The sequence below is a fragment of the Glaciecola nitratireducens FR1064 genome, assembly GCF_000226565.1.
Taxonomy (GTDB): Bacteria; Pseudomonadota; Gammaproteobacteria; order Enterobacterales; family Alteromonadaceae; genus Glaciecola; species Glaciecola nitratireducens.
The window spans coordinates 2,018,506-2,249,191 of record NC_016041.1 but is presented as its reverse complement, the minus strand read 5'-3'; the positions used below and the strand labels follow the sequence as shown (position 1 = coordinate 2,249,191).

Sequence of the window (230,686 nt, the reverse complement as noted above, 5' to 3'; positions counted from 1 at the left end):
AATCAATTATCCTGAGAGTCACCGCTTGCAGTCTCGAGTTAACAAACTCTATGTTGACCGCAAGGCAATGGTTGATGGTGAGAAAATGCTCGACTGGGGTATGGCTGAAAACTTAGCATACGCGAGTATTCTAGCTGAAAAAACAGATATCAGAATGACAGGTCAAGATTCGGGCCGAGGCACGTTCTTCCACCGTCACGCGGTTTTGTACAACCAAGATGACGGCTCAACGTATTTACCATTGAAAAATATTTCTGATGACCAAGGTCGAATTGAAATTTACGATTCTGTTTTGTCTGAAGAGGCTGTAATGGCATTTGAGTATGGTTTTGCTACGGCTGAACCTGCATGTTTAACTATTTGGGAAGCACAGTTCGGCGATTTCGCCAACGGTGCACAAGTGGTATTTGACCAGTTTTTATCATCAGGTGAAGCAAAGTGGGGCCGCTTGTGTGGTTTAACTATGTTACTGCCTCATGGTTATGAAGGCCAAGGCCCTGAACATAGCTCTGCTCGTTTAGAAAGATGGTTACAAATGTGTGCTGACCATAACTGGCAAGTATGCATACCATCTACGCCGGCTCAGGTGTATAACATGCTGCGCCGCCAGTCAGTACGACCAATGCGTCGACCGCTGATTGTGATGTCGCCTAAATCACTGCTTCGCCATCCACTTGCGGTTTCTTCCATGGAGGAGCTAGCAGAGGGCGTTTTCCACAATGTGATTGATGAAATTGATGAGATAGATCCGCAAAACGTCAAACGCGTTGTGATGTGTTCCGGTAAAGTGTATTACGATTTATTGGATCAGCGTCGTAAGAATGAGCAAAATGACGTTGCAATTGTGCGTTTAGAGCAGTTGTATCCATTCCCTCAGGACGAGTTCAAAACTAAGATGGCCAAGTATGAACATGTGACTGACTGGATTTGGTGTCAAGAAGAACCGCAGAACCAAGGCGCTTGGTATTGTAGCCAGCACCATTTCTGGCAATCAATTCCGAAAGGATCTAACTTAACTTATGCAGGTCGTAAAGCTTCGGCTTCCCCTGCAGTTGGCTATGTTTCTGTACACAACCAACAACAAAAAGCGTTGGTTGAAGACGCACTTACAATAAACTAAGGAACCCAGATGACAATTGAAATAAAAGTTCCCGTATTACCTGAATCAGTAGCAGATGCAACAATCGCAACTTGGCATGTAAAAGCTGGCGAAACTGTTACCAGAGACCAAAATTTGGTTGATATTGAGACTGACAAAGTAGTATTGGAAGTAGTAGCACCAGAAGACGGCGTCTTGTCAGAAATTATTCATGGTGAAGGTGATACCGTTTTAGGTGAACAAGTCATTGGTAAAGTAGAAGCGGGAGGCTCTGCTAAAAAAGAGTCAACGACTTCTGAGCCAGCTGCCGAGGAAGAATCTGCTGCATCAGCTGATTCAGGAAAAAAGACTGAGATTAAAGTACCTGTGCTTCCGGAATCAGTCGCAGATGCAACAATAGCAACTTGGCACGTGCAGCCTGGACAATCAGTCAAGCGTGATCAAAATTTAGTTGATATTGAAACAGACAAAGTTGTATTGGAAGTTGTTGCGCCAGAAGATGGTTCAATTTCTGAAATTTTAGCTCAAGAAGGTGAGACAGTGCTTGCTGAGGCTGTTATTGCAAACTTCGTAGCAGGTGCGGCCGCAAAGCCATCGAAGGAAAGTAAAGACAGCGCGCCAGCAGCCGAAGCTGAGCAAGAAGAAGGCGACTCAGACGCATTGAGTCCTTCCGTTCGCCGTTTGCTTGCTGAAAAAGGCGTTGATGCTAGTAAAGTTAAAGGTACTGGTAAAGGCGGCAGAGTAACAAAAGAAGACGTTGAAAAGCATTTGAAAGCGCCAGCAAAAGCGCCGTCAACAGATTCAAAAGAAGCACCATCGATTGCATCTGGCGAGCGCACTGAAAAGCGTGTTCCTATGACGAGATTGCGTAAAACAATTGCTACTCGTTTATTAGAGGCGAAAAATTCAACGGCAATGTTGACTACGTTCAATGAAGTTAACATGAAGCCCATCATGGACTTGCGTAAGCAATACCAAGAGAGCTTTGAGAAGCGTCACGGTATTCGTTTAGGTTTCATGTCTTTCTACGTGAAAGCGGTGACCGAAGCGTTGAAACGTTTCCCAGAAGTGAATGCGTCAATTGATGGCGATGACATTTGTTATCATAACTACTTCGATATCTCGATTGCAGTTTCCACGCCGCGTGGATTAGTGACTCCAATTTTGCGTGATACCGATACTCTAGGTATGGCAGGTGTAGAGAAGGGTATTAAAGAACTCGCATTGAAAGGTCGCGACGGCAAATTAGCTATGTCAGATCTGCAGGGTGGTAACTTTACCATTACTAACGGTGGTGTCTTTGGCTCACTATTGTCTACGCCAATTATCAATCCACCACAGAGCGCAATTTTGGGAATGCACAAAATCCAAGATCGTCCAATGGCTGTGAATGGTAAAGTAGAGATTTTACCGATGATGTACCTCGCGTTATCTTACGACCACAGAATTGTGGACGGCAAGGAATCGGTTGGTTTCTTGGTAACTGTAAAAGAAATGTTAGAAGATCCAACGCGTTTATTGCTTGATGTGTAAATATTAAGTTAACAAGCTGTTCGGAATAAAAAAATTAGGGTGATAACGGCGTTATCACCTGAAGTATGGCTAAGTTTGTGATAGGATTTAGCGAAATTAAAACAAGTCGCCTGCAGTACTTTTTTAAGTGAGCAACGGCGGCTTTTCTATTAAATAAAATCGGATAAATTAACATGAATTTGCATGAATACCAGGGCAAACAGTTATTCAAAGAATACGGTTTGCCAGTATCTGAAGGATACGCTGCTGAGACTCCTCAAGCTGCTGTTGAAGCTGCAGACCGCATTGGCGGAACTGAATGGGTAGTTAAATGTCAAGTACACGCTGGCGGTCGCGGTAAAGCGGGCGGTGTGAAACTAGTTAAAGATAAAGCAGACATCAGAGCTTTCGCTGAAAACTGGCTTGGTAAAAACCTAGTCACTTATCAAACAGACGAAAATGGTCAGCCGGTCAGTCAAATTCTTGTTGAAACCTGCACAGATATCGCGCAAGAGCTTTACTTAGGCGCAGTGGTTGATAGAACATCACGCCGAATCATTTTCATGGCATCTACTGAAGGTGGCGTTGAAATTGAGACTGTTGCTGAAGAAACACCAGAAAAAATCTTGAAAGCGGAAATTGATCCACTTGTCGGCGCTCAGCCTTTCCAAGCTAGAGAAATCGCATTCAAGTTAGGTTTGAAGGGTGTTCAAATTCGTCAGTTCACCACAATATTTATGGGTCTAGCTAAGATGTTTGAAGAGCTTGACCTAGCGATGATTGAAATTAACCCACTAGTGATTAAAGCAGATGGCGATTTACATTGCTTAGATGCGAAATTAGGTGTTGATGGCAATGCATTGTATCGTCAGCCAAAAGTTCGCGACATGAACGATCCATCACAAGATGACGCTCGTGAAGCTCATGCAGCAAAATTCGAATTGAACTATGTTGCACTAGACGGCAATGTTGGCTGCATGGTTAACGGTGCTGGTCTTGCAATGGGAACGATGGATATCGTTAACCTGCATGGCGGTAGCCCTGCTAACTTCCTCGATGTTGGGGGCGGTGCAACCAAAGAACGTGTTGCTGAAGCATTTAAAATCATTTTGTCAGACAGCAAGGTTAAAGCCGTATTGGTCAACATCTTCGGTGGTATCGTGCGTTGCGATATGATTGCTGAAGGTATTATCGGTGCAGTTAAAGAAGTTGGCGTTAACGTGCCAGTGGTTGTTCGTCTTGAAGGCACAAATGCAGAACTAGGCCGTGAAGTACTTGCGGGTTCTGGTTTAGATATCATTGCTGCAGAATCATTGACGGATGCTGCACTTAAAGTTGTTGCTGCTGCGGAGGGCAAATAATGTCAGTATTAATCAATAAAGATACTAAAGTTATCTGCCAAGGTTTCACTGGCGGTCAAGGTACGTTCCATTCTGAGCAAGCAATTGCTTATGGTACGCAAATGGTTGGCGGTGTAACACCTGGTAAAGGCGGCACTACACATTTAGGTCTTCCTGTATTTAATACAGTGAGAGAAGCGGTTGAATCAACAGGCGCTACAGCAACTGTTATTTACGTACCGGCTCCATTTTGTAAAGATTCAATTATAGAAGCCGTTGATGCGGGTATCGAGTTAGTGGTTTGTATCACTGAAGGTATCCCGACTATCGATATGCTTTACGTGAAAGAGTACGTTGATCGTAAAGGCGCACGTATGATCGGTCCAAACTGCCCAGGTGTTATTACTCCGGGTGAGTGTAAGATTGGCATCATGCCTGGTCACATTCACAAGCCAGGTAAAGTTGGTATTGTTTCACGCTCTGGTACATTGACATACGAAGCGGTTAAGCAGACTACTGATGAAGGCTTTGGTCAGTCTACTTGTGTTGGTATTGGTGGTGATCCAATTCCTGGTTCTAACTTCATTGATATATTGAAGCTGTTCCAAGACGATCCAGCTACTGAAGCAATCGTTATGATTGGTGAAATCGGCGGAACGGCAGAAGAAGAAGCTGCAGAATACATCAAAGCACATGTAACCAAGCCTGTAGTATCTTACATAGCTGGCGTAACAGCGCCTGCTGGTAAGCGTATGGGTCATGCTGGCGCAATCATCGCCGGCGGTAAAGGTACTGCTGATGAGAAATTCAAAGCTTTAGAAGCGGCAGGCGTTAAGACTGTGCGTTCACTTGCTGAAATCGGTAAAGGACTACGTGAGATTACCGGTTGGTAATTTTGTAAGTCGAGATTAAATCTAAAAACCTGCCAGTCGGCAGGTTTTTTTTTGGCTTAATGGCAACTAGGGCAACTAAGATAATTACGAATAAGTTCGCATAAACCTTAGGTGAGCGCGTAAAACGAGCACTTAATCATCCTTTCTTTTAGACAGTTCGGAAATTTTTATGCAATCAGTACTAAAATCGCAATGTTAGAAAAATGTAAACTGTATTTTCAGCGATAAATACAACAGATTGTTTTTGTTGAATAAATTTTTTTATGATTTTAAAAGGTGTATAAAACCTAAGAATCTAACTGCTATTTTGTTAACTAAATGTAGCGATATGTTATGAATACGTATGCACATAATGGTGAATGAACTCGCAAGAATGTAACATCCTATCCAGTACAAATAGGCGTACTTGCGCAACAGATCATTAGGTCTGGTAAGCACGGAAGCGTCAAACTCAACAGTAATGGGATACAAATATGACTAAATTCAAACCCAGCTTGATTACCGTAGCCTTAGTTGCTAGCGGGATGATGATTGGTAGTTTGCCCCTTTATGCACAGCAAACCCCTGAAAATTCTCAAGAAGATCAGACGGAAGAGCGTGCAGAAGAAAACATCGAGAAAATTGAGGTTGTTGGCTTTAGATCCAGCCTGATAAGATCGCTCAATCAAAAAAGATTCAGTGACACAGTATCTGAACAAATTTCTGCAGATGACTTAGGTGGATTACCCGACGTATCAATGGCAGACGCGTTGACACGCTTACCCGGTATATCAGCGGTTAGAACCGGTGGCCAAGCAGCAGAAATTAACATTCGCGGTTTATCTGGTGATTTCGTTTTTTCTACGCTTAACGGCAGAGAGCAAGTCTCAACTAGCGGCAGTCGCTCAATAGAGTTTGATCAGTACCCATCAGAATTAATTAGTTCCGCGGCTGTATATAAATCGCCTAAAGCATCATTGTTAGAAGGTGGTGTTGCAGGTACTGTTGAATTGAAAACAGCTAGCCCATTGGATAACGATAAGCAGCATAGTTTTAACGCGAACGTTCGCGGAATGTACAACGACCGTGCCAATGAAGTTGCTGATGCTGATGAGTTTGGTCATAGACTGAGTTTTTCCTATCAAGGTAAGTTTTTAGAAGATACCTTGGGCGTTGCGCTCGGTTATGCCAAATTATATCAACCCAGTGTGTCAACGCAGTTTATCGGATTAGCTTACAACCGAGAAAAGGACGTTGATTTTGTTGAAAATGATATAGATAAGCTTGGAGGCGATTGTCCCGAGTGTGAAGATATCTCTGAAGGCTTTGAAATGCAGCACGCCGGCGGCGGTGAAACTCGCAATGGCTATATGGCCGCTTTTGAGTGGGCACCGGTGGACAATTTCGTATTAAAAGCAGACGCTTTCTTAAGTAAATTTGAATCAGAAGAGTTTGCCCGTGGTTTTCGAGTAAAACTTGAAGCACCTAACGTAACTATTGCTAACCCAACGCTGGTCGGGAATGACGTAATCGGTGGCACCTTTAATCGTATTCCGGGCGCGAACACTCGGGTTGAACTGGTTAACGACGACAATCAAGATTTTGATGAAGTGCGTAGTTTAGGCATTAATGCAAAGTGGGACATCAACGAAGACTGGACCGTGTCTTTTGATGTTTCACATTCTTCTGCTGACAGTGATTTCAGAAACGGTTTGCTGTGGTCCCTCGTTGCTGAAGACGCAAATGCGTTATCGCCGGTGTTAGACGAAAATATCTCGATAAGCTATTTACTGAATGGACTTGATTTGCCCGACCTAGGTTTTAATCAGGCCAGTGACTTTATTGATTTAAATAAAGTGATGGTATCTAAATACGGTATTTATCCATTCCAAAACTCAGATGAATTAGATGCCTATCGGATAGATTTTACATATCAACTTGACAATGACTGGGTTCGTTCAATTGAGTTTGGTGCTCGTTATTCAGATCGCGCGTACAGCAATGACCGTTCCGTATTCGAATATGGCAGTGATTCAGGCTTCTCAAGAAGTCAGCCACCGTTGCGTCTGACTGAAGACATGACGACAGTGGTCAATTGGGAAGGGGAATTCTCATATTTCCCAAGTTACTTAGCAATTGATTTAGACAAAGCCCTGAATGCTTGGTTTCCAGGCGGCGTGCCACAGCCAGTGCAAAGCTGGGGTGGTTTTGACGGCGTATTAAACCCACCTGACGGCGCTACTCCTAACGATACCTCATGGTCGGTGTTACAAAGTGGTGAAGTTTATGAAGAAGTTAACTCCGCTTATGTCATGGCCAACCTCGACATGGAGTTAGCAGGTATTCCAGTTACGGGTAACATTGGCGTTAGAATGGTGGACACGAAGCAGGCATCGACGTTCTTGCAGAATGTAGATGGCGACCCTGAGTCAGGAGCACAAATCATTGTTGATGATATCGGTTTAGCGGTTGATACATTTCGCCCGGTAATACTCGAAGATACCTACACTGACTATCTACCATCATTAAACTTAACCTTTAAATTGACCAGCAATCAGCAAGTGCGTTTCGCTGCTGCAAAGGTGATGGGAAGAGCTCCGATCAACGAAATGTTTGCTAATAGCGGTACGCAAATTAATGAACCGGCGGCGTTTCAAAGCATCGATACTGGAGAGATTACGGTGATTGGTGAAGCGAGAATATCAGGTCAAAGCGATAACAGTCCTTATTTGCGTCCTTTTTACGCAAATCAATATGATATCTCCTATGAATATTATTTTGATGATTCTGATGGTGCAATAATAGCGGCGCTCTACTACAAAGACATCCAGTCGTTTGTCGATAGAAGTACAAGAGATCCTTATGATTTCGCTGCAAATGGCTTTGTTGTTCCTACTTCAATTGACATCCCTGTATTCACGGACGAGGAAGTGGCGCAGCCAGTATTAGATGAATTAGGCGAGCAAGTTACTATCACTGTTCCGACTGTAAATGGCGCCTACACCACATTCGAAAACAATGCTCGAGGAGGATACATTCGTGGTCTCGAATTATCCTACACCGAAGTTTACAGTGACTTACCGGGGATGTGGTCTGGTTTGGGTGTTAGCGCGAGCTATTCCTACACCGAAACTGAAATTATTAAAACGGCGAGTGCCAACGATGGTGTTTACTCGACACTGCTTCCTGGTTTGAGTAAACAAGTATTATCCGGCACCGTGTTTTGGGATTACGAAGGTTTTGAAACTCGCGTGAGTGCGCGATATAGAGACCCATTTGTGTCCAAGCAAGTTGCTGTCAATGACCAAGTCGTTAATTTTGATTCTGAGCTGATTATTGATTATCAAGCGAGTTACGAAGTGAACGAAAACCTCGGTATCTTGTTCCAAGTGAATAACTTAACGGATGCACCGACGAAAAGTTACTTTGGTGATGAAGCGCGCACGGGCACTATCCAATACTTTGGTACTCAATTCTTCTTGGGGCTAACGTATTCATTATGAGAATAATTAATTTAACGTCTCTGTTTAAAAAAGGCCTTAATTTAGGTCGTAACAAAAGTATGACATTGGAGTGTTTACCTATGTTTAGTCGTAAAAGTTTCATCAGCTATGCTGCTGTCCTCTTGTCAATATTCGTATTGTCCGGCTGTGGCGGATCAGAAGTTGAATCGGGGCAGGTTGCATTAACCTGCAATGTTCCTAATGTTCCTAGTTCCGATGGTTCGGGTTGCGTGCCACCGCCCCCTATCGTTTGTGCGGCACCTACTGTGCCTAATGCTGCAAATGATGCTTGTGTAGTTGGTTTTAATCCAACTCTAGCGCCGCCGGTTGTTTTTCCAACAGCAGATCAAGCTGTTTTGTATTATAACCGAGCAGCAGTAGGGGCTGATAACAGCCCAAATGACCCTTCTTATGAAGGCTATAGACTGCATACTTGGAGTAATGATGCGTGCGATGCTTATGCCGACCCAGACACCGCTTGGGACAACGGTCGAGTGCATACGGGAATTGATCCAACATACGGCGCCTATTGGGTTTTAGAGTTAAAACCCGGATATGCGTTAACCCCTGGCGCTTGTCAAAACTTTATCATCCATATTGGTACCGATGATGCTGGTAAAGAGATGGGCGGCATAGACGGTAAGGCGAAACTTCAACAACCTGATGATGAACGCTTTGCTCGAATGAATTTTACGTTTTCTGGCGTTCCAACAATCTATGAATTTCCAGTTGATTCTTTAGGCGAACAGCCCGTATCTATTGATGGTGCTCAGGCGCATTGGTTAGATGCAAGCACATTACTATGGGATGTTGATTTTGGCATTGTGGATACAGTTAAATTGCATTATTCCGCTGATGCTAGCCTTGCGGTGACGCTTGATACCGGCTTAAATGGCACGGTAGTTGAGCTTACAGAAGTTGACTTAACTGACGAACAAAAAGCAATCGCTCCTCATTTATCAGCGTTACCTGCTTTCGCTGGCGACTGGAGCGTCGATGATGCAAAAGCTGTGCTAAAAACACAAGCGGTGCTAGGTGCGTATAATGCAGAAGGTGAACTTGTCGCGGCTACTCGCATTCAAATTCCTAACGTTTTAGACCAGTTGTATACCTTGGGTGAAAACGATGCAGACGAAGCAGTACTAGGTCCTGTTTACACCGATTCAGGTATTGAAGCCAGAGTTTGGGCGCCGACGGCAACCAACGTTGCACTTAAACTTTATGCTGCTGATAAGCGTCTGCAGTCGACTAAGCCAATGACGTATGACTCGGCAACAGGCATTTGGACATATGCAGGCACTATGGACATGGATCGCCAGTTATATCGCTTTGAAGTGACTGTGTATCATCCAGAAGATGAGCAAATAGAAGTTATCGATGTAACTGACCCATACTCAGTTGGTTTGGCTCTTAATGGTCGATTCTCTCAATTTGTTAATTTAACAGATGAAGACCTTAAGCCAGAAGGCTGGGATACACACATTATCCCGAGCATTACGGATCCAGAAGATGCGGTTTTATATGAAGGCCATATTCGTGATTTTAGCGCTTTAGATGCGTCTACTTCAGAAGCGAATCGAGGTAAATATCTCGCGTTCACTGAAAAAGAGTCTGCGCCTATGCAGCACCTTGCTAAACTTGCTGAAAAGGGCTTAACGCATTTCCATATGCTGCCAGCAAACGATATTGCAACTATCAACGAAGATACGAGCAAAACGGTTGATCTTTCAAGCACGGTTCAGCAAATATGCGCATTGAAGCCAGCATCAGCAGTTTGTCTTGATAATACGCCTCGTGATTTGACGATCGGTGAGCTTTACAACAGCTTTAACGTGTTATCTGAGCCGGGCGCTGCACAAGCACTATCAGAACAGCTGCGTGATATTGACCAGTTCAACTGGGGTTATGATCCGAAGCACTTTAACGCACCAGAGGGCAGTTATTCATCCAATCCAGATGGCGTTGCGCGTATTATTGAAATGCGTGCGATGAACCAGTCGCTGCACGAGGTTGGCCTTCGTGTTGTGCTTGACGTTGTGTATAACCACACCAATGCTTCGGGTTTATTTGAAAACTCAGTTTTTGATAAAGTCGTGCCAGGTTACTACCATAGATATGAAGTCGACAGCGGCGCAATTGTGCGCGAAACATGCTGTGATGATACTGAACCACGCAACCGCATGATGGAAAAATTCATGGAAGACTCGCTTCTTCTATGGACTGAGCATTATAAGTTTGATGGATTCCGTTTCGACATTATGAGCCAAGCAACCAAGCAAACCATGGTTGATTTATATGCCAAAGTACGAGAATTAGATGAAGACAATTACTTCTATGGTGAAGGTTGGATTCGTCAAGATCGTGGCTACGAGCAAGCGAATCAAATCAATATGGCCGGCACTGAAATTGGTACTTACAATGACCGAACTCGTGAAGGTATTCGTCGCGGTAACATTTTCTACAATGGCAATAGAACTAGCCGTTTAGGCGTTGACGGTGAAGTGAGCATAGCGAGTGCAATGAGCGACCAAGACATTGTCAAAATGACCATGGCCGGTACATTGACTGATTTTATCTTAGAAACATCAGGCGGCAATGCCACTGAAACCAGCTCACTGGGTGGTTACGCGCTAGATCCTGCGGATATCATCAACTATGTGTCAAAGCATGATAATGAATCACTTTGGGATCAGTACAATTACAACCTGCCAGCAAATCTGAGCTTGGATCAAAGGATCCGCGCACAAAACATAGGTATTGGTATCCCTATGCTGTCGCAAGGTATTCCTTTCTTACAAATGGGCGGTGACTTCCTACGTTCTAAGTCAATGGATCGCAACACTTACGATTCCGGCGACTGGTTCAGTCGGGTTGACTTCACCTACGAGACCAACAATTGGAACGTTGGTTTGCCGTTGGCACAAGACAATCAGGCTATGTGGGACACCATTTCTACCTTTATGTTCTCACCTGAACGTGCAGCAAGTATGTCAAACGTTGAGTTTGCAGCAGAAGTATTCCAAGAGTACTTAAGCATTCGAACTGACAGTAAACTGTTTCGTTTAACTACTGCAGAAGACATTAAAGCACGCGTTGGTTTCCACAACATTGGCTCGCGTCAACAGCAGAGCTTGATTGTAATGAGCCTTGACGATGGCGTGACTGCCAATAGCGATTCAGTATTGGCCGATCTCGATCCAAAATATGACGCGCTTGCTATCGTGATTAACACGGGCTACGAAGAAAAGTCGATTGATGTGTTAACGGCTACCGGCTTTGAGCTTCATACGGTGCTTGCTAACTCGGTCGATCCAGTCGTACGCGGTGCTTCGTTTGCTGAAGGTGCTGATGCCTCTGGCAATGGTACATTTACTGTGCCGCCATTAAGTATGGCTGTTTTTGTTAAAAACCAAGGCATGGAGCGTGGTTACGGTTTATCTGCATTTGCGACATCGGGCGCACCTGATGTTGTCCCATTTGGCGATACCACTGTGTTCTTGCGTGGTCAAATGAATGCGTGGGGCGAAACTGATGCAATGAGCTATAAAGGCGATGGTGTATATGAAGTTGCAATAGCCTTGAACGGTGCAGAGACCTACGCATTCAAGATCGCATCTGCTAATTGGACATCGGTTGACTACGGCAATAACGATGCGCCAGAAGTGACTGAAGATTTAGAGAAAGATGTCTTCAGTGGCCAAGGCAACATGACCTTTACGCCAAGTGTTGATGCTACCTATGTGTTCAGCTTCAATGCGGCAGATACCGGCGCAGCAACGCTTACCATCGTTAACGAAGAACCGTATGTTGGTAATCCTATTTTCCTTCGTGGCGGCATGAACGGTTGGGGTTTGGACAACGAGTTCAATTATGACGGTGGACGTTTGTACTCTGTTGCGGTTGAGCTTAGTGCTGAAGAGTATCAGTTCAAAGTAGCGAACGAAGGCTGGGATAGTCCAAACTTGGGCGCATTTAGTGAAGATGATGTTGATGACCTGGTAGTGTTGGGTCAAGACCTGGCGCTTACTGAAGGGGGAAGCAATGTTGTGATTGATGTGGCAGAAGCCGGAAAGTATGTGTTTATTTTCGACAGCACAAACCTTAATGAGCCAAAAATCAGAGTCTTCAACGAACAGTTCTTTGGTGCTAACACGGTATTTATTCGCGGGAGCCTGAACGGTTGGGGTGAAGATGATCCTTTAATCTATCAAGGCGAAGGTGTTTACACCGTTAACATCAATTTAGATGGCACTGACGTAAACTTTAAAGTGGCTACATCTGACTGGTCAACAGTGAATCTGGGTGCAACCTCTGATGATACTGCTGCGGTTACCATAGGTGAGCCTAAAGTCACCTTCCAAGATGGAAACAGCGCTAACTTAACGATTGCGGCACCAGCGGCGGGTTTGTATCAATTCAAGGTTCAAGGACCGGATGCAAAGGCGCCAACAGTGACGGTTACGCCTGTACAGTAGAGCGTCTCCCTAAAGCTTAGAAATAAGCGTAAACCCTAAAAAAACCAGCGCAATGCGCTGGTTTTTTATTGGGGTTACAAATACCTCAGTTTGTAACAAAATTACAAAAGCGTTATCATTTGCCGCAATAAACAATCTAGGGAAAGTACTGTTACTCGTTATACTGCCCTAGACGTCATCATCAGAAGCACTGTTTTACTACGTGCCGTCGTTACCGCATTATTTGCGCGGTTTATTCGTTTTAAAATTTTAATTTGGATTTTTCTCTGCGTTGAGGAGAGTTCTCAACATTAGGCAATATACATGCTCGAACACATGAAAAAAGACTGGCTTTCAAATATCCGTGGCGATGTGCTTGCGGGTATTGTTGTGGCCTTAGCCTTAATACCTGAAGCGATTGCTTTCTCAATTATTGCAGGTGTAGACCCTAAAGTTGGTTTATACGCCTCATTTTGTATTGCTGTCATTATCGCTTTTGTTGGTGGACGACCGGGTATGATCTCTGCCGCAACAGGAGCAATGGCGCTATTAATGGTAACGCTGGTTAGAGAGCATGGTTTGGAATACTTGCTTGCAGCGACATTACTTACTGGCGTGTTTCAAATATTTGCGGGCTTTCTGAAATTGGGCAGTTTAATGCGCTTTGTCTCTCGCTCGGTCGTCACAGGTTTCGTGAATGCACTGGCTATTCTTATATTTATGGCACAACTACCCGAACTTACAGACGTTACATGGCATGTTTATGCGATGACAGCAGTCGGTCTTGGCATCATATATCTTTTTCCCTACATCCCCAAGATTGGAAAAGTCATCCCTTCACCACTGCTGTGCATTGTTGCTTTGACGATAGCAGCAATGCTGCTAGGACTAGACATTCGAACGGTCGGTGATATGGGCGAACTGCCCGATACATTGCCAATATTTCTGTGGCCCGATGTTCCGCTTAATATCGATACACTGATGATAATCCTGCCTTACTCGCTCGGTTTAGCCGTAGTGGGTTTACTTGAATCTATGATGACGGCAACCATCGTAGACGACCTGACTGATACTAGCAGTGATGCTAATAAAGAATGCAAAGGTCAAGGCATTGCCAATATCGGTGCTGGTCTTTTCGGTGGTATGGCTGGCTGTGCAATGATTGGTCAGTCGATTATTAACGTGAAGTCGGGTGGTAGAGGACGATTGTCGACTTTTACTGCTGGCTTGGTCTTGATTATCATGGTGGTCTTTTTAGATGACTGGGTAAAGCAAATCCCCATGGCTGCGCTCGTAGCAGTGATGATTATGGTATCAATAGGGACCTTTTCATGGTCGTCCATTAGAGACTTGCGCAAGCATCCTATGTCGTCGAATATTGTTATGATTACCACTGTTATAGTGGTCGTGGCCACACACAATTTGGCAATAGGCGTGTTAATCGGAGTATTGCTCGCTACCTTGTTCTTTGCTAACAAAATTGGTCGTATTATGGCAGTGAAATCGCACCATGATGAGTCTGAAAATAAGCGCACATATGAGGTTGTTGGTCAGGTGTTTTTTGCATCAGCAGAACAGTTTATCAATGCATTTGACTTCAAAGAAGCCTTAGATACTGTAGAAATTGATCTTTCACATGCGCATTTTTGGGATATTACAGCCGTAACCTCCTTAGATAAGGTTGTTATAAAATTTAGACGTGAAGGCGCAACGGTAAATATCGTGGGAATGAATGACGCAACAGCAACCGTGGTGGACGAATTTGGAATACACAATGATCCCAAAGAAGTAGAGAAAATGTTTGGCGGTCATTGATTTGGCTCTGTCGCAAAAAAGGGTAGGGTCGTCATTAATAAGGGTGCCACAGTTGATAAATAACAAAGATTATTTTGACAAAGGAAGGAGAAAAGGATGACAAAAATTATTACTTGTGTGGATGGCTCCGCAATGACAACAGCGGTGACAAACGCAGCCATCTGGGCGTCAAATAAATTGACTAAGCCAATATTATTTTTACATACCATTGAAAAAGAACAGCAACACGGTGCAGACAATTACAGCGGTGCTATTGGACTCGGCGCGCGTTCCGCACTTTTACAGGAAATGACCAAACTTGACGAGCAGCGCGGCAAACTAGCCCTAAAACTGGGTAAAGAGCTGCTTGAACGGGTTGCCAGTCAAGCTCAGACATCTGTTGTACAGCAAGTGGAATCAACGCAAAGACATGGTGAGTTAGCAGATGCGATTGTCGACATGGAAGATAAAACGCGATTGATTGTGATTGGGCGAAGCGGCAAGGGGCATGAGGATGATTACAGTGCACTGGGCTCTAACATCGAGACACTGCTTCGCAAAGCCACTCACCCAGTCGTGATAATCCCTGATACATTTAGCGAGCCCACTTCGTTTATGGTTGCGTATGATGGCAGGCAGACTGCGGATAATGCGCTACAGAGAGTGATTGATGGTGGACTATTACACGGGCTTCACTGTCATCTTGTTTCAGTCAAAAATAACGAGCCAGACTTAAAAGAAAAGTTCTTAGCCGCCCAGAAAAAGTTGGAAGAAAAAGGCTTTACTGTCACTTCATCCTTTGTTGAAGGAAATATTTTCGACGCATTAATGGAATACAAACAAAAGCATGACATTGGTCTTATTGTCATGGGGGCGTTCGGACATTCAAAGCTTCGTCAGTTCTTTTTAGGCAGTAATACGATGAAAATGCTCGAGCGCAGTAAAGTCCCTATGGTTGTGCTGAGATAGTTGTTTTTCTATATTCCTACTTCACCTCGGGCAAAGCAGCTTGAATTAGTTTAATGTTGTTATCTATTGCTTCTCCTAGGGCACCAGCGCGTTTTGCACGCTGGTAATAGTACAAAGACTCACTGAAGCGCTGCTGGGTAAACTTGATCTCAGCAATTTGTAGATTATATAAGCCGTTGTGCGGCAGTGCATCGGCGAGAATTTGTATCGCTTTAGCCATCATTGTTGGATTATTGTCACTTCGGTATCGTTCTAAACTGGTTTCCATCATTTGTAGCCAAGATATTTTTTTAACAAAAAAGTCTAAGCCCAACTGCTGCTGCCAGTCGCCTGGTTTGGGCAGAGACGGTGTTGTTGGGTTTTGGCTAAAGGGATAGTCAGAAGTCAAATTCAATATGGTCGCAAAACCATAGTATTCCTCTTGTGTAAGCACTAAGCGCTCTCTCCACGCTCTATCTATGCTGACCTTAGTAAACGGTTTTATATTGGCGTTCGCCGCAATGGCTTCATAAAATGCGTTTGAAATGACAAAATAACCCTGTAGGTTTGGATGCAGATGCTCCAACATCATCGCGCTACCTACGATTCCGTCAGGGCTGCGAATGGCAAGCTCGCTCTCTGCGTCAACTAGCACAGCGTTATATTGTGTTGCCAGTTTGCGAATAATGTCATTTATTGCCGACGGCGCTCTAAAGCGCAATTGGTCATGTTCTAGTGCCAATGCAAAATGTGTTTTCGCAATACTTGCTTGTTTCAGCTGTAGTGCAAGATTAGCGATTTTAAAGTGTAAATCTGCTGATGTTGACTCTAAAAATGTTATTGAAGCTGATCCCAAGTCTCGAAGCTGCTGTTGCCGGCTTATCTTTCCGATACCAGAGAAAAAAGCATTTGTTGAGTCTATAAATTTACTCTCAATCGGTAGGCTAGAAAAAGGCGCTTGATCCGCTTGGTTACTCGCAATCGTTGAAATATAAACTTGAATGTTTGCCTTTCTGTATTTAGCGAGTAGTTCGGACATATTGTTTTCAAACTGGGCGAGACCTGCTTTATAAACGCTGGAGCCTTTCGCAATCGCTTTATTTTTCGCTACTTTTGCCATAAACGTGCGAGACTGTTGGCCAGTTTTCTGTTCTTCTAAAGTAACGAGCTGATTGCCTTTTTTTACGGTATTTCCAGATTCTTCTGGAGTGGCAAGTCCGAAATAAATGCGCTGGATTAACTGAAAGATTCTGAAATCTTTTAGAGATAAAAACCATCTAGTGGTTGCCCCTGAGCCCATCGCTGTATAGTTCGAACCGACACCTAAAATCCCAAGAAACTCATTGTGACCCGCATAAATCAATACGGCATCGGGCTTTTGCTCAATAATTTCATCTGCAAAATCGAGTAAGGTGTAGCTATTTACCGCAGACATGGCGGTATTGAGTACTTCTACATATCGTCCAGGCATGCTCGCTTTGAGGCGTTGATCAAGCGTACCTGCGATACTCGCACCTAAACCATAAGGGAACCCTGCCGCAGTGCTTCCTCCTTGCACAACTACTCTGTAGCCATTCTTGGGTTTTTCTTTAAGAATAAAGTTAGCTTCCATGGTGACCGAAGGTTTAGGCGCATTTTCTGGGAAATAACGCGACATGACATCTGGGCGGGGTAGTTGATAACTTGGATGTGCTGGATTTTCGATAAACAATGGTGCCGAGTTGCCAAAGCCAACAAGTCGTAAACCCATTTCAAGAAAAACAAAAAACAAGAGTGGAATAAGTGCCGTAATTACATAGAAGATAACTCGTTGTTTCTTTCCATTCTCGCTATGCTTATTTTTTGTGAGATTTTTTTTCATTCGTCTTAATTCAATTGATTCTTGATAGTAATGGCGCGTGTATTATCAGGTTCAATTTCTAACAGTTCATTTAATATAGAAACGGCACCTGAAATATCACCTGATTTATAAATAACCTCAGCAAGAGTGAGGTAGTAATTAGCGTTTGTTCGCTTGTTTTTTATGCTATCGGCAAGCGCACGACGAGCGTAAAATTCTGCAAAGCCAAGCTCGTTTATTTCTAGATATAACAAACTAGCGACGCGAGCGGCCTCGGTCTCATTTGGCAACGCATCATATAGCAGACCAGCAGCTTTTGCTGCTTCACTTATATTATTTTGCTGCTGCAAGACCACTAAAAGCTCTTGCTGTGTTGTGATCCACGGTTCACCCTCAACGCGTCTTTTCGCTATTTTCTGCATTGGGGTATCGCTCTTAGGCGCAGCCACATTAATTTTGCTATTCGTGAAGGGATAATCAGAAGTAAGTGTTGAAATTTTATACTCACCTACCAACTGATCTACAACAGAAAGTGGCATATTCCGCCAAGCTTGTTCGGTTAATTGCGAGTCTGAAATCGTCCGCCTTGCCGCGGGTAGCTTATTAAAGAAACCATTAGCTAATAAGGCTCGGTAAAACGAATCTGCAATTAAAAAGTAGCCGCGGGGTGTTGGATGCAAATGTTCCAACATATGTTGAGCACCAATAATATTGCCACTAGAGTCGTTCCTGATGGCGGCTTCACTATCAACTAAAAATGTAGGTGAGCTACCTACACTACTTTTCTCTGCAATTTCTTCAATAATATGATTAAACGAAGATGGCGCTCGAAAACGAAGAAGATCGTAATCTTTTGCCAGTGTAAAGAAATCCGCGGCGCGTTCGTCACTTTCGTCTAACATTGCTTGCGCGACTGCGTAAGCCAGATCGGCCGATGTATCGCCGCGCTCCAAAAGCGTCACTCCTTGTTGAATGATTCGTCTATTTGAACGAGGTTTTGCTCGGTCAATAAGTTGCTCTACATCGGGATTATTGCTTGAGGAAAACGGCGGCAAGTCCATTTCATTAGATGCAATGGTGGATAAATATAAAGGGACCTTAGCGTTGCGTAGTGCAGACTGAATGGCCATCAAGTTTTGTTCAAACTGCGCTGAACCTTGTGCAAACAAGGCTGAGTCAAAAGCAATAGCTTTCTCTTTGGCTACAGACGCCATAACGGTGCGTGAACCATCGCTATGATCGGCATCAACAGGTGTTTGAAAGAGCGCGTAGTAGATTGACTGTATTAACTGAAAAACTCGCCAGTCTTTCAATTTTAAAAATAGTAAGTTGGCTGCGTGACTGCCGTTTGAAGCATAAACTGAGCCTACGCCCATCACGCCTAAGTATTCATTGTGACCTGCGTAAATGAGCACGGCATCGGGTTCAATCTCTATGACTTCATCAACGAAATCCAACAACGCGTAACTATTAATGCTGGCCATTGCCACTGAGATAATTTCAACATGACTATCTGGAAATTGTGCTTTTATCCGTTGATTCAGCATACCAGCAGGGGAGCCGAAACGACCGTATGGAAAACCGGCTGCGGTTGACCCACCCATCAAAACAATGCGAATGCTGTCCGGATCTTTACTCTTTTGAAACAAAAAGGTGTCAGGGCCGACAGGCGGAGCAAATTTTGCTTGATGAAAGAAACGTTTTACTACCTCGGGGTTTGCTTGCAAATAGTCTTGACTGTAGTTCGATGGAACAAATAAAGGATACTCCTTACCAAAGCCTGATATGCGCAATAGACCTTCAAGTATAAGCAGCAATACGAAAGGTAACAAAATAGCAATCACATAAAAAACAGGGCGCTTTTGATCAACACTGGAACTCGTTCCTGGACTTTGTTTCGTGTTTTCCGACATATTTGCTAAAGCACCTTCGTATTTTTAATCTAGTGAGTCTTTGTTGCTGTCAGTTTATCCTAAAATAAGCGTAAAAATCATGTAAATGGATTGTTGCATACGTATTCGGTGCGAAAAACTGGCTAAATACTGGGCTTAGACTAGTTCACACCAAAAATATCAGTAAACTAACGATTCGTTTGTAAACAGAACCGGCCAAATGATAAAAATTTTAGGGATATCAGCTTTCTATCACGACAGCGCTGCGGCGCTAATAGTCGATGGTGATATTCAATGCGCAGTGCAAGAAGAGCGTTTTAGTCGCATAAAGCATGACCCTGATTTCCCTGCGCAGGCTATTCAATATTGTTTGCAGAGCACCAATACCGACTTGCAGAATATCGATGCAGTGGTGTTTTACGATAAACCTCTGCTAAAGTTCGAGCGACTGCTTGAAACCTATTTAGCAACAGCGCCACGCGGTTTTTTGTCATTTTTGCGCGCTATGCCTATTTGGTTAAAAGAGAAGCTGTATTTGAAATCGGTACTGCGCACCGAACTGCGCAAGTTAATTCATGAGCAGCGGGCTCAAGCGAACGGCACATCTTATTTCGATGAAGTAAACAAAGAGAAAAAACCCAAAGTGCCGCAGCTACTTTTTTGTGAACACCATGAGTCACATGCCGCGGCTGCCTATTTTCCAAGTCCGTTTGATGACGCAGCAGTGCTATGCTTGGACGGTGTAGGCGAGTGGGCTACGTCCTCAGCTTGGCGCGGTATATCGGGTGAATTAAGCCCTTTATTTGAGATCCATTTTCCACATTCTCTTGGTTTACTCTACTCGGCGTTTACCCAGTACTGTGGCTTTAAAGTAAACAGTGGCGAATATAAATTGATGGGCTTAGCGCCATACGGTGAGCCAAAGTACGTTGATATTATCAAGCAGAACTTAGTCAATATAAGAGATGACGGCAGCTTTTCGCTGGACATGGATTATTTTGACTATGCTGCGGGTCAAACGATGACAAATGCAAAGTTTCATCGTTTGTTTGATGGACCAGCTCACCCTTATGACAGTGAGACAACACAAAAACAAATGAACCTAGCGCGCTCTATTCAAGTTGTTACCGAAGAAATTGTGTTGAAAATAGCAGGATATTTACATCAGCAAACCGCTTGTGAAAACCTCTGTCTGGCTGGCGGCGTTGCTCTTAACTGCGTTTCCAACGGTCGCTTGAGCCGAGAAGGACCGTTTAAACATATATGGATCCAACCTGCCGCTGGCGATGCGGGGAGTGCCGTTGGTGCAGCATTACAAGTTTGGCATAAGTATTATCAAAATCCTAAAAAGTTGTTAGAGATTAATAAAGCATCAGGTGAGTTTGCAGAACGTGATCACATGAAAGGTGCTTATTTGGGCTGTCAGTTCAGCTCTGAACAGGCCCAGCTCGCCTGCAAAAATAAGTCACTGCCTTTCTCTGTCGTTGAGGACGAGGCATTGTTCAGCCAAATTGCAGCCTATCTTGATAGTGGAAAAGTGGTCGGTTGGTTTCAAGATGCAATGGAATTTGGACCTCGCGCGCTAGGTAATCGTTCGATTATCGGTGATGCCCGCAATACGCAAATGCAGTCTCAGATGAACATTAAAATCAAGCAGCGGGAGTCTTTCAGACCTTTTGCACCAGCCGTTTTGTGTGAAGACTTGAGTCACTGGTTCGACATGGAAGCTGCTAGCCCGTATATGTTGATGGTTGCCGACCTTAGAAACGAGCATTGCTTGAAATTAGAAAATTCTCAGCTGGAAGGACTAGAGAAACTGCACCAAATCCGAAGTTCAGTTCCAGCTATAACTCACGTTGATAATTCAGCGCGAGTACAAACCGTTCACAAAACAACTAATCCTAAATTTCATCGCCTTATCAGCGAGTTTAAGCGTCTAACGGGCGTTGGAATGGTCATTAATACTTCTTTTAATGTCAGAGGTGAGCCACCCGTTTGCAGTCCTGATGATGCTATACGCTGTTTTTTGGCCACGGATATGGATGTATTGGTGATGCAAAACGTGGTGCTTTTAAAGGCAGAACAGCCAAATGAACAAATACAGGCTGCAAAAAACATCACTTTCGATAAGGATTAATAGACATGAAAAATAGGCTGAAAAACGTGATGTTACCGCTGGCTAATAGCAATGACACGAGAGCGATGCGCTCATTTGCATTAACTATGTCAATTGCCTTTCCCTTCGTATTTACGCTTCTGTTACCGTGGCTATTCAATCATGCGGTGGCATACTGGCCTCTCGCAGTCAGCAGTGTATTGATGTCACTTTATGCCGTTTATCCAAAAGGCATTTACTACCCTTATTATGTTTGGATGATCATTGCCTCTGTTTTGGGATGGTTTAACACAAGGTTAATTTTAGGACTGGTTTTTTATATTGTAATAACACCTATCGGACTGATCATGAAGGCATTAGGCAAATTACAGTATAAAAAGCAGGTAAACAATCAGAGCAACTGGGTTAAGCAAACACACACGGATGCTAGAAAAGATAAGAAACGCTTAGAGGAACCTTTTTAATATGACTGAATTTTTACAAGATTTATGGGCTTTTCTAAGAGTACGTAAAAAGCTTTGGCTGTTGCCAATTATTATTATTCTGGCTTTATTGGGCGGTATTGTTGTGGCGACACAGCAGTCATCACTTGCTACTTTTATTTACACCTTATTTTAGGGATATCGCATGTCTTCTATCCGCAAACGTCACTTTTGCACCTTGTTAGCCCTCGCATGTTCGGTCATTGTAATGGGTGCTTGTTCACCATCAGACCCGCAGCAGGCGTCCAATAATACAAGCGAAACAAAGCAAATGAAAAACACACAGCAAACTATTATCGATACTCATCCTCACGCGGCGCAAGGTGAGGGTAAACCAGTGGTCTATCAAGTGTTCACTCGTTTATTTGGAAACACAAATGAGACCAATAAGCCGTGGGGAACGCTAGAGGAAAATGGCGTGGGTAAGTTTAGCGACTTTGATGCAGCAGCATTGCAAAGCATCAAGGCACTTGGTGCATCCTATGTTTGGTATACCGGTGTTCCTCATCACGCCGTTGTTAATGATTACACAGACAATGTTTATAAAGAGCTTGGTATCACGCTCGATGATCCTGATGTGGTGAAAGGACGCGCGGGTTCTCCCTATGCAGTCAAAGACTACTACAACGTTAACCCCGATTTAGCTGATGATCCCGCAAATAGACTCGCCGAGTTTGAAGCGTTGATCGAACGCACTCACGAACAGCAGTTAAAAGTCATTATTGATATTGTGCCAAATCATGTTGCACGCGCTTATGAGTCCTTAAGTAAGCCTGAGGGCGTCAGTGATTTTGGTGAAAACGACAACACAGATCTTGAATATGCACGCGATAATAATTTTTACTATGTGGTTGGCGAAGCATTCAAAGTGCCGTTAAGCGAAAATGGCTATAAACCATTGGGCGGCGAAGCGCACCCCTTATCGGATGGTAAATTTGTTGAAATGCCTGCTAAATGGACGGGAAATGGTGCACGTGAATCGCAACCTAGTGCTAACGATTGGTATGAAACGATTAAAGTGAACTACGGTGTAAAACCAGACGGTAGCTACGATTTTGATAGGTTACCGAAGGAATATGCGGATAAATCACTGAGTCAGCACGCTGCTTTTTGGCAAGATAAATCCGTTCCCGATTCATGGATTAAATTTGAGCAAATAGTGCATTACTGGCTTGATAAAGGCGTGGATGGTTTTCGCTATGATATGGCTGAAATGGTGCCGGTTGAGTTTTGGTCCTTTCTAAACTCATCGATTAAAGCAAAGAATCCGGATGCATTCTTATTGGCCGAAGTATATAACCCGAGCTTATATCGTGAGTATTTGCAGCTTGGCAAAATGGATTACCTGTATGACAAGGTAGAGTTTTACGACTCGCTCAAATTATTAATGCAAGGAAAGGGCGATGCTCAAGCTCTAGAAGATATTCAATTGTCCCTTGCTGATATTGAGCTACACATGCTGCACTTTCTTGAAAATCACGATGAACAGCGCATTGCCAGCGATGAATTTGCAGGCAGTGCTGAGAAAGGCAAGCCGGCAATGGTGGTTTCTGCCTTAATCAGCAAGTCACCAACGATGCTTTATTTTGCGCAAGATGTGGGCGAGGATGGTTCAGAGGAAACGGGTTTTGGTGATCCATCACGAACCACGATATTTGATTATGCTGGGGTACCTGCTCATCAGCGGTACATGAACAACGGTAAGTTCGATGGTGGTCAATCGACAGAGTTTGAAAAACAACTACGTGCGTTTTATGAACGCGTAATGCTCATTTCTGCAAATCATCCAACTATGCTTGGAAAATATCAAAGCTTGCATTCATTTAACGTTACAAGTGCACAAGTTGACAGCACGAATGAATATTCAAATGCACAATTTGCATTTGTCAGGTGGACTGAGAATAAGGCGCTAATCGTGGTAAGTAATTTTAGTGAAGACGACTTATCGACGGTAACAGTTAAGTTGCCAATTTCGCTGTTAACAGAGTGGCAAGTAAGCGAGGGAGCCTACGCAGCAAACGATTTACTGAATGGTATTGCATATGAAATGCAGGTTGCCAGGAAACGTTCTGATGCTTTTGTGAGTGTTCAATTAAATGGACTACAGTCGGTTGTACTTGAAGTTAACTTGAAGGAACAATTGAAATGAAACGCCTACACAGCTTATCAAGTCAACTGATGCTTGGGCTGCTATTTGGCTTTGTTCTAAATGTTAGTGCCCTCTACACTGGCAGCGTAGAGGCAAAAAATAGTATTCCATATGCAAGTCAGGGAACGGGTCAGAGCGTTGAAGAAAGCAGACAGGAACATCTTCAACTTGTTGAACTTAAAGATGCCAAAAAACAAAAACAAGTTTTGCATGTCACGCTATCGACCGGTAATTTAACAATAACGGCAATCAATGATGCGTCGTTTGAAATTTTTTATCAGCCAGAAAACGTGAAGCAATTACCTTCGTTTGCATTGGCAGAAGGGGTTACTGAACGCCAGTATTTAGATGCTAAGTTGAGCTCATTTGACGATTATCTTGAGTTTTCGGTTGCGAATTTGACTGCCCGTCTGCAAATCTCTCCTTTTTCTATCAGCTACTACCGCGGCGGTAAATTACTTATTGCGGAGGAAGCCGGTCTATTTCATTTTGATACTCTGCGTGGTTTTCGATTTATCCTGCAAGACGATGAAAAAATTATGGGCGCAGGGCAACGTGTTTTAGGAATGGATAGGCGTGGTCATCGCCTGCCTTTGTATAATAAAGCGCACTATGGTTATACCACTGAGTCGTCGCAGATGTATTACGGTTTGCCTGCCGTGATGTCTACCAATATGTATGCCATCGGATTTGACAATAGCGCCTCTGGTTTCCTCGATATCGGCCACACTCAAAGCGATGTTTTACAATTTGAAGCAGAGGCAGGAAGAACGTCATACATCATTAGTTCTGGCTCAACTTACGCCGACTTAGTAGCTAATTTCGTTGATGTGACAGGAAAACAACCTCTACCTCCACGTTGGGCGTTGGGTAATTACGCGTCGAGATTTGGTTACAAGACACAAAAGCAAACCCTCGATACCATCGATACTTTTTTAGCTGAAGATTTTCCAGTTGATGCAATAGTGTTAGATTTATATTGGTTTGGACCTGATATTAAGGGCCATATGGGCAATTTACAATGGGATAAAGCTGCCTTTCCAGAGCCAGAAAAAATGATCAAAACACTCAATGATAAGGGGGTAAAGACCATCTTAATCACCGAGCCCTTCATTTTATCAACATCATCTCAGTGGGATTCAGCCGTTGAAAGCGACGCTTTGGCGCGCAGTATTGGCGGCGGTCCAAGGCGCTTTGACTTCTATTTTGGAAACACAGGTTTAGTGGATGTTTTCAATGAAGCCTCGCAAGATTGGTTTTGGCGTTTTTATGCTGCTCTGGACGAGCAAGGTGTTGCGGGGTGGTGGGGTGATTTAGGGGAGCCTGAGGTGCACCCAAAAGATAGCTTGCATTTATTGGACGGTAAGTTTGTAACGGGCGATGAAATTCATAATGTTTACGGTCATCAATGGGCGCAAATGGTATATGAACGTCAAACTGAACTGCATCCTAATGAGCGTCCCTTCATCATGATGCGTTCTGGTTTTCTGGGCAGTCAACGTTATGGCATGATCCCGTGGACGGGCGATGTATCGCGAGAGTGGGGCGGTTTGAAACCACAAGTGGAGCTAGCCCTGCAAATGAGTCTGTTTGGTTTAGCTTACACACACTCCGATCTTGGTGGTTTTGCTGGCGGTGAAACATTCGACCCTGAGCTCTATATTCGCTGGCTGCAATACGGCGTTTTTCAACCTGTATACCGACCGCATGCGCAAGACAACATTGCCCCAGAGCCTATATTTCACGACCAAAAAACGAAAGACATTACGCGTGAATTTGTAAAGTTGCGTTATCGCATGCTGCCGTACAACTATTCTCTATCTTTCGAAAATTCGCTCTTTGGCACCCCTATGATGAGGCCGACATTCTTTAATACCGCTAGCGCTGATATTGATAACGCACTCAGTTACTTTTGGGGAGATGCGTTTTTGGTAAAGCCTATCACAGAGCCAGGCCTTAGTGAGGCTACAATTGCTTTGCCAAAAGGGGTTTGGTTTAACTACTGGAATGATGTTAAATACACCAACCTCAGTGACACCAGCAAGGCCCTTACTATCGAGTCAACGCTCGAGCAGATCCCTGTTTTAGTGAAAGCCGGTGCATTTGTGCCGATGGCGCAGAATATGCGAAACACCACCGAATATGATAGTGCGGAATTAAACGTTCATTACTATCATGATAGCTCTGTGACCCTGTCTCAATATGTGATGTTCGATGATGATGGAAAAAGCGCAGATTCCATAGCATCACAGAATTATCAAACGCTCAACTTCGCGTCAGCTTTAGCATTAACCTCAAATGCTGAAGAGCTTGATTTGTTAGTGTCGGTTAAAGGGGCCTACAAAGGGTCACCGAAGCATAGAAAAATGACCTTTGTTGTGCATGGCGTTGAAAAACAGCCCCGAGATTTAATGGTAAATGGTAGATCTATAAAATTGCAAGAAGCTGATGATTTTGAACATATTTCAAGCGGGGCATACTGGGACCAAAAAACGCAGCTTATTCGAGTGAAGGGAATTCTTGAGACAGAGCTACAATTGAAAATTTTACTCTAAGAGCATTGTTGCTGAGAGTGCTTTACTTTGCTTATTAAGCTGAAGTATCCATTTGTTGATGCTAAGACTGATGTCCTAACTCATCGCTGTTGTCTAAGCTCTGCGCTGTCATCTGAGCGCAGAGACTTTACAAACAACAAGGACTGTTGTTTGTATTGTAAGTTGGTAACACAAAATCCATGATTTACGTGCTTATTCCTAAACTTTCATTGTGCGGGGCAAAGTGAGATGCGTTTTGCATAATGTAGTGCGCTAATTGCTTCATGTTGCTGCTTGGCAGTTTGTTTGGAGAAGTTGCTGGTGCGAAGGAACCGTACCCTGCTAGCAGGCAATACCATGAAATAACTGGATAATAGTGGGTCATTTGATGCTGTTCCAACACTGCAGCAATATCTTTCTTTGAGCGCCAAGTGTCGATAACATCGGCTAATTGTGTCGAAATGTTGTTATTTTCTCTATTATCGACCCAGTATTGCGAGTCCGTTCTAGTGTTCATTTTGTAATGACACACAATGTAATCTCTTATGCCATTGAAGCGCCTTTTTATTGCTTCATTGAACCTGAGCTTAATGCGTTCTTGCTCAGAATCAAAAGAGGGATCTGTCAAACTAGCCGCTAACTTTTGAATCGTTTCCTGCACGAGATGCAGTGCGGTAGCCTCCAATGGCTCTATAAAGCCTTGCGATAGCCCAACGGCAACGACGTTTTTATGCCAGTGGCGCTGCACTTGACCTACTTTCATATTAAGGTGTTTTGCTTCGCTTCGGGTTTCGCTCTCGTCAGCTATATTTGAATTGATGTGGCGTCGAAGCTCTTCTTCGGCCTGCTCTGGTGATAAATACTGATCGCTATATACATAACCATTTCCTGTCCTATTAGTTAATGGTATCTGCCAAGCCCAACCAGCAGAAAGCGCAGTTGCTTTGGTTTCAGAAGGAATGATTTTTTGACTTGTAGAAGGTATCGCTACGGCTTTGTTGTTAAATAAGTTGCTGTCAAATGAGTCGAATGGTTCTTCTAACACTCCCTGTAACAACAATGAGTTAAAACCTGTTGCATCGATAAATAAGTCGGCATCCAGTGTTTCACCTGTTGCTAGTTTAATTGCTCGCATGCTTTTATCTTTATCCTGTATTGCACGTTCCATTTTGCCGTTAATATGCACTACGCCTCTATTAACAGCGCGCTGACATAAAAAAGCGCCTAACTTTGCTGAATCGAAGTGATAAGCGTAATTTAGCGGTATTTGTGGTTTTCCTAACAAGGGTTTTGGGCTTCGATTCAGCTGAGCTAATTTAGCTGACAGGAAGAAGTCATCAGGATTAACCGGAACGTCCATTCCTCTTGAGCGCATTTGACAGTGATATAAAAAAGCCGAGGCTGTCTGTCGGTCAAAAGGAGAGGGGAAAGGATGAAAGTAGCGATTAGTTGCTTGGTGTTCACTCCATTGCAGAAAACTTATGCCATTTTTGTAAGTAGCGTGGCAAGCGGGCATCCATTCGGACTCTTGGATCCCAAGCAGGTCAAAAAATTTCTTTAATTGAGGTGTTGAGCCTTCACCTACGCCAATAATTCCGATTTGTGGTGACTCTACTAGTGTAATCTGCCAACTCTTTTGGTTTGGATTGATGACTTTGCTTTCTGTGAAATAGTGATTCAGCATATTTGCTGCCATCCAACCGGCAGTGCCACCTCCCAAAATTAGCAGTTTTTTCATTGTCATCTTTGTAATCAATTTATTATGTGTAAAATTTACCAAATATTAACAAGGAATACATGACTTCGTTTGGTTTTGAGGTGAAAACACTTAGCAATACGGCCTGAATACGTATGCACTTGGATAGTCATTTATATATGATGACGTTACACTAGCTATATTAATTAACATACAGTTTACATGGGTTTAGCTTGTCGGTCAGATAACACTTCTGTTGTCTTTGGTCTTCGCGATACTGCTTAAAACGATAAACACGACAATAACAATAACAACAATAAGAGTAATTTATGCAGAAACAGCAACCCCGGTTGAGCTTTTGGCAGCTTTGGACTGTTAGCTTCGGTTTTTTGGGAGTACAGTTTGGCTTCGCTTTGCAAAATGCCAATGCCAGTCGAATCCTTTCTGACTTAGGCGCCGATCTTCATTCGCTTTCTTTCTTTTGGTTAGTTGCACCGATTATGGGCCTACTTGTTCAACCTATCGTTGGCGCAGCTTCAGATAGAACATGGAACAAACTAGGTCGCCGCAGACCGTTTATTTTAGCGGGTGCGATTGCCGCAGCCGTGGGTATGTTTTTGATGCCAAACGCGTCATTGTTTGTGGCGCTGATTGCTCCTATGATTTTTGGCGTATTGATGCTGGCATTGATGGATGCTTCTTTTAACGTTTGCTTTCAGCCATTTAGATCCTTAGTTTCTGACATGGTGCCTGCTGAGCAACGCAATTCAGGCTACTCAATTCAGTCACTTCTCATTAATGTGGGGGCCGTAATCGGTTCAATTCTGCCTTTTGTGTTGACCAATGTTGTTGGTTTAGAGAACACGGCAAAAGCCGGTGCCGTGGCGCCATCTGTTGTTTGGGCTTTCTACATAGGCGCTACAGTCTTATTGGGTAGCGTGCTATGGACCGTTTTTAGAACCAAAGAATATAAACCTAAAGACTACTATGCTTATAAAGGATTGGACGCAGAGCTGGTCGAAAAGGAGCTAGCAGTCCAAAAAACCTTAGGCCAAAAGCTATCCGAGTTTTTTAGGCTCATGAAATCAATGCCAGATACAATGAGACAGCTCGCCGTCGTGCAATTTTTTTCGTGGTTTGCGCTGTTTATTATGTGGGTATATACAACGCCCGCAATTACCCAGCACATTTGGGGGGTAGAAGTGAAATGGTTCGATCCCGTTTATCTAAATTCTGTTGACGTGCCTGCATCGATAATTGCAGCCAAAGGTGCAGCGGGTGATTGGGTCGGGATCTTGTTCGCAGCCTATTCCCTGTTTGCCGCCATATTTTCAGTCGTTTTGGCAAAGTTAGCTGACAAAATTGGGCGTAAAGTCGTTTACGCCGGCTCGTTATTCATTGGCGGTATCAGTTACATCAGTTTTCTATTTTTCCAAGACCTGACGCCCACTACCGTTAATTTGCTTATTACACAGGTTACGGTACCTGCCGGGGCTGTCAATTTGGTATTACCAATGGTCGGTATCGGCATCGCTTGGGCTGCTATTTTAGCTATGCCATATGCAATGCTAGCAGGTGCTTTGCCTGCCGATAAAACCGGCGTTTACATGGGGATTTTTAATTTTACTATCGCTATGCCGCAAATTGTTTGCGGTTTAACGGCTGGATTTATTCTTAAATATGCATTCGACAATGAGGCCGTAAACATTATTGTTGTGTCTGGCGTTGCTATGATAATTGCAGGATTTGCCGTATTTAGAGTGAAGGAGCATGTTCAAGTTACCAGGCTTTAGGAAAACCTCATTCAACAAAAGTAGAAATCAACATAGGTGGAAAACCCCATTCCGCCTGTGTTTGCAAGATAACCATTCCTGCAGCTCAAAGAACATAAATCTCTTTTCTATCAACCTACTCAACAAGCAGTTTGATGATTCTTAATACAACAATAGAAGACCTCATTAAGTAGAAAAGATATTTAACTCACTTAATTTTGAGGGTTTTTAACGCATTGAGGAAAGCACTGGCCTAGTTACATAATCTAATTGTGTCTACATACCTTTTGTGTGCGGCAGACAGTCAATTTTGAAATTAAATTCTAATGCTTCTCTATCAAATTTAATTGTATTTATTTTTACAGTAGATTGAGCGCTTAGTTTGTAAACTAAATAAAAACCCCCAAAAGTCTCACTTAACTTTTAGGGGTTTATTGTAGTTCATTTGCAAATAACTACTTGTCATTATCGTTATTTAGCTTTTACTCTATCGTTTTTACATCAGAGTATTAAACAAAGCTGATTAATCGAAGTTGACGACCACATTTGCGACAATACGGCGACCTAGCAAATCGTACAATGGATTTAAAGTTACGCCTGAAGGTAGCTTATTACCGATATTACGAACACCAAACCCTAGGGTAACGTTGTCAGTTAGCGTATAGCTAGCTTGCACATCGTGAGTCACAATAGATCCAATAAAAGCTGGAGATAAATCTTCAGCAATATCGGTACCAACAGCAATACGCGCAGAACGATCAATGTATCTTGTCGTAAGATTCACGTTCAGGTCGTCGAGTCTGTAGCTAATGCTGTTGCGGAATTGATTCATTGGATCGCCAAGCTCACCGCGCTCCGCATTAATTTCGTCTGGACGGTTTTGGAACTCAAATATATCAAGCTGTTTTAAATGCGTAGCAGAGAAGTTAAAGCTTACTTCACCCGGCAAATCAAACATTGCTAAGTCTGTTCTATATCTTACTTGAGCCTCAACGCCTTGTGTCTCAAGTTTAGAGGCATTGATGTACCCTGAACGAACTAAATCAATATCCAAAGAGGTACCGTTTCTATCAACTTGTTGACAGAATATAGGGTCAAGGCCAGCCGCAGAATCTACACAATTATCTATAATAGTTTGTGCGCCTAGGAAGGTAATCGCATCAGTTATTTCAATGCTATACCAATCAACAACAAAGCTTAGGTTTTCAACATACGATGGCTCATAAATAAGACCAACCGTTTTAGAAGTAGATTCTTCTGACAGCAAGTCTGGGTTACCGCCACTGAACACGTCAATACTAACGTTATCGTTCGCTTCAAAACCAGCAGGAATGCCAAGTGCAGCACAGTTAGCAGCTCTGTCAGGGTCGTTGCCGATGTTGTCGTTGTCACAAGGGTCACTGATGTTAGCAAAACCAGGTGACTGTGGATCAAATGCTTCTGTAATGTTTGGCGCTCTTACAGACTCACCGATTGAACCCCTGATGGTGAGGTCTTGCATAGGAGACCACATTAGACCAACACCCCAAGCATCAGCAGAACCAGCGTGGCTATAATCAGCTGTTCTGTATGCCAGTTCAAGGTCGAGTTGTTCAGCTAAGAACGTCTCTTTTAGGATTGGAAACAGTAATTCAACATAATATTCGTCAACGTCATATCCGCCGTCGGCGTCAGGTGTTGCGGCATTCGTAAAAAAACCTGCTTTAGTAAACTCATCAGTAATTGTGCTTGATTTCTCTTCTCGTGTTTCGAAGCCCAAAACCATCGCGACTGGTCCGCCTGGTAAGCTAAACAATTCCTCAGAATCGAAGCTAACGTACCCACCTGCAACCTCTTGTGAGATTACGTCAGTACGCGTTACGTCACCTGTGATGTAGTCTTGCGCCGCAGCAGAAGAATTCCCAAAGCCAAACGGGTTAAATGGGACACATGAACCAGGGTTTACATCAGCTGGGCTAACGTAACCGCTTGGCTGAGCACTAGGCACTGAGCTTCGGCAGGCCGCAAGTCCTGTGTCTGGATCGATTACCGAGTCTAATGCTGCGGTGAAGTTTCCAGGGATCAAGTCATTCAAAGTTTTGCGTGTGTTTGATGTCTCGCCGTACGTATAAAAAACGTCGTAATCAACAACGGTATTCGAAAGTTCGAAGTCGCCTTTGAATCCACTGACAACTCTGAATAGTTCTCTGTCGTTGCTTGCCGTTCTGAATCCAACATCGCCGAAAAATCTAGCAATCGTAGCAGTCGTCTGACCACCATCAAGCAGTCTTTGCTGTAATCCAGCGTCAATGAACGCATTATCGGTAACGCTTATCGCGTCAGTGCCAAATCTAAATGATGATTGAAACTGTTGCGCAATTTCTTTGTCTACATATTTCGCTTCGCCATAAAAGCGAACGTTTTCTGTAAGATCATATCTAAATGTCGTAGCTAACGTAATAGTTTGTTGGTCTGGGATATAGTTTTCATTGTTTTCTGAATAATATACTGAATCATACTCTTGGTCGAAAATACCGAACGCAAAACTGTTCGTAAATGTACGACTAACCTGGTCAATTGGAGTGCCGTCATCAGTGAACGTAATTAGCGGACCGCCACCGAAAGGATTGATAACGGTGTTGTCGTTGATAAGTTCAGAACCACCAAATGGGGCCGTTAATCTATCTGGAATGCCGTCTTCTTCTCCCGTATTTTCAGGGTTGGCATAAGTTGAAAAGTTATTAGTTTGCTGAAGCTGTGGTAATAATACTTCTTTGATATTATCTTGAGCCGCAAAAAAAGTTACGTTAGCACGGCCGTCTGCCGAGTTTGCGCCTGCAAGTACGCTGAAACCATGCGTGCTGTAGTCAACATCCTCAGTATCTTGAGTTGTATCTGCTCTGAACTGGAAGCCTTCGAAATCATCTTTCATGATAATGTTTACAACGCCAGATACCGCGTCTGAACCGTAAACCGCAGAACGACCACCGGTTACGATATCTACACGATCAATAAGACCGATTGGAACGGCACCAGTATCAACTGTTGCAGAGCCAGGAGAGCCTGCTACGTGGCGAATACCATTAACCAAGGTCAAGGTTCTTCCTGCTCCTAGATTACGCAAGTTGACAGCACTCAATCCTGCGTTAGCGTTGCTGTTGTTATTGCCGATCAGAGTCGAGCCAGCACCGATTGCTGGAATTTCTGATAATATTTGGCCTAAGTCAGGAACGCCCAAACGGGTGATTTCCTCTGAACCTATGCTCAATACCGGTGCGGGAGTCGCTAACTCTATACGCTTGATGCGCGAGCCAGTTACTGAAATTTTTTCGATTACCTGTTCTTCACTAGCGGTTGCGTCAGTTTCTTGCGCGTAAACCGTGTTAACAGATGATAAACCTAACGCTAGCAACACACCAGCAGATAGCTTATGTAGTTTTCTTGTGTTCGTCGTTGACATTATTGTTCCCTATTTACAAATTTTATCGGCTTATTTAAAAGCCGTAATTTTTATTATTTAGTTTTCTATGCGATTAGAGTGCACGCAAAAAGTTTACAGTAAAATTTACTGGTCGGTCAACTCTCTTCATTGCTAAAACAACTTCGCGCGTTTTGTTAACGGCTGTAAAGAGACAAGCGGAACTGCCTCATTATACGTTGCGCGATGCATCCCAAAACGCTGCCTGAATTTAATACCGATTGCAACAGTATTCAAATAATAATCAAAAAAAATAAATTAAACTGTAAACAAACTTTTAATAGTAAGTTAATTTTTAAATTATTAGTTTTAAGGTTTTGGGGCTGGGGACTACACGCAGTTTGAGCTTATAGCCTCAAGAAGATTAAAAATCTAAAATTATCATACTGACTTAAGCGTTAGTTCTGATCGAGCAAATTGACAAACCATAACTAGTTATTTTTGTATGAAATAAAACCACACCCGCAAGATTCACGCACGATCAATTCAGGTGGCATCAAATAATCTGTTACTGGCTCATTGTGTATCAACTTTAGCAGATTTGAGACCAGCAATTCACCGGCAACTTGGGTGTTTTGATGAACCGTTGTCAGTGGGGTAGAGGCAAATTGACTTATTTGGATATTGTCATACCCTACAACTGCAATGTCTCTAGGAACTTTTAAGCCTTTGCTTCTAATGGCTCTAATCGCTCCCATTGCAATAAGATCTGAAGCGCAAACAATCGCATTTGGATGCTCACCCTCCAGTATTTCCATGGCTGCTTTGTAACCAGACAGCTCCGTTGAAATAGCGTTTTTTTGCACGACTTTTGAAGTATCAAATCCAGCTTGTGCAATAACCGTCATGAATCCATCAAAGCGGCCTTTAAACTCTGGCGCACTCTCATCGGCTTGGCCAATAAACGCAAAGCTTCTATGTCCTAAACTTACTAGATGTTTGGTTATTTCCACGCCACCTAAAAAATTATCACAACCGATCGAAATGCCGGGATGCTTCTTGTCAGGAGCTCCCCAACGCAAGAAACGGGTTCCTTGTTCTTCCAATTGAGATAGCTTGTATTCGTAGTCGGTGTAACTGCCATAACCTAACAAAATAAGTCCGTCAGCTTTATTGGAGTCTTCATAAACAGCGTGCCAGTCATCCTTCATATTTTGAAAGGAGACGAGTAGGTCATATCCGGCAGCAGCGGTTGCTTTTGTGATACTTCCAAGCATTGATATGAAAAAAGGATTAATGAGTGAATCATCCGAAGTAGGATCTTCAAATAGCAGCAATGCAAGGGTTTGGCTATGTTGCTTTCGCAAATTACTCGCGTTTTTATCAACCTTGTAGTTAAGATCCTGTGCAATCTTTTTGATGCGTTCTCGTGTCTCTTTATTCACCAATGGACTGTCACTCAGCGCTCGTGAGACAGTAGATTGAGATACACCAGCCATGTGCGCGATATCAAATGAGGTTGCTTTACTCTTCATTTATGCAGGAATTCTTATTTTTCATTACACCGTTTATACACTACTCAAGCCCGCAAGTTCAAATTCTTTGCATGATAGCCCAGCGAAAATGCAAAATTCTGGCTATTGTATTAGCTTCAAAGTGATATACTCCTGAAAAAAATAGCCCTATAGACTTAAGGAACATATTCACATGGCCGAGATTGAGCATCGACCGTCCAATTTTATCAGACAAATTATCGATAAAGATTTGCAAAGTGGCTTGCATTCTAGCGTAGCTACTCGCTTTCCACCTGAGCCAAATGGTTATTTACACATTGGCCATGCTAAGTCTATTTGCCTAAATTTTGGAATTGCTCAGGATTATCAAGGAACGTGTAATTTACGATTTGATGATACTAACCCAGAAAAAGAAGACATTGATTTCGTTAACTCTATCAAACACGATGTTAGCTGGCTTGGTTTCGAGTGGAATGGTAAAGAGCGTTATTCATCCAATTATTTCGATCAATTACACGGCTTTGCAGTTGAGCTCATTCAAAAAGGCTTAGCTTACGTTGACTTTAGTCCGCAAGAAAAGATGCGTGAGATGCGTGGAACATTAACTCAGCCAGGCATCAACAGCCCCTACAGGGATACTAGCCCTGAAGAAAATTTGACGCTTTTTGCAAAAATGCGAGCGGGTGAATTTAAAGAAGGCGAGTGTAGCCTGCGCGCTAAAATTGATATGACGTCATCCTTTATGTGTATGCGTGACCCGGTAATCTACCGTGTGAAATTTGCTCATCATCATCAAACAGGAGACAAGTGGTGCATTTACCCGATGTATGACTTTACTCACTGTATTTCTGATGCGATAGAGGGAATTAGCCATTCGTTGTGTACGCTTGAATTTCAAGACAATCGACGTCTTTACGATTGGGTCATAGAAAATATTTCAATTGACTGCACGCCAAGACAGTATGAGTTTTCTCGCCTTAATTTAGAATACACGGTGTTGAGCAAACGTAAACTGATCCAATTGGTTGAAGAGCATCACGTTAGTGGTTGGGACGATCCTCGGATGCCGACAATAGCTGGTATTCGCAGACGCGGCTACACGCCATCTTCCGTGCGAGAGTTTTGCCTGCGCATTGGTGTCACTAAAATGGATAACATGGTTGAGATGAGTATGCTCGAAGCATGTATTCGTGACGAACTCAACGCAAACGCACCTCGCAGAATGGCAGTAATAGAACCGTTGAAAGTGATTATTGAAAACTATCCAGAGGAACAAGTTGAATGGCTTGATGCACCTAACCATCCTTCTGATGAGTCGATGGGAACGCGCAAAGTGCCATTCAGCAAAGTACTGTGGATAGAAAAAGAAGACTTCAAAGAATCAGCAAATAAGAAATTCAAACGTTTGGTCCTTGATAAAGAAGTGCGATTACGCAATGCATATTTCTTGAGAGCCGATCGTTGTGATGTTGACGAAAACGGTGAAGTGACGACAGTATATTGTACATATGACCCGACAACGCTAGGTACAGACCCAGAGGATGGCCGCAAAGCTAAGGGCGTAATTCACTGGGTTAGTGCTGCTAAAGGTAAGCAAGCCGACATTCGATTGTATGATCGTTTGTTTACTGTGCCCAACCCAGCGGCGGAAGAAGAGTTTACTGCAACGATTAACCCTGAATCCTTGATTGTTAAGAAAGGTTTTGTTGAACCGTCTCTCGCAACGGCCGAAATTGCACAAGCGTTTCAGTTCGAGAGAACAGGTTATTTCTGTATTGATAAAGACAGCAAGCCAGACGCTTTAGTTATTAACAGAACGGTTGAGCTCCGTGATACATGGGCAAAAATGAATCAGTAAATTTGTTTGTGGCAAGTGGGTCACTTGAAAGATAGATATAAAAGGGTCGCCTGAGTAATTGGGCAACCCTTTTTACAATCTACATGTTTAGTTTTTGGATGGCTTCTTTGATGAGAAAAAACCTACTTAGGCTGGCAGTCTAACGATTGACCATTCACGCCTTTACTGTCATCAGAGGCTAAGTATAAATAGCTAGGCATGATATCACTTGGGGTTTTCAATGAATCGGGCTTTTCACCAGGAAACGCTTTTGCTCGCATTGTCGTTCTCGTCGCTCCAGGGTTGATGCAATTAAATCGAACACCTGTGTTTTTATATTCGTCTGCAAGCACCTGCATCATGCCCTCTGTTGCAAATTTGGAAATACTGTAAGTTCCCCAGTAAGCGCGTCCATTTCGACCAACTGACGATGTTGTGTAGATAACGGAGGCTGACTTATTCAATTTTAGCAGCGGCAGTAGGGCTTGAGTCATAAAAAACTGACTGTTCAGGTTAACCTGATTAACCTCTAAAAATTCTGACTCTTTAATTTCTTCAAACGGGCATAAATTGCCAAGAACACTGGCATTAAATAACACGACATCAATTTTTTTATACTGCCCTTCAATACTGGCGACCATTTCCTGATAGTGCTTAGGAGTGGCACCTTTAAAATCGATTGGCACGATGGCTGGTGTTACGCCGCCATTATTGATTATCTCATCGTAGGTGCTTTCTAACTTTGACACGGTTTTGCCCAGTAAAATTAGTTCAGCACCGTGTTTTGCGAAAGTAATAGCGGCTTGTTTGCCAATACCGTCACCAGCACCTGTCACGATAACTACCTTATTTTCCAATGCATTGTTTGCAGGTTTATATTGAAGCGCAGCGTTTTCTGTAATTGATTGCATATTTGAATGATTTTTATTTGCTTAGAATCGAAAGTAGCTATGGTAACTTACAATATTATGAGGCTAAAGCGCTTCGTGCTTATTTATTAATATTTAGTAATTTTAATTACAAAGTGTTAACAAACCTTTGCAAATTGAACTCAAAGTCAATACTATTACGCTAATTATAACTGGTCATACTTGTTAGAGTATCCGCAATACCATCACGTTAATAAAAAGTAAAAATGTGATGGCTTAATATTATCTGCAAGCAAGTGGGGAAAATGAATGAATAAATTGTTAATCAGCACCAGTGTTTTGGCCGCCTTAGGCCTAGCTGGCTGCGGCAGCGACACTTTGGAAGAAATTAATACCGAAGCAACGCCACAAACTCCTTTTTCGCGTATCGTCTTTGATCCGGCGAACGGTAACTTAAACATTCCAAATGACTTATTAATGCTGCCAGGGGATGATGGCTTTTTCGATTACACACTGAATATCCCAGTCGCTGATCCTACTAATTTTGGCGATCCTCAAAATGCATTGAATATTCTCGACGGTTGGTCAACTAACCAGCCTTTCGTTATTGATGTTGAAACACCACCTAATGCTTCACTAGATGCATCAACGTTGAGTGCAGGCGTACATTTATACGAAGCGACACTTGGCTTAAATCAACAAGACGCTGATTGCGCTGCTATTCCAATTCCTAGCGCGGGCTGTAAAGTAGGCGACAAACTAGCGTTTGGTGTTGACTACGTTCTGAGCCTAGCTGATAACAACACAATTGCTTTTGTACCTTTAAAGCCACTGAAAGCGGCGCAAGGCTATTTGTTAGTGATGACTGAGGACCTTAAAGATTCATCGGGTAAGCCGGTAAAAGGTTCTACTACTTGGGATTTAGTATCTCAAGACATCGATACTAATCCTCTTGCGACCGAATCTCAGTTGAGCCTACAAAACTTGATCAATCTGCATCTTGATTCACTGTCAAACGCTGGCGTTCAGACTGACAACGTTACTTATGTTTCAGCATTCACAACTCAGTCAATTTCTACGGTACTCGACACCGTCAAGCAACTGATGATTGCTGAATTTGCAGGTAGAGCTGCCGCAGGCGACCCTACAGCAGGAGAAGCACTCCCAGCGATAGTAACAAGAGATGTTGAATCAGGCACAAACACAATGGAAGCCTTGGGTTTGGTTTCCAATCAGCTTGTAGCTGGTGCAGTACAACAAGGTATTGATGGCTTACCGGCAGAAGCCGCAGCGCTCATCCCCGCGATTAATGCAGCTGATTTTTCAACGTTCACTACATGCTCTGGTTTGTTGGTTAGTGCTGGAGGTGGTTTTGGTAACGATATTCCTCAAGTAAATGAATTTGCCGCGGGTGTTGCGACAGGGATTTTAGGTCAAGTAGGGCAATTTTGTGCTGCGAGTAGATATGAAGGTAACATTTCATTGCCTTACTACTCAGCAATCCCCAGTGCCGAAAATCCATTAGCGCCAGTCAACAGATTCTGGACTGCCGCATGTGACAGTGGCATCGTTTTAGCTAACGCCGGTTCTGCATTGGCAACGGCTCAGCCGGGTCCAAATGCAGCATTGTGTACTCAAGTCGGTTTGGCTGATGTAAGAATTAATGGTGAGTTACTCGATCGCGACCGTAACTTAACTAAGTTCAACCCTGTTCCACAGTTGAAGGGCGGAAATCAAGGTTTTGAAACCTTAGATGTGCAGGTAACTGTACCTAATCCTCAGGTGGCTGCTGCTCTTGGTTTTGATATTGCAAAGCCAGACGCTGGTTGGCCTGTGGTTATGTTAGCTCACGGCATTACATCACAAAAAGAAGATATGCTTGCCGTCACAGGTGCCTTATCTTTGGCAGGTTTTGCTACTTTTGCAATCGACCAACCAATACACGGCTCACGTGGCTTTGACTTAGACGGTGATGGTAACGATGATTTAAATGCAACAACTGTCAGTGCAACGCACTACCTTAACCTAGGTGTATTACCGACAGGAAGAGACAACTTGCGTCAAAGTGTATCTGATTTATTAGGTCTCAGATTGGGCTTAAATGCGGTTGTTGATACAACAGCATCACAATCAGTTGATATTGATACATCTAATGTTTCAATCTTTGGTGTTTCTCTTGGTGCAATCACTGGCGGTAACTTTGCGTCTATCGCAAACACTGGTTTTGCAGGTCCGCTAGCTGCCTTTGACAGCATGTTTGCAATACAATCTGCAACCTTAGAGTCTCCAGGCGGTGGTACAGCAAACTTCCTGCTAGAATCAGCGGCGTTTGGTCCGTTAATCAAAGGATTGCTATTGTCACAAGGCTCGCCAGATTTTCAAGCATTCTTAATCAGCACATTTGGCTCCGTTAATGTGTCAGAGGCTGAATTAGTAGGTGCGGTGAACGGGTTTTTAGCAGCATTAACGCCAGAGCAGCTTGCTGGTGCCAATGCATTGTTTGCTCAATTCTCTTTTGCAGCTCAAACGATGATTGATTCAGCAGATCCTATTAATTACTTTACTAATTTAGCAAGCAACACCCCAGTGCTGATGCAAACTGTGATTGGTGATGGTGGTGAGAATCTGCCTGACCAAGTTATTCCTGTAACGACAGCATTGCCTTTGGCGGGTCAGCAGGCCTTAGCGAATATCATGGGATTACAACAAATATCAGTCACGGCTAGTGGTGGCACAAGCCCAATTAGCGGTATTGTAAAATTTGTTGAAGGCGCTCATGCGAGCAGCTTAAACCCTGCTAGAAGCCCAGCTGTAACAGCAGAAATGCAGCGAGAGCTAGCAAATTATGTTGGTTCGGGTGCGACTGTGATTGTTATTACCAATGAAGACGTAGTTGCCAATTAAGCATTATTGAAGCATCGATAAATAAACGCTAAAAGCCAGCTTTACAGCTGGCTTTTTTTAACTATAACATTGTTATAATCTTTCAAGGTTTCACGCAGTAAGGAAAAGTTTCAATAATCGTAAGGGAACAAACACTTATAAATGGCTTAAATACTCAATGTTGCTTACTGTTAACAAAGGTGTGCATGTTAATTGTAAAAAAATCATTAATTAATTGTAAAGCATCTGGTTTTTTGACTAAACTGGCGTATCGTTTTGGATCTAAAATATAAAAAAGGGATATATTCTTGATGAACTTACACTTTGGGTTATTCAAACAAACACTTACGGTTGTTGCTGTTGCAATAGCGCTATCTGGCTGCGGGAGCGATGAAAAGCAATATACATTGACTCAGCCGCCGTTACCGGCTGCTCCATCAGCACCTCCAGCCGCTGCACCTGTTTTACCTGCATTTGACACTGACGGCGTTTTAGAAGCAAATATTCGTTGGACAGACTATGGTGTTCCTCATGTTACTGCTGACAATCTTGAAGGCATGTCATTTGGTGTGGGTTATGCGTTTGCACAGGATAACTTGTGTATCTTAGCCGACCAAATCGTCAAATATAATTCTGAACGTTCCAAATACCTAGGTCCAGACAGAAATCCTGGCAGCGGCGATTCAGAACACCTTATTAATGACTTCGGATTCTTGACCGTTGGCATTCGTGAACTCGCAGAGCAAAATTTAGCAACTCTCAGCGCTAATAGTCGCGCAATGCTGAGTGGCTACACAAAAGGGTACAACCAATACCTAAACGAAACAGGTGTTGCGAATATTGATCCTAGCTGCGCTGGTCAACCGTGGGTGCAGGAAATTGACAGTATCGATTTACTAACTTACTCGATGGGCGTTTCACTTCTACCTGGAGCAGCAAATTTCCTCGGTCCAATGTTTCTAGCCGCTCCTCCAGGAGAGAATCCATTACCAACGCCTGCAACAGCAGCCCTTAATGTAGATTCAAAGCAAACACTTCCATTTAAGATTCAGCCTACAATCAGCTTACCAGAACGTAATCCACAAGAAATGGGATCGAACGGTTGGGGCTTAGGATCGGATAAGACTGAAAATGGTATGGGCATGGTGCTGGGTAATCCTCATTTCCCACATACCGGTAATTTACGCTTTTGGCAATTTCATACTACTATTCCTGGTCATTTAAATGTGATGGGTGGCTCATTGATGGGCTTGCCCGGCGCGGTCAATATTGGTTTCAATGAAAACGTTGCGTGGACCCACACTTTCTCTACAGCAGAGCACTTTGTGGTTTATCAACTTCAACTAGATTCCGATGACGCTAGTGGTCTAACGCATTCTGTTGATGGTAATAGACGAACTATCTTCAAGAAAGAACTGGTTATTGATGTTGCTGTTGCACCAGGACAAACAATTAAACTTAAGAAGAATTCTTACTCAACTAACTATGGCCCAATGATTGTAGTTCCAGGGAGTTTTGGATGGGGAGCAGGCGGTTCAGCATTTGCTATAAAAGATGCTAATTTACCTAATTATGATGTTCTGGATCATTGGTTAGCAATGAATTTAGCTGGCGATATGAATGAGTTTAAACAAGCATTCAAGGACTACGATGGCGTTATTTTCAATAACACTATGGCCGCGTCTAAAGAGGGTGAAGTTTTCTATATTGACGATTCAACAGTGCCAGGTTTAACGGCAACAGCCGTGAATGAACTGACAACTAATCCTCTGTTAATCCAAACCAAAGAAGTAGCTGGTTTTACGGTACTGCCGGGTTTTGCAAGCGCGTTTGATTTCAATGCACCGGTCTCCTATGAAAATGCACCTAAGTATGAAGGCACAGATTATGTGCAAAATTCAAATGATAGCTTTTGGTTAACTAACTTTGAGAATCCAATTACTGGCGTTTCGCCATTATACGGTAAGGTGGGCAACCAACAGTCTTTGCGTTCAAGAATGGCGCATAAGCTTCTTAATCAAGCGTCGGGCTCTGACGGCAAATTCAACATGATGGAAGTTGAAGAGGCGTTGTTTAGTAATCGTTCTTATCTCAGTGAGGATATTTTTACTGAGATTTTATCTATATGCCAATCAAACAGAGAGGTTGATTTCGATGTTAATGGGCGTACGGTTACTTTAGGTGAAGGTTGTGACGCAATGAGTGCTTGGGACGCGACAATGAATGTTGATAGTGTCGGCGCTCACGTCTTTAGAGAGTTTGCATTTCAATTTAGACGCAATCCTCAGTGGGCCGTTGCTTATGATGCAGACGACGTTCTCAATACGCCAAGAGGCTTAAAGTATAACTCCACTACACTGATGCAATTAGCGACTGCAATCGACAAAATTGAACGTGCCGGCATCGCATTAGATGCGACATTGGGCGAAGTTCAGTTTGTTGAGAAAGGCACTGCAGAAGGTCTACCGAGTGGCGAACGCTTCCCATGGGGCGGAGCGCACAACGTAGAGGGTGGTTTTAATGTATTTGATGCAAGAACCTCTAACAATGGTACTGAACTGCCTAGTCATACCTATCCTATGATGGACAATACATCGATATTGAGTGCTGATGCTAAGGGTTACCATATAACTTACGGGAGTAGCTGGATGTTTATAGCTAACTTTACGGAAGATGGTCCTGTTGCTCGTGGTCTTTTAAGTTACTCACAATCGCATAATCCTGAGTCGGAGCAATCTGATGATCAAACCAAACTTTATTCTTCTCAACCGCAATTGCGTCCATTGCGCTTTACTGAGGCAGATATCGCAGCGAATTTGGTTAAAGAGATGAATGTTAGTAATGCACCTCAAGAGTAATTAGGCGAAATTCGCTATTATTTGAAGTGCGTGTCTAATTTATGTGATATAAATTCGCGCAGTAGATGATGTTGAGTAGCGTGTACATCAAAATTAAAAGGGCCTTTTGGCCCTTTTGTTTTTTCGTTTCAGCCCAATATCTCCCAAAGCAATGTAGCGCATAATTGAAGTCAATAGGAGCGTAGTTTGGAATTTTTATTTGTATATGGTTTGTTTTTGGCCAAAGCAATTACCATCGTTGTTGCGATAGTTGTCGTTGTTGGCTTTATTGTTGGTATGGCTGCAAAGCAGAAGCAAACCAGCGGTAACCTAGAGTTCGAGTCTTTATCTGAACATTTCGACGATATCAAAAGCCAAGCACAGCATGTTCTTTTAGATAAGGACGAGCTGAAAAAAGCTGAAAAAGAAGAAAAGAAAAAGCAGAAAAAGAAATCAGCCAAGAAAGGCGAAGATAAAAAAAGTAACATGTTCGTTTTGCACTTTAATGGCTCAATGAACGCGCAAGAGGTTGAGCAACTGCGCGAAGAAATTACCGCGATACTGTGTGTCGCAAGCAAAGATGATGAAGTGTTAGTTAACGTTGAAAGTGGTGGTGGCGTTGTGCATGGCTACGGACTTGCGGCATCTCAACTGCAGCGCATCAAAGATAAAGAAATCAAACTGACTGTCAGTGTTGATAAAGTGGCTGCGAGCGGCGGATACATGATGGCCTGCGTAGCAGACCACGTAATTAGTGCTCCGTTTGCTATTATTGGTTCAATTGGTGTTATTGCGCAGTTACCGAACTTTAATAAGGTATTGAAGAAAAACGATATTGAGTTTGAACAACATACAGCAGGGGATTTTAAGCGTACTTTAACGATGTTCGGTGAGAACACAGCGGAAGGGCGAAATAAATTCAAAGCAGAAATTGAAGACGTGCATCTTATGTTCAAAGAGTTTGTTCAGCAACATCGTCCACAGCTAGATATCGATAAAGTTGCGACAGGCGAATATTGGTATGGACAAAGAGCTAAAGAACTGAACTTGGTTGATGAGTTGAAAACGTCTGATGACTTTCTAATGGAAGCAAATAGTCGTTTTAAACTGTTCAACATCAAATATGCAGTTAAGAAGACTTTAGCACAAAAGCTTGGGTTTTCAGCATATCAAGCGGTCGAGCAAACTTTCATGAGATTAGTCGATGCAGGTAACAAGCTATATCGCTAGCTGATTTCTAAAATTTGAGCAATAAAAAAGCGGCTTAGCCGCTTTTTTAATTATTAACCTACTATTTTAGGTTGTCGTAAGCTTGGCTCAGAGCAACTACCTTGGAGCTTTAGCACCAGGATTAGTGTCTTGAATTTGCTTAGTATAAAAATCCTTCACTGAAAAGCTCGAAGCCGATTTCTTAGCTTTTGCTTTCGCTTTAGCAGGTGCTTTGGGCTTGTCTGCTTTTGCAGCAGCTTTTGGCTTCTCCGCTTTAGCTTCTTTCGCAGGTTTTTCCGCTTTTGCTTTTTTAGGAGCAGGCGTTTCCATACTATCAGCCATTTCTTCCAGCTGTGCTAAACGGATATTTTTACCACCGTCTACACTGTACCAACCACCTTTAGCCTCGATAGTTGGAGCTTTACCATTTGCTGCTTCATATGCAGCCGTGAATTTTGCTAAGACGCCGTCTTTGTCTAATTTGCTCATCTGTTCTTATGAACCCTTTTTGTTGTACTAATGTTAAGATAGTAACAGTGTAAACCTTTTTTATTTCAAATGTCTAATTTGAGTGGCTATGGAGCTATATTTTTGTGAAGAGACATGAATTTATTACCTTAATTGACGATTTACTACTGCCAAATACGGTTAACGATTATTGCCCAAATGGACTGCAAGTGGAAGGTTCTGATGAAATTAATAAAGTCATTACCGGCGTAACAGCATCTCAGGCTCTAATTGATGAGGCAATCAAGCGCAAGGCAAACTGTATTTTGGTTCATCATGGCTATTTCTGGAAAGGGGAGTCTCAGACGATTACAGGTCTTAAAATGCGCCGTATTAAATCGCTCCTAATGCACGATATTAATTTACTAGCGTATCATTTACCCATTGATATTCATCCAGAGCTGGGAAATAACGCACAACTAGGGAATTTATTGCAGGTAAATAATATTCAGTGTCACCCCAACTTGAAGCCAAGTGGCATAGTAATGTGGGGAGAACTAGGGGGAGAGGTTGAGGCAATCAACTTTAAACAGCAATTGGCAAGTATTTTACAGCGAGAACCCGTGCATGTGAGCGCAAACTCGGATAAAACGATTAAAAAGATCGCGTGGTGCACAGGTGGGGGACAAGGCTATATTGATGCTTGTGCGGAACTAGGCGTTGATGCCTTTATTTCTGGAGAGATATCAGAGCAAACAACACACAGTGCGCGCGAACTTGATATTCACTACTTTGCTGCTGGTCACCACGCTACTGAACGCTATGGCGTAAAGGCATTAGGAGAGTATCTAAGCCGCGTGTCGAACGTCGAAGTTGAGTTTGTGGACATCCCTAATCCGGCATAGGCCTGATTGAAAGTTGCTGATATAAATACGCTGATTTAAAGCCGGGCAACGTAACTGGATAAGAACGAATAAACATGAAAGATAAAAAACTAGTTACGCCAACGGATACTTTTTTTAACGGCATTGCTAATAAATTTGATAACAACATTTATGGCACCAGTAAAGGGCGTTTGCGTCATCAAATGCTGTTGCATTATTTATCGGCAATAATTCATTCACCGGAGTCCTATAGAGTTTTAGACGCGGGTGGTGGCACAGGAATGATGTCATTAGAATTTGCGCAAGCTGGCCATGATGTCACATTGTGCGATGGCTCAGACGAAGTGCTAAATATTGCGAAGCAGCGTTTAGCCGTGACAGCAAATGCGAGTATTGAACAAACAGATATACTATCACTTGATTACTCAGAGCATTTTGACGTCATACTGTGCCACGCTGTACTTGAGTGGGTGCAGCAGCCGATGATGATTGTCGACAAGTTATTTACTCAGTTACGCAAGGGCGGCCGATTGTCATTAACTTTTTTTAATCGTGATGCAGCTCTGTTTAATAATGCGATTTGGGGAAACTTTGATTATATTGATGCCGGTCTCAAAGCTCGCAATCAGGTAAGGTTAAACCCGCATAACGCGCAACGACCAAGTGAGATGATTCAATATATAAAGGATAAATACCCACAGTTTACAATTGAACACAAAGCGGGAATAAGATGTTTTCATGATTACTTACAAGACCGCACTAAGCAAGTTGATGAGTATGACAAGATACTGCAGTTAGAAATGAAGTACGGAGCAACCGAGCCCTATATGTGGCTCGGCAAATATTTTCATTTGATCATAAAGAAAAGCGAATAACCACAAATCATGTCACCCGCCAAATTAATCTAAGCGTTTAAGGCTTTCGTAATGTCAGCTTCAATTTGCTTTGGCTTGGTGGTTGGGCTGTAGCGTTTTAACACTTCACCATTTTTGCCAATCAAGAATTTAGTGAAATTCCATTTTATGCGTTTGCTTCCCAATATACCCGGAGCTTCATCTTTCAATAACTTATAGATTGGTGCGGCGTTGTTTCCATTAACCTCTACTTTTTTCGAAAGTGGAAATGATAGATTGAAACGCATTTCGCAAAATTCGGCAATATCGCTATCCGTGCCGGGCTCCTGATGACCAAATTGATCGCATGGAAAACCAATTAGCTCAAAGCCATGTTCTTTATGTGTTTTGTATAAAGCTTCTAATCCATCATACTGAGGCGTGAATCCACATTTGCTTGCGGTATTAACAATAAGGACGACTTTGCCTTTGTATTGCTCAAATGGAACGGTCTCGCCATTGTTAGCAACATAATCTAAATCATAGAATGTACTTGTCATATTATTCTCGTGTTAACGTGTTTTTTGTAGTGTAACAGCGAGTGCGTAATAGTCAGTAATTAAAAGCGGATATTGTATGAGTTTTAGGCAACATCTTCCGACAGTTGTTCGTCATATTCGGGCATGCGATATGCTTCAGGAAAGTCATTTATCTTCTTTTGAATCAAGGTAAATCTTTTCTTATTTGATTCGGATAAGCTTTTGTCTTTCAATTCCTCTACTAACTCGATAGTTTTTTGGTCTTTGTATTCGGCTTTCTTTATGTCGCTTAAACATTGTAATAAGTTGAGTGTGAAGGCAGGTACGCCGGGATTCAACTGACGCGCTTTATAAAAAAGCTCGATGGCGTCGTTCAGTCGATTACCAAGATAGAAAGCCATGCCTTCGTCGTTTACTCGTTTGGCTTTTTCTTCTGATAGCCCAAGTGACTTTTCCGTTTCTAGTATTAAGCTACCGGCCAATATAAAATCTATCTGGTTATCTTTAGCGGATAACTTTTTATCTACTTCGTTCCAGATTTCACGCGCTTTATCTTCTTTGCCCAAGCCAAACCAGACTTTAATTGCGTCGACCATAGTCGCCAATTTTGCGTTCTTTGCATCTCCGACAGTCTTATCTAGGATAATACGTTCTGCTTTTTGCTGGTCACCCTCTAGTATGCTGGCAAGAGCAAGCATGAAGTCACGCTGATGTTGGGTCTGATTGTCAAGGATACTTCTATTGGCGTTGCCAATAAGACATTTTGCTGCATGTAGCTTCGGAGCTCGGTCATTTACTGCAGAATTTTCAGCTAGCTGCAAGTGATATCTGGCTAGCTCTATGGTGTATTCATCAAACCTTTCTTTCACCGTAAAATTACTCTGGCGTTTTTTTTCTAACAGTCTTATTGCATCATCACTTCTTCCCTGCATCTTGTAAGCCAGTACTTTTAGCTTCGTTGCAGGAATTGTCAGATCATTCTCTTTGATATTGTCGAGAATCTTTTCAGCCAAACTATAATTTCCTTTGCCGATTTCAACGCATGCCATCCATTCATACGCCTTGTCTTTGGTTAGCTGCTCGCCTAATAGTCCATCTAGCATATTTTGACAGTGGCGCCATTGCCCAGACAGAAATTCGCTCTTGATAAGGCCCCAATGCGCCCAGAGCACGTTAGATGAACGATCGAGTATGCCTCGATATAGTTCAACGGCCTCAGAATAGCGTTGTTCGTTGATTAATAAGCGTCCCTTGAGTTTTGTAAACTCGGCTCTGATGCGTTTGCCTATGCTTCCTTTTAGAGCATTGTCGATGTACTTGAGGGCCATTGTTGACTGGTCATTATCTAAGTATTCGAGTGCTGGCTTCATTTTTTCACGAACAGTTAAGTAGTGAGCAATAGACGTATGTAAGGTTTTTATGGTGTAAGGTTTTATGATAAGAATGTCAGGGTGGACGTCAAGTATCTGGCTAATTGTCTGAGGTACCCTGTCAGAGGTTAAAAATACAATGCCCGTTGAAGGTTTTATTAGTTTTGCTTCCGTCAAGTACTGAACCCATTCAACACCGTTTTTACTTTGACCTAGGTGAAAATCAATAACAACGAGATCAAAATCGATTGTACGTAAACCGTTCCTAAGTTCCTTGCCGTTGCTGTAGCTGGCAATATCAAATTCGCCCAACGACATTAAATGGCTACGTAAATTGAGTCGCGCAGTTGCATTGTCCTCAACAATTGCGATTTTGACTTTGTACTTGATCATAATAATTTCATCCATTTTATTCTGTCTTGAGCTTATCAATTGACAGTCTAAGTTGCATTCAAGTTGAGCGAAATTTGGCCTGTTTTTGGGTATGTAGTGAAATACATAGGTCTGTAGGTTTGAGTAAAATCGGTATTACATAACAGGCACGTAACAATAACTTTACAATACAGAACTGGCTCGACTATACTTTACGTTTACGTAAAGGTAATGCCGGTTTACTGTAGCGGCATATTCACTTATCGAATCATCTTAAGGTTTACTATGAACAAAATAGCTCAATTGATTGATGGACAGTTTGTCCAATCTACAAGCACTGATTTTATTGAAGTGACAAATCCTGCTAACAACCAAGTTATCGCCCATGCGCCCTGTGCCACGGACGCTGAAATTGAGCAGGCTATTAGTGCTGCAACTAGTGCATTTAAAACTTGGAAAAAGGTTTCTGTGCCAGAAAGAGCGCGTTTAATGATGCGTTATCAGCATCTGCTTAAAGAACACCATGATGAAATTGCCACAATTCTGAGCGAAGAGACGGGTAAAACATTTGCTGATGCAAAAGGGGACGTCTGGCGTGGAATTGAAGTTGTTGAGCAGGCTGCCAATATTAGTTCGATGATGATGGGCGAAACTGTTGAGAACGTAGCAACTAACATTGATACCTACAGTATGATTCAACCCCTCGGTGTTTGTTTAGGCATTACGCCATTTAATTTCCCAGCGATGATCCCGCTATGGATGTTTCCATTGGCAATTGCCAGTGGTAATACATTCATATTGAAGCCGTCTGAGCAAGACCCAAAAACACCAATGAAATTAGCTGAACTCTTTCTTGAAGCCGGCGCACCTAAAGGTGTGTTGAACGTGATACATGGTGGCAAAGATCAAGTCAATTATTTGCTTAACCACGATGCGATAAAGGCTGTCTCATTTGTCGGTAGCGTGCCGGTTGGGCAGCATATCTATAAAACAGCAACTGACAACTTGAAGCGTGCGCAATGCTTTGCAGGCGCCAAAAATCACTCTGTGATTATGCCTGACGCCAATAAAGAATTTGTGTTAAACAATTTAGTTGGCGCAAGCGTTGGTGCAGCGGGACAGCGCTGCATGGCAATTTCAGTCGCTGTTTTCGTGGGTGAAAGCGCAGAATGGATACCAGAGTTAGCGAAAAGAATTGGTGAAGTCAAACCTGGACTTTGGGATGACAAAGACGCTGGATTTGGTCCATTGATCAGTCCTCAGGCAAAAGCAAAAGTATTGTCACTTATCGAAGAAGGCAAGAAGCAAGGCGCTACCTGTCTTGTTGATGGCTCTGACTTTACTTTGGAAGGATATGAAAGCGGTAACTGGGTTGGCCCAACTGTTTTCACTGATGTCACGACTGAAATGAGTATTTATCAACAAGAAATATTTGGTCCGGTCTTATGCTGTATGGTCGTCAATACGCTTGAGGAAGCAATTGAGCTAGTTAATTCGAACCCATTTGGTAACGGTACGTCAATCTTTACTGCTAGTGGTGCAGCTGCTCGTAAATATCAGAGCGATATAGAGGTTGGTCAAGTCGGTATTAATGTTCCGATCCCAGTGCCGCTTCCATTTTTCTCTTTTACCGGTTGGAAAAATTCATTTTACGGCGATCTTCATGCATACGGAAAGCAAGGCGTCCGCTTCTACACCGAGACAAAAACGATTACTTCTCGTTGGTTAGATGACGATATTCCTTCAGGTCCCAACATGACGATTGAACTAAAGTAATCTATTACCGTTTGATTCGGCCACATTGAACTAACGTAGCTTACTCCTAGAGTTTGCTACGCTATTCTTTTGCCGACGAAAAATTGAATACAGAGAGACTCAACTATGAATTTTGAATTAAATGAAGATCAAACTGCTTTTGCTGAAACCGCGAAACAATTCTCTGATCAAGAGCTAGCGCCATTTGCAGCTAAATGGGATCAAGAACACCATTTTCCTATTGAAACAATCAGAAAAGCCGGTGAGCTTGGCTTTTGTGGTTTGTATACGCCTGAAGAAGATGGCGGTCTGGGCCTTTCTCGACTAGATTCTTCCATTATTTTTGAACAACTCTCTATGGGCTGCACAACAACCACGGCTATGTTAACCATTCACAACATGGCAACGTGGATGATCGCAACTTGGGGCACGACAGCAGTTAAAGAAACTTGGATGTCGACCTTGGTGACAGGCGAAAACATTGCGAGTTATTGTTTAACTGAACCTGGTTCAGGTTCGGATGCTGCCTCGATGCGCACGACCGCGAGAAAAACAGATTCAGGCTATGTGTTAAATGGCGCTAAAGTATTTATTTCGGGCGCAGGAGCCACACAAGTATTAGTGGTTATGGCCCGCACAGGAGAAGCTGGCGCGGCCGGAGTTTCTGCATTTGTTGTACCTGCTGATGCGAAAGGCGTTGAGTATGGTAAAGCAGAAGAAAAAATGGGTTGGAACGCGCAGCCGACAAGGATGATCACGTTTGTCGACGTGGAAGTGAGTGCCGATGCACTGCTGGGTAATGAAGGCGAGGGATTTAAGTTTGCTATGCAAGGCCTCGATGGCGGGCGCGTGAACATTGCTACTTGTTCTATCGGTACTGCGCAGCAGGCATTAAATACAGCACAAGCTTACATGCAAGAGAGAACGCAGTTTGGTAAGCCATTAGCCAGCTTTCAGGCTTTACAATTCAAACTTGCCGACATGGCGACAGAACTTGTTGCTGCACGACAAATGGTTAGGCTAGCGGCAAGTAAATTAGATAACAATCACCCCGATAAGAGCACTTACTGTGCAATGGCGAAACGCTTTGCTACCGATGTTGGCTTCGAGGTTTGTAATCAGGCATTGCAAATACACGGCGGTTACGGCTACATCAAAGAATATCCGCTGGAGCGTCATGTACGTGATGTAAGAGTGCACCAGATACTCGAAGGCACAAATGAGATTATGCGCGTTATTATTGGTCGTCGTTTGATCTCCTCTGATATAGAAATACTGTAGGAGTAAGCATGGCAGTCATTGAAACTAAGTTACTCGCGCGTCAAAGATCGGGTGAATTCATAGGGCTTATTACACTTAATAAAGAAAAGTCGTTAAATGCACTTAATCTTGAAATGGTGCAATTGATGAGCGCTTGTTTAGACGAATGGCGTAATGACGACTCTGTGGTCGCCGTATTTGTTGAAGGCGCCGGTGACAAAGCTTTTTGCGCCGGAGGTGACGTTGTTTCGATGCATCAAGCGATGAAGCAAGTACGCAATGAAGAATCGAACAAAAATAAATCGAAACTTGACCATCCGCCTCAGTTTTTAATCGATTTTTTTACTCAAGAGTACAGCCTCGACTACTGCATTCATGCTTATCCGAAGCCGATAATTATGTGGGGAAGTGGCATTGTAATGGGCGGCGGCTTAGGTTTGTTCGCTGCCTCGAAATTTGCAGTCGCTACAGAAACATCAAGGTTCGCAATGCCTGAAATCAGTATTGGCTTGTTTCCTGATGTAGGAGGAAGTTATTTCCTAAATAAAATGCCGGCCGGCGTAGGGCTATTTTTGGGAATAACGGGCGCCAGTTTTAATGGTGCAGACGCTGTTGATGTCAAATTAGCCAGCCATAAATTGGCTAATTCTAGTAAGCAAACACTGTTAACTCAGTTAGTTGAAATTGACGGCGTCTCTGAACAAAGTATTGAACAAGTGCTGTCAGCGTTACAACAAACGGACGAACTCTCATTTGCCTCTATTGACACAAGACTTCACTCGAATTTTGCGATCTTAAGTCAGCTGGCTAAAGCACAGACTTTATCTGAGGCCATCTCATCATTGACCAATATCGTGGAGCAGAAGGGTGACGATAGGTGGTGGGGAAAAGCGTTGAAAACACTGAAAAATGGCAGTCCTATCACCGCTAATTTAGTGTTTGAACAGTTAAAGCGAAGCAAGGGCTTAACGCTAGCTCAGTGTTTTAGCCAAGAACTGAATATGGCAGTAAACTGCAGTATGTACGGTGAATTTGAGGAGGGAGTGAGAGCACTGCTAATTGATAAAGACTTTGCTCCTCAATGGTTATATCAGACCAGCGATGATGTACCTCAAGACCTTATTGATGCACATTTTTCTTATTTTGCTGAGGCGACGCATCCTTTGCATCAACTTGAACAAACTTATGGAGTTTTACATGACTAATATTGCATTTTTTGGATTGGGCAATATGGGAGCGTCAATGGCTAAAAACTTGGTCAAAGCGCAGCTGAATGTTACTGTTTTTGACCTTGTTGAATCGCAGGTTCAGCTGCTAGCGGATGCTGGCGCAAAGCCAAGTAAAAGTGTGGCTGAAGCTGTTGAAAACGCAGATATCGTTATATCGATGCTGCCAGCAGGTAAACATGTTGAATCACTGTATTTTGATGACGATGGTATTGTTAATCATCTTACAGGTAAGGCTCTATTTATTGACTGCAGTACAATTGAGTCAAGCTCTGCGATAAGCATTGGCAAGCAGCTAAAGTCACATGGTCATCGTTTTATTGATGCACCTGTATCTGGCGGCGTAGCAGGGGCTGCAGCGGGCACCCTGACGTTTATCGTCGGCGGCGACAAAGCAGACTTCGACGAAGCCCATACTTGTCTGCAGGCGATGGGAAAAAACATATTTCACGCGGGCGATGTTGGAGCCGGACAAGTTGCGAAAATTTGCAATAATATGCTGCTTGCCATTTTAATGGCCGGCACGTCAGAAGCACTGCAAATGGGTATTGATAACGGTTTAGATCCGAAAGTTATGTCAGATATCATGCTACAAAGCTCAGGTCGAAACTGGACATTGGAATTGTACAATCCGTGTCCAGGCGTCATGCCAAATGTGCCATCTTCAAACGACTATCAAGGCGGTTTTTTGGTCGACTTGATGAACAAAGATCTTGGACTGGCCATGAGCACAGCAGCAAATAACGAATCTGTCGTTCCCTTAGGTCAATTAGCTAAATCAATATTTCAAATGCATGGTAATGCAGGTAATGGCAGATTAGATTTTTCTAGCGTATTTAACGCTTATAAACACGGCTAACAGGTCTGCTGAGTTTTTATGAGGGTGTGGTATCATGCCCTCAAATTAATGAACTAAGTTTTTATAATTATGTGGCAATGCCCACTTTGTAAATTACCTCTAAAAACACATCAAGATGATGCGCTTAACAGCCCCTTGAAAACCTGGTCATGTGACAATAATCACACTTTTGATAAGGCCAAACAGGGTTACGTTAATTTGCTTCCTGTGCAAAATAAGCGCTCGAAAATGCCAGGTGACGATGCCGAAATGGTGGCTGCCAGAACTACCTTTTTTGCTGAAAAACCGTACCAAGCGTTGGTTGTAAAGCTGTCAAATGTTATTAGCGATATAATGCTTGCTAATAGTAATGATTTTGAGGTGCTGCGTAACCCCGATAATCCTCCCGGCAGCCCAGTGATGGTATACGATTCCGGGTGCGGTGAAGGTTACTACATTGACGAGCTTTCTAAATTGCTTTTAGACCCAGATGTAAACCATAATTCGACTAATTATTCCTTTGCTGGACACGATATATCGAAGGCTGCAGTGATTGCCGCCGCAAAGAGAAATAAAGATAAACAATTGGTTGTTGCATCCACCATAAACATCCCAGTTTTGCACCATTCTCAAGACGTTATTTTACAAGTTTTTGCGCCGGCATGTGCTAGCGAATATGCTCGGGTTTTACGTTCAAATGGAATCGTTATTACGGTTGACCCAGGAGCAAAACATTTATTTGAATTGAAAGAGCTGGTTTATGAGAACCCTCAATTACATGAAGAAAACGCCGCTAACTTGTCGAGTTTTGAGATTGCTGAACGGCACCAACTTAATTTTTGTGTGGCATTAAGCAGTCCTGAAGTACGCTCAGCACTGTTACAAATGACCCCCTTTTATTGGAAAACTAATGCTCAACAACGCGCACTGATCCAGCAAGAGTTACTTCAGGTTACAGCCGATTTCACTATTACGGTATGGCAACTAAACAAATCATCGGCAGCACTACAAAACGCTTCTGAAGCTGACCTTTTAACGAGTGATGCAAACAAGACAAAGGTTTCACAAGATAGCTGTGCTGAGACAGAAGGAGGCTTATGAACAAGGCGTTATTTTTAGATCGGGATGGTGTTATCAACGTTAATCATGGCTATGTCCACCTCACAACAGATTTTGAATTTATTGATGGCATTTTCGATTTAGTTCAACGCGCCAATGAGCAAGGCTATAAAGTAATTGTTGTTACTAATCAGTCTGGAATAGGTCGCGGTATGTACACCGAGGCTGACTTTGAACGCCTAAGTGCATGGATGGTGTCACAATTTGCCGAAAAGAGTGCTGTTATCGATGATGTGCTTTTTTGCCCGCACCACCCAGAGGCAAAACTAGAGCAATATCGACAGGTGTGTGAATGCCGGAAGCCCAAAGCTGGGATGCTAATCACTGCGGCTGTAAAACACGATATAAGCTTAGCAAACAGCATCATGGTTGGAGATAAACTTTCAGACATGGAGGCTGCGATGACGGCAGGTCTTGGCCACGCTGTTTGGTTTAACATTGAATGTGAGGATGCCAATAAGAAAAGCGCCCTAGCACTAACTGCTACATCACGTTTATCAGGGAAAACATCGATTGCTGTAACGCATAGCCTGTCGACAATATTAGCACGATAATCCACAGCGATATTTTAAACAAAACCAATAAAATCAATAGCCCTTGCATTGTCTCGGATTAGCTTTTATCCTTCTGGCTACTTAAAAACGCCGCTATAGTAAAAATATTGTAAGGGGCTCAAAACGCAAAAGGACTCTGCACGATGGAACCATTGCCAATCAGCATCCGAACAATCGCACCTGTTTACATCCCAATCGAACTAAAAACTGGCGTTGACCGTTCATCCGCTGAATTCTCCGCTTTTACAAGTCTTATTCATGATCAGTTTGAAGACGATCTGTCACCCATGGCGTCGGCGAAAAGAACGGAATATGAATCTATTGATAGTGATAGCTGGGACAACAGGCTGTTCACTTGGAGCAATAAGCAACTTAACCCTAATTTGCAGATACATGTTTTTCCCAACAATATTGGTATCGCCGTACTTGATATAACAGTTGATTATTCTGACAATGTAAAGGCACTTGAACAAGCGGGTCAGGATGCAACGATAGCGGCTATTAAAGATATATATTCTGCATTCATCGAATCCATTACACATATCAGCAGCAAGCATTTAGGCGACTTTCTGCATATGGATCATAGCGCTAATAAAGAAGCTCAAATTTTATGGGTGTCACGCGCAATTTTATTAAAAAAACCAGAAATAGAAAGCCAACGCATCAAAACACTTATTACGGAGTGGCTCAAACACACGCATCGTCCTAAGGACGCTGCTGATATTATTTCAGGTCACAAATCATTTTCTTTAACCTGGCTAAACTACGTCATTATCAATACTGAGGTAAATGATGAGCGTATCGATGCGATGATTTTAGCGCAATATTATTATGCAGCTCAGGAAAACTGCAATAAGCATCTCAAACAGGCTATTGATTCTGCTTACAACGGAAATAAAAAGAACGACGCGCAGACCATACTTAGTCGTAGTCGGGTAACGTCGCGTCTGCATCAGGTTGCCTTTCACGATCACTTGAATTATTTGACACAGTCTAAAAGGCTTATTTTAGTGAATATACTGGAATGCTGGAATTATGAAGCGTTAAGCGCAAACGGCCAGCGTATGATTGAAATTTGCACTAGTAAAATTGATGAAACAGAAAATAAAAAACGGGAGCGAAGCTCGTTGCTGACCGACTTACTGCTGGTTGCATTAAGCTTCTTCACTGTGTTTGAGCTGTCACTTTATCTTACTGAGCTAAGCCGAGAAATGATGTCGCGTCCTACGCTTGATTATAATGACGACAGTCGTTCATTTATGCTGCAATTCATTGCTGAAATTGATACCGACGTAATGTTTGGCTCAGGTTTTTTTCTGACGCTATTACTGGTATTTGTTTATAAAATCATTAAGTCGAGGTAGCAAGAATGATGAGATTAGCGTTAACAAATACGATATCTACAGGGCTTGCAAAAAGATTTACTCGGTGTTCATTATTACTATTGTCATTATCTTGCTTTTTTGTGCCTGCGCATGGAAATGAAAAACTCATTATATTAACAGATAGCTGGCCCCCTTATATTAATGCTGAGGGTGAAAAGAGCGGCTCTGCCGCGCGACTGATTGAGATCTTGTATGACTTTGAAGGCACCAAAACAAGCTGGCAATATATGCCCTATGAATTATCCTATTTGAAAGTAAAAAATCAAAAAGCGGTTTTATCGTTTCCTTATTTTAAAACACCTCAAAGAAGTCAAGAGGTACTGTTTTCACAACCTATTTTTTCAGTGACCAGCAAGGTGTATTTTAACCGTCAATATCTTACATCAGACGCAGCGCAACAAGCTTATGCAGACAAAAAACGGATAGGGCGCGTGTCTGGGTATAGCTATGGTGAGTCGATTGACAAAGAGTTAACTGAGGCGACTGTTTTCGCTAGTGAGAAGCAGGCTTTAACCGCATTGTTTAACAACGTGATCGATGTTTTACCCATGACTGAGGGTGTGATGGTTCAACAATTAAACGACTATTTTTCACACCGTAAACAGCTGATTATTGCACTTGACGGCATAATGGAAACCTCTAGTTTGCACGTGATAGCAGCTAAAAATCCAGTAGGGAAGAGAGTGATAGAAAAGTTGGACAGGGTGTTGGCCTATTTAACTAAGGAAGGAGTATCTAGTTTACCTACTGCTTCTGTAGTTGAAGCTGCTCCTGTTGATGTTGCTAAATTGATTACCACCGAAGGTTATCCGCTGATTATTGGTCAAACGGCAGAGTCTGGTAATGACATTGCTTACTATACGCTACCGCAGGGTACTCAGGCACTAGTAATAGAGTGGAGTAGCAAAATAGTGCATCCCTCAAACACTGACCGAATATACAAAAACATGATGGATTTAAGCAAGGTGGTGTTGCTAAATGGACCGCATGTTGGAAAAGAGCTTTTTGTGCGCAATATGCATATTGAACTCATGTAGGAACTATCGAAAGTACGCCTTAAGTAACTCCTTTTCCATTAAGGCGTGACCTTCTACAATGCTTTGAATGTGTTGCTTACTGTTTTGAAAAAGCAGTAATGTGCTTAATTGAACGACTTAACAGGTTAGTGTCGATTTCAGTCAGGACTTTTTCGTTCGTCATATAATCTCGAATTTCAAAACTACCATCCTTACTCACTTCCGTAATTAAGCCTTTGTGTACAACAATTAAATGTCTACCCTGCGAGCTGACTGCCCAAGCTCGGGTTGGTGACTGCAATGCTTGGCCAATCGTATAGTTATTTGGCGCCGCGTTACAGCCGAGTTGCGTTAAAATAGTGGGCGCAATGTCTTCCGTAGTCGACATCGTCGTTTTGATTGGCAAATTGCTATACAGTCTATGATAGGGACTGTTTTCTGGCTGTGCGACAAAAAGAATTTTTGTAGTCGCTGAAAGGTCCTGCAAATCGATTGAAGCTAACTCTTCATTCGTGACCGTTGCCATAAACAAACCGCTTTGTTGTTCATTTAATTTTTTCGTGAACTCGTCCCAATTGCTAGAATAGAAGGGCTTTTGCTCAGCATTGTCTTGGTTGCTGGTTTCATGGTTGTACATGCTAACGTCAAGATTAAACGCTTTTGACAACGCGAGTGTAACCGGCTGTGAGCCAGCTACGCTTGGCAATAAGCCTTGCGGCAAACCGTACACGACCGACATTAAATAATCATTTTTCAATGTGTCGCTAACAAAGTGGAAACCATTATCTATCAAGCCTTCAGGTTCTGTTGAAAGAGAAGCATTGCGTAAACTAACAAAGAGGACTTTCTGCGTTGCGTCGACTGAACAATAAATGGGCTTTGGGGGATAGTTGAACGTTATGTCACTATCGTTGAATTGTAAATTTTGGCGTTGTTTGTAGTCCTGAAGATCGAATACACCGATGCGCGACATCAATGTCTTAGCCGTTGCTGGATAAGAAAGTGGAAGCATATTGTCTTGTTGCAATACCGGAGCATACAAATTTGCATCGGCCCATACGTGTATTGCATGACTACCAATAAAGCAAGTTACGAACGCACTTGTGACATAGACGCCAATATGTACCTTCATAAATCGTTTTATTCGCTTATGAATAGCATTAGCAAGCACAAGTTGAAACATCAGCCATACGACTATCAGCAATAGAAGATAAAACCACTGCAACCAATTGAATGCGCCCATCTGTCCTTCGGTTTCACTTCGCAGTAATGCAGCAGAACTAAAAGTAATGTGAAATCCTGTCTTACTGTAAAGCAATACGTCAAACGCAAGGAGTGCTAACCCAATAGCCGCTATAACAGAACCAATGGTTTTCAGTATGCGAGGCTGCTTCACTTTGTAGCAAAGTGGCAATAGCAAGAGCACGAAGCCGAAGAACGTAATAAAACTAATGTGACCAACCCACGTTATCAGCGTATAAGTGATGCTCACGGGCGTGCTTGCAATGGGCGACGACAACAAATACCCCGATGATATGATCAATGCCATCAAAATATTCGCGAGAGCAAACCAATGTCCCCATGCAACGAGCTCGTTTATTTGTTTACGTCTTGGCGATTCATTAAACATCATTTTGGTTGTTAATTCCCTTTGACTGCTCTTTTTAATACATTACAAAATTGCTCTACCATTGCTTCTCTTTTTTCAAGCGCGACATGCTGCGTGAATATGTTTGATAACACATTGCCCAACACCATTAATGATAAATCTCGGTTTGCATTATTTTTTTCTAAGGCGTCAAAAACGTCTTGCATGGCCGCTTCAAACTCTTTATTAGAGTATCGGGATTGTTGTGGCATTAATCTGTCCTGTGATTTTTGATGAAAAACTAGTTACAATTAACCAGATTCAGAGCGCTGATTATAATGGTACTCTATTCATTCACAAACAATTGTTTAGAAAATCTAAGTTTATTGTCGAGGTACTTATCGGTAAACTACAGTAAATACGATACTAAACCAAAAGTTTAGCACATTTTATAAGGTAGTCTTTTAAGTATATGAGTGCACTCATTCACCAATTTGTTGTTCATCGTTTAAATTTGTCAGACGATGGCAAGCTTCATTTTATTCCACGCTCGAGCTGTTTTGAGGCGAGTAAAGATATTGAAACCTTAGCTCAGCAGCTGCATGCAACTTTTAATAGCAAGCCAGGAAAGGGCGTGGGCGGGTTTTCGGAAGAAGCTGAGAATGCTTTTTCTGATGACTTGTCGCAGGTATTACAAAGCGAAATGGATTTTCATGCTTTTAGTGTCAAAAGTGGCGAATTTCTACTACAAACCTTAGCAAAGGAAGAAATGATAGAGACAGGGTTTCTAATATTCAGTCAATATGAATATCTCGCAACACAGTATCTACTCATTGCGCTCATTGACACAAAACAGCATGTGGCTGTCAATCAGCAGATGGATTTGGACTACAGTGACCACCTTGACCTCAGCAAAATGCAGTTAGCTGTGCGCGTTGATATTACGCAATGGCAGGTATCGCCTGAACAATTTAGATATATTAGTTTCTTGAAAGGGCGCATGGGCCGAAAAGTGTCTGATTTCTTCCTGCAGTATATCGGCTGCGAGGAAAAGGTTGACGTTAAGCAGCAAAATAAACAGTTGATGCAAAATGTCGACGATTACTTGTCTCAAGAACAGTGCGATGCGTATGAAAAAAACCAACATCGTGGATCCGTCGCAAGCTATTTTAAAGAAAAAGTAGATGAAGGCGAGGATGTTACCGTTGAAGAGATAGCGCAGTTTTTACCGAAAGATGAAGATTCAGGCCAATCTTTTTCTGCATTTAACGACCAGCAAGAAGTGCCACTAGAACAAAGTTTCCAACCAGATCGCGCTGTTATTAAATCATTAGCAAAATTTAGCGGAGCCGGCGGAGGTGTAACGATTAATTTTGACAGGCCACTGTTAGGTGAACGTATTTTGTATGATCCGCATACAGATACACTGACCATCCGCGGTATTCCACCCAACTTAAAAGACCAGTTGCTGCGCGCAACAAAAGGAAGCTAATTGCTGATATGAAATTATTCGTAAACGATTTAACCGTCATGGATTTTTCTTATCTGTGTCCAACACGTGGAATGGTCGGTGAGAGCTGGATTGTCGATATTTTGCTGAATGGCGGATTAAATGAAGAAAGCATGGTGCAAGATTTCGGTAAAGTAAAAAAAGAACTCAAGCACGTGATTGATGAATACGTTGATCATAAACTTGTCGTACCGGCTGAAAATCAGTGCACGACCATCACCCACGATGACAGTAATGAACGTGTTCAAGTTGACTTTTCTTACCAACATGACGGTGCTGAAAATGCGCAAAGTATGCATCTATATTGCCCGCCTGAAGCGTATGCATTTGTGTACTCTGATGAGGTCAATATGAGCTCAGTAACAGAGTATTTGAAAGAGGTCATAAAAATTCACTTGCCAGAAAATGTGCACTCTGTAGAGCTTTTTTTGCGTGAAGAAGTCATTCCGACCGATTTTTATCACTACACTCACGGACTTAAAAAACATGATGGTAACTGTCAGCGTATTGCGCATGGGCATCGTTCAAAAGTGTTGGTTTTTGAAGATGGAAAAGAAAGTGAAACGTGGCAAAATTATTGGGCAAAAAGATGGGCCGATATTTACATCGGTACTCATGAGGATTTAGTAACATCAAGTGAGTTGAGTTTTCAGCACGATAATATCAATGACGAAAAATACTATTGTTTCAAATACGAAGCATCCCAGGGTGAGTTTGAAATGGCCATTGAGAAACAGGCCTGTGAAATCATTGAGACCGATTCAACTGTTGAATGTTTAGCGCAATTTATGTTTGATGAACTGAAAACGATGACCGATGTTAAGTTAGAAGTGAGAGCGTTCGAAGGTGTAGGCAAGGGTGCTATAGTTGCTGATGAATAAATCCACAAGAAAGCACGGTTATCGTTTTATTAAAAGTGGCGTTTTGTCAGTTATTTGTAGCGCCATGTTTTTTAATATCAGTGTATTGGCAAATGATACTAGCACCAAGAGTGTACTTGAGTTATCCGCTGCAGAAGTCACAAAGCAGCCTGAATTAAATGGAAAGTTGATGCAAGGCGCGCTGCTGAGGGGAAAGCTGCCCGCAGGCAGTGCTGTTTGGTTGAACGGCAAAGCACTTAATATTTTAGCATCCGGTGATTTTGTTCTGGGTTTTGGGCGAGACGCGACATTAACGCAAAATTTAGAATGGCAACTGCCCGGTGAATTGACCCGCAATCAAGAATCACTTCAGTTGCTTAAACGTGAATACAATGTGCAGCGCATTGAAGGTGTAGCTGCTAAATATGTTTCTCCTCCAAAAGAGGTACTAGCGCGTATTCGGGAAGATAATATGCAAATAGCCGCAGCGCGCGCGACAAGCTCAGAGCAAACCGCATTTTTGAGCGATTTCATATTGCCAGCAAAAGGACCTATCTCGGGAGTTTACGGCAGCCAAAGAGTGTTTAATGGCGAACCCAAGCGCCCACACTTCGGTTTGGACATTGCTGGTCCTGTGGGCACTGATATCGTTGCACCAATTGATGGCGTTGTGACCTTAGCGCATAAGGATATGTATTACTCTGGCGGCACACTCATTATTGACCACGGACTCGGCGTATCATCAACCTTTATTCATCTATCCTCTATTGATGTTAAACGGGGAGATATGGTGAAACAAGGCCAGAAGATTGCTGAGATGGGTGCAACGGGCCGCGTAACCGGCCCACACCTTGACTGGCGCATCAATTGGTTTAAAGAACGCTTAGATCCAGCCCTCGTTGTTGATGCTCTCTCTGCTGAGTAATAGCAAAAAATACCTACTGGGAAACAGCTCCAGAAATCCAAGCGTCAAAGATTTCAGCATTCTCAATAGTAAAGTAGACCGTATCGTTAATCGCAGGCTTAATCGGTAAACTACTGCGAATAATTCGGCCTTGTCGCAGCAGCGTAATGTCTACCTTTGAGCTCTGTTGATTATCCAACAATCTCTGTAAGTTGCCCGCGTTTACTTGCCACTGACCTAAGGCAATCAATACATCGCCTAGTTGAGCTCCCGCTTGAACAATAGGCGAGCCGTCATGCATTGTCTGCAATACAACGCCACTGCCTTGGTCTTTAAAAGTAGCGCCAAAAGCATGCTTCGTCGTCTCTTTATTAGCCTTGCCGCCCTTATCATCCGCGCTAGCTCGACTGCGTAAATTAAGCTTTAGTCCAATCGACTGAACCATTGTGTCCAATGGTAAATCCATTGTCGTGTATATCGCAATATCAAGAAATGAAGAAATATCAATATTGAAGTGTGCTTTACACAGAGTATGTATAACGTCATTCGGCGTACCGATATTCTTGATGCCGTAATGTGACCAAAGCAGCTGCATTAACTGGTCGATAGAGTAACGGTTATTACTCATTTGGCGCAAGGTGATATCAAGCGCTAAAGCGATAATAGCCCCTTTATTGTAATAACTAACAATGTGGTTATGTGAACCTGCATCTTGCTTATAAAACTTGGTCCAAGCATCAAAGCTTGATTGGGTAATTGTTTGCTTGTGTCGCCCTTGAGTTCGATTTAATCGAGTGACATTCTCGCCTAATATTTCAGCGTACCGCTGTGGGTTAATAATCTTCGTTCTTGCCAAAGTCAGGTCGTCATAAAGGCTCGTAAACCCTTCATATATCCAGAGCTGCTCCATATATTGTTCGGATTGCAAGTCAGGTGAAATCATCAATTCAGGTTTGATTCGCTTCACATTCCATGCATGAAAAAGTTCGTGACTGCACAAGCTTAAGAATTGCTGATATTGCTCCGGGATGACATCTGTTTCACTGCGCATAGGTAAATGGAATCTCGGAAACATCAAAGCGGTTGAAGCGCGATGCTCTAAACCGCCAAATCCATCTTCACATAATAGGGTGATGAACCAATAGTCTTTTTCTGGCAGGCCGTCAAACAAGTCTATGTGGTGTTTGCAAATTGGTTTTAAATCGTTGCAAATTCGCTCAACGTCAGTTTCATTATTGCCAGTCAACACGAAATGAAAACGCACACCGCAAATCTCAAATGTGTGTTTGTCAACTATCCCCATAAGAACAGGGTGGTCAATCAGTTCTTGATAGTCCTCACAAATGAAAGAATGTGTTGCATTGCCTTCAAACTCCACAACAGCTTGCTGTGTTAGCGACGTGCACAACTGCCAATCTTTATCGAGTTGGTTGTTAATAATGTTGACTACTATCGGTGTGGTAGCGCTTTCTGTAAATTCCTTGACCTCTAAAAAGGTACTAGTTCCATTAAAAAATGCATATTCGTCGAATAGATAGGCACCGCGCACCGATAAATCAAAGGCGTAAACTTGATATGTTACTTCTAGCCCGGGCGCCGCGTTTTCGACTCGCCAAGTTTGCTTATCCACTTGACGGATGGGTGTTATTTCTTTGTTTGGTGATGCAGCTGCTATGCTGTGAATATTTTTACTGAAGTCCCGGATCATATAGCTACCCGGTATCCATGCAGGGAGCGTGAGATGAATTACGTTATGTTTTGATGCCGGAACAGAAAGTTTGACATTAAAAACGTGCTCAGCTAGATTTTCAGGTACGATGTGGTATGTGAGCATGTCTGCCATGGATGGACACCTATATTAGTTGCGTGATAGATAAGTTTTATAAAGCAGCCATATTACCACGTTATCAGTTACTTGTGACCGACCACTTGTAACTTGGAAAAGGAATTTTAGTGAAACCTACCATATCATCAGCCGACATAAATGCGTTATTGTGCCTGTTGCCGAACACCGACGCTGATATGCAGTTAATTGCGCAAGCGCAGCCTGTGCGCCTCAAAACAACTTACTTTGGTACCGATGGTCAGCACTGCTTATTTTTCCGATACCCAGCATCAACAGAAGTAGTCAATACGACACTCCTGATAGAACCTGATATGCACATTGTCATACGTTATGTTCTTGATGAACCTTATGGGGAGGTCGTTGCCTTTAAAGTGCGTATTTTGAAAGTGATTCATTCTCCTGTGCCGATGGTGATCACAAGTTTTCCATCAGTCTTACAAAAATTGGGATTACGATCTGAAAAACGCGCTATTTCAGGTGTGCCTGTGGAAGTGGTTCTGGACGAACAGGAAAATAAACAAGTAGAAGGCCTGATCGTTGATATTTCACAAAATGGCTGTAAGTTGCTCATTCCTTTCAAAACTGTACTTCAGGTTATTCAGGGTGACGAGAAAATCACACTTTGTGTTGAATTAGCAGACAGGACAATGCTGTTGGCGGCACGAGTTAAAAATGCACGAATTGAAAAAGACTATCATGCTTATGGCATACGGTTTGCAGACCATGATAATCAACTTGAACGATTACTTGAGCGATACATGATCACGTTGTAAACTGTTTGTTAAAATAAAAACCAAAGTTAACAATCCAAAATAACAATAATAGAGAGAGATCAAATGCGCGAAGTCGAGCGGTTAATTACTAAGTATGGTGAAAGCCACACCAATAGAACCAATATCATGATCCACGCCGTCGCTGTTCCTGCTATTTACTTTGTCACGATCGGTTTGTTATGGTCAATCCCTGTGCCTGAGTTTATGCAAGCTATGAAAATTACATTTGCACACGTACTGGTTATTCCTACATTGTATTATTATTTTAAACTTTCTGGGCCAATTGGTGCAGCGATGACGCTGCTCACCTTAGGTGCTTTTGGTGTCATTAAGTTGCTTGTGATGTTCAATATTTCAGTTTGGATGTTCAGCTTAGGCTTGTTCGTTATAATGTGGATTTTGCAGTTTATAGGTCATCACGTAGAAGGTAAAAAGCCTTCATTTTTTGAAGATTTACGCTATTTGTTAATTGGTCCTGCTTGGTGGTGGGTACATTGGCTTAAAAGAGTGAATATCAGTTATTAAATATTGGTAGTTAAACATCACTTTGAAAAAAACGCTTTTATTAAAAGCGTTTTTTTATGCACCACTCAAAGGCATTTTGCTTAAGGTTTTTATTCGAAGGCGAGAATTCTATCTTTGCTGCCGGGTGAGTCTGTTTAATGGTCATGCTCATGGAGTTTTAGTCTTTTCATCATGGGCAGTGCAGAGTGAGTTGAGGTGATTTTCGTTCAAATTTTTGCAAAATATTGAGCTGATTTACGTTTAGAATGTTTTTTAATCACCAATTTTAAACCTTTACTATCAGAGTTGTCGTAAGAACAGGCAAGCAACAAAAGTCCAGATTGGGGTAAGTTAAAGTGAAAAAAATTATTGTTATTGGTTTGGTACTGCTGCTGTCAGGCTGTTCCACAAAATTCGTTTACAAAAATTTGGATTGGTTAGTCTATTGGTACGTTGATGATTTCGTAGAACTAAGCGACGAGCAGGAGAGAATGGTCGATGTAAAATTGGCTACTTGGCTTGAGTGGCATAAAAACACAGAAATACCTAAATACGTCGCCCATTTGAACGAATTGTCAGATGATATTCGGCTGCAGCAAATAAGCCTTGATAAAATGGACTATCATCAGCAAAAAGCGGCAGAACATTGGACTCGACTCAAAGCCAAGATAATTCCCGATTTAGTAGAAATGGCACAGATGCTAACGCAAGAGCAAGTCGACTCTATGTTCAAAGAAATTGATGAAATGAACAAAGATGAGGAAAAAGAACGACAAGAGTTGTTAGCAAAATCTCCTGAACAACGTCAGAAAAGGTCAATCAAACGCAACATTAAAAATCTTGAACGTTGGTTAGGCGACATCACTAGTGAACAGGAAAGTTTGGTTGAAAATATGTATGGTCAATATCATTCAAATGGAGAATTATGGCTAGAGTATCGTGTTCGATATCAAGCAGAACTCCGCTCATTATTTAATAAGTCTGATAGAGGTGATGAATTCAAAGCGAAGTTGAACCGCTTGCTTATGCAACCGGAAGAATATCGTAGTGAACTGCTCAATCAGCGTAACGATGAAAATCGTAATTCTTATAAGACATTTTTACTTGCAGTTGATGCCCTTGCAACTGATGAGCAAAGAACGCATTTGCTTAGTGAAATTGCTGACTTTGTTGAGGACTTTAGTGACTTGGCCAAATAGGCTGGAGTCACTGCTTTTTTTGTACAGTAGTTTAAAAAGCTTCATAGCCTCATTCTGACTTTACATAAACCTAGCAATTTAAATCATCCCTTTTTGACTAACAAAAACCTAAATTTGACTTAGGTCAATTGTTACTGCGTCAATAAACCTAAACTTCATCAATGTTCAATTTACATAGCTTAATCCTAGCGATTTTATGCTGGTTTAAGAAAAATTAACCTTAAAGTAGGAACATTAGCTGATGAATATTAACGAAATAATGAGTCTGAATGTAAAAACGTGTGAAGCGCAGTCTAGTCTTGATGATGTTGCGCGATTGATGTGGGAGCATGACTGTGGCGCCATTCCAGTCGTAGATGATGATAACAAGCCGATTGGTATCGTAACTGATCGAGATATAGCAATGGCCGCCATGTTAAAGCATAAACCGCTGTGGTCACTCACACCAGAGGAATTTATCTACAGTCAAAAATTAAGTTGTTGTGAACAAAATGATTCGCTTCAGAACTGCTTAGATAAAATGCGAAGTGATGGTGTGCGCAGGATCATGGTGACGAATGCCGATGGAACACTGGCTGGAATTGTATCAATTGGGGATATAGTCGCTTTTACTGGTAATTCAAATATGAACAGCACCAGCCCTTCACACTCCGTAAATATGGGGCCAGTTGTTGAAATGCTCAAAGAGGTGAGTGCTCATCACAGCCAATTAGAGAAACCGATGACTGCAGTAAAGCCAAATTAATAAAACTAATAGATGTATTAGGCAGAATCGAATGATTGAACACTAATTAATTCCTGCGATACAAAGGAATTAGTATCAGGAGTAATATCCGCATGAACAGATATGTAACTATACCGATTAGAATGTTGTTAATAGTGCTAATGCCTTTTAGTTTGGCAACAGCATCCATACAAGAAAATGGAATTGAAAACTTACGACAAACTAGCAAGGCATTTGCTGACGTATCAAGATCTGTATCGCCATCAGTGGTGTTTATTCAAGTAGAGGGAAGAAAAGCAGTAGCCCCGACGTTTCGATTTCCATTTAATGATGAAAACTGGTTTGGTAACGATTTGTTTGAGCGGTTTTTTGGTGACCGCTTTGACGAATATAAATCGCCTCGCTCGCCACAAAACCAGCGTGAAATGATAGGTCAAGGCTCAGGGTTTGTATTTAAAGTAAAAGAAGGTTTACTTAAAGACAAAACATATATCTTGACCAACAACCACGTTGTTGAAAATGCTGAAAAGATCACGGTAGTACTGCAAAACGATCGTAAATTTTATGCACAAGTCGTTGGTGTCGATCCGCAGTCAGATGTTGCTTTGATTGAAATTAATACGAGCAATATTCCAGCGGCTCTGTTAGGTGACTCTTCAGCATTAGAGGTTGGTGAATGGGTAATTGCAATTGGTAGCCCTTTTGGTTTAAGTCACAGCCTTACCGTAGGAGTCGTTAGTGCTACGGGACGAACTAGCTTGGGTATAAACGACTATGAAGACTTTATTCAAACCGATGCAGCAATCAACCCTGGTAATTCTGGTGGTCCTTTAGTCAATATTGATGGTGAAGTTATTGGTATGAATACCGCAATCTTTTCCCGTAATGGTGGCTACATGGGTATTGGTTTTGCGATCCCAATTAATTTAGTGAAGAGTATTGGTGAGCAGTTAATGAGTAAAGGAGAGGTCATTCGCGGTCATTTAGGGATTGTGGTACAGGAATTATCCGACTCGCTTGCTAAATCATTTGGAATAACAGATAACGACGGTATATTAGTTTCACAGGTTATGCCAGATTCGCCGGCGGCTAAAGCCGGTTTAGAACAAGGCGACGTGATTACCCAGTTTGGTGGAACAGCAGTAACTACGGTTGGTAAGTTTCGAAATTTAGTTGCGCTAAGCAAGCCTAATAGTAAAAAAAATATCTCAGTTGTACGTAAAGGGAAGGATATTACCTTGGTCGTAGTAGTGGGCTCTATGCAGAATGATAAAGCTACGCTTTCTGGAAATGCCGTTTCCAGAGAAGAGCTTGGGCTGGTTGTAGAAAATATTACTTCAAGTTTAGCGGAGCAATATGATGTTGTTCAGGAAAAAGGGGTTATTGTTACCGCTGTTGAACCAGGTTCAGTGGCGGCCTTGGCTGGTATTGAGCCCGGCACTATTATTTTACAGGTTAATCGTAAACCAATAAGTAATGTTCAGGAGTTCAGCGGAATGCTCAATGAAGCGCTTAACAAAAATGCTGTGGAGCAATCGGTTCTTCTTTTGTTACTTAGAGGAAACATACAGCAGTTTTTAGCGTTAAATTGGAAAGGCTAGGATGCCCAAAACTAACTTTAGGTGCAACAAAACAGGCCTCATGTATGCCCTAACAACTTAAGCAGGTCGGACAATGAACGAGTATTCAATATATCGGCTTTTTCCAACCAACCTCTCCGCGCTTGGTCCACCCCATATTGTAGATTATTAAAATCAGTGAGTTGATGGGCGTCGGAATTAATACTCACTAATACGCCAGCAGATTTAGCCATTCTGCAATGTAGCGCGTTCAAATCGAGGCGCAATGGTTGTGCGTTTAACTCCAAAAAGCATCCCCGCTGTTTAGCATGCTGTATAATACGTTTCATATCTAAATCGTAAGCTTCGCGGCTTCCTAATAGACGACCAGAAGGGTGCGCTAGCATCGTAAAGTGAGGTCGGTCCATAGCTCGCATAATTCTCTCTGTTTGTTTATTTCGCGATAAATGGAAGTTGCTATGCACTGCACCAATCACTAAATCGAGTTTAGAGAGGACTGTATCGGATAAATCTAGTTCACCATTCTCGAGAATGTCGACTTCAATACCTTTCAACAATGTAAATCCTTTGAATCGACTGTTAAGTTGATTGATTTCATCTATTTGCTCTATGAGTCGCCTTTCATCCAAACCGTGTACTAGGCTCAAACGTTTGGAATGTTCTGTAATTGCCAGATACTCAAGACCCGCTTTTTTAGCGGCTTCAGCCATTTGTTCAAGGCTGTGATGTCCGTCGCTTGCAGTAGTGTGAGAATGTAAGTCTCCCTTAATATCGTCACGTATTACCAATGTAGGCAATTGACGCTGTTGCGCCGCATCAATTTCTCCGCTATTTTCGCGTAATTCAGGTGGGATCCAGGGTAAGTCTATCGCAGCTAATACTGATTCTTCAGTTTCTCCCGCTATATGTCTTTTATCTTTGTAAACACCATATTCATTAATTTTAAGCCCGCGTGCTTTGGCGCGTAAACGCAGTGCAATATTATGTGATCGTGAGCCTGTAAAATAATACAAAGCTGCACCATAACAATCGTTGGGCACAACGCGTAAGTCAACCTGTAGGCCAGAATATAAGATAACGGAGCTACGGGTTGGTCCGGTGGACAACACATCGCGGACTTGGTCGTAGTTAATAAAAGCGTGAGTTACGCTATCTTCATTTCCTGTCGTTACCAATATATCGATATCTCCAACAGTCTCTTTGCAGCGACGATAACTGCCGGCAATCACTGCGTGTTCGACTCCTTGTATTTGCTTTAAATAGGCTAAGATTGGCTCGGCATATTGTTTTGCAATGGCGCGACTAAGTCTCGTTTTTCGCTTCAGGTTTGATTCTATGGTATGGATGATGTTGGCTTGAATTTTCTGACCCAGTCCAGCAACAGAACTAACTCTACCGTCTTTTGCTGCCTGCAAAAGCTGTTCTTGGGTATGTACACCCAACACGTGTACTAACGCATTTACTCGTTTGGGGCCAAGGCCGGGAATGTGCAACAATTCAGTCAGACCAAATGGACTTTGCTCGCGCAAAGTTTCCAATGCAGAGCACCGACCTTGTTGAATGATTTCGACTATTTTTTGGGCTAATTTAGTCCCTATAGCGGGTAATTGACTCAGATCCTGACCTTTTTCAACATATTCGGCAACATCAACGCTCATATCACGAAGTTGCGCCGCCGCTTTTCGATAAGCCCGAATACGATAAAAGTTCGCTCCCTGCAAAGTGAGAATATCGGCTATCTCTTCAAATATGTTGGCGATATCATTATTATTTGCTGTCATATTGACAAGTCTACGATCGGAACTGTTTTTCAATACGACGTTCGTTGTTAAACAGCTTGAGCACCTTTGTCATATCTTGGCTTAACACTTTTAATATGCCTTCGATGTTAATAATGCCAAATAATACTCCCTTGCTATCTACTACTGGCGCTCTTCGTATTCCATTAGTTTGCATAAGCTCAAGTGCTTTCTTTAGACTGCTATCATGATTTACCGTTATTAAATCTAAACACATAATACTTCCCAAGGTTATCTTATCGATGTCTATTTCCATCGCGATAATCTCGATAACTAAATCACGATCAGTGATAAGTCCAACAGGAATAAGTTTACCCTGTTTACGCTGAACTATAATGACTTCACCCACATGATTTGTACGCATCAATTGAGCCGCTTCCAGAATGGATGAATCTTGCGTTAACGTACTTGTTTTTTTATCACAATATTGGCTTACCGACATAACATACTCTCCAATTTAAGTTTCTATGTTCTTTAATATCAGCTACACCTCTTAATAAACTGACCCACGTCAACAATTCCAAGACTAGTCTCTAACTTCATATTTTTATTAACTTAACTGCTAAAAAGTCAAAACTTGACGTACGTCAAACATCAATTTTTCTTTCAATCTATCTTTAGTTTTAGTGGTAAACGAAATAGATATTCATTCATTTTTGATGCTTCGAAAATGCATGCTGAGCTAAGGGTTTTGCTCAGGAAAGTAATCTAATTTGATGTAGCTGAATGTTGGATCGTGAAGTGATAAAGGAAAAATTATGTACGAAGTAGGACAGTATTTTGACTATTGCATGCCTCAAAGAGCATGGAAGTGCATCACGACGAATAAAGCACTAAGTAATAAAGCATTGATTGCTATATCTAGAAGGCTTTGCGCATTACGCATCATTAACAATGCTGCGTTTTTAAAAACGATGCTGATTGGCTTTGCTCTTTTAATGCTAAATGCTTGTGGTAGCGGAACGAGCGATGCTGCAATGTTATCTCCGATGCAGATGCCGTCAAGCCAAATTAGACTATACCAACTTGGAGACATGTTGGAGTTTTCGGGTGACGTAAGGATATCTAAACGAGATGAGCCAATATTTATCTCTAATGTAACCGTTCTAGCGGAATTTAAACCGGGCAGATTACGTTATCAAGACAAAAAAGTATTTACCTTACGCACAATAACAACATTCCTAGCAACAGGTGAACAGCAAATAGACACACAAGACATTTGGCAAGAGCCAAGTGGACAACTATTTGAACTCTCTAATAAATACGGCAATGAATATGTTGTTGGTACTGTTTTTGATAAGGGCTTACTTGCGATCCCTATTCCCCTAATTAATTTAGACAAAAAGAGCATCGACTTTTTTAGTTTATACGGTGGAGCGGCATCGGGCCCCATAACTGAGGGGAATCGAGAAATCAGTGTCGAAGTCGCACATTCAATTCCCACAGCATTAGGTAATTACAAAGCAAACAAAATTACGCACAAAGAATCCTACAAATATCTTTTTACTTATGTGAATAACAAAAGGGGAACTACTGTCGCCACTGATAGAAGTCTATGGGTTTCTCCTGACAAAGGCATCCTTAAAAAAGTGGAAGTACGTCGAGTTTTATCGGCCTCTGGCGCTTTGTTATCTGAGAGTCAGTGGGAGCTTGATATAAAAAGTATTAATTTTTGAGATGTTAATTTATGCCTTTCAAAATTGTAGAAAAAGAAGAAAAACTGAATGCGAATATATTTTTCGCAATTAACTTAAAAAGGAAGTGATTATGGAAGTAATACAAGCAAGTAAATGCCTATCGTTAAAGGTACTGATAATCGCAGGCTGCACATTGATTACCTCGTTCGGGGCCAGTGCTGGGATAATTTATGAAAGTGTCGCTGAGTTTGAACTCACTTCGATTAATGTGACGAGTGCTGGCGGCGGTGCCGGTGGCGGTTCTGGCAGTGGAGGGGGCCCTGGCAATGCTTCAAGTTATGAAATTACACTGTTAACTACCAGCACTTTCGATACTTTCATCGCAAGCACCGGTGATGGGGATGCAAGTTTCTATACGGAGCTTCAACCTTTTAATCTCAATTGGGCTATCGGTGACGAATTTTATCAGTATTCAGAATCCATAGGAGAGGCTGGATTTTCAGTATCTGCTAACGGTACAGCCGATTCTCGCGCAGCCACCGATTTTTCCATGTCTTTTGCAAATACCAGCAATGGAAGCCGCTTAATGACATTCGAGCTCTTATTTTCGTCCTTTGTCAGTACTTATTTGGAATTTACCGGCTTGTTCGACTCAAGAGAAGATGGTGGAAGTTATGCAGAAATTTATCTAGTTGACTCCGCATTTCCCAATGATTTTTTGTTTTTCTCTTCAGTCGAGTTGTTTGCTGGGGGAGCGTTGTTTGATGATATTTTTCTTGAGGATAGCTTGAGCTTCACGCTTGGGGCTGGGGAAAGTAAGACAATTTATGGTTCTACTTACACCGAGGGTTACGCAACAGCGGTGCCTGAACCATCAGTTCTTTGGACAATGAGCGCAGGTGTGCTGGGATTATTCGGCTTGCGTATTGCCCGACATGTAAAGAATGGTCAGCCAAACTTAATTTAAAATAAAATGAAAATTTTTAAGGTGAAACACTATGTTAACAAAAAATATGAAAAAATCGCCTATCGCCATAGCGATAATTGCCGCAGCATTAAGCGGGACAGCATTTGCAGCGCATGAATCAGTGCACGTATTTTCGGTAAATGATGTTTTGGGAGGATTCACAGGAACAACTTATGGTACTTCTGGAAGTGATAATGACCCCTCCATTATTTGCGGTATTGGGGACGTCCCCTGTACTGACGTTACTGATTTTTTGGATAAGTCTGGCGTTAGACTTTATCCAGTAGACAGTGAATTTGGCTATTACGTCGTTGACTTTCTTGGTGCTGAAGGAAAAATCAGAGATTTTGATTATGCTGAAGGTTTCGTTGGTAACGAACCTAGCGGCGGCATTAGAGTATCAAATGCTCCAACGCTTAAATATAAAGTTAAAGCCCCTCTAGGTACGTGGTGTCAGGGACTTGGCGGCACCTCAGTAAAGTGCGAGACCGAGCACTACACTGCCATGGAACATGTATTGAGCTGTCATGAAACCATTCCCTATCAGTTTGCAGATCCTGTCACTGGCGAACAAAAAATATTAAGCACCGAAAGTGGCAATCTTGTTTACGATTGTGCTGATGCTCCACTAGATGATAACGCATTAATTTTAGTGGATGGTGAGTTAGGTCCGCGCTTAGAGAGTTCAGTTCCTTGCGATGAGGTTGGCGTTCCGGATGGATGCCAAATGTTTCCCAATGACAAAACGGACATGTTAAATAACATTGCATTGAGCACCGACTATTCGGTTCAACTGAAAGATGATGGTAAACCACTATATGGTTGGGGCGGATTACATAAGCGGCCTAACGACGTGCGAATGTATGCCCGTTTGGCATTGCCGGATGAGTGGAAAGACCCAGATATAGAGCCTTTTGTTGTAACCAAAGCCTATTTGGAAGTAGATCATCTGATCACCAACAACCCTAATGATCAAATACGCCCTGAAGATCTTGAAAATGAGGCTGCTACAGGCCGTAAGCCGTCTTATTTTATAGAAAATTATGATCCTGAGAACTTAGATCCTGAATCTGAAGTGTGGAAATCTACGGTATCTTGTTATGAAGGCGACGGTGACTTTATTGAAGGCGAGGCTCCAGCAACTCCAATTGGCGCTGGCACTGTTCTGCGTAATATGCCTTTCGCACTAAAGAAAAACGCAACACCGGGTACTTTGGCAGAAGATGACCCATATGCATTTTCAGCAGATCTCTACAATGCTTTCACTAACGCATATTACACCACAATTAATCGAGACCCTTTTGAGTGGTCCTATGTTAGCACAGAAGGGAAAGCTAATGGTGTATATGACTTTATTGGGAGTGCTTTTCCAAAAAGCGAAGAAGAGCTAACTGCCGATGGTCTAGAATTAGTGTCGGGTCCTCGTTGGCGGTTAAAGCCAAACAAATTTGGTCAAGACTTGCCTGGGCTAGAGGTACCAAAAATCGAGTGTAGTGCGCCACCGTTCAAGAGTGACAATATTAAGTATGAAGTGGGCGAACGAGTAACTACAGTTATTAACCTGCTGGATTGGGATGATAGCAAAGGTCCTTCTCCGCTAGCCACTAGCGCTGGCTGGGTTGATGTATATCAAAATGATTTTGTTACAGTTGCCGGAACTATCAACGGCGTGCCATATACAACTAATGGGTTACCGATGACCAGTGACTTTGATGTAGCTTTCTACATAAAAGGTGATGCTAAATCGACCGCAATCTATAGCGCGAAGTTGATTTTAGAATATGAAGGTCAAGGTGATACGCCTCCACCTAGCGATATTGACATGGCATTAGTTAGTCTTGCGGTTCCATCGAGAGCGACTATTAATTCTGAGCAGATAGTTGCAGTTGAGATTGTTAATAATGGGCCAGCTGATGGTGCTGAAGGTACTGTCTTAGTTGAAGGAGTATCCTCCAGAGGTCAGACAGTGCAGTTTAGCGATGTATTCAATAATGTCTCAAATGGTGACAGTGTGAACTTCGTATTCAATTGGACTGCACCTGCTGCACCAGCAACATTTACTTGGACGGCCACAGTGGTTAGCGATGGTGATACCGACAATAGTAATGATACTGCAACGGCAATAACGAGGGTACGCCGTTAATTGTCACAACATCAGGACGCGGGCTTCGAAGGTGATATAAGTTCACAATCGATGCCCGTATTTTAGTGATATTAGTCTGATCATATCAGGAGTGTAAGATTGATTAGCAAAACACAATTTATTCTGATTTTGCTGTTTGCAGTCATATACCTTTCTACATGGAACGCAGCCGCAAATTCCGCAAAGAGAATAGTCGACCATAGTGAAGCGAGAGAGGAGCGGACTCGCGATCTCACATTACTGCGTTTGGTGACAATAAATAAGGTAACTCAAGTTCAAAATTTACTCAAACAAGGCGCCTCTGCTAATGCTGCAACGCCGGATAAAAACCGAAGAAGCGCACTGATTTTAGCGACGGCAGCTGGAAATATCGATATTGTTAAGGCACTTATAGATAGTGGTGCTGATATTGAGTACCGAGATAGTGCGGGACTGACGGCATTAAGTTGGTCCGTCATGCGCAAAAGAAATAGACTTACTGAATATTTCTTGTCTGAGCACGCGAATACCAACACGCTGGATAATAGAAGCATAACGCCTCTTATGTACGCCGTCGGAACAGGAAACATTAAGATGGTAGAAATGCTGATAGAGAGTAAGGCTCAGCTTAACGCTAAGTCATCGCATACTAGGATGACGCCGTTGTTAATTGCAGTGGAGAATAATAATGCCGAAATGACCCGAAAGTTACTTGATTTGAATGCTAACGTTGATGGTGCTAACGATCATGGATATACGCCCCTGATGGCTGCGGCTGAGGCAGGGTATCTAGAAATTTTAAAAATCCTCATTCGTTATGGTGCGGATGTGAAAATACAAAACTTAAAAGGAATGACCGCGCTAAATTTAGCCGAAAAGAACAACCACAGCTCGATTATCAATTTCCTACAAAAACAATAAAGACGTATACCATTCATTGTCTCATTCATCTTTAGTTTTGGCGTTTGCAGAGTTCTCCAAATTTTAAATAAAGAAATCATATTTGATATACGTCAAATTCAAATTTCTTCTAAGTGTGAAGCTACGCAAAGGGAGTAGGTCAGCGCCTATTCTTTTTCGTACGACATGTTTTTATTTAAATTTGGAGAAATCTATGACACGTATCAAGTTACCTGTTTTTGCAATTGTTGGGATGATGGGCATTGCATCCCTAACACCGTTTACGTCTGAAGCTCAGCAAGAGCAAAACCGCGATAAGGATAAGGAAAAAAGAGTTGATAGAGAGTATCAATCTGACCGTAATTTAGATAGAGCTCAGGATCGCGATCGTGATAAGGATCGCGAACAAGATCGAGATGCTGATAGAGATCGAGATAGAGACAGAGAGCATTTCAACGATGGTATGGGTGGGGTCATTTTCGGCGCCCAACAAATGACTGAGCAAGAGAGAGCGTCTTATCGTCAAAGAATCAAAACAGCTGCATCCGAACAGCAACGTATGCAAATACGTGCTGAGCATCAAAAACAGATAGAGGCTCAAATGCTAAATAGCCCGTTACTTAGTGATGAAGCTGGCGGTTTTATCTATGGTGGTTATCAAATGACAGAGCAAGAACGTCAAAGATACCGTCAAATGCTAAAATCGGCTGGGTCAGAACAAGAGCGTAAGCAAATACGTGCGGAACATCAAAAACAGATACATATGCAAGCTCAAAATAAGGCCCTATTTGATGATGAAGCGGGTGGTTTTATCTATGGTGGAGATCAAATCACAGAGCAAGAAAGACAGGCATATCGTCAGATGATCAAGTCTGCTACATCAGAGCAACAGCGAAATAAAATACGGATGGAACACCAGGAAAAAATGCAAAAAAGACTCTCTGAAAAAATGCAGCAAGACCTATCTGAAGATTCTTAATGAAAAAGAGATTAAGGGAGTTTGAGTTTATGAAAACGAGACACGATACCTTGCGTTATGCAATGACACTGCTGTTAACCATTACCGGAACTGAATGTGTTGCTCAATCCAATGATTTTGTCGTAGCAATAGGTGCTGAACATTCTAGCGGTGATTATGGCGGCGATCGCACTATTGAGGACCTCTATGTTCCGATTACGTTTGGTTATCAAGGGGAATCGCTGGGCGTTGGTTTAACTGTTCCTTACCTTTCGGTGCGGGCACCAAGCGGCACCACTCTCACAGGTAACGATGGTGAAATTATTGTTGGTGAGGGTGAGTATCGCACTGAAAAAGGTCTTGGCGATATCATTGCCAGGATCACTTTTTTTGATGTATATCAGAATGATAGATTAGGTATTGCGGTTGATTTTGGGGCGAAAGTAAAGCTAGGAACCGCAGATGAAGAAAAAGGTCTTGGTTCCGGTAAAACAGACTACTCAGTGCAGAGCAATATTTATAAATATTACGATAGCTACTATTTGACGGGAACACTGGGTTATAAAATTAGAGGGGAGCCCGAGGGACTGAATGTCGATAACGTCTGGTTTGGGTCAATTGGCGCTGTGTTTCGATACTCTATCCAAACCAAGCTGGGTATCGCATTTGATTACAGACAATCTTCGTTTGAGGACACTGAAGATATTCGCGAAGTTAGTCTTTTTGTTTCACACAGAGGAAAGGGATCGTGGGGGCTATCTGCATATACATTCGTTGGGTTCAGTGATAGTAGTCCTGATCTTGGAGCAGGGTTGTCTTATAAGCACTATTATTAGCGACGGCCGCCTCGTTTCGGACTAATAGTAAGCTTACTATTAGTCCAGTCTATGCTTCTTAAAACGGTAACGTTTCGTTTTTAATGCTAATTTTCTTAAATAACTGCGCAAAAAATTGTGCGCAGTTTTATTTTTTTCAAAAAAATATTTAAATTCTGTCGTATTGTTGGCGTGAGTGAGGTTTGTTATTGGATCCAGAAAGGCGAATGTGCCAAATCAAACTGCAGCGAGCACTAATTGTTACTATTAGTACGAGCTTTCTATACAGTTAAACTAGACGATATAGCTGTTGATAGACACATTCTGTTCCAGTATTGCTATATCATTAATCTGCTTTTTGCAGCTCTTTATGAAGTGCACTGATCATCGCCATTACTTTAAAGTGATGAGTCTTTAAAGCATAGTGTGACTCTGACTGTTCAGCATGTACTTGACGTTCTTTTAGATGTTTAGTTGCTTGTTTTTCATCTTTTACTTTAGAAACCTCGCTACTAAAATCTTGTTCAACGTTCTTCATGCTTTCTTCGTGTTTTTCAGTTTTTTTACTATGAGCTTGAATAGCTTTGGCATGTTTAGTTAACAAAGTTGATTGTTGCTTAAGTATTGCTTCAATCTCTTCTAACTTTTTTAGCGCTTGAGCGTTTTCTTTTGTCCAGTATGCCACCTCATCTTGCCATATGGCATTGTCGGAATGCCATTCATTGTGTTCCTGATGGGCAGCGAGATGACTTTCTGTCACGGCGGTTTGTGCTCGGTTTTGCAGTGCTCTAGAGAATTCAATTAAATCAACCGTGTTTGACTTGGCAATTGTCTGTAGCTTGTCCCAAATTGAATTATTAACATAAGCCAAGTCAAATTTTATTCGTTCCTTATAAGCTTCACCAACCCCCTCTGCAGTTTCACTTAACAAGCGTAAATTGTTCTTTAATTCTTTACTTGCTTGTTGGATTTTTTCTTTGCTTATGTCCTTAGCATTAATCAATTTCTCTTCTGCTGCGTGAAAGGCCTGTTGCAAGGTTTTACCTTCTTTAATCACAAAGTCTTCAACGTTATCAACCATCGCTTGATAACTTGCCTGTAAATCTGATTTGTTTTTTTTGCTTTTCATAACGCGACCCTTATTAACATTTAAATTGATATACAAACGCAATTATCGATATTTTTGTTAGACAATATCCGATAATACTTATCTAGCGTTCATTGAAAAAATGCTGATGATTGTGATGCTGAGTACTCTAAAGCAGTGGGTGTTGTATAACGTTGACCTATATCAAATATTAGTAATTAGCTTTTTGGTAAGTGAATTGAATCGACGATTTTTGTGTTAAATTCTGAAATTTATGTGTTCAGGACTGAAGGGAAATGCAAAGAGCAATGGTCTGCACGCATTGCTCTTTGCTGATATTCTAATCTGGTGAAAAGAATAAATGAGTTTATCGTTCGTTCTATTTTTCTAACTTATACTCAGCAGGCTGACCTTTCGAATCAGACTTAAGAATAAACGCTCTTATATCGTTATTAGCATTCTCTAAATCGGCGCGTCGTAAATACATCATATGACCGCTTCGATAGCCTTTGAACTCAATTCTGTTGCTCATTTGAGTACTGGGATCCAAATGCCACATATTATATTTAGCATCAAAGTAGTTGGTCGCACCATCAAAGTAGCCCGATTGAATCAACACATTTAAATACGGGTTTTGAGCCATCGCTTGGCGTAACTGTCTACCCGAGTTGTTATCACTTCTATCCCAAGGGCGGACTGGGCCAAACATATTGTATTTCATGTCGGTAACGAATTTTAATTCTTCACGCAAGTAATAGTTAATTGCAGGAGTGAATGAATGCAACCAAGAAGTGAGTTCAGCATTGTAATCGGGGCGGTCTCCCGAACGTTTCTCGTCGATACCCAAGTAGCGTGAATCGAGGCGGCCAATAGTACGGTTTTGCTCACGAAGTAGCTCTTTCCAAAAGAAACTTGCGCTAGGCGCTAGATTATTATCAAGAACCGCTTGCTTAGAAATGCCAGAATAATAAGCAACACGTTCAGCCATTTTCTCGCGTGCATCACCACTTAACATCGCTCCTTTTGCGAGTGCCGGTAAGTAGTTATCAAGCGCAAATGCTTCAACTTCTGGTAGCATGTCTAGCAGATCTTTTTCTTGTAGCTCTTGCGGAAGAACACCGTGATACCATGCTGCTGCAGCAAAGTAAGGGAGTTGATTAGCTTGTTTAACCGGTCCATCACGATCAAGACCAATGTCGGTGGGAGACACTAAAATAACGCCGTTTAAATACATCCACTGACTGTTTTGTAATTCGAGAGCAAGACCCGAAACCCGGGTAGTTCCATAGCTTTCGCCAATTAAGTATTTAGGTGACTGCCAACGATTTTTGCGAGAGGTGAAGGTGTTCATCCACTCTGCTAAGTATTTTATGTCGGCATTGACGCCAAAAAAGCTTTCTTTTTGCTTGTCGCGAGAGGGCATTTCGCCATCTTCATTAGGCAATACGCGAGAATATCCGGTGTTAACTGGATTGATGAAGACAATGTCAGCAACGTCCAAAATAGAGTAGGGGTTGTCCTGCACGCCGTAGGGTTGAATGGGATAACCTTCATCACTTAAATTAAGCACCTTTGGGCCTGTGTAAGCAATATGCATCCATACTGATGCTGATCCCGGACCACCGTTGAATGAATAAACAATGGGTCTTGCTTCACGCTTATCTACATCTTGACGTTCGTAATAGGTGTAAAACAACGACGCAATTGGCGAACCTTCTTCATCCCATACTGGTTGCGTGCCTACGGTGGCGGTGTAGGACACCTTCTTACCATTGATTTTTGCGCTATGTTTGGTAACAACTTCAGTGTCGACCGGCAGAATTCTGCTATTCGATTTTGGCGCATCCTGTTGTTGAGCAATGGCCGGAGGTAAAACCAACAAGTAGCTAAGTAAAGATAAAGATGTAATCAAAGCGAGTGTCTTTCGCATAACGTGTCTCTCTAATTGGATAAAGTGTTAGAAGGTTAACAAATAGTGAGTTTAAAAAGCAAAGTCTTATTCAAGCGGATGTGATTTATAAGAATGTAGTTGGCAATTAGGATTCATCGGTATTAATAGTTGGTTGTAGAGTAACGTTGTCAGGTGTTGAATATCAATTGATTATATCTTAAGTCAAAACAGATGATAAAAAACCGCATTTCATCATGCGCTATTTTTTTTCCAAGTTAGAATGTAATAAATAGTCGTGGATTTTGTTTGTTAGGTACGTCCAATCTTATACTTCGACTAACTAATGTTCTGAGTAAATAATTCAAAGCGTTCAAAGCACAACATACATTATTAGTGTTTCTAAAGGAGAATCTATATGAGTAAAATAGTCAAAGAAGTGGTATCGGCAAATGCGGCCTACGTAGCTGATTTTGGAGAAAAAGGCGACTTGCCAATGCCACCAGCAAGGCAGTTTGCCATACTGACATGTATGGACGCACGCTTAGATCCTGCCAAATACGCAGGTCTTGCAGAGGGCGATGCCCACGTTATCCGCAATGCTGGTGGAAGAGCTAGTGATGATGCGATTCGCTCGTTAGTCATTTCTTACAAACTGCTCGGTACCAAAGAGTGGTTTGTCATTCATCATACTGATTGTGGCATGGAAACATTTACCACGGAAATAATGGGTGATTTACTAGAGGGTAGCTTAAAAACATCAAGCGTAGATGCTTCCGGTTGGACTGATAGCAATTCTGGTGGTGGCACGACCGACGGCAAGTACATCAATTGGTTAACAATAAGCGACCAAGAAAAAAGTGTTTTAGAAGATGTTCAGCGAATTAGAAACAATTCAATGGTTCCAAGTGAAATTCCAATTTATGGATATATTTACGACTGTAAAACAGGAAGTCTTAACGAAGTTCTTGTAGCTACAGAGGCTGGTAAAGTCGTCTAAGATCTGTTGCCAAATTATAAGATACAAAGCTCAAGTAAAGTATCAACGATACTCTACTTGAGCGCTTGAACCCCACACTACGTAGAGCATAAAAAAGGCGGTATTGAACTATATTAATCATTGCCGTTTAATTGTGTTTAGATTACTTTACGCTCCTGTTATCACTGCGCATTCCTGCGAACCACATATTAACGAGTCAATAGTCAGTGTTTATTAAAAGCTCTCGTTCTACACAAGGTTTTTTACTTGCTTTGCTTACCGCTTTTCTGTGGGGTATTTTACCTGTCTTTTTAAAAATACTGTTGCAGCAAATGGATGCATATACGATCACGGCTTATCGCTTTGCAGTCGCAGCTATAATTCTTTTTGCTCTGTTGTTTTTTTCCAAGTCCTTACCAAAGTCACGACAAGCAAGTAACAAAATTGTCGTCGTTGTAATAGTCACTGCAATATTGTTAGTGATGAACTATGTGACTAATGTGTTTGCGCTGATTTATATAAGTCCAGGTACTGTTCAGATTGTGATGCAAATTGCACCGTTTGCGCTAATGGTGGGAAGTGTCTTGTTGTATTCTGAGCAATTTAATCGACAGCAAGGATTAGGAGTGCTTATTCTATTTGCCGGATTGGTATTGTTTTTTAGTGAGCGCATTCCGGCCATTATTGAGTCGGCCGATGAAAATATAATAGGCGTGTTTATTACTGTTTTTTCAGCGTTAGCTTGGGCAAGTTACGCACTAGCGCAAAAGAAACTGTTGCTTAGCTTTACCGTAAAACAATTGACTCTTTTGATTTATGGTATCGGTTTTACAGTTCTCATTCCGTTTAGTGATTTTGGCGCATTGTTTCAATTAAACAGTGTTCAACTTTGGTCATTATTGTTTTGTTGTGCGAATACGTTGATAGCCTATGGTGCTTTTACAAAGGCTATTCAAATATGGGACGGGTCAAAAGTGAGTGCAGTAATATCACTAGCCCCCATATTCACCTATATTAGTAACAGAATTGCAGTATCAATTGCTCCTGACATATTCATAGATTCAAACTTGAACATGTATGCCTATATTGGAGCGGGCTTGGTAATATTGGGAGCTATGACTGCTTCCATAGGAAGAAGACAAAAGGCTGTAGCAACCGATGAATTACTTTGACATCAGTCTCTCTACGTCAAGTTTCATGCTTTCAAATTTTTGCTGATGTACTTTCCGCAAAGGCATATTCGTAATGTAGCGATAATGCTCCCTGCATTCCTGCTGTAGCGATACGTCAGGTTTATGAGTCATTTCAAGCAGTTTTACGATGCTTTGTAGCAGATTAAGGGTTACTCCAATATTCATTGGTGAGATAAGTTTTGCTTCAGAAAACGACGCGTACGAGTCTCTGTACTTACCTTCTTTAAATTTTAAAATACCGTCTTTATTGTGACCGATATATTCTTCTTGTTTAGCGCTTACTTTTTCAAACGCACGTGACATTGAATTTTGGATGTTACTATCGAGCTCCACGTCTTGCTCTTTTATTGCTTTACGAACTTTTATAGCATCTTCAAAGTCACCTAAATCCAACATGCTCTTCAAACTTTCGGCTGCTAGACTCACCGGAAACTGACTAAACTGCTGTTCTATTTTTATTTGCGCCTCTTCTAGTGCCTTTTTTGATTCGCTTCGATGGTTTTCAAGAAATGCAATGCGAGACTCAACAAGCGTTTCAAAAATATCAAAATCAAAACCGTTTTGCACAATTGATGAGTTAGCGTCTAATTTTATTTTTTTATCGCGTATATTGCGTCTTGCTTTAGCCTATTTCCGTCTTTCTTATTGTCGGCATGTTCTGCGGCGTCAAGTATGCTGCGAATATAGCTGCACATATGATTTACGTTGCGATGGACTGAGCGCTGAGACAACTCAAAAATTGCCTGTGAGGAGTGCATAGCGGTTTCATAGTCGTCGTTGACTCTAGCGATTTTACAAACGTTGTAATGACGTTCTATGGATAGAGGGGAAAGGCTGAGTGCATCCTTTATGGATTTGAGGGCTTGGTCGGGCATGCCGTTTTGAAGGTAAGCTTCGGCTAGAATATCGTATGAATCAACGTCATTTCTTGATGCATCGATTGCTTGCTTTGCTAAATCTATCGCTTCAATATAATTTTCTTTCAGCAATTGGGTGCGTGCCATAGCGCTTAACGCCCATTGGACTGAACGTTCATCAAGTTGCTTTTGTAGTACATTTTCTGCTTTATCATATTGCTTAGTTAGCCAATATAATTGCACTAGTATTTGTATACAATTTGCGGTGTACCTAGTGCCAACATCGAGAAAGTGCTTACACGTTTCAATACTCAGTTCGTATTTTTTATGCTCAATAAGACTGTACAAAGAGGCGAGCGTTATGCGTCTGTTCTTCGCTCTTGTAATTCGGGAATTCAATTGCGCCTGTGAAAAGGGCTTGATTAGATAGTCATCTGGCTGTTTTTCAAGGGAGCCTAAGACCATAGAGCGCGCACTATCGCCACTTATCATGATAAAAACTGCAGAAGGGCTGATAAGGTGAAGTTTTCTGATTTCTTCTAAGAATTCAAAGCCATTCTTTCTGTCGTTACCTAAATGAAGGTCGCACACAATAATGTCGTACGACACTTTTTTACAAGCTTTTAATGCTAACTCTGCACTTAACTCTGTATCAATTTTTTTCGCCCCGAGGCTCATTAGCAAACCTTTAAGGAGCATCAGAAATGGGCGTCTGTCTTCGACAACCAAACATCGTTTGTCGGCGTAATCGAGTTTATCCATGCAAAAACGAGTGACCTAATTGTGCAGTTAACGTCATGTCAACCGGCTTTTGTTGTATCTTTTTTATCGTTTCCATGACTAAAAACTTGAGTAAAATGACTTAAGTGACGATAACAAATTACCACTTAATAAACTACTTGTGCAATGGATAAAGTCAGCATACCGCATATTGAGCAGCAGCTTCGGCTCAACCGCAGTGTAAAAGCGCTAAATACAGATAAAAGCTTGTTTTATCTGTATTTATCTATGCTGGAGAAGGACCTAAGCCATACTCCTCGATTCGCAGATGCACAATCAACGAATGAGATTGTATATGCTGATATAGAATCACATTATTACAAACATCCAGCACTGCAGTTCACAAAGCAAGATTTCAAGCTGCAAGCGTCATTTTCTGCGGCTGTGGATTCTCAAGCCAATAGTACCCTGCAACTGCTCAACGCTTTTTTCCCGCAAGGTTTATCTGAACACAACAATCATTTGAGGTTGGATGAGGAAGTGGTTAATGGACTGGACTACTATGCTAAGCAACGCATAAATGCGGTGATGTCTGCAGATGTCGATAGTCAGTCAGAACAAAAACCCATTCAAGTTGATGAGACACTGTTATTCGATCTTATTCCCCAAGCGTCTGAATTTGCGCGTTAAGCTATTGAGCTAGATCAAGCTCATTTAAGTTTGCATAGAAAAAACACCATTTTTCTGCTATCTTGCGCGCGCAATTTTGCTCTGGTTTTACGTTCCAATCCGCAAAAGGAAAAATATGAACAACTACATCGTATGTGCGTTATATAAGTTTGTCACTCTTAGTGACTTTGAGGAATTACGCGAGCCTCTTCGCCAATTTATGGAAGAACGCCAAATTAAAGGCACCATTCTGCTTGCCTCTGAAGGGATTAATGGCACTGTATCCGGTGCTCGAAATGCAATTGATGAATTGCTTGCTTATTTGAATGCTGATGAGCGCATAAACCCTATTTCACATAAAGAGTCGCTGCATGAAGAACAGCCATTTTATCGTACTAAGGTGAAACTTAAAAAAGAGATCGTGACGATGGGTGTCGAAGGCATAGATCCAAAACGCACCGTCGGCAGTTACGTCAAACCAAAAGACTGGAACGATTTAATTTCTGATCCTGAGGTGACTTTGGTAGACACCCGAAACGATTACGAAATTGAGATCGGTACCTTCAAGTACGCGGTTAATCCTAAGACTGAAACCTTCAGAGAGTTCCCAGCATATGTAGCAAAGGAACTTGATCCCGCTAAGCACAAAAAAGTTGCTATGTTTTGTACTGGCGGCATTCGGTGTGAAAAATCCACTGCATATCTGAAAGAGCAGGGCTTTGATGAGGTTTACCACTTAGAGGGCGGCATCTTGCAATATTTGGAAGACGTTCCTAAAGAGGAATCCTTGTGGGAAGGTGATTGTTTCGTCTTTGATAATCGCGTTGCGGTTAACCACGATTTGCAAAAGAGCGAATATGACCAGTGTTATGGTTGTCGCTTGCCAATAACAGATGAAGACAAGTTAAGCGACAAGTTTGAGCCTGGCGTAAGTTGCCCTAAATGTTTCGGAACCCATACCGACGACCAAATTGAACGTTTTAGAGAGCGCGAAAAGCAGGTGCGTCTTGCAAAGGAACGAAATGAAGAACACGTTGGAACTGAGGCGCGATTAGTCATAGAACAGAAACGTCTGCAAAAAGCGGAAGAACAGCGCGCTCGCAGTCTATTGAAAAACAAACAAAAAGCACAGTAACGCAGCATTTCTCCTAGACACTCAAGGGGCTAAAGGGGTAAACTTTAGTTATATAAAGTCAAACGATCAGAAGGATCGACGATGAGCCAAGATAAAAAACTAACAGCAGAACAAATTGCTGAAATAAGAAAAGACTTTGATTTTTTCGATAGAGATTTAAACGGACAAATTGACCTTCGTGAGTTCATCGAGTTATTAACAATATTATCTCCAAAAACAAAGGCGGGAAACGTCCAAGAAGGCTTTTCGCTCATTGATGGTAATAATGATGGATATATCGACTTTGAAGAGTTTCTAGAATGGTGGAAAGATGGTTGGTGGGAATATTAAGACTGGCGATCTATTCTAAAAATTCTCCCGAGCTCTTATAAGCTGAATGCAAATGCAGGGGGGCGATAAGTAGCCCCTCTAATTGATCCTTAATTTATCTAATATAGCACTTCAACATTACTTGACACCAACTTAGCATTTTCAGTTGCTTTCACTGTGCTGTCGCCTCTCGCGATAGCGACTCCTAATCTGCGTTTACCCGCGATATTTGGCTTAGCAAATAAGCGCAATTGTGAGCCGGCGACCAAACCCAAAGCTTCGCTTAGGTTGGCGAACTTAATATCTTGAGAATGACCATTACCCAAAATGACACTGGACGCTGTTGGTCCATATTGAGTAATTTTCCCGATTGGCAAGCCTAGAATGGCTCTTACGTGTAAAGCAAATTCAGAGAGGTCTTGAGACATAAGCGTAACCAAACCTGTATCGTGTGGGCGAGGAGAAACTTCATTAAAGTAGACCTCATCGTCTTTCACAAAAAACTCCATACCAAAGAGTCCGTGTCCACCCAATTCTTTAACTACCTTGGTCGCTATTTCTTGCACTTTTTGTAATGCCAAATCTGACATTATTTGGGGTTGCCAAGATTCACGATAGTCACCATTTTCCTGACGGTGGCCAATAGGGGCACAAAAATGAATACCATCAACCGCACTTACGGTTAGTAATGTAATTTCATAATCAAACGGAACAAAGCCTTCCAAAATTACCCGTCCGGCGCCGCTGCGACCTCCTTCTTGGGAATAAGCCCACGCAGACTCTAAATCTGCTTCTGACTTAATTATGCTTTGTCCTTTGCCTGAACTGCTCATCACTGGTTTAATAACACAAGGGATACCAATTTCTTTTACTGCTTGCAGGTATTCGTCTTTGCTATCAGTAAAGACATAAGGAGAGGTTTTTACCGAAAGCGTTTCAGCGACCAAGCGGCGGATCCCCTCTCTATCCATAGTTAGCTTTGTTGCGCGCGCACTAGGCACAACATTAAAGCCCTCAGCCTCTAATTTTATAAGCGACGCTGTGGCAATAGCTTCAACTTCAGGAATAATGAAGTCAGGCTTTTCTTTTCGAATAATTTCCTCTAAACGCTCTCCATCAAGCATACTTAGGACATACGAAGAATGCGCTATCTGCATTGCAGGTGCATTTGCATAGCTATCTGCAGCAATGACTTCGACACCAAGTCGCTGTAATTCAATCGCAATTTCTTTACCAAGTTCACCGGAGCCCAATAATAGGGCTTTTGTTGTGCTATTCGACAGAGCACTACCAATAAAAGAACGACTCATAATATTTAGCTCACTATTTAAATTAAAGAGAATTTTTTATACTGGAATAATTTCAAAAAAGGCTACTGGCTTGACGTAAAAAACAAAACGCAAACAGAGGACAATTTTTGGTGTGAAGCTGAGTGCTTAGCTCAGGCGGTCACATTGCACAATAAGCGTCAGCCGCTCATTAGTCACCACAACAAAATCAGTCATTGTTGCTGTATCTGCTTTAAATATCTGTTTTGCTATCAGTATCCGTGTCAAAGTTTAAATCAGTACTGTTATCTTCATCATCTACAACCACTCTGGCTTTCCGCTTCACAGGAATGAAGCCAGTATCTACAGCATCCATTGTTCTTACGCGCTTCTTAACAGGGTTCTTAATGGCTTTTGGTTTTGCTTTCACGCTTGCCTTGCTTTCGGTTTTCTTCTCAACGAACGCACGTCGTCCTTTAAACTTAGCAGGCAATTCTTCATATTCAGAAAACGAATAGTCTTGAGGCATTTTCGACTTGATTGCGCTAAAGCTATGCCAGTCTTTACCGCTGACAAACGAGATTGCAACGCCCTTATTACCGGCTCTGCCAGTGCGGCCTATACGGTGAATGTACTCGTCTGCAAATTTAGGCAAATCGTAATTGATCACTAAAGCAACATTTAATAGGTCAAGTCCACGCGAAGCTAGGTCGGTGGTAACCAAAACAGTGTGCAGGCCACGAGAGAATGCGTTGATAACGCTAGAGCGTTGACCTTGCGCTAATTCTCCATGCAGGCTAACTGCTGCAAAGCCTTCATCTTCAAGCTGTTTGGCAATACGACCGGTGTCTTCGCGCGTCGCGGTAAACACAATAGCTTGAGTCCTATTTGCCATTACCAACGATTTTAGAAGTAATTGGTCTTTGTGCGTCACACCGTCAGACAAAAAGAACTTTTGCTCAATGTCAGCGTGCGGTATAGCAACATTGTCGATAACAATTTGTTCTGGAGCATTCAGCATTTTCTCAGTCATAGCGTGAACCGCGGCGCTATCGATTGTTGCTGAAAACATCATTGTTTGACGCTTGCGGTGATTTGCAGAGCGATGAATTAGGTCAAGTTGTTCCGAAAAGCCAAGTTCAAGCATGCGATCTGCTTCATCTAATATCAACAGTTCGATTCCGTTGAGGAAGAAACTTTTGCCATTAATGTGGTCCGCAATTCGACCTGCCGTGCCGACAATGATGTCAGGGTTTTGACGCAATATTTTCACCTGATCGTTATAGTTTTCGCCGCCCACGATTAACGCTACAGATATGTTTTGAGTGGCGGTAAGCTTTTTAGCCTGCATGAACACTTGTTTAGCAAGCTCACGAGTGGGCGCTAATATAATCGCTCTAGGGTCGGCCTTTGTGAGCGGTCTGCTGGTAAGTAAACGATTTACCGCAGGCACTAAGAATGCGAGTGTTTTTCCTGAACCTGTTTTTGCGCCAGCAACAACGTCTTTGCCTATAAGTGCATGGGGAATACTTTTGTGCTGTACTTCTGTTAGCGTTTCAATTTGCATAATTGATAACGCTTTCAGTACGCGACTGTCGATAGGGAGTTCAGAAAATAACAAGATAGAGCCTCTTTGAATAATTCCTTTGCATTATCCTTGAAATAGACCCGTTATAAAAGAAAAACCCCAACATATTACTGTCGGGGTTAGATTCTAGCTAGAAAATAGCAATAATTAGGCGGGTGTTCCCACTTAGCTCAGTTTCATCTCTGGGATATCACCGTCAACGACAAGTTTTCCAGCTGTTTTTTCTTTAATCTCATCAATAGTGACGCCAGGCGCGCGCTCTCTCAAATGAAAGGCGTTGTCCTTAACCTCAAGTACCGCTAAATCTGTAATGATCCGTGTAATGCAATTTACACCGGTCAATGGCAGTGTGCATGATGGTAGGAGTTTTGAATTGCCGTGTTTGTCCGCATGTGTCATCGTGACAATGATATTCTTTGCGCCAGCAACTAAATCCATTGCGCCGCCCATTCCTTTGATTAACTTACCCGGGATCATCCACGATGCGATGCTGCCAGAGACATCTACTTCAAATGCGCCTAGGACAGTAAAGTCGACGTGCCCGCCACGGATCATCGCAAAGCTCTCTGCTGAATTGAAAATAGAGGCGCCGGTCGAAGCCGTTACGGTTTCTTTGCCAGCGTTAATCATGTCAGCGTCTACTTGATCCTCAGTTGGATAAGGCCCCATTCCCAATAATCCGTTTTCGGACTGCAGCATAACCTGTATGTGTTTAGGAACATAATTAGCTGCTAGAGTAGGAATACCAATGCCTAAGTTCACGTAATCGCCATCTTGGAATTCTTGAGCGACGCGCATTGCAATTTGATCTCTTGTTAATGCCATGATTATGCTCCTTTTGACGTAACTAAACGTTCGATACGTTTTTCGAATGACCCTTGAATAACACGGTCAACATAGATGCCTGGTGTATGAATTTGACTTGGCTCAAGTTCACCCGGTTCCACAATCTCTTCAACTTCAACCACTGTTATTTTGCCCGCTGTTGCTGCCATTGGATTGAAATTCATCGCGGTGTGTCTATACATGCAGTTACCGTAGCGGTCGGCTTTCCATGCTTTTACGATTGCAAAGTCACCGGTAATAGCCTCTTCAAGAATATAATCACGGCCATTGAATTGACGACTCTCTTTACCTTCGCCAACTGGCGTGCCGAAGCCAGTAGCCGTATAGAATGCAGGAATACCAGCGCCGCCAGCTCGCATTTTTTCTGCGAGTGTTCCTTGTGGCGTTAGTTCAACTTCGAGTTCGCCGTTGAGTAATTGTTTTTCAAATAGGGCGTTTTCGCCAACATATGACGAGACCATCTTCTTAATTTGTTTGTCTTCTAATAAAACACCAAGACCGAAACCATCAACGCCACAGTTGTTGGATACCACAGTGAGTCCTTTGGTTCCCATGCGCTTAACTTCTGCAATTAAGCCTTCAGGAATGCCACACAGGCCAAATCCGCCTGCAATGATTGTCATGTTATCTTCAAGTCCATGCATCGCGTCTGCGTAGCTTGTTACTACCTTATCAAAACCAGCCATGAGTACTCTCTTATGTTGTTTATTCGTTAGATATTATTTACCAAGATGTTACATTTGTAAAATTGATTTATTATCAGTATTAATAAATAATAGTTATTAATGCGAAAGCCAAAGGAAGCTTGGTACGTTAGTTTATATCACGGAATAGGAGTGCGATTATGGTTTCAATTAAAAATCTTCAAGCCTTTATTGAATTAGCAAAATACCAGTCATTTGCCGAAGCTGCAGAAAAGCGACATATATCTCAACCTGCACTATCAAGTGCAATTAAAAAGATGGAAATGCAGCTTGGAGGCGCTCTTTTTAGTCGCTCGACAAGAAGCGTTAAATTGACACCTGAAGGTGCTTCTTTTTTACCCGTTGCTAAACGATTATTAGACGACTGGGAGAATGCACTTTACGATGTGAAACAGCTTTTTACGCTTGAAAAAGGTTTATTGACACTAGCATCAATGCCGTCCTTTGCTGAAGGTAGATTGCCGTCTTTATTGGCCTCCTTCGGTTACGCGCAACCTAATATCAGTATCAGAGTACATGATGTGGTGATGGAGTTAGTGATTGAGAGTGTGTTGCGTGAAAGGGCAGAAATGGGCTTTGTATTCGAACCGGAAGAACATGAACTATTAAACTTTTATCCGATGTTTAATGATGAATTTGTCGTGATCATGCCACCCGATCATGCACTCAATGTAGGCGCAGAGCTCACACTAGATGACGTTATTAAGTATCCCTTTGTAAGCATGAATAGGGGCTCTACCACCCGTAAATGGGTCGACGAAAAACTGATAAACGGCGATCGAAAAATAAACATTGCAGTTGAAGCATCTCAATTTAGCACTATTGGGAATTTGGTTTATTCGGGAATGGGAATTGCTATTGTGCCGTCTATGGTGCAAAAGCAAATGGAGGCAAAGGGCTGCATCAGTAAAAAAGTGTTGGGCTTGGACATCATAAAGCGGGTTGGTCTAATAACGCCAAAAGACCGTTCTTTATCCTTTGCCGCTCAGGCCTTCATTGAAAGTCTAAAATTGAATCCTTAATTGATGGAAAGTACAAAAACTCCGCAAGCTACCATTTCTTTTTAGGGCCGAATAGCTGATCAATGTCCTCACTTTCTTTTTCTTTTTCGATAGCAATTGCAGCTAAGTTGCTTTCCTTCATTGCAGTTTCTAAATTATTCAACATACTTTCGAATTCAGAGATCCGTGTCGTTGTATATTCGTCCTGTGGTTTGTGTGCTTTTAATGCAGCAACTGCTTTTTCAATATACTGTCTTGCGCTGCCTTGCATGTTACCGGTTATCGCGTCTGCGGTTCGCTTGTGTAAGGTTTCTATATTGACCCTTAGCTGCAGTCGTTCTAGGCTTTTGTCTTCCGCTGCGAATACTTTAGGTGTGATATTTCCTTTCCCGTGCTCAGAGCGCAAAATTACTCGTAATTTCTTAACTGCCTGAATGTATTTGATAATCACTTTGTCATTGGCTGGAAGCTTGAATGTACTGTGGTCTGGAGTCGGTTCAGCTAAATCAATGTTTTTTAAAAGCACTGAGGTGTCATTCAAACGCTGTTTTAAATCTGGGTTAGGGCTTTGCTGCAAACTTTGCTTCATTGAATTCTGAATTCTTCGCAAAATGATGGCAATGAGCTGTTGTGAAACAGGCATTTGCCCGGCAGCCGTGAGTGCGTTTTCGGTCTCGTCGATAATTGCTCTTTGACGACTAACTTCCTCTCGCTTCGCTGCTTCTTTGCGCTCTTTGTGCTGTTGAACAGCACTCGCAGATATGCCTGCGACGATAACGATGGCGATCAAAAGTATAACAATTGTGAACATTATAGGTTTCCGTTTAGGAGTCGGTTACTTATCCTTCAGGGCAATAGTACCTTAAATATACTTCCGCCTGTAACGCTATTATTACTCAGTTTGATACTTCCTTGTCGATTCTTGTTTTTATGTGTCTGTGCAATCATTCTTGCGAAGAATAAGCCTAAGCCTGTTCTTCCTTCGCTTACACACAACGATTCCATCGCAGCGTCTGACATATCTAGCATTCTTTGTGGATAGCCTGAACCATTGTCTTCAACAGTAATACAAAGATAGCCATCTTCCACAAGCGTTGAAATTTTAATTTCACTCGCACCGTACCGGATTGCATTAACCAATACGTCATTCATTAATAAAAATAACAAATCCTTATCAGTAAACCAAGATAATTCACTATCAACGTCCACGATACAGGTAATATTTTTTTGCTTTGTATAGGTTTTATTAGACTCAATTAATTCATATACCAAGTCTTCCATAAAGCATTCGTCAATATTTAAGGGCAGGGAATCGAGTTCCGCTCTGTAAAGTGAGAGTATTTGAACTAAGGTAGTGTTCATTCGATTTGCCTCATAGTGCAAATCGACGATTTGTTGTCTGCTTTCGTCCTGCGCTGGAGACAAAGACTTAGACAGGTCTTCTATTGTTTGCATCAGCAAACTTAATGAATTTTTCATATCATGCACAGCAACGGCCATCACTGAGGCAAAATCAATGCTCAGATTATCACTTTGTGTGGAATGGCTACATGGTTGATTATCTAGCATAGCTCACCTTATTTCAGTCCTGTTTGAGTTATCGGCCAATCGCGTGGATTCTATATCATTTATGGTTTATGACGGCATTTTAAAAGAATACGAGGGTATCAAACCGTCGTGATTCTCCATGCAAATCCTGCATCGGAAAACTAATTTACGAAATTCTTATGCAAATTAGTTTTAAATTGTCTATTATTTGGTTATAAAGTGAATAAAACAAAGATACTGAAACAGCAATATCAACCTTTAGGTTATTTAATGAAATTACAACAATTAAGATATATCGTCGAAGTCCTCAACAATAACCTGAATGTGTCAGCCACAGCTGAAACGCTTTTTACGTCACAACCCGGCATTAGCAAACAAGTTCGGATGCTCGAAGACGAGCTAGGCATCCAAATTTTCGGCAGAAGTGGTAAGCATCTTACTCATGTTACTGAAGCGGGCAAGGATGTGATTAACATATCCCGTGAAATTCTGGCGAAAGTAGAAAGTATCAAGGCGGTAGCCCGTGAGCACACTTTGCCAGACCAAGGTAAACTGAATATAGCAACCACGCACACGCAGGCGCGCTACGCCTTGCCCGACGTTATTAAGGGCTTCATGTCAAAGTATCCTAGAGTTTCTTTGCATATGCATCAGGGGACTCCTTCACAGATAAGTGATTTGGCTGCTAAAGGCGAGGCTGATTTTGCTATCGCAACGGAGTCTTTGCATTTATATAACGACCTCGTCATGTTGCCTTGCTATCACTGGAATCGTTCAGTAATTGTGAATAAAGAACATCCCCTTGCAAAGAAAACATCGATAACTATCCAAGACATCGCTAAATATCCTTTAGTTACTTATGTGTTTGGTTTCACCGGGCGTTCCGAGCTTGATCAGGCGTTCAATATTGCGGGCCTAGAACCTAAAATAGTATTCACTGCAACGGATGCCGATGTTATTAAAACATACGTTAGGTTAGGTGTGGGTATCGGTGTAATAGCCTCTATGGCGGTTAGCGATGACTTAGATTCTGACCTAGTAAAAATAGATGCCAGTCACTTATTTGACTACAGCACAACAAAAATTGGCTTTAGGAAAGGCTCTTTCCTGCGAAATTACATGTACGACTTTATCGAACGCTTTGCGCCTCACTTGACTAAAGACGTGGTAGAAAGAGCGATGATGCAAAAGAATAATGAAGAAGTTGAGAAGATGTTTAAAGGTTTAACGCTGCCAGTCAAATAAGCGCGGTGTTGAGTTCCGCGCTGTTATATTTAGCATCACTATGCAGTCAACGTTACTCAGCAATTAGCACTCTATAATGTTGACTGCCAAACCTCCGCGAGCAGTCTCTTTGTATTTTGTTTTCATATCGTTGCCGGTTTCCCACATCGTCTTGATAACTTTATCTAATGATACTTTGTGATTGCCGGTTCCTCTAAACGCCAGTCGAGAAGCGTTTATGGCTTTGATAGCGCCCATTGCGTTTCTTTCAATGCAAGGCACTTGAACTAGGCCGCCAACGGGATCGCAGGTTAATCCTAAATTATGCTCCATTCCAATCTCAGCGGCATTTTCAACTGCGATGACTGAACCACCCAATATCTCGGTCAATGCGGCAGCAGCCATTGAACAAGCAACGCCAACCTCGCCCTGACAACCCACCTCTGCGCCAGAAATTGATGCGTTTTTCTTATACAAAATACCAATGGCAGCAGCCGTTAATAAATAACGACAAGCTGTATCGTCATCGACAGGTCTTACGAATTTGTCAAAATAACATAATACGGCGGGAATGATCCCTGCTGCACCATTAGTTGGTGCGGTCACGACTCTTCCGCCTGCAGCATTTTCTTCATTAACTGCAAGTGCGAATAGATTTACCCAGTCCATTGCTTGCATTGGATCGTTATTGCTTTCATTTTTAAGCTTTCGATAAAGGCCATAAGCACGGCGATGCACTTTCAATCCGCCGGGCAGAATCCCCTCTGTATTGATACCGTTTTGAACGCACTCTTTCATTACTTCCCAAATGTAAACTAATCGCTCTCTGAGTATCTCTTCTGGTAGGATTGAAATTTCATTTCTAAGCATTAATGTGCTGATAGAAAAACCATTTTCATGACAAATTTGCATCAATTCAGTCGCGGTTGAAAATGGAAAGGGAGCATCGACCTGTTGTTCAGCAAATTTTTCGTCTTTTTGTGCCTGAAATTCAGACTCTTCAACGATAAAGCCACCGCCTATCGAATAATAAGTTTGCTTCAATATACATTCAGTTCCAGCATAGGCGAATAATGTCATGCCGTTAGAATGTAAGGGCAGTGTTTTTCTGCGATGGAATACAATAGCGCCATCTTTCGGGAATAGAATTTGATGTTCTTGATTCAGCATCAAAGCTTGTTCAGTTTCAACAAGCGTTAGCATGGCGTCAACTTTTTTGACCGGTACGTTTTCTGGTAAGTAGCCTAGTAAGCCCAGTATTACTGCTTTCCCGGTGCCATGACCTTTGCCAGTCTGCCCTAGCGAACCGTACAATTCTGTTTTTACAGCCGTTATTTGCTCAAACACTTCTGCTTTTTTTAATACATCACAAAATGCTGCTGCCGCTCTCATTGGCCCCACGGTATGGGAGCTTGATGGGCCAATGCCCACCTTGAACATGTCAAAAACACTGATCATTTTACATCGCTTAACTATTAATTTTATCCATGTTAAGTCTTGCATAGTTTTGATAATAAACAAATGAGATTTGCTAATCGCTTGCATTAGATTTGTTAATGCGATGTTATGGACTGTCGTCGAGCTTTTATAAACTGCGTTGAGTGATATGTACGGTATCAAAAACTAAAAGGGTGGCAAAACGATATCGAAGGTTTACAGTTTTACTAAGAGTAAAAGTCAAGATGCTTGCAAAGCAGGGCTGTCATGCCTGCTGTTGCCCCCCAAATGACATCGTTCTGATATTGTATAAAGTACACGGGAAAGCTTTGTTGTCGACGTTCTACGTGGTGAACAAAGTAATTTTGTCGGTTCATTAAGTGAGACAAAGGGACTTGAAATATACGGCTAACCTCGTTTTTATCTATCGTTAAGTCAACATCAAGGTCAACCGATTCATCTAAGATACCAATAACGGGCAAAACGGCGAAGCCACTAATTGTTTTATACTCTGGAAGTGTACCAAGGATCCTAACTTTGTCTGATTTTAAGCCAATTTCTTCTTCAGCTTCACGCAATGCCGTATGCACTAAGGATTCGTCTGAAACTTCATACTTTCCGCCGGGGAAACTTATTTGCCCAGCGTGATGGTTTAAATGGCTTGCTCGCTGCGTAAATAGTACGTGTAAATCATCAAATGGAGGCTGCAAACAGATGAGGACCGCTGCAGGTCTGGTTTTTACTGGAAACGGAAAATCGTGCGATGGACCTGCAGACCAGGGAAGATGAAACTTAGATAAAAAATGTTTTTCATTCATTGTTTTCTGTTCATTTAGTTGGTGTAGTGACTTCTCGTTGATGTCTTTCTTTTAACGCACTGGCCGACGGATTTTGTACAAGAGAGCCTTCAGCAAAAGAGCCTTTAGCTAGAGCAGTGTCGATCTGCATAGTTTCTTCAAGTACAGGCAGTATCTTTGCTACTTTATCCAAACTTTCCTGATATTCGCTGGCGATTTCTGAGTCTAATACGATACCGCCTCCTGCCCAACAATATAAACGATTATTTTCTGCTAATACAGTGCGAATACAAATACTGGTATCCATATCGTCACGCACACCAATATAGCCTATGCTACCGCAGTAAATACTGCGTTTATTCGGTTCAAGCTCTTGGATGATTTGCATTGCGCGATGCTTAGGCGCACCAGTGATAGAGCCCCCAGGAAAGGCGCCTTTGAGTAATTGAATGGGAGACGAGGATGCCTTTAACTTGCCCAAAATCGTGCTAACCATATGATGAACAGCAGGATAACTTTCTAATTTAAATAGCGCCGGAACAACCACAGAATGCGGCTCACAATGTTTGCTCAAGTCATTTCTAAGTAAATCAACAATCATGAGGTTTTCTGCTCTATCTTTCTCGGAATTCAGCAATTCTTCACTTAACTTCTTATCATCTTCATCATTAAGAGCACGCTTTCGTGTACCTTTAATTGGCTTGGTTTCTACTACTCCCGATTTTACTTGCAGGAAGCGTTCGGGAGAGACACTTAAAATACAGTTTTCTTCTAAACGAATAAATGACGAAAAAGGCGCTTTGTTAACGTCTCTGAGCAGACGATAAGCTTGCCATTCAGAACCTTGATAGCTGGCATCGAAGCGCTGTGCAAAGTTTATTTGATAGCAGTCACCAGAATGCAAGTAGTCATCAATTCGCTGCAGTTTTTTATGGTATTCAGACTCGGTTTGATTTGCTTGCCAATGACTCAACTGTTGGAAATCAGTCGTAGCTTTCGTTTTAGTTTTATCAGTTGTTAGATTCTTTAGGAGTTCAGCGCGTTCGTTATCAATATAACAACAAAAAACCTTGTTCGTTTTATTGTCAAAAATGAGGCTCTGATCATAAATGCCAACTGCCAAATCGGGAGATGAATATTCATCTGGAACAGTGTCTTGGATACCATCTAACTGAATATTTAAATCATAATTAAAGTATCCCAAAGCGCCACATAAAAAGGGGAGAGGGCTGGCATCTGTAACATTAACCATGGATTTGAACTTATTATGAACTTCTTCTAAACGTTCAAATGGGCTGCCGTTATTTGCGCTTAGCTCTGTTTCAATTAGCGTAGACCACTCCTCAGCGGCTGTTACTACCAATTGCTTATTCTTTACCACTAGCTTTGCAACGGGTGAATGCACGATAATGTCGTAACGACCATCGCTTAATTGATTATTGCAAGTATCGAGCAACATCGCCCAAGGCAAATGCTGGAAATTGGAGAATACTTGAACTGCAGAAATTCCTTCGAGTTCTAAACACTCTTCAATAAAAATGGGTAATGACAATATTAACCTCGTAAATAATCAGGTTTTTTTGGCGAAATAATCATGAGTTAGGTAGTATACTCGGCAAACTATCAAAACCATATCAATCTTTGAAAAAACAGGGGACATCATGACCGTCATTCGTCAACAAGACTTTATAGACAGTATTGAAGATGCGTTGCAATTTATTTCATATTATCACCCATTAGATTACGTCAAGGCCGTCGAAGCGGCCTACAATCGTGAGGAAAGTCAGGCGGCGAAAGACGCTATGGCACAGATACTAATCAACTCAAGAATGTCTGCAGAGGGCAAACGTCCTTTATGCCAAGACACTGGAATTGTGACTTGTTTTGTCAAACTCGGTATGGATATTAGCTGGGATAAGACAGACATGACTGTTCAGGAAATGGTCGACGAGGGAACGCGTCGTGCGTATTTAAATCCTGACAACCCCTTGAGAGCGTCAATCGTTTCAGACCCTGCCGGCAAACGCATCAATACAAAAGATAATACGCCTGCTGTTGTTCATATTGACACTGTGAAAGGCAATAAAATAGAAGTGATGATTGCGGCCAAAGGCGGTGGTTCAGAGAATAAATCAAAAATGGTTATGCTCAATCCTAGCGATGACATCGCAGACTGGGTTGTGAAGACGCTTCCCACAATGGGCGCCGGATGGTGTCCGCCGGGTATGTTAGGGATAGGTATCGGTGGCACGGCTGAAAAAGCGGCTGTTTTAGCCAAAGAAAGTTTGATGGACCCAGTCGATATTCAAGAATTAATGGAGCGCGGCGCGGTTACTACGGAAGAGAAACTACGTTTAGATATATTCAAAAAAGTGAACGACTTGGGTATTGGCGCTCAAGGTCTAGGTGGTCTAACAACTGTCGTTGACGTTAAAGTTATGTCAATGCCAACGCATGCAGCTTCAAAGCCTGTTGCGATGATCCCAAATTGTGCAGCAACTCGCCATGCACATTTCTATCTTGATGGATCAGGTCCTTCAGAACTACAGGCACCGAAGTTAGAAGACTGGCCAGAAGTAACTTGGGAAGTCAGTAAAGACACTCGTAGAGTCAATCTTAATGACATTACAAAAGCTGACATTCAAGACTGGAAAGTTGGCGAGACGGTATTACTGAGCGGTAAGATGCTTACCGGTCGTGATGCTGCCCACAAGCGAATTCAAACAATGCTCGACAATGGTGAAGGTTTGCCTGAAGGCGTTGATTTAACTAATCGATTTATTTATTACGTAGGCCCTGTTGATGCAGTCGGCAGTGAAGTTGTTGGTCCAGCGGGGCCGACAACAGCCACACGTATGGATAAATTTACTGACATGATGTTGGAGCAAACCGGCCTAATTGGCATGATTGGAAAAGCAGAACGTGGTCCAGCAACAGTCAAAAGTATAGCGAAACACAAAGCGGTATATTTAATGGCTGTCGGGGGCGCGGCTTATCTAGTTTCTAAAGCAATTAAAAAGTCACGCGTTGTTGCATTTGAAGATTTGGGAATGGAAGCCATTTATGAATTTGATGTTGTTGACATGCCCGTAACAGTTGCAGTGGATAGTTCCGGTGCTAACGCTCACGAAACTGGGCCTGCTATTTGGAAAGCAAAAATTGCTGACTTAGATGCGGCTTTAAGAGTTAAATAGGGTCTATACAAATTGACCATTTAGATACCCGCGCAAAAATGCGCTAGTAAAAGTAGGGCCCCGAAACTAACGGGGCCTTATTGCATGTGACATAATGAATTTATTCATTGTTATCATTTAGTTATTGGGCGAGGCTTTTGATAATATTCACACCAATGTGCCGAGGTCGCTGCACACGTTCGTTTTTTACACGATATACAGGTCGAAACTTTACAAGGATAAAGTAAACAATGCACCCCATGTTACAGCCGTTTATGAATATCGAAGTTGCTATAGCTACAGGTGCAGCAGCTTTTATTGCTATGCTGTTGGTTTGGTTGCTTATGCGGTCATATTCAAGGCGTGAACTTGACTCCATAAAGGCACAGCATCAGTCTGAATTAGTGCAGCAATCTGAAACGTACATTGGTGATCTAAACAAGCAAAAATCGATTTATGAATCGGAGATCCAAGATCTAAAGCAACAAATAGCATTAAATGACCAATCTTTTGGTCAATATGACGCTAAAATTGACGAACTTCAGGATACCTTGCAAAAGAATGAGCTTGTATATAAACAGCAGTTAGATACAGGTCGAAGCATAATATCCGAAAATCAGCGTGAAATTGGAGTGTTGAGTCAAAAAGCAGATGAGCTGCTACGCAAGCAGAGTGAAAATGAGGTTTTTTCAAAGAAGTTAGATGAAATAAATCACAAATACGCAAATTTGCAGGCAAGCTACCAGTCGCAGCAAGTTGGTTTTGAGCAGGAAAGAAAGAGTTTTGCAGAAAAATTGAATTTACTAGAGAACGCAGAAAGACAGCTTTCTATTCAATTCGAGAATTTAGCAAATAAAATATTCGAACAAAAATCAGAAAAGTTTACGAAAACGAGTGAAACCGGAATAACGCAGCTGATCGCTCCACTTAAAGAGCAGATCGAATCATTTAAGCGCCAAGTTTCAGATCAATACGTTAAAGAAGGTCAGGAAAGGGCATCCCTCAAAACTGAAATTTTAAGTTTGAAAGAATTGAATAAACAGATCACAGAGGAAGCCGCCGCGCTGACCAATGCATTGAAAGGCGATAACAAACAACAAGGAAATTGGGGAGAGCTTGTATTAGAGCGAATTTTGTCTGAGTCAGGATTACGTAATGGCCATGAATACGAAACTCAGAAATCGTTAAAAAATGTTCACGGTAAGCGCTATCAGCCCGATGTGGTGGTTCATTTGCCTAACGATAAAGATATTGTTATTGATTCGAAAGTGTCATTAATTGCCCACGAAAGATACGTTAACGCGAAAACTGACGAAGGTCGCCAGCGAGCCATTAAAGAACACGTTAATTCAATAAGTGGTCACATAAAAGGCCTGAGTAAGAAAGATTATCAAGACCTTACCGGCGTGAGAACGCTCGATTATGTTCTCATGTTTATTCCAATAGAATCAGCGTTTATCTCAGCTATTGAACATGCGCCAGACTTGATAAAAAGAGCGCTCGATAACCAGATTATGCTGGTTAGCCCAACGAATTTATTGGTTGCATTGCGCACAATTAATAATATTTGGCAGTATGAATATCAAAACCAAAATGCAAATAAAATAGCTGAGCAAGCACGAAAGATGTATGACAAATTTCACGGCTTTATTACCGATATGGAAAAAATCGGTCGCAATGTTGATGCCACAGCAAAAGCCTATGAGGCGGCGATGGGTAAATTATCCACGGGCCGTGGGAACTTAGTGAGGCAAGCAGAGCAGTTTAAAAAATTAGGGGTTTCACCAACAAAATCGATAGATATTGGTTTAGTAGACAGTAGTGCAGATGGCAATGATGATGAAGATTTTGATGTTGATACTTACGACGAAGAGGACACGTTAGCCGAAGAATAACTATGTTTATTCATAGTCGAGTCGGTTTAAAAAATAATATTTTCGATATTCAGATTTTTGCCTTGAGTGATATCGTTGTATTCATTTTGAGATAAATCAAAGCGATATAGTAGGGTATATATCGCTTGGTGCTGCAATTCATTTTGGTCTTGCTTAGCAATACTAAACAATATTTCCCGCAACGCTGCAGACCTATCCAATGTGCCAGCCTGTATCGAGTCCATAATAATTGACTGCATTTCGGTGTTTGATTCGTCATGAAATGCATCGAGCGCTAACTGCTCTCGCTGGGCGGTATTGCTGAAACGCAACAGTTGACTGAAGTAATACGGATTATCGGGGTTTGTACTATTATTGATAGCGGCTAGAAGACGCTCGCGAACCTGTTGATTTTCTACATTGCTCAACTCATACGGCATCAGCATATCCAAGGCCCTTAGCGTTTCTTCATCTTTCTCACTAAAAATCGCGATATCTTTTAGTGAGGAAGTAATGGATGGCGATTTTACTCCAGTTCTTGCTACTAACTCTAAAAAGTTGGTGGCGTTTTCAGGGCCTTCTTTAAGGAGTGCGTTTTCCATAACACGCTGCATTGCTGGCTTACTTAATTCTTGCGGCAAGCCCATTATAATTGACACCAGCATGTAACTTGCTTGAGAATCAATTGGAACCTGCTCAAAGTATTCCAAAAGTAAGGCAAGATCGGCACTAGATGAAATTAAAATATTACGAATATCATCTATTTTTTTACCGTATTCTTTGTAGTCTGAGTTTGAAGTAGAGTAAGTTAGAAAGTCGTTAAACAATGCAATGATATCGCCATTGTCGACAAGTAAAGGTTCTTCGCTAACAATGCTGCCCTCTGACTTGTCAGTTGGAGCAGGTGCTGAAGCTCGCTGTTCAGCATTACTTTTCTTTGTATTAAAAGCACTAGTCGTTGTAGTAAGCGAGCTGTCGGTTGTGTGCTGGTTGCGCTCCGTTTCGCTTGAATTTAACACGGAGGTTGTAGGCTGTGCATTGCTTCCAACTAAGTAACCTGCAACGAACGTCACACACAGAATGCATGCAGTTAAAATAGATTTTGTCATAAAATTCATATTAACTACCTAGTTTTCGTAATAAATATAGAGCTTATGTCATTCGTGCTATAAGAAAAAGACAAACAGTTAGAACGACTATTTCTCCTGAACCTCAAAACTGGTGGTGACGTTAACATTACCGGTTAACATCAGCATGACAGAGCAGTACTTTTCAGTGCTTAGCTGCACGGCTCGCGCGAGGTGTTTTTCATTTATATTGTTCCCTTGAACAACGAAATGGGCATGTATCTTAGTAAATTTGCGAGGCGCAGATTCAGCTCGCTCAGCATCTAACTCACAGTAGCAGCCATGCATGTCTTGACGAGACTTGCGCATAATTTCAACGACGTCAACAGAGGAACAAGCCCCCACGGAAATTAGTACGGCTTCCATTGGCGACAGATTTTTACCATTGCCGTCTAACTTCAGCTTTCTGCCATTGTCCATTTCACCTTCAAAACCTAAGCCATCTTCAGATGGTTCCCATACGACTGTTGCTTTCATTTTTCCTACCTAATCATTCTTTTATCTGGGGTGTTAATTTATTTACTTTCGACTATGCTGATATGTGTTTTGCTCAATACTATCTTTTTATTTTTATAGAGCGTACCGATAGCGCGTTTATAAGCGCCCTTGCTAACATGAAAGCGCGCAAAAATTTCCTCTGCTGAACTCTTATCTGTCAGTGTGGACATGCCTCCATGTGCCACTAGGTCGTCCATAATTTCGCTTGCTAAGTCTGTTCTCGCTTCCTTGCCTTCCTTTTGTAGAGACAAATCAATTTTACCATCTTCCCTTATATTTTTTATAAAAGCGGTAAGTTGGTCGCCAACAGACAGTCTTTTAAATAAATCGCTCTTAAACAGTAGTCCTTGATATTGTTTGTTGATAACACATTTAAAGCCTAACGAGGTTTCGTCAAATACAATGACGGATACTGTGTCACCCACGTTTAAATCATCCGTGGTTTCTTCTAAAAATCGATAGAGTTTGGTGCTTCCAATCATTTTTCTATTGTTGGGATCGTCTAAAAGATAGACCACATAGCATAAGCCGATATCCATTGGCTTATGCTGCATCGATTTTGGCACTAACAAATCGCGTTCTAATCCCCAATCAAAAAATGCACCGAAATCAGTTGCACCAGTGCAGGTCAATAATGCGAAATCATTCACTTTAATTGGCATATCTTTTTGTGTGGCATGCATGCTGCCGTCTTGCGAATAGTATACGAATGCTTGTAGGGTTTGTCCTTCACTGAACTGACCTTTTGCATCGCTTACAGGAAGGAAGACTGACTCATCAGGATCATTATGTGATCCTTTAGTGGATAATGAGTAACCAAAGGGGAGTTCGTCGGTGACGATTAAATCATTCACTTGACCAATTATTGGCATTTAAGACTCTCTTTTACATGATTTTTTAACGTTATAGCTTTAGTATAACAGGATTGAATTTTTCAACATCAATCTTAATTTGGGAACTATGAAATTAAATGCGGATTTAGGTGAAAGTTACGGGCATTGGCAGTTCGATGCCGACAGCGACATAATGCCCTATATTGATATGGCAAATGTTGCCTGCGGTGGTCATGCGGGCGACCCTACGGTGATGCACAAAACCATTGAGCTAGCGGCAGAACATAATGTTCTCATTGGTGCTCATCCCTCTTATCCAGATCTACAGGGTTTTGGGCGCAGAAGTATGCGGGTTCCGCCTAATGAATTGATGCTCATTATTCAAGCCCAAATGGCGACCTTGGATGGACTTGCAAAATGCCAAGGTAAAGAAGTGAGCTATGTTAAACCTCACGGTGCACTTTATAACGATATGATGGCAGATAAAGCGGTAAGAAACGTTGTGTTTTCTGCTGTTTCTGGTTTTTACTGCAACTTGCCCTTAGTTGTTCAGGCTAGTACTGAAAATGAGACTCTGCGAATTGAAGCTAGAGAGCGTGATATTACCTTAATATTTGAAGCTTTTTCTGATCGTCTGTATTTAGATTCTGGACTGTTAACGCCTCGCAGTCATCCTCGAGCCGTGTTGAATGCTAATGACGCAGTTGAGCAAGCACGGCGTCTTATTCAAAGAAATGAGGTCATCACTGAGAGTGGGGCTATTTTGCCCATTTTTGCTGATACCATTTGCGTTCATGGTGATACGCCAGAGGCAATGCATACCGTTAAAAAAATAAGAGAGTTATTGCAATAAAGCACAACCAACATGGCTGACGACAGCATTATGATGATTGAAAATGATAACGATATAATCGAATTTAGAACGGCCTCGGACTGTAGTGTCATATTGTACGTGGACGACACAACAATAGGCTTAGAAACAGCAAATACGATTATTGAAATACTGACACGCACATTATTAGCGAACAAGCCTGATTGGCTTCGCGAATATATTCCTTCTTACACATCCTTAATGATCGAGTTTTCGCTTTACGATATAGACCATCTTGGCGTAAATGCATTTTTGCGACAGTTAGTCAGTGATTTAAGTACTCAAATCACTGACTTCGTGGCAGAAAAGCCGAGCGCCTTCAAACGAATTGACTCTGAACAAAACAGTGCCAAAAACCATAATGTCGAAGTGCCAATATCGCCCAGTAAACGTATTCACAGAATTCCCGTTTGTTATGAGCTTTCTGCAGCCGAAACAGATTTGTCTAAAATCGCTCAAGAAAAAAAGATGAGCGAAGAACAAGTTATTACTTCGCACTCTGAAAATACATACCGTGTTTATGCGACTGGATTTATGCCTGGTTTTGCTTATTTAGGGGAGTTGCCCGAAGCGCTATCTCAACCGAGATTGAGCAAGCCTCGCCTAAAGGTACGCAAAGGTGCCGTTGCTATAGCCGATCGCCAAACCGCGATTTATCCAGATGAATCGCCGGGTGGATGGCATATAATTGGCTATACGCCGCTCGATCTTTTATTCAAGGCGTCAGATAAGGTTAGTTCTGAACACGGAGATATTGAAGCACTGCTGAAAACGGGTGACTATGTTGAGTTTTATCCTATTACTGAGAGTGAGTATCTTGGTTGGGCGAACTCATGAAAATACTGGCTACGGGGTTGAGTGCACGATTTACTGACTTAGGCAGAGTAGGTCATCAACACAAAGGCTTTGCCCAGTCTGGGGCGCTTGATAGAAACAGCCATTTGCTTGCGAACAGCATCGTGAAGGTTGCTGAAAATAACCCAACGATTGAAGTTTTGCTCGGCGGCTTCAAGGCTGTCGCAACACAAGATCTTGAAATTGCAGTTACCGGCGCGCAATCGATTATTAAGATCGGTGATATTTGTCAGCCATTAAATAAACAGTTGCTTTGGAAAAAAGGTGAAACTCTACAAATTATGGAGCCGAGCCTTGGCGCAAGGAATTATATAGCCTGTCGCCATCGTTTTAAAACAGCGATGTTTTTGAACTCTTGTTGTGCCGTGATGCGAGAGAAAACGGGTGGATTAAAACTAGATGGCAAAGGACTGCAGATTGGTGATGAGCTTAGTTATGAAAACAAGGCTTTGATGACAGCTAATGCATCAACATCAGGTGTTCCTGATATAGCTAAATTGGCTCATGAAAAACAAATTAATCAGTCTGCCTCTCGTTCAGCCTTAAAGGAAGTATCGCTTCCCACAACCAGCTTGGCAAAACATTATACTGTGCGACTAGTGTTGGGCTATCAGCATGCATTATTTGATCACAAAATGAAGGCTCGTTTTTTCAATCAATGCTTTTCTGTTAGCAACGAGGCGAGCAATATGGGAATAAGATTAACAGGTGAATCTATCGAGCAGGTTTCAGTTAAGCTATATTCTGAGGGCATTGCCAATGGTGCAGTTCAAATAACACCGACTGGCTTACCTATTATTATGTTGGCTGAGAGACAGACAATTGGTGGCTACCCTAAAATTGGGAGTGTTATCGCGAATGACTTGCCAGAATTAGGTCAATGTCGTCCTGGAAGCACTATTCAATTTGAAGAATGTGATTTATTGACAGCAAGAAAAGAATGGTTGCTTCGCCAAGTAAAAATGAATAGATTTTGTCAAAATGAACCACAAACAAGTGTTGATGAATAAATGTCAAGGCCCATACAGCAGGACCGACATAACAATATAAGAATGAAACAATGAATAAAGTTTATTTAAATGGCGAGTTTGTGGATGCCAGCGAAGCGAAAATCTCACCGATGGATAGGGGGTTTTTGTTTGGTGACGGCATTTATGAAGTCATTCCTACATATTCAGGAAAACCTGTCGGGCTAAACCTACATCTCGAAAGGATGAAAAACGGCCTGCAAAACGTTGGGATCAATTATGCACTTGATACCGAGCTTTGGGCTGATATTATTCATCAGCTTATTTCACAGCAGACATCCGTTTCTCAGGGCGTGTATGTGCATGTGAGCCGTGGTACTGATGTAAAACGATTCCATGCTTATCCTAAAAATATCGCGCCTACTGTGTTCGCCTACGCATTTGACACACCGCCCAGTCAAGACGCTTCTAGTGAGAAAGTGAAAGGTTTTCATGTGACAACTGGGCAAGACTTACGTTGGCAGCGTTGCCATATTAAGTCCACGTCTTTACTTGGCAATGTGATGCATTTTCAGCAGGGACAGGACGCTGGGGTTGATGAAATTATATTGTATAACGAAGATAAAGAAATTACTGAAGCTGCGGCGTGCAACGTGTTTATTGTGAAGAATAAAGTGATATATACCCCTCCCTTGGACAATCATTTGCTCCCGGGGATCACAAGGCGCATTGCGATTGATGCTATTCGGCAGTACACAGACTTTGAAATGCAGGAAAGCGTTATTACCTTGGATGAGCTATTGGACGCTGACGAGGTTTGGATAACGAGTTCTAGCAAGGAAATTGGGCCTGTGCTGTCAATCGATGGAAACTTAGTAGGTGATGGACGGGAAGGGCCTGTATGGATGGCTGCTCAAAATGCTTATAACAAGCACAAATTTAATTGCTAGCGCAATGCTCAACATTGCTCAATACATCTTTCTAGGAAATGCTTTTTTGAAAAAGTGTTTGCCTAGAAAGGCTTTGCACTAAAATCCATTTCAAAAGAAAGTCAGTGCATAGTAAACCGTTTAATGAGTTTAGCGTTCAGGTTTAAGCTTTATTGTTCTGCGTTTTCGCAATCTACTTTGGTGCATTCTCCGTAAAGGTATAAACTATGATTTGTCAGCTTCATGTTATTTTTCGCTGCAATTTCATCTTGTCGTTTTTCAATCACATCGTCCTCAAACTCGAAGACTTTGCCGCAACTCAAACACACTAAATGATCGTGATGCTCTTTATGACTGATTTCGAAGACAGATTTACCGCCTTCAAAGTGATGTCGGTTTAAAATACCCGCATCGTCAAATTGATTCAAAACCCGATAAACGGTTGCTAAACCAATTTCTTCATTTTGCTCAATCAGTATTTTATATACATCCTCCGCGCTGATGTGCTGATTTTGCGGTTCTTGAAGAATTTCCAAGATTTTCAAACGAGGTAATGTAACTTTCAGTCCTGCTTTTTTTAATTCTTTATTTTGGTCCATGAGAAACTTCGTTTTTGAAACTTGAGGTATATTATAGGTAAGTTGTAAAGATTTAACAGTGTCTGCCGTAATATTTATAAGATAAGCGGAAATTGCTTTCAAAAACAGTGTTTAATAGACAAACATTAGTGTCTTTTGAAATCTAAATTTTCAAGATGAGTTTTTACATAAAACAGTAATTAAGTTTTCCATTGAGTTACCAAAAGAGTAAAGAGAGTAAAATGCCTGAAATGATGAAACAACTGTCCGTTGTTCGAAAAATGATCCTCGGCTTTAGTGGCCTCGCGATTTTATTACTGTTAACCAGTTTTATGTCGTACTTCGGTCTGCAAGATATAAAATATTCAGCGTCGACGGTTATTCAAGAAAAAATGCCGATGCAAAAGGCAATGACCGATGTTCGCATGGATATTTTGTCATTATCTAATGTCAACATCAGCGCGTATTTTGAAACCGAAGGTACTCAGCTCTCGGCGCAAAAAGAAAGTTACGAAACACTCTCAGCAAGCTTAACTGCTGGACTAAATTCACTAAAAAATTATGTAGCGATTGAGAATGAAGCAACACTCTCATCTACGGTTGAGTTGAGCACTCAGTTTATTGCGTACAGTGAGAAAATGTTTGAGGACGTAGAGACCATAATAGCGATTAGAAAACAACTGACGACCTCAAGTGGGGCGACACTTGCCGTTGCCGATGAAGCAAGCGCCCTTATGGCAGATTTAAGTTATCTTGAAGGAAATGAGGCAAATTTAGAACCACTTATTGGTATGGGCAACAATATTGATAACAAGTTGACATTGATACTGGGTTTTATCCAAGAATTAGCGAGAGCTTCAGAGCGTGACCATATTCAGCAAACTATCGATGATATGCAATACAATATTACTAATATTGAGGCTGATGCAAGCTATCTAAATCGACTCGCTGAGACAGTTGATAATGATGGCTTGGTTGATGGTTTTAACCAACAGTTTATGAAATTGAAAGCAATATTATCTAGCGATAATGGGATCTATGCACTTCAAATGAAACGATTGAGCTTAATTGAGGCTATCAATCAGTCCTACCAAGACGCCAACATAGCGCTTAATAAAACTAATGAAATATTAGCCGCTCTAACAGAAAGCGTTAATGCTGCGACATTGCAAGGTCAGGAAGATATTTTAAACACAGTGACAAGTAATGAAATTAAGAATGTTGTTGTGTCTATGATAGGTATAACGGCTACGATTATTCTCGCACTGATAGCAACGCGGATTATTGCAAAGCCTTTAAAAGAGGTTAATCAACGCTTGAAGGTACTCAGTAGCGGTGATCTAAGTCAGCGTATGAATGAGGAGGGTTCTGATGAATTCGCTGAATTATCGAAAAATGTTAATCGCCTTATCGACTCATTACAAACCTTAATAGGCAGTATTCACGAGCAAGAACAGGTATTAACAGATGTCACTAATCGTTCTATTGAAATGGGCGATAGAAGTTTGCAGCAAGTTGCAATGCAGCAGCAACAAATTAGTAAAACATCCACAAACACGCTCAAAGTGAAAGAAACCAGTTTGAATAACTTACGTCAGATAGAAGCATCTAAGGAGCAAATGACGCGGGCTATTTCGCAAACTGACAACATAATGTCTTTGGTTGAGCAAAGTCGACGCCAAGTAAATGAACAAGCAGAGCAGGCAGCACAATCTGCACAAGTCATCTATCGATTGGGTGATAACAGTAATAAAATTGGGGGCATATTAGACGTTATTAAAACGATTGCGGCACAGACTAATTTATTGGCGTTGAACGCAGCAATTGAAGCAGCGAGAGCGGGTGAGCAAGGCAGGGGCTTCGCCGTGGTGGCAGATGAGGTAAGAACATTGGCTACCCGAACACATAAATCCACGGAAGAAATTGAACAAATGATCGGTGCGCTGCAAAAGGACGCAACGGAAGCGGTTCAGGCAATTAATTTGGGTTCTGAGCAAGTTGAAAAGGGCGTTGCTCTTACGCAAACAGTAACAACAGAGGTTTCTGATATTCGCGGAATAATCGAAACGCTTGCAAACGTAAATAGTCAGATTGTTGCAGATACGCAGAGCCAAGACGCTTTACTTGATGATGTGGTTGAGAGTTTAAAGCACATTGTTGACTTAGCAGATAACAGTGCGCAAAGCACCAAAGAATCTAATCGAGCTACGCATCAATTGGGCGAGCAAATGGACTCGTTGAAGCTGGCTGTTTCTAAATTTAAATTGTAGAGGCAAGGATATCTTGAGTTCTCTAGTGGTGCTGGGAGGTTCCTGCCTGCGCAGGAATGACGTAAGTAATATCAATAACGTAGTGAATATTAATGACGTAGGTAATATCAATAACGCAGGATGTTTCACGGTCAAAAAAAAGAGCTTCAGTCGAAGCTCTTTTAGATCCTGTTCTAGTAATCCCAGCGATATTGCACTTTACGCAGCGCTGTTTATAACACTATATTTGGACGCGTACCGATACCGGGACCGAACACAACTGCATTTAACAACAGTCGATTCGTGCCCAAGGTTGCCCCTCTAAATATTGGCTCTCCAGAAAACATAATAATCTGACCGTTACCGACACTTTCTCTCGTTAAGTACGCTGAGTTAGCAATTCTCTGCGCTGCTTCAGGCCACAACAGTCCGCTCATGCGAATATTGATTTCTTTGTCTTCAGGCAGTGTATACCATCCAATAGCTTTGCTTTCATCATCATCATCTTTCGATTTTTTCACCTTCTTCTTATCGGTATAAACACCAACGGTCACAACGGCTTCCGCATTTTCAGGCACAACTAAAACAGGTTGGCGACTATAAAGCAGTGGCAAGGTCTCTGATGTTCCAAAGGTTAACCAATGTTGAGTGTCAACGTCACCCGAAAGCATTGCACCAGCAGGCATAAATAACTTTTGCCATGTGTTGCGCTTTTTAAGATCCTCTTTGCTGAGTCTTTTCGGCGCATCGTCCCAAGGGTATGCGAGGTCTTCTTGTACTGTCATTGCGAAATAATCTTTCATATCACCCAATGGCTCTTGTGCAAGTAACCTGCGCTGCAGAGCAATGTCATACTGCTCGGCATCTTCAAAGATATCGTCAACTAGCTTCACTTTGCTGAACTCTTTTGACGCAATGGCTTGAGTTGAGTTGTCATGCGTAATCAACGTGCCGCCTTGTTCAACCCACGCTTTTAGCGCATTCGCGGTTGTATCTGAAACCGAGTAAGCGCTCGGCATTATTAACACGTTATATCGACGTAAGTCGGTGCGCGGTAGGGCAGATGAGTCTAGTTGAGTATGACGAATACCTAAATGTGTATCTAAGCTCCACCAAGTTACACCAACATCATTACTACTCGTACCAGACTGCCCGAGAATCGCAATTTGCGGCTGGGTAAGTAACTTGAAGTGCTCGCCACCCCATTCTGGTGTATCGCCAGTGCCATAACCCGTTTTTATATTTTGAATAGATAATGCTGTTTCAGCTGCCGTTTCGTTGATTAAAGACAGTAAATTAGCATTATTTAGGTTGTCAGTAATGGTCACAACAACTGAACCTCGCACTAAACTTTCAGTTCCCAATTGTGTTGCTTTATCAATGACGCGCACCTGCACACCGCGCTCCATAAGTCGTGCAGCAAAAGCCACCGAAGCATCATCGTCGCCATTTACCGCCCAAGCAATTGCGTCTTTAGAGGCTTTTACTTGGTCTTGACTGCTTTTGGTGAACGGACTTATGTCATCTGTCACATTCGTCGGCAAAGTAAGAGCCTCCAAACCGTACATCATGGTTAAGTTCCAAGCAGAAGTGTCATACATTATTGACTGACCTTCACGCAGAATTTTTTGACGCTCTTCTTGCACTGTTTCAGGCAAAATTTGTGCATCAAACTCCATAATTGCAGATAAGAGGCGAGCCTCAGGCTGGCGATTAGGGATAATTAAACTGCCTTTAGGCACTGTTGCTGTTTGTGTTTTACCCAAATGATTCGTTGCATCTTTCGCTTTAAACTCTTTATCAGCAACATACACTTCAATATCTTGAGCCTGAAGCTTTTCAACCAATGTATTCATGCGAGTCTGATTATTATTCGCTAACACAACATAAGTTTTATTCGCGTAGGGACTGTCTTTATCTAGAATTGATTTTCTATCGCTCCAGTAATCTTTATACATTTCCTTACTGTGTTTTTGCAAAGATTCTAAATTGGCCATTGTGCTAACAAATTGATGATGCACGGACTCTTTATAGGTTTGAATAGTTCCTTCTGGACGTCTTACACCGTCCTCAGCCATGCGCGATTGCTCGTACAGAATATGCATAGAGCCTCTGTATTCAGCATAGTTCGAATAACCAGGGTACCAGTTCTCAAACCACTCTCCGGTGTAGTAACGCCACCCGTTTTCATCGAATGCAGCGCCTTGATCAACTGAAAAGGTCTTCGCCCACTTTTGTACACTCGGTGCAATATTAAAATTGAGCGGCTGTCTCGGCGGGCCCATTAGATATGTGTCTTGCGGCCCCATTTCATGGCCATCAATCATCAACTGAGGGCGCCATTTATTGATGAGCTTAACTCTGCCCTTTGTTTCAGGCTGCGTTAGATAGACGAAATCTCTGTTGAGATCAAAATAGTAGTGATTCGTTCTACCGTAAGGCCAATCTCCGCGATGGAGTAGGGATTGATCATCTACATTTGGCGCGGTTCCTCTGTATTGCTCAAGTGATTTTGCAAAACGGTCACGGCCATCAGGGTTCATCATCGGATCGATCACGATAATCATGTCTTCAAGTAGTTGCTGTACTTTAGGATCCTCCGACGCTGCATAATGATAAATAGAGGTTAGTGCAGCATCGGCACCGGATGTTTCATTGCCATGTATAGAATAGGCCATCCAGGCTATCGCAGGTAATTCATCGATAATTTGCTTGGCTTTTGCATCGGATGTTTTTCTGGGGTCTGACAGCGAATCTAGTTTCGCTAAAATCTCATCCATTTTTTCCAAGTTTTTTGGACTAGAGATAAATACGGCGTGCAGAGGTCTGCCTTCATGGGATTTAGCATACTCAATTACATGGAGGCGATCAGTTTGCGTCTTCCAAGTTTCAATTGATTGATTAATTTGTGCTGGTGTCGCTACTCTCTGACCGATTGGAAAGCCAAGAATTGTGTCTGGATGGGTCAGGGCTTTGTTGTAATTACCGGTAAGCATCTGAGATTGATAATCTAAATCTGCATTATAGGTGGGTTTCATTAGCAAACTTGCTTGACTGGTGCCAATCGATAAAGCAAGTAATCCTGCACAAACTGCAGCATTAATGGGCTTTCGCATGAGTATTCCTTATGTCGTTATAATAATTTTTATTTGTCCTCCTTAGTGTGCGACAAAAATAGTATAAATGACAAGTTAAGATTGAGAATTACGCAGTAAACGAAAACTAACGCTGCGAGGTATTACTTCAATATCGTTTGCTTATGAAGAAAATGATGAAAGAATATTTAAAAAGTCTGATAATTTGGGGCTAGTTTTCAATTGTGCGAACGTTGGCACAGACGTCGAATAACCGTCATTTTTAAATTTAAGGTAAGAATGCCCGAGAGAAGTCCTTAAGCATAGATAATCAATAGTCGCTTGGACGGCAAAAGTAGACGTACGCCGTTCAAAATTGAATGAGTCTTCTATGCCATAAGAAGAAAGGGAGACAGCTCGAGAAACTGGTTTTGACGACCGAGTTCGCCACCAAAACTTTCTTAGAGAATTTAAATCAGCACGGCTGCTTATTGATTTAAAACTGAGGTTAGGTTAACACTTTTAGCTTAAGCATAATTTCAGATTCCAGAAAACCGTCGACTCTAACGTCATTTAAATAACGTTCTAACATGGGTAAATTATCCGGTTCGAAACCACTGTCAGGCAACCAACAGCTAAATAGGTAGAGCTGTGCTTGTGTGATATCTTCTGGAGATCCTTTTACATATATCACCGCATATTTTCCTTCAGGTAAATCTCCTACCCCAAACGGTTCATTAACAGTTACCGTATTGTCAATTTCTATCGACGCTTCATATTGGCACTTGTGAGCAGCTGTCAATGAAGGGTTGTCATAACACCAAGCTAACCTATATTGCGTTTCCTCAGGTATTCCTTGAATTTTAGCCCAATGATTTAATATATCCCATGTTTCAAATAACGACTCTGGCTCATAACCACCTTTCGATACTAATTTGCATAAACGTTTTCGCTCTATTGTTTTAACCTCCACATTCATCTGATTGTTGTTTTGTCGAGTTTGGTCTATCGGTGCGGGGTATAACTCATTAGGATTGAATTTTTTTCCGTATTTGCTAAAAATATCGCCAATATTGGGCAGCTCATCAGGCTTTGGTGACCGAATTTCGGTGGGACTATAACCAAAATATTTTTTAACAGATTTAGCAAAATTAGCGCTAGACGAAAAGCCACAATCAAATGCAATATTTGTGATACTCAGCTCTCTTCGAAACACCAATAAATTAACTGCTTTTTCTAGCCGTTTTCTCCCGACATAATTGTTCAATGTTTCATTCATCACACCACTAAAAATACGATGAAAGTGAAAAGGTGAAAAATGACAATGATTTGATACTACGTCCAAATTAAGAGGTTGCGCTAGATTTGATTCAATATAGGTGAGCGCGGTCAAAATTTTTTGTTTATAAATAGGATTCATTTTAACTCCCTATCGTTACCGAAATAGCAAGGCTATTAGTTTGCCTTTCTATTTTAAATGAGCAACATGCGTCGGCAGATATAAGTAGAACGGTTGTGGAACCAGTTTCTGTGCGCTGTGACGGTTGCAAGCAAAACTTTGTATACAAACAAAGTATAAACGCGAGAAAGATAAAATCCCTCGATACTAGTTTATTCGTTTTCATGCTAGATGACCTTTATCAGTTTAATTCAATTAAGCTTATCAACGAATGCTTTAGTGAGATTTTCCAATATTGCTATTCTTAATATTTTCTAGCAAGAATGGAAAAGCTTGAAAGACTGGTGCACGTATATAATTAATGGAAAATAACGCCTAGAGATAAATTATCATGCAAACTAGCTACTTAAATCCAACTGACGAATCAGCAAAGAAACTATTTTCAAAACGAATAAGCGGCGAAGTTATTATGCTGAACTTGCTTCGTTTTAAAGAAATTGCAGACTATAGTCAATATTCTGATATAGCCCCTATAACACCTATAACAGGAAAAGAGGCCTATCAACTCTATATTGATCAAACGTTGCCGTTCTTAGAGAAAAGTGGTGGTGAAATTATGCTACTTGGAAAAAGTGAACATTTTTTTATTGGCCCAATGGAAGAAAAGTGGGACTTAGTGATGATAATAAAGCAAAAGTCATTAGATAGTTTTCTTTCGTTTGCGTCTGACCCAAAGTATCAAGTTGTGATAGGGCATAGAGAGGCAGCAATTGATGATTCAAGGTTATTACCTATTGAAGCGATAAGTTCTCTTTTATAAAGGATATTCACAAATGATTACTTCAATAAATTTAATTACTTAATTCCACCTATTAACTTCATCTTACGTAATAGATTTATCCCTATGATAAAGCTTAACTAAGGTGGTTCATGGCTTTAAGTTAATATCAAATGATGAAAGACCAACGGCATCAATCCGTTCTTTCTGCTCGTTCAACTCGGTCTTAAGTACGGCAATAGCCGTCATGAGTTGTTTAAATTTGAAAGAGTAGTCTATATACAGATATTAGTGCCAAGAATTTTTACACTTATTTCGACTGAATGGCAAACCGACTTTTTAGGCAGTCGTAAATTACTTCTCTTTTCGCCATGCTTGGGTGCACAGAATTCAAGGATGATCTAATATCATTTAACTACCGTTTATTTTTACATATCAAAACTATGATTTGTAATCCTCAAGCATACAAGTGTCAGTATATTTTACATCACAATAACACTAACTTTAATTAATCTTAAAAATCATCTAAAATCAATGGTTTATATTTTTGGTGTAAGTTTTGCTTATATACTAAAGTATAAGAAAATTGATTACATAAAAGTTCATATTAAATAGGAAACTTACAAATGAAAAAAAACATGACGTTAAGATTATGCGCAGCATTTCTATCGGTAGCAGCATTGTCTGCAAATGCTGCTGTAATTGAGGTATTACCGTCTGCTAGCGATTGGGGAACAGGTGACGCAAATAGCGCAATAACAAATACAGTAGCAAAAGATGGAAACGGCTCACTAGAGTTAAATGGTGACAGAACACGATTTTTTGGTTTGGGCAACCCCTATAATAATGCAAGTAATATTGGTCTTCTTTCAGATCTAACCAATTTTACGTTTGATTGGTTAATTGCCGGCACCAGCATATCAAACTTAAGCCCAGACTATACGCCAGCATTGCGCTTGCATTTGTGGAATGCAGATGGTTCTGTTCGTAGTGAGTTGATTTGGGAAGGCGCGTATAACGGTACATATGGCAACACCGACCGCGACGTATGGTATAGCACTAGCTTCAGTGACAATTTCTACCTTGGTGGAGCAGCAACCCCAGACTACAATGTTAGCCTGGGCGACCAAATCACACAGCTCGCAATGGGAACTTACATTAGCGCAATCAGTGTTGGTGTAGGCTCATCGGCGGGCAACGGCTATAAAGCTTTTGCGGATAATGTAACGATCGGGTTTGCTGGTCAAGAAAGCAGAACGTTTAACTTTGAAACTGACTCAGTTGCTGTGTCTACTCCTGCTTCATTAGGTTTGTTTAGTTTGGGTCTACTAATGCTTTCAACACGCTTAAGAAAAATGAAAGCTGCGTAATACTTTAACATCCGATAATTCGGTAAAACGTAAATTCTATTTATTGAGAATAAGGTAAACAGTATGTTGTTCTCGATTGAGTGAGCGATAAACATAAGCATCAAGGCTTCGGGATTGTTATATCGACGTACACATTATGTAGATTAGTGTGTACGTTTTTTATGGCTATAGAGAAATTTATCGCCGTTTGTTATGAATGTATTAACGTTAGTTGTGGAACAACTTCTGTTAAAATTAAATGCGTTCAGGGCCTGTTTGCCACTAGAGCGGCCATTCATATAATTACAACCCCTATCTAGTAGATTAGGCTAATAAAGGGATAATCTATTTCATTAAAGTACTAAGTTAATTTTCATCTCCAGATGGAAGATCTGTTACTGTGACTGAGGTTCCACCTAAATTTTTTGCTCTAACAGACATCAGTTCTCTCAATTTGGTTATTTGCGTACCCGATATTTTACCCAATGACTGTTTATCATACTGAAACTCAAGGTCAGAATTCAATACAATTACGGTGGATCCTCCACCGAAAGTTCGAGTAGTTCCATATAAATCAGTTACCTTCCAATTTGTTATATTTGGATTGAGTTGTTTAGATAGCATTATCTCACCGCGAATATCATCATTAGCATAAAGCAACAAGTGCCGTTTAAGGTCGTTATTAAAATTAGGGAAATATGTAGAGTTTTGTAGATAAAAATAAGATGTTTTCACCTTGTGGAGTTTTGTATCGACTGAGGTACCTCGATTAGAATTGACAAAATTGATAGCATTATCTTCAAGCAACTCATATACATTTTTGCCGGTAAAAGCTTCTTTTCTAATATCAGGACCACCTACAATACCTTGATAAAGCCCATATAAAATCAGTGCATCATTATTATATTGTTCTTTCAATATCTTGTATTGAATATCGTTTAGGCTTAAATTCACTCCTGCGACATAAAGTATTTTTTGTTCAAATATAGAGTCTTTTCCGGTTAAGAATGATTTTAAAACTCTTTTAGGGTATTTCTTAACAATTTCATTTATAAGGCTAACATTATATAAATTAAGCCAATAAGCCAGTTGCTCACGTTTATTAAATAAATTTAGAGGTGTTTTAGATGGCAAATTCTCTAAATAGCTCTTAACTGCAATTAAATTTTTCTTTTGTTCGTTACCTTTAAAAAACTCATAAGAAAATTTATTTCCTTCATTGTCTGTTCTTCTATTTACGGATTGAGTAAGACGTGTACCTGTGCCGGCTTGATTAACTTTTCCTCTCGTACGTTTAGATAGCCCCATTTCAAGAACACTTGCATCTAATAATAAATCAACTACATCAAAATTTATTCTTAGATTAGAATCTGGAGAAGCTCCTTTAAACTTAAAAGGAATATCATTTTCAGAGACCGCATGACTAGAAGTGACATACAAAAAAAAGACTGAAAAATTGATAACTCTTTTTAGAATATTCATTATGATCCTTATAATGCTATATTAAAATAACGACGGTACAGCGCTAAACAATATAGCAGGACATTTTATTAATTCAATAATCCCTTGAACAAGATAGCTTTGGTATTAAGGGACCGGCCCCCTCACGGCAATTGCTGACCTAAGATAGCTTCTCTCGAAATAACCAACACGTCATCCTTGCCTTCGCAAGGATGACGTGAGGGATGTTTCCTACATGGGTTAAATATGATGTTTTTATACGTCCGGAAACTGCTCATTGAAGCCCGTCGATAATGATTTTTAAACGAACGCTTCCTTCAGTAATCCAAATAATAGTGAGGCCAAAAAAGCTTTTCGCTACTTAAAGTGCTTATTTGATAATTGTGAATAGACAGCACAAAAGTGGCAGAGAGTCTTCGGTAATGTCGAACTCAGAACACATTACTATTTGGAAATATTAACTATCTTAAGAAATATCAAACGTTATTATCTGCTGACAAGAGGGGCCTAAAAATTAATTGCAGGTATAAAACACTTGAACTAACGATTGGTAGTCACAATAAAAAACGCGATTTGGCTAACTTAAATTAACCAACACCGCGTCTCTTTTGTTCGAAGACAGAATTGTTATCATTGTCGAGCGCGCTAGTAGGGCGCTATCCTAATTCAGCTAAGCACAGCTCTTCTGCAATTTGCTTACACCAACCTTTAACTCTCTGTTCAGTTAGTTCTGGTTGACGGTCTTCATCGATGCCTAAGCCTACGAAGTGATCGTCGTCAGCCATGCCTTTGGATGCTTCAAAATCATAGCCTTCAGTTGGCCACTGACCAACTAAAATTGCACCTTTAGGTTCGACGATGTCTCTTATCATGCCCATGGCATCTAAGAAGTATTCAGCGTAATCTTCTTGGTCGCCGCATCCGAAGATTGCAACAAGCTTATCTTCAAAATCAATTTCTTCAAGGTCTGGGAAAAAGTCGTCCCAATCACATTGAGCCTCACCGTAATACCAAGTAGGAATACCAAAAATCAATAGATCGAACTCAGCAATGTCTTCTTTACTGCTTTTCGCAATATCTTTTACGTCGATGAGTTGTTTACCCAATTCTTTTTGGATCATCTTAGCAATGTGCTCTGTATTACCTGTATCGCTACCAAAAAATAAACCAACGCTAGCCATTTGTTACCCTCTAAAACGTCTTTCTGATTGTACTAGCCTATGAAATTCCGCTAGCACCATAAATTAATTGAATAATGCCTTTTGCAACAAAGCCTGCAGCACCAAGACCCAAAACGCCATAAGCGACAACTCGGCCTATGAGTGGGACATCATTTTTCTTTAGTACGTCGTGAATTGCTAAACCGAGCAAAATAAATAAACCAACCAAACATACATTTAAGACAATAGACTCAATTTGTTGATAGCTTTCTGGCGTCATATCACTCTGCAAATAAGTTAAATAACCTCGGTCGCAGATATTAGCACGATTAACTTAGTTTTTTGAAGCTACTTGCGTGATTAACAATCTATCAATGTTACTTATCCGCACCAAGTAAAATGCGGGTTAACAGGGTGTTAATAAGTTGTGGTTTTTCAGCGTGCAGCCAATGCCCAGCGTCCACAATTTTTGCTTTTGCATTTGGAAATTGCGTATTTATCGTAGCTTGATGATGCGCGCTGATGTAGTCGCTTTTCTTACCTTTTATAAAGGTCATTTTGCCAGAGTAAAGCAGGCCTGAGAATGGCCAATCACTCAATAATGGATAATCTCTTACAATGAGGGGCAAATTAAACCGCCATCGCCAACCCAGTGTTTCATCCTGATATAAGCTTTTAAGCAAAAATGCACACGTGCTGGCGTCCTTAACGTTCTCTGACAGCTGCGCCAGTGCTTCTTTTCTATCTGTTAAACCATCTAACTTTACGCTGCTCAGACCATTGATGACATTCTGATGCCGAGGCTCATACTTCACTGGGGCAATGTCCAACACAACTAAGTTCTCTATTAACGCTGGCGCTAAGCTAGCAACTCTCATTGCTATTTTTCCGCCCAATGAATGCGCAACAATCATTACTTTATCCACGTTCAATGAGGACAGCGTTTCAATTACTTGTTGTGCGCCGACATCAAAACTGAAATGTTCACTGCGAGGCGATTTACCATGATCAGGTAGGTCAAGCGAAATAACATGGTGACTCGCCTCGAAATGGCGGCGTATGACAGATAAATTGTCACCGCTACCAAACAAACCATGGATGAGTACTACGCTGGGCTGATTGGGAGAGGAAGCTAGATGTTCCTCTCCAAATGTTTGATAAAAAAGCAATTCAGACATTTTATCCGCTACATATTAGGATAGTTTGGACCACCGGTACCCTCAGGTACGACCCAGTTTATATTTTGATTCGGGTCTTTGATATCGCATGTTTTACAATGTACGCAGTTTTGCGCATTAATTTGCAATTGCTTCTCGCCAGCATCACTTTCAATTATTTCATATACACCTGCTGGGCAATAACGCTGAGCGGGTTCATCATATTTAGGTAAATTAACCGTTATTGGTATAGATGGGTCCTTAAGGACCAAGTGACAAGGTTGATCTTCTTCATGGTTTGTATTCGACAAAAATACCGATGATAGTTTGTCAAAACTAAGCACGCCATCAGGTTTTGGATAAGCAATTTTAGGAACATCTGCTGCCAATTTTAAACAAGTGTGGTCTGGCTTTGTATCGCTTATATTAAACGGTAGTTTACCGCCAAAGAAGTTCTGATCTAAGGTATTGTAAGCGCCTCCAATGAAGTTGCCCAATTTATGGATCGCAGCACCAAAATTTCTCGAACGATATAATTCGTCATATAACCAAGACTGCTTGAATGCTTCTGTGTATTCAGTCGGATCTTTCACTTCAACTGATTCGACAGACAACAGCTCGAATAAAACTTCAGCGGCTATTATGCCCGATTTCATGGCCGTATGATTGCCTTTGATTTTTGCGAAATTTAAAGTGCCGGCATCACAACCCACCAGTAATCCGCCAGGAAAAGTCATTTTAGGGAGAGATTGAAAACCGCCTTTCGCAATTGCTCTTGCCCCATAAGTTACGCGTTTACCATCTTTTAAGGTATCGGCAATAACAGGGTGGTGCTTAAGACGCTGAAATTCGTCGAAAGGGCTCAGATGCGGATTTGAATAATTAAGATCGACAATCAGACCGATAAACACTTGATTGTTTTCTGCATGATACAAATAGCTTCCGCCCGTTGTATCGGTCAGGGGCCATCCTGCGGTGTGGACCACTAAACCTTCTTGGTGCTGTTCTGCTGGAATATCCCAGATCTCTTTAAAGCCAATCGCATAATGTTGAGGAGAGGCGTCTTTATTTAAATCAAACTGCTGCATAAGCTGTTTGCCCAAATGTCCTCGGCAGCCTTCTGCAAATACGGTATATTTTGCGGTAAGCAACATACCAGGCATATAGCTGTCTTTCTGTTCGCCTGCTTCGCTAACACCCATATCACCGGTAATAACACCGCCCACACTGCCATCTTCATTGTAATGGACATTGGCTGCGGTAAAACCAGGAAAAACTTCTACCCCAAGTTGTTCCGCTTGCTCTGCCATCCAGCGGCACAGGTTCGCCATACTCGTAATATAATTGCCGGTATTGTGCATTGTTTTTGGGGTCATAAAATTAGGTAGCTTTGTTGAACCCGTCTCGTTATTTAACAGATAAATATGGTCTTCTGTTACCTTCGTGCTTAAAGGTGCACCCATTTCTGCCCAATTTGGAAACAATTCATCTAGCGCTTTTGTCTCGAAAACAGCACCTGAAAGAATATGTGCACCTACTTCAGACCCTTTTTCGAGCACACAAACGTTTAATTCTTGGCCTTTTTCATTAGCCAATTGCTTGAGTTTACAAGCTGTCGATAGACCTGAAGGGCCCGCGCCAACTACGATAACATCAAATTCCATCACTTCTCTTTCCACGTGCGTCTCCTAAACAACTCTTACCAGTTATAGTAAAACATTAATTAAACGAATATTACAGCTTGTCAAAACATTGTAAAATCTAATTACCAAGTAATGGTATTTTATAGTGAATACAGGTTGACGTTTACGTAAAGTGTAAGTAAATTTTGCGTCAACAGTTAGTATGACTGCTATATTTACGTGAAAGTGTAATGAAAGCGAATAGTATTTATTTATCGCAAGCCCTAAATAGAGGTGATTATGAAAATTTTAGTTCCGGTGAAGCGGGCAGTAGACTACAACGTCAAGGTGCGAGTAAAACCTGATAACTCGGGTGTTGACCTTAATAACGTGAAAATGGCAATTAATCCTTTTTGTGAGATTGCTATTGAAGAAGCGATTCGTCTGAAAGAAAAGGGCGTAGCAACAGAAGTTGTTGTCGTGTCTATTGGCGATAAAGCTTGCCAAGAGCAAATCCGCACTGGTCTAGCGCTAGGTGCAGACCGTGGCATTCATATTGAAACGGATGCAGGCGTGGTTGTTGATTCTTTACAGGTTGCAAAGCTATTGCAAAAAGTGGTCGAAGCTGAATCCCCTGATCTAGTTATACTAGGTAAGCAGGCAATAGATTCTGATAACAACCAAACGGGTCAAATGCTTGCTGCATTGACTGGTATGCCACAGGGCACTTTCGCATCAGAAGTTGTTGTAGCGGACGGTACGGTGAATGTGAAGCGCGAAATCGACGGTGGTTTACAAACCGTTAAGCTGCAGCTGCCAGCTGTGGTAACAACCGATTTGCGTTTAAATGAACCAAGATATGCATCATTACCTAACATCATGAAAGCCAAACGTAAGCCGATTGACGTTAAGCCTGTTGCAGATTTTGGTGTCGATATGACGTCTAAAGTAACCGTTCTTAAGGTCGAAGCGCCAGCGCAGCGTAGTGGCGGTGTGAAAGTTGCAGATGTTGCAGAGTTGATTGAAAAACTAAGAAATGAAGCGAAGGTGATATCATGAGCGTACTAGTATATGCAGAGCACGATAATGAGTCGTTAAAAACAGAAACTAACAAGTTAGTTCATGCTGCATTAGGTGCATCATCGGATATCGTTATATTGGTAGCGGGTTCTGGTTGTGCAGCTGTTGCTGATGCTGCTGCAAAAATTTCTGGCGTTTCCAAAGTAATTTTGGCTGACAATGCTGTTTACGAGCATCAGTTGCCAGAAAACATTGCGGACCTTGTAGTTGAGCTTGCAGCAGATTATACGCATGTATTTGCCGCTGCTACGACTACGGGCAAAAACTTTATGCCACGCGTTGCTGCACTTTTGGACGTTGCACAAATATCTGACATTATTAAAGTGGAGTCGGAAGACACCTTCGTCAGACCAATCTATGCGGGTAATGCAATAGCGACTGTTCAGTCGACTGACACTAAAAAAATAGTGACTGTTCGCGCGGCTTCTTTCGACGCTGCGGCGAATGACGGGAGTGCATCAATCGAGACTTTGGATACAGTGAAAACTTCCGAGAAATCGAGCTTTGTTTCTGCTGAACTTACAGAGTCAGAGCGTCCTGAATTAACGGCAGCAGACGTCATTATATCTGGCGGCCGCGGAATGCAAAATGGTGAAAACTTTGCCCTGTTGCATGGCATTGCAGATAAATTAGGTGCCGCTATTGGTGCATCGCGAGCAGCGGTTGACGCTGGTTTCGTACCGAACGACATGCAGGTTGGTCAAACGGGTAAAATAGTTGCTCCTCAGCTTTATATTGCTGTAGGTATCTCTGGTGCGATACAGCATTTAGCCGGTATGAAAGACAGTAAAGTTATTGTGGCAATCAATAAAGATGAAGAAGCTCCCATTTTTTCAGTCGCAGATTACGGTTTAGTCGGCGATTTGTTTGATGTGCTTCCTCAGTTGGAAGCAGCGCTTTAACACTGTTTTGTTAAGACGCAGTTGATGTGTATTTAAAGCCCGTGTGACCAAATGGTCACACGGGCTTTTTATTGTTTAATACAGAGTACTGAAAACGGTTTTTATATAAATTGTTGTATCAACCTTAATTCAATACTTAAGCTAATTTGACGTTAACCAGTCGTTGGCTTTATGTTTGTCTGATGATTTTGCGTCGACCCAAAATTCACCTTCCGTAGTTAACTCTTTTTTCCAAAATGGCGCTTGTGTTTTCAAAAAGTCCATCATGAATTCGGTAGCTGCGAATGCTGCTTTTCTGTGTTTACTACTCACGCCAACAAATACAATTTGTTCATCGGGCGGAAGCTTTCCGATTCGGTGAATTATGCGTATAGAGCCTATAGGCCAGCGCTCACGGGCTTGTTCACAAATATTCATAAGGCTTTTTTCTGTCATTCCTGGGTAATGTTCAAGCGTCATATACTTCAAATTTCCACGCTCAGTTAGCTCTCTAACCAAGCCAGTAAATGTCACAATCGCGCCGTCAGAATCAGAATGCTTCCTGATCTGCGTATACTCGAGAGCCAGATCAAAATCTTGCTCTTGGACGCTAATAAATGTGGTCGGTTTTTTCATAACTTAGATCGCAGCTTCCGTTAAGTTTGATTTCAAAATGGTCAAGTCGCGCCACTTCTTTTTGTTTTGTATTGTATAAAATTGAGCTTACAACAAACACGCGACAAATGGCTTGAATGAATTTAGTTTTCGTCTGCAACATTCCCACGAAGAGAGTTGTTTTTCAATAGTTTTCAATAGTGATATACGACCGAATACGAGGAACTTCGTCAAAAAGCGGCGACAAGACCTCAGTGACTTAACAAGGAAGTTGAATAATAAAAGTATCGAGTAATTTTCATTTATTTTCTATACTCATGTTAATAATGTGTCAACGAGTTAAATGAGAGGGAGACATTGCCATAAACATACCAACTATTATGGATATAGAGGCGAGTGGATTTGGACCTGAAAGTTATCCTATCGAAATTGGTGTTGTTCGCTCTGATGGCGCTCGCTATTGTAAGCTGATTAAACCTTTTGACGACTGGTGCCATTGGGATATTGCCGCCGAAAATTTGCACGGCATCAGTAAATCGCTGTTGAGCCAAAAAGGCATCTCAGGAGTTCAGATATGTTTAGAACTCAATGATTTTATTCGTTCTGAACCTACCTATAGCGACGGTTGGGTGGTTGATTCTCCGTGGTTGGTAAAGCTGTATGATCGCGCTCAAATTGAAATTGGTTTTCGATTAAGTTCCTTGGAGATGATTTTAAAAGAAGGTCAATATGATGTTTGGGATGAAGCAAAGGCATCTATATTGAGACGGATAAATATACAGCGCCATCGTGCGAGCAACGATGCAATGCTTATCCAGAGGACGTACATTGAAACATTTGATTTATAGTGTTTTTTGCAGGCGGCAGCGGACAGGCTATCAACGTTTAAATTATGCTTTGCAATAGACACATCTATTAACAATTTTAAAGTGATGTAAAACAACGTTTACGCTGAAATTTGCGTACAATGCGCAAGGTCCATATTTTCATTACATTCACAGGGATTTTTTCAATGGCAAGCGGTTTTAAAAAAGCAGGTATACCTATATTGATTTTAGTTGGCGCAATCATCGTGATGTTTGTGTTAATCAGTATGAAACAAAAGCCTGAGAAAGAAGAGGTGATCACGCGTGACTTTTTGGTTGATGCCAAACCAATCGAGTTAGAAAATGTTGATTTCTTAGTTTATTCGCAAGGCTCAGTGCAGGCAAAAAATAAAACGATGCTGAGCACACAGGTTAGTGGGCGGGTAATAGCGATTGCTGACAACTATATCGAAGGCGGTTTTTTCAAGAAAGGCGATGTGCTGGTAGAGTTAGAAACTTCTGACTATCAGACTGATTTGTTACTTGCTGAAGCAGAATTGGCGCGAGCACAAGCGTCATTTGATGAAGAAAAGGCACGCGGAAAAGTCGCAGCAGAAGAGTGGCGTTCATTTAACAAAGGACCTGCGCCTGAATTGGGACTCCGAAAACCTCAGTTAGCTCGCGAAGAAGCTTCAGTAAAAGCAGCGCAGGCAAATTTGCAGCGAGCACAGCGCAATTTCGAAAGAACAAAAATAAGAGCGCCGTTCGATGGTTTAGTCAAAACACGTAACGTCGACTTAGGTCAGTTCGTGACGATAGGCTCGCAGCTGGGTGAGGTGTTTTCAACCGACGTGGCAGAAGTGAGATTACCTTTAACCGATGATGATATCGCTTTTTTAGCCGATTTGAACGCAGTTAATCCTCAAGTCACATTGAGTTCAGATGTCGCAGGAAAAACCATAAAATGGCAAGGGGTTCTGGTTCGTGACGAGGCTGTGTTAGACAGCAAAAGTCGAGTTATCTATGGCGTCGTTGAGGTGAAAGACCCATATCAGTTAAACGCGTCGACATCGCAAAAAGGCATGCCCTTGCGTTTTGGACGTTTTGTCAATGCAACTATTACCGGAATAACAGCTGCGAACATTGTTGTTTTACCGCGCAATGTTTTACGTTTAGACGGCACAATATTAACTGTCGGTGAAGACAAACAAATCAAAATAAACTTTGTAACAGTACAAAGAGCAGATGAAAATTTTGTATACATTAGTGACGGTTTGGACCCGCAGGAACAAGTCGTGATGAGTGCTGTGCCTAACCCTTATGAAGGAATGCCAGTTAGATTTTTGGGTGATGAAGAGAAACCACCAAGTCAGCCAGAAACGGTGCAAAACGATAATGCTATTGAGGTCAAATAATGAGTAAGCAATACGAAGAAGAACATATTGATACCGAGAAAGGCATCATTGCTTGGTTTGCGCGCAACAGTGTTGCTGCTAATTTACTGATGTTTGTCATTATTCTCGGTGGAATTTTTGGCATTATTAGAGTTCAAAAGCAAGTATTCCCTACGTTTGAAGTCAACGTTATTTCAGTCCAAGTACCGTACTTAGGTGCAGCACCTCAGGAAGTAGAGGAGGGAGTTATCCTCAAACTTGAGGAGGCGATAAAAGACCTTGAAGGCATTAAAAAAATGACCTCAACAGCACGAGAAGGCGTTGGCTCAATTAGTATCGAGGTTGAAGATGGGTATGACGTTCAAAACTTATTAGATGAAGTTAAGGTGCAAGTAGATGCAATTCCAAGCTTCCCTGGTAACACTGAAAAGCCAGTGGTATATCGTATTAAATTCCCTCAGGACGTGCTGTGGGTCTCAGTTTATGGTGAAACAACTGAACGTGAACTGAAGGAGTATGCACAGGGTATTCGCGACGATATTGCCAATTTAGGCGGAATCTCTGATGTCTCGGTTGTGGGCTCTCGTGACTATGAAATTTCGGTTGAAATATCTGAACGTAAACTGCAGGAATACAACCTAACATTCAACGAGTTGGTAACGGCAATTCGACAGTCGTCCATCGATTTACCGGGTGGTTCGATCCGTTCTGAAAATGGTGATATTTTACTCCGCGCTAATGGTCAAGCTTATAACGCTTGGGATTTTGCAAAAATCGTTTTGGTTTCGCGTGAAGATGGTACGCGCCTGCTTCTTGGCGATATTGCTACTATTAATGATGGCTTTATTGAAGATAGACAATTTGCATTATTCGATGGGAAGCCTGCTGTTAGCATCCGCGTTAGAGCGGTTGGTGATCAAAACGCATTGCAAATTTCCAAGTCAGTAAATTCATATTTAGACGAAAAGCGCAAAACCATGCCGGCTAATTTAAGCGCTGATACTTGGGGCGATAGTTCGTTTTATTTAGCGGACCGCTTAAGCATGATGCTTAAAAATATGGGCTTTGGTGCCTTACTTGTGTTTATTGTGCTCTCACTATTTTTGAGAGTAAAACTCGCTTTTTGGGTAATTGTAGGCTTACCGGTTTGCTTCCTCGGTACACTGATGTTCATGCCTGCGTCGCAAATAGATGTTTCAATTAATATGTTGAGTCTATTTGGATTTATTCTCGTTTTAGGGATCGTGGTAGATGATGCCATTATTATGGGCGAATCTGCGTATTCAGAAATAGATAAAAAAGGTCACAGCACAGACGCCATTATCAGGGGTGTGAAAAGAGTTGCGATGCCTGCAACCTTTGGTGTGTTAACTACCATTGCAGCATTTTCGCCTATGTTAATGGTGAGCGGCACGTTTGGTGTTATTTGGAAGACGATTGGTATCGTCGTCATTATGTGCTTAATATTTTCTTTGATTGAATCAAAATTAATATTGCCTGCGCATTTGGTACATATGAAATTAAAGCCTTACGATCCTAGCAAGGCGACGAAATTCCAAAAATTTAGAGATATATTTAGTATTGGTATTAAAAGTTTTATTGAAAATAAGTATATCCCATTTCTGAAAAAGGCAGTGCAATACAGGTATACCACGTTAGCCAGCTTTATTGGCCTGTTGATTATTACGATCGGTTTGTTTGCAAGTGGTTTAGTGCGGTGGCAGTTTTTCCCTACTATTCCTTCAGACTTCATGCAGGCAAGTGTAGAGCTTGAGCCCGGGTCGTCGCTAGGGCAACGTGACCAGGCCATCAACGCGATGCTAGATGCAATGTATAAGATGGACGATGAAGTTGCTGATGAAACAGGCACTAAGGCGGTCAAACATGTTATCGCATTTGATAATGGTACTTTGGGTGGCTCAGTGTTTGTTGAATTAACCAAAGGCGAGACGCGGGAACTAACAGATGTTCAAATACAGGACATTTGGCGGGAGTATTTGCCTGAAATCCCGGGGGTTAAGAACTTCAACATTGGCAGTCCAGGAGGTCCTGGCGGCGGCAACGGCCTGAGCTTTGAGTTTCGATCTGATAATATTTCCCAACTTGAAAATATTTCAAAAGAACTGCGCAGCTATTTAGGTTCCTACGCAGGCATCACTGAGGTCAATGATTCGTTCAGCGGCGGAAGCGACGAAATCAAATTAGCCCTTAAGCCGGAGGCCGAGTCTCTTGGTTTATCGTTGTCGCAGCTTGCGCAACAGGTGCGCTATGGGTTTTACGGCGCCGAAGCTCAGCGTATACAGCGAGATGATGAAGAAATAAAGGTCATGGTTCGTTATCCCAAAGACGAAAGAAACTCGATAGGCAACCTTGAAACAATGAGAGTTCGTGCGCCCAATGGGGACGACATACCGTTTAGTGAAGTGGCTGATATAGAACTAGGTCAAGGCTATGCCAACATCATTCGTGTTGATGGTAACCGCTCTGTATCGGTAACGGCTAAAGTGAATGCAGATGTTGTTGATACGCGAGACTTATTAATTGACGTACAAACGAAGGTCATTCCTGAAATGTTGGAACGTTATCCGGCCGTTGATTTTCGACTACAAGGAAACTCAAAAGATGAGTCTGAGGCGATTGTCTCTCTGGCCCAAGGTTTCTTGTTTGCACTTGTCGCTATTTATGCGCTCATGGCAATTCCATTAAAATCGTATTCGCAACCGATTATTATTATGTCAGTTATCCCGTTTGGTATGGTAGGTGCTATTGTTGGTCACCTTATATTAGGTCAAGCAGTCAGCGTATTATCCATATGCGGAATTATCGCGCTAGCAGGTGTTGTAGTAAATGACTCGCTTATTATGGTCGATTTTGTAAATAGAGCTAGGGCAGAGGGGCGCACCTTAATTGAGGCCGTTTTGAAGTCAGGCAGTGAGCGTTTCAGAGCAATCATACTTACTTCACTTACGACGTTTATGGGACTCATGCCCATTGTTTTTGAACGTAGCTTACAAGCTCAGGTTGTTATTCCAATGGCTATCTCACTCGCCTTCGGTATTCTTTTCGCTACGGTCATTACGCTACTGCTTATCCCAGCTTTGTACATGATACTCGACGACTTTAAGCGGGTCTTTAAGCGCAAGGATAAAACAATGTTAACGCAGCCTTTGCCTGATAATGGTTAGTGGAAGTAGTGTAGCCAAGATTCTATCCACTCGATAATAGTAGAGCTTCTTTTGTTAGGAGCCTATTTAATAAACGAGGATTGAGAAAAGTGCCTTTGCTAAGTAAAAAAAACGCCTCTTAAAGAGGCGTTTTTTTTTGATGGGATTTGACTTGATTTCTGCACTGTCAATAAAAACAAACAGAAACCAAGTCTTAACAACTATAGAATCTTAGAAGAAGCTAATTTTACCTTCAATACCAATAACACGTGGCTCGTTAATAATGCCAGTAAAGTTATTGAAATCGATAGCGCCCTTAACATTATCTTCATCGGTTAAGTTTCTTGCGAATAAAGCAACCGTGTAGTTGTGTGCAAAGTTCTCGTAACCTAAACGTAAGCCAGCTTCAAAGTTGTTGTCTGTTTGAAATTCAACTGATTCGTATAAGAAAAGGTTAGTTTTACCTTGGAAAGCCCAATCTGTGTATGCAAACAATTCGCCGTCGTCTCCCATTGGAACACTGTAGCGTGCCGTAAAGTTGAAGATAGTTTCAGGAGCTTGCGGGAATGGGTTGCCATCTATTAACGCACGATTGTCGTTTGTCATTGGATCAGTAACAGTACAGTTAGGACCGAATGCTGCGCTTGCACCACATGGGAAAACAGACAAACCGTTGTCTTCAATTTTAGTTTTGTTGTAGCTATAACCAGCCGTCAGCACTAAATTATCATCAACAATATAAGTTGCGTCTATTTCAAAACCGTAAGCAGAGCCTTTATCAGCATTTATTAGGGCTGTATTATTCGCGCCACCGCCAATCGCTGAAAATTGAATGTCGTCAACCGTGTAATAGAATACAGCTGCATTTAAGCGCAAGCTATTATCCAACAAATCAGATTTAAAGCCAAATTCAACACTATTGATAGTTTCTGCTTCAGCAACTGAAGGAGCTCCTTCAAATGCTACGTCACGAGCCTGAATACTTTGAGCTCTGAAACCATTTGCATAGCGTGCAAACAACGAAGTGCTGTCGTCTAGTTTATAATTGGCGCTTAATTCATAACCCACTTGGTCGTCTGAAACATTAATTGGGTCGTAATCCTGAACACTAGCTGCACCAATAACTAAGGCAAATCCGTCAACGTTTTGATTGCCAACAGTGAGTGACTTTTCATCATCTGTATAACGTAAGCCAGCAGTAACTGTTAGTTTGTCTGAAAGCTCATAAGTACCTTGACCAAATACAGCCCAAGTTTTATTGTCGTGAAATACAGTTGTCGCGCCAAAGAAACCGTCAATACTTGTAACGTTAAATGACGAGTCATAGTAAAACGCACCAACTTGCCAATTAAAAGCATCAGTGTTGTTGCTTGCTAAGCGGAATTCCTGAGTAAACTGCTCTAGGTCATCTAGGTTATCTTGGGTAACCGCGGTGAACGGAATAAAACCAGGGATACTTGTATCACCCGAACCAGCGCCGCCGTCGACATCGCCTAAACTTGAACCGTTAGCTTCTTCGTTAGCGGTAATCGAGGTAAATGTGAGTCCATTAAAATCATAATCTACTTTAAATGAGAACCCATAGTTTTCATATTCTTGTGGATTGTTATCAAAACCATTACCAAGCAAGTTCGCATCATAAAAAACAGTGGTGCGATCGTAGTTTTGGTTTAAGTTATTAGAACCTTTGCTAAAAACGTTCGCACGGAAAATTGACGCTGTTCCTTCTAATTCGCGACCGTGTATATTCAGTAGCATCTCTAAATCGTCAACGGGAGTAAATAATAACTGTGCGCGCCAAGCCAACTCATCGTAACCACCAATGACATCATCTTCACCAGAGAAAGCATTGTCGATGTAGTCGTCTCTTTGCTGTGACAGGAACGAGAATCGACCTGCAACATTATCCGTAAGACCGCCGCCAACAGCACCCTCAACATTGACTGTATCGAAAGACGCGACACTTACTTTTCCATAAGCATCAAAGTCTTCAGTTGGCTTAACGCTATCAAATTTAATGATACCGGCTGTTGTGTTACGACCAAACAGAGTGCCTTGTGGGCCACGAATAACTTCAACCTGTTGAATGTCGAATAATGGGAAGCTCTTAAGAATAACGTTTTCTTTCACTACGTCATCCATGATGATTGATACTGGTTGTGATGCCGCTAAATCAAAGTCGGTATTCCCTAAACCACGTATATAAAAGCGAGGTGCAACTCTTCCGTTTGAAGATTCAGCATATAAACCAGGCACGCGTACAGCTAGTGCTAGAATGTCTTCACCGCCAGAAAAAATACTCTCGAATTGTTCTCCACTCAATGTCGCGATTGAAATCGGTACATCTTGTATTGATTGGCTGCGCTTTTGTGCGGTGACGGTAATTTTTTCTAAAGCAGATTCTTTCACTGCTGTTTCTTGCGCGACTACTGTGTTTGCCTGCAATGCAGATGCCACGCATAGAGCGATACTAGCTAGTTTGTATTTCATTCGATGTCACCTAAAATGAGTGTATTAATATTGAGTATCAAGCCGTTCAAAGCAAGAAAGTTATTTACGAGTATAGTCGTAAATTGTTTATTTGTTGGTTTTCAGTCAGTCAATATTCAACAAATAAACTGCGCGCCACACGCTGCGCACTGAGCGTAAAAATCGCGCAGGATGCTAACAGAAAATAGTTCTGATCGCACGTTTCTTATGATTAGGTTTTATACCTTTTCGTGCTTACTAAACCTTTATTCAATTCACTGTTAATCTTGTATTGATAAAATGAATTGGCAACAAGGCGCGCATTCATGATGTTATATGCTTAGACAAACTGACATTTGCGTATTATTTATTTAATTAGATGTTAAAAAATAATTCACGACAGAACCGAGGCGCTTACCAATGACAGACAAATTGATCCCTGATCTAGAAATGAATTTTCAACTTTATGATGTACTCCAGGCAGACAAATTATGCGAACACAGCAAATTTGAAGAGCACAATAAAGACATATTTACGGCAACTTTAGCCACTGCTGAACAAATTGCGACTAAGCTATTTTTACCGCACAATCACATTGCTGATAAGAATGAACCTACTTTTGACGGTCATAAAGTAAGTATGATCCCCGATGTTCAAATTGCTTATGATGCGTTTTGTGAGGCTGGATTTATTGCTGGCCGATACAGCTTTGAAGACGGCGGTATGCAATTGCCAGAAGTAGTCATGACAGCCGCGTCAGCCTATTTCATGGCCGCAAATCCAAGCACTACATCTTATCCATTTTTAACCTCGGCTGCTGCCAACGTTATTTGCCATTTTGGTTCAGCATCGCTGAAAGAACAATTTATGCCTCGTATGCTAACCGGAGAATTTACTGGCACTATGGCGCTGACTGAGCCGCATGCTGGCTCATCTTTAGCAGATATAACAACCTCCGCCGTTAAACAAGAGGACGGCACTTACAAGATAAAAGGCAGTAAAATTTATATCTCTGGCGGTGATCATGAATTGTCTGAGAATATCATTCATCTAGTGCTGGCCAAAGTGCCCGGCGGTCCTGCTGGTGTAAAAGGTATTTCACTCATGGTAGTGCCTAAGTACCGATTTGATGATAACGGTGAACGAGGAAACCGCAATGATGTGCAGCTTGCTGGATTACTGCATAAACTCGGTTATAGAGGGACCACTTCAACTGCACTGACATTCGGCGAAAATGATGACTGCTATGGTTATTTGGTAGGTGAAGAACATCACGGTTTACGCTATATGTTCATGATGATGAATGAGGCTCGAATCGGCGTTGGCTTTGGCGCAGCGATGATTGGCTATCGTGGATATCAATATTCACTGGCGTATGCAAAAGACAGAACACAGGGGCGCCATGCGGAGCATAGCGAACCAGATAAACCCGCACCGATCGTACTGCACGGTGACGTAAAGAGAATGCTTCTTGCGCAAAAATCCTATACTGAAGGCGGCATGGCGCTGTGCATGTATGGTTCTCATCTGATTGATAGGATCAACACATGTGATGACGCTGAGGAAAAGCTAGCATTGAAAGAATTGCTAGATTTATTAACGCCCGTTTTCAAAGCGTGGCCGTCTGAATTTGGCCCTAAAGCGAACGACTTAGGCATTCAAGTTTTAGGTGGTTCAGGCTACACCAGAGAGTATTATTCAGAGCAGTTTTGGCGCGATAATCGTTTAAACCCAATACATGAAGGTACTAATGGTATACAGGCGCTTGACCTTTCATTCAGAAAGCTTTGGCAAAAAGATGGACTGGGACTAAAGACCCTGCAACGTGAAGTAGAGAAAGACTTGTCACAAATAGTTACACCGAAAACAGGGGCTATGGCAAAAGAGTTAGCGCATTATTTGAAAGCATTACACGACATTATTGTGCATGTTTCGGGAACGATTCAATCTGATAAACAAGCAACACTACTAGCAAACGCTCAAGCGTTAATGAATGTTTTTGCGCAAATAGTCGTGAGTTGGATATGGATACGTCAAGCTAGGGTTGCTGAAGATAAGCTTGGTGCAGCAGACGTTACTGAGAAAGAAGCCGCATTTTATAAAGGCAAAATTCAAGCCGCACAATACTTTATTAGTTGGGAATTACCCACCATCGAACGTGATTTAAAAATACTCAAACAAGACAATGATGTTTGCAGTGACATGCACCCTGATTGGTTTTAAGGAAAAATAATGAAAAACAAACAATGGCTATTGGCTAAAAGACCGTTTGGCGAGCCTACTAGTGACACATGGCAGTTTGCCGAAGCAGATGTCCCCGAGTTAAAAGACGGTGAGCTATTAGTGAAGATTAATTATGTTTCGCTAGACCCTGCAATGCGCGGTTGGTTAAACGATGCAAAATCGTACATAGAGCCGGTACAAATTGGTGCCGTAATGCGCGCCGGAACGGTGGGCAAAGTCGTTGCCAGTAAAAATGAAAAATTTGCGGAAGGTGATTATGTATGTGGTCATCAAGGTGTGCAGGAATATGCTGTTAGTGATGGCAAAATGCTGCATAAGGTCGATCCTAAATTAGCTCCATTGTCATACTATTTAGGCGTATTGGGCATGCCTGGCATGACCGGCTATTTTGGATTGCTTAAAACGGGTGAACCCAAAGCGGGCGAAACCGTTGTTGTCAGTGGGGCAGCTGGCGCTGTCGGAGGACTAGTTGGACAGATAGCAAGAATTAAGGGCTGTCGTGTTGTCGGTATTGCGGGCGGAGCTGAAAAATGCCAGTTCCTAATTGATGAGTTAGGTTTTGATGCTGCTATCGATTACAAGTCGCAAAATGTAAAGAAGGCGCTAAAAGAGGCGTGTCCAAAAGGCGTCGATGTTTTCTTTGATAACGTTGGCGGTGATATTTTAGATGACGTTTTAACTCAAATAAACATGAAAGCACGTATTGTTATCTGTGGTGCAATTAGCCAATACAACAACACAACGCCTGTAAAAGGACCATCAAACTATCTATCACTACTTGTTAATCGTGCAAAAATGGAAGGCATCGTGGTATTTGATAATATTGCCGAATACCCAACAGCAATGAAAGATATTGCAGGTTGGATCCACTCTGGTGAGATGAAAGTGAAAGACCATGTTGTGGAGGGAATAGAAACTTTCCCAGATACATTAATGATGCTGTTTAAGGGTGAAAACTTCGGTAAGTTAGTACTCAAAGTGGGGGATGAATGATGAACACTGCGGCAAATGTTGAAAATAAGCGCATTTTAATTACCGGTGGTGCATCAGGAATTGGTGCAGAAGTAGCTCTGCTGCTGGCAAGTAGAGGTGCCAACGTTCTTATCGCTGATTTGTCTGAGAACAACGGTTCAAAAACACTCGAACAGGCAAAAGCCCAAGGTAACGACATACATTTTGTGAAAGTAGACGTTGCTAGCGGTGACTCAGTGCGCGCATTGTTTGCTACTGCGATGAAAAGCCTAGGTGGTCTCGACGTTGTGATAAACAACGCAGGCATTGATCATACGCCAGCGCCAATGCATGAATTGTCGGACGATGATTTTGATCGAAATATTGCGGTCAATCTTAAAGGTGTTTGGCATTGTATGCGCGCAGCCATCGCTTGTATGGCACCGAATGGTGGTGGGCACGTTATTAACGTAGCCTCTGTCGCTGGTTTGCGTTCATCACCTATGATTTCTGCTTATTCAGCATCAAAACACGGTGTTATCGGTTTAACAAAATCAGCCGCAGTAGAATATGCGCGCGCAAACATTCGTTTTAACGCGGTGTGCCCAAGCTTTGTCGATACCCCAATGGTTCAAAACACCTTAGCTAAGCTTGATGAACGTGGTCAAAAGGCCATCATCAAAGCGAATCCTATGAAACGATTGGGTAAGCCAGAAGAAATTGCAGGCGCCATGGCTTGGTTATGTAGCGACGAAAGCAGTTTTATGACCGGACAAACGATGGTGCTGGACGGCGGAATGCTGGCGTAAATTTGGCGCTGGCAAACTTCGGCAATGTATCAACAATAAAAAAATGAAGGACTAAATATGCAAGATTTATTCGATTTAACAGGTAAAGTTGCCCTCATCACTGGCGCTAGCCGCGGTATTGGCGAGTCAATTGCGAGATTACTAGCAAGCAAGGGCGCACACGTTATCGTTTCAAGCCGCAAAATTGATGGTTGCGAAGCAGTAGCAGCAAGCATTCGGGAAAATGGCGGTAAAGCGTCTGCTTTTCCATGTCACGTAGGTGAGATGGAGCAAATAACGGCTGTGTTTGAACATATAAAGAACGAGTTCGGTAAAATTGATATTTTAGTCAATAACGCGGCTGCAAATCCTTACTTTGGCCACATTCTTGACACTGATTTAGCCGCTTATCAGAAAACGGTTGATGTAAATATTCGCGGTTATTTCTTTATGTCGATAGAGGCCGGCAAGATGATGCGCGAGCAGGGCGGCGGTGTCATTTTAAACACGGCGTCTGTTAATGGTGTCACTCCTGGCGATATGCAAGGCATCTATTCAATTACGAAAGCTGCCGTTATTAGTATGACAAAGTCATTTGCAAAAGAATGCGGTAAGTTGAATATTCGCGTTAACGCTTTACTACCAGGCTTAACCGATACAAAATTTGCATCTGCACTTACCACCAATGATTCTATTTTAAAGCATGCGCTAAAAGTTATTCCATTAGGACGTGTTGCTGACCCTGATGAAATGGCGGGAACAGTATTGTATTTAGTGTCTGATGCATCTAGTTACACAACAGGTGCGTGTATTAATGTTGATGGTGGGATGCTGGCTTAATGCAAATTTGGGTTGACGCAGATGCGTGTCCTACCGTTATTCGAGAATTGCTGATAAAGGCCTCTCAGAGAACAATGGTGCCACTCACTTTTGTGGCAAATCAGCCTATTTCAGTTCCACCTAATGCACATATTACCTCGCTGCAAGTGAGCTCTGGGTTTGATGTTGCCGATGATGAGATTGTAAAGCGCTGTAGTGCCAAGGATCTGGTTATCACAGGCGACATTCCGCTTGCAGCTGAAATACTCGCAAAAGATGGTTTAGCGGTGAATTTTCGCGGTGAGGCTTACGACAAAGCAACCATCAAAGCGACGCTTACCATGCGTGATTTTATGGACCAAATTCGCGCCAGTGGCGAGAGAACAGGTGGCCCAAAGGCATTTTCTGCGAAAGATAAAATGAACTTTGCGAATCAAATAGACAGACTTCTCGCCGCACGATAATCACTATTGAACTTATTTAAAAGCCCGCCATGACTGCAAAGTCATGGCGGGCTTTTTGTATTGTTTTTGTAAGTTATTAAATAAACCCAGCTCTTTTTATAACTTACAGCACACCAGCTATGGCAGCAGCTAATACTTCGACGTTCTTAGTATTTATACCAGCAATATTTACGCGACTAGAGTCCACAAAGTAAACGCTGCTTTCATCGCGCAACTTTCGCACCTGTTCGGGCGAAATGCAAAGGAAAGAGAACATCCCTTTTTGTTGGTTTATAAAACTAAAGTCTTTTGATGCGCCTTGTGCAGCAAGATTATCAACGAGTAGTTTACGAAGCTGGATCATGCGTTCACGCATTTCAGTGACTTCACGCTGCCACAATGAATTTAGATCGTCATTTGCCAATATAATGTCGACTAAAGCCCCGCCGTATGATGGCGGCATTGAATAAATTCCGCGTGCAACAGATTGAATTTGAGACTGAACAATATCGCGATTCGCTGAATCATGAGTGATTAGCGCAGCTAATCCAACGCGCTCACGATATAAACCAAAGTTTTTGCTACACGACGCGGCGATGATCATTTCTGGCACGCTTTCAGCCATTAAACGAACACCATAGGCATCTTCTTCTAAACCTTCACCAAAACCTTGGTAAGCAATATCAATAAACGGTAAAAAACCGACTTTGTTTGCTAACTTTGCAACAGCTTGCCATTGCTCTTTAGTTAAATCTGCGCCTGTTGGGTTGTGACAGCAACCGTGCAACAAAACGACGTCGCCTTTTTTGACCTGTGCCAAACAGTCCATCATTTCGTCAAATTTGATACTCGCTGTTGCTTTGTCGAAGTAGGGGTAAGTCGCTATTTCAAGACCAGCATTACCGATAAGTGGAATATGGTTAGCCCATGTTGGATCACTTACCCAAACTTTAGTGTCAGAATTACAGCGTTTTAGCAACTCAGCCAATATGCGCAGTGCACCACAACCGCCGGGCGCCTGAACAGCGGCAACTCGATTTGCTAATAAAACCTGGCTGCCTTTACCTAAAATGAGGTCAAGCATGCCGTCAATAAAACCTTGAACGCCTTGGGGAGTGATATACACCTTTGAAGTTTCGGTTTCCATTAATTGCTTTTGTGCTGCAACAACGGACTTCAAAATTGGCGTATTACCTTGCTCATCTTTATATACACCAACGCCAAGATCAATCTTTGCTGGGTTGGTGTCTTTTTTGAAGTCTATAGATAAACCTAGAATGGGGTCGGACGCTAAAGCGGGCAAATTTTCAAACACGATTGTTCCTTAAAGATGAGTTAATGGTGGCATTTTTTCAATGTTCATATTATGCCAGTTCTATCCTAATTTTCGAGCTAAATTACGCTTTCTTTATATCGAACTCAAAGTGTTGGACTGAGGTTTGTTCTGCTTGAGCATTGAAGGTTCTCTCTTCCCAAACAACTTGTTGATGATGATCGACCAATAATACGGTTGATGAGCGAGTGCCGTATTCAGGACTTTGAATAAATATTGACGACAGACGTCGTTCCCATTCTATAGGAACGCCAGTCTTCGGAAGCATACTATCTTCTGCGGGCTTGTTGTTACGAAGGAGTTCAAAAAGGTGTTCCGTGTCTAATACATCAGCATGCTGGCAATACTTTGCTAAAGCATCACGTCCAGTCGATATTTTTGGCCATGGACTGTTAAGTGACGCATTCGAAAGGCCGAAAACGCCATCCTCCAATTGTACACAAGTGTCCTCATGGTTATTATAAACATACAGTTGTTCCAGCGTTCCAAACAATAGATTATAACCATTATATTGTGCTTTCGAATCAGCTAAGGTCTTAGCATATTTCTTTTGTTGCTTGCTAGAGCCCTTTAAAAAATTAATCACTAACTCGCCGCGCGTAACAGGATTAGGAATGTCTTTGTCTGGGGCCCGAATATTTGTTAGCGCGGCAATACTGCCGTTTTTATTAACCCCCATCCATGTGCCGCCGGCTTCTTCGTCTCGGCCAGCTAAAATGTCTGTCTGATTATTCCAAAACGCTGAATTAGTGGTTGGGCGAACGTGAAATTCATCACGATTTGCCGCAATGATTAGCGGAAATTTGGGGTGCTGATTAATTGCAATAAACAAGATACACATATATTGAGTTGAAACCTTAACTTATGATGGGCCGTTTGACGCTAGTAGGAATAACGAACCAGAGAATAATTAAACCCATATTGTTCTAACAAGGTGGCGTAGAACAAGCCGCTAACTATGGTATTATCTAGATAACAAGTCAATACGAGATCCGTTTTCAGTGAAGAAATTAGCTTTTGATACCAAATTAGTCCACGCAGATAGAAAGATTAACAAACCACAGTTTGGTGCTGTTCATGAATCAACCAATAACTCAGTGTTATTTGAATTTGAGGACGTTCAAGACCTTGTCGATGTATTTCAGGGTAAACAAGCTGGGCACGTATATTCTCGCTCTAGCAGTTCTTCCGCGGTTGCTTTGCAAAATGTTCTAAACGAAATGGAAGGGGGAGTGGGTGCTGTCGTTTTTGCAACGGGTATGGCAGCCATCAGTTCAACGTTTCTTTCTTTATTGAAAAGCGGTGACCATATTGTAGTAAGCCAATATTTATTCGGCAACACACGTAGCTTCATGTCAACGATTGAAGGTTTTGGCATTCGCGTGAGCTATGTTGATGTGACCGATGTTAGCAAAGTCGAAGCAGCCTGCAACGCTGATACAAAAATGGTGTTTTGCGAGAGCATCGCCAACCCTGTAACCCAAGTGGCTGATCTATCAGGAATAGGAAATTGGTGTGAGGCAAATAATATTCTTTTTGCACTCGACAATACCATGACTCCTAGCGTTTTATTGGATGCTAAAGCGGTGAAAGCATCGTTATTGCTGACCTCACTGACGAAATATATTGGTGGGCATGGAAACGTGCTGGGCGGTGTTTTGGTAGATACTGGATTATTTGATTGGTCGCGCTATAACAATATTGAATTAAACTACCGTGTTGCAGACAAGCAACAGTGGGGGCTAACGCAGGTTAAAAAACGCGGATTACGAGACATGGGAGCGACATTAGCACCTCAGTCAGCGCATTTGGTGTCCATCGGATTGGAAACGCTAACCATGCGCTTGCGCAAAACATGTGCAAACGCACAGGCGCTTGCTAAGTATCTGTCTACGCACAAGGGCGTTAATGCAGTTCACTATCCCGGTTTAGAGGCACACCCACAGCACGAGAGAGCAAAAACTTTATTTAAACGCGGTTTTGGCGGAATCCTTTCTGTTGAATTAAGTGAAGAAATCGAACCGCACGCTTTTTTAAACGCACTCTCACTCGTAATTTCAGCGACGCATCTAGGCGATACTCGAACCCTAGCACTGCCTGCCGCATCAACGATTTTCTATGAAAACGGGCCTGAGGAAAGGGCAAAGATGGGCATAGCCGACTCATTAATTAGAATTTCGGTAGGTATTGAAGACATCGAAGACATCCTCGCAGATTTCGACCAAGCCTTCATCTCAATGCTCAGCAAATAATGGGGTCAGTGGAAATTAAAAAAATATTTTTAGAATTAAGCAAAAACTTATGAACTAATATGAAATGTTGGTGACTAAATAGTTACTGTTGGTTAAGTTATGACGTTTCTGAAAAGTAAATGTTTTTAATTAATAGTGTGTTCCTAGTTGAGTGTGCTTAGCCCCATCTGTTTAAGATGGGGCTTTTTTTTGCGCTTCGCTCAGATTAATTTACAATAAAACTACAACGCTAATGCGCTTTTGATATCAGCAACAAACTCTTCGTTGTCAGGCTTTGTAAATGCGCTGTACGATTCAACTACATTGCCGTTTTTATCCATCAAATATTTATAAAAATTCCATTTAGGCGCTGTGCCCGCTTTTTCTGCAAGCATTGCATAGAGTGGGTCCGCACTCTCACCACGAACGGAAATTGATTCGAACATTGGGAACTTAACCCCGTATGTTAGTTCGCATAACTCGGCCGTTTTTTCTTCATCGCCAAATTCTTGGTTAAAATCATTTGATGGAAAACCAAGAATTACGAATCCTTGGTCTTTATATTGACTATAAAGCGCTTCTAGGCCTTCAAATTGCGGTGTAAATCCGCATTTGCTTGCCGTGTTAACGAAGAGAACTGTCTTTCCTTTATACGCATCGCACATATTCACAACTTCTTGTGAATTTAATTTTCTTTTCGCAAATTTGAGTAAATCAGGGCATTCAGCGGCTAGGGCTATTTGGCTGCTCGCCATCATTAATACCAAGGAAATTACTTTTTTCATTTTTGATAGTCCTTTTCACATCATAATAGATTGTGGTTAGTTTGATCATATTAAGGGATTTTAAGCACTTGTTAAAAACCAGTTCAGTCACTGAACAAATTACAGTAACATGCTAAGCTCAAGATTATCTTATCCGAGGGATGATTTAACATCTCCCTTACAAAGATTAATATAACGTGATAATTACCTTTAAAGAACACTAATAATGACAAAATATAAAAAAATAGTTTACTCAAGTGTTGGTATAGCTTTACTTAGCGCTTGCTCTGCAACTGAAACGTCGCTTTCTAGTGCAAATAAAAAAAGCGCTGCTAACTTCCCGACAGAAACAATTTCTCAGAACAATAGTTCAGTATTGGCAAACAACAAAGTTGAATTAACACTTAAGCAAATTATGTCCGATCCTGACTGGCTTGGTCGTGAACCAGAAGATGCATTCTGGAGCGCTGATAGCGCTTCAGTTGGCTACTATCGCAAGCAGCAAGGCAATCCAATACGTGATTTATGGCTGGCCACTCCTAATACAGCCGGCAATGGTCAGAAGGTAAGCTTAGCGAGTATCCATCAATACGAGTACGACGAAATTATTCGTGATAAAGATGTAGATTTTGTTGCTTGGATTTTTGAAGGCAATATCTTTGTCCAAGCAAAAGCAGATAAGGCAATACGCCAACTCACTAAGAGCTTAGACGGCGCAAGCAATCTTCAATTTTATAAACAAGACGGCGTTTCTTTTCAGCGCGGTAATAGTTTTTACAGCGTAAATGTCAACACGGGCATGCAGGAACAAATGCTGTCGTGGCACTTCGAGGATGAATCGGAGGCCGTAAGTGCCCCAGAAGACTATATTGCCGAAGAACAGATTAAGTTGATAGATTACGTTAAACTTCAACGCAAAAACAGGCAGTTGGAAGAAGATAACGACAACAATTTGAGGAACGAAAATAGCAGTTTAATGACATCCTCGTTCTACTTTGCACCTGAACATAGAACAGTATTGGCGAGTTTTTCACCAGATGGTAAATGGGCAGTTGTAGTTACGACCGAAGATAAGCCCAGCAGTGATGAAACCGACATAATGCCTGATTATATTGAAGAGAATGGTCGTATAAAAGCGCAGAGAGTACGCCAAAGAGTTGCCGACGCTACACCTATTCAACATGATGTTTGGTTACTCGAAGTCCAGTCGGGCGAAAAAACCAAATTGGATTATAAAGCATTACCAGGCTACAACGAGGACGTGTTGGCCGCAGTTAAGCGTGAAAACGCAGAAGCAAAAGGTAAGACCTATCAGGAAAACAGATTGCCACGCGATATTAGATTACTGTTTGGTTCTGAATCTCCGGTTCAGTGGCATGATAATAGCGATAAAGTGGCTGTCATGTTGGAAGCCTGGGATAATAAGGATCGCTGGATAACAACAGTCGACGTTGACGATAAAGTATTAACGACTCAACATCGTATGCATGATACTGCATGGGTGAATTATCGGTTTAATAGCTTTGGCTGGTTCGATGATGCTGAAACGCTGTATTTGTTATCAGAAGAGTCGGGCTATTCACAACTTTATACAAAGCCAGTAGACGGAAAGTTAAATCGAGTTACGCAAGGCAACTTTGTAGTGGACGACGTTGTGCTTACGCAAGACGATAACTATTTTTATTACAAAGCAAACAAGAAGCATCCGGGCATCTACGAGATATATCGTGTGCCGTCTGACTCAACAACATCAGAAGCGCTAACAGATTTGAATGGAATGACAGATTATCAGTTGTCGCCAGATGAATCGTCGTTATTACTCACACATTCAAAGTTAGTTATGCCTCCCGAGTTGTATTCGGTCGATTTGCGTGCTGATTCGTTCAAGCCAGTTAAAATTACAAGCACAGTAAGCGATGAATTTTTAAGCATAGATTGGACATCACCATCCATTGTTGCGGTTAAATCTAGTCATACAGAGCAACCTATTTATTCTCGCGTTTATGCTCCGCAGGGGCCGGCGAGCGAGAAACATAGAGCGGTTGTTTTTAACCATGGCGCGGGTTATCTACAAAACTCACACCTAGGCTGGTCAGGCTATTTTCGTGAATTTATGTTTCACAGTTTCTTAGTATCACAAGGTTATGTTGTCATGGATATGGACTACCGAGCTTCAGCTGGATACGGACGTGATTGGAGAACGGCAATATACCGCCAGATGGGCACTCCAGAGACACAAGATCTAAAAGACGGTGTCGACTGGCTCGTGGAAAACGCTAACGTCGATCGAGACAGAATCGGTACTTATGGCGGCTCTTACGGTGGTTTCATGACCTTTATGGCATTGTTTACCGAGCCAGATCTATTTCAAGCAGGTGCTGCCTTACGTCCCGTTTCTGATTGGGCGCATTACAATGATGGATACACTTCTAATATTTTAAATAGACCAGATGTTGACCCTATTGCATATGAACGTAGTTCGCCAATTTATTTTGCGGAAGGCCTGACTAAGCCGCTTCTGATAAATGCGCCTATGGTTGATAATAATGTTTTCTTTGTGGACGTTGTTCGACTGGTGCAAATCTTGATCGAAAAAGAAAAAGAAAACTTTGAAACTGCAATTTATCCGGTTGAGCCGCATGGTTTTGTGCAGCCAAGTTCTTGGTTGGATGAATATCGTCGCATATACAAATTGTTTGAAGAAAATTTGTAGGCTTCGTGATGAAGCATAAAATCCTTCAATTAGAGAAGTGAGAGACCTTTGAGCTTTTACGAAAATAACGTACTCCCTCATCTCATTAACTGCGCTTGTTCTTCAAGCGCAATAATGAAACTAAGAGAAAAAGTCGTTCCTTTGGCTTATGGAAACGTTTTGGAAGTTGGAATGGGGTCGGGCGTTAACCTGGCTCTATACAATGCTACAAATGTTAATATGGTCTGGGGCCTCGAACCTTCTACTGGAATGCGTAAAAAAGCACAGAAAAACATCGCCTCATGTGCTATTCGAGTCGAGTGGTTGAGTTTACCAGGCGAACAAATTCCCCTAGAAGATAACTCTGTTGATTCAATCGTATTAACCTATACTTTATGCACTATTCCTGATTGGCGTGCGGCTATGAAGCAAATGCACCGAGTCTTAAAAGCGGACGGTAAAATATTCTTTTGCGAACATGGGCAAGCCCCTGACGAATCAGTTGTCAAATGGCAAGACCGTGCAAATGGCCTGTGGAGTCGAGCCTTCGGTGGCTGTAATTTAAATAGACCTATTATTGAAAGTATAGAAGACAGTGGGTTTTCTATGGATTGGTTCGAAAGCAAATACATAAGGGGGATGCCAAAGTTTGTGTCCTTTATCAGCGTTGGCGCAGCGTCCAAAACTTCCGCTTTAGTAAACTAATTACACCGATGAGCAAGCCACTAAGCGCGCCATACAAATGGCTGTCGACGGCAACGCTCGCATCAATAAGCTCAGGCATGAATGTGCCAGCACCATTTATCTGTTCATTTCCTACTTTAATTACAAGGCCAATAATTAGCAGCCAGCCACTTGAACGCTTGTTCTCTAAGTCTCTTATACAACCCCAAGCAAAAACACCATGAATTGCTCCTGATAAACCAACGTACCAAGTAATTTCTGGTGAAAAAATATACATACAAATAGAAATCACAATACAAATTACAACAAATTTGGCGAGGTAAGAAAGGGTTTCGTAGTCGTCACCATGTAACGCCCACAATAGTAATAAACCTAATAGATTAAATAATATGTGAATGAAGTTCGTGTGTAGAAAATGTCCCGTTATAAGCTGATAATAGTGTCCTTGTGACAACCAAGTCCTTTCAAGTACGAAATACTCTGAACTCATGGGTTCAGACAAAAATGCAATGATGCTAATTATGCCTATTATGAGCGGGCCTAAGTATTGTTTTGGGCGAGTAGGAAACTGGATCATGTGTTGGTGGCTTAAGCGTTTATAGATTATTTTGATGGTATCTTATCATTAGAAAACAACAAAACGCTCACATAATCTGTTAAATTAGCTACAGTGGATAGTTTGAAATTGAGAATGATAAAAGATGATTAACGTAAGTCGAAACAACGCCGTACTGACAATTGAAATTGATAGACCTGAGAAAAAAAACGCTTTAGTTCCGCAAATGTATATTGATATTGCGGAAGCCATCGAATCTGCCAGTGAAGAAGATATAAATGCGGTGCTAATTCAAGGAACAAAAGGTTGTTTTACGGCGGGCAATGATATTTCTGATTTTATGTCAAAAGGCAATGATCAGGATATAAACGAAACGTTTCGCTTCATGATGGCCCTTGTTAACTGTCCTGTACCCGTTGTTGCAAAAGTTGAAGGGCTGGCAATTGGCATTGGTACAACGCTGTTATTGCACTGCGACTTTGTTTATTGTGCAGACAGCGCTAAGTTTGCGATGCCGTTCATCAATTTGGGCTTGGTTCCTGAATATGCTTCAAGCTATATTCTTCCTCGTATTGCAGGTAATTTGCAAGCGGCAGAGCTGTTATTGTTAGGTGAAACCTTTGGCGCTCAGAAAGCATATGAATGTGGTATAGTTACGAGCGTTCATACTGATGAAACGCTATCGGAAGTCGTCGCTCAGACACTCGCTAAGTTGGTCGCAAAACCCAAGATGGCACTTGTTCAATCGAAAGCGCTTTTACGTAATCAGAGTGCCGAAATAGAAAAACACATTACCGCCGAATTAGCTGTTTTTGCTCAAGCTATGGTGAGTGAACCTGCAAAGGAAGCATTCTCAGCATTTTTAGAAAAGAGACCCGTAAATAGGTTGATATATAAATAGCCCAATCCAAAAAAGCGTTTAAATCAGCAAAAGTCTCGTTATTGAAACAGGTATAAAATGAAGAAATTAGTCCTCGCTACATTAACCGCATTCGCGTTTTCATCCTTTGCTCAAGCAGCAAACCAAGTGAGAGAAGATCGCGAACCCGAAGCTGATACAGGTAAAACGGTCAAGCAAGCGGTCGAATCAGAGCAGTATATGGTTGTGGCAGCTAATCCCTATGCCTCTATGGCAGGTAAAGAGATACTTGAAAAAGGGGGTTCGGCGATTGATGCCGCTGTCGCTATACAGGCTATGTTGACACTGGTTGAACCACAGTCTTCAGGTATCGGTGGTGGTGCTTTTATTTTGTACTGGGACAACAAAAACAAACAGCTGCATACCTTTGATGGTCGCGAAACCGCACCTCTAAATGCAACGCCTTATATTTTTGTAGAAGACGGCAAAACCATGCGTTGGATTGACGCCGTTGTTGGGGGTAAGGCGATTGGTGTACCGGGTGTACTAAAAGCGCTCGAAATGGCACAAAAAGAATTTGGGAAACTAAAGTGGCAAGATTTGTTCGATGACGCCATTAAAACTTCACGAGAGGGTTTTACAGTATCGCCGCGACTCGAAAGATTAGTAAAGCTTGACGTTCATCCGGGTCTGAATAACTTCAAGTCGTCTCAAGCTTATTTCAAACCTAATGGGCAAGCTCTGCAAGAAGGTATGACAAAAACGAATGAACAACTCGCCATTACATTAAGCAATATTGCACAGCAGGGGACGGATTATTTCTATAAGGGCAAGTTAGCAGAAAAAATAGCTGAAGCTGCACGAACGACAAGCATCAATCCGGGCTTCATGACTGCCGCCGACTTGGAAAACTATGAAGCGAAAAAACGCGCACCAATTTGCGCTATTTATCGCACCAAAAATATCTGCGGCATGGCCCCTCCAAGTTCTGGCGGTATTACCGTTTATCAAATTTTGAAAATGTTAGAGCAGCACGATTTGCGAAAGTATGGTCCAAACAGTAAAGAGTTTATTCATTTGTTTTCTCAATCGAGCGCGCTAGCATTTGCCGATAGAAATCAATATATTGCTGACACTGACTTTACTAATTTGCCTGCACTTTCTCTTATCAATTCGATATATTTATCAGAACGAGCAGGCCACGTTGGATTGAATAAACCGTTTTCTAAGGTTGCGGCAGGAACGCCATATTTGAATGCAATGGTGGGGGATGATCACACGGCTGAATTGCCAAGCACCAGTCATTTTTCTATTGTTGATAAAGAAGGTAACGCCATTTCGATGACAACGAGCATTGAATTTATGTTTGGTTCTGGTGTAATGGTCGATGGATTCCTGTTGAACAATCAATTGACGGACTTTTCTCTATCACCATCTAAAAACGGATTTCAAGCATTGAATAGAGTTGAGCCAAACAAACGCCCTAGAAGCTCAATGAGTCCTACAATGGTGTTCAATGACAAAGGTGAATTAGAATTGATTATTGGCTCACCAGGTGGCAGCCGGATTATTGATTATGTTGCGCAAACCATTATCAACGTAGTCGATTTTAACATGAATATCCAAGAAGCGATAAACGCGCCGAGAGTAACCAATCGCAATGATTATACCGCACTGGAAAAGGGTACGAAGCTGCCCGAATTACAAGCTGAGTTAGAAAAACAAGGACATAGCGTGCGGGTAATAGACCTCAACAGCGGTTTACACGGTATACAAATGATTGATGGGAAAATTTTGGGGGGCGCAGACCCACGGCGTGAAGGGGTCGCAGTAGGGCGCTAGACTTACCAATTAATACAATCCCTTAATTAAGGGATTGTATTTGACACTCCAGATATTTTCCAATCCCCAGATTCTTTGACCATTGAAATTGTTTTTAAGTCGACAATTTTATTGTGGTTATATGTGCCCGTAATTTTAACGTCAACAGTGGCTTCTTTTTTGAATTCAGTCATACCCTGAAAGCCACCAGAGACAGGTTCAACGGTCATCTCTGTCAGACGCAAATTGAGAACATGACGCTGAACGCCACTGTTAGTATGGTAGGACTTTAGTAGACGTCCAAATTTATCAGTTGATATTTTGATCGCATCGTCTAGGTTGTCATCTTCATAAATAACCATAATAAATACGAGTGCGGCATACTGCGGCGTTTCATCGCTCATCATGCCGTAGCGTCCGGCTTTTATTTCTCTTTCCGGTTTATTGCAAGCGGTCGCAGTAAGTGCAACTAGACATAATAAAATAACTTTGCATACTTTGTTCATAAACTTGTACTGCCGTAATAAATTGTGCTCGCAAGCATTATGCTTGCTTAATTCAGCCGCAAATTTCAATGATTGAAAACACGGGCACTATGCACGTAGTGTGTTTGTTTATCGGCAAAAAGTAAAGGGACTAAAAAGTCCCTTTACAAACTGGCAAAATAGCCTAATAAATTTACGTCTACAACGCTATGCGATAATGCGCTATTAAGCCGATACTCTGCTGAATCTTTTACTGGATTTCTTCTTCCGCGGTGAATTCATCAGCAAACAACGGGCTGCTTAAGTAACGCTCAGTGCCACTTGCTAGCAACACTACTACAATTTTATCTTTGTTTTCAGGACGCTCTGCAAAACGCTTGGCAGCAACAACAGCCGCGCCAGAAGAAATACCCGCTAGGATGCCTTCTTCTTTCATTAAACGTTTACACATCGCCATGGTATCGTCATTGCTGACTTGTTCAACTTCATCGATCATGCTTAGGTCAAGGTTGCCAGGAATGAAACCAGCGCCAATACCTTGAATTTTGTGAGGTCCAGGCGTCAATTCTTCACCAGCTCTCGCTTGCGTAATAACAGGACTATCCGTTGGTTCAACAGCGACAACCGTAATCGCTTTGCCCGCGGTATTCTTAATGTAACGACTTACGCCAGTAATCGTGCCGCCAGTGCCAACGCCAGCGACGAAAGCATCAACTTTGCCCTCTGTATCGTCCCAGATTTCAGGGCCGGTTGTTTTTTCATGAATTGCTGGGTTAGCAGGATTGTCAAATTGATTTAGGGGAACGTAACGTCCTGGATCCGCATCCATTAATTCTTGAACTTTTGCTAGCGCGCCCTTCATACCTTTAGGTGCTTCAGTAAGAATTAAGTTTGCTCCTAAGGCCTTCAATAATTTTCTACGCTCTAAACTCATGCTGCTGGGCATAGTTAAGGTTAATTTATAGCCACGAGACGCTGCAACAAAAGCAAGTGCAATACCAGTATTACCGCTAGTTGCCTCAATAAGCTCTTTGCCTTCCGTTAGTAATCCCTTTTTCTCTGCGTCCCAAATCATGTTCGCGCCAATGCGGCATTTGATACTAAAACTCGGGTTGCGGGATTCAATTTTTGCGTATACGTTACCGCCAGTAACTCTGTTAAGTTTGACTAGGGGCGTGCGGCCAATAGCAAGTGAGTGGTCGTCAAATGTTTTCATTATTGTTCCTTTAGTAAACAATTAGGACGAGTTAACTTCTCATAGAGGCTTGTTAAAAAAACAACTATCACCGAGAGTTACCCGTAGCTATTATTAATCTTTAGTGTTCTCTTTGTCGTAAAACTTTTAGAGTTGTACTTCACAGTTATAAGAGTATGCGCAAATAAAAAAAAACAAAGTGCTTTTTTGCTATATGTTATTTTATATTTCACGATTTTTATTTCACAATCATTATTTCATTTACGATAAAAACAAAAGTTGAGGGATCCCATGGGGTTTACTGGTACTAAGAATTACATTGCGAGCAAAGAACTGCAGTTAGCGGTCAAAGCAGCCATTACATTGGAAAAGCCACTTCTCATTAAGGGCGAGCCAGGCACCGGTAAAACAATGTTGGCAGAAGAGTTAGCGTCAGCGCTAGGCTCTGATTTATTGCAGTGGCACATAAAGTCGACAACCAAAGCCCAGCAGGGTTTATATGAATATGATGCCGTTTCACGCCTGCGCGACTCGCAACTCGGCGATGATCGAGTACATAATATAGGCAACTACATTGTTAAGGGCAAATTATGGCAGGCATTTACGGCTGAAAGTCGCCCCGTTTTGTTGATTGATGAAATTGATAAAGCCGATATCGAGTTTCCAAATGACTTACTACTAGAACTCGATAAGATGGAGTTTTTCGTCTACGAAACCCAAGAGAGAATTGTTGCTAAGCAACGTCCCATAGTCATCATTACCTCTAATAATGAAAAAGAACTGCCAGACGCATTCCTTCGCCGCTGCTTCTTTCATTATATTCAGTTTCCAGAAAGAGAAGAGATGACGCAAATTGTCGACGTGCATTTCCCTAATATCAAAAAAGATTTGCTTGAAAAGGCACTAACATCCTTTTTCCAAATCAGGGAAGTCAGTGGTATTAAGAAAAAACCGTCAACGTCAGAATTGATTGATTGGTTGAAGCTGTTAGTCGCTGATGACATTCCTGCGTCCGTATTGCAAGATAACGATGCAAAGAACGCACTCCCTCCACTGTATGGAGCCTTGTTGAAAAATGAGCAGGACATTCATTTATTTGAAAAACTTATGTTTATGGCGCGTCGTTAATGTTAATTGAATTCTTCTTTAAATTACGTGAATACCGTTTAAAGACGAGTATTACTGAATGGCTAGATCTAGTGAATGCGCTCGATCATGACGTTGTGCACGCTGATATTGAAGGTTTCTATTTTTTGGCGCGCACAGTACTGGTCAAGGATGAAAATCAGTACGATAAGTTCGATAAGGCATTTGCAGACTACTTTAAAGGCGTACAGTCGATTAATTTGTTTGATAAAGAAATTCCTGAGGATTGGTTGCGATCCGAAATGGAAAAGTTTTTAACTGACGAAGAAAAGAAAAAGCTAGAGGCGCTAGGCGGCCTCGATAAGTTGATGGAAACTTTGCAAGAACGCCTTAAAGAACAAGAAAAGCGTCATCAAGGGGGGAATAAGTGGATAGGTACTGGCGGCACTTCGCCGTTTGGGGCGGACGGTCACAACCCTGAGGGCGTGCGTATTGGACAGCATAAGAATCGTAACTTTTCAGCCGTCAAAGTGTGGGATAAACGCCAGTTTAAAAATCTTTCTAGCGACGTTGAAATTGGCACTCGAAATATTAAAGTTGCGCTTCGCCGTTTACGTAAGTTTGCTCGCACTGGTGCTAGTGAAGAGCTAGACATGCAGGATACAATTAGCTCGACCGCCAGAAACGCCGGTTACTTAGATTTAAAAATGGCTCCTGAACGCCACAACGCTATAAAGCTGCTGTTATTCTTTGATGTTGGTGGGTCTATGGATGCACACATCAAACGTTGCGAAGAACTGTTTTCAGCAGTGCACACAGAGTTTAAGCACATTGAGTTTTTCTATTTTCACAATTGTATTTACGAAGGTGTTTGGAAAGACAATCAAAGGCGCGGTCAGCAAACCATGGATGTGTATCAAATTATTCATAAATATGGCGCTGACTATAAAGCGATATTTGTGGGTGACGCTACCATGGGACCTTATGAAATAACCTATCCCGGCGGCAGCGTTGAGCATTGGAATGAAGAGCCTGGTGCTGTCTGGATGGAGCGCCTTCTGCAACATTTTGATCACGCAGTGTGGCTAAACCCGCAGCCTAAACAGTATTGGCATTATCATGCGTCACTGCAGATCATGCAGGAGTTGATGAAAAACAGAATGTACCCCTTAACAGTTGACGGATTAACAGAATCGATAAAAACCTTGTTGAAAAAGAGCTAAGTTACCCGCTATTCATTGCACAATAGCGGGTTAAGCTTGTATCATTGGCCGCGCTTATTACAGGGAAGCCAAATGTTAAAACGTCTTAATAAATACATCAGTGATTCCGGTTTTTGCTCACGTCGTGCAGCAGATGCTTTAATTGAAAAAGGCAGTGTCAGAGTAAATGGTGAGGTGCCAGAACTTGGCACTAAAATTGGTGTTGACGATCAAGTCACTGTGGACGGTAAGTTAATCAAACCCGTTGCAGAAGATAAAACTGACCGCGTTTATCTGGCTTACAACAAGCCTGTGGGTATCACTTGTACAACTGAACGTAAAGTGCAGGGGAACATAATTGATGCTATTGGCTTTCCGACGCGTATATTTCCTATAGGTCGCTTAGATAAACCTTCTGAAGGCTTGATATTACTAACCAGCGATGGTGATATTGTGAATAAGATATTGCGAGCTGAAAATGCGCATGAAAAACACTATCGTGTGGTTGTAAATAGAGTGGTTTCTGACGATTTCATTCAGAAAATGTCGTCCGGTGTGCCAATTTTAGATACAGTTACTAAGCCATGTGTCGTTAGGCGAGCAGGGAAGTTTGGTTTCGATATTGTGTTAACCCAAGGTTTAAACCGTCAAATTCGCAGAATGTGCGAATACTTGGGCTATGAAGTCACACGTTTAACTAGAAAGCGCATAATGCATGTCGATTTAAGTGGCATTAAGCCTGGGCAGTATCGACATTTAACGGCTGCCGAAATGACAGAAATGAACAAAGCATTGGAAGGTTCAACGAAAACCTTTACAGAGCGTTAATTATGCATAAGCTTTGACATCATGTGCCACGCGTTTTTGAATCACCTTAACGCGCCAAAACATTAATACTGCTGCACAACTCAATCCTGAGATAAAACCTATCCAAAAGCCTTTTGCTGCCATGACAGGGAAAAACCAATCTGTTAGGCCAAGAATAATACCAACGGGCAGGCCAACTAACCAATATGACACAAAACTTAGAATTAACATGGCCTTTGTGTCTTTGTATCCGCGCAGCGCATTCGCAGATACAACTTGAATGCCGTCGCTGAATTGGAAAAGAGCAGCGAAAAACAAAAGGCTAGAAGCGATCATAATAACCCCCTGATTTTCCGTATATAAAGCCGATATCTCAGTGCTCAAAATGACGGTCATTGTTGCCGTAAATAAGGCAATTACTATTGAACAAACCAGAGCGCAGTAAACAGATATTTTAGCGTTTAGCGCATCTTCATTGCCCACGGAGTAACCTATACGGATCGCTACGGCCATGCCAATACTCATTGGTAACATAAACATCAAAGAAGAAAAGTTAAGTGCAATTTGATGTGAAGCAACCACCTCTGCACCAAAACGAGCAAGCAACACCGCTACAACACCAAATAAGGTGACCTCAAAAACGATAGTGAAAGCTATCGGTAAACCAATTTTTAATTGTGAGAGCTGTAGGTCAAGTTTTGGCCAATGAAACTTCGTGAACAAGTCATATTGCTTCAACTTCTTGGCTATCATCATGTATAGCAAAGTAACAAATGCCATAACATAAATAACTAATAAAGTAGCAAGACCGCAGCCTGCGCCACCCATTTCCGGTAGACCAAACAAACCATTAATTAAAATATAATTTGCAGGAATATTAACCAGCAATCCGGCAAACATAATGATCATGGTGGGACGAGTGCTCGACAAGCCTTCACAGCAGTTTCGTAAACTTTGATACAAAGCAAAACCAGGGGCTGCGAGCAAAATATAAATGATATAATCTACCGTAATGGTTCTTACAGCGGCCTCCATTTCAATATTCTCAAGTAGTGGCACCACCACAAAAATAAGCAATAAGGCAAAAGCACTCAGTATTAAAGATAACCAAATACACTGATGTAGGGCGTTTGCGACTTTATTGGTTTGCTTGCTGCCCTGCAATCGACTGATGATTGGAGATAGACCTAAGGTTACACCTTGAATAAACATTAAGACGGGCATTGTGATGCTAAACCCTATGGCAACTGCGGCCATATCTGTATAACTGTAGCGGCCTGCCATGATAGTGTCTGAAACGCCCATTAGCGTTTGCGTCACTTGTGCAATAAGCAGCGGCCAAGCCAGCGTTAACAGCGTTTTCATTTCTGTTAGAAAGGCTTGTTTAGTAATTGTTTGGTTCAAGAGATTGGTTCAGTGAAAAATTTTTGCCGATACTAACATATTATTCGGGCAAAAAAAGAGACGTCCTACTAGTAGAATTGAGTAACAATTAAAACTGATACTTTTTTAGGTTTCTACACTATATAACTCCCTTGGTCGATGAATAACATATTCATGGGGACTAAAAAGCAACTCGGCTGATTATTAACTTATCAATAGATTTTGCTTTCAGTGTTAAAATGAAACGTGATGAATGCATTCCTGACAGGCATTGAAGAGGCCATCTCTTGCGGACGAAGATTTAACTCAAAGTTTGCAAATAGTTAACAAATAGGATGATTCATTCAAAAATATGCGAGAACAAGGTAGTTTATCATTTGTCGTTTGCAAAATATGAAAAAAATAGCAAAACACAAGAGATAAACCTTAACTAGAATATAGCCTGTAATTTAACTCTAATGGATGTTGAACATGCAAGACAGAAATCATCTTTCTGATGTACAAGCAACAAATAGCGTTTCCTTGATTGAAAATGGTCTGGTAGAAATACCGATGTTGCAGTTGCTCGATGAAAATGGACACGAAACCAATAAAGAACAAAGTCCAGAAATAAACGAGACAACGGCGAAGAGAATTTCAACGACAATGCAATACATCCGCTTGCTGGATGAGCGCATGGTGGGTGCACAGCGACAGGGTCGAATCAGTTTCTACCTTGCTTGTACAGGCGAGGAAGCATCGACCGTTGGTAGCGCTGCCGCTTTATCTGAAAACGACATGATTATGTCTCAATATAGAGAGCAGGGCGCACTGGCCTACCGTGGTTATACTACCGACCAATTTATGAATCAAATGTTCAGCAACCAATTGGACCCAAACAAGGGTCGACAAATGCCTATTCACTATGGTGATAAGAAATTGAATTTCATGACGATTTCATCACCATTAGGTACACAAATCTCACAAGCTGCAGGCTATGCATACGGACAAAAGATGGCGGGTGAGCCGGCCGTTACTATTTGTTATTTTGGCGAAGGCGCAGCTTCTGAAGGTGACTTTCACGCCGGCGTTAACATGGCGGCTGTACTGAACTGCCCAGTTATATTCTTCTGCCGAAACAACGGTTATGCCATCTCTACGCCTTCTGAGGAACAATTCAAAGGTGATGGTATTGCTTCTCGCGGCATAGGATATGGTGTCAAAACGATTCGGGTTGATGGCAATGATGTCCTGGCTGTGTATGCAGCGACTAAAAAAGCGCGGGAGATCGCGTTGGCTGAAAACTGTCCTGTATTGATAGAGGCGATGACCTATCGTTTAGCAGCGCATTCAACGTCGGATGATCCGAGTGGATATCGCTCTAAAAGCGAAGAAGACAAATGGAGAGCAAAAGACCCAATCGAACGTTTCAATAAATGGTTAGACGGAAAAGGTTGGTTCGACAAGAAAGCGACTGACGCATTTTTAGAAAAGTCACGAGCAGAAATACTAGCAGCTCTGAAGAAAGCTGAAAAAGTGCCGGTTGCTCCAATAGAGGACATCGTTGAAGATGTGTACGACACACCACCTTGGCACCTAAAGGAACAACTTGTTGAATTAAAAGCTCACATTGCTAAATACCCTGAGCATTATCCTAAAACCTCTGGGAGACTAAAATAATGGCGCAAATGAATTTATTACAAGCGATTAATAGCGCGCTAGTTACGGCAATGACAGAAGACGAAAAAGTCATGGTATTCGGCGAAGATGTTGGTCATTTTGGCGGCGTTTTTAGAGCAACCAGTAATTTGCAGCAGAAGTTCGGCAAAGGCCGTTGCTTCAACACTCCACTAACAGAACAAGGCATAATAGGCTTTGCTAATGGCTTAGCCTCACACGGTTCAGTCCCGGTAGCAGAAATACAATTTAGTGACTATATTTTCCCTGCGTTTGACCAAATTGTGAATGAAACAGCTAAATGGCGTTATCGCTCAGGTGGTCAGTTCACCTGCGGTACCTTAACTATTCGAACGCCTTACGGCGGTGGCATAGCAGGCGGACACTACCATTCTCAGTCGCCTGAAGCGTTCTTTGCACACATTCCAGGTATGAAAATAGTGATACCGCGTAACCCTAAACAAGCGAAAGGATTACTGCTTGCTTCAATTCGCGACGACAATCCTGTTTTATTTATGGAACCGAAAAAGCTTTACAGAGCTGCGGTTGGCGATGTGCCTGAAACTGATTATGAATTGCCATTGGGTAAAGCAGATTTAGTAAAGGAAGGTACCGACATCACTTTATTAGCATGGGGTGCTCAGGTCGAAATTATAGAAAAAGCAGCTGCGATGGCCGAGGAAATAGGCGTGTCTTGTGAAGTTATCGATTTGCAAAGCATATTACCTTGGGATGTGGAAACAATTTGTGAATCTGTTTGCAAAACTGGCAGACTGTTAATCAATCATGAAGCGCCATTAACGGGTGGTTTCGCAAGTGAAATTGCCGCAACCGTTCAAGAAAGATGTTTCTTGTATCTTGAGTCGCCAATTGCACGAGTCTGTGGACTTGATACCCCTTATCCGTTGGCGCATGAAAAAGAATACATGCCGGATCATCTAAAAACGTTTGAAGCTATTAAACGCACAATGGATTACTAGGAGGCAATAATGAACGAATTTATATTGCCTGATATAGGCGAAGGAATTGTAGAGTGCGAACTGCTTGAATGGTTAGTAAAAGAAGGCGATGTGATTGTTGAAGATCAACCCGTTGCTGAAGTTATGACCGATAAGGCAACCGTACAGATACCCGCAATGCACAATGGTGTAGTGAGAAAACTGCATTACAAAGAGGGTGATATTGCGAAGGTACATGCTCCTTTATTTGCTATGGACATTGAGGGCGAAGATAGCGATGAGGCAAATACTCCCGCAGCAAATAGTGACGCCGTTGTAAATGAATCAAGCGTAAAGGAAGCCCCTGCGAAAAGTCATAATGTATCTTCAACAGAAACACAATCTGGCGCTGGCAGCAGTGAAAAAATTGAAGCCTTTATTTTACCTGACATAGGTGAAGGCATCGTCGAATGTGAAATTGTGAAATGGTGCATCGAAGAAGGCGACTTGGTTGAAGAAGACCAAGTTGTGGTCGAGGTCATGACCGATAAAGCCGTAGTAGAGATACCAGCAAAGTATCAAGGAAAGGTTGTTAAGCTGCATTATCGGCAGGGAGATATTGCCCAAGTTCATACGCCTTTATTCGACCAACTGATACTTGCTGATGGCGCGACAACGACTGACGCTGCAGCGAACTCAGACACGAAAGCTGAACAGGAAAGTTCATCGAAAAGTGCTTCTTCACAAGCAACAACTCAACAGGTAAACACTTCAAACGAAGTGGGAACAGCCGAAAGCAATCGCGCAAAGGCCCTTGCTAGTCCGGCCGTGAGAAGGATCGCTAGAGAGTATAAAATCAATATTGCTATGGTTGCTGGCTCAGGTAAAAAAGGGCGTGTATTGAAGCAAGATATTGAGCTGTATGTTCAAAGCGGTGGCGCTGATAAACAAACTACTCAACAAGCGCCTTCTGCGTCAACGACCAACTCAGTTGTCAATGACGGTCGCCAAGCAAACAGTGGTTCGAATGTTTCGTCAGAAGTAAGCAAAGTAATCGCAATGCGCGGTATCAAGGCTGCAATGGCTAAACAGATGATGGCTAGTGTTAGCACCATACCGCACTTCACGGTGTCCGATGAACTGATTATGGACAATCTCATCGCACTGAGAGCACAGCTTAAACCTGAGTTTGAACAGCAAGGGGTGAAGTTAAGCTTCATGCCGTTTTTCATTAAGTCATTGTCGTTGGCCTTGAAATCCTTCCCTGAAATTAACTCACGATTAACGAAAGATGATGCTGAACTACACTATTTGACGTCGCACAATATTGGTATGGCGGTTGATTCTAAAATTGGTTTGCTTGTACCGAATATAAAGAATGTTCAAGACCTTTCGTTGTTTGAAGTTGCTCAAGAATGTGATCGAATTATTAACGCCGCGCGCGAAGGTAAGCTATCTAATACTGACCTGAGTAACGGAACGATTAGTATTTCAAACATCGGCGCATTAGGTGGAATAACAGCAACCCCGGTGATCAACAAACCAGAGGTCGCGATAGTCGCCTTAGGTAAAACTCAAAAATTGCCGCGATTCAATGATGCAGGAGAGGTTTTTGCGCAAAGTATCATGATGGTGAATTGGTCGGGTGACCATCGTGTCATTGATGGAGCAACAATGGTTCGCTTCAATAATTTATGGATGAGTTATTTGCAGTCGCCGCAAAAAATGCTGGTTCATCTGAAGTAAGCCTTTTTAACTTGGCGTCTATCATTGTAATATAGATGCATCAACGTGTTTTATTAGCCCGCATTGTGCGGGCTTTTTAATTTAAGAGTGAGAGTTTTTGTGCTCAGTTATCAACATTCGTTTCATGCTGGAAATCATGCAGATGTGCTTAAACATCTCACGCTAGTAGCTGTACTAGAACGCCTAAATATAAAGTCAAAACCCTATTTCTTTTTAGACACGCATGCTGGCGATGGTGTATACGAACTCAGCTCCAAGCAAGCTTTGCAAAATGAAGAAGCAAAAACGGGGGTGTTAAAATTCGACTTGGGCACTCAGACAGGTGAGGAGGATGACAAGACAACTGGAGATCTTCCCGCTTTTGTAGACAGCTATCTCAACATTATCAATAAATATATAGTAGATGGGCAGTACCCAGGGTCTCCTGTAGTTGCCTCTGCTTTGTTGAGAAAAGGTGATAACGCTTTTGCTGCAGAGTTACACCCGCAAGCATTTGAATCATTGAAGAATAATTGTCGTCGTACAGCAATCAAAGCACAGCATCGAGACGGATATGAAATGATGAATGCCGTGTTACCTCCGACGCCAAATAGAGGCGCTGTGCTGATTGACCCTCCTTACGAACAGTCAAGTGAATATGAGCAGGTCGTTGATGCAGTCTTCAGGGCGGTTAAACGCTGGCCAATCGGTATTTACATGATTTGGTATCCATTGCTTTCTGATACCAGAGAAGACAGAAAAACGGGTGAAATAGTCAATAATCCAAAAGCTGCATTGAGCGAAAAAATGTTATCTCAATTCTCAGGTCTCGATGTAAAGTCGGTATTGAACATTCAGTTTTGCTCAGTAAAACCATCAGCCGCAGTGGGCATGTATGGCTCTGGGATGTGTATTATAAACCCACCTTGGCAATTAGAGAATGACCTAAAAGACATTCTTGCGATCATTCAGAAACAGTTGTCAGGTGATAATAATCAGCTTTCAAAAGTAGAATGGTTAAAAACTGAATAATGAAGCAGCCACAGCTTAAACATTTCTATATCCCTGACGACCAATCGGTATATTTGCTGTCCCATAAGGACGCAAAGAAGCTCAAGAATTGGTTTGGCTTGTGTATATCCCAATTAAAAAAATTAGGCTATACCGATATCGAAATGATCGGCAAAGGTGCTTTTGGATTTGCATTTGCAGGTACTGACAAAAAGGGGAATGAATTAGTTTTTAAATTCTCTCGCATTACCTTGCCACAACATATACAAGACAGACTCGAAGAAGAAGCTTTTATGCAAGGCTTAGTTGAGCATCCGAATGTGCCTAAACTAATAGAGTTTCAGCGCATCAAACGGCAGTCAATCCTAGTAATGGAGAGAGCGACAGGCGTTGATCTAGAGAAGTATTCACTGCGTTTCGGTCCTTTGCCGCCCAGAGTTATTGTAAAAATCACCGTGCAGATTTGCGAAATTTTACGCTTTTTAAGAGAGTTTCAGCAGAATGGAGTATTTCGTCCGATTGTTCATGGCGACATTAAACCATCCAATTTAGTATGGGATGAAACACTTGAGCAGGTTTGCCTGATAGATTGGGGCTCATGCGTGTTTGCGCAAATAGATTCAAGCGGTCAAACCATTACTACCAATGTGATGGATCTAATGTCTGCCGACTTACAGCAAACCAATGCAAGACTCGGTGATGTGTACTTTATAGGTGACGATCAGCTTGATGGTAAATTATCGAGTCCAAGGTTTGATGAACAAGGCTTAGCGAGCACAATATATGCCTTAGCGTCAGGACAGGGATCGCGGTATGGGCGCAAAGCGATTCCCCCTGATTCGCTGGGTTTACCGATAGAATTTGCCAATGTGTTGGCCGCTTTAATGAGCGATGATGTTAACGAGAGAAATCAAGGCGGAGACTATTTATTGAAGCAATATAGCCGCTTTCGTCAGTGGGTGTTTGCTGAAGATAAGCTTCAAGATCATCCTTGTTTGGTGCCAACTTGGGTTCATCAGGAAGTTAAAGACATAGAAACGGTTGTTTATAGTTCGAGAAAGTCATATTTACGCCAGCAGGAAGGCATCGATATGAGCCAATTAAATTACATCGACGACGCGCAATTTGAACGCTACTATAAAAATTATTTACAGGGCATGGGTGAAACAGAAAAGGGGTTTATTGCCGCAGTCAGTCGTTTAGGTAAATATCCTGTTGTGGGAGGCTTAGCTATTCGCTGGGAAGACGAGGGTGTTTTTGTCGACTCTAGCCTCAATTTATATGACCCTAGTCTGCAGTTGTCCTTTGACAGAAGCGTTGATAATGTGATCAATTTAGCGAGAGCCATTCTGCGCAAAGGTGTTTTTAAAAGCTGTATGTTTAATGCAAAAAATACGCTACACGTTGAGCGTGTGACTGAGAAAAAGCCATTTATTCCTCACCCTAAAATGCAAATACCCTACGAATTAAGTAAAACATCGCTTGCCGAAAACGAAAGCCGTATGCATTCTTACTTTGAAGACGGCGATGATCCAGATGAATTACTGAAGTTACCAGAAGCGCTTATGTCAAAAATTAAAAGTCTAAATGCAATTCATCATACTGGGTGCATTATTTTTGAAGCACTTCCAAAGCATTTGAAAGTTCATAACTATTATACATTGCTCGATCACGGTATGGAGTTGGAATTTAAAAGCTTATTAAAAGAGATTATTGATTTGATCCCAAAAATTAATGGTTTAGGTATTTCTGGATTTATGAAACTACCTTACAAAGACACGCGATTTTTTAAGCATCAAACTAAAATGCAGCAAAAGTTTTACCCAAGAAACCCCAAACAAGAAGATAATTTGTAGTTAATTAACTATATGTCAAAGTGAGGTTACATTGTCAGACGTTAGATTAGAGTCATTGTTCGAGATGGAGAAAATTGAACAAGGTTTATATCGAGGCCAAAGTTGGGACCTAGGTTTTCGAGCGCTATTTGGCGGTCAAGTTCTGGGTCAGTCTATTGCAGCAGCCTACAAGACTGTTGAAGAAGGGCGTATTATTCACTCACTGCATTCTTATTTTCTGTTGCCGGGCGATGCTCAAAAACCGGTTATTTATGATATAGAAAATGTAAGAGACGGTAGAAGCTTTTCATCGAGGCGTGTAAAAGCGATACAAAATGGACGTACTATTTTTGATATGACTGCATCTTTTCATGCTCCAGAACCTGGATTGACGCACCAGTTCGCGGTTATGCCCAAAGTGCCCGACCCTGATCTCGTCGCACAGGATATTCGGTTTTATGAAGATAATTATGAACAATTGTCAGAGAGAATGAAGGAATCTCTAAGTTATCACCGTCCGGTTGATATTCGCACCGTAGACTCTGCTAATTCGTATACAGCGGAAAAACGTGCTCCTAAGCGTGCTATATGGTTAAAGGGAAGAGATAAACTTGATAGCCCACTGCAAGTGCATCAAGCATCGCTTGCCTACGCGTCAGACTATCATTTTTTAAGTACGTCTCTGCAACCTCATGGCTTAGCTGTGCATGATAAGTCCCTTAGACTAGCGACCATTGATCACGCTATGTGGTTTCATAAGCCCTTTAAATTCGATGATTGGTTGCTGTATGAAATGGAAAGTCCATTCAGTGGCGCAGGTCGTGGATTAGTGCAAGGCAAAATATTTGATAAGCACGGTAAGCTGGTCGCCACAACGGTTCAAGAGGGCCTTATGCGCCAAGTGGCGCCTTAAAATAATGGCCGTTTACTAGCCTTAGACAGTAATGAGTTATCGCTCAAGCAAAGCATAAGAAAATGCACTACAGTAACGCTTTCGTGAAGCGCAAGGTTTTATAAATAAGGTAGAAAAATGATATATCAATTAGGTTCAGACAAAGTAACACTCGGACAAAATACCTATGTCGCACCGGGCGCTCACGTTATGGGGAAAGTCGTTTTACATGATAATGCAAGCGTTTGGTTTAACGCTGTTTTGCGTGGAGACTGCGACCTAATAGAGGTAGGTGAAGGTAGCAATGTTCAAGACGGTTCGATTTTGCATACTGACTACGGGTTCCCAATGCTCATCGGAAAAGGCGTGACAATAGGTCATAAAGTTATGCTGCATGGTTGTACTATTGGTGATTATTCTTTGATTGGAATAAATGCTGTGGTTCTGAACGGGGCTAAAATTGGTCATCACTGCGTTATCGGAGCACATGCATTGGTAACAGAAGGGATGGAAATCCCAGACTACTCAGTGGTCATGGGCTCGCCAGCAAAGGTGGTTAAAACGATTAAGCCTGAGCAGGCTGACATGCTAGAAAAATCAGCTGAGCATTATCAAAAGAATGCCGCGCGCTTTAAAAAAGAACTGAATGAGCAGTCGCTATAGTTAATTAGTCGCATTCACTGTTGAATTTAAGGTAACGTTTCTAGCGCTAGAAATAAAAAGGCCCGGAACAATCGTTCCAGGCTTAGGGGAATGGCTCATTGCTGAGCCGTGCGCTAACTTTTACTGCGGATATTGTGTTTAGGTCTAAACACGTAATTCATATCTTTAGTACAACGTCCATATTGGGGAGAAGCGTGCTACAAATTACAACGGACGAATATAATAGACTAAATTTGATTGAAATATAAACAGTTTTTTTCAATTAATTTACAAATTTTCAATAGATGAAAAATAACACAAAATAATTAAAATACCTAAAACTATTTAAAGTCAACGGCTTAGCTTGTTTTTTCTACACAGTTTATACGCAGGATATCTACAGCTTATCCACAGCTAGCAGCAAAGGTAGCCTTCATTTTTACGTTGCAAGGCTGAAAAACTTAATAGCAATGATGTAAAAATCACTGAGTTTGATTATGTATTGTGTTAATTTTACCGAAAACTACAGAAAAGCCTCCGTAGTCACACCGTATCTAATGATTGGTAGAACAATTCGCAGGCCGCAACAGTATCGATAAACAGAATAAATAACGTTTGCAAGTGTTAGAAAATAATAAAAATAAAGGGAAATAATGCTTCACAGAATTTGGTTGTTTTTTATTGTCAGTGCTTTCGTTGCTACCTGCTGGAAAGTTGCGGTGACTGGTGATCTAGGTGGTTTTGAGGAAGTGATGAATGCCGTTACCTCAATGGCGAAAACGAGCGTTGATATCGCTTTGGGTCTAATTGGTTTACTCGCATTTTGGTTAGGTATCTTCAAGGTAGCTGAAAATTCGGGGCTAATCGCTAAATTTTCAAAAATACTTGAGCCACTCTTGTGTCGGATTATGCCCGACATTCCTCGCGGGCATCCTGCACTCGGCAGTATCACAATGAACATGTCTGCGAACGTGCTGGGCTTGGATAACGCAGCCACGCCGTTTGGTATAAAAGCGATGCAAGATATGCAAACGTTATCGCCGGTAAAAGATACGCTTAGCAATTCTCAAATTTTATTCTTAGTTCTGAATACATCGTCGGTCACCTTGTTTCCAATTGCCGTTTTTCTTTATCGAGCAGAGCAGGGCGCAGCGCAGCCGACAGATGTCTTTATTCCAATTTTACTAGCAACGAGCGCTTCCACTTTGTTTGGTTTATTTGTTACGTGTGCCGTGCAAAAAGTGAATTTATTCAATCGTGTGGTTCTCACTTATTTGGTAGGTGTTTTTAGTTTACTTGCGGCGGTCATTTTATACTTTTCTAAATTGGCTGCAGACCAGTTAGCCGCGCAGTCTTCGTTGATCGCTAATTTCCTACTGCTGTTATTTATTGTTGTTGTATTAGTGCAGGGATGGAGAAAAAAGCAAAACACATATGAACAGTTTGTTGATGGAGCAAAGCAAGGTTTTGAAGTTGCGGTAACTATCATTCCTTTTTTGCTGGCTATGCTGTTTGCTATCGGTATGCTAAGAGCGAGTGGTTTACTTGATATTGTCATGAATGGCTTTTCTTATGTTGTTGGCAGCATTGGAATCGACACACGGTTTGTCGAAGCGATACCCAACGCATTGATGAAACCTCTGAGCGGCAGTGGTGCTAGAGCATTAATGATTGAGACAATGCAGCATCATGGAGCTGACTCGTTTGTCGGAAGGCTAGCGTCAGTTATGCAAGGCTCAACGGAAACAACATTTTATGTGTTAGCTGTTTATCTGGGCGCAGTTGGCATTAAACACAGTCGTTATGCTGTGGGTTGCTGCTTAGCGGCAGACTTTGCCGGTATTTTTGCTGCGATTTGTGTAAGTTACTGGTTCTTTGGTTAATCGCTAGTTCAGTGGGTGGCACAACTATTTTTGACTGGTCTAATTAGCGTTGCCTCTTTATTAACGCGGCTCGGTGTTATTTTTATACAATTTGTGGTCGTTTTATAACTAATCGCCTCCATATCGACACATGTAGAAACAATTAAACACGCTATCGTTATAGAAAAGTAGTGAAAGCGCTTCTATTGCCCTTTCACTGAGTGTTATTATGCGGATAGTTCAATTTTAACCCTATTATTAAGCGACGCTTCCAACAAATGAGCAACAAACAAAAGCAATATGAACTGATCAATGCGCAAGTACAGGCGCTTATATCTGGTGAGCCTGACATGATAGCCAATATGGCGAACATTGCAGCCGTACTTTTCAACAATTTAGAACGGGTTAACTGGGCTGGATTTTACCTATATAAGCAAGATCAACTGGTTTTGGGCCCATTTCAGGGGCAGCCAGCTTGTATACGAATTCCGATGGGCAAAGGCGTTTGTGGAACAGCGGCATCTCGCCGAGAAACCATGGTAGTAATGGATGTGCATGAATTTGCGGGACATATAGCTTGTGATGCTGCGTCTAATTCGGAAGTGGTTGTACCTATTGTTGTAAACGATCAACTTATTGGTGTTCTAGACATTGATAGTCCGATAACAGCGCGTTTTGATGATGATGATCGTGTGGGTTTAGAAACCCTGGTGAGTACTTTTGAGGCGTCATTAACTGCCGCTGAAGTATCATAATGAAGTGTTTAGTCGATATTCATGTATTATTAAGCACGCCGGATGATATGGAAGATGTGCATGATGACCCTTATGAAGCGTCTGAAAAGTTAAACACTATCCTGCATATGGTTTTCGATCACATAGACGAAGACGAAGAAGTTGAAAAAATTAACAGAATTATAGAGAAAACGTGGGAACATTGGCATCTTGAGAGCTATTTATTAGATATTGAGGTTGACGACTTGGTTGATTGGGTGGATCATCTACTCTCAACTTGGGATGATTCCGAATCCGAAGAATTGTAAACAACACAAACTACGAAGTAATTTAATGGACGAACAACAAAAATTAGCAAATAGCAAAGAAGTGTTAGCCTTTCTTGCTACCGAATTCCCTAAGTGCTTTTCGCTTCAATCTGACGCTAAACCACTTAAAATTGGCATTTTTCACGATTTGTCTGAACGCCTAAAAGACGACACTCGATTAAGTAAACGTCTGTTGAGAATGTCTTTAAGGCATTACACCAGTAGTTGGAAATATCTTGCATCGGTAAAAGAAGGTGTTCATCGCATTGATTTAGATGGTGTTGATGGAGACCAAGTTGAGAAAGAGCATGCTGATCATGCTGCAACTCAATTAAAAGAGAGTAAGGCGAAGGCTGCTGAAAAACGTCAAGAGCAGAAAAAGCAAACTCAAGACAAAAAAGGCTTTAAAGCTAGAGCAAAAATTCCTGGTAAAGGAGACTCAAAAGACAAAAAACCGGCAGAGCGTAAAGTAAAACAGGCAGCTCCCAAGGTAAAAGTTCGCGAGTTAGTGGACGATGATTTAAAAGTCGGCGTAGAAGTATCAGTAAAAGTAGGCAGTTCTCCAATGCCTGCAACAATCACTGAAGTTGCAAAAGACGGTATTCAAGTGCAACTAAATTCAGGCATGACAGTCAAAGTACAACGCGCACAGTTGCGCCTAACGCTTTAACGTCAAGCCAAAACAGAAAGGTAGGTAATATGCAGTTAAATTTGGGTAAGTCTTTTAAAAAGCAACTGATATGGATTTCTGTCGCAAGTGCTTTAGTTGTTGGTGTCAGCATCGCTGGCCCATCCACAGAAACCGCTGATTCCATTCCTGAGCTTTCGCAAGAATCCCAACACAGCAAATCTGCAAAACGTATTACCGACCACTTCACACGCTCGCACTACAAAAAAATCAAAATAGATGACGAACTTTCTGAAAAAGTATTTGAAAGATATTTACGTTCACTAGACGTGAACAAAAACTTCTTCTTAGCGTCGGATATTACTGGGTTTGAAAAGTCTAAAGATTCTTTCGATGACGCGATTCGACAAGGTCAATTGGACATTGCATACGATATTTACATGGTTAATTTGAAGCGCAGAGCCGAGCGCTTTAATTATGCCCTTACGTTGCTTGATAAGCCGTTTGATTACGAAGTAGAAAATGACAAATATTTCTATGACAGAGAAAAAGCTGTCTGGGCCGCGACAAGCGCTGAATTGAATGAAGTGTGGCGCCAACGCGTAAAATACGACGCATTGAATTTAAAAATGGCTGATAAAACGTGGGAAGAGACGCAGGACATTCTTACAAAACGCTATAAACGTGCGATTAAAAGGCTGAGTCAAACTAACAGCGAAGACGTATTTCAAACGGTAATGAATTCATTTGCTCGCAGTATTGAAGCGCACACAAGTTACCTTTCTCCTCGGAATACTGAGCGCTTCCAAATGGAAATGAACCTTTCCCTAGAAGGGATTGGTGCAGTATTGCGCAGTGAAGACGATCATACGGTTATTGTTAGTCTTGTGGCTGGCGGGCCTGCTGATAAGTCCGCTAAAATAAAACCTGAAGATAAAATTATTGCAGTTGCGCAAGAAGGTGAAGAGTTTGTCGACATCGTTGGCTGGCGTTTAGATGAGGTTGTTGAACTCATTAAAGGACCAAAAGGCAGTGTAGTGAAGCTTCAAGTATTAAAGGGCAGCAGCGAAAGTAAGAAAATTGCTGAGATCCAAATTACGCGCGATAAAGTGAAGTTAGAAGACAGAGCTGCAAAATCTGAAGTTTACATTCCTGATTCTGGGCCGCACAAAGGTCAGAAATTGGGCGTGATTAATATTCCAAGTTTTTATCATAACCTGCATGTAGACGTTAAAAAAGAATTAGATAAATTGAAAGACGAGAATGTTGAAGGCGTTATCGTTGATTTGCGCGGTAATGGTGGAGGTTCTCTTCCTGAGTCAGTTTTATTAAGTGGATTGTTTATTGATAAGGGTCCCGTTGTGCAGGTTCGTTATGAAAACGGACGCATTAGTGTTGACCGCGATACAGATGGACTCGTTTATTACGGTGGTCCATTAACCGTGATGGTTGACCGCTACAGTGCTTCTGCAAGTGAGATATTTGCTGCTGCAATGCAAGATTATAATCGTGCGGTTATTATTGGTGAGCAAACGTTTGGTAAAGGAACGGTTCAGCAACACAGAGGTTTAAGCCGTATTTATGACTTAGACAAAACGCTAGGAGCTGTTCAATTTACAATCGCTAAGTTCTACCGCATTAGTGGCGGCAGCACGCAGCACAAAGGTGTATTGCCTGATATTCTGTACCCGTCACCAGTAGATCCGGCTGAGTGGGGCGAAAGTAAAGAAGAAAATGCGCTACCATACGATAGCATTCAGAAAGCTAATTACTCCCAATTAGGTCGTTACGATGGTGTTATCGATGTACTTGCTGCCAAGCATGCTGCTCGTGTGATTAAAGACCCAGAATTTGCATATATCTTCACTGATATTGAAGAATATAACAAAAATAAAGATAAAAATTATATCAGTCTGGTTGAGTCAGAAAGGCTTGAGACTAAAAAAGAAACTGAAGAGAAACAACTCGTTAGAATTAATGAGCGGCTTGAACGGATGGGGCTTGAAAAAGTGACTTCCTTAGAGGACGAATTACCTGAAGCGCTTGAAAAGATAGACCCGTTTCTATCTGAGGCAGCCAATATCACATTTGATATGGTAAGTTCAGGAAGTTATGCATTAAACCTAAAAGACTAGACTTGAAATACATATAGATAGAATAAAAGGCAGCGCCATAGCTGCCTTTATTCGCTTTAAAAAGTACCACTAATAAAAATAAATATAATGGGGTAATTTATGAGTGCACGCGGTGAGTTTTCTTCGCGAATTGGATTCGTGTTGGCTGCGGCAGGTTCTGCTGTCGGATTAGGCAATATTTGGGGTTTTCCCACAAAGGTTGCCGAAAACGGTGGCGCCGCCTTTGTGTTGATGTATTTGGTGATGGCATTTTTATTGGCTTACCCTGTACTAATGGCAGAACTCATTATCGGTCGTGCAAAGCGCGCTAATATGATTGATGCGCTTGGCTCTCTCTCCTCAAATTCTAAAATTAGAGTTGCTGGTATTTTTACTGGCTCTATCGGTCTGTTGACCGTCGTCTTCATTCTTGCTTTTTACAGTATTGTCGCCGGTTGGATGATTGCGTTTTTCGTTGACGCGGCGAGTAATATGCTTGGTTTTAGCATTCCATGGCTCACGGAATTTTCAATTTCAAGAAATGCGACATTTATGGCGTTATTTCTCTTTTTGACTGGCTTCGTTGTCAGCGGTGGCGTGAGTAATGGCATAGAGCGTTGGTCAGTCAGACTAATGCCAACTCTGTTTACTATTATCGTTATCCTTATTGTTTACGTCAGTTTTCAGGACGGTGCTATTGAAGGTTGGAAGGCCTATTTAGTTCCAGATTTTAGTCGTTTATTAGACGCTGGTTTACTGATTGATGCGATGGGACAAGCTTTCTTTTCTATGTCCCTTGGTGTTGGAACGATGCTGGTTTACGGTTCCTATATTCAAGCAAATGAAAATCTACCCAAGTTAGGGGCTTCCGTCGCTTTAGTTGATATTGGTGTTGCTGTCTTTGCTGGGATGCTAATCATTCCCGCAATGTACGTAGCGGCCAATAATGGTGTGCAAATATTCACTGAAACCGGCGCTCTTATTCAGGGTGACAGCCTAATATTTAATGTGTTACCTGCGCTATTTGCGACGATTGACGTGGTTGGATGGGTTGTAGCAACTGCATTTTTCGCGCTTATGGTGATTGCTGCCTTAACGTCTTCAATTTCAATGTTGGAAGTGCCTGTCGCTTATTTAGTAGACCACCAGGGAGTAGAACGAAAGAAAGCTTCCACAATACTCAGCGTAGTTGTGTTGGTCATTTCCAGCGTAATTATTCTTAACTTTGATGCTTTATTTGGTTTGGTTATTTCGATAACGACACAGTACAGTCAGCCCTTACTTGGTTTTGTCTTATGTTTGTTTGCCGGGTGGGTTTGGAATAGAAACGAGATATTAACTGAACTTAAACAAGGGCAGGTTGGAGTTGAGCAGGGTTTGTTCTGGAGAATTTGGCCTTGGTACATAAAATTTGTATGCCCAATAGTTATTGCATTCATGTTTTACCGTTCACTGACCGCATAGGGAAATCAAATAATGACTGAACCACGCATCAAAGAGCCGACCCTAACAGACGCGCTAATTCCGATTATACTTTTGGTTTTTTTCATGGGTAGTGCGGTTTTTTTGTATGGTGAAGATTCATCATATGGACCAAATCAGATAGCTCTATTGCTTGCTATGGGCGTCGCGGCAATTATAGGGATAAAAAACGGGCACCGCTGGAGATCAATCGAAGAAGGTTTAGTGAAGGGGATTTCGATGTCCTTGGGAGCCTGCATGATATTGTTTGTGGTTGGTTCTCTTATCGGCACGTGGATGCTGGCAGGTACTGTCCCAACTCTCATCTATTATGGCTTGAGTTTACTTAACCCTACGTTTTTCTATGCCGCTGCTTCAATAATTTGTGCTGTGGTCGCAATGAGTATCGGTAGTTCGTGGACAACGGCAGCAACCGTAGGGGTTGCGTTGATTGGCGTTGCAACCGGAATGGAAATGTCGCTTGCTATAACAGCCGGTGCCGTCGTATCCGGCGCTTATTTCGGCGATAAGCTGTCGCCTTTATCCGAAACAACTAATTTAGCTCCAGCAATTGCGGGCACAGATTTGTTCGAACACATTAAATATATGCTGTGGACAACGATACCAAGCTTCGGAATTACCTTAGTTCTTTTCATTATTATCGGTTTAACCGAAGATACAAGCCAAGTGAGTGACAGCATTGAAAAAATGCAGCAAACATTAGCGAGTCAGTTTGAGCTTGGTATCCATCTGTTGATCCCGCTTGTGGTTTTATTGACCTTAGCCATTAAAAAAATGCCGGCTTTCCCTGCAATTGCTATTGGCGCGTTATTAGGCGTCATTTGGGCTTTATTATTTCAGGATAACTTGGTTTCCTCATTTGCTGACAAGCTCACAGTTACGGCACCAGATGCTATTCACTGGCTTTTTAAAGAAATTCCAGAGTGGGTTAAGCATATTATGGTGACTTGGAGCGCATTATTCGACGGTGTCAGTTTTGATACTGGCGATGAAAGTTTAGATAAGCTGCTTAGCCGCGGTGGCATGTCCAGCATGCTTAATACGGTTTGGTTAATTATCTGTGCGATGAGTTTCGGTGCCGTTTTAGAAAAAGTAGGTTTATTAAAAGCGGTTGTTGCCACTTTCTTAAAAGGTGCAACGAGTGCGGGCGACATGATTAGCAGAACAATCTTAACGTGTATCGGTACAAACATTATTACTGCGGATCAATATATCAGTATCGTGATGCCGGGTCGTATGTATAAAGAAGAGTTTGAAAAGCGCGGTTTAGACCAACTTAATCTTTCTAGAAGCTTGGAGGATGGGGGAACATTAACCTCACCACTTATCCCTTGGAACACCTGCGGCGCATACATGTCGGGTGTATTGGGCGTCTCTGTTTATGATTATTTTGTGTATGCTTTCTTTAACCTTATTAACCCTATTCTTGCCGTAATTTATGCTTATTTAGGCATTAAAATTTTACGCTTAACACCTCCAAAAGTGAAGGTGGTAGACCAAGGAGTCTAAATTTGTCTCAAGCAATAGCTAAAAAGCGCTTAGATTATCAAGCGCCCAATTACCTCATCAATGAAGTTGATCTTGTTATTGAACTGGATCCAACCGATACAATTATTACCTCAACGCTGAAATGTGAAACTTCGCCACATGCTATATCAAGCAATGCTGGCGTAGCTTCCGAGCAAGATCTAATTCTGGATGGTGAAGACCTTAAATTAATCAGCGTTTTTTTAAACGGTTCGGCGTTCACCAACTATAGAATAGAAGAGGGGAAACTCGTTATCCCGCAGGCTGAGCTTGCGCAGTTAACAGACTTCACTTTGCAGATAAAAAATAGCGTTGACCCAATCAATAACGGAAGTTTGGAAGGACTCTATCTATCTAATGAGGCATACTGCACACAATGTGAGGCCGAGGGTTTCCGCAAGATCACCTATTTCTTAGATCGTCCCGATGTGTTGTCTGTTTATACCGTCACCATCATTGCTGAAAAAGCGGCGTTTCCGCACGTATTGTCGAATGGTAATCTAGTAGAAGAACGTGACCTTGCTGACGGTAAAAAGTTAGTTAAATGGCATGACCCCTTCAAAAAGCCCTGTTATTTGTTCGCGTTAGTTGCCGGTAATTTCGACAAGCTAAGTGATTCATTTACAACAATGTCCGGTCGTCAGATACAGTTAGAATTATTTGTTGATAAGGGTAAAGCGTCACAAGGTCATCACGCTCTGGCATCGCTAAAAAAAGCGATGAAGTGGGACGAGGATGTGTTTGGTTTAGAATATGATTTAGACATCTATATGGTTGTCGCCGTCGACTTCTTTAATATGGGAGCAATGGAAAATAAAGGGCTAAACGTTTTCAACAGTAAATTCGTCTTAGCAGATTCCAACACTGCCACAGATGACGACTTCTTTAATATTGAATCGATTATTGGCCATGAATATTTCCATAATTGGACTGGCAACAGAGTGACGTGCCGAGATTGGTTCCAATTAAGTTTGAAGGAAGGTTTAACTGTATTTAGGGACCAGCAGTTTTCTGCAGACATGTTCAGTTATCTCGCCACTCGCATAAGCCAAGTAAAGGTCATGCGCGAACATCAGTTTGCTGAAGATGCTGGACCGATGAGTCATCCCATCAGACCAGATGAAGTTATTGAGATGAATAACTTCTATACCGTCACTGTCTACGATAAGGGCGCTGAAGTCATAAGGATGCTCCACACATTGCTAACTGCTGATGGTTTCCGACGTGGTATGGATTTGTATTTTGAAAGACATGATGGACAAGCGGTAACGTGCGATGATTTTGTGAATGCGATGCAAGATGCTAATGAAGTCAACCTTGATCATTTTAAATTATGGTACTCACAGTCAGGTACGCCAAGAGTGAAGGTTGAAAGTGGATTAGAGAGCGGCAGTAAAGAGCTAAACTTCACTCAACGCACAAACCCTACTGCCGATCAGGCAGATAAGCGAGCTCTATACCTACCGATTAAGGTGGAATGTTTAGAACGTAGCGGTCGTAAAATCGATTTAAACCTGAATAACGATACCTTTGTTTTAGATAAAGCAAATGCTAGCGTAACGGTTCCTAGCGAGGATTTTGTTCCGGTATTACTAAGCGATTTTTCTGCACCTGTGATACTCGATTATCCTTATTCCTTAGAAGATTATTTGCTTATCATGACATTTTCATCTAGCGATTATTCTAAATGGGATGCAAGCCAAGCACTATATTCAAGCCTCATATCTGAGCTTTATCACAATGAAAGCGTTGAATTATCAACATCTGTTTGGGGAAAGCTAGAAGCTGCATTGAGGCAAGCTTGCAATAACTACGAACTGTTAAATGAGATGCTAACAATACCTAGTGTAGAATCCTTAACTCAAGGTTTTGAGTTTTCAGAGCCGCTTAAGTTGTCAGCTGCGCGGTCTGCTTTTCTTGTACAAATGCAGGAAAATCTACAAGACTTTTTACTTGAAATTATGGCTAATACAGCGCAAAAAAGTTATGAATATACTAAGGTTCAAGTTAACGAACGACGAGTACTTAGTGCTGTTTTGCAGTTGCTAAGTTATTCAAAAACACCGGAAATGGCTGCGCAATTAGAGAAGCGTTTTAATAGTGCGGATAACATGACGGACAAGCTAACTATGTTGAAGGCTTCCCAAATATGTTCGGTTGAGCTATTTGAAAAGCTAATGCTGTCTTTTGAAAGCGAATACCTCGAGAACGCGGTAGTGATGGACAAATGGTTTGCTTTGCATGCAACCACTAAAAGCAATGACATCTTGTCTAAACTAACGTTGCTTGCAAGTCATCGACAGTTCAACCTTAGAAATCCAAACAAGGTGCGGTCTTTAGTCGGCAGCTTTGCATTTTATAACACAGACGGTTTTCATGCTATTGATGGTAGTGGTTATCAATTTTTAACTGACTATTTGCTTGAACTTGACCCAATAAACCCACAAATTGCTGCGAGGTTAGTGACGCCACTTATTCAATATAAGAAGTTTGCGAAAAGCCATCAAGAGATGATGGTAATGCAGTTAAAACGCCTGCTTAACCGGGCTAACTTGAGCAAAGATTTATACGAAAAAGTTAGTAAGAGTCTGACGAGTTAAAAGCTAGGCTATCTTTATAGCCGGGTTCTTGAGAAGAGTCTTCTATTTAGAGTGTTGTTAGAGTGAAGTAAACGCTATGAAACGCTACCTTTTTATAATCAGTCTGTCCTATGCAGAATGTGAGAACCTTTACCTAACAACAGTGAAAACCGTTGTTGTAACCGCAACGACTGGAGAAAGGGTGCAAATTCCATCAATTAGACTGCGGCCTTTTGTTGAACCTTCGGGAATTAAAGGCAAGTTTTGTTTGACGGTGAATGGCGAAAATAAAATACAGTCATTTGAAAGGGTGACTGGTTGAAAATAGAGCATAACAAGCTATTTTATGTGGTTTTTTTGCATAAATTGTTAACTGGTACGATTTGTTCTTGCGATTGATGTAAAATGATGTAATCATTTTGTTAATAGTTTAGAAGTTACTAGAAAAGTATCGCATCAGGCGATAGTTCGGGAGAATGTAGGAACATGACAAATAAGCCTCGCGCATTTAAAAAGTCTTCAATCGCAGCAAGTGTTGCTGTGCTTTTAGCCGCAACGTCTCAAGGCGCTAATGCAGCTGATTGGAATTTTGGTGATTTATCAATAACGTTCGATTCAAATTTCACACTTGCTACCAGCATAAGAACAGAAGAACGTGATTTCAGCCTTATCGGAAATAGCAACCAACCGGGCCTTGATTGGACCGGTTATAACGCAGCGACAAACGTAATTTACCCCTCAGCTGACGTCTGGGCATTAAACGACGGCGCATACTCGACCAACGGTGATCTTGGCAACTTGTCTTACGACAAAGGTGATGCATTTTCAACACAGTTCATCGGTTTGCACGAATTAGAAGCTGTTTACGGTGACTTCGGGTTTTTCGCTCGTGGTTTCTACTTTTACGATTTTGAGAACTCTGATAACGATCGTGCTTACAGAAATCCTATAACAGGTAACGTTGCTGATCCTTGTAGGGACGACAAGGCGTCTGAAGAACTATGTAAAGACTTCAGACTTTTAGATGCATTCGTATATGCTGACTTTTGGGTAGGTGAGATGCCTATCTCTTTGCGTCTTGGCGACCAAGTAGTTAGCTGGGGTGAGAGCACCTTTATCCAGCATGGTATTAACACAACGAACCCTGTTGACGTTTCCAGAGCACAAGCACCGGGCGCAGAATTAAAAGAAGTATTCATTCCGGTTGGGATGTTGTTCGGTTCAATTGGCCTAACTGACACGCTTAGTTTGTCAGGATATTATCAGTACGAGTGGGAGCGTTCGCGTTTACCTGTATCAGGCAGTTATTTAGCTGGAAATGACTTCGCAGGTGAGGGCGGTTCATTCAACAATATTCAACTTGGTTTTTCGGGTAATCCTGATATCGATGCTGACACCCTGTTAACACAGTTAAATGAATTAGGTTCGGCATTGAAAATGGGCGCAAGTCCTGCAGCAATTGGACAAGCTTATCTTGCTTACCCAACTAAAGTTGCGGTGCGTGAACAAAGTGACGCTGCGCATAACGATGCTGATGATCAGGGGCAGTTTGGTTTAAAATTAACGTGGTTCGCCGCTGAATTGAATGAAACAGAATTCAGTTTGTATCACATTAATTATCATAGCCAACGTCCATTAGTTGCTGGTGTTACCTCTGACTTTAGTCCGGAGGCCATAGCCGCTGATTTGGCGTTACTTGCGTCACCCGGCGGTATCACAAGAGATAATCTTGCCGATTTACGTGCTTTTACTAAATCTCGTTTTGATTATCCTGAAGACATCAAGTTATACGGTTTCAGCTTCAACACGACAGTGGGTGAAACAGCAATTGCTGCTGAAATTGCTTACAGAGAAGATGAACCTTTACAAATTGACGATGTCGAATTGTTGTATACAGGGATGCCTGAGCAACTTGCAAATGCAGGCTTGAGACCAGATCTTGGTGGTATCTCTCAGTTAAATAACATTGGTAGAAACGTAGGCCCAGGTGAAACTGCATTGGGCTACTTACTGTCAGATACTTGGCAAGCGCAAATGACGGCTTCTCATGTATTTGGTCCAAAATTTGGTACCGATAACTTCATTGTATTGGGTGAAGCTGGCTATGTGAAGATTATGGATTTTCCAGATCCTAGCGTGATTAGACTTAACTCTCCAGGGACGGCAAGAACACCATCCTTAGAGCCGGTATTAGATGCGCAAGGCAATGTTATAAGTGATAGAGCGGGCTTGCATACGGGTGTTTCCAATGGTCCAGAAACCAATCCATTCGCTACTTCAGGCGCATGGGGATATCGCTTACTAGCAGTAGCTGATTACAATAATATTTTCGCAGGCTTCAATTTACGTGCAAGAGCAACTTTTTCTCATGACGTAAACGGTACAACGCCTGATCCATTATTCTTATTCTTGGAAGATAGAAAGTCAGCAAACGTGGCATTTACGTTTGATTATTTAAGTAAGTGGTCGGTGACTGCTTCTTATAGTTCTTTTTGGGGCGGTTTAGGAACAACAAACGCGCTCGCAGACAGAGACTTCGTATCTTTCAATATTAAATACGCAATTTAAGGACGTAGTAATGATTAAAAAACTAGGTTTAATTACGGTAGGGCTTGCGATAGCTTTATCGAGTCAATCAGTGTTATCTAAAGTAACTCAAGCCGAAGCGGATAAATTAGGCAATGAGCTTACTCCCTTAGGTGCGGAAAAAGCGGGTAACGCGGATGGTTCAATCCCAGCTTGGACGGGCGGTATTACTGAATTGCCAGCCGGATATACGCCAGGCAGCTTTCATATAGACCCATTTGCTGACGATAAAATTTTGTTTACTATTACAGCTAAAAACTACAAAGAGTACGCAGAGTTTTTAACTGACGGTCAGAAAAAATTATTCGAAACATATCCTGACACATACAAAATGCCGGTATATCAAACTCGACGTTCAGCAAGTAATCCTCAGCGTGTTTATGATGCGACTAAGGCTAACGCAACTAGAGCTGAATTACTGGACGGCGGGAATGGTTTAAAAGGAGCTGCTGTTGGCGTTCCTTTTCCAATTCCAACAAATGGTTTAGAAGCAATATGGAACCATACTTTACGCTATCGTGGTGAAGCCGTTCAGCGAAATGGTGGACAAGCGGCAGTAACGGCAAGCGGTGATTTTAACGTTATCGGTTTTGACGAGCAGCTAATGATAAAATACTCTGAGATGGGCGCAACACCAGAGTCGTTAAGCGAAGAAAATATTTTATTTAAGTTTAAGCAGAGCGTAACGAGTCCTGCAAGACTTGCCGGTACGGCACTATTGGTGCACGAAACAGTCGATCAAGTTAAAGAACCTCGTCAGGCATGGACCTACAACACAGGTCAACGCCGAGTGCGTCGTGCGCCTAACATCGCTTACGATGCACCAGGCACAGCAGCAGATGGTTTGAGAACAACGGATGATTTCGATATGTATAACGGTTCACCTAATCGTTATGACTGGGAATTAAAAGGTAAAAAAGAACTTTACGTTGCCTATAATAACTATGCTTTGCACAGTGATAATGCTTCTTATGCTGATATTTTAAAACCAAATCACGTAAATCCTGATTTGACTCGTTTTGAAAAACATCGCGTATGGGTTGTTGAAGCGACGCTAAAAGAAGAGTTTCGTCACGTCTATCAAAAGCGTACTTTCTATATAGACGAGGATAGCTGGCAAATCCAAGTTGCAGATATGTATGATAACCGTGGTGAATTATATCGTGTCGGCATCGCGCATGGTGTAAACTATTACGAAGTTCCGACTCAATGGTCTACACTTGACGTATATCATGATTTAAACTCTCGTCGTTATTTGGCGATTGGTTTGGATAACGAAGAGCAAATGTATGACTTTAGTATCAAACCAGACGACCGAGAATTCACGCCGCAAGCACTAAGGCGAGAAGGCAAGAGATAAAACAGAACAGACGGTTGGCTTAGCCAGCCGTTTTTTTTAACCACGGTGAATAAATGACTTCAAATTTTAAAACTTTCTCTTTAGCGGGGCTTGTTGCTTTTAGTGCAATGCTTTCCGCAAATTCTTCATATCAGGCTCCACTTGTTAAAGAATCACTTTTACTTGATATTGCTGTTGGCGATAGCATTGTGATCGTGGGTGAACGAGGACATATCTTAACTGGGACAACGCAACAAGACTTAGTTCAAGTATCCGTGCCCACACGAACTACATTAACGGCAGTTGCTCTCTCTGGCGTTAATGCTTGGGCTGTTGGCCATGACGCTAGCATTTTGCATTCGTCAGATGCTGGTCAAAACTGGCAAACACAACTTAGTATGCCTGAATTAGACCGCCCATTTCTCGATGTATTTTTTATGGATGAAAATAACGGTGTTGCTGTGGGTGCCTATGGTTTGTTTTATAGAACAATTGATGGCGGTGTTACGTGGATAAAAGAACTGCATGCGTCAGTCCTCCCACAAGACGACATAGACTACTTAGAGAGCATAAAAGACGATCCTGCTTTTTACGAAGAAGAGTTGTCTTTTATTTTACCGCACTTTAATCGGCTTAGTTATACTGATGGTAGGCTCTACATGGCTGGTGAGGCGGGAATGCTTGCAGTAAGTGAAGACTTTGGGCGCTCTTGGAGACGCTTCGACTTAGACTACAGAGGCTCATTTTTCGATATACAAGAAACCGAAAACGGCCAGCTTTTTGCTGTTGGTTTACGAGGCAATATTTTCCTAGCCGATAACGACTCCGATGATTGGAACAGGTTGCAAACTTGCGTAACGACATCATTGAATTCGATTGTTCATGGCAAAAATAACAATATATACATTACGGGTAATAACGGTGTTTTGCTGTCACTCGACCAAACAAGCGTTGGCGTTAATCAATATTATCCGGCGAATGATGAAGGCTGTGCTATGCACATTTCAATCAAAAAATTAAAAAATGATTTGAGCGATTCCATATTAAATGGTTTGGTTATCAACGACGCCATTCTTGCTGTAACAGCATCAGGCATTAAGCAAATTGAGTTAAAATAATTAATATGACAAATTTTATCAACGTAATAGAAAAAGCTGTATTTCGTCATAGAGTGGCAGTTATTGCTTTTTTCTCCTTAGTGACTTTATTCCTTCTTTATAATGCCTCGCAGTTAAAATTAGATGCGGGTTTTGAAAAAAACATTCCTCTTAATCACGAGTATATGCAAACCTACATGAAACACCGACAGGATTTCGGCGGTGCCAATAATGTCCTCGTTTCAGTATGTGATAAGAATGGTGATATTTTTAACCAGAATTTTTTTGATACGTTTAAAAATGTTCACGACCAAGTGTTTTTCATTAATGGTGTTGATCGCTCATTAGTCACATCTTTGTTCTCGCCAGCAACTCGATTTACTGAGATCGTCGAAGGCGGCTTCTCCGGTGGCCCAGTTATTCCTGCAGATTTCGATTCGTCAAATCCTGCGGCACTGGAACTTGTGCGCAAAAATATTGATAAAGCAGGGATCCTAGGCAGACAAGTGTCTAATGATTTCCAATGCGCCATGGTGACGGCACAGTTACTCGATATTGATCCAGAAACTGGATTACCTCTCGATACTCTGGCCATTGCTGCCGATTTAGAAACACAACTTCGCGGTCTTTACGAAAATGAAGCCACGTCTGTGCATATCATCGGCTTTGCAAAAATGATCGGCGATGTCGCTCAAGGTGCAAAAGACGTTCTCATGTTTTTTGCCATAGCGATAGCCATCACAGCCATCATGGTTTTCTTCTTTTCAAAATCCTTAATGCTAACTTTCTTGCCATTATTCTGCTCAATTGTTGCAGTCGTCTGGCAGCTAGGGCTACTGACCTTGTTTGGCTTCGGCCTTGATCCAATGTCCATACTCGTTCCTTTCTTAGTCTTTGCTATTGGTGTGAGTCATGGGGTTCAAATGATTAACGCGGTAGGAAAAAGGGCATCAGCGGGCATGGACGTTAAGGTTGCATCGCAACTGGCGTTTAGAACACTCCTTATTCCAGGCGGTATTGCGTTACTTTCTGATACCGTTGGATTTATGACTTTGCTAGTTATTGATATAGGTATCATTAGAGAGCTAGCGATTACGGCAAGTATGGGTGTTGCCGTTATTATCTTGACCAATCTATTGCTGCTACCTGTATTGATGTCGTATGTAAAAGTATCAGATAAATACAAAGCAAAAATTGCTGAGTCGAGTAAAAAGAATGAGCATAGTTGGGACCTTGTTGCAAAATGTGCAAGTCCTAAAGTTGCGATTGTTATCGTAGCAGTAACCGCTGTGCTATTCGTGCTCGGATTCATGCAGTCACAAAATATGAAGATTGGTGATCTGCACGCAGGTGCGCCAGCGCTGCACGAAAACTCTCGTTATAACCAAGATACGTTTTTAATCACCGATAAGTATGAAATCACGGTAGATTACATATCCGTTATTGTCGAAACAAAAGTAGATGCCTGTACTGAGTTTGAATACATGACGGCGATGGATGATTTTCAATGGCGGATGGAAAATGTAGACGGAGTGCAGTCGGCAATTTCATTGGCCTCAGTTGCGAAACGTGTTAATGCGGGCTACAACGAAGGTAATCCTAAATGGGAAGTTTTGCCAAGAAATCAGGCAACCATTGTGCAGGCAATATCTCGTGTTCCTACGTCAACAGGTCTGTTGAACAGAAACTGTTCTGTTATGCCAATAATTTTATTTATGGAAGATCATAAAGCTGAAACGATTGAAACGGTTGTTGCAGCGGTAAAGGAAATTAGCCAAGAATTTTCGAAAGATGACCTACAGTTCAAGCTTGCATCAGGTCCTGTCGGCGTAATGGCTGCAACTAACGAAGCGGTTAAAGAATCACAGGATCCGATGTTGTACTACGTTTTTGGTGCCGTGATTGTGCTGTGTCTTATAAGCTTCAGGTCAATACGAGCGACCTTAGCGGTTGTAATACCCTTATACGTTGTTTCCGTGTTAGCGCAGGCACTAATGACATATTTAGAAATTGGCTTAACAGTTTCAACTTTACCTGTGATTGCACTTGGCGTCGGTATTGGGGTGGATTACGGTATTTACATCCTCTCAACCATGAACATAAAATTGCGAGAGGGTCTGTCGGTTGAAGAGTCTTATCTTGAAGCTTTAAAAGAACGCGGCAGTGCTGTTCTATTCACAGGAATTACCTTAGCAATTGGTGTAAGTACTTGGGTATTCTCGACACTCAAGTTCCAAATGGACATGGGGATATTGCTAACATTTATGTTTATTGTGAATATGTTAGGTGCAATTATTGTACTTCCGGCCATTGCTAGACTATTGTGGTTCAAACGGTAGAGAAGTATTTTTGAGTAATTATTTGAAAAAAGGCCGTAAGGCCTTTTTTTATGCATAAAACGAACATGCTTATGCACTTTGTAAATTAAAGGTTAAATAGTGCTTTCAAATCGTTAATATTTTAGCGAAAATACCGATAAAGAAAGAGATAGAGAAGGTTAACTGGTTTTGATAACTCAATATTTTTGCTGCTAAAAAAGTAAAAAAAGTCGTCGGCCAAGTTTACATCACACACACAACATACAACCTAACGAGAACGTAAATGTCGGTAACAAACCATCAACATTCTGTTTTACTTGAACGTGTATTTTCCCTCATCAATGAAAAAGTAGATAACGGCGATGCTCCGTTAATCCAACAATTTGGTCGCCTGCTATATAAAAATATGTCGTTTGAGGACATTAATGGGCGCAGTGACAGCGATCTCTATGGCGCTACACTTAGTTTATGGCAGCTCATGCAGACCTTTCATGTTGGTACTCCATGCATTAAGGTCTTTAATCCTGAAATTGCAAAACACGGCTGGCAGTCTTCACATACCATTATCGAAATTATCGTAAAAGATATGCCGTTTTTGGTGGATTCTGTGCGCATGGCGATTAATCGATTTGGCATCGCTGCTCACCTTTTATTGCATTCTCCAATGCATGTTACTCGCAATCAAGATAACAAAGTAACAGGCTTCGTAGACAGTAAATCAAAGTCTACTAAATATTCGTCAGAGACAGTGTTTCTAATTGAGATTGATCGTCAAGCAAAAAGATCAGACATCGAAAAACTGCGCGCCGAATTATTATCAGTCGTAGATGAGGTTTCACTTTCCGTTTCTGATTGGCAGCCAATGAGAGAGAAGTTGGCGACTATTACCAAAAGCTTTGAAGGTTCGAAGTCGGTAGCATCCTCAGCAATTAAAGCGCAAGGAAAAACGTTTTTAAATTGGTTAAACGATCATAACTTTACGTTAATGGGCTATCGGTATTATCAGGTTAAGGCGATACAGGGTGACCATCGTTGGATCCCTGAAAATGATTCAAGCCTTGGTTTGATGAAAAACTCTATAAATGATCGTCAACGCGTTTTGTCTAATTTACCGACAACTGCAAGAGACGCAGCATTAAGTGACAACCCGTTAATTTTAACTAAAGCCAATAGCCGCTCTCGCGTGCATCGTCCCGCCTATATGGATTATGTCGGTATTAAAGAATTTGACGAGAAAGGCAACGTCACGGGCGAACACCGCTTCTTAGGTCTATATTCAGCCGCATTCTATAATAGTAGCGCAACTGATTTACCTATGTTGCGTGAAAAAATCGACAGAATGTGTGAAATATCTGGTTTCGACAAAGGTACGCATGCTTATAAAGCCTTTGTAAATATTGTTGAAACCTATCCGCGCGATGAGCTTTTACAAACTTCGGATGAAGAACTAGCGCAAATTGTAAAGGGTATTTTTCAGATGCAGGAACGAGGTATTTCTCGTTTATTCGTAAGAAAAGACGCATTTGGTCGCTACTATTCTTGTTTGGTCTACGTGCCAAGAGAGCGGTACAACACTCAATTGAGAAAAGAAACTCAAGAGTTACTGAAGCGCTCGTTTAAGTCGGATGAAGAAGTCGAATTTAATACGTACTTTTCAGAATCTGTGTATGCAAGAACGCACTACATAGCGCGCGTAAAGAACAACAATATGGAGTTTGATGTGAAAGAAATTGAAGATAATTTGATTGAGTTAACCAAGTCATGGCAAGACAAGTTAGCTGCAAAAATCACATCTGCATATGGTGAAGCTAAAGGAAAGGCAATTCAGAAAAAGTATGTAAATGCGTTTAGTCGAAGCTACGCAGAGCAAAGTTTGCCGAGCGCAGCGATGGTGGACATTGAGCGTATTGAACTGTTATCTGATGAAAACGAACTCGACATGCTGTTTTACCGTCCTCAGGAAGAAAGTGCCGACAGTGAAATTGTTAAATTAAAACTATATCACCGTCATGTGCCAATTCATTTGAGTGATGTGCTTCCAATGTTGGAAAACTTTGGCTTGAGAGTCATTGATGAAAGCCCATTTCGTGTTACTAATGACGAAGGTGAAGTTAGTTGGATCATGGATTTCACGATGTTACACAAGAATGGCCAAAGCTTCCAAATGGAGAAAGCGCAAGAGCTATTCCAAGACGGATTCAGTAAAACTTGGAACAAGACCCTAGAAGACGATGGTTTCAACCGTCTAATTCTCAGTGCTGGTATCACTGGGCGCAATGTGACGATTTTGCGTGCATATGCGAAATACATGCGCCAAATAGGCACGTCATTCAGTATTGACTACATGGCAAACACCCTTGCAAACTATCCGGATATTGCAACTGATGTTGTTAGCCTCTTCAGATTATTATTTTGTCCAACGATTAAGCGGATGCCGAAAAAGATAGAAAATCTGAAGGCCGAAATTTTAGCGAAACTTGATAAAGTGTCGAATCTGGATGATGACCGTATAATTCGTCGCTATCTGGAACTTCTGAACGCAACGCTGCGCACCAACTTTTATCAAAACGACAGTGAAGGAAATGAAAAATCTTATATTTCATTTAAGTTACTGCCGAGTGAAATTAGTGACATGCCACTACCTATGCCTAAATTTGAAATCTTCGTATATTCACCAAGAGTTGAAGGTGTGCATTTACGCGGTGGAAAAGTTGCTAGGGGCGGATTACGTTGGTCTGACAGACAAGAAGATTTTAGAACTGAGATATTAGGTTTGGTTAAAGCACAGCAAGTTAAAAATACCGTCATTGTTCCTGTTGGCGCAAAAGGCGGTTTTGTTTGTAAAGCGATGCCAGCTGATGCCGATCGCGCTGCAATTCAAGAAGAAGGCAAAGCGTGCTATAAAATATTTATCCGCAGTTTACTCGATATTACCGACAACATAGTTGAAGGAAATATCGTACCGCCAAAAGATGTGATTAGATTAGACGAAGATGACCCATATCTAGTTGTAGCGGCCGACAAGGGAACCGCAACGTTTTCAGACATTGCCAATGGCATCTCGGACGAGTTTCATTTCTGGTTGGGTGATGCGTTTGCATCAGGCGGAAGCGTCGGCTACGACCACAAGAAAATGGGGATTACAGCCCGTGGCGCTTGGGAGTCTGTTAAGCGCCATTTCCGCGAAATTGGCACCAACTGCCAAACAACGCCTTTTACCGTCGTCGGGGTAGGTGATATGGCAGGTGACGTTTTCGGTAACGGCATGTTGCTGTCCGAACAAACCAGAGTTGTATTTGCGTTTAACCATCTGCATATTTTCTTTGACCCGGCACCGGACGAAAAAGCCAGTTATAAAGAGCGTCAGCGTTTGTTCGAAGACCCATCTCTAAGCTGGGACGACTACGATAGAAAACTTATATCGAAGGGCGGTGGTATTTTTAAGCGCTCTGAAAAAGCAATCCCACTGTCACCTGAGATGAAAAAGTGGTTGGGAACACGTCAAGCGACGATGACTCCAAATGAATTAATACATAATGCCTTAAAAATGCCGGTTGATTTGATTTGGAATGGTGGCATCGGAACCTACGTTAAGAGTTCCAAAGAATCACATGCTGAAGTTGGCGATAGAGCCAATGATACGACTCGCGTAAACGGCAAAGATGTGAAAGCAAAAATTATAGGCGAGGGTGGTAACTTAGGGCTAACCCAACTAGGGCGTATTGAGCTTGCCGCGAATGGTGTCCTAGTCAATACCGACTTTATTGATAACGTGGGTGGTGTGGATTGCTCGGATAATGAAGTAAACATTAAAATTTTACTGAATACTCTAGTCAATGCGGGTGACTTAACGCTTAAACAGCGCAATGCTTTGTTATATGAAATGACAGATGACGTTTCAGATATTGTTATTCAAGATTGTTATCGCCAAACTCAGTCAATTTCTATCACTAATCTAGGTGGTGTTAAGCAATTGAAGGAGCAACTGCGCTTCATTCATGGCCTAGAGCGTGAGGGTTTCCTTAACCGAGAGCTTGAGTTCATTCCATCTGATGATGAAATCTCAGATAGAGTGGTTACAGGCCAAGGTCTTACCAGACCTGAACTAGCGGTACTTATTGCCTACGGTAAAATGGTGATGAAAGATAAGTTTAATATCCCAAAAATCACCGATAATCCTTATTACAACAGATTTTTAGTAAACGCATTTCCTCCGGTATTAAGAGAAAAGTATCAAGCACAAATGCAGGACCATCCTCTAAGAGGTGAAATTATTGCTACGAAATTAACCAATGAAATGGTTAATGACATGGGGTTGAATTTCGTTTATCGCTTGCAGGAAGAAACAGGGGCACTTGTTGAGCAAGTTGCAGCGGCATACACTGTAGTGAAAGGCGTTTTTGAGATGTCGACACTGTGGGAAAGTGTTGAAGACCTTGATAACAAAATCGACGCCCAACTGCAGCTCAAAATATTAGACAGTATGCGTCGTATATTGCGCAGAACGTGTCGTTGGTATATTCGCCACGGTGGTAAAACAAACAATATAGAAAAAGCAATTAGTCGATACAAACCGGCTTTCAAATGCATTTCTGAAAATCTTGGTTCATTGCTAGTCGCCTCCGAGTTTGAGCAGGTTCAGAATGAGACGAAACGCTTGATTGAAGCCAAAGTGCCAAAAGATATAGCTAATCGAATCGCAAGCTTGAGCAATATGTTCTCAAGTATGGACTTAGCTCAGATAGCTGAAATTGAAAAACGTCCTGTTGAAGTTGTTGCGCGGCTTTATTATCAGTTGGGTTCAAAATTTGAGCTGCACTGGTTCTTAGAGCAAATTAACCAACAATCAGTTTCAAACCATTGGCAGGCCTTGGCGAGAGCTTCTTATAGAGAAGAACTTGATTGGCAGCAGCGTTCTTTAACCTCTGTTTTGCTTAATATTGAACCAGAAGAGAAAGACGCTGATAAAATCTTAAGTGATTGGTGTAAAGCGAATAAAGAAGCATTAGAGCGCTGGTATCACATGATGACAGAGTTCAAAACAGCCGATAATCATGAGTTTGCTAAATTTTCTGTCGCATTAAGAGAATTGATGCTGTTAAGCGTGAAGGCAAACCATTAGAATATAGGTGTTTGCAAATAGCCCTGCTTTGCGGGGCTTTTTTTTAGTCTGGGGAAACTGTGTACTCTTTTGTTCAAAAATTCTTATTAAGTCGTGATCCAGAATGGAGCCATGATGTCTCAATTAGCTTTCTTAAGCGATCACAACGAAATTTCATGTCAAAGTTTTACGCACAGGACTTGCAAAACAAGCCAGTAGAATGTTTAGGAATGACATTTAAAAACCCAATCGGTCTAGCGGCAGGTTTAGACAAAAATGGTGAGTGTATAGACGCATTTGCAGCGATGGGTTTTGGTTTCATCGAGGTAGGTACCGTTACACCAAAACCTCAGGCGGGTAACGACAAGCCTCGTTTGTTTAGGCTTGCTGAACATCGTGCAATCATTAATCGTATGGGCTTCAATAATAAAGGGGTCGATTATTTAATTGAACAAGTTAAAAGTGCAAATTACAAAGGCATCTTAGGCATTAACATTGGCAAAAATAAAACCACGCCTGACGAAAGTGCGCTTGATGATTATTTAATTTGTCTCGATAAAGTGTATGCCGTTGCTTCTTACATTACGGTTAATATTTCCTCACCAAATACCCCTGGATTACGCAACCTACAATATGGTGAAGCACTCGATAGTTTATTAACTGGCTTAAAGAAAAGACAATTGTCACTTGAAATTGAGCACAAAAAATATGTGCCAATACTCATCAAGATTGCACCAGATTTAAGTGAAGACGAAGTTAAGTCAATCGCGGCATCGTTAATTCACTCAAAAATGGATGGTGTGATTGCTACAAATACAACGCTAGATCGTGAGCCGGTGAAAGGGCATGAGCATGCTCAGGAAGCAGGCGGACTAAGCGGTGAAGTGCTTACAGAGAAAAGTCTTCTTTTAACCAAAATACTCGCGAAAGCACTAGATGGCAAAATGCCTATCATCGGTGTAGGGGGCATTAGCAGCCCGCAAGATGTAAAACAACGAATTGAGGCCGGTGCTAGTTTAGTGCAGGTTTATTCATCTTTTATTTATCAAGGTCCACCACTTATTAAGGAGCTTGTTAATGCATAAGCTAATTGTTACTACATCCAAAGGTCTCGATGAACTACTCAAAACAGAAATCGAGCAAATTCTAAGCACTCTGAATATTGTTGAAAGCACGAGTGACACTAAAAATAGCACTAGCGCAGAAGATGACGCTGACGACTACGAATTACCCGCGCTCAAGTTGCAACCAGGTCAGGTTTCGTTTGAAGGAACGTTAAAAGACGCATATCAGTTATGTCTTCATTCGAGACTTGCTAATAGAGTGCTGTTGGTAGTGGCTGAGGGCACAGTGAACAGCGCGGAAGAGTTATATGATGTTGCGAAGGAAGCTGATTGGCCATCACAGTTTGATTCTTATGTTCCTTTCATGATCCAATTCAACGGCACTAACAACGCAATCAATAATAGTCAGTTTGGTGCGTTGAAGGTAAAAGATGCCATAGTTGATCAGTTTCAGGAAGCTGGGTTTGAGCGACCGTCTGTCGACAAGTTGAAGCCAGGAATTGTGATCCAAGCAAGATTAAGACGAGACAGCCTTCATCTTTGTATCGATCTTTCAGGTGGCAGTTTGCATAAACGTGGTTACCGTACTGACGCAGGCGAAGCACCATTGAAAGAGCATGTTGCGGCAGGCATATTAATGCGCAGCGGTTGGGCGCAAGATGCAAACAGTGTGTTACTCGACCCGATGTGTGGCTCCGGTACAATACCTATTGAAGCTGCAATGATGGCAGCCAATATACCGCCAAATTTAGATAAAGAGACATGGGGTTTTGAGCACTGGAATCAGCACGAAAAAAATACATTCAGTGAAGTAGTAGCGCAAGCAAGTAAGCGAGTAAAAACGCCTAACGCAGCAATTTATGCCTATGACTTAAGTACAAAAATCGTTGAACTAGCAGAGCAAAATGCTATGAGGGCAGGTGTTGCTGATTTTATCACGTTTAAACAATGTGATGTCTTGGACGCTGTGATTACAGAGGCCCATAATAATACAGCTTCTAATAATGCGGAAGACGAGGCAAGTGAACCTGCCGTTAAAGGATATATTGTTTCTAATCCACCCTACGGTGAACGACTGGGTGAATATACCTCATTATTACCTTTGTTTGATAAGTTAGGGCATCATCTGAAAAAACATTTTGCCAATTGGCATGTCTCGTTATTAAGTTCTAACCAAGATCTTCTTAAAGCTTTAAAGCTCAGATATACAAAAAGCTACAAACTCATGAATGGTAAACTTGAGTGCGTACTCATGAATTATCAAATTAGCGGTCAAAATTTAGAAATATTCGAAAGTCAGACCGATGAAAACCATGAGTTTGCAAATCGATTGCGCAAAAATTTAAAGCGATTAAAGCCTTGGATAAAGCGCAGTGACACCAACGCTTATCGTGTTTATGACGCCGACTTGCCACACTATAACCTAGCAATTGACATATATAACGATTGGGTTGTTGTGCAGGAATACGCTGCTCCTAAAGACGTACCTGAAGAAAAAGCAAAGCAACGTTTGCAAGAGGCCCTGATTCATATTCCAAAAGTATTAGGCATTCCGGCGAGCAAGATGGCAGTTAAAGTGAGACGCCAAAACAAAGGCAAAGAGCAATATGAAAAAGTGGCCCAGAAAGGCCAGCGCGTCATTGTGCATGAACATGAAGCTCAGTTTTATATCAACCCAACAGATTACTTAGATGTTGGTTTGTTTTTGGACCACCGAGATACAAGGTTACTGTTTAAGCAACAATGCGTGAACAAAGATGTCCTCAACTTGTTTGCATACACGGGAAGCGTTTCGGTGCATGCAGCTAAGGCAAAAGCGAAAAGTGTCACCACGGTAGATATGTCAAATACGTATATAGAGTGGGCAAAAGACAACTTTTCGTTGAACAAACTGAATGGCTCATACCAGTTTATTCAAGCCGACTGTTTGAAATGGTTAACCAGAGAACATGGTCAATATGACCTCATGTTTATTGACCCTCCATCTTTTTCGAACTCTAAAAGAATGGATGACACTTGGGACGTACAGCGCGATCACGTTAGCTTATTGAGTGACGCGAGGGCTTGTTTGAAACCAGGCGGGAAAATATTTTTCAGCAATAATTTGCGTCAATTTAAACTTGACCAGAACGCTGTTGAAGCCTTGGGTTTTAAGGTTGAAGATATCACGCAAAAAACAATCCCAGAAGACTTCAAACGTAATCAGAAAATTCACAAGTGTTGGATATTAAGTTTGTGAAAATAGTGCTATACACAGGCCCTCATTGTTCGTTGTGTGATTTAGCTGTCGATATTGTTGAGCAGTTTAATGCGCTTTATACAAACACAAATACAATCAATGAACCTGCTTTTCAACCTAGTCCAACAGACATTATCAGTGAGCGAGTCGAACTTGAAAAAGTAAACATTAGGGATTCTGCCGATCTATATCATCTATACGGCGCGAGGATCCCTGTTTTAAAAAGAGAGAAATCAGATTCGGAACTAGGTTGGCCCTTTACACTTGACGATTTAATCGAGTTTTTAAAATGAATTTAATGCAATTAAAAAACGCATCCATCTTATTTGGCCAACCGCCTTTGATAGATGGTGCTTCCTTGAATATACAAAGCGGAGAGCGCGTCTGTGTAGTTGGACGCAATGGCAGTGGCAAATCGACGCTTCTCAAAGTTATTGCTGGTGAGACCAAATTGGACGAGGGACAGATGATTCTGCCCACCGGAACTGTTGTTTCAAGGTTACCTCAGGATCCGCCACAAGACATTAGTGGTGATATGTTTGACTATGTCGCTGAAGGATTAGAAGACGTCGCGCAAATCCTTAAGGACTACCATCACATAACCAATATTATTGGTGCAGATCCAAGTGAAAAGAACTTAAATCGCATGCAAGAACTGCAGGAGCAACTGGATTCAAGAAATGCTTGGCAGTTTGAAACGCGTATTAGCAATGTGCTTACACAGCTCCAATTAAAGCCAGACCAGATTCTGTCAGAATTATCGGGCGGTTGGCGCAGAAAAGCAGCTTTGGCGAGAGCCTTAGTGAGTGAGCCCGATTTACTATTGTTGGACGAACCAACTAACCACCTCGATATCGACATGGTTCAATGGTTAGAAAAAGCGCTTCTTAACTACAACGGAGCCATCATATTTATCAGTCACGACAGGGCATTTATTCGTAAATTAGCCACGCGAATTGTCGATATTGATCGCGGACAAGTAGTGAGCTACCCCGGTGATTACGAAACTTATCTTGCGCAGAAAGCGCACGATATGGAGGTTGAGCAAAGCACTAACCGCGAGTTTGATAAAAAATTGGCGAAAGAAGAAGTTTGGATTAGACAAGGCGTAAAAGCTAGACGTACTAGAAATGAAGGCCGAGTTAGAGCATTAAAGGCTCTTCGAGATGAATACAGTTCGCGCAGAAACGTGACGGGCAGTGCGATAATAAATCGAAACGCAGGCGGTAAGTCAGGTAAACGTGTATTTGAAACAGAAGGTTTATACTTCAACATCGAAGATAAGCTACTTGTCGAAAATCTTGATTTGTTAATTACGCGCGGTGAAAAAATCGCCTTAATTGGCGGTAACGGCTGCGGCAAGAGTACTCTGATCAAACTGCTTTTGGGAGAGCTTGAGGCAAGCCAAGGTGAAATTTTCAGAGGAACCAATTTAGAAGTTGCGTACTTTGATCAGCATCGCTCAACACTTGAACTCGATAAGTCAGTTATTGATGTTATCGCTGATGGCAAAAGAGAGGTCACTTTCAACGGCGGCACGCGCCATGTTATTGGTTATTTGCAAGACTACTTATTCTCTCCAGACCGCATAAATGCACCAGTATCGACACTTTCAGGAGGGGAAAAAAACAGGTTAATATTAGCCAAGCTGATGTTGAAGCCGAGCAATTTATTAGTGCTCGATGAACCAACTAATGATCTCGATGTCGAAACCCTCGAATTGTTAGAGTCCTTGCTAGTTGACTATGATGGCACGGTTTTATTGGTCAGTCACGATAGGGAATTTGTGGATAATGTGGTGACTTCTAGCTTAGTGTTTGAAGGCAACGGAATTATTAAACAATTCGTTGGTGGCTACACTGATATGCGGAACTGGTATGATGAAAAGGAGCTTCTTGCGAAAAAAATGAACGAAGACCTTGAAAAGCGAGCTAAAACTCAAATTGCACAAGAAAAGCCGGTTGCTTCTACTTCTACTAGAAGCAACAAAAAGCTATCATACAAAGTCATAAAAGAACTTGAAGATTTACCTAAAAACATTGAAAAAATGGAAGAAGAACTAGAGGGCTTGCAAGTGCAGGTTAATGCCGCTGACTTTTTTCAAAAAGACGCCGATGCCACGCAACCGGTGTTAGACAAATTGACAAACATTGAACAATTATTATCAGTCGCTTATAAGCGCTGGGATGAATTGGAAAGCTTACAAAATAACGAGTAGTAACAGGATAATTAATGAAATTTAACCGATTAGCGTCAGCAGTGATACTTTATACCGCATCTCTGCCAATTTTAGCCGCTTCATATACAGTCACTGAACTGGCGACAGACACGCTAGGCCCAATTCAATATGGTGTTTCTATAGACAATACTGGCCTTATATTAACGGCTGTTGAGAATATTTATAACGCGCCAGTGGATTTGAATACAATCGACTTTGAAAACGCGACCATTATTGCGAATTTGACCGATATTGAATCTGCAAAAAACGGTGTTTTTAATCTCGCTGACTATACCTACTTAATCAATATAGCAAGATCCGGTTCAAGCACCTTCAGTTACTTTACACAGCAACTTGGAAGATTACAGGGATACAAAACGGATGGCTCAGTTAATAGCGCTGACTTTATCAATGCTTTTGATACAGAAAGTGCAGAGCTAAACGGTTTCTCGCATTCTATGAATACCACACCAAGAGATTCAGCTGGCGGCACACATATTGTCGGCAATAGTGTGGGCCCATTCAGAACCATAGATTATGTCACCGACAGTGGAACCGAAAGCAAGTACATATTGAGTGACTTTGACCGTCGTGCTTTTGTGCAAGTCGGACAAAATGTCGTGCCACTATTACCGATCGATACGACATTGGGCGGAATAAGCCAAGTTAACAGCATTAACGGTAATTATTTAGCAGCAGGCAGTGGTTCAGTTGCTCCTAGCGCAACAACAACTACAGCAATTGAAAATTGTGGCGTTGATGAAACTCGCGGTGATCAGCCTATTGAGGCTTGTTACAGGAATATTCTAATATTTGGGCAGGGTACTTCAACCGCTTCAAGGCGCACGGGCGTTTGGTCACAACGTGCAACGTTATGGTCTTTGGATGTTGAGGGTAACGTTGTTGATACAACGACGTTTGATACCCTAGTGACAGATGAAGAAGAGCTCGCTGCGCAGGGTTCAAGTCAGGCATTAGATGTAAATAATAATGGTGTTGCAGTTGGCGTGTCGAGTGTCAAAGTAGATGTCAGAGAACAAACAGTGTTAACAACTGCAGCTTCTTTGTTTCTGCAAAGCGGTGAAGTAGTGCGTATCCTAGAAGATGACGATCTGTTGCCGAACAGTGCTATTGCAATAAATAATTCTGGCTATGTCGTCGGGTTGAGAAGTCAAAGTATTAACCGAGTTTCTCGAAATAAAATGTTTATCTACAACATGAATGACGACACGGTAAAATTCCCTGATGATTTCTTTACTAGTTCAAGCACCATACCGCGTGCCTTGAATAATAATAACCTAGTCGTTGGATCTGCAGACATTGAAGCAACAAATACCAGCATCAGAAAAACAGCGGCATTTTTGTATGATATTGAAGCGGATACTTTTACCAACCTGAATACGCTGATTAGCTGCAGCAGTCCATTTGATTTGATCGAAGCAACTGACATCAATGATAATAACGAAATCGTTGTATCAGCATTAACTAAGAGGCCATCTAAGAATGCGCGTGGAGAGCTCTTACTGGATGAGAGTGGCGAAAGTATACTCGTGGACACCGTTGTAACGTTGAAACTAAATCCGACCGGGCAGGCGCCGGCTGCATGTACAGATGAAGAGTTAGGTGTGATTGAGCGGCAGGGAGGAAGTACGGGTGTCATTTTGTTTACCGTTCTTGCTTTTACAACTTATTTCAGAAGATGGTTAATGAAGTAGTTTCGCTACTAAGAGTTGACTCTACAAGCCCCGTCTATCGGGGCTTTTTTTGTTTTAATAACTAAGCGGTCTATAAAAATGATTGCATAGATCAAACTAAACCAACGAAACATTTCAATACTTTTCAGTGTCTTATTCACGTACCTTGCACGTGTCAAAATTTAATCGTTGAACTATTTGCATCTAAACGATATCTATATGTATGTGGCAAAGGAAAGAAACTGACAACTAATTTTTTGATTTCACTTCCTTCTGTTGCATATTTTAACCAAGAGAGGTTTATCGATGAAAAGACAAAAAAGAGACAAGTTAACACGTGCCCATTCAAAAGGTTATCAAGCTGGAATCTCAGGTCGATCAAAGGAAATATGTCCCTTCCAAGCAACCGTAGCGCGCTCGGAATGGTTAGGGGGTTGGAGAGAAGCTCTAACCGACAGGCAAGCCGGTTTAGTTGGACGCTAATTATTCACTAATATAAAATCAAAAAGCCCAATATTAATATTGGGCTTTTTGCGTTACACCATCTAACTTTTCTTCTTTTAATTAGAATGCGCTGGTATCTTGAAAGAGGCCAACTTTCAAATCTTTCGCAACGTAAATGACTTTACCATCTACTGCTACAGTGCCATCTGCCAAACCCATAAATAAGCGACGTTTAACTACGCGTTTAAGGTTTATCTCATACGTCACTTTTTTAGCAGTAGGCAAGATTTGGCCTGTAAATTTAACTTCTCCAACACCTAGAGCACGACCCTTACCGGGACCTCCAGACCATCCAAGGAAAAATCCGACAAGCTGCCACATTGCATCTAATCCTAAGCAACCAGGCATTACTGGATCACCAGGGAAGTGGCAAGCAAAAAACCAAAGGTCAGGTGTAATGTCCAACTCCGCGATGATGTGGCCTTTACCATATTCTCCGCCATCCTCTGTAATTTTCACAATCCTATCCATCATCAGCATGTTTGGAGCAGGAAGCTGACTGTTGCCAGGTCCAAACATTTCGCCTGAACTGCATTTTAAGAGATCATCTCTGTTGAATTCTGATTTTGTATTTGTCATATCACACACTAGTTTTCCATAAGAGGGTGTAATTTAGCGAACACTTGTACGCTAAACAACTCTGAACAGTTAATTTTGCTAAAAAAAGTCAGTTTTTTACAGTACACTGGCTAATCTGAATGTTTTTAAACCAAATAATGAGCAAATGAAGAATCCAAAGAAATCTGCAAACGCAGAAAAGCAAAGACGGTTTCGTGAAAAACAAAAGTCCTTAGGCAAAAAATTGATTAGGGGCTATGTCACGCCGGCAGCAATGGAAAACTACAAAGAAATCGTAGAGAAAACAGGTTGGACCGATAGTGATGTCTTATCAAATTCGTTACGCATAACGTTTGCAGCCTATAAAAACGGTCAGATAAGACTCTTGAATCAGTGGCTAAAAGAACAAGACCAAAAAAAGCGTAAGTTATTATTAAAACAGGCTGCTCAAGATAAAAGTAGCGATAGCGAAGAAAAGTAGGTCATAAAATAAGCGAGTGCTTAGATTGTGTGTATCTTTAATATTCGTGACGCCTCTTTTTTTACCGCAGGCTTGTCTCGATAAGCCCACATTCTATCTCTTGCCGCTTTTGCCTCTTTCTCCACATCAATGATTGGAGAGTAGTAATCTCTTTCGCAATTGAAATCGTACATTGCTTCCTCCATCGGCGTTATTACCCAAGGTTGATGTATGAGTGGATTCGGTAATGGTTCAAGTTGTGGCAACCATTTTTTGATAAACAGACCTTCTTGGTCCTTGTCGATAGATTGCTTTACGGGATTATAAATGCGCAGCGTATTAATGCCTGTAACGCCAGCCTGCATTTGAAATTGAGGATAATGTATTCCGGGTTCAAAATCTAAAAATTGGGCACCCAGAAAACTAGCGCCTTTGCGCCAATCGATGTTGAGATGGTGGCATAAAAAGCTAACTACCATTGCTCTCATTCTGAAATTAATATATCCCGTCTTAACGACGGCACGCATGCAAGCATCGACAATAGGCACACCCGTGCATCCCGTTTTCCAAGCATGCAACCTGAGCTCCTCTTCTTTACCTTCACAATAGGGGAAATCAAGATAGGCTTTGTTAATAGGTCGAAACTCCATAGCCGACTCAGTTTCAAACTTCTGAATAAAGTGACAATGCCAGTGTAATCGTGACTGGAAAGCGGTGATAGATCTTGCCCATCCCTTGCGCTCAGTTTGTGTCAAACTAAATTGATAAACCTGTTTTAAAGAAATGTTTCCCCAAGCCAAGTAAGGAGATAGCCGACTGCAAGTTTGTCGAGACATGCTGGGGTCACCAATATTGCCGAAGTAAGCTTTGCCTCTTTCTTTAAAGAAGTGCTTCAACGTATACCAAGCGCGCTTTTCGCCGCCTAGCTGCATATTATCGTCAGCTGTGAGCCAAAGTTTAGGGACGGTGAAAATGTATTGAGAGTCTAAGCTGTCGCTGATAGTTGAAATACACTGTATATCTTCAAGTTCGGGCTGACTCGCAGAACGTAATATTCTTTCATTCCAGAGCTGTGGCCAATTTTTTCGAGTATTCAATGGTCGGTAAACGGCGCCTTGTGCAAGTTCTGTCCAGTCTACTTTATTGTTTGTGCACCAATTAGAAACGGATTTATCTCTTGAGTAAGTATGCGTTAAGCCCACTTCTTGGTGACTGACGATCTGCTTTATCTGATATTTTTCATGTAACTGTGAGAAAACATCTAGCGCAGCTCCATAAAGTATTGAAATAGACGAATTATACTCAGCTAGTTGCTCATTCAGATCTTTAATTGACTGCACGATGAAACGCCAATGGCGAATATCCATATGCGGGTCGTTTAGCATGATAGGCTCGACGATATAGATGAGCGCTAGTGGTCTATTCTGCTCACAGGCAGTTTTCAGCGCTTCGTTATCGCGTAAACGCAGATCTCTCTTAAACCACATGACGGTTATACCTATACCGTCATGCTCAATGGATTTTAGTTGGCCCATTTATTTATGAATTCATGGTTAGGGTCGTATATCTCCGTTTGTTTTACCAAATTGAACTGACGGTGGCCTCTAGGATCTGCGCCAACACCGCCTAAGTATTGCCAATTTCCCCAATTGCTAGCGACATCAAAGTCTATGAGCTGGTACTCAAAGTATTTGGCACCATATCGCCAATCCAGGCCGAGTTCATGCGCAAAGCAGCTAGCTACCAGTTGCCTTCCTCTATTCGATATAAATCCTGTTTTTGATAGCTGGCGCATGCAGGCATCAACAATCGGGAAGCCGGTTTCGCCTTGCTGCCACTGCTGAAACTTATTTGGGTCAAAGTTCCGCGAGCGAACTATGCCTTGCACACCTGATGCAGAGAAGAGGCGCTCAGCATAAACAAAGTGGTGCCAATGAAAGAATTCTCGCCACAGTAGCTCAAAGAAAAGCCAGTACGTTGAATCGTTTTTAACTCGCGCTGATTCATAATTTTTTAATTCTGCGAATACCTGCCTTGCGCTTACGCAACCAATAGATAACCAAGCGGAGAGCTTGCTTGAAAAATCCCATCCATCAAGTCCGTTTCTTGTTTCCTTATACTTGCTGATGTGATCAGTATTCCACAAGTAATACTCAAGTTGCTTATGGGCGCTTAACTCTCCGCCAGCCAACTTTGGATAATGGTTGTTTGCAACAGCTAGCGTTGACGAACACATTGATTTTTCCAAAGTAAGGTCTGACATTCTAGGTAGTGAATGTAGCTTTTCTGCGACTGATTTTACCTCACAATATTTCTCAAGCTTCTTTCGAAAAGGTGAAAATGTGCCAGGCATATTTTCTACCGAGAAGGGAAATTGGGAAATATCGTATAGGGTTGATGAATTTTCCTGAATAAATTGCACGTTTGGAGCAGATTCTTTCAGCGTATCTTGTAATGCTTGCCACTGCAGGCGCTCATTGAATCCACAGTGCCATTCGGCCGATACGTGTGTGGCGTTAAGTTCGTCAACTAAGTCCAACAATTGCTGAAGCGAACTGGATCCGTTTACTGGAAGAATAATTAAACGTTGATTCAAGCCGTTTAATGCGTCCTGTAGTTGTATCAATGATTGATTGATGAAGTTTATTCTGTGTTTTCCGATAGCTTCATCTTTGTTATCAATAGCAACACTATTTGGACTAGTTTGACCTTGATATAGATAAACACACACCAATTCGTCTACCTGAGAGGCGATTGAAGCAAGACTGGCGTTGTCTTGAATGCGTAAGTCTTTCCTGAACCAATGTATACCTACTTTTTTGCTCATCACTCTTTTCTTTTATTTTAAGACTATAAGGTAGCTACTTTGTATCGTGTATTTTCGATCTATTTAACTGTGAATCCTGTAATAATAGCTCTAAAGTGGTCAACTGCTATACTAGTTAACCAAGCAAATTATGCAGCACTAATAATGGAAATAAAGCTTTGAGTTTGAATCCAACAAAAAAAATAATCGTCTGGTTTAGGCAAGATCTGCGCATTACAGATAATCCTGCTCTAAGTCTCGCCGCTGATAATGGCAGCATCATTCCCGTCTTTATTCTTGATGATGACGCGCCTGCTGAGGCTGTATTAGGAGGTGCAAGCAAGTGGTGGCTTCATCATTCGTTGCTTTCGCTAAGCAAATCGTTGAGCAACAAGCTAATTATACGCCGTGGTAATCCGCTCAGTATCCTATCCGACATAGCTGAAGAGTTCTCGGCTGATACCGTCGTGTGGAATAGGTTATATGAACCTTGGCAACGTTCACGAGACGAGAATATCAAAACCGAGCTTAAGAAAAACAACATCAATGCTAAAAGCTTGAATGGTTCCTTACTTTGGGAGCCAATGTCGGTGCTAAAGAAAGACGAAACGCCGTATAAAGTTTTTACACCATATTATAGAAAAGGGTGCTTAACTCGCCAAGCTCCTCGATTTCCTTTGACCAAACCAGCACAAATGGACATTGCAGAAGGTGTTGAATTCTCTAATGATGCCTTACTTAGTTTAGAGCTTATTCCTAAAATCGAATGGTATAAAGAGATAGAAGCGCAGTGGGAGCCCGGGGAGGAGGGCGCTGCAAATAGGCTACAGCGATTTATCAATGATGCAGCAACTAGCTATCAAGACGCTAGGAACTTACCTGCGGTCAAAGGCACGTCTTTGTTGTCACCACATTTGCATTTTGGTGAAGTTTCTCCTAATCAGGCTTGGTATGCAATTCAGGGCGCATTTGAAAATGCTTTTGATAATAAAGATCTCGATGTTTACCTCAGCGAGTTAGGTTGGCGCGAATTTAGCTATTATTTGCTTTTTCACTGGCCAGAAATTCAACATAAAAACTTCAATGCAAAATTTGACCATTTCTCATGGCGTTCGAGTGTGGATGACCTGAAAGCATGGCAGTTTGGTAACACTGGCGTACCCATCATAGATGCAGGAATGCGTGAGTTGTATCAAACAGGCTATATGCACAACAGAATAAGAATGGTTGTTGGATCATTTTTAGTAAAAAACCTACTGATTGACTGGCGAGAAGGAGAGCGTTGGTTTTGGGATACATTGCTCGATGCTGATATGGCGAGCAATTCTTCGGGCTGGCAATGGGTAGCTGGTTCTGGAGCGGATGCGGCTCCTTATTTTAGAGTTTTCAATCCCATCCTTCAGGGAGAAAAATTTGATAAAGAGGGGGAATACGTTAAGCAATACTGCCCTGAACTTAAAAAACTACCTAAAAAGTTTATTCATAAACCTTGGGAAGCTCCTGCAGAAATCTTGAAAGCCTGCGGTATCGAGTTAGGCAAAGATTATCCGAAACCCATTGTTGATTTGAAAGAGTCTAGGAAAAGAGCACTTGATGCATTCGCCCAACTAAAGGCAATATCATGAGCAATTTAGTCATTGTTTTAGGTGATCAACTCAATTTAAAAATGAGCTCATTACACAACTTCGACAAGGGCAGTGATACGGTGCTCATGTCAGAAGTTAAAGAAGAAGCGACCTACGTTAAGCACCACAAACAAAAGATAGCGTTTGTTTTTAGCGCAATGCGCCACTTCTCAGAAGTGTTAGAAAAAGAGGGGCATAACACGCTTTACGTTAAGTACGACGCGAAGGATAATCAAGGCTCATTATTTGAGCAAATAAAGCACACATGCAAGAACAATTCATACAGTTCGATCACCATTGCCCATCCAGGCGAATATCGGCTTTTGGAAGAAGTTAAAACATGGGAAAGTAAGCTAAACATACCGGTAAATATAACGTCGGACAATCGGTTTATCGCCTCTCAGCAGTTTTTCTCTGATTGGGCTGAAGGTCGCAAGCAATACAGAATGGAGTTTTTTTACAGGGAGCTGCGAAAGAAAACGGGTGTTTTAATGGAAGACAAGCAGCCGCGCGGTGGTAAATGGAATTATGATGCAGACAACCGTAAACCGTTTGGTAAGAATCCCGACATCCCAGAGCGGACGCAGTTCTCCCCCGATGAGATAACCGAGGACGTTCTAAATTTAGTCGAGTCTCAGTTTTCCGATCACTTTGGTGACATCCATAATTTTAGTTTCGCGGTAACAAGGGAGGGTGCGCTTTCCGTTTTATCCGATTTTGTTGAACAACGATTAACTGATTTTGGACAATATCAAGACGCAATGCTTGAGGGCGATCCTTGGCTATTTCATTCTCACATAGGTCTATATTTGAATGTCGGCCTTTTGATGCCAGAGGAGGTAATACAGGCGGCAGAAGAAGCATATCTGAATGGCGATGTTCCCATTAATTCTGCTGAAGGGTTTATCAGGCAGATTCTTGGATGGCGTGAATATGTTCGCGGTTTCTACTGGTACTTTATGCCGGGATTAAAGGAAAAAAACTATCTTGAAGCGTCAAGGTCGTTGCCTGAGCTTTACTGGAGTGGCAAAACAAAAATGAACTGTATGTCACAGTGCGTGCAAGATACTAAAAAATATGCGTATGCACACCACATTCAACGTCTAATGGTGCTAGGGAATTTTGCTCTGTTGACTGGAATTGAGCCAAAGGCGCTCAACGAATGGTATTTATTAGTTTATGCAGATGCTTATGAATGGGTTGAGATGCCAAACGTAAGCAGTATGGTCCTTTTTGCCGATGGCGGTCAGTTGGCAAGCAAACCCTACGCTGCGAGTGGTTCCTATATTAATAAGATGTCTAATTACTGCCGAAACTGTGAATATAGTGTGAAGGAAAAAACAGGACCACAAGCTTGTCCTTTCAACTACTTATATTGGCATTTTTTATATCGTCACCAAGAAAACTTCAGCAGCAATCCAAGAATGGCCATGATTTACAAAACAATGTCTAAAATGGACCAAACAAAGTTCAATCATATGCTTGAAGACGCAGATACATTCCTTATAAAACTGGAAAATAATGAAGAAGTCTGAGTTACCAAGTAAAGTTTGCCCAGTTTGTCATCGGCCATTTAATTGGCGTAAAAAGTGGGAGAAAAACTGGGAAGAAGTGAAGTATTGCTCGAAACGCTGCTCATCCAAAAGGTAAGAATACTGGATGAGCAGTACTAGTGAGATTACAAAACAGTTAGTAAATAATCCGCTAATTTCCCGACAGCAATCCCAAAACTAAAACTGAACAGGGTTCCCAGCATAATGTATTCGGTCAGTTTTCTATCGCTTTGACGGCGCATATCTCCAAACCTAAAAACGCTTTTTGCCGCCAACAAAAATCCCACACCAGCAAATTGCCCAAGTAAAATAAAAGTGGCGATTAATCCACGCTCAAAATAGCCAATGAATTCACCGGCAGAGGCTAAGCCTTCATTTGCTTTTTCAGACTCATCAAATTGTTCAGTATATTTTCTTAATGAAAGTGTGATAATCAATGAAACGGGCTTACATAAGAATAGGTAAAAGCCGATCAACATCAGTGTTTTACTGTCGAAAAAAGTATGCAACTCAGAGAATACCGCCTGTAAACTAAGTCCACTTACCCACACAGATACCGCTACAATGAAAATAAGATGACCTATTTGATCAATCAGGAAATACTTCAACACAAAAATACGATAGGTTTTCCATATATCGATAGCATAGTGGCTCGCAATAATCACGAGCAAAGCGATAAGTGCCGTAGAGTCGAGCGATATTCCGCTCAGCGCGATCGCTATTGAAGTTAAAGCTACATGCACCAGCATGTGTTTAAACAGACCGATTGAACGATGCTTATTTTCTACTTTACACATAATCCAACTGTGCTTTTGCAAATAGAAATCTGCGATAAAATGTGCGACTAATAATAAGAAAAATAGCTTCATTTTTGGCTTCCTATGCAAATTTCTCGATAGCCTAATAGGTATGCTTTAACCAAGTCTGCGCCACTGCGTTTTAAATGTGCGGTGACATTCTGTCTAGTCATACTCATGTGGTCAGCAATACTCTGGTGCTCTGGAAAATCAAAGTCGATGTAATAATACAGTACTTCAGCTTGTTTCTCTGTTAAACCATCGAGTAAGTGATGCAAGAACAAAGTTGATATTTTCAAATCGTTTGAGTTAGTCGTACTCGCTAAATTGACGACTAAGTCACCCCTTGACGCCTTATCTAATGCTCTGCCAGACAAAATAAAAGCTTCGCCAAGAGAGCTACTGAGCTTGTGTGAAGCCTTATCAAAGGTCCCTGTTGCAAGTGATTGAGTCAACTTTACGGCAGGGCAGCTAATCGAGGATTGCAAAAAAAGTCTAATTGATAAAACGGATTTCATTGCATCATTGATATCGGGATAAAGGACTTGAAAACTATCACCTCTAAATATCTCGAATTTACATTGATACTTCGATTGATGAGACTGAAGTATTTTTTCAAGCGTGGTCATCACTGCTGAGTAGTCGGCTGCACTCAGCTTAGTCGAATGAACGATATCAGTTGTTAATACAGCATATTGCTTTGATTCTGCAGTGGTCAAAATAAAAGCTCCTGTTAAACTCAGTTGACGCTTAATATGATTCTTAATATTAAAATACATGCAAATAAATATGTTTGCAACAATAAATAGCAATCAAATATGTTTGCTTTATGCTTGAGCAATCTTTTTTGTTTACACGGGCGTGTATTGCGGGTCTGCATATTTGATAGGATCAGCTAAACAAAGAGTGCTGGAGATACGTTCCTAACTTCAATTGATTTTGACCCGCCCAGTGCTGAGCGGGGTGTGCTTTACTTCATCCAATGCTTAAGTTTTTATTTTTATATCGATTGTAAAATGACTATTTGTTCAGCAAAGTAATTAGACTTGATGTATCGAAGCGGCCGCCACCATTAGCCTGCACTTGCCCGTAGAATTGATCAACCAAGGCTGTAATAGGTAAGTTTGCGCCGTTAACTTTAGCTTCATCCAACACAATACCGAGGTCTTTTCTCATCCAATCAACTGCAAAACCAAAGTCGAATTCACCTTTGATCATCGTGTTTGAACGGTTCTCCATCTGCCAAGATTGTGCCGCACCTTTCGAAATAACATCCACAACCTGCGTTGTATTCAATCCTGCCTTGCCAGCAAAATGGAGAGCTTCTGATAGCCCCTGAACAACGCCAGCAATACAAATTTGGTTTACCATTTTGGTTAATTGACCGCTGCCGCTTGCACCCATAAGCTGATGCTTTTGTGAATAACAATTAAGCAGATTGACAATTGAATCGTATGCTCCTTGTTCACCTCCTAGCATGACCGTTAATTTGCCGTTTTGTGCGCCCGCCTGACCTCCAGAAACTGGTGCATCTAAGAACTGTATACCTAAATCGTCCGCTGCTTTAAAAAGTTCGCGAGCAAGTTCAGCAGAGGTGGTTGTATGATCGATGAGTATATCGCCTGGTGACATTCCCGCAAAAACACCATTGTTTCCATATACAACCGAACGAACATCATCATCGTTGCCAACACAAAGTAAGACAACTTTCGCGTCCATAGCGGCTAAGCGGGGTGTTTCTTTATAAGTACCATTGGCATATTCTTCCACCCAACTAACAGCTTTCGCAGATGTGCGGTTGTATACGGTTGTGTTGTGTCCAGCATTTGATAAATGTCCAGCCATTGGATAGCCCATTGCACCTAAACCGATAAACGCGATATTCATACTCATTTTAATTCCTTGTTAGTTTGCTTCACCAAGCTACGGACTTAAGGTTGCTCAGCGTTTTTAGTAAATCTCTTATCTATAAAAGATTGAATTTCCAATGCTTTGCACTGTACATTTCCACCCGTAACCATGCTCAACGCCACAATAGCCTTAGATCCTGCACCATCGCAGTAAACTATGCTAGGTTGATTGGCGTTGAGACGTTTCGTTGTATCTCGTGTGCCTATAGTATCTATAATTGGTGAGTTTTTCAGCTTATTAAACGACTCAGTTTCTTGTTTTAACATCGCTTTATAGGCGTCTTCTTGGAGTAAATCGATAGTACCGGTAGGCACACTCATTGTACCAAGAGGTTGTTGGGAGAGTGCGTTGATGCTTTTTTGAACACCCGATTCTTGCTGTTTTTTTACTACTGTTGGCGTTTGTACCTTTCTACTCGTCGAATTTTTGGTGACTTTAATAGGGGCTTTTTCTTCGCCTGTAGATACATCTATAGGTTTTGGGGATGTTTCTCGTTGATTTTCTGGCAGCGATGTAAGGCTACTTTCGTCAACGCTGACACTTTTTTCTGGGGTCTTCTTTTCGAGTAAATAGCTATTTATGATTACGTCATCGACTGTCTTTATTCTTTGCGGTATCGCAGAATTAAACACGAGTAAATAAACGATGGCAACGTGCAATAGCAGTGAAAGCAAAAGAAGCGCAGTGTTTGCATACTTGCGCTTGATTGTTTTTTTGTTGGCAACTGGTTCAAGTCCAATAACATTCAAAATGTGTTTTCAGATATCCATTCCGTTGTTCTCAGTCTGACCTTGCTAGGGCGTTTTAGTTTCAAACACATTGATATTTGTCATTCAATTAAAAAAAGACACCTGGGGTGCAAAACGAGGCGACATTCCTAATAACCTATGGTGCAAGAGTTATGCGTTACTAAAATTGAATTGAATAGGGTACTTGTAAGCATTATTTATTGCGTTATTTCTGTGCATTCTCAGGGAGATCAAGAGTCTTGAGAAACAAACTTTTGTTAGATATAAAAACAATATTTGAAAGTGTATTAATTCTGACTATTACTACTGTTTAACAAGATTAAAAGAGCCAATTCGGGAGGCTTGCTTAGTAGCGTCTGGTCAACAGTTTTTTTCAAACAACGATAGAAATCGATTATTTATATCGCGTAGTTTATTAAGTAAATTCATTAGATTGTTGTCCTTTAAAAGCAAACTAATAAAAGGTTGTCCATCCTACAAATGCTTTATTCTGTGTTATCAATATTTCTACTGCCGGTTACAAGCACGTGAACGGATATGTTGGAGCAAATAGAAAAAAGAGATTAATGATGCTACGACGATGGTAATCATCAAAAGAAGGATTAACTTGCCAGACAAGAAAATGAGCTAAATAGTTTTAATAGTTAATCTGAATCGGAAATAGTTGTTCTAAACACTAAAACACTAAAACACTAAAACACTAGAACACTGAATTATTTAATTACTACACAAAAAATAAATCCTCACACAAACAATCTAACCCAATAAATTGTTGAAACGTAAACGAGAGCAAATAAACAAGCTCAACATGCGTAAAAAATAATTTCATCAACACAGCGTTACGATAGCTAATATGTAAACGCTAATGAAGGAATAAGGACATAAAACTTTCCTTAAGCATCTGAATTAACTAAGTTTAAGAGGTTTATGATGCTATTTAACAAACTTATCCACCTATCTTGATAACTATTCACAATTACGCATAATGTATATTATGTTAAATTGCATATATGCACACATAGTTATTCACACCCTTTGTGTATGGTCAGATAAGTTGAGATTTCACGGCGCAATGAGAATTTAACCAACTCCCCTGCAATTGATGTTCGTTAGTTAAGTAGGTTGATAAGTGAGAATTATAAAAAAGGAAAATGACTAAGACATTTTGGTTTGGCGGTTGGAATGGTTTATCGAGTTAGCTTAAGCGAGTTAATTGTAGTTCTGATTCGTAGAATCGCGCTTGCCCAATAACGAAATTATTGTGTCTCAGCTTTGTTGAAAACGACCCGATGAATGCAGAACTCCTTTGCGATATACGTTTTCACTAACTTGCCTTTCGGTTTTAAAGCTGGTTTTTAAATTATGTGGCCTGTCCAACTATCAATTTTTATAAAAAGAAGAAGCTCGCTAACGCCACAAAAAGCATATCTGAGCGTTGCATTATGAAAAGAAATCTAACCAAATAACCAACTTAGACGTAGGCCAATAACGATAGTGCTGCGATTCTTATTTGTTTCACTTGCAATAAAATCACTGTTGACGATGTTTTGTAAATCGGCAGTGAGATAAATCTTCGGCGTTAACGCATAACGAACGTACAACTCATATTGTTCAGTATCTTTGACACTGTTATCCTGCAAATTAGTCGATAAAAAAGCGCGAGCTAAGCCAATGCCGAAAACGTACTCGGCAAAACGATACTGATAGCCTAGGCTGCTAAACGCCATCGCTTTACTGACTTGTTCGTTTGCAAGTCCTAATCGCATATTCCAAGCATGATTTCCTGTTTGATAGCCGGTTAACAGATACAAACCGTAATTATTTGCTGTGCTGCGGTTAAGATCTAAGCTCTTGTGGTCAGCTGTGTTTGTCCATGCTCCCAGTCGAATTAGATACGCCTGGTTACGCCATGACAGAGATGTAATTGCAAACACCCCTTTTTCTTTCTCAGTTAATGATAAGACCTGATTATAAGAGCGAGCACTATTATCCGCCAGACCATTAGAACTGCTAACGCCGGCTCGTAATACCGTACCTGGCGCCAATTCATGTTCGTACACTACTCCCAAGGTATAATCTGGAAATTCGATCAGTGGATTTCCAGTAAAATATGTCCCTAAAAACTGAGTAGCTTCATCACTTGCAATACGACTTTGTTCAAAAAAGCCAGATATATCAACCAGACCTGCACTAATCTGTTGTGTGCTATTCAAACGGTGCTGATAATATAGTTCGGACAATTGCAGACGACCTTTACCGTCTTTGTTCAACGCCGAGCCTGCGTCCGTGTTGGCTTCCGGTAAGTTGCTCGCTATTCTCTGCGCGTCCAATGAGCTTGCTGCTTCGAGGTGCAACACCCAACTGCTCGATAACTGAATTTTTGTTAAAATTAAATCGGCCGAACCAGCTATTTCGCTTGCTATTGCCGGACGATTGGTTCGCTGATAGGTAATTACGCCGGCACCAGTTGCCTCCCAATTTTGAGCTTGTGAGGGTGCAGAGCAAGCCAAGGTCGCTATCGCTAAAACGCTAATATTAAAAAGACTGTGTTTATCAATGGGGAGCTATAGGAAGGATTAAAAGTAGATAACGTAAATGATAAGCCTATCCTATGCAACAGGCAGATAAAAGATATCCTAGATAGTTATTCGGGTTCTCATATTCTTGAAATCTCCATCAAAAAGCTAATGCAGTACCATAGGACTATTGTACTAATACTCAATCAATGGAGTTTCTGATACACCAAATGGTGCCTAATCTGAAATTGAGTTGACTAAAGTCGCAAGGCCCCTCTCAGGTGTAAGTAAATATTGCATCATTATTGTGGTGCACACTGACAAAGCAGAAGAAGAAAGCTTTTCATATTTGGTGGCTTTGACCTATTTTCTAAATCTTCGTTACTTTCATTTAAAAATGAAGTGTTAAATTTTTGCGGCTGCAATTAGCAGCCAGAGTCAGTAATGGTGATAGACGGTTTAACATTTACACCTGTGGGTTCTCGGTATACCACAAAGCAATTTGTTTGCCCAAGTGGAATATTGTTGTTGGTAGTGCCACTATGCCCAGCAATATCTTCCGGTGCAGCTTGCCATCTTCTGCCTCCAGGGTTAAAAGTCGCGTATCCCCACTGAGTTTGGAAGGAGTCGTCCATAGCTAATGGAATGCCAGCTGAGGAGCTTACTGATGGGTAACCGTAAACAATATTAATGTCACCGGTGCCGTCGCCGTCGATATCAAGATTTGCAGTTGCTTGTGTATCTAAACCTTGGACGACAGCTTTAGCAAATATTAAGTCAGCGGCTGCTTCAATCGCACCAGCGCCCGCTTCTAGCGTGGCAACTTTGGCGTCAGTGCTAATATCTAAAAAACGGGGTGCAGCAGTTACCGCTATTATTCCCAATATGACAATGACAATAATGAGTTCAACGAGGGTAAAGCCAGTAATCTTTTTATTTACTCTTAATTGCATTACGTTATTTCCAAAAATGCTAATGTTATGAACGGACTATAGCGTTTCTTGCACTTAGGATAGTAACGTTCACTGATATAAAGGTACATTTAAAAATACCCATTCTTAATCCAAGGTTTGGCAGTTGATTAGTTAGTAGTGTCATTGCAATATCAGTATCTGCCCCTCACCCTGCTCTGTAACCCCTCACAAAACGGCAAGTTTTATGGCTTCGGCTCTTGAGCGGAGCGAAATGCTAACGTAGAGTTGTCCAGCGAATGAAGAGATGATTCTTGAAATTAAAAAGCCTTATTATCTTTTACTACTCGTGAGCATGGCCAATCCCAACCAAAAAAACCATACAATTTGGCTTATACCAAAAATTTCGGTGAGCACTTCAGCTGGATAAATAGTGAGAACACCAACAATGCCAACGAAAAGCCCAAAGTAGTTAAGTATTTTAGGAAGCTCATGACCCTTTAAAGCAGCAAAACTTAACAATACAACCCATAGACCTCCAACAACTTCGTTCCCACCACCTAGCCCTTCAACTACAGAGTAAATAGCCAGCCAGACTGTCATTGCTTGTTCCGGATCCTTAGCTGATAGTTCCAAGACTGCAGCTAAACCTATGTTTGCAATCATTCCACTAGCAATGACTAAACCCACCCAAACAAGCCCAAAAATAGAAGCGATTTGTGACAGGATTGGGTTATTGGCCTTCACGCGTTCATGAAGCGCTAGTACTAATACAGCCAAAAGAATTCCAAATAGTACATACATAATTAGATTTACGATTGACAAGATAACCTGATTTTCTGCTAGAAAAGCAAATTGTTTAGCCGAATCAGTATCCGCAGGAAAATTCCAGAACGCACCAAAAAACACGAAAGCTGACACGTAAATAATGGATTCAAAAAGAGCTGAAGCTCCCCCAATTTTTTGTAAATTATTCACGATATCAACTCCATATTGATTGAATTATGAGAAAGCTAACGCCCAATAATTAGGCAGATAATAGCGATTTTAGCGCTTTGTTAGGCACGTTCGTCTAAAACCTTGATTTGCGCCATGTCCATTATCATAATGTGCGTTTGATAATAATATTTATTAGATGGTTTATTTTGCGAAACAAAATTAATTCTCACCCTTTTTGCCTGCCCATAAACTACGACGGATTTATTAATGAAGTACTCTTGTGGTGTTACTCCATACTTTTTGACAAACAAAGGAACAAGACGAGGATGGATAGCCACTGTGACAGAGCGTTGGTCACGGTAGTCAAATTCTGTATTGAGGTATACGAACGGCCCTTGATTTCCAGCCGCTTTGATTTTTAATACGTATTCGCCTTCAACGCCATCAGGCGCAGATCCTGCCGCGCTTCTGATGATCTCCATAGTGTTGGAATAAGCCCCTTTTGACTCCTGATAGGGCTCCGGCTGAGTTGTGGCGCATCCAGCTAAAACAAGAACGAGACCAAGTAACACTAATTTCATTTTTTATTTCCTTATAAATGCCTGATATCTCATTCTGAAGACTTAATAGTAACGACGGGACTTTGTCATTTATTAAACGCCCCATACTTCAATTTTTTCAACATCTTACCAACAATTTGATGATAATTTCTACCCGTTTTTCTAGGGTTAATCAATAAAGCCACTCGCCCGCACCTCACCTTAGCTCAATTTAAGACAGGAAATATTTGCCCAAAGTTACAAGAAAATTAACTTGGAAAGAATTTTGCAACAAACGAGTTAGGAAAGAGTCGTTTGAACTTAATAATTTTTCGACCTCCGTTAACTAACTGAAAAAGTTAACAAAGTTACTTTCTATTGGAAGCACGAAGCTTTGTTTAATGTGCAATTTTTACAAACTGAGTGAAAAAAATACGCAACAACAAGGAGCCGACTGTCAGTTGATGATTGCTCGTGGATGAAGGCCATGATACCGCACCACTCTATCGCCATATTAACCAGCGGCAGAGCAAACATCGAAGACCCTCGCGTTAAGAAGTTGGCAAACGAGATCATCAGTGCGCAAGAACGTGAAATTAAGGAAATGAAATGGCTGCTTGAAGACATAGAGAAAAATGGCATCGCCACATCAGCCAATGAAGCCTCTAAAAGAGCTGTCCCAGAATTTAGCGGACAATAAGCAGTGTATAACCAAGTTTAAAAAAGGACTATAAGATGAAAAAAATAGCAAAGCTTTATCGAATGCACACCAGTGAGCACATTTGCCCGTATGGATTGCGCTCAAAAGACCTTCTCGAAAGAAAAGGTTTTGAAGTAAAAGACCATAAATTATCCTCTCGAGAAGAAACCGACAAGTTTAAAGAAAAGCACGAGGTTGATACGACACCACAAGCTTTTATAGACGAAAAACAGATTGGCGGTTATGACGATTTAAGAGATTATTTTGGCATGGCGCCGGCAGGTCAAACCGGCACCACCTACACGCCAGTACTGGCCATTTTTGCAGTCGCCTTTTTAATGAGCTTAGCCACTATTTTTGCACACACGTCCGGCTTTAACTTAATAAAGGTAGTTGAGATGTTCGTTGCCTATAGTATGACCATATTGGCCATTCAAAAGCTGCGTGACCTATACACATTTTCGAACTCGTTTATTACCTATGATTTGTTAGCCATGCGCAACATCAGATACGCCTATGTCTATCCGTTTGCAGAAGCGTTCGCTGGTATTGGAATGCTAGCATCGATATCTGGGTTTATTGTAGGGCCTGTGTCCCTATTCATAGGAACGGTGGGCGCAATATCAGTGTTTAAGGCTGTGTATATCGACAAACGAGAGCTAAAGTGTGCGTGCGTTGGTGGCGATAGCGACGTGCCACTTGGATTCGTTTCGCTCACAGAAAATCTGTTCATGATTGGAGCAGGTGTATGGATGTTGTACTCAGCACTCTGAGTGCTATATCAACGGCTGTTTGCGCAAGCAAACAGCCTGTCTCTCTACGATAATTAAATCAGCAAATGGCACACCGTTAGTATCAATAACGACTGGCGTGTTTGGTGTTTCTCTATTCTTTGCTATTGATGACTATCATGTTTATCTCATCAACCATACAATGAGGCTTGATTAATATAACCAAGGCCATCTAAATGACCAGTTCACTCGCATCTCCAATTTCGCTACCTAATGGCACAGTTATTCCAAACCGACTTTGCAAAAGCGCGATGACAGAAGGTCTAGCTGATAAGCTTGATCAACCAAGTCCTGAGCTAATCAAGTTATATAAGACTTGGTCAGAAGGCGGTACAGGGCTGCATATAACTGGCAATGTTATGGTAGACAGAAGATATTTAGAGCGAGCAGGAAATGTTGTATTAGAAGACGATAAAGCACTTAGCTTGTTCAAGGAATGGGCTGAACAAGGCACTTCTGGAGGTAATCACCTATGGGTACAGCTTAATCATCCGGGACGCCAGTGCCCAAAAATGGTGAATCGTCAGCCTTTATCCCCCTCTGATGTGCAACTTTCAATGCTGGGAAACTTTGGTAAGCCGCGTGCTATGCAAGAGAGCGATATAGAAGAAGTCATCACTCGTTTCATTCAATCCGCAAAATTGGTTAAGCAAGCTGGATTCACTGGTGTGCAAATTCATTGCGCTCATGGCTATTTACTCAGTCAGTTTTTATCACCCAAAATTAATCAGCGTCAAGACCAATGGGGTGGCTCTTTAGACAATAGAGCACGCATCATTCGGCGAATCATAGTTGGTGTTCGTGAAGCGGTAGGCACTGATTTTCCGATTGGAGTTAAACTTAATTCAGCCGATTTCCAAAAAGGCGGCTTCAGTCTAGAGGATTGTATCACCGTGGCAAGTTGGCTGGGCGAAGACGGTGTAGACTTACTCGAAATTTCGGGCGGTACTTATGAGCAGCTTAGTTTGATAGGCATTGAGCCTACCGATGTTCGAGAAAGCACCCGTAAGCGCGAAGCCTATTTCATTGAGTATGCTGAGAAGATTAAGCAATCTGCAAAAATTCCAGTGATGATTACAGGTGGTTTTCGTAGCCGTGATGTAATGGAACGAGCAATACAGAGCGGTGAAGTAGATATAATTGGCTTAGCTCGACCATTATGTACCGACCCTAATTGCTCAGCAAAGCTTATTCAACAATCAATCGATAGTGTTGATTGTTACGAGGATAAATTGGTATTGGGTAAAGGTTTTTGGGGTAATAACAGCTCGTCAAACCTAATAAAAGCGATTAATAGTTTTGGTCAGGTTGGATTTTATTATTGGCAGATCATTCGCTTATCTAAAGGCTTATCACCCGAACCTAGTTTAGGTACTTTCAACGCTTTTACGCGACATATGATCAACGATTTCAAATTAAATATAAGAAGAAAAGGATGATGATATGAAAAAGCCAGAAACACACATGGTGCAGCCGAAAAAATACGGTTCCTAAGGGATGTGTTATCTAGCTGGGTAATGGTTTAGAACCATCTACCTTAGGATTGATAATGCTTTCACAGCGTATTACAAACATTCTTCTGTATAGTTATTAATATTCATCTTCAGATGTTTAGCAAGAACTTCATCACCTTTAGCAATGCGTTTTTGGTTGAAGTCAGTAAATTTACCTAATTGTTGTTTGGGGACTGCGTAAATAATGCCGTTATGGATGATGCTATTATTTTTTATAGGAAAAACAGCGATGAGATCTTTATTGTTATCTACGAATACAAGCTTGTCATATGAACAAAGAGTTTCGCTTGCTTGAGCGGTTTCATTCCCTGTCGCAATAGTTGTTGAGACTAAATCTCTTAAGTTGTGAAATACTTTGAATCTACTATAGAGGATTGCTGAATTTGACTTGCTGTCAATCCAATAAATTGATTTTGTATCATCTAAAGTAGACGGGTTGAATTGGACATCATCTTTAGCGATACATCCAAAAGTTAATAACATCAATAAAACTAGTACTTTCATTTCACTCTCCATGTTGGATGTATCTTGTAAATGAGCCTGTCACACTTGATTACATATTTTCCGTCTTAGTAAGCAAATCTTTTGCTAAATCCGCATCGCTCGTTTACAGGTTTCAGCGAAGCCCACTACTCTAATTGCTTTTCTTTCCTTTGTCTTTTTAAAATTTTAGCAATTCTACTATTTATAATTTCTGACAAATTCCAATTGTATAGTTCTGGATCGGTTGTGCTGTAGAACTGAATTACAATAGTATCTAGGTCTTTGTGATATGACGCGAAACTCTGATATCCAGGAACCCAACCGGCGTGTTCATACTTGTAAATAGAAGAATATATTTTCTGCTCTCTCCTATCAAAAATGCGTCCATCATTCAGTGCTCTTAAGAAAATACCGACATCTTCTGCTGTTGCTAGCATGCCGTGTTCGTCGGCTTTTAAATCGAATGGATGACCTACATGGTAGCCACTCATCACATCCTCCATATCCACTTCATTGAGCGAAGCAAAAGTATGCGTAAGGTTTAGTGGCATTAAAATACTTTGCTGAATAAATTGAAAGTTACCATAGCCAAGTGCATTGTCCATTATCTTATTGATTAACAGATAATTAGTATTGCTATATTCATAGTCATCACCGGGTTCAAAGTTGGCAGGTTTGTCCATGATTAGTGCGAGACTTTCTTCATAAGATTGCGTTGGGGCTGCCCAAAAATTTGGTGCGTTCGTAAAGTTTGGGATCCCACTTTTATGTTGTATCATCAATCTTAAAGAGATTTTATCGGCATATTCTATTCTTCCCACAAGGTCAGGTAAGTAGTCTGCTATTGTTTTATCAAGGTCAAGGCGCCCTTCACTAACCAGTTTAGTAACAGCCACAGCATCGTATAGTTTGCTAATGCTGGCAATTTTAAAAAGGGCTTGTGGTTTTGCGGGTATCTTGGCTTCTCGATTATGCCAGCCAGAAGTAAAGTATAAAGGGGGCACACCGACTTGATCGACATACACAATTATTCCGTCAAATCCGTGACTAACTGCCTCATCTAACTGTTCTTGGATCGTATCCGGAAGAGGAAGTATCCACGCTTTTACCAACAGCCATGGCACGAAGAACAAAGAAAATAGTGATGCAACGATCAGCAATATCCTGAGTATGCGTTTTGTTTTGTCCTTGGTCAAAATTTCGGTCCATTGAATCTATTAAATGGCCTTAGCTTATCAGTTAAGCATCCTTATCAACAAACCAATATATATTAAACATAAAAAGCCGATTGCAGGATGCTATTACCATCGTTATTTGTTTTTTTGTCTACTGCCTTTGTTTACTTATCTCTATTGTAGAGCAAAGCACTGGCAAATATGTCTACTAGCTATTGTAAGCCCACATAAGGTATGACTTATCTCGTGCAGATGTTTGTAGCATTTCAATTAAAGGCATAGCTCGATGCGCAAGACTTATAGGAGCAGGCGTCTCGTCTTCATTTTGTAACAAATCTGACTCCGGCGAGGGCTCAATATCATCGATAGCATTTTGTAACTTTGCTAGCGCGGCAGGAACATCTTCTGCACTTAGGGCGCTTGGAACGGTGCCACTGTGGCCCATTAGTTTTAATAATTGAACTGCGATATCACCAAACATCGTTATATCACCAGATAGGCGATTGGAAAAAGTTACTAACATGTTCATATCCTTGTTTTTATTCGAAACAGTTTCTGCAATTTGCGGCAAAAGGAATAGCATCTAAACGCTCTGAACTAATCTTACCGTGGCATTTTTCACAGATGCCGTATACTGAATTCTCTATTTTAGTGAGAGCGTGATTTATTTGCTCTAACTCTTGTTCTGCTTCACTTTTAAGATTCAACAGAACATCATCGTTTTGACGGTCAACGACTTGCTCAGAAAATTTGCCACTCGTCCTACGGTTGTGCAGTTCTGTATTAATTTTAGCGATACGAGCACTTAATTCTTCTTTAAGTGTTAGCAACTTATCTAGTCTATCTACCATAAATTATCTCCAACTTTTGAGCACTCCTGACGTTTGAAGTTTACTCTTAAATAACAGTATGGCATTGATACGCATCAATAGTATGTTGATTTTAAGAGTATTTTCATATTAAGTCGGCGCATGAGGTTTTATGCAAAGGTAAGATAAAGTCGAATTGTGCAATTGATGATATGCAGAACGCTATCTATTCATGTCATTGAAGGTTTTCTAAACGGGTATAAAGATAATTCTTCGCATCATCTGGGAGGTGCAACAGAGCGACTTCAACATCAAGCTCTTCTGACGTAATAATCTTATCTTCCATTATTAAGCACAATTCACTAATGCAGTTTGCCTCAACGAGTAACTGACCTAAGGGGGTTTTTGGTTTTTGTTGTTGGTAATACGCGAGATCGGTAATTGCACGCTCAATAATTTCGGGGAGTTCCCATTTTCTAATGGTAAAAATACTGAGTTCCATTGACTTTTTCTGTAGTAACTTTTTAACCACTAAAGATTGGAGCTCTTCATCTGGATGCACTCTTCGAAAGGATTCCACCATTAATTTGAAAATAAATATTTTGCCAATATCGTGAACAAGGCCAATTAAGAATGCAGTTTCAGTATCAAGACCTCTTTCTTTCGCCAAGTGTCGGCATACCGCTGCCGTATCATCGCTATGCTTCCAGATCTTTTTGCCAAATGTTTTAAAGTAGATAGGGCTGCATTTAGATAAATTTTTAACAAATCCCTGAAGAACGTGTTCCTTCACGCCTTGACTACCCAATAGCATAAATGATTGCTTTATATCGGTGACATCTTTACCGCTATGATTATATTGAGCGCTATTAGCGACCGCTATCAATTGTGTTGCCACTATAGGGTCGTGCTCTACTACCTTGCAAAATTCGTTTAAGTCAAAATCATTTTCGCCCAAGAAACCCATGAGCTGATTTAAAGATTGAGGCAATTGAGGAAAATTCTCTAGTGCTTTTTTTGGATTCGATAGAGCTTCATTGACATTAACCAAAATGTCATATTCAAGTGCACTTATCGTACTGTCAGATTTTGAGGCTCCAAGTAAATAATCGTAAAATAGGAGTTCAGACTTTTGCAGTGAATGACTGGCTTGCTTGGCCTCATTTTCCACTGATTGACGTTTACTCTCAATCTCTTCTGCTGATAATGCTTGGTCTAAAAGGTTTTCTTCGGAAAGTATAGTAGCCTTGGGCAAAGTAGCTGAATTATCAGTTTGCAATTGCTCTGTTGATAGAGTTGATGCCGTCACCTTTCGGGGTGTAAAAAATAAAGACCACAGTTTTTTTAACATAGTTTACGCTTTCAACTTAGAGGGCAATAGAGACACAAATATGCGTTTCTATAGCGGAGGAATATTGGTCTAAGTCATAGCTAATATACGCATACGACACTAATGCAGCTGTTTCAATTTCATCAAGGTTAGCCGAAAGAGCTTTTATCATAGGACACTTTTTTGGACATATTGCCCTACTCATAATGAATAAAACTGTAAACTGGCGAGTAGTTTACGCATCGTTAAAGCTTAGTCTACTAAGATAGCGTCTATTAATTTATACCATTGAATAAAAATTGAAGAACTAGTTAAAAAGTAATTCATTGTCGGCGGTGGCATTGTTATTATATCTGCTGCAAATTAACAAGCCCCCTATTCTTTCCAAGTTTAATTTGGCTTACTATCAGCCACCATTAATTAACTCTTCACCTGCCAACTGCCATCTGCTTGACGGCACGCGGTGCCATAGATTTGCTCTGTTTTTCCGCCTATACTTGCATCCACGGTGTATTCACGACAAGGCCCTTCTGGCGCCTCATAAGTGCGAGTGGGAACAACACGATATTGATACCCCGTGTCTGGGTTTTTCCAGCGTGTTTCTACACCTGTTCGGACTGTTTCAAGAGAGTGGCTAACTTTTAGGCGATCGGTTTTGTCCATACTCCTGCCTACATTTCCTCCGATGGTAGTACCGATCATGGCACCAATTACTGTTGCTGCTGTTTGTCCGCTGCCACTCCCTACTTGATGGCCAAGTACTCCTCCTAAAATCCCACCAATGATCATTCCTCCTGCCTCATTTTCGCCTCTGGGTGTGGCACAAGCGCAAAGCAGCAGCAATGTCGATAACAAAAAGTAAATAGGTACTCTTTTTATAGTGGTAAACATGTAAAACCTCGTAATATTTAATTTATCAAGCTTGTAATTTATACAATCAAAGTAGCGCAAAACGATGTATAGTTTTTGACCTCAGTCAAGATTTATGGATATCTAATTATGATGCCTCTCACAGATTTATTGTTTCAGGGAATGGAGTGCTCAAAATGAATTTATTAAGTAATATTAAGAAAGGAAATCAGTATCAGTTGATTGTTTTTACTTTATTGTTTGTCGCTGTATGGGGAAATTCATTAATCGGAACTACCGACATGGCAAATTGGATTATTGAAAATACCCTTACTGTCATTTCATTGATTTTTTTAATCAGCACTTACCGAGCGTTCAGGTTCAACAACTTTAGTTATCTGTTACTCTGCATTTTTTTATGTATGCACGTGTATGGTTCAAAATATACCTATGCCGAAAATCCTTTGGGGTTTTATTTTCAAGAAATTTTTAATTCACCTAGAAATCAATATGACCGTTTTGTTCATTTTAGCTTCGGGCTATTACTCTTCTACCCGATGTGGGAATGTTTTTCGAAATGGTTAAAATACCCGGAAAACGTTGCGCTTACTGTACCTTCACTGTTAGTCGTGTCTGTTGGTGCGTTTTATGAAATTATAGAATGGTTAGTTGCTGATTTGTTCTTTGCCGAACAAGGTATTTCTTACTTAGGGACGCAAGGAGATATATGGGATGCTCAAAAAGATATGGCTGTTGCAATTGCGGGGGTATGTATAGCAACGGCGCTATTTTATTTTTACAACTTGTCTAATAGAAAAACGATAAATAATAGTTAACAAACACAATTAATAAATTATCTTATGCTTTTCTCAGCGCCCAACCAATCGCAAACAATGCCCACCCATCAAAAAATAGACTGATGCCGACATACAGACCCACTAAATATAGTGAAGTGCTTGGCCAACCAAACAAAAATAAAATGGCTAAGAGCAGCGACGTAAAACCATTGAACGCCATCCAAAACCAACTCTTCGCCGGATAAATTGAATTTGCTAAGAGAAAACTGTTAAAAGCGTCCACTAACAGATAAATAGCCAACAAGAGAGCCAAAGCTTCTATACTTGGCATCGGATATAGGAGCATTAGTATGCTGACGGTAATAAGCAGAGTTGATTTAATCCAGTTTATGAAGCCTTTGCGATCATAGCGGTAAGTGTAAATTCCCCACATTACGCCGCCTAGGAACAATAACCAAGCAGAAAAAATAACAGTTCCGAGCGACATAACAACCGGTACTATTATCCCTGCAGTCCCCATAAGAATAAACAATACGCCCACAAGTAGCGTGTGTAAGCCGAATTTACCAAGAATTGTTTGATTCTGTTTGGTTAAGGTGCTCAAAATTAACTTCCTTCATCAGTCTAGCCGTCCGAGAATTAAATTAACAGCAACTATGAATGAGCGTAGTATAGCGTTTCGTTTGCGTTAGCAATATTGGGGACTTCCCTTACTACAATGTGGTAAGCCCTTGATAAAAATAAGATAGGCAAATGGAATTATGAAAGGGGTTTTCAATAATTAAGAGTAGCGGATGTCAGCAGATGCTAATGAGCAAACAAGTTCTTACTTACAAAATAATGTTAAAAGAGCTTGTAGCTCAGCGTCAATTATATGTTCTTTCACTCGAGACTCAAACGCGCTTAATGTCGGCCTATTATTGCGGACCCCCGCCATTTTATTTGATTCACCTTGAAAGAGCGCTTTAGTTGCGAGCACACCTAGCCTTATACCCAACATACGATCTTGAGCAGAAGGGTTTCCACCTCGCTGAATATGACCGAGCTTAGCTATTCGCAAATCTATATCAGTGTTTACGCTCCGTATTTTTGAAGAAACTTCTTCAACACTTACCTCATCTCCTTCCGCAACCACCACGATAAATGCATCTTCGCTGCTGTAATTCTTAATTTTCTCTAAAAGATAGGTGAAATCTTGGGCACTTTCGGGTATCAGTATGGAATCCGCACCACAACTAAGACCTGAATAAATACTAATATAGCCAGAGTCGCGTCCCATCACCTCGACTAAAAACACTCTATTATGAGATTCAGCAGTATCCCGAATATTATCAATACACTTTATCGCTGTATTCACCGCTGAATCAAACCCGAGCGTATAATCAGTGCCCGCTATGTCGTTATCTATTGTACCGGGGATGCCTATAAAGGGAATATTGCTGATACTTGATAGCGATAACATACCTCGAAAAGTACCATCACCACCAATAGCAATAAGCGCATCAAGTTTATTGTCTTTAATTGTTTGCACAGACTTTTCTTGTCCCAGTTTAGACTTGAAACGCTCACTACGGGCTGTTTTAAGAATAGTGCCGCCTAGGTGCATTTGTTTTTGCAATTGCTGAGATTGAAGCGGTATTAGATCATCATCAATCAAACCTTCAAACCCTCTTCGTATACCACTCACTTTTATGCCGAGAGTCTCAGCGGTTTTTACCACTGCAAATAGTGCCGCATTCATACCGGGAGCGTCACCGCCTGAAGTAAAAATACCTATATGCTGTATCTTGGTCACAATAATCCTTTAAATAATTAAGTAGATAAGATGTTATACAACGTTATCATGACATAATAAAATGAAGTGTAAATAGATTACCAGTCTCAGCTTTGCTAGTTGAATTGTAGACCAATGAGCATATAGTCAAGCACATGTGTTAGCGCGTTTATAAAATATTGGGGACGGGATTACTAGACGATGAAATATAGAAACCACTTATTCTCTTTGAGAATTGGCCATGCACTTAAGGAGTCTCTAAATGACGGTCCTTATAAAGGCAAAGCATTCTCTAAAGATTTATTAGCCGGTTTAACCGTTGGTATCATTGCCATTCCATTGGCAATGGCACTCGCCATCGCCATTGGTGTCGCACCTCAGTACGGACTATATACCGCTATTATTGCTGGTTTTATTATCCCGCTTACCGGCGGTTCCCGTTTTAGTGTATCGGGCCCTACCGCCGCATTTGTGGTTATCTTATACCCTATCGTTCATCAATATGGGCTGTCAGGTTTACTGCTTGCCAGTATATTATCTGGCATTATTCTGATCATCATGGCTGTATTGCGGCTAGGACGATATATTCAATACATACCGGAGTCAGTAACCCTAGGCTTCACCGGCGGCATTGCCGTAGTAATAGCAATACTGCAAATGAAAGGTTTTTTCGGCTTAAATATAAGCGAGATGCCGGAAAGCTTTGCGGGCAAAGTTGTCGCCTTAGTTGAAGCAATACCAGAGCTTTCATTACCGACACTGCTGGTCGGAATGATCACCATTGTAGTATTTCAATTGTGGTCTAAGATGAAGCTGGCGATACCTGCGCATCTCCCTGCTATTGTCGTCGCCAGTGTTATGACATTGATACTAAACCAACAAGGTTTTGAGGTAGACACGATTGGTTCTACCTTTAGCTTTACCCTTTCTGATGGCTCATTGGCAGCGGGTATTCCATCAATGTTGCCTGACTTTCAATGGCCTTGGCTGCGCTCTCAAGACGGCGAACTACCATTGGTGCTGAGCTGGCAATTAGCAAGTGACTTATTGTCTGCCGCTTTTGCAATTGCCATGCTCGGGGCTATCGAGTCGTTACTGTGCGCAGTTGTACTCGACGGCATGTCGGGGAAAAAACACAGTGCTAACAGCGAATTACTCGGTCAAGGTATTGGCAACATAGTGACACCATTTTTTGGTGGTATCACTGCTACTGCAGCAATTGCGCGTTCTGCAGCAAACTATAAGGCAGGAGCAGTCAGTCCTATCGCCGCCATGATACATGCGCTCGTCGTATTAATATCCTTGCTGTCACTCACTTCAATTTTGGCATATATCCCAATGGCGGGTATGTCAGCTTTGTTGATAATGGTGGCTTGGAATATGAGTGAAGCTCCTAAAATCATCCATCTACTTAAGAAAGCCCCGGCTAGTGAAGTGCTGGTATTGGTCGTGTGTTTGTTATTGACTGTTTTATTCGACATGGTGATCGCGATAAGCGTTGGCATTATTCTAGCGTCGCTTTTGTTTATGAAACAAGTGGCGGACATGACGAAAGTGCAAGACATAAGTGAGCAGAAAAAACATGTGGATGTTGATTTACCACCTCGTTGGAAGGTTTTCAAAATCAATGGACCGCTGTTTTTTGCAGCCGCCGACACGGTCTTTGTTGAACTTGCACATCTAAGCGAACAGCAAGAAGGTGTGGTGTTGTATTTTGACGGTGTCTCTATTTTAGATTCTGGTGGCGTTGCCGCACTGTATAAGTTTATTGAAAAATGTAAGAACAATAATACTCGAGTATTGCTAGCTGATTTTCAATTCCAGCCACTCAAAACATTAGCAAAAGCAGGATTTATGCCAGACGGAATCCACTGCGCCACCTACTCTACTCTAGCAGATGCATTAAGTGTTGTAGTGAATGAAACTAGTCAATCGATAAGCTAATCTAAAAAGCTTTGTTTAATTTATGTTCTACCCGCTCGCCATAATTCGTACACCGCAATGCACTGTTCTAGAGCTTTGTGAAATTTATGCTGCTGGCTCTCATCTAAGGACTTCTGTTTACGACTTCTATCCATCGTTTTTTGAATAACTTGGCGGCTTTCTTTGTCTAAGCCCTCTATCCAATGGCTGTCCGCTGGCGCTAAATCAAGTAAATCTCGACCAGCATGGTTTCTATGGCTAATATGCCACCAGTGATCGACGGCTCGCCCTAATACTACGTAAGCAAATTGGCTGTCTTGAACCGGACCAAAAGTAGCGGTTTTAAGACCGTTATTGAGTGACGCGATTTTTAATGCGGGTAAAAGTAATTTCCCTCCATAATAATAACTTCCAGCAGCCCCGAGTAAACCTCCCAAGAGAGCGCCTGTTCCGAAAGAAGTGCCAAACGTCAACGCATCGATACCCACACCGCTTATTGCACCAGCGCCAAACCCCGCCGTGGCAAGGTATCGACGACTTACCGCCCAGTGATTCCGACTATCTTCCGAAAATAGGTCGTGCTCGCTGTGCCATTCGAGTTCGGCTTCTTGTCTGCGAATGCGCTGGTGTTGGTATAAATGTTCAATGTCGATGCGAAGGGTTTGTTCACGTTCACGTTGATGCTGATACCAATTTTTGCGCAGTTGTTCAGCTAGCTTATTGTCGTTTTCATCAATGGACTCATCGTTCATCAAGGTACGCTTTTCTTGAAACGACATCATGTCAGTCAACGCTTTGGCTATTATGGCGGCGGATTGACTTTGCCTTTGTTGCCGCTGCCTAGATAGATAATGTGTGGCTTTATCCATCGTTTGTTCCCAGTCAGGTTCCAGCTGACCAAAAGCACGTAAAAGGCTTAGATGCTGCTTAAATGGAGCGTGAACAGCATCAAACTTGCGTACGACTTGAAAGAACTGTCCTAATGCTGCCTGCCATGTATCGCTGTAGTCTTCAGAACCAATAGTATTAATCAAGGCCAAGCTAGGGCGACCGCTCCAGCGTAAGATAGTCATTTCAGCCTCATGCTCTGCGCTATAAGGTACAGAACCATCTACGACATAAATTATACCCGCGCCTTGAATAAGTGGTGTAAGCAATTCACATTCGTCAGTAAAGCGCTTGTCGTCTTTATGTTGAACCACAAATGCGCTTAATGTTTCGGCGTGATCCGACGCAGAAACACTGTGGGCTTTAAGCCACTCCAGCACGCGCCTCGGCCTTTGAAAACCGGGGGTATCGATCAATGTATATAGCGTCTCACCATCAACACGCAATGGATAAGAGTTGCTTGTACGTGTCGTACCTGGCTCAAGTGCAATCGCGATTGCATCGTTTTGAGAAAGCGTAGCCACTATGCTCGACTTGCCTTTGTTCGGATGTCCTACAACAGCAAAATTGGGTGGATTTCTCATGCTTTTGGTCCTGCTTGAGTAAAGTGACTATCGTTACCTGAGCTTATGACACTAACACTCACAAATTTGCTTTGCATGCGGCCAGCAAACCTTAGCCACTGCTGTATATGGTGCTGCTCAGGTTCACGTGAAATATTACTCGCCAGTGGAACTAACACTATGTGCGCCCCTTCAGGCCATAGCTCTTTTGCTCTGTTTATAAAATCTTCCAGTTCTCCGGTCGGAGGCTCCCAGCAGCGAGTAGCTAAGAGAACACAGCGCTTGGCTTCTTTTGTAAGTTGCGCGGCGACTCGTTCTAAGGTCGCTTCATCTTCCTGTAAGGTGCTTCTTCCACCTACCTTTGCCTGAATACTTTTCGCCTCAGTAAGCAAGGTTGGCATTTCTGAGTCGCCCGCGCCTGCCCAAGTCAATATCGTACTGGCTTTTGGCAATGGCGTGAGCGTTGATTGGTTATTGAGATTAGGGAAATCAGAAGCATCGTTGTGTTCATTACCTGTGTCTAGTGTTTCGGTTTCCATACGATACATCAATGCACTCATCGCTGGATGTTTCAACAACAACTGGCGCGCCTTGCGTTTAATCAAAACTCCGGATAATAAATAGAGAATTAGTCGAGGAAGCAGTGCCCAAGTGGTCCAAAGCATAGCAATAAACGGCCACCATTGGCCCCATAAACTGGGGTTTATAGTATTTTGCCCGAGGCTAGCCTGAAAAAAACGAGTTGCTTCAACTAGGCCAATCTCGGGGGCAGCAGCGGGCCAAAGCCAAGCCCAAGGCGCTGCAATCGCTGCAATCATCGCATGGTATGAACTTGCATCAGTCTCAAGCGTGGTACTCCAGCCAAAGGCTAGATCTTGTAGCAGCACCATTATCAACAGGGTTATCAAACCTCCGAAAGCAAAACATAGGCCACCTAGCTGAGCAGCCTGAGCCATAAGCACCGGCTGAAGCCTTGTTAAAACGGCCGACTGCGAATTTTTTCTAAAGCGCTTAATGACTGAACGCCATGGCTGCCAGCCTGCCAATGACTGAGTGGTGGTAAGCAACGCTAGCAAAAGCTGAAAAGCGACAAAGGCGATGATAACAGTGACATTAATACGTTGGCCGCCATCATAAAACAGCAGGCCTAACATGCTAAAAATACCAAATAAGGCGCCTACAGCCAAAAAACTTGTGTTAACACGCTTCCAGAACCGGAGCGTTTGGGTTAATTGTTCACGCCCAAGTTCAGCGTCGCTAAAACGGTTTATGTAGGCAATCCATCGCTTTGGTGTAGCTTCTACGGATTGCTCTTTGCAGGTCAGCGCGAATTTGCGATCGCGTCTGTGCAGGAATACAGATGCCTGCCCAGAATCTCTTTGGGCGCAGGCATCAAAATCCAGCAGCAGGCGAAGAGAGCGATCTGTCATTAGTGGTTCCGATGGTTTAATTGGCATTTGCGGGACAAGAAGAATAAACGATGTACTTGTTGTATTCAACCGATGTTGATTTTGTGCGGTTTGGCGAATGCTATCATCGACGAAGTAAAATGATGTTATTTACTAAACACTTTGCCGCCGATAATTTTAAATGCGGGGGCACCCCTCACCAAAGTGTCTCTGGCAAAAATGGCATTACAACTCGGGCATGTGCAAGGCTGCGAGGTATAGTCTTTAGTAATGCGTTGTTTAAAACATTTTATTAATGAACCTTTGCCACCTTTGCGATACTTGAATAATTGTGTTTTGCACTGATTGCAGTAGACGTCGACGGAGGACTCGGGCGTCTTTTTATTGGGTTTCGCCATTCAACACGTCTCCTCTAGTTTTTAGTAGAATGCCCATCGGAAATTTAAGGACATCTTTTAAGCCATCGTACTTAACTTTACTTTTAGTTGATAAATTAACAAATAGTTTCCCATATGTACTTTAAGAAGAGCATACTGAGTTCACGATTGTTTCTCTTTATATATTAATGAGTAATTTATGTCACCCATCGCAAACGAGATTTAGTGGATAAACATCCTATAAAAATCGTCGGTATCGGAACTTCTGCTGGAGGTTTAACAGCCTTAGAGGACTTCTTTAGTAACATTCCGAGCACAAGCGACATTGCATTTGTTGTGGTTCAGCATCTTGACCCAAATCATAAGTGCATGATGTCAGAGCTATTACAAAGGGTAACGACAGTTCCTGTCAGCCAAATAGAAAACAAAACGCTGAAAGAGCCCAACCACGTTTATATTATTCCTCCAAACAAAGACCTTTTTATCCTCAAGGGCCGCTTAAATCTAAAAGCCCAAACAAAGTCACTTGGATTAAAATTACCGATAGATAGTTTTTTTAAATCTTTAGCAGAAGATATGAAGGAAAACGCAATCGGCATCGTTTTATCAGGAATGGGCTCTGATGGGACGCTTGGCTTACAGGAAATTAAAAAAAACGGGGGATTAACGTTAGCTCAAGCACCACAAACTGCTAAATTCGATTCTATGCCGCTCAGTGCAATTAACGCGCATTCCACAGATATTGTTGCATCGACAAAAGAGCTTGGGCAAAACATTTTAGTTTATTCCAATGCCCCACGAACTTCACTAAATAATACTCTTCCCTCATTAAGTTCAGTGAGCTCGTCATCAGCGATGGATGCTATTTTTCAGCTATTGTTAAAAAGAAGTGGTAATGATTTTTCATTTTATAAACCCACAACGCTGTGTCGTCGAATTGAACGAAGATTAATAGTCCATAAAATGAAATCGCTCGAAGAATATCATGAATACTTAAGCAAAAACGCTCAAGAACTTGATTTACTCTTTAATGAATTACTTATTGGGGTGACGGGCTTTTTCAGAGACCCTGATGTGTGGGAAATAATTATTAATAAAACTCTCCCTGATTTAATCGCTAACCACCCTATGGATAAACATCTTAGAGCTTGGGTCACGGCCTGTTCAAGCGGCGAGGAAGCTTACACCTTAGCTATTGCGTTCCAAGAATGCTTGAAGTTTTTGGGAGATAAAAATGGAGCAACATTGCAAATATTTGCCACAGATTTAGACAGTGAGGCAATAAAAGTTGCGCGTGACGGCATATATCCAAAGCAAATAGCAGAAAGTATAAGTTCTGTTAGGCTTAGCAACTATTTTGAGACCGATAATAAGGGCTATCGAATTAGTAAAAAAATTCGTGAGATGGTTGTCTTTGCACCGCAAAATATTATCGTTGATCCCCCATTTACGAAATTAGATATTTTAACATGTCGTAATCTGCTCATTTACTTCAATACAAAATTACAAAATAAAATCATCCCTTTGTTTCACTATGCGTTAAACCCAAGCGGCATATTGCTGCTAGGAACAGCTGAAACCATTGGTGAGTTTTCGAGTCTTTTCAAAAAATCCAGCAGCAAGTCGAGTATCTATCATCGAATCAATACAAGCACACAGCACGCAGATTTAGATTTTCCAGCGCGCGTATTCCCTATCGTATCTAATAACAAAACAATCACTGTGAAAAATATGAATAACAAAACAGAGAATTTACAATCTTTAGCCAATGAAGCCCTACTGCTTGACTTCGCTCCAGCGGCTGTATTGGTGAATGCTGATGGCGACATCCTCTATATAAACGGTCGCACAGGAAAATATTTAGAGCCTGCCGCAGGAAAAGCGAATTGGAATATCTATGCGATGGCAAGAGACGGTCTTCGTTATGAAATCGATATGGGAATTAAAAAAGCACTTAAACAAAATGATATCGTTTCCTTTGTCGGCCATATCACAAAAAGCGAAGGTAGTGAGCAGAGTGTGCTAATCCGTGTAAAAGAAATTAAGCAACCGGAGGGGCTAGCAGGAACAATCATGATTACCTTTGAACAAATGGCTCCTGTGCAAAAAAACGATCACAAAACAACGACATTGAAAGACGACACTCTTCTAAATGAACTGAGTCAAGCAAGAGAACAAGTTCAACTTATGCGTGAGGAGATGAAACATTCGCAGGAAGAGCTTAAAGCGGCTAATGAAGAACTCCAATCAACCAACGAGGAGCTTCAATCTGCTAATGAAGAGCTAACAACGTCTAAAGAAGAAATGCAGTCCTTAAATGAAGAACTGCAAACCTTAAATTTTGAACTACAGTCTAAAGTTGACGACTTAACTTGGGTCAATAACGATATGACTAATCTTCTAAATAGCACCGAAATAGCGACGATCTTTTTAGATAACAAGCTCAACGTTAGGCGCTTTACTACCCTGTCCGCACAGTTGTTTAAACTCATTGACTCAGATGTTGGACGACCACTATCTGATGTCGTTAGCTCACTGAAATATGACACACTTCAATACGATGCAAAGGAAGTATTACGTACTTTGATTTTTCATGAAACGCAGGCGATAACCGCAAATAAACGCTGGTTTAAAGTTAGGATCATGCCCTACCGCACTCAGGAAAATATGATTGATGGCGTGGTTATTACCTTTACTGACATCAGTCAGCTGAAATCACTTGAAGTAGAGTTAGAAAAAAGGGAGCTTAGCGATGACCGTAAAACAAACTAATAGGAATACACAGGAATTGCTAAGGGAACGAGCGCTACATAAACTGCCGAAAAGGAACTCTCTGGAAATGGTAGGTAGTTTTGCAAACGACGCTGACAATCACAGGCTATTGCATGAGCTCATGGTTCATCAAATCGAACTTGAAATGCAAAATGAAGAATTGCTAGCAACCAAAGAACAGACAAGCCAAGCCTTGGACCGCTGCACTGAATTGTTCGAATTCGCACCAATCTGCTATTGCACAGTTAATGAAAATAGCGAATTGAGTTCGATAAATTTATTAGG

General features: G+C 41.6%; 183 protein-coding genes and 1 pseudogene (2 of these 184 running past the window's edge). 114 read left to right on the top strand and 70 right to left on the bottom strand.

Features of this window, described 5'->3' with window-relative positions:
* The 8 genes from GNIT_RS09655 to GNIT_RS09620 form a co-directional block, all read left to right on the top strand.
* A protein-coding gene (locus GNIT_RS09655) for a 2-oxoglutarate dehydrogenase E1 component (protein ID WP_014109012.1) crosses the window boundary here: on the top strand, positions 1 to 1,120 show its 3' end. 1,709 nt of this gene lie to the left of the window's left edge; 1,120 of the gene's 2,829 nt are visible here — the last part of the coding sequence; the start codon falls outside the window, past its left edge; it ends in the stop codon at positions 1,118 to 1,120.
* A 9-nt stretch (positions 1,121 to 1,129) separates the two neighbouring features.
* Entirely contained in the window at positions 1,130 to 2,632 is a 1,503-nt protein-coding gene (gene odhB, locus GNIT_RS09650) for a 2-oxoglutarate dehydrogenase complex dihydrolipoyllysine-residue succinyltransferase (RefSeq protein WP_014109011.1), read from the top strand.
* 173 nt (positions 2,633 to 2,805) lie between these two features.
* Complete coding sequence (sucC, locus tag GNIT_RS09645) at positions 2,806 to 3,972, top strand: ADP-forming succinate--CoA ligase subunit beta (RefSeq protein WP_014109010.1); 1,167 nt, start codon at positions 2,806 to 2,808, stop codon at positions 3,970 to 3,972.
* A complete protein-coding gene (sucD, locus tag GNIT_RS09640; RefSeq protein ID WP_014109009.1) occupies positions 3,972 to 4,844 on the top strand; it encodes a succinate--CoA ligase subunit alpha in 873 nt (290 codons plus the stop codon). The genes sucC and sucD overlap by 1 nt, the downstream gene beginning before the upstream one ends.
* Before the next feature lie 473 nt (positions 4,845 to 5,317).
* The gene (locus GNIT_RS09635; RefSeq protein WP_014109008.1) at positions 5,318 to 8,326 is read left to right on the top strand and encodes a TonB-dependent receptor; all 3,009 of its coding nucleotides are present in this window, start codon (positions 5,318 to 5,320) and stop codon (positions 8,324 to 8,326) included.
* An 80-nt stretch (positions 8,327 to 8,406) separates the two neighbouring features.
* Positions 8,407 to 12,801, top strand: a complete 4,395-nt coding sequence (pulA, locus tag GNIT_RS09630; protein WP_014109007.1) for a pullulanase-type alpha-1,6-glucosidase — start codon at positions 8,407 to 8,409, stop codon at positions 12,799 to 12,801.
* 303 nt (positions 12,802 to 13,104) lie between these two features.
* Complete coding sequence (locus tag GNIT_RS09625) at positions 13,105 to 14,595, top strand: SulP family inorganic anion transporter (protein ID WP_014109005.1); 1,491 nt, start codon at positions 13,105 to 13,107, stop codon at positions 14,593 to 14,595.
* Between the two features lie 96 nt (positions 14,596 to 14,691).
* On the top strand, positions 14,692 to 15,543 hold the full coding sequence (locus GNIT_RS09620) for a universal stress protein (RefSeq protein WP_014109004.1): 852 nt from the start codon (positions 14,692 to 14,694) through the stop codon (positions 15,541 to 15,543).
* Positions 15,544 to 15,559: 16 nt separating this feature from the next.
* Here GNIT_RS09620 and GNIT_RS09615 read toward each other — a convergent pair whose 3' ends face one another.
* Both GNIT_RS09615 and GNIT_RS09610 read right to left on the bottom strand, forming a co-directional pair.
* A complete protein-coding gene (locus GNIT_RS09615) occupies positions 15,560 to 17,383 on the bottom strand; it encodes an SGNH/GDSL hydrolase family protein (RefSeq protein ID WP_014109003.1) in 1,824 nt (607 codons plus the stop codon).
* 5 nt (positions 17,384 to 17,388) lie between these two features.
* On the bottom strand, positions 17,389 to 19,275 hold the full coding sequence (locus GNIT_RS09610; RefSeq protein ID WP_014109002.1) for an SGNH/GDSL hydrolase family protein: 1,887 nt from the start codon (positions 19,273 to 19,275) through the stop codon (positions 17,389 to 17,391).
* 199 nt (positions 19,276 to 19,474) lie between these two features.
* On the opposite strand from GNIT_RS09610, the gene GNIT_RS09605 reads away from it, so the two are divergent.
* Genes GNIT_RS09605 through GNIT_RS09590 form a run of 5 tightly spaced genes read left to right on the top strand, consistent with a single transcriptional unit; the run spans position 19,475 to position 26,556 of the window.
* Positions 19,475 to 21,391: a carbamoyltransferase family protein gene (locus GNIT_RS09605; RefSeq protein WP_014109001.1), complete on the top strand. Its 1,917-nt coding sequence runs from the start codon at positions 19,475 to 19,477 to the stop codon at positions 21,389 to 21,391.
* Positions 21,392 to 21,396: 5 nt separating this feature from the next.
* Complete coding sequence (locus GNIT_RS09600; RefSeq protein WP_014109000.1) at positions 21,397 to 21,834, top strand: SxtJ family membrane protein; 438 nt, start codon at positions 21,397 to 21,399, stop codon at positions 21,832 to 21,834.
* A 1-nt stretch (position 21,835) separates the two neighbouring features.
* Positions 21,836 to 21,988: a DUF5989 family protein gene (locus tag GNIT_RS18210; protein ID WP_014108999.1), complete on the top strand. Its 153-nt coding sequence runs from the start codon at positions 21,836 to 21,838 to the stop codon at positions 21,986 to 21,988.
* 9 nt (positions 21,989 to 21,997) lie between these two features.
* Positions 21,998 to 24,001: an alpha-amylase family protein gene (locus GNIT_RS09595; RefSeq protein WP_014108998.1), complete on the top strand. Its 2,004-nt coding sequence runs from the start codon at positions 21,998 to 22,000 to the stop codon at positions 23,999 to 24,001.
* The gene (locus GNIT_RS09590) at positions 23,998 to 26,556 is read left to right on the top strand and encodes a glycoside hydrolase family 31 protein (RefSeq protein ID WP_014108997.1); all 2,559 of its coding nucleotides are present in this window, start codon (positions 23,998 to 24,000) and stop codon (positions 26,554 to 26,556) included. The genes GNIT_RS09595 and GNIT_RS09590 overlap by 4 nt, the downstream gene beginning before the upstream one ends.
* Positions 26,557 to 26,740: 184 nt before the next feature.
* Here the strand turns inward: GNIT_RS09590 and GNIT_RS09585 are convergent, their stop codons facing one another.
* A complete protein-coding gene (locus GNIT_RS09585; RefSeq protein ID WP_014108996.1) occupies positions 26,741 to 28,273 on the bottom strand; it encodes a tryptophan halogenase family protein in 1,533 nt (510 codons plus the stop codon).
* Positions 28,274 to 28,560: 287 nt separating this feature from the next.
* Here GNIT_RS09585 and GNIT_RS09580 point away from each other — a divergent pair, with 287 nt between their 5' ends.
* A complete protein-coding gene (locus GNIT_RS09580; RefSeq protein WP_014108995.1) occupies positions 28,561 to 30,024 on the top strand; it encodes an MFS transporter in 1,464 nt (487 codons plus the stop codon).
* A 502-nt stretch (positions 30,025 to 30,526) separates the two neighbouring features.
* On the opposite strand, the gene GNIT_RS09575 is transcribed toward GNIT_RS09580, so the two are convergent.
* Positions 30,527 to 33,442, bottom strand: coding sequence for a TonB-dependent receptor domain-containing protein (locus GNIT_RS09575; RefSeq protein WP_014108994.1), 2,916 nt, complete (start codon positions 33,440 to 33,442; stop codon positions 30,527 to 30,529).
* 449 nt (positions 33,443 to 33,891) lie between these two features.
* Entirely contained in the window at positions 33,892 to 34,935 is a 1,044-nt protein-coding gene (locus GNIT_RS09570; RefSeq protein ID WP_014108993.1) for a LacI family DNA-binding transcriptional regulator, read from the bottom strand.
* Positions 34,936 to 35,107: 172 nt separating this feature from the next.
* On the opposite strand from GNIT_RS09570, the gene glnS reads away from it, so the two are divergent.
* Positions 35,108 to 36,772: a glutamine--tRNA ligase gene (glnS, locus tag GNIT_RS09565; RefSeq protein ID WP_014108992.1), complete on the top strand. Its 1,665-nt coding sequence runs from the start codon at positions 35,108 to 35,110 to the stop codon at positions 36,770 to 36,772.
* A gap of 122 nt (positions 36,773 to 36,894) precedes the next feature.
* Here glnS and GNIT_RS09560 read toward each other — a convergent pair whose 3' ends face one another.
* The gene (locus GNIT_RS09560) at positions 36,895 to 37,662 is read right to left on the bottom strand and encodes a YciK family oxidoreductase (protein ID WP_014108991.1); all 768 of its coding nucleotides are present in this window, start codon (positions 37,660 to 37,662) and stop codon (positions 36,895 to 36,897) included.
* Between the two features lie 267 nt (positions 37,663 to 37,929).
* On the opposite strand from GNIT_RS09560, the gene GNIT_RS09555 reads away from it, so the two are divergent.
* The 3 genes from GNIT_RS09555 (at position 37,930) to sohB (ending at position 44,570) form a co-directional block, all read left to right on the top strand.
* Positions 37,930 to 40,524: a VolA/Pla-1 family phospholipase gene (locus GNIT_RS09555; RefSeq protein ID WP_014108990.1), complete on the top strand. Its 2,595-nt coding sequence runs from the start codon at positions 37,930 to 37,932 to the stop codon at positions 40,522 to 40,524.
* Between the two features lie 290 nt (positions 40,525 to 40,814).
* Positions 40,815 to 43,361 carry an acylase gene (locus GNIT_RS09550; RefSeq protein WP_014108989.1) on the top strand — a complete coding sequence of 849 codons (2,547 nt, stop codon included), beginning with the start codon at positions 40,815 to 40,817 and terminating at the stop codon, positions 43,359 to 43,361.
* 186 nt (positions 43,362 to 43,547) lie between these two features.
* The gene (gene sohB / locus GNIT_RS09545) at positions 43,548 to 44,570 is read left to right on the top strand and encodes a protease SohB (RefSeq protein ID WP_014108988.1); all 1,023 of its coding nucleotides are present in this window, start codon (positions 43,548 to 43,550) and stop codon (positions 44,568 to 44,570) included.
* Between the two features lie 96 nt (positions 44,571 to 44,666).
* Here the strand turns inward: sohB and GNIT_RS09540 are convergent, their stop codons facing one another.
* Entirely contained in the window at positions 44,667 to 45,038 is a 372-nt protein-coding gene (locus GNIT_RS09540) for a hypothetical protein (protein WP_014108987.1), read from the bottom strand.
* A gap of 98 nt (positions 45,039 to 45,136) precedes the next feature.
* Between GNIT_RS09540 and GNIT_RS09535 the strand changes: the two genes are divergently transcribed.
* On the top strand, positions 45,137 to 45,901 hold the full coding sequence (locus GNIT_RS09535; protein WP_420492360.1) for a Nif3-like dinuclear metal center hexameric protein: 765 nt from the start codon (positions 45,137 to 45,139) through the stop codon (positions 45,899 to 45,901).
* Positions 45,902 to 45,975: 74 nt separating this feature from the next.
* Positions 45,976 to 46,755, top strand: coding sequence for a methyltransferase domain-containing protein (locus GNIT_RS09530; RefSeq protein WP_014108985.1), 780 nt, complete (start codon positions 45,976 to 45,978; stop codon positions 46,753 to 46,755).
* 29 nt (positions 46,756 to 46,784) lie between these two features.
* Here the strand turns inward: GNIT_RS09530 and GNIT_RS09525 are convergent, their stop codons facing one another.
* Together GNIT_RS09525 and GNIT_RS09520 are read right to left on the bottom strand one after the other, a co-directional pair.
* The gene (locus GNIT_RS09525) at positions 46,785 to 47,273 is read right to left on the bottom strand and encodes a glutathione peroxidase (RefSeq protein WP_014108984.1); all 489 of its coding nucleotides are present in this window, start codon (positions 47,271 to 47,273) and stop codon (positions 46,785 to 46,787) included.
* A gap of 83 nt (positions 47,274 to 47,356) precedes the next feature.
* Positions 47,357 to 49,030: a response regulator gene (locus GNIT_RS09520; RefSeq protein ID WP_014108983.1), complete on the bottom strand. Its 1,674-nt coding sequence runs from the start codon at positions 49,028 to 49,030 to the stop codon at positions 47,357 to 47,359.
* Between the two features lie 249 nt (positions 49,031 to 49,279).
* On the opposite strand from GNIT_RS09520, the gene GNIT_RS09515 reads away from it, so the two are divergent.
* The 8 genes from GNIT_RS09515 to GNIT_RS09480 all read left to right on the top strand — a co-directional run bounded on the left by GNIT_RS09515 (position 49,280) and on the right by GNIT_RS09480 (position 58,168).
* A complete protein-coding gene (locus tag GNIT_RS09515) occupies positions 49,280 to 50,770 on the top strand; it encodes a CoA-acylating methylmalonate-semialdehyde dehydrogenase (RefSeq protein ID WP_014108982.1) in 1,491 nt (496 codons plus the stop codon).
* Positions 50,771 to 50,875: 105 nt separating this feature from the next.
* The gene (locus tag GNIT_RS09510; protein ID WP_014108981.1) at positions 50,876 to 52,030 is read left to right on the top strand and encodes an acyl-CoA dehydrogenase family protein; all 1,155 of its coding nucleotides are present in this window, start codon (positions 50,876 to 50,878) and stop codon (positions 52,028 to 52,030) included.
* Between the two features lie 8 nt (positions 52,031 to 52,038).
* Positions 52,039 to 53,214 (top strand): enoyl-CoA hydratase/isomerase family protein, encoded by a 1,176-nt coding sequence (locus GNIT_RS09505; RefSeq protein WP_014108980.1) that lies wholly within the window; start codon positions 52,039 to 52,041, stop codon positions 53,212 to 53,214.
* A complete protein-coding gene (mmsB, locus tag GNIT_RS09500; RefSeq protein ID WP_014108979.1) occupies positions 53,207 to 54,094 on the top strand; it encodes a 3-hydroxyisobutyrate dehydrogenase in 888 nt (295 codons plus the stop codon). The genes GNIT_RS09505 and mmsB overlap by 8 nt, the downstream gene beginning before the upstream one ends.
* Before the next feature lie 69 nt (positions 54,095 to 54,163).
* Positions 54,164 to 55,174 (top strand): putative RNA methyltransferase, encoded by a 1,011-nt coding sequence (locus tag GNIT_RS09495; RefSeq protein ID WP_014108978.1) that lies wholly within the window; start codon positions 54,164 to 54,166, stop codon positions 55,172 to 55,174.
* The gene (gmhB, locus tag GNIT_RS09490; RefSeq protein WP_014108977.1) at positions 55,171 to 55,746 is read left to right on the top strand and encodes a D-glycero-beta-D-manno-heptose 1,7-bisphosphate 7-phosphatase; all 576 of its coding nucleotides are present in this window, start codon (positions 55,171 to 55,173) and stop codon (positions 55,744 to 55,746) included. Before GNIT_RS09495 ends, gmhB begins: the two co-directional genes overlap by 4 nt.
* A gap of 143 nt (positions 55,747 to 55,889) precedes the next feature.
* The gene (locus GNIT_RS09485) at positions 55,890 to 57,110 is read left to right on the top strand and encodes a hypothetical protein (RefSeq protein WP_014108976.1); all 1,221 of its coding nucleotides are present in this window, start codon (positions 55,890 to 55,892) and stop codon (positions 57,108 to 57,110) included.
* Positions 57,111 to 57,115: 5 nt separating this feature from the next.
* On the top strand, positions 57,116 to 58,168 hold the full coding sequence (locus GNIT_RS09480) for a substrate-binding periplasmic protein (RefSeq protein WP_148261706.1): 1,053 nt from the start codon (positions 57,116 to 57,118) through the stop codon (positions 58,166 to 58,168).
* Between the two features lie 76 nt (positions 58,169 to 58,244).
* Here the strand turns inward: GNIT_RS09480 and GNIT_RS09475 are convergent, their stop codons facing one another.
* Both GNIT_RS09475 and GNIT_RS09470 read right to left on the bottom strand, forming a co-directional pair.
* Positions 58,245 to 59,780, bottom strand: coding sequence for a DUF3413 domain-containing protein (locus GNIT_RS09475; protein ID WP_014108974.1), 1,536 nt, complete (start codon positions 59,778 to 59,780; stop codon positions 58,245 to 58,247).
* Positions 59,781 to 59,788: 8 nt separating this feature from the next.
* Positions 59,789 to 60,007 (bottom strand): YejL family protein, encoded by a 219-nt coding sequence (locus tag GNIT_RS09470; RefSeq protein ID WP_014108973.1) that lies wholly within the window; start codon positions 60,005 to 60,007, stop codon positions 59,789 to 59,791.
* Positions 60,008 to 60,207: 200 nt separating this feature from the next.
* Between GNIT_RS09470 and yejK the strand changes: the two genes are divergently transcribed.
* The 3 genes from yejK to GNIT_RS09455 are packed head-to-tail and all read left to right on the top strand — an operon-like array spanning position 60,208 to position 63,030.
* Entirely contained in the window at positions 60,208 to 61,227 is a 1,020-nt protein-coding gene (yejK, locus tag GNIT_RS09465) for a nucleoid-associated protein YejK (protein WP_014108972.1), read from the top strand.
* 8 nt (positions 61,228 to 61,235) lie between these two features.
* On the top strand, positions 61,236 to 62,126 hold the full coding sequence (locus GNIT_RS09460; protein ID WP_014108971.1) for a 6-carboxytetrahydropterin synthase: 891 nt from the start codon (positions 61,236 to 61,238) through the stop codon (positions 62,124 to 62,126).
* Positions 62,119 to 63,030, top strand: coding sequence for a M23 family metallopeptidase (locus GNIT_RS09455; protein ID WP_014108970.1), 912 nt, complete (start codon positions 62,119 to 62,121; stop codon positions 63,028 to 63,030). Before GNIT_RS09460 ends, GNIT_RS09455 begins: the two co-directional genes overlap by 8 nt.
* Positions 63,031 to 63,043: 13 nt before the next feature.
* Here the strand turns inward: GNIT_RS09455 and GNIT_RS09450 are convergent, their stop codons facing one another.
* Complete coding sequence (locus tag GNIT_RS09450; protein ID WP_014108969.1) at positions 63,044 to 64,852, bottom strand: M61 family metallopeptidase; 1,809 nt, start codon at positions 64,850 to 64,852, stop codon at positions 63,044 to 63,046.
* A 110-nt stretch (positions 64,853 to 64,962) separates the two neighbouring features.
* Here GNIT_RS09450 and GNIT_RS09445 point away from each other — a divergent pair, with 110 nt between their 5' ends.
* The 5 genes from GNIT_RS09445 to GNIT_RS09425 all read left to right on the top strand — a co-directional run bounded on the left by GNIT_RS09445 (position 64,963) and on the right by GNIT_RS09425 (position 69,656).
* Positions 64,963 to 65,628 (top strand): flagellar brake protein, encoded by a 666-nt coding sequence (locus GNIT_RS09445; RefSeq protein ID WP_014108968.1) that lies wholly within the window; start codon positions 64,963 to 64,965, stop codon positions 65,626 to 65,628.
* Positions 65,629 to 65,691: 63 nt separating this feature from the next.
* Complete coding sequence (locus GNIT_RS09440; RefSeq protein ID WP_014108967.1) at positions 65,692 to 66,153, top strand: Mpo1 family 2-hydroxy fatty acid dioxygenase; 462 nt, start codon at positions 65,692 to 65,694, stop codon at positions 66,151 to 66,153.
* A gap of 335 nt (positions 66,154 to 66,488) precedes the next feature.
* Complete coding sequence (locus GNIT_RS09435; protein ID WP_014108965.1) at positions 66,489 to 67,331, top strand: DUF6279 family lipoprotein; 843 nt, start codon at positions 66,489 to 66,491, stop codon at positions 67,329 to 67,331.
* A gap of 241 nt (positions 67,332 to 67,572) precedes the next feature.
* Positions 67,573 to 68,076: a CBS domain-containing protein gene (locus GNIT_RS09430; protein WP_014108964.1), complete on the top strand. Its 504-nt coding sequence runs from the start codon at positions 67,573 to 67,575 to the stop codon at positions 68,074 to 68,076.
* A gap of 92 nt (positions 68,077 to 68,168) precedes the next feature.
* Positions 68,169 to 69,656, top strand: coding sequence for a Do family serine endopeptidase (locus tag GNIT_RS09425; protein ID WP_174268979.1), 1,488 nt, complete (start codon positions 68,169 to 68,171; stop codon positions 69,654 to 69,656).
* A gap of 38 nt (positions 69,657 to 69,694) precedes the next feature.
* Here the strand turns inward: GNIT_RS09425 and polX are convergent, their stop codons facing one another.
* Both polX and GNIT_RS09415 read right to left on the bottom strand, forming a co-directional pair.
* Positions 69,695 to 71,416, bottom strand: a complete 1,722-nt coding sequence (gene polX, locus GNIT_RS09420) for a DNA polymerase/3'-5' exonuclease PolX (protein WP_014108962.1) — start codon at positions 71,414 to 71,416, stop codon at positions 69,695 to 69,697.
* Between the two features lie 10 nt (positions 71,417 to 71,426).
* Positions 71,427 to 71,876, bottom strand: a complete 450-nt coding sequence (locus GNIT_RS09415) for a CBS domain-containing protein (protein WP_014108961.1) — start codon at positions 71,874 to 71,876, stop codon at positions 71,427 to 71,429.
* A gap of 316 nt (positions 71,877 to 72,192) precedes the next feature.
* On the opposite strand from GNIT_RS09415, the gene GNIT_RS09410 reads away from it, so the two are divergent.
* From GNIT_RS09410 to GNIT_RS09385, 6 genes are all read left to right on the top strand, one after another.
* Positions 72,193 to 73,110: a hypothetical protein gene (locus tag GNIT_RS09410; RefSeq protein WP_014108960.1), complete on the top strand. Its 918-nt coding sequence runs from the start codon at positions 72,193 to 72,195 to the stop codon at positions 73,108 to 73,110.
* A 91-nt stretch (positions 73,111 to 73,201) separates the two neighbouring features.
* The gene (locus GNIT_RS09405) at positions 73,202 to 74,038 is read left to right on the top strand and encodes a hypothetical protein (RefSeq protein WP_014108959.1); all 837 of its coding nucleotides are present in this window, start codon (positions 73,202 to 73,204) and stop codon (positions 74,036 to 74,038) included.
* Between the two features lie 31 nt (positions 74,039 to 74,069).
* A complete protein-coding gene (locus tag GNIT_RS09400; protein WP_014108958.1) occupies positions 74,070 to 76,181 on the top strand; it encodes a hypothetical protein in 2,112 nt (703 codons plus the stop codon).
* A gap of 99 nt (positions 76,182 to 76,280) precedes the next feature.
* Positions 76,281 to 77,081, top strand: a complete 801-nt coding sequence (locus tag GNIT_RS09395) for an ankyrin repeat domain-containing protein (RefSeq protein WP_014108957.1) — start codon at positions 76,281 to 76,283, stop codon at positions 77,079 to 77,081.
* Positions 77,082 to 77,274: 193 nt separating this feature from the next.
* Positions 77,275 to 78,039 carry a hypothetical protein gene (locus GNIT_RS09390; protein WP_014108956.1) on the top strand — a complete coding sequence of 255 codons (765 nt, stop codon included), beginning with the start codon at positions 77,275 to 77,277 and terminating at the stop codon, positions 78,037 to 78,039.
* 29 nt (positions 78,040 to 78,068) lie between these two features.
* Positions 78,069 to 78,854 carry a hypothetical protein gene (locus GNIT_RS09385; RefSeq protein ID WP_014108955.1) on the top strand — a complete coding sequence of 262 codons (786 nt, stop codon included), beginning with the start codon at positions 78,069 to 78,071 and terminating at the stop codon, positions 78,852 to 78,854.
* 325 nt (positions 78,855 to 79,179) lie between these two features.
* Here GNIT_RS09385 and GNIT_RS09380 read toward each other — a convergent pair whose 3' ends face one another.
* Entirely contained in the window at positions 79,180 to 79,998 is an 819-nt protein-coding gene (locus GNIT_RS09380) for a zinc ribbon-containing protein (protein ID WP_238526880.1), read from the bottom strand.
* A 301-nt stretch (positions 79,999 to 80,299) separates the two neighbouring features.
* Positions 80,300 to 81,850: a S10 family peptidase gene (locus tag GNIT_RS09375; RefSeq protein ID WP_014108952.1), complete on the bottom strand. Its 1,551-nt coding sequence runs from the start codon at positions 81,848 to 81,850 to the stop codon at positions 80,300 to 80,302.
* 376 nt (positions 81,851 to 82,226) lie between these two features.
* Between GNIT_RS09375 and GNIT_RS09370 the strand changes: the two genes are divergently transcribed.
* Positions 82,227 to 82,808, top strand: a complete 582-nt coding sequence (locus GNIT_RS09370) for a beta-class carbonic anhydrase (protein ID WP_014108951.1) — start codon at positions 82,227 to 82,229, stop codon at positions 82,806 to 82,808.
* A gap of 206 nt (positions 82,809 to 83,014) precedes the next feature.
* Positions 83,015 to 83,959, top strand: a complete 945-nt coding sequence (locus tag GNIT_RS09365; protein ID WP_014108950.1) for a DMT family transporter — start codon at positions 83,015 to 83,017, stop codon at positions 83,957 to 83,959.
* Here GNIT_RS09365 and GNIT_RS09360 read toward each other — a convergent pair.
* Positions 83,951 to 84,547, bottom strand: coding sequence for a hypothetical protein (locus GNIT_RS09360; protein ID WP_041246376.1), 597 nt, complete (start codon positions 84,545 to 84,547; stop codon positions 83,951 to 83,953). The two genes, GNIT_RS09365 and GNIT_RS09360, sit on opposite strands and share 9 nt — an antisense overlap.
* A 23-nt stretch (positions 84,548 to 84,570) precedes the next feature.
* Positions 84,571 to 85,599, bottom strand: coding sequence for a tetratricopeptide repeat-containing response regulator (locus GNIT_RS09355; RefSeq protein WP_041246375.1), 1,029 nt, complete (start codon positions 85,597 to 85,599; stop codon positions 84,571 to 84,573).
* Positions 85,600 to 85,743: 144 nt separating this feature from the next.
* Here GNIT_RS09355 and GNIT_RS09350 point away from each other — a divergent pair, with 144 nt between their 5' ends.
* From GNIT_RS09350 to GNIT_RS09340, 3 genes are all read left to right on the top strand, one after another.
* Positions 85,744 to 86,247 (top strand): hypothetical protein, encoded by a 504-nt coding sequence (locus GNIT_RS09350; protein WP_014108949.1) that lies wholly within the window; start codon positions 85,744 to 85,746, stop codon positions 86,245 to 86,247.
* 115 nt (positions 86,248 to 86,362) lie between these two features.
* Positions 86,363 to 87,361, top strand: coding sequence for an oxygen-dependent tRNA uridine(34) hydroxylase TrhO (gene trhO / locus GNIT_RS09345; RefSeq protein WP_014108948.1), 999 nt, complete (start codon positions 86,363 to 86,365; stop codon positions 87,359 to 87,361).
* Positions 87,362 to 87,442: 81 nt separating this feature from the next.
* The gene (locus GNIT_RS09340) at positions 87,443 to 87,691 is read left to right on the top strand and encodes an EF-hand domain-containing protein (protein ID WP_014108947.1); all 249 of its coding nucleotides are present in this window, start codon (positions 87,443 to 87,445) and stop codon (positions 87,689 to 87,691) included.
* A gap of 98 nt (positions 87,692 to 87,789) precedes the next feature.
* On the opposite strand, the gene purT is transcribed toward GNIT_RS09340, so the two are convergent.
* The 4 genes from purT to GNIT_RS09320 form a co-directional block, all read right to left on the bottom strand.
* Entirely contained in the window at positions 87,790 to 88,980 is a 1,191-nt protein-coding gene (gene purT, locus GNIT_RS09335; protein WP_014108946.1) for a formate-dependent phosphoribosylglycinamide formyltransferase, read from the bottom strand.
* 211 nt (positions 88,981 to 89,191) lie between these two features.
* Complete coding sequence (locus GNIT_RS09330) at positions 89,192 to 90,559, bottom strand: DEAD/DEAH box helicase (RefSeq protein ID WP_014108945.1); 1,368 nt, start codon at positions 90,557 to 90,559, stop codon at positions 89,192 to 89,194.
* A 132-nt stretch (positions 90,560 to 90,691) separates the two neighbouring features.
* A complete protein-coding gene (locus GNIT_RS09325) occupies positions 90,692 to 91,351 on the bottom strand; it encodes a CoA transferase subunit B (protein ID WP_014108944.1) in 660 nt (219 codons plus the stop codon).
* 2 nt (positions 91,352 to 91,353) lie between these two features.
* Positions 91,354 to 92,058 carry a CoA transferase subunit A gene (locus GNIT_RS09320; protein ID WP_014108943.1) on the bottom strand — a complete coding sequence of 235 codons (705 nt, stop codon included), beginning with the start codon at positions 92,056 to 92,058 and terminating at the stop codon, positions 91,354 to 91,356.
* Positions 92,059 to 92,216: 158 nt separating this feature from the next.
* On the opposite strand from GNIT_RS09320, the gene GNIT_RS09315 reads away from it, so the two are divergent.
* The gene (locus GNIT_RS09315) at positions 92,217 to 93,098 is read left to right on the top strand and encodes a LysR family transcriptional regulator (protein ID WP_014108942.1); all 882 of its coding nucleotides are present in this window, start codon (positions 92,217 to 92,219) and stop codon (positions 93,096 to 93,098) included.
* 28 nt (positions 93,099 to 93,126) lie between these two features.
* Here GNIT_RS09315 and GNIT_RS09310 read toward each other — a convergent pair whose 3' ends face one another.
* Together GNIT_RS09310 and GNIT_RS09305 are read right to left on the bottom strand one after the other, a co-directional pair.
* Positions 93,127 to 93,888, bottom strand: a complete 762-nt coding sequence (locus GNIT_RS09310) for a hypothetical protein (protein ID WP_014108941.1) — start codon at positions 93,886 to 93,888, stop codon at positions 93,127 to 93,129.
* A gap of 35 nt (positions 93,889 to 93,923) precedes the next feature.
* The gene (locus GNIT_RS09305; RefSeq protein WP_014108940.1) at positions 93,924 to 94,646 is read right to left on the bottom strand and encodes a sensor histidine kinase; all 723 of its coding nucleotides are present in this window, start codon (positions 94,644 to 94,646) and stop codon (positions 93,924 to 93,926) included.
* Positions 94,647 to 94,895: 249 nt separating this feature from the next.
* On the opposite strand from GNIT_RS09305, the gene cysB reads away from it, so the two are divergent.
* Positions 94,896 to 95,870, top strand: coding sequence for an HTH-type transcriptional regulator CysB (gene cysB, locus GNIT_RS09300; protein WP_041246373.1), 975 nt, complete (start codon positions 94,896 to 94,898; stop codon positions 95,868 to 95,870).
* A 63-nt stretch (positions 95,871 to 95,933) separates the two neighbouring features.
* On the opposite strand, the gene GNIT_RS09295 is transcribed toward cysB, so the two are convergent.
* The 3 genes from GNIT_RS09295 to pabB form a co-directional block, all read right to left on the bottom strand.
* The gene (locus tag GNIT_RS09295; protein ID WP_014108938.1) at positions 95,934 to 97,307 is read right to left on the bottom strand and encodes an L-serine ammonia-lyase; all 1,374 of its coding nucleotides are present in this window, start codon (positions 97,305 to 97,307) and stop codon (positions 95,934 to 95,936) included.
* A gap of 206 nt (positions 97,308 to 97,513) precedes the next feature.
* Entirely contained in the window at positions 97,514 to 98,104 is a 591-nt protein-coding gene (locus GNIT_RS09290; RefSeq protein WP_014108937.1) for a CoA pyrophosphatase, read from the bottom strand.
* A gap of 10 nt (positions 98,105 to 98,114) precedes the next feature.
* Positions 98,115 to 99,635, bottom strand: a complete 1,521-nt coding sequence (gene pabB, locus GNIT_RS09285) for an aminodeoxychorismate synthase component I (protein WP_014108936.1) — start codon at positions 99,633 to 99,635, stop codon at positions 98,115 to 98,117.
* A 109-nt stretch (positions 99,636 to 99,744) separates the two neighbouring features.
* On the opposite strand from pabB, the gene GNIT_RS09280 reads away from it, so the two are divergent.
* Positions 99,745 to 101,277, top strand: a complete 1,533-nt coding sequence (locus GNIT_RS09280) for a fumarate hydratase (protein ID WP_014108935.1) — start codon at positions 99,745 to 99,747, stop codon at positions 101,275 to 101,277.
* A gap of 230 nt (positions 101,278 to 101,507) precedes the next feature.
* Complete coding sequence (locus tag GNIT_RS09275) at positions 101,508 to 103,151, top strand: DNA recombination protein RmuC (protein ID WP_014108934.1); 1,644 nt, start codon at positions 101,508 to 101,510, stop codon at positions 103,149 to 103,151.
* Positions 103,152 to 103,177: 26 nt separating this feature from the next.
* On the opposite strand, the gene GNIT_RS09270 is transcribed toward GNIT_RS09275, so the two are convergent.
* The 3 genes from GNIT_RS09270 to GNIT_RS09260 form a co-directional block, all read right to left on the bottom strand.
* Positions 103,178 to 104,248: a hypothetical protein gene (locus tag GNIT_RS09270; RefSeq protein ID WP_014108933.1), complete on the bottom strand. Its 1,071-nt coding sequence runs from the start codon at positions 104,246 to 104,248 to the stop codon at positions 103,178 to 103,180.
* A 78-nt stretch (positions 104,249 to 104,326) separates the two neighbouring features.
* Positions 104,327 to 104,734, bottom strand: a complete 408-nt coding sequence (locus tag GNIT_RS09265; protein ID WP_014108932.1) for an OsmC family protein — start codon at positions 104,732 to 104,734, stop codon at positions 104,327 to 104,329.
* Between the two features lie 38 nt (positions 104,735 to 104,772).
* On the bottom strand, positions 104,773 to 105,627 hold the full coding sequence (locus GNIT_RS09260; RefSeq protein WP_014108931.1) for a CvfB family protein: 855 nt from the start codon (positions 105,625 to 105,627) through the stop codon (positions 104,773 to 104,775).
* Between the two features lie 88 nt (positions 105,628 to 105,715).
* Between GNIT_RS09260 and GNIT_RS09255 the strand changes: the two genes are divergently transcribed.
* Genes GNIT_RS09255 through GNIT_RS09240 form a run of 4 tightly spaced genes read left to right on the top strand, consistent with a single transcriptional unit; the run spans position 105,716 to position 109,232 of the window.
* Positions 105,716 to 106,441 (top strand): 5-oxoprolinase subunit PxpA, encoded by a 726-nt coding sequence (locus GNIT_RS09255; RefSeq protein WP_014108930.1) that lies wholly within the window; start codon positions 105,716 to 105,718, stop codon positions 106,439 to 106,441.
* Between the two features lie 12 nt (positions 106,442 to 106,453).
* Entirely contained in the window at positions 106,454 to 107,296 is an 843-nt protein-coding gene (locus GNIT_RS09250; protein WP_014108929.1) for a 5-oxoprolinase subunit B family protein, read from the top strand.
* Complete coding sequence (locus tag GNIT_RS09245; protein WP_014108928.1) at positions 107,293 to 108,324, top strand: 5-oxoprolinase subunit C family protein; 1,032 nt, start codon at positions 107,293 to 107,295, stop codon at positions 108,322 to 108,324. Before GNIT_RS09250 ends, GNIT_RS09245 begins: the two co-directional genes overlap by 4 nt.
* A 50-nt stretch (positions 108,325 to 108,374) precedes the next feature.
* Positions 108,375 to 109,232: an aminotransferase class IV gene (locus GNIT_RS09240; protein WP_014108927.1), complete on the top strand. Its 858-nt coding sequence runs from the start codon at positions 108,375 to 108,377 to the stop codon at positions 109,230 to 109,232.
* A 149-nt stretch (positions 109,233 to 109,381) separates the two neighbouring features.
* Here GNIT_RS09240 and fur read toward each other — a convergent pair whose 3' ends face one another.
* A complete protein-coding gene (fur, locus tag GNIT_RS09235) occupies positions 109,382 to 109,810 on the bottom strand; it encodes a ferric iron uptake transcriptional regulator (RefSeq protein ID WP_014108925.1) in 429 nt (142 codons plus the stop codon).
* Positions 109,811 to 110,031: 221 nt separating this feature from the next.
* Here fur and GNIT_RS09230 point away from each other — a divergent pair, with 221 nt between their 5' ends.
* Positions 110,032 to 112,059, top strand: a complete 2,028-nt coding sequence (locus GNIT_RS09230) for a methyl-accepting chemotaxis protein (RefSeq protein ID WP_014108924.1) — start codon at positions 110,032 to 110,034, stop codon at positions 112,057 to 112,059.
* Positions 112,060 to 112,271: 212 nt separating this feature from the next.
* On the opposite strand, the gene GNIT_RS09225 is transcribed toward GNIT_RS09230, so the two are convergent.
* Both GNIT_RS09225 and GNIT_RS09220 read right to left on the bottom strand, forming a co-directional pair.
* A complete protein-coding gene (locus tag GNIT_RS09225) occupies positions 112,272 to 115,154 on the bottom strand; it encodes a M14 family metallopeptidase (protein ID WP_014108923.1) in 2,883 nt (960 codons plus the stop codon).
* Between the two features lie 466 nt (positions 115,155 to 115,620).
* On the bottom strand, positions 115,621 to 116,532 hold the full coding sequence (locus GNIT_RS09220) for an AraC family transcriptional regulator (RefSeq protein ID WP_014108922.1): 912 nt from the start codon (positions 116,530 to 116,532) through the stop codon (positions 115,621 to 115,623).
* 370 nt (positions 116,533 to 116,902) lie between these two features.
* Here GNIT_RS09220 and GNIT_RS09215 point away from each other — a divergent pair, with 370 nt between their 5' ends.
* Both GNIT_RS09215 and GNIT_RS09210 read left to right on the top strand, forming a co-directional pair.
* Positions 116,903 to 117,331 carry a DUF1330 domain-containing protein gene (locus GNIT_RS09215; protein ID WP_014108921.1) on the top strand — a complete coding sequence of 143 codons (429 nt, stop codon included), beginning with the start codon at positions 116,903 to 116,905 and terminating at the stop codon, positions 117,329 to 117,331.
* A gap of 584 nt (positions 117,332 to 117,915) precedes the next feature.
* Entirely contained in the window at positions 117,916 to 118,659 is a 744-nt protein-coding gene (locus GNIT_RS09210) for a hypothetical protein (protein WP_014108920.1), read from the top strand.
* Between the two features lie 345 nt (positions 118,660 to 119,004).
* Here the strand turns inward: GNIT_RS09210 and GNIT_RS09205 are convergent, their stop codons facing one another.
* The 5 genes from GNIT_RS09205 to GNIT_RS09185 all read right to left on the bottom strand — a co-directional run bounded on the left by GNIT_RS09205 (position 119,005) and on the right by GNIT_RS09185 (position 124,095).
* Entirely contained in the window at positions 119,005 to 120,120 is a 1,116-nt protein-coding gene (locus tag GNIT_RS09205; RefSeq protein WP_014108919.1) for a DUF547 domain-containing protein, read from the bottom strand.
* Positions 120,121 to 120,755: 635 nt separating this feature from the next.
* Positions 120,756 to 121,280 (bottom strand): flavodoxin FldA, encoded by a 525-nt coding sequence (fldA, locus tag GNIT_RS09200; RefSeq protein ID WP_014108918.1) that lies wholly within the window; start codon positions 121,278 to 121,280, stop codon positions 120,756 to 120,758.
* A 37-nt stretch (positions 121,281 to 121,317) separates the two neighbouring features.
* Positions 121,318 to 121,539 carry a DUF2788 domain-containing protein gene (locus tag GNIT_RS09195; RefSeq protein WP_014108917.1) on the bottom strand — a complete coding sequence of 74 codons (222 nt, stop codon included), beginning with the start codon at positions 121,537 to 121,539 and terminating at the stop codon, positions 121,318 to 121,320.
* Between the two features lie 97 nt (positions 121,540 to 121,636).
* Complete coding sequence (locus tag GNIT_RS09190; protein ID WP_014108916.1) at positions 121,637 to 122,437, bottom strand: alpha/beta fold hydrolase; 801 nt, start codon at positions 122,435 to 122,437, stop codon at positions 121,637 to 121,639.
* An 8-nt stretch (positions 122,438 to 122,445) separates the two neighbouring features.
* Complete coding sequence (locus GNIT_RS09185; RefSeq protein WP_014108915.1) at positions 122,446 to 124,095, bottom strand: electron transfer flavoprotein-ubiquinone oxidoreductase; 1,650 nt, start codon at positions 124,093 to 124,095, stop codon at positions 122,446 to 122,448.
* A gap of 243 nt (positions 124,096 to 124,338) precedes the next feature.
* Between GNIT_RS09185 and GNIT_RS09180 the strand changes: the two genes are divergently transcribed.
* Entirely contained in the window at positions 124,339 to 125,097 is a 759-nt protein-coding gene (locus GNIT_RS09180; protein WP_041246372.1) for an electron transfer flavoprotein subunit beta/FixA family protein, read from the top strand.
* On the top strand, positions 125,094 to 126,020 hold the full coding sequence (locus tag GNIT_RS09175) for an electron transfer flavoprotein subunit alpha/FixB family protein (RefSeq protein WP_014108912.1): 927 nt from the start codon (positions 125,094 to 125,096) through the stop codon (positions 126,018 to 126,020). Before GNIT_RS09180 ends, GNIT_RS09175 begins: the two co-directional genes overlap by 4 nt.
* Positions 126,021 to 126,161: 141 nt before the next feature.
* Here the strand turns inward: GNIT_RS09175 and moaE are convergent, their stop codons facing one another.
* Positions 126,162 to 126,635: a molybdopterin synthase catalytic subunit MoaE gene (gene moaE / locus GNIT_RS09170; protein ID WP_014108911.1), complete on the bottom strand. Its 474-nt coding sequence runs from the start codon at positions 126,633 to 126,635 to the stop codon at positions 126,162 to 126,164.
* Positions 126,636 to 126,994: 359 nt separating this feature from the next.
* On the opposite strand from moaE, the gene GNIT_RS09165 reads away from it, so the two are divergent.
* From GNIT_RS09165 to GNIT_RS09155, 3 genes are all read left to right on the top strand, one after another.
* On the top strand, positions 126,995 to 127,462 hold the full coding sequence (locus GNIT_RS09165) for a 3'-5' exonuclease family protein (protein WP_014108909.1): 468 nt from the start codon (positions 126,995 to 126,997) through the stop codon (positions 127,460 to 127,462).
* A 164-nt stretch (positions 127,463 to 127,626) separates the two neighbouring features.
* Positions 127,627 to 128,835, top strand: coding sequence for an efflux RND transporter periplasmic adaptor subunit (locus GNIT_RS09160; RefSeq protein WP_014108908.1), 1,209 nt, complete (start codon positions 127,627 to 127,629; stop codon positions 128,833 to 128,835).
* Entirely contained in the window at positions 128,835 to 131,999 is a 3,165-nt protein-coding gene (locus GNIT_RS09155) for an efflux RND transporter permease subunit (RefSeq protein WP_014108907.1), read from the top strand. The genes GNIT_RS09160 and GNIT_RS09155 overlap by 1 nt, the downstream gene beginning before the upstream one ends.
* Positions 132,000 to 132,209: 210 nt before the next feature.
* On the opposite strand, the gene GNIT_RS09150 is transcribed toward GNIT_RS09155, so the two are convergent.
* Positions 132,210 to 134,468: a TonB-dependent receptor gene (locus GNIT_RS09150; protein ID WP_014108906.1), complete on the bottom strand. Its 2,259-nt coding sequence runs from the start codon at positions 134,466 to 134,468 to the stop codon at positions 132,210 to 132,212.
* A gap of 399 nt (positions 134,469 to 134,867) precedes the next feature.
* On the opposite strand from GNIT_RS09150, the gene GNIT_RS09145 reads away from it, so the two are divergent.
* Genes GNIT_RS09145 through GNIT_RS09125 form a run of 5 tightly spaced genes read left to right on the top strand, consistent with a single transcriptional unit; the run spans position 134,868 to position 139,713 of the window.
* Positions 134,868 to 136,670, top strand: coding sequence for an acyl-CoA dehydrogenase family protein (locus tag GNIT_RS09145; RefSeq protein WP_014108904.1), 1,803 nt, complete (start codon positions 134,868 to 134,870; stop codon positions 136,668 to 136,670).
* Positions 136,671 to 136,679: 9 nt separating this feature from the next.
* Entirely contained in the window at positions 136,680 to 137,684 is a 1,005-nt protein-coding gene (locus tag GNIT_RS09140; RefSeq protein WP_014108903.1) for an NADP-dependent oxidoreductase, read from the top strand.
* Positions 137,684 to 138,451 carry an SDR family NAD(P)-dependent oxidoreductase gene (locus GNIT_RS09135; protein ID WP_014108902.1) on the top strand — a complete coding sequence of 256 codons (768 nt, stop codon included), beginning with the start codon at positions 137,684 to 137,686 and terminating at the stop codon, positions 138,449 to 138,451. Before GNIT_RS09140 ends, GNIT_RS09135 begins: the two co-directional genes overlap by 1 nt.
* 57 nt (positions 138,452 to 138,508) lie before the next feature.
* The gene (locus GNIT_RS09130) at positions 138,509 to 139,270 is read left to right on the top strand and encodes an SDR family oxidoreductase (protein WP_014108901.1); all 762 of its coding nucleotides are present in this window, start codon (positions 138,509 to 138,511) and stop codon (positions 139,268 to 139,270) included.
* A complete protein-coding gene (locus GNIT_RS09125; RefSeq protein ID WP_014108900.1) occupies positions 139,270 to 139,713 on the top strand; it encodes a YaiI/YqxD family protein in 444 nt (147 codons plus the stop codon). Before GNIT_RS09130 ends, GNIT_RS09125 begins: the two co-directional genes overlap by 1 nt.
* Before the next feature lie 103 nt (positions 139,714 to 139,816).
* Here the strand turns inward: GNIT_RS09125 and GNIT_RS09120 are convergent, their stop codons facing one another.
* Both GNIT_RS09120 and GNIT_RS09115 read right to left on the bottom strand, forming a co-directional pair.
* Entirely contained in the window at positions 139,817 to 141,007 is a 1,191-nt protein-coding gene (locus GNIT_RS09120; RefSeq protein ID WP_014108899.1) for an amino acid aminotransferase, read from the bottom strand.
* A gap of 82 nt (positions 141,008 to 141,089) precedes the next feature.
* Positions 141,090 to 141,866, bottom strand: a complete 777-nt coding sequence (locus GNIT_RS09115) for an NRDE family protein (protein ID WP_014108898.1) — start codon at positions 141,864 to 141,866, stop codon at positions 141,090 to 141,092.
* Between the two features lie 160 nt (positions 141,867 to 142,026).
* Here GNIT_RS09115 and GNIT_RS09110 point away from each other — a divergent pair, with 160 nt between their 5' ends.
* A complete protein-coding gene (locus tag GNIT_RS09110) occupies positions 142,027 to 143,277 on the top strand; it encodes a cystathionine gamma-synthase family protein (RefSeq protein WP_014108897.1) in 1,251 nt (416 codons plus the stop codon).
* Positions 143,278 to 143,498: 221 nt separating this feature from the next.
* Here GNIT_RS09110 and GNIT_RS09105 read toward each other — a convergent pair whose 3' ends face one another.
* Positions 143,499 to 144,041 (bottom strand): glutathione peroxidase, encoded by a 543-nt coding sequence (locus GNIT_RS09105; RefSeq protein WP_014108896.1) that lies wholly within the window; start codon positions 144,039 to 144,041, stop codon positions 143,499 to 143,501.
* Positions 144,042 to 144,246: 205 nt separating this feature from the next.
* Here GNIT_RS09105 and GNIT_RS09100 point away from each other — a divergent pair, with 205 nt between their 5' ends.
* Together GNIT_RS09100 and GNIT_RS09095 are read left to right on the top strand one after the other, a co-directional pair.
* Entirely contained in the window at positions 144,247 to 146,733 is a 2,487-nt protein-coding gene (locus tag GNIT_RS09100; RefSeq protein WP_014108895.1) for a S9 family peptidase, read from the top strand.
* 114 nt (positions 146,734 to 146,847) lie between these two features.
* Positions 146,848 to 147,417: a class I SAM-dependent methyltransferase gene (locus GNIT_RS09095; protein WP_148261704.1), complete on the top strand. Its 570-nt coding sequence runs from the start codon at positions 146,848 to 146,850 to the stop codon at positions 147,415 to 147,417.
* Here the strand turns inward: GNIT_RS09095 and rrtA are convergent.
* On the bottom strand, positions 147,374 to 147,973 hold the full coding sequence (gene rrtA / locus GNIT_RS09090) for a rhombosortase (protein WP_014108893.1): 600 nt from the start codon (positions 147,971 to 147,973) through the stop codon (positions 147,374 to 147,376). The genes GNIT_RS09095 and rrtA overlap by 44 nt on opposite strands.
* A 124-nt stretch (positions 147,974 to 148,097) precedes the next feature.
* On the opposite strand from rrtA, the gene GNIT_RS09085 reads away from it, so the two are divergent.
* Both GNIT_RS09085 and ggt read left to right on the top strand, forming a co-directional pair.
* On the top strand, positions 148,098 to 148,853 hold the full coding sequence (locus tag GNIT_RS09085; RefSeq protein WP_014108892.1) for an enoyl-CoA hydratase-related protein: 756 nt from the start codon (positions 148,098 to 148,100) through the stop codon (positions 148,851 to 148,853).
* 57 nt (positions 148,854 to 148,910) lie between these two features.
* Complete coding sequence (ggt, locus tag GNIT_RS09080) at positions 148,911 to 150,653, top strand: gamma-glutamyltransferase (protein ID WP_014108891.1); 1,743 nt, start codon at positions 148,911 to 148,913, stop codon at positions 150,651 to 150,653.
* 26 nt (positions 150,654 to 150,679) lie between these two features.
* Here the strand turns inward: ggt and GNIT_RS09075 are convergent, their stop codons facing one another.
* Together GNIT_RS09075 and cysK are read right to left on the bottom strand one after the other, a co-directional pair.
* Complete coding sequence (locus GNIT_RS09075) at positions 150,680 to 151,138, bottom strand: hypothetical protein (protein WP_014108890.1); 459 nt, start codon at positions 151,136 to 151,138, stop codon at positions 150,680 to 150,682.
* A 229-nt stretch (positions 151,139 to 151,367) separates the two neighbouring features.
* Complete coding sequence (gene cysK, locus GNIT_RS09070) at positions 151,368 to 152,333, bottom strand: cysteine synthase A (RefSeq protein ID WP_014108889.1); 966 nt, start codon at positions 152,331 to 152,333, stop codon at positions 151,368 to 151,370.
* A 270-nt stretch (positions 152,334 to 152,603) separates the two neighbouring features.
* Between cysK and GNIT_RS09065 the strand changes: the two genes are divergently transcribed.
* From GNIT_RS09065 to GNIT_RS09055, 3 genes are all read left to right on the top strand, one after another.
* Positions 152,604 to 153,440 (top strand): AAA family ATPase, encoded by an 837-nt coding sequence (locus GNIT_RS09065; RefSeq protein ID WP_014108888.1) that lies wholly within the window; start codon positions 152,604 to 152,606, stop codon positions 153,438 to 153,440.
* Entirely contained in the window at positions 153,440 to 154,621 is a 1,182-nt protein-coding gene (locus GNIT_RS09060) for a vWA domain-containing protein (RefSeq protein ID WP_014108887.1), read from the top strand. Before GNIT_RS09065 ends, GNIT_RS09060 begins: the two co-directional genes overlap by 1 nt.
* A 72-nt stretch (positions 154,622 to 154,693) precedes the next feature.
* Positions 154,694 to 155,428: a pseudouridine synthase gene (locus GNIT_RS09055; protein ID WP_014108886.1), complete on the top strand. Its 735-nt coding sequence runs from the start codon at positions 154,694 to 154,696 to the stop codon at positions 155,426 to 155,428.
* On the opposite strand, the gene GNIT_RS09050 is transcribed toward GNIT_RS09055, so the two are convergent.
* The gene (locus tag GNIT_RS09050) at positions 155,429 to 156,811 is read right to left on the bottom strand and encodes an MATE family efflux transporter (RefSeq protein ID WP_014108885.1); all 1,383 of its coding nucleotides are present in this window, start codon (positions 156,809 to 156,811) and stop codon (positions 155,429 to 155,431) included.
* 450 nt (positions 156,812 to 157,261) lie between these two features.
* Between GNIT_RS09050 and GNIT_RS09045 the strand changes: the two genes are divergently transcribed.
* The 27 genes from GNIT_RS09045 (at position 157,262) to rmf (ending at position 196,862) form a co-directional block, all read left to right on the top strand.
* On the top strand, positions 157,262 to 158,449 hold the full coding sequence (locus GNIT_RS09045) for a thiamine pyrophosphate-dependent dehydrogenase E1 component subunit alpha (RefSeq protein WP_014108884.1): 1,188 nt from the start codon (positions 157,262 to 157,264) through the stop codon (positions 158,447 to 158,449).
* Entirely contained in the window at positions 158,449 to 159,426 is a 978-nt protein-coding gene (locus GNIT_RS09040) for an alpha-ketoacid dehydrogenase subunit beta (protein WP_014108883.1), read from the top strand. The genes GNIT_RS09045 and GNIT_RS09040 overlap by 1 nt, the downstream gene beginning before the upstream one ends.
* A 9-nt stretch (positions 159,427 to 159,435) precedes the next feature.
* Positions 159,436 to 161,130, top strand: a complete 1,695-nt coding sequence (locus tag GNIT_RS09035; RefSeq protein ID WP_014108882.1) for a dihydrolipoyllysine-residue acetyltransferase — start codon at positions 159,436 to 159,438, stop codon at positions 161,128 to 161,130.
* A 99-nt stretch (positions 161,131 to 161,229) separates the two neighbouring features.
* Entirely contained in the window at positions 161,230 to 162,141 is a 912-nt protein-coding gene (locus GNIT_RS09030) for a 23S rRNA (adenine(2030)-N(6))-methyltransferase RlmJ (RefSeq protein WP_014108881.1), read from the top strand.
* The gene (locus GNIT_RS09025) at positions 162,141 to 163,976 is read left to right on the top strand and encodes a serine/threonine protein kinase (protein ID WP_014108880.1); all 1,836 of its coding nucleotides are present in this window, start codon (positions 162,141 to 162,143) and stop codon (positions 163,974 to 163,976) included. The genes GNIT_RS09030 and GNIT_RS09025 overlap by 1 nt, the downstream gene beginning before the upstream one ends.
* A 31-nt stretch (positions 163,977 to 164,007) precedes the next feature.
* Positions 164,008 to 164,868 (top strand): acyl-CoA thioesterase, encoded by an 861-nt coding sequence (locus GNIT_RS09020; protein ID WP_041246368.1) that lies wholly within the window; start codon positions 164,008 to 164,010, stop codon positions 164,866 to 164,868.
* A gap of 117 nt (positions 164,869 to 164,985) precedes the next feature.
* Positions 164,986 to 165,510 carry a gamma carbonic anhydrase family protein gene (locus tag GNIT_RS09015; protein ID WP_014108878.1) on the top strand — a complete coding sequence of 175 codons (525 nt, stop codon included), beginning with the start codon at positions 164,986 to 164,988 and terminating at the stop codon, positions 165,508 to 165,510.
* 632 nt (positions 165,511 to 166,142) lie between these two features.
* On the top strand, positions 166,143 to 167,372 hold the full coding sequence (locus GNIT_RS09010) for a nucleoside recognition domain-containing protein (RefSeq protein WP_014108877.1): 1,230 nt from the start codon (positions 166,143 to 166,145) through the stop codon (positions 167,370 to 167,372).
* 257 nt (positions 167,373 to 167,629) lie between these two features.
* Positions 167,630 to 168,106: a GAF domain-containing protein gene (locus tag GNIT_RS09005; protein ID WP_014108876.1), complete on the top strand. Its 477-nt coding sequence runs from the start codon at positions 167,630 to 167,632 to the stop codon at positions 168,104 to 168,106.
* Entirely contained in the window at positions 168,106 to 168,393 is a 288-nt protein-coding gene (locus GNIT_RS09000; RefSeq protein WP_014108875.1) for a hypothetical protein, read from the top strand. The genes GNIT_RS09005 and GNIT_RS09000 overlap by 1 nt, the downstream gene beginning before the upstream one ends.
* A 25-nt stretch (positions 168,394 to 168,418) precedes the next feature.
* Entirely contained in the window at positions 168,419 to 169,063 is a 645-nt protein-coding gene (gene proQ / locus GNIT_RS08995; protein WP_014108874.1) for an RNA chaperone ProQ, read from the top strand.
* 29 nt (positions 169,064 to 169,092) lie between these two features.
* On the top strand, positions 169,093 to 171,156 hold the full coding sequence (gene prc / locus GNIT_RS08990; RefSeq protein WP_014108873.1) for a carboxy terminal-processing peptidase: 2,064 nt from the start codon (positions 169,093 to 169,095) through the stop codon (positions 171,154 to 171,156).
* A gap of 99 nt (positions 171,157 to 171,255) precedes the next feature.
* A complete protein-coding gene (locus tag GNIT_RS08985; protein ID WP_014108872.1) occupies positions 171,256 to 172,599 on the top strand; it encodes a sodium-dependent transporter in 1,344 nt (447 codons plus the stop codon).
* Positions 172,600 to 172,611: 12 nt separating this feature from the next.
* Positions 172,612 to 174,126 (top strand): Na+/H+ antiporter NhaC family protein, encoded by a 1,515-nt coding sequence (locus GNIT_RS08980; protein ID WP_014108871.1) that lies wholly within the window; start codon positions 172,612 to 172,614, stop codon positions 174,124 to 174,126.
* Between the two features lie 2 nt (positions 174,127 to 174,128).
* Positions 174,129 to 176,744 (top strand): aminopeptidase N, encoded by a 2,616-nt coding sequence (gene pepN, locus GNIT_RS08975; RefSeq protein ID WP_014108870.1) that lies wholly within the window; start codon positions 174,129 to 174,131, stop codon positions 176,742 to 176,744.
* 76 nt (positions 176,745 to 176,820) lie between these two features.
* Positions 176,821 to 177,045 (top strand): DUF2835 family protein, encoded by a 225-nt coding sequence (locus GNIT_RS18545; RefSeq protein WP_083822436.1) that lies wholly within the window; start codon positions 176,821 to 176,823, stop codon positions 177,043 to 177,045.
* A gap of 164 nt (positions 177,046 to 177,209) precedes the next feature.
* Positions 177,210 to 179,291: a DUF1302 domain-containing protein gene (locus GNIT_RS08970; protein ID WP_014108868.1), complete on the top strand. Its 2,082-nt coding sequence runs from the start codon at positions 177,210 to 177,212 to the stop codon at positions 179,289 to 179,291.
* A gap of 10 nt (positions 179,292 to 179,301) precedes the next feature.
* A complete protein-coding gene (locus GNIT_RS08965) occupies positions 179,302 to 180,669 on the top strand; it encodes a DUF1329 domain-containing protein (protein ID WP_014108867.1) in 1,368 nt (455 codons plus the stop codon).
* A 53-nt stretch (positions 180,670 to 180,722) separates the two neighbouring features.
* The gene (locus tag GNIT_RS08960) at positions 180,723 to 181,766 is read left to right on the top strand and encodes a beta propeller repeat protein (protein WP_014108866.1); all 1,044 of its coding nucleotides are present in this window, start codon (positions 180,723 to 180,725) and stop codon (positions 181,764 to 181,766) included.
* A gap of 5 nt (positions 181,767 to 181,771) precedes the next feature.
* Entirely contained in the window at positions 181,772 to 184,084 is a 2,313-nt protein-coding gene (locus GNIT_RS08955; protein ID WP_014108865.1) for an efflux RND transporter permease subunit, read from the top strand.
* Between the two features lie 262 nt (positions 184,085 to 184,346).
* The gene (locus GNIT_RS08950; protein WP_014108864.1) at positions 184,347 to 189,185 is read left to right on the top strand and encodes an NAD-glutamate dehydrogenase; all 4,839 of its coding nucleotides are present in this window, start codon (positions 184,347 to 184,349) and stop codon (positions 189,183 to 189,185) included.
* Positions 189,186 to 189,244: 59 nt separating this feature from the next.
* Positions 189,245 to 190,249, top strand: coding sequence for a quinone-dependent dihydroorotate dehydrogenase (pyrD, locus tag GNIT_RS08945; protein ID WP_041246367.1), 1,005 nt, complete (start codon positions 189,245 to 189,247; stop codon positions 190,247 to 190,249).
* Complete coding sequence (rlmKL, locus tag GNIT_RS08940) at positions 190,242 to 192,467, top strand: bifunctional 23S rRNA (guanine(2069)-N(7))-methyltransferase RlmK/23S rRNA (guanine(2445)-N(2))-methyltransferase RlmL (protein ID WP_014108862.1); 2,226 nt, start codon at positions 190,242 to 190,244, stop codon at positions 192,465 to 192,467. The genes pyrD and rlmKL overlap by 8 nt, the downstream gene beginning before the upstream one ends.
* Positions 192,464 to 192,760, top strand: coding sequence for a glutaredoxin family protein (locus GNIT_RS08935; RefSeq protein ID WP_014108861.1), 297 nt, complete (start codon positions 192,464 to 192,466; stop codon positions 192,758 to 192,760). The genes rlmKL and GNIT_RS08935 overlap by 4 nt, the downstream gene beginning before the upstream one ends.
* Positions 192,757 to 194,685, top strand: a complete 1,929-nt coding sequence (gene uup / locus GNIT_RS08930) for an ATP-binding cassette ATPase Uup (RefSeq protein WP_041246366.1) — start codon at positions 192,757 to 192,759, stop codon at positions 194,683 to 194,685. Before GNIT_RS08935 ends, uup begins: the two co-directional genes overlap by 4 nt.
* 14 nt (positions 194,686 to 194,699) lie before the next feature.
* The gene (locus tag GNIT_RS08925) at positions 194,700 to 196,400 is read left to right on the top strand and encodes a DUF3466 family protein (protein ID WP_014108859.1); all 1,701 of its coding nucleotides are present in this window, start codon (positions 194,700 to 194,702) and stop codon (positions 196,398 to 196,400) included.
* Positions 196,401 to 196,685: 285 nt separating this feature from the next.
* Positions 196,686 to 196,862: a ribosome modulation factor gene (gene rmf, locus GNIT_RS17890; protein ID WP_083822435.1), complete on the top strand. Its 177-nt coding sequence runs from the start codon at positions 196,686 to 196,688 to the stop codon at positions 196,860 to 196,862.
* An 81-nt stretch (positions 196,863 to 196,943) separates the two neighbouring features.
* Here rmf and fabA read toward each other — a convergent pair whose 3' ends face one another.
* Positions 196,944 to 197,462, bottom strand: coding sequence for a bifunctional 3-hydroxydecanoyl-ACP dehydratase/trans-2-decenoyl-ACP isomerase (fabA, locus tag GNIT_RS08920; protein ID WP_041246365.1), 519 nt, complete (start codon positions 197,460 to 197,462; stop codon positions 196,944 to 196,946).
* Positions 197,463 to 197,607: 145 nt separating this feature from the next.
* Between fabA and GNIT_RS08915 the strand changes: the two genes are divergently transcribed.
* Positions 197,608 to 197,922: a hypothetical protein gene (locus GNIT_RS08915; protein WP_014108857.1), complete on the top strand. Its 315-nt coding sequence runs from the start codon at positions 197,608 to 197,610 to the stop codon at positions 197,920 to 197,922.
* Between the two features lie 20 nt (positions 197,923 to 197,942).
* On the opposite strand, the gene GNIT_RS08910 is transcribed toward GNIT_RS08915, so the two are convergent.
* Entirely contained in the window at positions 197,943 to 199,436 is a 1,494-nt protein-coding gene (locus GNIT_RS08910; protein ID WP_041246364.1) for a cryptochrome/deoxyribodipyrimidine photo-lyase family protein, read from the bottom strand.
* Positions 199,424 to 200,728 (bottom strand): DASH family cryptochrome, encoded by a 1,305-nt coding sequence (locus tag GNIT_RS08905; protein ID WP_014108855.1) that lies wholly within the window; start codon positions 200,726 to 200,728, stop codon positions 199,424 to 199,426. Before GNIT_RS08905 ends, GNIT_RS08910 begins: the two co-directional genes overlap by 13 nt.
* 158 nt (positions 200,729 to 200,886) lie before the next feature.
* Between GNIT_RS08905 and GNIT_RS08900 the strand changes: the two genes are divergently transcribed.
* The 3 genes from GNIT_RS08900 to GNIT_RS17885 are packed head-to-tail and all read left to right on the top strand — an operon-like array spanning position 200,887 to position 203,982.
* A complete protein-coding gene (locus GNIT_RS08900) occupies positions 200,887 to 202,332 on the top strand; it encodes a cryptochrome/photolyase family protein (protein WP_014108854.1) in 1,446 nt (481 codons plus the stop codon).
* The gene (locus GNIT_RS08895) at positions 202,329 to 203,867 is read left to right on the top strand and encodes a cryptochrome/photolyase family protein (RefSeq protein ID WP_014108853.1); all 1,539 of its coding nucleotides are present in this window, start codon (positions 202,329 to 202,331) and stop codon (positions 203,865 to 203,867) included. The genes GNIT_RS08900 and GNIT_RS08895 overlap by 4 nt, the downstream gene beginning before the upstream one ends.
* The gene (locus tag GNIT_RS17885) at positions 203,854 to 203,982 is read left to right on the top strand and encodes a DUF2256 domain-containing protein (RefSeq protein ID WP_083822434.1); all 129 of its coding nucleotides are present in this window, start codon (positions 203,854 to 203,856) and stop codon (positions 203,980 to 203,982) included. The genes GNIT_RS08895 and GNIT_RS17885 overlap by 14 nt, the downstream gene beginning before the upstream one ends.
* Before the next feature lie 28 nt (positions 203,983 to 204,010).
* Here the strand turns inward: GNIT_RS17885 and GNIT_RS08890 are convergent, their stop codons facing one another.
* The 8 genes from GNIT_RS08890 to GNIT_RS08855 form a co-directional block, all read right to left on the bottom strand.
* On the bottom strand, positions 204,011 to 204,754 hold the full coding sequence (locus GNIT_RS08890; RefSeq protein WP_014108852.1) for a DUF3307 domain-containing protein: 744 nt from the start codon (positions 204,752 to 204,754) through the stop codon (positions 204,011 to 204,013).
* The gene (locus GNIT_RS08885) at positions 204,751 to 205,401 is read right to left on the bottom strand and encodes a helix-turn-helix domain-containing protein (RefSeq protein WP_014108851.1); all 651 of its coding nucleotides are present in this window, start codon (positions 205,399 to 205,401) and stop codon (positions 204,751 to 204,753) included. The genes GNIT_RS08890 and GNIT_RS08885 overlap by 4 nt, the downstream gene beginning before the upstream one ends.
* A gap of 301 nt (positions 205,402 to 205,702) precedes the next feature.
* On the bottom strand, positions 205,703 to 206,575 hold the full coding sequence (locus GNIT_RS08880) for an NAD(P)-dependent oxidoreductase (protein ID WP_014108850.1): 873 nt from the start codon (positions 206,573 to 206,575) through the stop codon (positions 205,703 to 205,705).
* Between the two features lie 38 nt (positions 206,576 to 206,613).
* The gene (locus GNIT_RS08875; protein WP_014108849.1) at positions 206,614 to 207,342 is read right to left on the bottom strand and encodes a hypothetical protein; all 729 of its coding nucleotides are present in this window, start codon (positions 207,340 to 207,342) and stop codon (positions 206,614 to 206,616) included.
* A 1,454-nt stretch (positions 207,343 to 208,796) separates the two neighbouring features.
* Entirely contained in the window at positions 208,797 to 209,852 is a 1,056-nt protein-coding gene (locus GNIT_RS08870) for a carbohydrate porin (RefSeq protein ID WP_014108847.1), read from the bottom strand.
* Between the two features lie 431 nt (positions 209,853 to 210,283).
* Entirely contained in the window at positions 210,284 to 210,811 is a 528-nt protein-coding gene (locus tag GNIT_RS08865; RefSeq protein ID WP_014108845.1) for a prepilin-type N-terminal cleavage/methylation domain-containing protein, read from the bottom strand.
* Between the two features lie 291 nt (positions 210,812 to 211,102).
* On the bottom strand, positions 211,103 to 211,747 hold the full coding sequence (locus GNIT_RS08860) for a DUF4386 family protein (protein ID WP_014108844.1): 645 nt from the start codon (positions 211,745 to 211,747) through the stop codon (positions 211,103 to 211,105).
* 80 nt (positions 211,748 to 211,827) lie between these two features.
* A complete protein-coding gene (locus tag GNIT_RS08855) occupies positions 211,828 to 212,289 on the bottom strand; it encodes a hypothetical protein (protein ID WP_014108843.1) in 462 nt (153 codons plus the stop codon).
* A gap of 403 nt (positions 212,290 to 212,692) precedes the next feature.
* On the opposite strand from GNIT_RS08855, the pseudogene GNIT_RS08850 reads away from it, so the two are divergent.
* From GNIT_RS08850 to GNIT_RS08840, 3 genes and pseudogenes are all read left to right on the top strand, one after another.
* Positions 212,693 to 212,947: pseudogene (locus GNIT_RS08850) on the top strand (DUF305 domain-containing protein); the annotation flags it as partial.
* A gap of 35 nt (positions 212,948 to 212,982) precedes the next feature.
* Positions 212,983 to 213,720 carry a MauE/DoxX family redox-associated membrane protein gene (locus tag GNIT_RS08845; RefSeq protein ID WP_014108841.1) on the top strand — a complete coding sequence of 246 codons (738 nt, stop codon included), beginning with the start codon at positions 212,983 to 212,985 and terminating at the stop codon, positions 213,718 to 213,720.
* A gap of 194 nt (positions 213,721 to 213,914) precedes the next feature.
* Positions 213,915 to 215,177 carry an NADH:flavin oxidoreductase/NADH oxidase family protein gene (locus GNIT_RS08840; protein WP_014108840.1) on the top strand — a complete coding sequence of 421 codons (1,263 nt, stop codon included), beginning with the start codon at positions 213,915 to 213,917 and terminating at the stop codon, positions 215,175 to 215,177.
* A 126-nt stretch (positions 215,178 to 215,303) separates the two neighbouring features.
* Here GNIT_RS08840 and GNIT_RS08835 read toward each other — a convergent pair whose 3' ends face one another.
* From GNIT_RS08835 to GNIT_RS08810, 7 genes are all read right to left on the bottom strand, one after another.
* Positions 215,304 to 215,756, bottom strand: coding sequence for a hypothetical protein (locus tag GNIT_RS08835; protein WP_014108839.1), 453 nt, complete (start codon positions 215,754 to 215,756; stop codon positions 215,304 to 215,306).
* A 125-nt stretch (positions 215,757 to 215,881) separates the two neighbouring features.
* On the bottom strand, positions 215,882 to 216,931 hold the full coding sequence (locus GNIT_RS08830) for a serine hydrolase domain-containing protein (RefSeq protein ID WP_014108838.1): 1,050 nt from the start codon (positions 216,929 to 216,931) through the stop codon (positions 215,882 to 215,884).
* 187 nt (positions 216,932 to 217,118) lie between these two features.
* Positions 217,119 to 217,433 carry a DUF1840 domain-containing protein gene (locus tag GNIT_RS08825; RefSeq protein ID WP_014108837.1) on the bottom strand — a complete coding sequence of 105 codons (315 nt, stop codon included), beginning with the start codon at positions 217,431 to 217,433 and terminating at the stop codon, positions 217,119 to 217,121.
* Between the two features lie 16 nt (positions 217,434 to 217,449).
* Positions 217,450 to 217,761, bottom strand: coding sequence for a TraR/DksA C4-type zinc finger protein (locus GNIT_RS08820; RefSeq protein WP_014108836.1), 312 nt, complete (start codon positions 217,759 to 217,761; stop codon positions 217,450 to 217,452).
* A gap of 193 nt (positions 217,762 to 217,954) precedes the next feature.
* Positions 217,955 to 219,070 (bottom strand): HDOD domain-containing protein, encoded by a 1,116-nt coding sequence (locus GNIT_RS08815; RefSeq protein ID WP_014108835.1) that lies wholly within the window; start codon positions 219,068 to 219,070, stop codon positions 217,955 to 217,957.
* 16 nt (positions 219,071 to 219,086) lie between these two features.
* On the bottom strand, positions 219,087 to 219,221 hold the full coding sequence (locus GNIT_RS18485) for a hypothetical protein (RefSeq protein ID WP_014108834.1): 135 nt from the start codon (positions 219,219 to 219,221) through the stop codon (positions 219,087 to 219,089).
* 248 nt (positions 219,222 to 219,469) lie between these two features.
* A complete protein-coding gene (locus GNIT_RS08810) occupies positions 219,470 to 219,940 on the bottom strand; it encodes a glycine zipper 2TM domain-containing protein (RefSeq protein ID WP_014108833.1) in 471 nt (156 codons plus the stop codon).
* Between the two features lie 155 nt (positions 219,941 to 220,095).
* On the opposite strand from GNIT_RS08810, the gene GNIT_RS08805 reads away from it, so the two are divergent.
* Complete coding sequence (locus tag GNIT_RS08805; protein ID WP_041246363.1) at positions 220,096 to 220,734, top strand: DUF2238 domain-containing protein; 639 nt, start codon at positions 220,096 to 220,098, stop codon at positions 220,732 to 220,734.
* A gap of 22 nt (positions 220,735 to 220,756) precedes the next feature.
* Here the strand turns inward: GNIT_RS08805 and GNIT_RS08800 are convergent, their stop codons facing one another.
* Together GNIT_RS08800 and GNIT_RS08795 are read right to left on the bottom strand one after the other, a co-directional pair.
* The gene (locus GNIT_RS08800; RefSeq protein WP_014108831.1) at positions 220,757 to 221,299 is read right to left on the bottom strand and encodes an HdeD family acid-resistance protein; all 543 of its coding nucleotides are present in this window, start codon (positions 221,297 to 221,299) and stop codon (positions 220,757 to 220,759) included.
* A gap of 222 nt (positions 221,300 to 221,521) precedes the next feature.
* Entirely contained in the window at positions 221,522 to 222,490 is a 969-nt protein-coding gene (locus GNIT_RS08795) for a 6-phosphofructokinase (protein WP_014108830.1), read from the bottom strand.
* A gap of 180 nt (positions 222,491 to 222,670) precedes the next feature.
* Between GNIT_RS08795 and dauA the strand changes: the two genes are divergently transcribed.
* Positions 222,671 to 224,413: a C4-dicarboxylic acid transporter DauA gene (gene dauA, locus GNIT_RS08790; RefSeq protein WP_014108829.1), complete on the top strand. Its 1,743-nt coding sequence runs from the start codon at positions 222,671 to 222,673 to the stop codon at positions 224,411 to 224,413.
* 20 nt (positions 224,414 to 224,433) lie between these two features.
* On the opposite strand, the gene GNIT_RS08785 is transcribed toward dauA, so the two are convergent.
* The 3 genes from GNIT_RS08785 to GNIT_RS18390 form a co-directional block, all read right to left on the bottom strand.
* Positions 224,434 to 225,864 carry a GTPase/DUF3482 domain-containing protein gene (locus GNIT_RS08785; protein ID WP_014108828.1) on the bottom strand — a complete coding sequence of 477 codons (1,431 nt, stop codon included), beginning with the start codon at positions 225,862 to 225,864 and terminating at the stop codon, positions 224,434 to 224,436.
* Positions 225,861 to 227,273, bottom strand: a complete 1,413-nt coding sequence (locus GNIT_RS08780) for a DUF2868 domain-containing protein (RefSeq protein ID WP_014108827.1) — start codon at positions 227,271 to 227,273, stop codon at positions 225,861 to 225,863. Before GNIT_RS08780 ends, GNIT_RS08785 begins: the two co-directional genes overlap by 4 nt.
* Before the next feature lie 125 nt (positions 227,274 to 227,398).
* The gene (locus GNIT_RS18390) at positions 227,399 to 227,650 is read right to left on the bottom strand and encodes a hypothetical protein (RefSeq protein ID WP_014108826.1); all 252 of its coding nucleotides are present in this window, start codon (positions 227,648 to 227,650) and stop codon (positions 227,399 to 227,401) included.
* A gap of 204 nt (positions 227,651 to 227,854) precedes the next feature.
* Here GNIT_RS18390 and GNIT_RS08770 point away from each other — a divergent pair, with 204 nt between their 5' ends.
* Both GNIT_RS08770 and GNIT_RS08765 read left to right on the top strand, forming a co-directional pair.
* Positions 227,855 to 230,401 (top strand): chemotaxis protein CheB, encoded by a 2,547-nt coding sequence (locus GNIT_RS08770; protein ID WP_014108825.1) that lies wholly within the window; start codon positions 227,855 to 227,857, stop codon positions 230,399 to 230,401.
* A 67-nt stretch (positions 230,402 to 230,468) separates the two neighbouring features.
* A protein-coding gene (locus tag GNIT_RS08765; RefSeq protein WP_014108824.1) for a putative bifunctional diguanylate cyclase/phosphodiesterase crosses the window boundary here: on the top strand, positions 230,469 to 230,686 show its start. The gene runs 1,933 nt beyond the window's last position; 218 of the gene's 2,151 nt are visible here — the first part of the coding sequence; the start codon lies at positions 230,469 to 230,471; its stop codon lies beyond the right edge, outside the window.

Excerpts from the sequence above, each read along its gene's own strand:
- odhB (WP_014109011.1), top strand. The coding sequence starts at position 1,130 with ATGACAATTGAAATAAAAGTTCCCGTATTACCTGAATCAGTAGCAGAT.
- sucC (WP_014109010.1), top strand. The coding sequence starts at position 2,806 with ATGAATTTGCATGAATACCAGGGCAAACAGTTATTCAAAGAATACGGT.
- sucD (WP_014109009.1), top strand. The coding sequence starts at position 3,972 with ATGTCAGTATTAATCAATAAAGATACTAAAGTTATCTGCCAAGGTTTC.
- GNIT_RS09635 (WP_014109008.1), top strand. The coding sequence starts at position 5,318 with ATGACTAAATTCAAACCCAGCTTGATTACCGTAGCCTTAGTTGCTAGC.
- pulA (WP_014109007.1), top strand. The coding sequence starts at position 8,407 with ATGTTTAGTCGTAAAAGTTTCATCAGCTATGCTGCTGTCCTCTTGTCA.
- GNIT_RS09625 (WP_014109005.1), top strand. The coding sequence starts at position 13,105 with ATGCTCGAACACATGAAAAAAGACTGGCTTTCAAATATCCGTGGCGAT.
- GNIT_RS09620 (WP_014109004.1), top strand. The coding sequence starts at position 14,692 with ATGACAAAAATTATTACTTGTGTGGATGGCTCCGCAATGACAACAGCG.
- GNIT_RS09615 (WP_014109003.1), bottom strand. The coding sequence starts at position 17,383 with ATGAAAAAAAATCTCACAAAAAATAAGCATAGCGAGAATGGAAAGAAA.
- GNIT_RS09610 (WP_014109002.1), bottom strand. The coding sequence starts at position 19,275 with ATGTCGGAAAACACGAAACAAAGTCCAGGAACGAGTTCCAGTGTTGAT.
- GNIT_RS09605 (WP_014109001.1), top strand. The coding sequence starts at position 19,475 with ATGATAAAAATTTTAGGGATATCAGCTTTCTATCACGACAGCGCTGCG.
- GNIT_RS09600 (WP_014109000.1), top strand. The coding sequence starts at position 21,397 with ATGAAAAATAGGCTGAAAAACGTGATGTTACCGCTGGCTAATAGCAAT.
- GNIT_RS18210 (WP_014108999.1), top strand. The coding sequence starts at position 21,836 with ATGACTGAATTTTTACAAGATTTATGGGCTTTTCTAAGAGTACGTAAA.
- GNIT_RS09595 (WP_014108998.1), top strand. The coding sequence starts at position 21,998 with ATGTCTTCTATCCGCAAACGTCACTTTTGCACCTTGTTAGCCCTCGCA.
- GNIT_RS09590 (WP_014108997.1), top strand. The coding sequence starts at position 23,998 with ATGAAACGCCTACACAGCTTATCAAGTCAACTGATGCTTGGGCTGCTA.
- GNIT_RS09585 (WP_014108996.1), bottom strand. The coding sequence starts at position 28,273 with ATGAAAAAACTGCTAATTTTGGGAGGTGGCACTGCCGGTTGGATGGCA.
- GNIT_RS09580 (WP_014108995.1), top strand. The coding sequence starts at position 28,561 with ATGCAGAAACAGCAACCCCGGTTGAGCTTTTGGCAGCTTTGGACTGTT.
- GNIT_RS09575 (WP_014108994.1), bottom strand. The coding sequence starts at position 33,442 with ATGTCAACGACGAACACAAGAAAACTACATAAGCTATCTGCTGGTGTG.
- GNIT_RS09570 (WP_014108993.1), bottom strand. The coding sequence starts at position 34,935 with ATGAAGAGTAAAGCAACCTCATTTGATATCGCGCACATGGCTGGTGTA.
- glnS (WP_014108992.1), top strand. The coding sequence starts at position 35,108 with ATGGCCGAGATTGAGCATCGACCGTCCAATTTTATCAGACAAATTATC.
- GNIT_RS09560 (WP_014108991.1), bottom strand. The coding sequence starts at position 37,662 with ATGCAATCAATTACAGAAAACGCTGCGCTTCAATATAAACCTGCAAAC.
- GNIT_RS09555 (WP_014108990.1), top strand. The coding sequence starts at position 37,930 with ATGAATAAATTGTTAATCAGCACCAGTGTTTTGGCCGCCTTAGGCCTA.
- GNIT_RS09550 (WP_014108989.1), top strand. The coding sequence starts at position 40,815 with ATGAACTTACACTTTGGGTTATTCAAACAAACACTTACGGTTGTTGCT.
- GNIT_RS09540 (WP_014108987.1), bottom strand. The coding sequence starts at position 45,038 with ATGAGCAAATTAGACAAAGACGGCGTCTTAGCAAAATTCACGGCTGCA.
- GNIT_RS09530 (WP_014108985.1), top strand. The coding sequence starts at position 45,976 with ATGAAAGATAAAAAACTAGTTACGCCAACGGATACTTTTTTTAACGGC.
- GNIT_RS09525 (WP_014108984.1), bottom strand. The coding sequence starts at position 47,273 with ATGACAAGTACATTCTATGATTTAGATTATGTTGCTAACAATGGCGAG.
- GNIT_RS09520 (WP_014108983.1), bottom strand. The coding sequence starts at position 49,030 with ATGGATGAAATTATTATGATCAAGTACAAAGTCAAAATCGCAATTGTT.
- GNIT_RS09515 (WP_014108982.1), top strand. The coding sequence starts at position 49,280 with ATGAACAAAATAGCTCAATTGATTGATGGACAGTTTGTCCAATCTACA.
- GNIT_RS09510 (WP_014108981.1), top strand. The coding sequence starts at position 50,876 with ATGAATTTTGAATTAAATGAAGATCAAACTGCTTTTGCTGAAACCGCG.
- GNIT_RS09505 (WP_014108980.1), top strand. The coding sequence starts at position 52,039 with ATGGCAGTCATTGAAACTAAGTTACTCGCGCGTCAAAGATCGGGTGAA.
- mmsB (WP_014108979.1), top strand. The coding sequence starts at position 53,207 with ATGACTAATATTGCATTTTTTGGATTGGGCAATATGGGAGCGTCAATG.
- GNIT_RS09495 (WP_014108978.1), top strand. The coding sequence starts at position 54,164 with ATGTGGCAATGCCCACTTTGTAAATTACCTCTAAAAACACATCAAGAT.
- gmhB (WP_014108977.1), top strand. The coding sequence starts at position 55,171 with ATGAACAAGGCGTTATTTTTAGATCGGGATGGTGTTATCAACGTTAAT.
- GNIT_RS09485 (WP_014108976.1), top strand. The coding sequence starts at position 55,890 with ATGGAACCATTGCCAATCAGCATCCGAACAATCGCACCTGTTTACATC.
- GNIT_RS09480 (WP_148261706.1), top strand. The coding sequence starts at position 57,116 with ATGATGAGATTAGCGTTAACAAATACGATATCTACAGGGCTTGCAAAA.
- GNIT_RS09475 (WP_014108974.1), bottom strand. The coding sequence starts at position 59,780 with ATGATGTTTAATGAATCGCCAAGACGTAAACAAATAAACGAGCTCGTT.
- GNIT_RS09470 (WP_014108973.1), bottom strand. The coding sequence starts at position 60,007 with ATGCCACAACAATCCCGATACTCTAATAAAGAGTTTGAAGCGGCCATG.
- yejK (WP_014108972.1), top strand. The coding sequence starts at position 60,208 with ATGAGTGCACTCATTCACCAATTTGTTGTTCATCGTTTAAATTTGTCA.
- GNIT_RS09460 (WP_014108971.1), top strand. The coding sequence starts at position 61,236 with ATGAAATTATTCGTAAACGATTTAACCGTCATGGATTTTTCTTATCTG.
- GNIT_RS09455 (WP_014108970.1), top strand. The coding sequence starts at position 62,119 with ATGAATAAATCCACAAGAAAGCACGGTTATCGTTTTATTAAAAGTGGC.
- GNIT_RS09450 (WP_014108969.1), bottom strand. The coding sequence starts at position 64,852 with ATGGCAGACATGCTCACATACCACATCGTACCTGAAAATCTAGCTGAG.
- GNIT_RS09440 (WP_014108967.1), top strand. The coding sequence starts at position 65,692 with ATGCGCGAAGTCGAGCGGTTAATTACTAAGTATGGTGAAAGCCACACC.
- GNIT_RS09430 (WP_014108964.1), top strand. The coding sequence starts at position 67,573 with ATGAATATTAACGAAATAATGAGTCTGAATGTAAAAACGTGTGAAGCG.
- GNIT_RS09425 (WP_174268979.1), top strand. The coding sequence starts at position 68,169 with ATGAACAGATATGTAACTATACCGATTAGAATGTTGTTAATAGTGCTA.
- polX (WP_014108962.1), bottom strand. The coding sequence starts at position 71,416 with ATGACAGCAAATAATAATGATATCGCCAACATATTTGAAGAGATAGCC.
- GNIT_RS09415 (WP_014108961.1), bottom strand. The coding sequence starts at position 71,876 with ATGTCGGTAAGCCAATATTGTGATAAAAAAACAAGTACGTTAACGCAA.
- GNIT_RS09410 (WP_014108960.1), top strand. The coding sequence starts at position 72,193 with ATGTACGAAGTAGGACAGTATTTTGACTATTGCATGCCTCAAAGAGCA.
- GNIT_RS09405 (WP_014108959.1), top strand. The coding sequence starts at position 73,202 with ATGGAAGTAATACAAGCAAGTAAATGCCTATCGTTAAAGGTACTGATA.
- GNIT_RS09400 (WP_014108958.1), top strand. The coding sequence starts at position 74,070 with ATGTTAACAAAAAATATGAAAAAATCGCCTATCGCCATAGCGATAATT.
- GNIT_RS09390 (WP_014108956.1), top strand. The coding sequence starts at position 77,275 with ATGACACGTATCAAGTTACCTGTTTTTGCAATTGTTGGGATGATGGGC.
- GNIT_RS09385 (WP_014108955.1), top strand. The coding sequence starts at position 78,069 with ATGAAAACGAGACACGATACCTTGCGTTATGCAATGACACTGCTGTTA.
- GNIT_RS09375 (WP_014108952.1), bottom strand. The coding sequence starts at position 81,850 with ATGCGAAAGACACTCGCTTTGATTACATCTTTATCTTTACTTAGCTAC.
- GNIT_RS09370 (WP_014108951.1), top strand. The coding sequence starts at position 82,227 with ATGAGTAAAATAGTCAAAGAAGTGGTATCGGCAAATGCGGCCTACGTA.
- GNIT_RS09355 (WP_041246375.1), bottom strand. The coding sequence starts at position 85,599 with ATGGATAAACTCGATTACGCCGACAAACGATGTTTGGTTGTCGAAGAC.
- GNIT_RS09350 (WP_014108949.1), top strand. The coding sequence starts at position 85,744 with ATGGATAAAGTCAGCATACCGCATATTGAGCAGCAGCTTCGGCTCAAC.
- trhO (WP_014108948.1), top strand. The coding sequence starts at position 86,363 with ATGAACAACTACATCGTATGTGCGTTATATAAGTTTGTCACTCTTAGT.
- GNIT_RS09340 (WP_014108947.1), top strand. The coding sequence starts at position 87,443 with ATGAGCCAAGATAAAAAACTAACAGCAGAACAAATTGCTGAAATAAGA.
- purT (WP_014108946.1), bottom strand. The coding sequence starts at position 88,980 with ATGAGTCGTTCTTTTATTGGTAGTGCTCTGTCGAATAGCACAACAAAA.
- GNIT_RS09325 (WP_014108944.1), bottom strand. The coding sequence starts at position 91,351 with ATGGCATTAACAAGAGATCAAATTGCAATGCGCGTCGCTCAAGAATTC.
- GNIT_RS09320 (WP_014108943.1), bottom strand. The coding sequence starts at position 92,058 with ATGGCTGGTTTTGATAAGGTAGTAACAAGCTACGCAGACGCGATGCAT.
- GNIT_RS09315 (WP_014108942.1), top strand. The coding sequence starts at position 92,217 with ATGGTTTCAATTAAAAATCTTCAAGCCTTTATTGAATTAGCAAAATAC.
- GNIT_RS09310 (WP_014108941.1), bottom strand. The coding sequence starts at position 93,888 with ATGTTCACAATTGTTATACTTTTGATCGCCATCGTTATCGTCGCAGGC.
- GNIT_RS09305 (WP_014108940.1), bottom strand. The coding sequence starts at position 94,646 with ATGCTAGATAATCAACCATGTAGCCATTCCACACAAAGTGATAATCTG.
- cysB (WP_041246373.1), top strand. The coding sequence starts at position 94,896 with ATGAAATTACAACAATTAAGATATATCGTCGAAGTCCTCAACAATAAC.
- GNIT_RS09295 (WP_014108938.1), bottom strand. The coding sequence starts at position 97,307 with ATGATCAGTGTTTTTGACATGTTCAAGGTGGGCATTGGCCCATCAAGC.
- GNIT_RS09290 (WP_014108937.1), bottom strand. The coding sequence starts at position 98,104 with ATGAATGAAAAACATTTTTTATCTAAGTTTCATCTTCCCTGGTCTGCA.
- GNIT_RS09280 (WP_014108935.1), top strand. The coding sequence starts at position 99,745 with ATGACCGTCATTCGTCAACAAGACTTTATAGACAGTATTGAAGATGCG.
- GNIT_RS09275 (WP_014108934.1), top strand. The coding sequence starts at position 101,508 with ATGCACCCCATGTTACAGCCGTTTATGAATATCGAAGTTGCTATAGCT.
- GNIT_RS09270 (WP_014108933.1), bottom strand. The coding sequence starts at position 104,248 with ATGAATTTTATGACAAAATCTATTTTAACTGCATGCATTCTGTGTGTG.
- GNIT_RS09265 (WP_014108932.1), bottom strand. The coding sequence starts at position 104,734 with ATGAAAGCAACAGTCGTATGGGAACCATCTGAAGATGGCTTAGGTTTT.
- GNIT_RS09260 (WP_014108931.1), bottom strand. The coding sequence starts at position 105,627 with ATGCCAATAATTGGTCAAGTGAATGATTTAATCGTCACCGACGAACTC.
- GNIT_RS09255 (WP_014108930.1), top strand. The coding sequence starts at position 105,716 with ATGAAATTAAATGCGGATTTAGGTGAAAGTTACGGGCATTGGCAGTTC.
- GNIT_RS09250 (WP_014108929.1), top strand. The coding sequence starts at position 106,454 with ATGGCTGACGACAGCATTATGATGATTGAAAATGATAACGATATAATC.
- GNIT_RS09245 (WP_014108928.1), top strand. The coding sequence starts at position 107,293 with ATGAAAATACTGGCTACGGGGTTGAGTGCACGATTTACTGACTTAGGC.
- GNIT_RS09240 (WP_014108927.1), top strand. The coding sequence starts at position 108,375 with ATGAATAAAGTTTATTTAAATGGCGAGTTTGTGGATGCCAGCGAAGCG.
- fur (WP_014108925.1), bottom strand. The coding sequence starts at position 109,810 with ATGGACCAAAATAAAGAATTAAAAAAAGCAGGACTGAAAGTTACATTA.
- GNIT_RS09230 (WP_014108924.1), top strand. The coding sequence starts at position 110,032 with ATGCCTGAAATGATGAAACAACTGTCCGTTGTTCGAAAAATGATCCTC.
- GNIT_RS09225 (WP_014108923.1), bottom strand. The coding sequence starts at position 115,154 with ATGCGAAAGCCCATTAATGCTGCAGTTTGTGCAGGATTACTTGCTTTA.
- GNIT_RS09220 (WP_014108922.1), bottom strand. The coding sequence starts at position 116,532 with ATGAATCCTATTTATAAACAAAAAATTTTGACCGCGCTCACCTATATT.
- GNIT_RS09215 (WP_014108921.1), top strand. The coding sequence starts at position 116,903 with ATGCAAACTAGCTACTTAAATCCAACTGACGAATCAGCAAAGAAACTA.
- GNIT_RS09210 (WP_014108920.1), top strand. The coding sequence starts at position 117,916 with ATGAAAAAAAACATGACGTTAAGATTATGCGCAGCATTTCTATCGGTA.
- GNIT_RS09205 (WP_014108919.1), bottom strand. The coding sequence starts at position 120,120 with ATGAATATTCTAAAAAGAGTTATCAATTTTTCAGTCTTTTTTTTGTAT.
- fldA (WP_014108918.1), bottom strand. The coding sequence starts at position 121,280 with ATGGCTAGCGTTGGTTTATTTTTTGGTAGCGATACAGGTAATACAGAG.
- GNIT_RS09195 (WP_014108917.1), bottom strand. The coding sequence starts at position 121,539 with ATGACGCCAGAAAGCTATCAACAAATTGAGTCTATTGTCTTAAATGTA.
- GNIT_RS09190 (WP_014108916.1), bottom strand. The coding sequence starts at position 122,437 with ATGTCTGAATTGCTTTTTTATCAAACATTTGGAGAGGAACATCTAGCT.
- GNIT_RS09180 (WP_041246372.1), top strand. The coding sequence starts at position 124,339 with ATGAAAATTTTAGTTCCGGTGAAGCGGGCAGTAGACTACAACGTCAAG.
- GNIT_RS09175 (WP_014108912.1), top strand. The coding sequence starts at position 125,094 with ATGAGCGTACTAGTATATGCAGAGCACGATAATGAGTCGTTAAAAACA.
- moaE (WP_014108911.1), bottom strand. The coding sequence starts at position 126,635 with ATGAAAAAACCGACCACATTTATTAGCGTCCAAGAGCAAGATTTTGAT.
- GNIT_RS09165 (WP_014108909.1), top strand. The coding sequence starts at position 126,995 with ATGGATATAGAGGCGAGTGGATTTGGACCTGAAAGTTATCCTATCGAA.
- GNIT_RS09160 (WP_014108908.1), top strand. The coding sequence starts at position 127,627 with ATGGCAAGCGGTTTTAAAAAAGCAGGTATACCTATATTGATTTTAGTT.
- GNIT_RS09155 (WP_014108907.1), top strand. The coding sequence starts at position 128,835 with ATGAGTAAGCAATACGAAGAAGAACATATTGATACCGAGAAAGGCATC.
- GNIT_RS09150 (WP_014108906.1), bottom strand. The coding sequence starts at position 134,468 with ATGAAATACAAACTAGCTAGTATCGCTCTATGCGTGGCATCTGCATTG.
- GNIT_RS09145 (WP_014108904.1), top strand. The coding sequence starts at position 134,868 with ATGACAGACAAATTGATCCCTGATCTAGAAATGAATTTTCAACTTTAT.
- GNIT_RS09140 (WP_014108903.1), top strand. The coding sequence starts at position 136,680 with ATGAAAAACAAACAATGGCTATTGGCTAAAAGACCGTTTGGCGAGCCT.
- GNIT_RS09135 (WP_014108902.1), top strand. The coding sequence starts at position 137,684 with ATGAACACTGCGGCAAATGTTGAAAATAAGCGCATTTTAATTACCGGT.
- GNIT_RS09130 (WP_014108901.1), top strand. The coding sequence starts at position 138,509 with ATGCAAGATTTATTCGATTTAACAGGTAAAGTTGCCCTCATCACTGGC.
- GNIT_RS09125 (WP_014108900.1), top strand. The coding sequence starts at position 139,270 with ATGCAAATTTGGGTTGACGCAGATGCGTGTCCTACCGTTATTCGAGAA.
- GNIT_RS09115 (WP_014108898.1), bottom strand. The coding sequence starts at position 141,866 with ATGTGTATCTTGTTTATTGCAATTAATCAGCACCCCAAATTTCCGCTA.
- GNIT_RS09105 (WP_014108896.1), bottom strand. The coding sequence starts at position 144,041 with ATGAAAAAAGTAATTTCCTTGGTATTAATGATGGCGAGCAGCCAAATA.
- GNIT_RS09100 (WP_014108895.1), top strand. The coding sequence starts at position 144,247 with ATGACAAAATATAAAAAAATAGTTTACTCAAGTGTTGGTATAGCTTTA.
- GNIT_RS09095 (WP_148261704.1), top strand. The coding sequence starts at position 146,848 with ATGAAACTAAGAGAAAAAGTCGTTCCTTTGGCTTATGGAAACGTTTTG.
- rrtA (WP_014108893.1), bottom strand. The coding sequence starts at position 147,973 with ATGATCCAGTTTCCTACTCGCCCAAAACAATACTTAGGCCCGCTCATA.
- GNIT_RS09085 (WP_014108892.1), top strand. The coding sequence starts at position 148,098 with ATGATTAACGTAAGTCGAAACAACGCCGTACTGACAATTGAAATTGAT.
- ggt (WP_014108891.1), top strand. The coding sequence starts at position 148,911 with ATGAAGAAATTAGTCCTCGCTACATTAACCGCATTCGCGTTTTCATCC.
- GNIT_RS09075 (WP_014108890.1), bottom strand. The coding sequence starts at position 151,138 with ATGAACAAAGTATGCAAAGTTATTTTATTATGTCTAGTTGCACTTACT.
- cysK (WP_014108889.1), bottom strand. The coding sequence starts at position 152,333 with ATGAAAACATTTGACGACCACTCACTTGCTATTGGCCGCACGCCCCTA.
- GNIT_RS09065 (WP_014108888.1), top strand. The coding sequence starts at position 152,604 with ATGGGGTTTACTGGTACTAAGAATTACATTGCGAGCAAAGAACTGCAG.
- GNIT_RS09060 (WP_014108887.1), top strand. The coding sequence starts at position 153,440 with ATGTTAATTGAATTCTTCTTTAAATTACGTGAATACCGTTTAAAGACG.
- GNIT_RS09055 (WP_014108886.1), top strand. The coding sequence starts at position 154,694 with ATGTTAAAACGTCTTAATAAATACATCAGTGATTCCGGTTTTTGCTCA.
- GNIT_RS09045 (WP_014108884.1), top strand. The coding sequence starts at position 157,262 with ATGCAAGACAGAAATCATCTTTCTGATGTACAAGCAACAAATAGCGTT.
- GNIT_RS09040 (WP_014108883.1), top strand. The coding sequence starts at position 158,449 with ATGGCGCAAATGAATTTATTACAAGCGATTAATAGCGCGCTAGTTACG.
- GNIT_RS09035 (WP_014108882.1), top strand. The coding sequence starts at position 159,436 with ATGAACGAATTTATATTGCCTGATATAGGCGAAGGAATTGTAGAGTGC.
- GNIT_RS09025 (WP_014108880.1), top strand. The coding sequence starts at position 162,141 with ATGAAGCAGCCACAGCTTAAACATTTCTATATCCCTGACGACCAATCG.
- GNIT_RS09015 (WP_014108878.1), top strand. The coding sequence starts at position 164,986 with ATGATATATCAATTAGGTTCAGACAAAGTAACACTCGGACAAAATACC.
- GNIT_RS09010 (WP_014108877.1), top strand. The coding sequence starts at position 166,143 with ATGCTTCACAGAATTTGGTTGTTTTTTATTGTCAGTGCTTTCGTTGCT.
- GNIT_RS09005 (WP_014108876.1), top strand. The coding sequence starts at position 167,630 with ATGAGCAACAAACAAAAGCAATATGAACTGATCAATGCGCAAGTACAG.
- GNIT_RS09000 (WP_014108875.1), top strand. The coding sequence starts at position 168,106 with ATGAAGTGTTTAGTCGATATTCATGTATTATTAAGCACGCCGGATGAT.
- proQ (WP_014108874.1), top strand. The coding sequence starts at position 168,419 with ATGGACGAACAACAAAAATTAGCAAATAGCAAAGAAGTGTTAGCCTTT.
- prc (WP_014108873.1), top strand. The coding sequence starts at position 169,093 with ATGCAGTTAAATTTGGGTAAGTCTTTTAAAAAGCAACTGATATGGATT.
- GNIT_RS08985 (WP_014108872.1), top strand. The coding sequence starts at position 171,256 with ATGAGTGCACGCGGTGAGTTTTCTTCGCGAATTGGATTCGTGTTGGCT.
- GNIT_RS08980 (WP_014108871.1), top strand. The coding sequence starts at position 172,612 with ATGACTGAACCACGCATCAAAGAGCCGACCCTAACAGACGCGCTAATT.
- GNIT_RS18545 (WP_083822436.1), top strand. The coding sequence starts at position 176,821 with ATGAAACGCTACCTTTTTATAATCAGTCTGTCCTATGCAGAATGTGAG.
- GNIT_RS08970 (WP_014108868.1), top strand. The coding sequence starts at position 177,210 with ATGACAAATAAGCCTCGCGCATTTAAAAAGTCTTCAATCGCAGCAAGT.
- GNIT_RS08965 (WP_014108867.1), top strand. The coding sequence starts at position 179,302 with ATGATTAAAAAACTAGGTTTAATTACGGTAGGGCTTGCGATAGCTTTA.
- GNIT_RS08960 (WP_014108866.1), top strand. The coding sequence starts at position 180,723 with ATGACTTCAAATTTTAAAACTTTCTCTTTAGCGGGGCTTGTTGCTTTT.
- GNIT_RS08955 (WP_014108865.1), top strand. The coding sequence starts at position 181,772 with ATGACAAATTTTATCAACGTAATAGAAAAAGCTGTATTTCGTCATAGA.
- GNIT_RS08950 (WP_014108864.1), top strand. The coding sequence starts at position 184,347 with ATGTCGGTAACAAACCATCAACATTCTGTTTTACTTGAACGTGTATTT.
- rlmKL (WP_014108862.1), top strand. The coding sequence starts at position 190,242 with ATGCATAAGCTAATTGTTACTACATCCAAAGGTCTCGATGAACTACTC.
- uup (WP_041246366.1), top strand. The coding sequence starts at position 192,757 with ATGAATTTAATGCAATTAAAAAACGCATCCATCTTATTTGGCCAACCG.
- GNIT_RS08925 (WP_014108859.1), top strand. The coding sequence starts at position 194,700 with ATGAAATTTAACCGATTAGCGTCAGCAGTGATACTTTATACCGCATCT.
- rmf (WP_083822435.1), top strand. The coding sequence starts at position 196,686 with ATGAAAAGACAAAAAAGAGACAAGTTAACACGTGCCCATTCAAAAGGT.
- fabA (WP_041246365.1), bottom strand. The coding sequence starts at position 197,462 with ATGACAAATACAAAATCAGAATTCAACAGAGATGATCTCTTAAAATGC.
- GNIT_RS08915 (WP_014108857.1), top strand. The coding sequence starts at position 197,608 with ATGAAGAATCCAAAGAAATCTGCAAACGCAGAAAAGCAAAGACGGTTT.
- GNIT_RS08910 (WP_041246364.1), bottom strand. The coding sequence starts at position 199,436 with ATGGGCCAACTAAAATCCATTGAGCATGACGGTATAGGTATAACCGTC.
- GNIT_RS08905 (WP_014108855.1), bottom strand. The coding sequence starts at position 200,728 with ATGAGCAAAAAAGTAGGTATACATTGGTTCAGGAAAGACTTACGCATT.
- GNIT_RS08895 (WP_014108853.1), top strand. The coding sequence starts at position 202,329 with ATGAGCAATTTAGTCATTGTTTTAGGTGATCAACTCAATTTAAAAATG.
- GNIT_RS17885 (WP_083822434.1), top strand. The coding sequence starts at position 203,854 with ATGAAGAAGTCTGAGTTACCAAGTAAAGTTTGCCCAGTTTGTCATCGG.
- GNIT_RS08890 (WP_014108852.1), bottom strand. The coding sequence starts at position 204,754 with ATGAAGCTATTTTTCTTATTATTAGTCGCACATTTTATCGCAGATTTC.
- GNIT_RS08880 (WP_014108850.1), bottom strand. The coding sequence starts at position 206,575 with ATGAGTATGAATATCGCGTTTATCGGTTTAGGTGCAATGGGCTATCCA.
- GNIT_RS08865 (WP_014108845.1), bottom strand. The coding sequence starts at position 210,811 with ATGCAATTAAGAGTAAATAAAAAGATTACTGGCTTTACCCTCGTTGAA.
- GNIT_RS08855 (WP_014108843.1), bottom strand. The coding sequence starts at position 212,289 with ATGAAATTAGTGTTACTTGGTCTCGTTCTTGTTTTAGCTGGATGCGCC.
- GNIT_RS08845 (WP_014108841.1), top strand. The coding sequence starts at position 212,983 with ATGAAAAAAATAGCAAAGCTTTATCGAATGCACACCAGTGAGCACATT.
- GNIT_RS08840 (WP_014108840.1), top strand. The coding sequence starts at position 213,915 with ATGACCAGTTCACTCGCATCTCCAATTTCGCTACCTAATGGCACAGTT.
- GNIT_RS08835 (WP_014108839.1), bottom strand. The coding sequence starts at position 215,756 with ATGAAAGTACTAGTTTTATTGATGTTATTAACTTTTGGATGTATCGCT.
- GNIT_RS08825 (WP_014108837.1), bottom strand. The coding sequence starts at position 217,433 with ATGTTAGTAACTTTTTCCAATCGCCTATCTGGTGATATAACGATGTTT.
- GNIT_RS08820 (WP_014108836.1), bottom strand. The coding sequence starts at position 217,761 with ATGGTAGATAGACTAGATAAGTTGCTAACACTTAAAGAAGAATTAAGT.
- GNIT_RS08815 (WP_014108835.1), bottom strand. The coding sequence starts at position 219,070 with ATGTTAAAAAAACTGTGGTCTTTATTTTTTACACCCCGAAAGGTGACG.
- GNIT_RS18485 (WP_014108834.1), bottom strand. The coding sequence starts at position 219,221 with ATGATAAAAGCTCTTTCGGCTAACCTTGATGAAATTGAAACAGCTGCA.
- GNIT_RS08810 (WP_014108833.1), bottom strand. The coding sequence starts at position 219,940 with ATGTTTACCACTATAAAAAGAGTACCTATTTACTTTTTGTTATCGACA.
- GNIT_RS08805 (WP_041246363.1), top strand. The coding sequence starts at position 220,096 with ATGAATTTATTAAGTAATATTAAGAAAGGAAATCAGTATCAGTTGATT.
- dauA (WP_014108829.1), top strand. The coding sequence starts at position 222,671 with ATGAAATATAGAAACCACTTATTCTCTTTGAGAATTGGCCATGCACTT.
- GNIT_RS08785 (WP_014108828.1), bottom strand. The coding sequence starts at position 225,864 with ATGAGAAATCCACCCAATTTTGCTGTTGTAGGACATCCGAACAAAGGC.
- GNIT_RS08780 (WP_014108827.1), bottom strand. The coding sequence starts at position 227,273 with ATGACAGATCGCTCTCTTCGCCTGCTGCTGGATTTTGATGCCTGCGCC.
- GNIT_RS18390 (WP_014108826.1), bottom strand. The coding sequence starts at position 227,650 with ATGGCGAAACCCAATAAAAAGACGCCCGAGTCCTCCGTCGACGTCTAC.